This is a genomic window from Mesorhizobium sp. M0761, from assembly GCF_040320205.1.
Taxonomy (GTDB): domain Bacteria; phylum Pseudomonadota; class Alphaproteobacteria; order Rhizobiales; family Rhizobiaceae; genus Mesorhizobium.
This window is the reverse complement of sequence record NZ_JAMYPF010000008.1, coordinates 1-225,120: the sequence shown is the minus strand read 5'-3', so window position 1 is coordinate 225,120 and position 225,120 is coordinate 1. Positions and strand designations below refer to the sequence as shown.

Genomic DNA, 225,120 nt, shown 5'->3' with positions numbered 1-225,120 from the left:
GACATCCAGACGCAGAAGATGACGAGGGCGGGAACAACGAAAAACAGGACCGTGAACCTGCCAAACCGCCGACCGGCGCTGATGATCAGTCGCGACATTGGATGTTACAACGGGATGTTGTCGTGCTTCTTCCAAGGGTTCTGCATGTCCTTGTTGCGCAGCATGCGCAGTGCCCGGGCAATGCGGCGGCGGGTCGAATGCGGCATGATCACCTCGTCGACATAGCCGCGTTCGGCGGCGACGAAGGGCGACAGGAAGCGGTCTTCGTAAGCCTTTGTGTGGGCTGCGAGCTTTTCGGCGTGGCCGATATCCTTACGGTAGATGATCTCGACCGCGCCTCTCGCCCCCATCACCGCGATCTGCGCCGTCGGCCAGGCATAGTTCATATCGCCGCGCAGATGTTTTGAGGCCATCACGTCATAGGCGCCGCCATAGGCTTTGCGGGCGATGACGGTGATTTTCGGCACGGTCGCCTCGGCGTAGGCAAACAGGAGTTTCGCGCCATGCTTGATCAGGCCGCCATATTCCTGCGGGGGGCGGGGAAGCACCCCCGCCACGTCGACGAAGGTGACGATGGGAATGGAAAAACAGTCGCAGAAGCGCACGAAGCGCGCCGCCTTGCGGCTGGCGTCGGAATCGAGCACGCCGGCCAGCACCATCGGCTGGTTGGCGACGAAGCCGACGGTACGGCCCTCGACCCGGCCGAAGCCGGTGACGATGTTCTTGGCAAAGTTCTGCTGGATCTCGAAGAAATCGCCTTCATCGGCAACTTTGAGGATCAGCTCCTGGATGTCGTAAGGCTTGTTGGCGTTGTCCGGGATCAGCCGGTCGAGCGACAGATCATGGTCGGTGACCGACTGGTAGCACTCGATCTCAGGAAGCTCCGACGTATTTGACGCGGGCAAAAGGTCTACCAGCCGGCGCATCTGCAACAGCGCCTCGACGTCATTGTCGTAGGCGCCGTCGGCAATCGACGATTTGGTCGTGTGGACGGACGCGCCGCCAAGGCTCTCGGCCGTCACCGTCTCGTTGGTGACCGTTTTGACCACATCCGGCCCGGTGACGAACATGTAAGAGGTGTCGCGCACCATGAAGATGAAGTCGGTCATCGCAGGCGAATAGACGTCGCCGCCGGCGCACGGGCCCATGATCACGGAAATCTGAGGAATGACGCCGGATGCGAGCACGTTGCGCTGAAAAATCTCGGCGTAGCCACCTAGCGCCGCCACGCCTTCCTGGATGCGGGCGCCGCCGGCGTCGTAGAGGCCGATGATCGGCGCGCGATTACGCAGCGCCATCTCCTGCACCTTGATGACCTTTTCGGCATGCGCCTCCGACAGCGAGCCGCCGAAGACGGTAAAGTCCTTGGCGAAGAGATAGACCGGACGGCCATTGACGGTGCCCCAGCCGGTGACGACGCCATCGCCGGCGATCTTGGTCTTCTCCATGCCGAAATCGGTCGAGCGATGCTCGACATACATGTCGAACTCCTCGAACGAGCCTTCGTCGAGAAAGACCTCGATACGTTCGCGCGCCGTCAGCTTGCCCTTCTTGTGCTGGGCGTCGATGCGGGTCTGGCCGCCGCCCATGCGGGCGATCTCGCGGCGGCGCTCGAGTTCCTTCAGCACATCCTTCATCGCTCGGTCTCCAGAAATGGAAGCTGCCTTTGTGGTAATGATGGCTGCAGGCGTGCGCAAGCGCCGCTTTCGCAGTCGATTTTGCTGCGCTGCAACATGTGGCCCCTTGCATTCCGGAGCGAACTCAGCCATATGCAGCCCATAGGCGCTTGGGCCGGAGATTCCGGCCTTCTCGACAAATGAGACTGGTTGCGTCTGTTTTCCCTCTTTCCGGTATATCGGCCCCTCTTTCCGATACATCTCGAAGTGGCGAAAGAGCCCCGTGGCATGACGCCTGCGGGCACGACAGCGCAGCCGAGTGGACGTTTCCGTCCGCCCGCCTTGTCGTTTCATATCAAATTTTGACGGCAGGTTGCGCCCTGCCGCCATCGATGTTTGCGGCCAAGACCGCGTGAAAGAAGACTATTTTGACCAACGAAAACACCTCAGCCGGTAACGCGATCTCGACCGGCAACACTGCGGACCTCACCGGTTTCGCAGCTCTTGGGATCACGGGCGCGCTGCTCAAGGCGACGCATGGCGCCGGCTTCACCGAGCCGAAGCCGATCCAGACGCAGGCGATCCCGCCGCAGATGGAAGGCCGTGATATCTTCGGCATCGCCCAGACCGGCTCGGGCAAGACCGCTGCCTTCGCGCTGCCGATCCTGTCGAAGATCATCGCGCTCGGCACCAAGCGCCGGGCCAAGACCACTCGTGCGCTGATCCTGGCGCCGACGCGCGAACTCGCCGTCCAGATCGAGGACACCATCAAGATCCTCGCCAAGGGCGCGCATGTCTCGACCGCTCTCGTGCTGGGCGGCGTCTCGCGCTTCAGCCAGGTGAAGAAGGTTGCGCCCGGCGTCGACATCCTGATCGCCACGCCCGGCCGCCTGACCGACCTGGTGCGCGAGGGCGACTTGATTCTCTCCGACACCAAATGGCTGGTGCTCGACGAGGGTGACCGCATGCTCGACATGGGCTTCATCAACGACGTCAAGCGGATCGCCAAGGCGACCGCGCCCGACCGTCAGACGGTGCTGTTCTCGGCCACCATGCCCAACGAAATCGCCGAGCTGGCGAAGGGCCTGTTGAAGAACCCGATCCGCGTCGAAGTCGCGCCGCAGAGCACCGCGGCCGCCGAGATCGTGCAGGGCGTCGTCTTTGCCCGCACCAAGCAGAAGCGCCAGGTGCTGTCGACGATGCTCGCCGACGAGGCAATGAAGTCCGTCATCATCTTTTCGCGCACCAAACATGGCGCCGACCGGGTGACCAAGGACCTCGAACGCGACGGCTTCAAGGCCGCCGTCATCCACGGCAACAAGTCGCAGAACGCCCGCCAGAAGGCGCTCAACGATTTCCGCGAGGGCTCGGTGCGCATTCTCGTGGCGACCGACATCGCGGCGCGCGGCATCGACGTTCCCGGCATCAGCCATGTGGTGAATTTCGACCTGCCGGATGAGGCCGAAAGCTATGTCCACCGCATCGGCCGTACCGGCCGTAACGGCATGGACGGCATTGCCATCACGCTTTGCGATCCTTCCGAAAACAGCAAGCTGCGTCAGGTCGAGCGCATCATCCGCAGCAAGCTGCCGATCGTTGCCGACCATCTCGGCAGCCCCGATCCGGTGCGCAATCCGGCCGAAAAGAACGAGCGCTTCGAGCCCGCCAATGATCGCAACGACCGCAATGGCCGTCGCGACGGCAGGCGGCCCGGTGGCCAGAACAACGGCTTCGCCAAGAAGCGTTTTGGTGACAAGCCGGCTTTTGCGGGTGCAAGTGAGCGCAAGCCGGAAGGCGCCAAGGCCTTCAAGGGCAACAACAAGCGCCGCTTCGGCGGCAAGCGGCCTGCGGCGCGGGCTGCCTGATCAGACGAACCGGTCAGGCTCGTCGAGCCTGGCTTGATTGCTGACGATTGAATATGAGGACGGCCGGGGCAATGCTTCGGCCGTCCTTTTCGTTTAGGGCTGCCCGGTAATTGCCTTCACCCACACGACGATCCGCTGCGCCAGGAAAGCCGTGGTCGAGGGCGACAGCGCGTCGCCGGCAATGACGTGGTCGTCGGGATCGCCATTGTCGTCGACGGGCACCAGTTCATGCGGTGCGCCCCAGCGCCCGGCGATTTCGCGGGTGCGATCCTGGCGCACCACCTTGTCGGAATCCGAGAAGATGAACAGCGCCGGTATGGTTGCCTTCTCCACAGGCGCTGCGTAGGCAAGGTTGGTCAGCGCGGCCATCGGCAGCACGGCCGCCATTGGATAGGTGTGCGTCCAGAGTTTCTCGTGCAGCGCGTTGCGGGTCGGAAAGCTGCGCTCCTTGCCGCCGACGAACTCGGCGATCTGCCTGCCCCAGGGCATGGTCAGCAGCTCGGCGCCTGAAGCCCTGATGCCAAAATTCGGCGAGATGAATGCGATTGCAGCGACGCCGTCCGATGCGCCAGGCTCGGTCGCCGCCCATGCCGCCAGCGATCCACCGGTCGAGGTGCCGATGACGATCACCTTGTCGCCGATGGCCCGGCCGATGGCGAGCGCCTCCTCATAGTCGTTGATCCAGGCATTGACGCTGCCTTGCGCCATCGAGGCGCCGTCCTGCCCATGACCGGTGAGGCGGGTGTAGAAAAGGTTGGTGTCGAGTTGGTCGGCGACCTCGTCGGCCAGCGGGCGAACCTCGCCCTTCGATGCCGAAAAGCCATGGATATAGACGATCGCCAATGGCGTCCTGGCGTGAACCATCGGATCGGCCCAGATGATTTCTTTCTCGAGCCCGTCGCGGATATTGGGGACGGCAGCCTCTTCGCGCGCGACATACGCTTGCGGGTCGTCGCCGATCACTTTGTCATCGAAATGGATCGTGGTGTCGACGGGAACGCGCGGACCAAGCAGGAAGGCCAGGACAAGGATCATGACGACGCCCAGCACCGCAAGCACGATCCGCCGCCCCATCTCAGACTCCACGACAATTCTAAAGCTATGGCGGCCGGTGCAGTCAGGCAACAGCCGGGCTATGGACAGCTATTGGTTCGGCGGCTTGCGGTCGAAATTCAGGGGCCGCCCTGTCCAGCGGGTCGCCGTGCTGATGAACCACCGGCAGACTGGCCTTGGCAGCAGTGCCAGCAGCTTCAGCCCCCAGCTCAGCCGGTGAGGGAAGGTGACCTCGAAGCCGCCATGCTCGATGCCGCGCAGCATGCGGCGCGAGGCGCGGTTGACCGGCATCAGTCCCGGCATCGGCAGCATGTTCTTTTCGGTCAGCGGCGTGTCGATGAAGCCCGGATTCATCACCTGAATGCGTACATTCATCTTGTCGAAATCGTATTTCAGCGACTCGGCCAAGATGTTGATCGCCGCCTTCGAGCCGCCATAGGCCGCCGTGGTCGGCCAGCCGAAATAGGCGGTGACCGACCCGACAAGCACGATATGGCCGCGCGCACGGATGCGCATGCGCTCCATGAGCGGGACGAGGCCATTGATGATACCGAAATAGTTGACCTCGAAGGTCTGGCGAAAGTCGCGGACCCTGAGGTCTTCGCCGGGTGTGGCGATGTAGTTGCCGGCGTTGAAGACGGCGAGCACGATCGGGCCGAGCTCCTTTTCGATCGCCGCCACCGTGCTTGCCATGCGCGGCTCATCGGTGACGTCGCAAGGGTAGGCGACGACACGTCCCGGCATCTGCGCAGTCTCGACGATGAGCGCGTCGAGTGGGTCGCCGTCGAGTGCGGTGACCGCGACGACAAAGCCCTTTGCCGCGAGGTCCTTTGCCAGCGCACGGCCGATGCCGCTGCTGCCGCCGGTTATCCAGGCGACGCCGTGCTTCGGGTTGGCCCGGTAAAGTGTCATTCTGCGCCCTGCCGATCTGTCATTAGTGCTCTAGCGGTGAAAAAATCGAATGAAAAGAGCGCTTTTCCGTACTGGTTGAAATGATCGTCATCGCGCGTTGTCCGGCCGCGGGAGATTGCAGTGCCCGAAATGCGACTGGACCAGGCGAATTCTTGCCTTGAAACGCACGCTTCGGGTTTCTAGGGTCTCGCCGCAGCTACATAAGGAATCCCGGATGCCCCGTTCTGTGATCGAAGCGATCGGCAACACGCCCCTGATCCGCCTCAACAAGGCCTCGGAGCAGACCGGCTGCGAGATCCTGGGCAAGGCCGAGTTCATGAACCCCGGCCAGTCGGTCAAGGATCGCGCAGGCCTGTTCATCATCCGCGACGCCGAACAGCGCGGGCTGTTGAAGCCGGGCGGGGTCATCGTCGAAGGCACGGCAGGCAATACCGGCATTGGCCTGACGCTGGTTGCCAAGGCGCTGGGCTATCGCACAGTGATCGTCATTCCCGACACCCAGAGCCAGGAAAAGAAGGACACGATCAAGCTGCTTGGCGCCGAGCTGATCGAAGTGCCGGCGGTGCCTTACAAGAACCCCAACAACTACGTGAAACTGTCGGGGCGGCTAGCCGAGCAGATGGCGAGGTCGGAGCCGAACGGCGCGATCTGGGCCAACCAGTTCGACAACGTTGCCAATCGCGACGGCCATATCCGCACCACGGCGGAAGAAATCTGGACGCAGACCGGCGGCAAGGTCGACGGTTTCGTCTCGGCGGTGGGTTCGGGCGGAACGCTGGCCGGCGTCGCCTTCGGGCTGAAGGCCAGGAGCAGCAACGTTAAGATCGCGCTCGCCGATCCGCTGGGTGCGGCGCTCTATTCCTTCTACACCAGTGGCGAATTGAAGTCCGACGGCAGCTCGATCACCGAAGGGATAGGGCAGGGGCGCATCACGGCAAATCTCGATGGGTTCACGCCGGACTTCTCGTTCCAGGTGCCGGACGAGGAAGCGCTGCCGATCGTCTTCGAGCTGATCCAGGAAGAAGGCCTGTGCGTCGGCGGTTCGACCGGCATCAACATTGCCGGCGCGATACGGCTGGCGCGCGAGCTTGGCCCCGGCCACACCATCGTGACCATCCTTGCCGACTATGGCACGCGCTACCAGTCGAAGCTGTTCAACCCGGAATTCCTGCGCGAGAAGAACCTGCCGGTGCCGGGCTGGATGAATGAGCGCAGCACAATTTCGGTGCCGTATGAGAAGGTCGCCTGATGGCGCACAGAACAGAAGCGCTGTTTCGCGACGACGCCTATCTCAGAGCGGCTGACGCCACCGTTGTCACCATCAACGAGCGCGGCGGCATCATTCTCGACCGGACCATCTTCTATGCCACATCGGGCGGCCAGCCTGGCGATACCGGCACATTAGAGCGCGCCGACGGCACCCGCATCGCCTTTGCCGCCACCATCACCGGCGAGACCAAGGACGAGATCATCCATGTGCCGGCGCCGGAGCAGCCGGCACCCGAGGTCGGCGAGCAGGTGAAACTCGCCATCAACTGGGAGCGGCGGCATCTCCTGATGCGCATGCACGCAGCTTGCCATTTGCTCACCGTCGTCTGTCCGTTTCCGATTACCGGTGCTGCGGTTTCCGAAGATGACAGCCGCGTCGACTTCGACGCTCCCGATGCCGGCTTCACCAGGGAAGACGTCACCGCCGGGCTGATGGAGTTGGTGCGGGCCGATCATCCGATCTTCGTCAGGCTGATCACCGACGAGGAACTGGCAGCCAATCCTGGCCTGGTGAAATCCAAGAATGTCCGGCCGCCCGCCGGCACCGGCAAGATCCGCCTGGTCTGCATCGGCGACAACGCTTCGATCGACAGCCAGCCCTGCGGCGGCACCCATGTCAAAAGCACCGGCGAAGTCGGTGAAATCCATATCGGCAAGATCGAGAAGAAGGGCCGCGAAAACCGGCGTTTTCGCATTCGCTTCGGACCAATGCCGGCGAATTAGGGTCAAATAGCACGTGGCCTCTATATTGCTCAGCCGGTCTGAGACACCTTGGCTTAATCAAGGTGTCGGAAACTGGACGGTGATCGCTCAACCCATGCTTCGATCTGCTCGGTGACAAACTTGGCTGCTTGATGGTGGATGAAGTGGCCAGCCCCGGGCAAAGCAATCACGGCGGTAACGTTGTCGACTTCTCGGAAGGTCCCGTCAAAAGCGCTTGACGGCACAAAGGGATCGTCGGAGCCAAACAGCACAAGGGTCGGCGCCTTGACCAAAGGCAGCTGGCCCAGATCCGGCACCCTGCCAAGCGGTATGTTGGCCCTGTAGTAGCCCAGCATCGCTTCCGGATCGGATCGCCTGAGCGAATCTGTCAGGGCCTGCCTGTCCTGCGGATCGGCGACCCAGGTGGCGAGTTTGTCGATGTCCAGCATCTGGGTGGCGCCCGGGACTTGGAAGCCACGTACATATCCGATGATCTCGGCATTGGCCGGATCGGCGACCGCACGCAGATAGTTGCGGGGGTGCGGTGCCGACAGCAGGATGAGATGGCGCACGACCTGCGGCACGCGTATGGCCAGCCACCATGCGATGATGCCACCCCAGTCATGGCCGACAATAGCGGCCTGGGTCAGCTTTTCCGCTGCAAGAACAGCCAGCACGTCGTTGACCAGGTGGGTCAGCGCATAGTTGCCATGGCCTTGTGGTCCATCGCTTTGTCCGAAGCCCCTCAGGTCCGGCGCGATCACCCGATATCGGTCGCAGAGCGCTTGCATCTGCCGGCGCCAGCCCATTCCGTGATCCGGAATGCCATGCAGAAACACAATCGGCGGGCCTGAGCCCGCCGCTGTGTAGTGCAGTTTGACGTTGCCATTGACGGCAACCCTAGATTCAAACGCCACTTCCTGTTCCGTCAATTGCAATCCATTCGAAGCAGTAGTCCGAGCTGGGAGGCTCGAACCGCCGGCCTACATCTTGACTTCGAGGCGCAGGAACGGGCCGTTGAATGTCTGGGTGCTCTTGTCCGCCATCTCAAGCAGATTGTGCCACTGTTCGACCCGATAGCCTGCGGTGAACGTGGTATTTTCCCACGGTTTGAAAGTCACGCCACCGGAAAGGTCTATGCTGGTAACAACCTTGTTGGAATGCTGGCTTTCGCTGACGTTGATATCTGGATCAGGAGTAGGATCGCTTGGATCGCTCTCATGTTCGTGGAGGCTAAACTTGTCCGTCCGTCGGCCCCACATAGCCGAGCCCGAAACCGCACCGGTAAGACCCCACGTCTCACCCAGCGGATAGTAGACTTCGGCGCCGAGGCGCGGACCGATGCCGTAGAACTCGGATGAGCCAAGCTTGTCAGCGTTGCCGCCCTTGTCGGCCGGATCATTGGGAGTGGCGCTCACATTGAAATTCAGCTTCTCCTTGGAGTGCAGCAAGCGCAGACCGCCGAAGAACCGGATGTCGGCGCCCTGCGCCTCGACATGCTTGCCGATATCGAAGTCGAGCGTTTGGAAATTGTAGCTGTTGCCGAACGACAGGCCGATGACGCCGCCACTTTGCGGGACATTCAGACTAAAGTCGTTGTCCTGGCCGGCGTGAAAAGTACCAGCGAGCCTCCAGTCCACATCCGAAGAAATCGCTTTGGTGAGCGCCACTGATCCGTAGAGATCGCCGAAATCATTGCCACTGCCGAGCTTGTCGCTGGTATCGCCAAGCTTGTCGACGTTGGATTGATAGACCGCGCCTTCGAAGGCAATCTTGATGCGGGAATCGACCACTGCAGGATCGGTTACCTGTGCATCGGCGGCATGAGCCGCGACCACACCAACCGATGTCACCGAAGCGGCAGACGCTGCAACCGTAGCAAGAAGCTTACTTGAAACCTGATTTCGCATTTTTCCCCGCCTGGAATCGAACTGAATTGACATTAGCCCACTCGCACACTACCTCAGCGGCACCTTTCGTCATAGCTGCCATAATCATTTGATCGGGCAGTGTTACGCGTTTGCCACAGAACCCGTTTTATCTCTGCGAATCGAATATGATAGCGTAGGAGTTTCTGGTGGAGATGTCGGCGCTGGCCGCCTGGTGTCTACGGCTGCGCGGGGGGCATCGATGGACGACCGGATACAAATCGAAAGCGTTCTCAACAACCTCGTCTATGCGCTTTTTGCTCATGGCGGGCAGGCGGAAACGAGTGGTCGGCCCAGCGACTTCGGCAACATGGTTGTCTTTGACAATCCGGAAGCCGTCGACACAATCGTCAAGGCGCCGGAGCTCTTTCGGAAGAACTTCTCCCTGATCTCGGCGCTCGGTTTCAGCCGTTTCAACACGAACGATCAGGATTGGTCGGTCCGGCGTACCATCACCCAGGACGTCTATTTGGCGGCCGCCAAGCCGGCGCAGCAGCATCCCGTTGCGGAAATCTTCGCCACCTGTCTGTCCAGTAGCGACGCCACGCTACCAGCCATCCAGCAAGCGTTGTTCGCCGCGTCGATGACCATATTTTACCGGGCTTTCGGCCTTGTTCCCGATATGGCGGCGACGCTGTTGCTGCTCGACAGGGTCCGCGACGTTCTGAGGCGTCTCCAATATTATTCCTGGGTGACGCCGACGACCGCCGAACGTGGGAACGCTATCCAGGACGCTCGCGCGGTGGTCGCCGATTTCGCATCGCTGCTGATGGCGGATCCCCGCGCCGCTGCGGAGATGGACCGCTTTAGAAGCGAAGCCACAGATATCGAAGGCTTCTCGCCGGTGGAGGAGTTTGTCATGAACTTCTTCGCAGGCGTCGAGACATCGGTGACGACCGCACTTTGGGTGATCGATCGACTGGGGGCAAACCAGCAGGTGCAAGACCGTATCCATGCCGAGGTTCTCTCGGGCGATGCGCAGACGCCGTATACCGATTGCATGATCAACGAAACGATGCGCTTTTTCCCTCCGATTCCGTTCCTGACCCGGGAAGTCGGTGCCGATACGGTTCTCGAAGGTCGGCGTCTCTACGCCGGGCAATTGATCATGGTGTCGATCGTCGGCGTGCACCAGAACCCGGCTTTCTGGTCAAACCCGCGTGTCTTCGATGCCAGCCGGAAGGAGTTCCTCGACAACAGCTTTGATCGGAGGGCCTTCATTCCTTTCCTCACCGGACCGCGCATGTGCGGTGGCGCACGTCTCGGCCGGCTGGAAGTTCGGGAGGCAGTCCTTGCCATTGTGCGCCAGTTTGCTTTTAGCCGGGTCGACGATGTCATCCGGTTCGACTATGCGCTGGCACTGCGCCCGGCGCAGGGTGCCTCCGTCAGTGTTTCGCGTCGATGAAACGCAGGGTCAGGCATGGTCCTGCCAAAACCGAGCGACATAGTCCCCAAATTGCCTTTTGATCATGGCCTTGAGTTCGGCATCATGCGCATAGCGCGCACCCGTCGATACGGCTTTTGATTTCAACTCGAAACCTGGGAACCAGTTGCTCATCGTGGCGGAAACGTTTTTCTGCTGGTTGGCGATGAAGTCCTCGTAGCAGACCTCAGCCACTCTGCTCTGATCAAGGGTGTTCAGGTAATTTTTCCACCTGATTTCGCTGTCGAAAATATGTTGGGCGGTATCCCTGGCAACCCTCTCGGTCAAAATTGTCACCTTGGGGATTCCAGGCAGCGTCTCCCGACTGTCGAACGGCTGGCCAGTATGGAGCATCGAAAGCAGGCTTATGGTTTGATCCACCTTGTTTCTTCTCGAGAGGAAGACATAGAACGAGTTGCCGTCGTCGTTGCCGATTGAATTGCGTGCGAATGGCAGGTTTTCAAAAAAGATCTTGGCGGCGAACACACCGTTCTCAGTCCTTTTCGCCAGGAGCTGGCGACCATAGGCCATTGCCCGCTCGTTGAGTTTTTCAAGATCAATTGTGTTGTCGGCCGACCAGCGTATCATCAGCGGCAAGGCATACTGCCACTGAAAATACTCGGTTGGGATTCCCAAGCCGAACTGTTGCAAGGTTTGGCAATAGGAATGCCCGGCCGTTCGCGGAGTGGTGCAAATCAGGATCTTGGCGGGATTTTCGGTTGAGCTTTGGCGATCATAGGTCGCCGAGATGTATTCACTGTACAAATCGTCGAAATGCATATCCGGAACCAACCCACAATCACACGCCAGATTTAGGCCGCAGACAGGAACCCCAGGATGAGCAGAGCCTGGTCCAGCGTCATCAGCGATGGCGGATCGCCAGCATCGATGTTGTCGACAAGCCACAGATCAGGCCGTGCGAGCCGTGTGCGCTCGATGGCCTGCCGGTCGACGAATTGGCTGTCGCGGCCGTACATCAACAGAACGCGGGCGTCGATCTTGGCAGCGATTGGGAAAAGATCGTATTGGCGGCCGGTCAGTGCGCCAAAATTTCCCGTCGTTGCGGGGTCATAGGCGAGCCGGAAGCCCTCGGGACCGGCTGCGATCCGGTTCTCCACATAGCGATTGAACACTGCGTCCTCGACCGGCCCCATGAGGGATCTGGTGGTGGCCAGATAGTCCTTGGCAGCCGCACGGCTCTCAAATTTAAGCGCACTTTCCTTCATGACGGCGTCTCTCATAGCGTCGACCTTAGGCCCGCCGAGCATTGGAACGTCGTTGAGAACGATTTTCGTGGCCTTGGAGCGAGTCATGTGCAGAAACAACAGCAAGATCGTGCCGCCCCACGAAGTGCCGATGAAGTGGTTCTCCGTGCCGGCGAACTCGCCAAGCGCGCGCAGGCACTTGGAATAGACGTTGATGTCGTAGCCGGAGCCCAGATAGGCGCTACGCCCGCGCCCCAACAGGTCTGGGCAGACAACCAGGAAACCATTGCGGCACAAGAATGTGGCGAGGTAGTTAAAATCGGCACCATTGCCGGTGAAGCCGTGAAGGCAGAAAACTGTGGCGTGAGGCGTGCCGGCTGGCCGCCAGATGCGCACGAACATTGCGGCATACCGGTCATCCAGCCGGATAAGTATTTCTTGCGTCAGTGCCTCGGCAGGCTTGGCCGAACTCATCAGATGTCGCGCTTGCGGACGGCACGCTTGACCGAGCCGCGGTTGTCAATGAAGTCGCGTTTCCAGAACACCGACTTGTCAAGGTTTATGAGCTTGGCGTTCTTGATAAGTGGCAGGATATGGGACGAAGACCGCGTCGCCAGCACCGTGACGGCGGTAGCGTCGCCGCCGGGAAAAGGATTGAGCGGACCGCCATTCTTCGCCCATGCCTCCGCTATCTCGCGACTGGTCTGGATCCATCCAACGTAGGCCACGATAACGTCGTCGATCGAGCCGATCATATGTGTCTGCTGATCCATTTGATAGCGTAGCGTCTTCACCATCAAGCCGAACTCGTAACCATCGAAAGGCGGATAGTGTGCAAGAAAATTGCAAACAAGCCCGAGCGAAGCCGGATTGCTCGGAGTTCGGGAAAACAAGAGATTGCTCATGTCGAGATTTTATTGACCCCGCCCATCCCAGATCATAACCATCACTCCGTACTCGCCACGAAACACGAAAACAATCAGAATCAACACACTGCTGCGGCTGACTACGTCGTGCGCTCGCTGCGCATTCAGATTGTCGGGCCAAACAGGATCCGGAACCGAATGGCCGCCAAAATATAGTAGTCGGCCAACAAGGCAGGAGAACAACGATGGCCGATGACAGCCCTTTCACAGTCGATGCGGACTGGTTGCAGAGCCGTCTTGGCGAGCCCGGCCTGACGATCGTCGATGCGTCCTGGTACCTGCCGGCGCAGAAGCGCGATGCACGCGCCGAATATGAGGCAGCGCATATTCCGGGTGCGCGCTTCTTCGACCAGGATGCGGCCTCGGACCCAGATGCCAAGCTGCCGCACACGCTGCCTTCGCCGCAGCATTTCGCGCAATATGTCGGCGCCATGGGTATTTCGGCCGACGACACCATCGTCGTCTATGACGGTCCGGGCTTCTTCTCGGCGCCGCGCGCCTGGTGGATGTTCCGCGTCATGGGCGTGTTCCAGGTCTATGTGCTCGACGGCGGCTTCGACCGCTGGAAGGCGGCGGGCCGGCCGGTGACGGCGGAGCCGACCAAGATCGCGCCGAATGTGTTTCATGCCGATTTCGATGCCGCTCGCGTCGCCAGCCTTGCCGACATGCGCCGCATCGTCGAGACTGGCGAGAGCCAGATTGCGGACGCCCGAGGCGCGGGCCGCTTCACCGGCGCCGAGCCAGAGCCCCGCGCGGGTGTTCGCTCCGGCCACATGCCCGGCGCGCACAATTTGCCTTATTCGGCGCTGTCACAGGATGGCGCGCTGTTGTCGAAGGACCAGTTGCGCAAGGCCGTTGAGGATGCCGGTATCGATCTGTCGAAACCGGTCGTCACCTCTTGCGGTTCCGGCATCACGGCGGCTGTCGTCACTCTGGCGCTGGAGACGCTCGGCCACACCGACAACCGGCTCTACGACGGCTCATGGACGGAATGGGGCGGGCTGGCAGACACGCCCGTGGTGACGGGCAAGGAATGATGGCGATGGAAAATGGCGCGCTGGACGACATCGAGGTTACGGTCACGTTTCTGGAAATGCATGTGCCGCCGGCCTATTCGCCGCCGTTGCCCTACAACAGGCAGATCGCGCTGCTCAGGACCAAGGACATTCCGCTGCATTTCTACCGCTATCTGATGGATCGGGTCGGACGCAAATGGCACTGGGTCAATGTGCTGAGGCTGGACGATGACGAGCTTGCCGCCGGCATCCACCGCGAGGACCGCGACATCAGGGTGCTTTATCTCGACGGCGCGCCGGCCGGGTTCTTCGACCTCAAGCCGCATTTGCCAGAGGAAGTCGAACTCGCTTATTTCGGCATGATGGAACATGCGACCGGGCAAGGCATCGGCCGTTGGTTCCTCGGTGCGGCGATTGCCGCAGCATGGTCGTATGGGCCGAAACGGGTAACGGTGCAGACCTGCACGCTCGACCATCCGGCGGCCTTGCCGCTCTACCAGAAGCTCGGTTTTGCGCCGGTGGCGCAAAAGAAGGAGATCGTGCATCCGCTGTCGTTCTCCGAGCGCTCGGCCAGCGTCATGAGGCCATGACATCCTAATTAGCCGGCTTGTTTGCGAGACCGACCGCCATCGCAGATTCATCGAGATTTCGATAGCACCGGCTGATGATACCCAATTGACGCTTCGATACTTGGCAGGAATCGGGTGGGAAGCATCGGCTTGGATGCATAATTTCTGGTCAACGACACCGGAGATTTCTGCCATGACCATTCAGTTCAAAGCCCTGCCAACCCAGGAGGTCAGAGCCCTGCAGTTTGGAGGCCCGGATGCCTACGGCCACACGCCCGAGCGAAAGATTTCCGACGGCGACGGCATCCCTTGCCGGCACTGTCTCAAGAACATCGCCGCGGGCGACGTCTATCTCGTTCTGGCCTATCGCCCATTCCCGGATCTGCAGCCTTACGCTGAAACTGGTCCGATCTTCCTGCATGCGGAAGAATGCGAACGCGCCCCCGAGACCGAGCAGCTGCCAGAGGTGCTCGAAAGCCCCGACTACATCGTGCGTGGCTATGACGGGGATAATCGCATCGTCTACGGCAGTGGCGGCGTCATCCTGACCTCAGCAATCACGGCGCGGGCCGAAACCCTGCTCGAACGCGACGATATCGCCTACGTCCATGTCCGCTCGGCACGCAACAATTGCTATCAGTGCCGAATCGAACGTGCCTGACAAAAAAATGCCCGCCGTTGGTCTGGCGGGCAGTTGGGAACCGTGTGACGGCTCGATCCGTCAAGTTGGCACCCCTGTCTGCGCAGGTTTTTCGGATGGCTGATGTGAAACGCTTCACACAGCGCCCGCGACTATCGCCGGCACACGGTGGCGCGCCGACTGGCGGCGAACTGTCGTACTGCCGTCGCATTCATACGTTAAAAGGTGAATGTCGATGGATTGCCGACCGCGGATGAACCGGCGGGGATCTCGATATCGAGGAAGCGGGGCTTTGGCTCCGCTTTTTTGTTGCCGGCTTTTTGCCCGCAAGAAAAAACCCACCGGGATGAGCCGGCGGGCTGACGGGAGCAAGTCTTCCCAATTTAGGTGAGATCAGGATTTAGGTGGGGTTAGGCAGCCAGAACCACTTTCGGTTCGACCAGCTCATAGCCGAGTGCTTCGGCGACGGCGCGATTGGTGATCTTGCCCCTGTGGACATTGAGGCCGTTGCGCAAATGGTGGTCGTCGACCAGCGCCTTCAGGCCCTTGTCGGCCAGCTGCAGGCCATAATGCAGCGTCGCGTTGTTGAGCGCGTGCGCCGAGGTCACCGGCACGGCTCCCGGCATGTTGGCGACGCAGTAGTGGATCACGCCGTCGACCTCATAGGTCGGCTCGGCATGGGTAGTGGCGTGCGAGGTCTCGAAACAGCCGCCCTGGTCGATGGCGACGTCGACCAGCACCGAGCCCTTCTTCATGCCCGACAGCATTTCGCGAGTCACCAGCTTGGGTGCAGCAGCACCCGGGATGAGCACGGCGCCGACGACGATGTCGGCCGAGAAGCATTCTTCCTCAAGCGCCTCGACTGTGGAGTAGCGGGTGTGGACGCGGCCGGTAAAGAGGTCGTCCAGCTGGCGCAGGCGCGGGATCGAGCGGTCGATGATGGTGACGTCGGCGCCGAGGCCGACCGCCATGCGGGCGGCATGCAGGCCGACGACGCCGCCGCCGAGCACGGTGACCTTGCCGGGCAGTACGCCGGGCACGCCGCCGAGCAGCACGCCGCGGCCACCATTGGTCTTCTGCAGCGCGGTCGCGCCGGCCTGGATCGACAGGCGGCCGGCAACTTCCGACATCGGCGCCAAGAGCGGCAGGCCGCCGCGGTCGTCGGTTACGGTCTCATAGGCGATTGCGGTGACGCCGGACGCGAGCAGGCCCTTGGTCTGCTCCGGATCCGGGGCCAGGTGAAGATAGGTGTAGAGGATCTGGCCGTCGCGCAGCTGCGCCCATTCGTTGGGCTGCGGCTCCTTGACCTTGACGATCATGTCGGACTTGGCGAACACGTCGGCGGCGCTCTTGGCAATAGTGGCGCCGGCGGCGCGATACGCATTGTCATCGGCGCCGATACCGGCGCCGGCGCCGCTTTCGACCAGCACTTCATGGCCATGCGCGACATATTCGCGGACGGAGCCCGGCGTCAGGCCGACGCGGTATTCGTGGTTCTTGATTTCCTTGGGGCAGCCGACGCGCATAGTCTTCTCCTGATCCGGCCCTTCGGGCTCGTTCCCTGTATCAACCGAGTGAACCACGAATCGTTGCGCAGGTGTTTGCGAATGCGCTTGCGCGGGGTCACGCGTTTCGATAATCGTTGCGCGAAATCAAGGAAATTTCGCAGGAATCACGAGAAATGCCGCTCGACAGGATCGATATCGCCATTCTCGAGGCACTGCAGAAGGATGGCCGCATACCCAATGCGGCGCTCGCCGAAAGGGTCGGCCTGTCGCAGTCGGCCTGTTCGCGCCGGCTCGACAATCTGGAGAAATCCGGCACCATCCGCGGCTATCACGCCCGGCTTTCGAACGCAGCGCTCGGCCACCAGATGACGGCGATCGTGCACATATCGCTGTCGGGACAATTCGAAAAGACGCTGTCGGATTTCGAGGCGGCGATCAAGCGCTGCCCGAATGTGCTGTCCTGCCACCTGATGTCGGGCGAATATGACTATATCCTGCGCATCGCCGCCAAGGACCTGGTCGACTATGAGCGCATCCACAAGGAATGGCTGTCGGCGATGCCGCACGTGACCAAGATCAATTCGTCGTTTGCCCTGCGCGAGATCGTCGATCGCACGGCGATGGGCATGAAGCCGGAACTGGCCTAGCCCTGAGCAGTCTCGGTCACCAGCCTATCCATTGGGATGTCGTGCGGCTGCGGGTAGATGGTGGCTATGCGCTGCAGTTCGTAGCCGACGCCGATGACCAATGGCTTGAACGGCATGGCAGCCAGCGTGCGGTCGAAGAAGCCACCGCCATAGCCCAGGCGGTAGTTTCGCGGGTCGATGCCGACGATCGGCGAGATGACGATGTCGGGCAGCACCGGGTCGCCTTCGGCGGGGATAGGGATGTTCCAGACGCCTTTTTCCAGCCGGTCGCCAGGCACATAAGCGCGGAAGATCAGCGGCTGGCCCTTCTCGATGACGACTGGCAGTGCCGTGCGGCCGCCGCGCTGGTTGATCGACGCCATCCACGACCGCAGGTCCGGCTCGCCGCGAAACGGCCAGTACAGGCTGACCATGCGGCCGGCGATGTCGCCGATTGCCGCGTCGAGGCCTTCGGTGATAGCCCGCGACATCGCCACCCGCGCATCGGCCGAAACCGCCAACCGTGCCGCGATCAGACGCTCGCGCTCGGCCTTGCGCCAACGGCGCACATCGGTCCAGTCGGTCAATGGCGCGCGAAATTCCGGATCGAGTTCGTGCATGAAGCAAGGCGGCGAAGAATATTGCGCCCGCCCTTTGCGATCTTTGTCATCGTCGTTGGCCATGCTTCACTCCCGTGGTTCCAGCCCCTGCAAGGCTATACCCGTCCAGGCTTGCCGACATAGGCATTCGCGACATCCGGCGACGAGTCCTGGGCAGCCTTACGCGCGGCAGTCTAGCGCGCCGCGACATTGTTGCGGTGCACAAAAATCACTAGATAAAGGGAGACAAACAGGGGTGAATGCGATGAGTGAAACCAGCCATCATGTCGTTGTCGTCGGCGCAGGGTTCGGCGGTCTCGAACTCACCCGGGCGCTGGCTGGCGCACCCGTGCGCATCACCATGATCGACAAGCGCAACCATCACCTTTTCCAGCCGCTGCTCTACCAGGTGGCGACCACCTCGCTGGCGACCTCGGAAGTTGCCTGGCCGATCCGTCATCTGCTGCGCAAGCGCGAGGACGTGACGACCCTGCTCGGCAACGTCACCGGCGTCGACCGTCCAGGCAAACGCGTGCTGCTTGAGGACGGCAGTTCTGTTCCCTACGACACGCTGGTGCTCGCCACCGGCGCGCGTCATGCTTATTTCGGCCACGACGAATGGGAGCCTTTCGCGCCCGGGCTGAAGACGCTTGAAGACGCAACCACCATTCGGCGGCGCATCCTGCTCGCCTTCGAGCAGGCCGAGCGCGAGACCGATCCGGCCAAGCGCCAGGCACTGCTGACACTGGTCATCGTCGGCGGCGGCCCGACCGGCGTGGAGCTTGCCGGCACCATTGTCGAACTCGCGCATGAAACGCTGCGCGGCGAATTCCGCAACATCGACACGCGTGAGGCGCGTGTGGTGCTGGTCGAGGCCGGAGACAGGATCCTAGCCAATTTCGCGCCAAAGCTGTCCGACTATGCGCGCAAGGCGCTGGAGCGGCGGGGCGTCACGGTCGAGCTTGGCCGCGCCGTCACGCGCCTCGATGCCGAAGGCGTCGTCTTTGGCGATACGCATCTGCCGGCGCGAACCATCCTGTGGGCCGCCGGCGTGGCGGCTTCACCCGCGGGAGAGTGGCTGGGCGCGCCGGTGGACCGGGCGGGCAGGGTAATGGTCGAGCCCGATCTGACCGTGCCGAACAGTCCTGAAATCTTCGTCATCGGCGACACCGCGCATGTCTTGCGGCCGGACGGCAAACCGGTGCCCGGCGTGGCGCCCTCGGCCAAGCAGGAGGGCAAGCATGTCGCCGCGACGATCAGGGCGCGGCTGGCCGGCGATGGCGCGCCGCGGCCTTTCCGCTACAAACATGCCGGCGACCTGGCGACGATCGGCAAGTGGGCAGCCGCGATCGATTTCGGCTCGATCAAGCTCACGGGATGGCTTGCCTGGTGGCTGTGGGGCGTGGCGCATATCTACTTCCTGATCGGTTTCCGCAACCGGCTCTCGGTGTCGCTTAGCTGGCTATGGATCTATTTCACCGGCCAGCGCAGCGCGCGGCTGATCACCCAGGGCGACGATGACAAGGGCTGAGGTTCTCAACCGCGGCCAAGGATATTCATCCAGCCGTCACCTTTTGCTGATCGACTGACTTCCCGATGGACATGGCCGGTTTTCGGCGCGAAGCTTCCGCCCGGGGCTGGGATCTTGTCACGTCGCTGGGAAGGAAAACCAATGCCGCATCTCAATTACCCCGTCTCCCGCCGTAGTTTTCTTGCCGGTACGGCCGCCAGCGGGGCGCTGATCATGCTCCATCCGTTTTCCGCCCGCGCGCAGGCCAATCAGGCGCATCTGAGGATCATGGAGACCACCGACATCCATGTGAATGTGCTGCCTTACGACTACTACGCCGACAAAGCCAACGACACGATGGGCCTGTCACGGACGGCCTCACTGATCGCGGCGGTGCGCAAGGAAGCCACCAATGCGATGCTGATCGACAATGGCGATCTTTTGCAGGGCAATCCGATGGGCGATTACATCGCCTATGAGAAGGGCCTCAAGGAAGGCGATCTGCATCCGATCATGAAGGGCATGAACCTGCTGGGCTATGAATGCTCGACGCTCGGCAATCACGAGTTCAATTACGGCCTGTCGTTCCTCGACAAGGTGCTGGCCGGAGCCAATTTCCCCTTCGTCTGCGCCAATCTGATCCGCGGCACCGAGCTTGCCGCCAAACCGCGCGACGACAAGCTCTACCTCAAGCCCTATGTCATCCTCGACAAGAAGATCAAGGACGGGTCGGGCGCCGAGCAGCCGATCAAGATCGGCATCATCGGCTTTGTGCCGCCGCAGATCATGGTCTGGGACCTGAAGAACCTGGAAGACAATGTCAGGACGCGCGACATCGTCGAGGCGGCCAGGGCATGGGTGCCGCAGATCAAGGAGGAGGGCGCCGACATCGTCATCGCGCTCTCGCATTCCGGCATCGATATCAAGCAGGGCGACGGCATGGAGAACGCCTCCTTCTTCGTCGCCGGCGTCGAAGGCATCGATGCGGTGTTCACCGGCCATCAGCATCTCGTCTTCCCCGGCAAGAAGGATTTTCAGGCGCTCGAAGGCGTCGACACCGAGAAGGGCACGCTGCAGGGCAAGCCCGCCGTGATGGGCGGTTTCTGGGGCTCGCATATGGGACTGATCGATCTGCTTCTGGAACGGGACGGATCGAAATGGCGCGTAGCCTCGGCCACATCGGAGGCAAGGCCGATCTACCAGCGCGTCGACAAGGCAAACAAGCCGACGGTGGCGGACGACCAGCGCGTCGTCGATGCGCTGAAGGCGGACCATGAGGCGACACTTGCCTATGTCCGCCGACCGGTCGGCAAGACCTCGGCGCCGCTCTATTCCTATTTCGCGCTGGTCGCCGACGATCCGTCGGTGCAGATCGTCAACCAGGCGCAGAGCTGGTACCTCATGGACATATTGAAGAGCACGCAGTGGAAGGATGTGCCGCTGCTGTCGGCGGCAGCACCCTTCAAGGCCGGCGGGCGCAACGGCGCCGACTACTATACCGACGTGCTGGTGGGCGACATCGCCATCAAGAACGTCGCCGACCTCTATCTCTATCCGAACACGGTGCGCGCCGTCGAAATCACCGGCGCGCAAGTGAAGGAATGGCTGGAAATGTCGGCCGGCATTTTCAGGAAGATCGAGCCGGGCAAGGCCGACCAGGCGCTCATCGACACCGAATTCCCGTCCTACAATTTCGATGTGATCGATGGCGTCAGCTACGGAATAGACCTGTCGCAGCTGCCGAAATACGATGCCAAGGGTGGCGTCGCCAATGCCGGCTCGAACCGCATCGTCGGCCTCAGCTTCGACGGCAAGCCGATTGATCCGGCAGCGAAATTCGTCGTCGCCACCAACAATTACCGCGCCGGCGGTGGCGGCAATTTCCCCGACATCAATGCCTCGAAGATCATCTACGAGGCGCCGGACACCAACCGCGACGTGATCGTGCGCTACGTCGTCAGCGAAGGCACGATCAATCCCTCGGCCGACGACAATTGGTCGTTCACGCCGCTGCCCGGCACCAGCGTCGTGTTCGAGACCGGCCCCAAAGCGAAGGATTTCATATCGGGAGTGAAATCGCTCAAGATCGAGCCGGCCGGCGAGGGCGAATCCGGGTTTGCGAAGTATCGCATCCTGCTTTGAGGCAACGTGCAGCTAACAGGGAAAACGAGCGGGCATACGCCCGCTCAATCACGCTTCGGATCAGGCTTTGTAGACCACTTGGCGCACGTCGATGTAGCTGGCTCTAAAGCCGGCTTCGCAATAGTGGAGATAAAATTCCCAAAGCTTCTTGAAGCGGTCGTCGAAGCCGAGCGGGACGATCTTTTCCCACGACGCCCAGAAGCGGTTGCGCCATTCGGCAAGCGTGCGGGCATAGTCGTCCGGAAAGACGCGCTCGCGCAGATGGGCAAGGCCATGGTCGCTGCCCAGCGTCTTCAGGATCGACGGCGTCGGCAGCATGCCGCCTGGGAAGACATAGCGCTGGATGAAATCCGGCCTCGCCCGATAGGTGTCGTAGGCGGCCTCGTTGATGGTGATGATCTGCAGGCCGGCGGTGCCGCCGGGCCTCAAGCACGCCTTCATCTTGCCGAAAAATACCGGCCAATATTTTTCGCCGACCGCCTCGAACATCTCGATCGAGGCGATGCGGTCGTAAGTGCCCGTTTCGTCTCGGTAATCCTGCAGCTTGATGTCGACCTTGTCAGACAGTCCCGCCTTCTGGATGCGCGCCTTGGCGAAATCGTGCTGTTCGCGGCTGATGGTCAGGCCGGTGACGCGGCAGCCGATCTCGCGCGCGGCAAATTCGGCAAAACCGCCCCAGCCGCAGCCGATCTCGAGCACATGGTCCTTCTTGCCGATGCCGGTATCCTTGGCCAGCGCGCGGTATTTGGCGGCCTGAGCGCTTTCCAGGTCGTTGGCGCCGGTCGCATAGAGCGCCGACGAATAGGTCATGCTGGGATCGAGCCATTGCTTGTAGAAGGCGTTGCCGAGATCGTAATGCGCCGAGATGTTGCGCTTCGAGCCGGTGCGGGTGTTTTCGTTGAACCAGTGGCGGATGCGCTGGACCGTGTTGATGAGCCAGTTGGCGCCGCCGGCAATGCGTTCCCCAACGGCCGAGTTGACGACGAACAGTTCGAGGAAGCTGGTTACATCAGGGCTTTCCCAGTCGCCGTCCATGTAGGATTCGGCAACGCCGATGGTGCCGCCGGAAAAGGCACGGCCGGGCAGGCGCCAGTTCTTCAACACCAGCTCGGCATCCGGCCCGGGTCCGTTGCCGCCGACAAGCACCGCCCGGCCATCCGGCATCCTCACCTTCAGCGAACCGCGCGGCAATTTCATCGCCGCCGACAGCACCATGCGCGCCTTGGCCGGCAGGCCCTTGACGATCTCGGCGAAATTGAGTTCGTCCAGCCTGATGGCGTCGCCGATGCCTTTGTATTCCCTGACAGCCATCTCACACCCCCCTGGACTTCCGCGGGGGCGGCGCAAGATCTGCCGGCCTCCACATCCTCCACTTTCATTCGCCAGGCGCGAACGCCGTAGCCTGCTTAAATTTTCGCCACAATCTTCCACCGCATCGACCGGAACTTCAAGAGGCAAGCCGTGCCCGGCACTGGCCCAGGTGGCGTGCCTGGGGCCAGAATCGGTGAGGGCGAGCGACCGCCGGTGAAATCGCTATGGTTAGGAACAGCCACATACGTTAGTTTCAGCCATGCGTTACGTCATCGTCATCACCGCCATCGCCTTTTTCCTGATCTGGGATGGCCTCTATAATCAGGGCCGCTATCTCGACACGACGGTCAGGGAAATGTCGCGCGTCGTGCGCTACGTCACCGGCAAAGCCTAGCTTTTGCGCCTCTGCAAAGTCGCCTGCCGGCATTGCCGGGCGCGACATCGTGGCGGTTGACGCGACGGTCCCGCTCACACAAAACATGCCGCAAATCGAACGTGGAGGCAGGTGTGATCCGGCATATCGTTTTCTTCAGCGCGCGGCGCAAGGACGATGTCGAGGCCGTGCGCACGGGCTTGCTCGCGCTGGGCAAGATCCCGCATTCAAGCCTCTTCGAGGTGACGCTCAACACCAAGGTCGATCCGCTGTCGGATGCGATCGACGTGGTCGTCTATGCCGAGTTCGAGGATGATGCCGCGCTTGCCGCCTACAAGGCGCACCCGCTCTATGCCGAGACGACCAGTCGGGTCAAACCATTGCGCGAATTGCGCTATTCGGCCGATGTCGTGGCGATGGCCTGATCGGGCTGGCAAGAGGCCTTGAACCGATTTCCGGAATGATGCACACCGCGCCGGCATGACCAGCACGATCCATCCGCTTGACCATCTTGTGTTGCCGACGGCGAGCCTCGCCGTGGCGCGGGCGCGGCTGACATCGCTTGGCTTCATCGTCGCACCAACCGGCATCCACCCTTTCGGCACCGAAAATTGCTGCGTCTTCCTTGCCGACGGCACCTACCTCGAACCGCTGGCGGTCGGGAATGAACAGGCTGCAGACGAGGCATTTGCCGGTGGCAATGTCTTTGTCGCGCGCGACCGGCTCTATCGCGCCAGGCTGGGCGATGAGGGCTTTTCCGCCGTGGTGCTGGCCACCGACGATGCCGATGCGGACCATGCGCGCTTTATCAAAGCCGGCCTGTCGGCGGGAGACGTACTGAGCTTTTCCCGCGCCTTCACCGACACGGCCGGAAAGAGCGACATGGCCTCGTTCAAACTGGCTTTCGCCGCCGGCGCCGAGACGATGGACGCCTTTCTGTTCGCTTGCGAGCGGATCAACGCCCCTCAAATCGACCGTACGGCACTGCAGGCCCATGCCAACGGCGTGACCGGCATTGCCGAAATCGTCGCGGTCAGCGGCGTGCCATCCGAAAAGCGCCACCTGATCGAGACAGCGACGGGTTCGAGGCAGAGGAGCAGCACGGCGTTCGACCTGGCGAACGCGCGTTTGAGCGTTCTCAAGCCCGCGGCTTTCGCTGAGCGCTTCGGCATGTCGGCTGGCGCGCCGACGGACCTTCGCTTCGCCGCGATCGCCTTTTCGGCCCGCAGTGTCGGCGCTGTCGCGAGGCTGCTTGCAGACAACGCCGTCGGGCACGATATAGCGGGCAACGAAATCGTCGTGCAGCCGGCATCCGGACAGGGCGCGGCTTTCATCTTCCGGGAGACCCCATGAGCAAGCCGCAAGGGCCTAATTCGCTGGCGCCGAATTCGTCAGTAACCGTCGGCAACGTCGTCTTCGACAACAGCGGGCCCTTGGCGTTGATCGCCGGCCCGTGCCAGTTCGAATCGCGCCAGCACGCTTTCGAAATGGCCGGCGCGCTGAAGGAACTGACCGGCAAGCTCGGCATCGGCCTCGTCTACAAGACCAGCTACGACAAGGCCAACCGCACCTCGCTGTCGGCAACGCGCGGCGCCGGCATGGACGCGGCGCTTCCGGTGTTCGACGAGTTGCGCAAGGCGTTTTCGCTTCCCATTCTGACCGATGTCCACACCGAGGAGCAGTGCGCGATCGTCGCACACCATGTCGATGTGCTGCAGATTCCGGCCTTCCTGTCGCGCCAGACCGACATGCTGGTCGCCGCCGCCAAGACCGGCAAGGTGATCAACGTCAAGAAGGGGCAATTCCTGGCGCCTTGGGACATGAAGAACGTGGTGGCCAAGATCACCGGTTCGGGCAACCTCAATGTGCTGACCACCGAGCGCGGCGCGTCTTTCGGCTACAACACGCTGGTGTCGGACATGCGGGCTTTGCCTGTGATGGCCGAGATCGGCGCGCCGGTGATTTTCGACGCCACCCATTCGGTGCAGCAGCCGGGCGGGCAGGGCGGTTCCTCCGGTGGCGAGCGCCGCTTTGTCGAGACGCTGGCGCGGGCTGCCGTTGCCGTCGGCGTCGCCGGCGTGTTCATAGAGACCCACCAGGATCCCGACAATTCGACCTCCTCCGACGGGCCCAACATGCTGCCGCTGAAGGACATGCCGGCGCTGCTCGAAAGACTGATGGCATTCGACCGCATCGCCAAGAATGCTGCTGACCTGAACCGAGGCTGATGGTTTCGGCTATGGCGCGCGCGCTGCCCTGCTTGTGGAAGGCATAAGCCGGCTGGAGGCTCGCTCCTGCAAATGAGCGTCTTGGCAGGAGGAAGCCATGTCCGTCGCCCGCGTCACCGAAATCACGTCGTCGTCGAAAAAGAGCTTTCAGGACGCCATCGAGAAGGGGATTGAGCGCGCATCCAAAACCCTGAAGAACGTCGAAGGCGCTTGGATCCAGGACCAGAAGATCGTCGTCGAGGACGGCAGGATCGCGGCGTATCGCGTCAACATGAAGGTGACGTTCATCCTCGCGGAGTAACCGCCCGCTCGAAAAAACGGGAACTTTCGCCCGCGCACCTCATTGTCAAAGTATAGATCAACGACATGAGGAGCATCAGCCATGACCACCCAAACAGGCCACACCGAAGCAATCGCCGCTTCGCGCGTCATCGGCACGTCGGTCTACAACACCGAGGGCACGAGCATCGGCAGCATCGAGGACATCATGCTCGACAAGACGTCGAACGGCATCATGTTCGCGGTGATCGGGTTCGGTGGATTTCTCGGCATTGGCGAGAAGTATCACGCCATTCCGTGGGCGAGCCTCGACTATGACGAGGACAAGGGCGGCTATGTCGTGCCGTTCTCGAAGGAGCAGCTGAAGGCAGCACCCGCCTATTCGATCAATGAACTGGCCGGCGCCGATGGCGAGGCCGCACGTGATGCTTCCTATGATTACTACAAGGTCACGCCGTATTGGCATTGATCAGCTGCGCTGACGCCTGACGTGAAAAGGCCCCCGAATTCCGAAACGGGGGCCTTTTCAGTGTAACCCGACAGTTTCTATTCTGCTGCGTAAAGCGTGGACAGCTGCGTCGCCGCCTTTGGCGGCTGCTGCGTATCGCACGACGTCAGGAACGCCGCCGCGATCAGGAACAAACTCACGATACCGCTCAACTCGGACATGGCGAAACTCCTCCTGTTTCGCCCCGCGCATCACCATCCTAATCGACACATAGATTGTTATCTCTGAATTATGATGACGTGGTGTTGTCGAACGTGATCCGAGGCATGCTCAGCCGAGGAGTCCGGCATTCTTCACCGCCTTGAAAACCTTTTCATGCCAGGCGATCCGATCCGCTTCGCCATTGGCCGGCGTGGTGGAATTGGCGTTGCCGACGTTGATCGCGCGCGAGATCTTTTTAATCAGGCCGGCATCGGCAAAGGCATTGCAGCCTGACCCTTTCCATTCGGCGCAAGCTGCGAGCAGCGAAATCTGCGGATCCTCGATCAGTTCAGGATGATTGGCGAGGTCGACCTTGGCGAGCTTGCCCTTGGCCGTGTACGCGTCGCGCCCGGTGGTCTGGAACGTGCCGCCGCCGCGGAAATTGAAGCCGTCCAACGTTCCTTTCACATTGCCCATGCGGCCGCCATAGGCCCAGTCGCCCAGGGCTTGTGGCTTGCGCAGCAGGTTGTCCTCGATCCACTGATCGGTCTTGCCCGCGGCTCGCGACCTCCATGCGTTCCGGATTGCCGCCACGGTCGTGTAGGTCAGGGATTCGCGAACGAGGGTGAAGCCACCGGTTTCCATCGCCGCTTGAGCGAAGAAATGCATCAGCCGATCATAGTTGTTGCACACGCCATGATCGCCAATTGTCTTGAGGCCTTTGTCGGAGGTAAAGGCGCCGATGTAACCGTCATAGATTGTTCGCTTGGAACCGCTTGCCGGTCTCGGCGCGAATTTCTGGAAGACCGCTGCTGGCAAACCCTTGTTCGGATCGCCCGCAACGGCTTCGAGCACGCTCTCGACACTCTCGGTCGACAGCACCGGTTCGCCTTCGACGACCACCGAAGCATTGGGAATTCGCTTGCCGTTGCTTTTCGGGAAGCCACCGCCGGCAAAGGTTTTCAGATCGTCGATGAGGGCGATTACGCGTGTCCGGCTCTCCGTGAAATCCATGTCGGAAAGCGGACCGCTCACCTTCTTCGTCGGGTTGATGCATCCGACGCTGGACAGGAAATTGACGCCCGGATGGATCAGGATTTCGGTGCGCTTGTTGGTCTTCAGCAGTTCGAGTCCAGGTTTGGGTGGCGTCTTGGCGCCAGTGTAGCCGATCGTCACATATTTGCCTCCGGCCTGTGTCGCCAGCGGATAGGTGCCGGGCTCGATGCGCCTGCCATTGTCTTCTTTGGAATTGTCGCCTGGGCCGCGAGATTCACACACGAACCCCGATAGACCCGTTACTGCCGTGCCGTTGTGGAAGACTTTATAGGTACCAACCGTCCTGCGTCTGGTGCCCCTCATATGCTCGACTTTGCGGCTAATAAGAAGTTCCCAGCCAGTGCCTGAAATCGCTGCCATTGCCGCCTCCCCAAAGAGTTCAAGTGTGTTGATTTCACTGTGGTCGCCAAATAGTTCGCGTTGTAGATGTGACGCTAACATCTTCGAATTCTCTGCATTGTGAAGTTTGTCACGTTGGCGGTAGCCTCTTTTGAAGCATCTGCTGGAGTTTGCGTGCCGCCTGGTATTTTGTGATAAGGGATTGCCGCGATCAAAGGGGAGGGGCACCCGCCCCATGCGGCGCCAGACATATGACGTCAGGGCGGGCTGTTTGCGTTCAGATGGCGTCGCCCATGCCCCACGGCCTGAGCGCATGGGGCGATCGTCACTATTATTTCATGCCATTCCTGATTGCCTTTTGCGGCACTTTGGCTAAGAGGGGCGCGACGCTTTCAATCGATCAATCGGGGACATCGCAATGACCGCCATCATCGACATTGTCGGGCGTGAAATCCTGGACAGCCGTGGAAATCCGACCGTCGAGGTCGACGTCGTTCTCGAAGACGGCTCGATGGGCCGCGCCGCGGTGCCGTCCGGCGCGTCGACCGGCGCGCATGAGGCCGTCGAACTGCGCGACGGTGGCGCCCGCTATCTCGGCAAGGGCGTGCTCAAGGCGGTCGAGGCCGTCAATGGCGAGCTGTTCGAGGCGATCGGCGGCATGGAAGCCGAAAACCAGATCCACATCGACCAGACCATGATCGAGCTCGACGGCACGCCCAACAAGAGCCGGCTCGGCGCCAACGCCATTCTCGGCGTTTCGCTGGCGGTCGCCAAGGCAGCAGCGGAAGCCGCCGGCCTGCCACTCTACCGCTATGTCGGCGGCACCAAGGCGCATTTGCTGCCGGTGCCCATGATGAACATCATCAATGGCGGCGCGCATGCCGACAATCCGATCGATTTCCAGGAATTCATGATCCTGCCGGTCGGCGCGCCGACGCTGCGCGAAGGCGTGCGCTGGGGCTCGGAAATCTTCCACACGTTGCGCAAGAAGCTCAAGGATGCCGGCCACAACACCAATGTCGGCGACGAAGGCGGCTTCGCGCCCAATCTGAAGAGTGCGCCGGTGGCGCTCGATTTCATCATGGAATCGATCGAGAAGGCCGGCTTCAAGCCGGGCGAGGAGATCGCGCTTGGTCTCGACTGTGCGGCGACCGAATTCTTCAAGGACGGCAATTACGTCTATGAGGGCGAGAAGAGGACCCGCGATCCCAAGGCGCAGGCCAAGTACCTGGCCAAGCTCGCCGCCGACTATCCGATCATCTCGATCGAGGACGGCCTGGCCGAGGACGACTGGGAGGGTTGGAAGTACCTGACCGATTTGATCGGCAACAAGACGCAGCTGGTTGGCGACGACCTCTTCGTCACCAACACGGCGCGGCTGCGCGACGGCATCCGCATGGGTGTCGCCAATTCGATCCTGGTCAAGGTCAACCAGATCGGCTCGCTCACCGAAACGCTCGACGCTGTCGAGACCGCGCACAAGGCAGGCTACACAGCCGTCATGTCGCACCGTTCGGGCGAAACCGAGGATTCGACCATCGCCGACCTCGCCGTCGCCACCAATTGCGGGCAGATCAAGACCGGTTCGCTGTCGCGCTCGGATCGCATGGCCAAGTACAACCAGCTGATCCGCATCGAGGAAGAGCTCGGCAAGCAGGCGCGCTACGCCGGCAAGTCGGTAATCAAAGCTTAAATTCTGCCGAACTGGCGAAAACGACGAAGGGCGGGATTTTCCCGCCCTTTTTCGTTGCGGGCGCTGGCTAATGCACCTGTCCGTAACCGTCCATTAAGCACAATCGGGCGAGATAGACAGGTCAGAGGACTGCGACCATGTGGACACGCCAGCACAAGCAGAGAAACACCGGCCGGCTGATCATCCCGTCGCTTTGCGTGGCGTTCCTGGCCTATTTCGGCTTCCATGCCTATCATGGCGAGTTCGGCATCAATTCCAAATATCAGCTCGAAGCGCAGAGCATCGAATTGCAGGCCAAGTACGATGCCATCAAGGCGCGCCGGGTCGATCTGGAGCGGCGCGTCCAGCTGATGCATGAGGGCACGCTTGAAAAGGATATGCTCGACGAGCAGGCACGCCGGGCGCTCAATCTGTCCCAGCCCGATGAAATCACCATCATGCTGCCGGCCAATTCGAAATAACCTAATTTAGGTTAATCGCTTTTATTTCCAATGATTCTAGACATTTAGATGCATGCCAGCCATGCGTTTTTCTGCATGGCGAAACGCGGTCTCGCATGTTAGCTTCCTTCCAATCGGTGGGGAGGAGCTGATCCTCCCCGGAGCAGACATGGTCTGCTTTAGTGTCCGCAAAGAGACGCCAACAGGGAGTGATGCATGGCCACCGCCGCCAAAAAAGCGCCTGCCAAATCCGTTAAATCGACATCCGCCAAATCAACCGGGCTTTCCGCCCCCAAGCCGGCCGACTTCACCAAGGACGAGGAGCTTGCCGCCTACCGGCACATGCTGCTTATCCGCCGCTTCGAGGAAAAGGCCGGCCAGCTCTACGGCATGGGCTTCATCGGCGGCTTCTGCCATCTCTATATCGGGCAGGAAGCGGTCGTCACCGGCATGAAGATGTCGCTGATCAACGGCGACCAGATGATCACCGCCTATCGCGACCATGGCCACATGCTGGCGATGGAACTGTCACCGCGGGGCGTCATGGCAGAGCTGACCGGACGCCGTGGCGGCCTGTCGAGGGGCAAGGGCGGCTCCATGCACATGTTCTCCAAGGAGAAGCATTTTTACGGCGGCCACGGCATTGTCGGCGCGCAGGTCTCGCTCGGCACCGGTCTCGCCTTCGCCAACCGCTACCGCGACAACAACAATGTGTCGCTGACCTATTTCGGCGATGGCGCTGCCAATCAGGGTCAGGTCTATGAAAGCTTCAACATGGCCTCGCTGTGGAAGCTGCCGGTGATCTACATCATCGAGAACAACCGCTACGCCATGGGCACTTCGGTGTCGCGCTCGTCGGCCGAAACCAATTTTTCGCATCGCGGCGCCTCGTTCAAGATTCCCGGCATTCAGGTCGACGGCATGGATGTGCGTGCGGTCAAATCCGCCGGCGATCAGGCGACCGAATGGTGCCGTGCCGGCAACGGTCCGATCATCCTCGAGATGCAGACCTATCGCTATCGCGGTCACTCGATGTCGGATCCCGCGAAATACCGCTCCAAGGAAGAAGTGCAGAAGATGCGCTCGGATCATGATCCGATCGAGCAGGTCAAGGCGCGGCTGACGGCCAAGAAGTGGGCGACCGAGGACGAGCTCAAGAACATCGACAAGGAAGTCCGCGACATCGTCGCCGACGCCGCCGAATTTGCCCAGCACGACGCAGAGCCGGATCCGTCCGAGCTCTGGACCGACATCGTATTGTAACGGGAGGGCAAGGACATGCCGATCGAAATTCTCATGCCCGCTCTCTCGCCGACCATGGAAGAGGGCAATCTTTCCAAGTGGTTGAAGAACGAGGGCGACAAGGTCGTCGCCGGTGATGTCATCGCCGAGATCGAAACCGACAAGGCGACGATGGAAGTCGAGGCCGTCGATGAAGGCACGATCGGCAAGATCGTGGTTCCCGCCGGCACCGAAGGCGTCAAGGTCAATGCGGTGATCGCCGTGTTGCTGCAGGACGGCGAAAGTGCAGGCGATGTCGAAAAGAGCGGCCAGCCTGCCTCAACCCAGGATGCCGTTTCCGCTGGCGGTCAGCGGACCGATGCAGCCGAGGAAGGCTCAAAGGCGGCTCCCCAGGATGCCGGCGAGGCTCCGAAGGCAGTTCCCGCCGCTCCGGCAGCCAAACCTGCCGCCGATCCGGATATTCCCGCCGGCACCGAGATGATCTCGACCACGGTGCGCGAGGCCTTGCGCGATGCCATGGCCGAGGAAATGCGCCGCGACGGCGATGTCTTCGTCATGGGCGAGGAGGTCGCGGAATACCAGGGCGCCTACAAGATCACGCAAGGCCTGCTGCAGGAATTCGGGCCGCGCCGCGTGGTCGACACGCCGATCACCGAGCATGGCTTTGCCGGCGTCGGCGTCGGTGCGGCAATGGCCGGCCTGAAGCCGATCGTCGAATTCATGACCTTCAACTTCGCCATGCAGGCGATCGACCAGATCATCAACTCCGCGGCCAAGACGCTCTATATGTCGGGCGGCCAGATGGGCGCACCGATCGTGTTCCGCGGACCGAACGGTGCGGCCGCCCGCGTCGGCGCCCAGCATTCGCAGTGCTATGCCGCCTGGTACAGCCATATTCCCGGCCTGAAGGTCGTGATGCCGTACACGGCTGCCGACGCCAAGGGCCTGCTCAAGGCGGCGATCCGCGATCCGAACCCGGTCATCTTCCTTGAAAACGAAATCCTCTACGGCCAGTCCTTCGACGTGCCGAAGCTCGATGATTTCGTGCTGCCGATCGGCAAGGCGCGCATTCACAAGCAGGGCAAGGACGTCACCATCGTCTCGTTCGGCATCGGCATGACCTATGCCATCAAGGCGGAAGCCGAGCTGCGCGGCATGGGCATCGATGCCGAGATCATCGATCTCAGGACCATCCGTCCGCTCGACCTCGACACCGTCATTGCCTCGGTGAAGAAGACCAACCGCTTGATCGTGGTCGAAGAAGGTTTCCCGCAAAGTTCGGTCGGCGACCACATCGCCAACCAGGTTTCGCAGCGCGCCTTCGACTTCCTCGATGCGCCGGTCATCACCATCGCCGGCAAGGACGTGCCGATGCCCTATGCGGCGAACCTCGAAAAGCTGGCCTTGCCCAATGTCGGCGAGGTCATCGAGGCGGTCAAAGCCGTCACGTATCGCTGAGCCGGTCGGGAGGACATCATGCCAATCAACATCACCATGCCGGCGCTGTCGCCCACGATGGAAGAGGGCAATCTTTCCAAATGGCTGGTCAAGGAAGGCGACAAGGTTTCGCCGGGCGACGTGATCGCCGAGATCGAGACCGACAAGGCGACGATGGAAGTCGAGGCCGTCGATGAGGGCACGGTCGCCAAGCTGGTCGTTCCGGCCGGCACCGAAGGCGTGAAGGTCAATGCGCTGATCGCCATTCTCGCCGGCGAAGGCGAGGATGCAGGTGCAGCGGCAAAGGGCGGCGGCGATGCCGCGCCCGCGAAAGCCGATGCCAAACAGGATAAGGCGTCAAACTCCCCACCCGTGGGGGAGATGTCGACGAAGTCGACAGAGGGGGGCGCTGCCCCGCCGACCTCTCAGTCTGTCGCGCCCCCCTCTGGCCTGCCGGCCATCTCCCCCACAAGGGGGGAGATCAGCCAATCGTCAGGCGAGCGCACCTTCGCTTCGCCGCTGGCTCGTCGCATCGCCAAGGATGCAGGCGTCGATGTGTCCGCCGTAACCGGCACCGGCCCGCATGGCCGTGTCGTCAAGGCCGATGTCGAGGCGGCGATTGCCGGCGGTGGCGCCAAGGCTGCACCGGCCGCGAAGGCCGCACCTGCCGGCGCTCCGGCACCTGCGGCTCCGGCTGCGGCACCCAAGGCGATGTCGGACGAACAGGTGCTGAAGCTGTTTGCCGAAGGGTCCTATGAGCTCGTCCCGCACGACAATATGCGCAAGACCATTGCGCGCCGCCTGGTCGAGGCCAAGACAACCATCCCGCATTTCTACCTGACGCTCGACTGCGAGCTCGATGCGCTGCTGGCGCTGCGCACACAGATCAATGCGGCTGCTCCGACGAAGAAGACCGACAAGGGCGAGGCTCCCGTCTACAAACTCTCGGTCAACGACATGGTGATCAAGGCGATGGCGATGGCGCTGATGGCGGTGCCGGATGCCAATGCATCGTGGACCGAAAGCGCCATGGTCAAGCACAAGCACGCCGATGTCGGCGTTGCCGTGTCGATCCCCGGCGGCCTGATCACGCCGATCATCCGCCACGCCGACGAAAAGACGCTGTCCACTATCTCCAACGAGATGAAGGATCTGGCGAGCCGTGCCCGCAGCCGCAAGCTGAAGCCTGAGGAATATCAAGGCGGCACGACGGCTGTCTCCAATCTCGGCATGTTCGGCATCAAGGACTTTGCCGCCGTCATCAACCCGCCGCATGCGACGATCCTGGCGGTGGGTGCGGGCGAGCAGCGGCCGGTGGTCAAGAATGGCGAGATCAAAATCGCCAATATCATGTCGGTGACGCTGTCGACCGATCACCGCGCCGTCGACGGTGCGCTCGGCGCCGAACTTCTGGTCGCCTTCAAGCGCATGATCGAAAATCCGATGGGCATGCTGGTCTAGGAAGGAAAAAGGCTGTGCGGAAATTCGTCACCAGCCTTTTCGCCCTGATCCTTTCCGGCCTGGCCGGCGGGCTGGTGGCGCTGTGGCTGGCAATCGTCACCAATGCGAATTCCGAATACATCCTGGTCTTCATGGTTTCGGCGCTGGTCACCATCGTTGCGACGGTGGCGTTTTTCATCGCGCAGTTCGTGCCAAACCCGCAAAGGGCGATAAACCTGACGGGGCTTGTTGGGGTTTCGTTGTTCGTGCTGGCCGGAATCGGGCTGATTGCCTGGACCTTCTCGCAGCCGCCTGGCAAAGCCCAGTGGTCGGGCGATCTCCCCGTTGTCGCCGGTCTGTTTTTGCCAAGCATCGCCACGGTTATCGTGCAGTGGCTGTTCGTGGGATGGCGCGTGCGGCGCGGGCTTAGGGCGGAGGCGGGTGCGGGTGCATGAAGACGATCCTCTGCTACGGCGATTCCCTGACCTGGGGCTATGACGCGGCGAGCCTCGGGCGTCATGCGCTGGAAGATCGCTGGCCGAGCGTGCTCAAGGCGGCGTTGGGCGACGATGATATCGAAGTCATTGCCGAAGGTCTGAACGGCCGCACCACGGCTTTCGACGATCACCTGGCTGGTGCCGACCGCAATGGCGCCAAGGTGCTGCCGACGATCCTGACCAGCCATGCGCCGCTCGACCTGATCATCATCATGCTCGGCGCCAACGACATGAAGCCCTGGATCCACGGCAATCCGGTCGCGGCCAAGCAGGGGGTGCAGCGGCTGATCGACATCGTGCGCGGCCACGATTATCCGTTCGACTGGGCCGCGCCGCAAATCCTGATCGTCGCGCCACCAGCGGTCAGCCGCACCGACAATGCCGAATTCAAGGAAATGTTTGCCGGCGGCGACGAGGCCTCGAAGCGGCTGGCGCCGCAATATTCCGCGCTCGCCGACGAGGCCGGCTGCGGCTTTTTCGATGCCGGCACGGTGGCCGAGACCACACCGATCGACGGGGTCCATCTCGATGCCGAAAACACGCGCAATATAGGTGACGCATTGGCGCCATTGGTGCGTGTGATGCTGGAACTCTAGAGAAAATCAGGGAGAAACCCCGTGGCTGAATCCTACGACGTCATAATCATCGGCTCAGGCCCCGGCGGCTATGTCACGGCGGTGCGCTCCGCCCAGCTCGGCTTCAAGACGGCGATCGTCGAGCGCGAGCATCTCGGCGGCATCTGCCTCAACTGGGGCTGCATCCCGACCAAGGCGCTGCTGCGCTCGGCCGAGATCATGCACTATTCCGATCATCTGAAGGACTACGGCCTGAAGCTCGAAGGCGGCAAGGTCAGCGCCGACACGGCCGCTGTCGTCGACCGCTCGCGCAAAGTGTCGTTGAGGCTCAATGGCGGCGTCGCCTTCCTGATGAAGAAGAACAAGGTCGACGTTATCTGGGGCGAGGCCAAGCTCTCCAAGCCGGGTGAAATCGTCGTCTCCAAGACGGCCAAGAAACCGATGGAGCCGCAGCCGCCGGTGCCCAAGGGCGTCAAGGGCGAGGGCACCTATACCGCCAAGCACATTATTCTAGCCACCGGCGCCCGGCCGCGCGCGCTGCCCGGCATCGAGCCGGACGGCAAGCTGATCTGGACCTATTTCGAGGCGATGGTGCCGAAGGAGATGCCGAAGTCGCTGCTGGTCATGGGTTCGGGCGCCATCGGCATCGAGTTCGCCTCCTTCTACCGCACCATGGGCGCCGAGGTGACGGTGGTCGAGCTTTTGCCGGCGGTGATGCCGGTCGAGGATGCCGAGGTCTCGAAATTCGCGCAGAAGCAGTTCGAGAAGCAGGGCATGAAAATCATCCTCGAGGCCAAGGTGACCAAGGTCGAGAAGGGTGCCAACTCGATCACCGCCCATGTCGAGATGAAGGACGGCAAGGTCGAGAAGATCACCGCCGACCGCATGATCTCGGCCGTCGGCGTGCAGGGCAACATCGATAATCTCGGCCTCGAGACGCTCGGCGTGAAGACCGATCGCGGCTGCGTCGTCATTGACGGCTATGGCAAGACCAACGTTCCCGGCATCTACGCTATCGGCGATGTCGCCGGACCGCCGATGCTCGCCCACAAGGCCGAGCATGAAGGCGTGGTCTGCATCGAGAAGATCGCCAATTTCCCCGGCGTGCATGCGACAGACAAGCTGAAGATCCCGGGCTGCACCTATTGCAACCCGCAGGTCGCCTCGGTCGGGCTCACCGAAGCCAAGGCGAAGGCCGAAGGCAAGGACATCCGCGTCGGCCGTTTCCAGTTCGGCGCCAACGGCAAGGCGATCGCGCTTGGCGAGGACCAGGGCTTCATCAAGACCATCTTCGACAAGAAGACCGGCCAGCTGCTCGGCGCGCATATGGTTGGCGCCGAGGTGACGGAGCTGATCCAGGGCTTTGTCGTGGCGATGAACCTGGAGACCACCGAGGAAGAACTGATGCACACCATCTTCCCGCATCCGACGCTGTCGGAGATGATGAAGGAAAGCGTGCTTGATGCCTATGGCCGTGCGCTCAACGCGTGATAAATTGCTGCCGCGAGACTCAGACGCATGCGCCGGAGGAACCTTACGGCAAGACAGTTCGTTTCCGGATGCATTTTCACCTGACACTGGAGGAGTTGGCATATGGACGTGAATGGCGTGGGCTGGATTGCGGCCATCATCATCGGCGGTTTGGCAGGGTGGCTGGCCGAGATGGTCATGAAGAGCAATACCGGCGTCTTGATGAACATCATTATGGGCATTGTCGGCGCGGTGGTGCTGAACGCAATTCTCAGGGCGCTCAACATCGAACCCTTCGGAGTCGGCTGGCTCGCCTACCTGATCACAGGCTTCATCGGCGCCTGCCTGCTGATTTTTGCCGGGCGGCTCATTCGCCGATAAAACGGCTCGCCGTTTTATCTCGTTCTTCTGACGCAATTCCGGACGGAAAACCGTGTCACACTTTTCCTGGAATTGCTCTGGATCCCCGCTATGCGAAAAAGGCTGTGGCGGCATGCGCCGCCGCAGCCTTTTTCTTTGCACCGAAAAGCCCTAGATGACGCCAGAAGGGCGAATGCCGACGGGCAGACGCCAACAAGTCAGGTTTGAGATGGTCACTGTTCTCGACACGATCGCCAACGCGCCGCGCCTGCGGCACCCCGAGAAGGCACACAAGCCTGATCAGGACGTGCTGCGCAAACCCGACTGGATCCGCGTCAAGGCGCCGATGTCGAAGGGCTATGCCGAAACCCGCGAGATCGTGAAGTCGCACAAGCTGGTCACGGTGTGCGAAGAGGCCGGCTGCCCCAATATCGGCGAGTGCTGGGAAAAGAAGCACGCCACCTTCATGATCATGGGCGAGATCTGCACGCGCGCTTGCGCCTTCTGCAATGTCGCCACCGGCATTCCCACCGCGCTCGATGCCGATGAGCCGGCGCGTGTCGCGCATGCCGTCAAGCAGATGGGGCTGACCCATGTCGTCATCACCTCGGTCGACCGCGATGATCTTGCCGATGGCGGCGCGCAGCATTTCGCCGAGGTTATCCGGGCGATCCGAGCAGCGACGCCCTTGACCACGATCGAAATCCTGACGCCCGATTTCCTGCGCAAGGAGGGCGCGCTGGAGATCGTCGTGGCGGCCAAGCCCGATGTCTTCAACCACAATCTCGAAACCGTGCCGTCGAACTACCTGACGGTGCGGCCGGGTGCTCGCTATTTCCACTCGATCCGGCTGTTGCAGCGGGTCAAGGAGCTCGACCCGTCGATCTTCACGAAGTCCGGCATCATGGTCGGCCTCGGCGAAGAGCGGAACGAGATCCTGCAACTGATGGATGACCTGCGCTCGGCCAATGTCGACTTCATGACCATTGGCCAGTATCTGCAGCCGTCGAAGAAACACCACCCGGTGATCCGCTTCGTCACGCCGGAGGAGTTCAACTCCTTCGCGACGATCGGCAAGACCAAGGGTTTCCTGCTGGTGGCGTCGAGCCCGCTGACGCGCTCCTCGCATCATGCCGGTGACGATTTCGCCAGGCTGCGGGCGGCGCGTGAGGCGCAGCTCAAAAAAGCCAGTTAAAATCCTGATTCAATGCCGAAATTCGAAGCCACACGCCGCGTTGCCCACACGCCGGAGCAGATGTTTGCTCTGGTCGCCGATATCGAGACCTATCCGCAATTTCTGCCGCTTTGCGAGGCGCTGACGGTGCGCTCTCGCAAGGAGCGTGATGGCCGCACCATTCTCCTCGCCGATATGAGCATCGGCTACAAGGCGATCCGCGAGACCTTTACGACGCAGGTGCTGTTGAAGCCGGACGAGAACACAATCGACGTCAAATACATCGATGGGCCGTTCAAATATCTAAGCAATATCTGGCGCTTCGAGCCGGCCGACGGCGGCGGCTGCAACGTTCGCTTCTTCATCGACTACGAGTTCAAGAGCCGTATCCTCGGCGTGTTGATGGGCACCATGTTCGATCGCGCCTTCCGCATGTTTTCCGAAGCGTTCGAAAAACGTGCGGACGTCATCTACGGAACGACGCCCATCTCATGAGTGTCGCCCAGCGCGCGCAGGCCGATCTCCAGCGCATGCTTGACCGTCTCGCGGCGGATGAAGTCGCGGCCATTGTCGGCAAACATATTGAGCTCGGCAGCCACCGGCCCACCTCTTAGGGCAACTCCGAACCAGACGAGGCCGACCGGTTTTTCCGGCGAGCCGCCGCCTGGGCCGGCAATGCCGGTGACGGCAAGCGCAAGCCCGGCGCGCGAGCGGGCCAGAGCGCCCTCCGCCATCTCCAGAACCGTTTCGCGCGAGACGGCGCCATGCGCCTCGAGTGTGGCGGGCGAGACGCCGAGCATCTCCATCTTTGCTTCATCGGAATAGGTGATGAGGCCGCGATCGACGACAGCGGACGAGCCGGCAATGTCGGTCAGTGCCGAGATGATCATGCCGCCGGTGCAACTCTCGGCCGTCGCCAGCATGATGCCGCGTTGCTGGCAGACCTGGAGCAGGGCGTTGGCAAGATCGCTGTTGTTCATGCGGGAACCTCCCCGGGGAAGACGACACTGGCGGTGGCGATGGCGGCGATGCCTTCCTCGCGGCCGACAAAGCCGAGTTTCTCGTTCGTCGTCGCCTTGATCGAGATGCGATCGCTGGAAATGCCCAGCATCGCCGACAACGCGTTGGTCATGGCCTCGCGATGCGGGCCGACGCGCGGCGCCTCGCAGATCAGCGTGATGTCGGCATTGGCGATGCGGCCGCCGCGTTCGCGCACCAACCTGGCCGCATGCTCGACGAAGATCTTTGACGCCGCGCCCTTCCATTGCGGATCGGAAGGCGGGAAATGCGTGCCGATGTCGCCGGCGCCGCAAGTGGCGAGCAGCGCATCGGTCAGCGCGTGCAGGCCGACATCGGCATCCGAATGGCCGGAAAGCTTCTTGCCGTGCGGAATGGCGACGCCGCACAGGGTGACATGGTCGCCGGCCTCGAAAGCGTGCACGTCATAGCCATTGCCGGTGCGAATGTCTGGAAAACGCTCGCCAGTAAGCCGCTGATCCGCCATCGCAATATCCCTTGCCCAGGTCAGTTTGACGTTGTCCGGCGACCCCTGAACGATTTTCACCGGAATATGCGCCCATTCGGCGATCGCGGCATCGTCGGTAAAATCCGTCTTGCCGAGATGATGGGCCTTTTCGTGCGCGGCGAGCAACGGCCAGAACGGAAAGCCTTGCGGCGTCTGCGCGGCATGAAGGCCGGCCCTTGGCACCGTCTCCTCGATCATGCCGGTCGCCGACTCGCGCTTCAGCGTATCGGCGACGGGCAAAGCGGGCAGCGCGCCTTGGCGCTCGCCAATGGCGGCGATGGTACGGTCGATCAGGGCCGCGTCGACAAACGGCCGCACCGCGTCATGGATAAGGACACGGCCGGGCGCACGGTCCCTCAGCGCAAGCAGGCCGAGCCGGACCGATGCCTGGCGCGACTCGCCACCGACCGCGGCGGTAACCCGCTCGGCGAACAGGCCGGCTGCCTTGTCGAAAAGCGCGCGGTCATCGGCATGGATGGCGACGACGACGGGGCCAATTCCGGGATGCGCCAGGAAAGTCTCCAGCGTGCGCGCGATGACGGCACGGCCACCGATGCGCTGATATTGCTTCGGCCCGTCGGCCTTTCCGGCACGCGCGCCGCGACCGGCGGCAACGATGACCAAGCCGACCTTGTCGGTCGTCGCCTCGGCCGGTTTTTCGCTTGCGTCTGTCATGCCGAGAGGCTTAGTCGCGGCTTATGGCGAAGGCCAGCATTTTCCCAAATGCGCCGCAATGTGACGTCATTGCGCGTTGCACAATGCCTTTCTTATGGCTAGAGAATGTGCAGCAATCCGATATGCTTGGTTTTTGTGCATGCCTGAAGTGACAAAATTGGCTTCGCCGCTCGACGTTGGCGGCGTGACAATCCGCAACCGCGTCTTCCTCGCGCCCATGTCGGGAATAACGGACGAGCCGTTCCGGCAGCGCGCCTACGCGCATGGCGCGGGCCTGGTCGTGTCGGAAATGGTGGCGAGCGGCGAGCTTGCCAAGGGCAGGGTCGGATGCGACCTGCGCATCCGTCATTCCGGGCTGCCCGTCCATATGGTTCAGCTTGCCGGCCGCGAGGCCGAGCACATGGCCGAGGGCGCGCGCATCGCTGCCGGCGAGGGCGCCGACATCATCGACATCAATATGGGCTGCCCGGCCAAGAAGGTGACCGGCGGCTATGCCGGCTCGGCGCTGATGCGCGATCTCGACCTCGCGCTGTCGCTGATCGAAGCGGTGATCGGCGCGGTCCAGGTGCCGGTCACGGTCAAGATGCGGCTCGGCTGGGACGACAATGCGCTCAATGCACCCGTCTTGGCGCGCCGCGCCGAAGAGGCCGGTGTTAAAATGGTGACCGTGCATGGGCGCACGCGCTGCCAGTTTTATCAAGGCAAGGCCGATTGGGGCGCCATCGCCCGCATCAAGGACGTCGTCTCGATCCCGGTCGTCGCCAATGGCGATGTGGGCTCGCCCGCGGAGGCCGCCGAAATCCTTGGACAGTCGGGCGCCGACGCGGTGATGATCGGCCGCGCGCATTATGGCGCGCCATGGACGGCGGGCCACATCGCGGCAACGGCTGCGGGCGACGCGCCCTCCGGCGTGCCGGAAAGCCCGCAAGCCATGGCGGACTACATCGTTTCCCACTACGAAGACATGCTGACGCTTTACGGCGTCGAAAGTGGCTTGCGCCAGGCGCGCAAGCATCTCGGCTGGTATCTCGACCGCCACGCTGCTGGCGTTTCCGATGAGCGGCGGAAAGCCATCCTCACCTCTTTCGAACCCGCCCGCGTCATTGCCTTGCTGCATGAGGTGTTTTCCGGCGAAGCCACGCCCTTGCGGAGCGCCGCATGAACGCCACCGTCACACCGAGCTCCGACATGGCGGATGCCGCCAGTATCGTGCTGAACACCATCCGCCGTCCGGTCATCATGGTCGATCCGGACGGGTTCATCACCTACGCCAATGCCGATGCGGAAGACTTCTTCCGTTCAAGTGCCAACATGCTTGCCCGCAACACACTGTCCAAGCTGATCCCGTTCGGCAGCCCGTTGCTGCAGCTGGTCGATCAGGTGCGCGAGCGCCGTGCGCCGGTCAACGAATACCGTGTCGACGTGTCGTCGCCGCGTCTCGGCATCGAGAAGGTCGTCGATCTCTATGTCGCGCCGGTGCCGGAATTCCCAGGCTCGATCGTGGTGATGTTCCAGGAACGCTCGATGGCCGACAAGATCGACCGGCAGATGACACACAGGGGTGCCGCGCGTTCGGTCACCGGCCTTGCCGCCATGCTGGCACATGAGATCAAGAACCCGCTGTCCGGCATACGTGGCGCCGCACAGCTGCTCGAACTCTCGGCGTCCGACGAGGATCGCGCGCTGACCCGCCTCATCACCGACGAGACCGATCGTATCGTCTCCCTCGTCGACCGCATGGAAGTGTTTTCCGACGAGCGGCCGATTGACCGCTATCCTGTCAACATCCATGTCGTGCTGGACCATGTGAAGGCAATCGCGAAGAACGGTTTTGCCAAGAGAATCAGGATATTGGAGGACTATGATCCATCATTGCCTCCGGTTTTCGCCAACCGCGACCAACTGATCCAGGTGTTTCTCAACCTGGTCAAGAACGCTGCCGAGGCGATCGGCGGCGACCCGCAGGGCGAGATCGTGCTGTCGACCGCGTTCAGGCCGGGCATCCGCGTTTCCGTTCCCGGAACCCAGGACCGCGTGTCGCTACCGCTTGAATTCTGCGTGCGCGACAATGGGTCCGGCGTTTCGGAAGACATTCTGCCGATCCTGTTCGATCCGTTCATCACCACCAAGCCGAACGGGTCGGGGCTCGGCCTGGCGCTGGTGGCGAAAATCGTCGGCGAGCATGGCGGCATCATCGAATGCGATTCGACGCCGCGCGGCACCACCTTCCGAATCCTGATGCCGGCCTGGAAAGAAACACCCATCGACACTGCCGATGATGAAGGCGAAGGAGACCGCAAATGACGGTTCGCGGCAATATTCTCGTCGCCGACGACGATGCGGCCATCCGCACCGTGCTCAATCAGGCGCTGTCGCGCGTCGGCCATGAGGTGCGCGTGACCTCCAACGCCTCGACGCTGTGGCGCTGGGTGGCGGCGGGCGAGGGCGATCTGGTGATCACCGACGTTGTCATGCCGGACGAGAACGCCTTCGACATGCTGCCGCGCATCAAGAAGGCGCGCCCCGAGCTGCCGGTCATCGTGATGAGCGCGCAAAACACTTTCATGACGGCGATTCGTGCTTCCGAAACAGGTGCTTACGAGTATCTGCCGAAGCCGTTCGACCTGACCGAACTGCTCAACATCGTCAACCGGGCGCTGTCAGAGCCGCGCCGACCGAAGATCGATACGCGACCGGAAGAACAGCCTGACGCGATGCCGCTGGTCGGCCGGTCGGCCGCCATGCAGGACATCTACCGCATGCTGGCGCGCATGATGCAGACCGACCTGACGGTGATGATCTCGGGCGAGTCCGGCACCGGCAAGGAATTGGTGGCGCGCGCGTTGCACGAATATGGCCGTCGCCGCGGCGGTCCGTTCGTCGCCATCAACATGGCGGCGATCCCGCGCGATTTGATCGAATCGGAGCTGTTCGGCCACGAGAAGGGCGCCTTCACCGGCGCACAGAACCGCTCGACCGGCCGCTTCGAGCAGGCCGAGGGCGGCACGCTGTTCCTCGACGAGATCGGCGACATGCCGATGGAGGCGCAGACGCGGCTGCTGCGCGTGCTGCAGCAGGGCGAATACACCACGGTCGGCGGGCGCACCCCGATCAAGACCGATGTGCGCATCGTCGCCGCCACCAACAAGGATCTGCGCACGCTGATCAACCAGGGGCTTTTCCGCGAGGATCTGTTCTATCGCCTGAATGTCGTGCCGCTTCGGCTGCCGGGTTTGCGTGAGAGATCGGAAGACATTCCCGATCTGGTGCGGCATTTCTTCAAGATCGGCGCCAGCGAAGGCTTGCAGACCAAGCGCATTTCGACCGGCGGCATCGAATTGATGAAGCGCTATCCGTGGCCGGGAAACGTGCGCGAGCTGGAAAACCTGGTGCGCCGGCTTGCGGCGCTCTATTCGCAGGACGAAATATCAGCCGAAATCATCGAAGCCGAACTGAAGACAGGCGAAAGGCCGGTCGTTCCCGGCGGCGGCAATTTGATCCCGGACGATCTGTCCATCGGCCAGGCGGTGGAGCACTTCCTGCAGCGCTATTTCGCATCTTTCGCCGGTGATTTGCCTCCGGCAGGTCTCTATCAGCGCATCCTGTCCGAGGTCGAATATCCGCTGGTGCTCGCTTCCATGACGGCAACGCGCGGCAACCAGATCAAGGCGGCCGAATTGCTCGGCTTGAACCGCAACACGCTGCGCAAGAAGATTCGCGAGCTGGGCGTCAACGTCTACAAATCGTCGAGATCGTGAGCGCCTACCGCCCGATGTGACGTCAGGTCATCCCCTTTTCAGGGGATCGGTGGCCGAAAGATTTCCGTCACGGCCACACTTGTTGCATAATCGCCACAATGCGTTGCATACATCCGACGCAATCACTGGCTCTTAGACGGCGACATGGCTTCGCAAGCTCTGACATCAAACGAACCGCTTTTCAGCAGACCCGGCCAGAGGGATGGACGCCGGCTGCTTGCGTTGCCTGGCGTTGTGGCAATTGCCGGCGCGCTGGTTACGGCGGCAATCTCGTTTGCCATTCTTGTCGGCGCCACGCCGATCACGCCAGACGCAAACACAACGCTGACGCTGATTGCGGCCAATGCCTTATTTGTGCTGGCGCTGATCGCCCTGGTCGGCCGAGAGGTGCATCGCATCACCATGGCGCGCCGGCACGGCAAGGCGGCTTCGCGGCTGCATGTGCGCATCGTGACGATGTTTGCGCTGGTCGCGGCCATCCCCGCCATCATGGTGGCCATCATCGCCTCGATCACGCTCGATATCGGCCTCGACCGCTGGTTCGAAATCCGCACCAAGGCAATCGTCAACTCGTCGCTGTCGATCGCGGACGCCTATGTGCAGGAAAACGCTCGCAATCTTCAGGGCACGACGCTGTCGATGGCCTACGATCTCGATGCGTCGCGCACGCTTTACGGCCTCGATCGAACCGGCTTTCTCGACCTGATGAACAAGGAAGCCGTGGGCAGGAGCCTGGTGCATGCGGCGCTGGTCAGGGAAGACGGCTCCTTTGTCATGAGCGCGAAGACCGATGCGGATTTCTCTATGCCGCCACCGCCGGAGGGCGCGGTCAGCGCCGCGGCCGACGGCAAACCGGTGCTGATCGAGCCGAAGACGCGCAACATCATGGGCGCCATCATCAAGCTGCGGGAGATCGAAGGCCTCTACCTCTACACCAATCGCCTCGTCGACCCCGAAGTGATCAAGGCGAGGGCGATCGTCCAGTCCAACACCGCCGAATATCGCGGCCTGGAAGACAACAGGCGGACGTCGCAGGTGGCGTTCGCGCTGCCCTATCTGTCGCTGACGCTGATCATCATCCTGTCGGCCATCTGGACCGGCATAGCGGTGGCCGACCGTCTGGTGCGGCCCATCCGTCAACTCATCGGCGCGGCTGACGAGGTTGCGACCGGCAATCTCGATGTCGCCGTTCCGGTACGGCCTTCCGACGGCGATGTCGCCTCGCTTGGCGATACGTTCAACAAGATGCTGCTGGAGCTTAAATCGCAGCGCAACGAGATCCTGTCGGCCAAGGATTTGATCGACGAACGGCGTCGTTTCTCGGAAGCGGTGCTGGCCGGCGTCACCGCCGGCGTCATCGGCGTCGATCCCTACGGCATCGTCTCCATCGTCAACAAATCGGCCGAAACGATGCTGGCCATATCGGCCACGGCGGCGCTGGGGCAGAACCTGTCCGCCGTGCTACCGCATGTCGGCCGTGTCTTCGAGATCGGCCGCAAATCCGGCAAGCCGGTCTATCGCGAGCAGGTCACCTTCTATCGCACCGGCGCCGAGCGTACCTTCAACGTGCAGATCACCATCGAGGCCGGCGACGACGGCGAGGAGGAGAAATCCTACGTCGTGACGGTCGACGACATCACCGATCTGGTCCAGGCACAGCGCTCGTCGGCCTGGGCGGATGTGGCGCGGCGTATCGCGCATGAAATCAAGAACCCGCTGACGCCGATCCAGCTCTCGGCCGAGCGCATCAAGCGACGCTTCGGCAAGGTCATCACCGAGGACCGCGAGATTTTCGACCAGTGCACCGACACGATCATCCGGCAGGTCGAGGATATCGGCCGCATGGTCGACGAGTTCTCGGCTTTCGCCCGCATGCCCAAGCCCGAGATGAAAGCCATCGATCTGCGTGAATCGCTGCGCGAGGCGTCGTTCCTGGTCGAAGTCAGCCGCGCCGACATTGCTTTCGAACGCGTGTTCGGCAACGAACCGCTCAAGGGCACGTTCGATAGCCGATTGATGGCGCAGGCTTTCGGCAACGTCATCAAGAACGCGGCCGAGGCGATTGACGGGCTGGAACAACAGGACGGTTCGCACGGCATAATCCGGATTCAAGCTGCCCGGCAGAATGGCGCCATACGAATCGACGTCATCGACAATGGCAAAGGCTTGCCGCGCGAGAACCGCCAAAGGCTGCTCGAGCCCTACATGACGACGCGCGAGAAGGGCACCGGGCTCGGTCTCGCCATCGTCAAGAAGATCGTGGAGGACCATGGCGGGCGGCTCGAATTGCACGATGCGCCCGCGGATTTCCACGGTGGACGCGGCGCGATGATCTCGATCATCCTGCCGCCAGCTGCCGCAACCGCGCCGCCACGCGGTCAAGGCGAAACGGAACACGAACGAGAAACTGAAAAGGTCGGTAATGGCGTCTGATATTCTCATCGTCGATGACGAGGAAGACATCCGTGAACTCGTCGCGGGCATATTGAGCGACGAAGGGCATGAAACCCGCACGGCATTCGATGCCGACAGCGCGCTCGCGGCAATCGCCGACCGGGCGCCGCGGCTGATTTTCCTCGACATCTGGTTGCAGGGCTCGCGCCTCGACGGGCTGGCGCTGCTCGACGAGATCAAGACGATGCATCCGAGCCTGCCGGTGGTGATGATCTCCGGCCACGGCAATATCGAGACAGCGGTGTCGGCCATCCGCCGCGGCGCCTATGATTTCATCGAGAAGCCGTTCAAGGCCGACAGGCTGATCCTGATCGCCGAGCGGGCGCTCGAAACCTCGAAATTACGGCGCGAGGTGTCCGACCTCAAACAGCGCAGCGGCGAAACTTTCGACTTGATCGGCATGTCGTCGGCGATGAGCCAGCTGCGCCAGACCATCGAGCGCGTGGCGCCGACCAACAGCCGCGTCATGATCATCGGTCCGTCCGGTTCGGGCAAGGAGCTCGCCGCGCGCGCCATCCACACGCTGTCGACGCGCAAGGGCGCGCCGTTCGTGACGCTGAGCGCGGCCAACATCACGCCCGAGCGCATGGAGATCGAGCTGTTCGGCACCGAATCGAACGGCACCGAGCGCAAGGTCGGCGCGCTTGAAGAGGCGCACCGCGGCATTCTCTACATCGACGAAGTGGCCGACATGCCGCGCGAGACGCAGAACAAGATTTTGCGCGTGCTGGTCGAACAGCAGTTCGAGCGGGTCGGCGGCACCAAGCGGGTCAAGGTCGACGTCCGCATCATCTCCTCGACCTCGCAGAACCTGGAGGCGATGATCGCCGACGGCCGTTTTCGCGAAGACCTCTATCACCGCCTGGCGGTGGTTCCGGTCATGGTGCCGGGCCTGGCCGAGCGGCGAGAGGACATTCCCTATCTCGTCGACAATTTCATGAAGCAGATCGCTCGCCAGGCCGGCATCAAGCCGCGCCGCATCGGCGACGATGCGCTTGCCGTGCTGCAGGCGCACAACTGGCCGGGCAATGTCCGCCAACTGCGCAACAATGTCGAACGGCTGATGATCCTGGCGCGTGGCGACGATATCGATGCGCCGATCACCGCCGACCTGTTGCCGTCGGAGATCGGCGATGTCATGCCGCGCACGCCGAACCAGTCCGACCAGCACATCATGGCGCTGCCGCTGCGCGAGGCACGCGAACAGTTCGAGAAGGATTACCTGATCGCCCAGATCAATCGTTTCGGCGGCAACATCTCGAAGACGGCGGAATTCATCGGCATGGAGCGCTCGGCGCTGCACCGGAAACTAAAGTCGCTGGGGGTCTGATCCCCATTGTTGTTGGTCGAGCGGGCCGCGCCCGTGCAATTGCCGGTTACGGCAGCGGCGGAATCGCCTAGAAATAGCGGGACTGTTCTGAGGGATCACCCATGCCGCGCATTGCCTATGTGAACGGGCGCTATGTCGCCCATGCCGACGCTGCCGTGCATATCGAGGATCGCGGCTATCAGTTCGCCGACGGCGTCTACGAGGTCTGCGAGGTGGCGCAGGGCTTTATCGTCGACATGCCGCGCCATCTTGCCCGGCTGAGCCTCTCCCTTAGCGAATTGTCGATCGACTGGCCGGTCACCAAGGGTGTGCTGCCGCTTCTTCTGCGCGAAATCGTCCGGCGCAACCACGTCGTCAACGGCCTGGTCTATGTCCAGGTTACGCGCGGTGTTGCCAGCCGCGACTTCGTTTTCCCGGCCGATACACCGTCATCGCTGGTGATTACGGCCAGAAAGGCCGACCCGGTGGCGGCCGCCAAGCGAGCCGAGGCGGGCATCAAGGTCATCACCGTGCCGGAAAACCGTTGGGACCGGGTCGACATCAAGAGCACCGGCCTGCTGCCCAACGTGCTGGCCAAGCAGAAGGCCAAGGAGGCCGGCGCCCAGGAAGCCTGGTTCGTCGACACCGATGGCAACGTCAAGGAGGGCGGCTCGTCCAACGCCTGGATCGTTACAAGGGACGGCGTTCTGGTCACCCGGCCGGCGGAGCATGGCATCCTGCGCGGCATCACCCGCACGACCATGTTCGAAGTGGCGGCAAAGCTCGGGTTGACGATCGAGGAGCGCGGGTTTTCAGTCACTGAAGCCAAGGCGGCGCGAGAAGCTTTCATCAGTTCGGCAACGACAATCGCCATGCCGGTCGTGGCAATCGACGGTGCCGCGGTCGCCAGTGGGCACCCCGGTTCGATAACACTTTCATTGCGGCAAGCCTTTTTTGACGTTGCGGAAAAAAGTCCAGCCTGATAACCGCACAGACGGACTGCACATCAATATATCTCGTTCTGCTTGTCGTTACTGACGGCAAGGGGGTGTTTGCAAGCTTGACATGTGCCCGCTAATTTGGCGCATTAGCCTGCAAACCGAAGGGGATCGGCGAAAGACAAGAACAATGGCGGAACGATCGCAAAACCTTCAGGACCTGTTCCTGAATTCTGTTCGCAAGAGCAAAAATCCACTCACCATCTTTCTCATCAACGGCGTCAAGCTGACCGGCGTGGTCACTTCCTTCGACAATTTTTGTGTTCTGCTGCGCCGTGACGGCCACTCCCAGCTCGTCTACAAGCATGCCATTTCCACGATCATGCCGAGCCAGCCGGTTCAGATGTTCGATGGCGAGGAAAGCCAGGGCGCCTGATTGGCACGTGAAAAAGACGCGGACCGCGGCGTCCGCGGGAAACCAGCACATAATTCCGGGACGGAAGCCACAGGTCCGACCCGGGCGGTTGTCATCGTGCCGGTGCTTACCCGGCATCAGCGCAACGATGACGAAACGAACCGTCCACGGCTGACGCGTTCGGCGGATGCGCGCCACGACGAAGCGGTCGGCCTTGCCCGCGCCATCAACCTGGATCTGATCCACACGGCGGTGGTCACCGTCAACGATCCACGCCCGGCAACCTTGCTCGGCAGCGGCAAGGTCGCGGAATTCGCCGAGATCGTCAAAGAGGGTCACGCGGAGGTGGTCATCGTCGACCATCCGCTGACGCCGGTGCAGCAGCGCAATCTCGAAAAAGAAATGAATGCCAAGGTGCTCGACCGCACCGGATTGATCCTGGAGATTTTTGGCGAGCGCGCGCGGACCAAGGAGGGCACGCTGCAGGTCGAACTTGCCCATCTCAACTACCAGAAGGGCCGCCTGGTGCGGAGCTGGACCCACCTTGAACGCCAGCGCGGCGGAGCCGGCTTCCTCGGCGGCCCCGGCGAAACCCAGATCGAGTCGGACCGGCGGCAGCTGCAGGAAAAAATCATCAAGCTCAAGCATGAGCTGGAAACGGTGCGCCGCACCCGCGACCTGCACCGCGCCAAGCGCAAGAAGGTGCCGTTCCCGGTGGTGGCGATTGTCGGCTACACCAATGCCGGAAAGTCGACGCTGTTCAACCGGCTGACCGGGGCCGACGTGCTGGCCGAAGACATGCTGTTTGCAACGCTCGACCCGACGCTGCGCCGCGTGCGCCTGCCGCACGGCACGCCGGTCATCCTGTCGGACACAGTCGGCTTCATTTCGGACCTGCCGACGCATCTGGTCGCCGCCTTCCGCGCCACGCTGGAAGAGGTCGTCGAGGCCGATCTGGTCATCCACCTGCGCGATATTTCGGATCCGGATACCGCAGCGCAAGCCGAGGACGTCGAGCGCATTCTCGCCGATCTCGGCGTCGATGCCGGCGATGCCAAGCGCGTCGTCGAAGTGTGGAACAAGGTCGACCTTCTCGACGACGGCAACCGGGAGCGCCTGCTCGCCGACGGCACTGACGCCAACAAGGCGCCGCCGATCGCCATCTCGGCCGTCACCGGCGAAGGCATCGATGCGCTGAAGGCGCTGATCGAGACCAGGATGTCGGGCGAACTGGAGGAATTGACGGTGACGATCGAACCGGCGCAGTTCGGCCTTGTCGACTGGCTCTACCGCAATGGCGACGTCGTTTCGCGGGTAGACAATGAGGATGGCAGCGCGACCATCGCACTCAAGGCCACGCACAGCGCGCGGCATGAGATCGAAAGCCGATTGCACCGCAAAAACAGGCAGTAAGCCTGATTATTTCGCGCTCTTGGCCTGCTGCCAGAGCACTTCCATCTCGTCCAGCGTGGCTTTTTCGAGCGTGCTTCCCGATGCATCGATCGCGCGCTCGACATAGTGGAAGCGCGAGCGGAATTTTTCGTTGGTGCCGCTAAGCGCCGCTTCCGAATCGAGCTTGAGGTGACGCCCCAGATTGACGACGGCAAACAGCATGTCGCCGAATTCGTCCTTGATCTCAGCCGTTTCGCCCTTAGCCAGTGCCTCGCGCAGCTCGCCGATCTCTTCCTCGATCTTGTCGAGGATGGGTGCTGCCTCGCTCCAGTCGAAACCGACACGCGCTGCCTTTTCCTGCAGCTTCAGCGCACGAGTCAAAGCGGGCAGGGCGACGGGCACGCTGTCCAGGAAACCCTTGCCATGGTCTTCGGGGTCGAGGCCGCGGGCGAGGCGCGCACTTCGCTTTTCGGCTTTTTCCTCAGCCTTGATCTTTTCCCACATGCCCTTTGCCATGCCGGCGCTGCGCGCCTTCTCGTCGCCGAAGACATGCGGATGGCGCCGGATCATCTTGGTGGTGATGGCCTCGACCACATCACCGAAGGCAAAATCGCCGGCTTCCTCAGCCATCTGCGCGTGGTAGACGACCTGCAGCAGGAGATCGCCGAGTTCGTCGCGCAGATCGTCGAGATCGCCGCGCGCGATGGCGTCGGCCACCTCATAGGCTTCCTCGATCGTATAGGGCGCGATGGTCGAGAAATCCTGCTCGATGTCCCAGGGACAACCGGTCTTCGGCGCCCTGAGCGCCGCCATGATCTCGATCAGCCGGGAAATGTCGCGCGAAGGTTTCATGCGGCAAATGCTATCCCGCTGCCTGTCGTGCGGCCAACGGCGTCAGCCGGAGAGGGGAGATTGTCCACAGCGAGCTTCAGCCGAGTACCGACACAACCGCCTTGGCGAGGTCATCCATGCCGTCCTCGGGCAGGCCGGCGACGTTGATGCGGCTGTCGCCGACCATGTAGACGCCATACTCGGCACGCAGCCGCTCGACTTGCGCCTCGGTCAGGCCAAGCCTGGAAAACATGCCGCGATGGCTGGCGATGAAGTCGAAGCGGTCGGAGTTGGACTGCCGGCGCAGCGCGTCGGCGAACTGGACGCGCAGCCTCAGCATGCGCAGCCGCATCTCCTCCAGCTCCGCCTCCCAGTCGGCGCGAAGGCCATCATCTTCCAGCACCATGCGCACGGCGGCGGCGCCATGGTCCGGCGGCATCGAATACATGGCGCGCGCCGCCGCCAGCATCTGGCTCATCGCCACATCGGCTTGCGCACCATCCTTCGCCAGGATCATCGCCGCGCCGACGCGGTCGCGGTAGACGGCAAAGTTCTTCGAGCAGCTCGAGGCAACGACCATTTCAGGCACCTTGCCCGCGAGAAGGCGCAAGCCGGCCGCATCGGCGTCCAGGCCTTCGCCAAAGCCCTGATAGGCAATGTCGACAAAGGGCAACAGCCCGCGCTCGACGACAAGATCGGTGACGCTGGCCCATTGCGCGATATCGAGATTGGCGCCGGTCGGGTTATGGCAGCAGCCATGCAGCAGCACGATATCGCCGGGCTCGGCTGCGCCAAGCGTTGCCAGCATCTCGTCGAAGCGCACCGCGCCGGAAACGGCATCGAAATAGGGATAATCGCGCACCTTGAGGCCGGCCCCGCGCATCACCGGCGGGTGGTTCGGCCATGTCGGGTCCGACAGCCAGACGGTTGCGTCGGGGCGGGTCCGCTTCAACAGCTCCGCCACCAGCCGCAGCGCGCCGGAACCGCCAGGCGCTTGCGCGGCGCGGATGCGCGTCATGTCGGCAGCGGGGCCGAAGGCCAGCTTGACCATCGCCGTGTTGAAGCCGGTGTCGCCGGCAAGGCCGAGATAGGTCTTGGTGTCCTGGTCCTGCAGCAACCGCTTCTCGGCCTCGCGCAGGGCGCGCATGACCGGCGTCCTGCCGTCGCGGTCCTTGTAGACGCCGACGCCGAGATCGATCTTGCCGGGGCGCGGATCGGCGCGATAGAGGCCGATCAAGGCGATGATCTTGTCAGCCGGGGCAGGTTGCAGGGTCTCGAACATCAATACGGCTCCAATGGCGGCGGAGTAATACGCAAAGCGGCCGCGTTTCGCCAGTGCTTCCATCTGCGCCAGTCCGCTAGCGTACTGGACCGCTACGCCAAGCTTTGTCTGTACGGCAGGGGTCGGCGGCTATGGCGACGGGTTCATTCCAATCCGCCGGATAAGCACCCGTCCAATCACGGCGAGACCGGTGCCGGTCAGCAGGGAGAAACCGCCGAGCATGCCGGCCAGCCCGGCAAGGAACCAGCGTCCGGCGAAGCTGTCGACGGAGGCATTTTGCGGATTGGTTGGGTCGTAAGCGACAGGGACGCTGTCGCCATCACCCCAGAACGAGCTGTGGACGGCATTGTTGAAGCGGATAACGGTGCCGTCGGCGGTCGAGAACTCGATGCGGGGATTGTATTCGGCGGCGACAATCCTGCCTGTCGCCGAAGCGGTACGAGGGCCGTACATCTCGACGATGGCCAGCACGCCGGAAGCGATCAGTCCGACAATGCCAAAGATGATGAACACCCTGCCGACGATCGGCAACGCTGCAAAACCCGTTACACGACTACCATTGGCCATCTTTTGCTCCTGGGACAGACGGATAAGGCTAGACTTCATCCATAAAGCAAACATCTGCCGCACGGGAGATGGGTAAGTGCGCAGCGGACTTCTGATTGCATGATGCCTATTGTGGCGACGCAAAAAAGTTTTGGTGGCGATGGATTAAGATCCCCGCCTGTTTCGTAAACGGGGCATGAAACGGTCGATGCCACGCTTCGATATTGTCGGACAGCTGGGTTCGCTCAGGCGCTACGCACGCTCGCTGACGCGCGACGGCACTGACGCCGAGGATCTGGTGCACGATGCGCTGGTGCGCGCCTACGAGCGGCGCGACACATTCCGCTCGGGCGGCAATCTGCGGGCATGGTTGCTGTCGATCGTCCACAACGCTTTCATCGACAAGATGCGCTCGCGCCGGTCGGAAGCAGCGCGTGTCGAGCAGGCCGGCTATCTCACCGATGCCAGCACGCCGGCGCCTCAGGAACATTCCGTGCGCCTGGCGCAGGTGCGCGAGGCCTTTTTCAGTCTGCCGGAGGAGCAGCGTTCGGCGCTGCATCTGGTCGCCATCGAGGGCCTTTCCTACCAGCAGGCCGCCGACGCCAGCGGGGTGCCGCTGGGCACGCTGATGTCGCGCATCGGCAGGGCGCGCGCAGCACTGCGCGAGATGGAAAACGCTGCACCTTCGCCGGCCAAAAGCCATCTGAGGATCGTGGGAGACCCGTCATGACCGACCTGTTGCGGGACCCGGTGACCGATACCGATCTCGATTCTTATGTCGACGACCAGCTGGATGTCGCGCGCCGCATTGAGGTCGAGGCGTTCCTGTCGGCTCGTCCGGAGGCAGCGGCCCGGGTGATGTCCGATTTGAGGACGCGCGACGAGCTGCGTCTGGCGCTGGCCGCATCCACAGGAATGGCGCGGCCCGCGACGACTGAAGTCGCGCGCCGGCTGGGCAGGGGGCTGGCCAGTCGCCGCGTCTTCGCCGTGCTGCAGCGGGCGGCGGCGGTCGCCATCTTTGTCGCTGCCGGCTGGCTGGCGAACGGCCTCTTCGGGCCGCTGCTGGTGACCAAGGTTGTGGCTTCGCCGCCGCCGCCCGCCTATGTCGAAGAAGCGATCCGGGCGCACAAGACGACGCTCATGCGCGAGGCGATGCCCTCGCAGTTGGAGGCGCCCAACTACAATGGCGACGAAATCCGCGCCGCCACCGCAATCGTCATGCCATCGCTGCCCAAGGACTGGAAGGTTCGCGACGTGCAGATCTATCCGTCGCGCTTCGGGCCGAGCGTCGAAGTGGCGCTGGAGACGAAGGATATGGGGCTGGTCTCGCTGTTTGCGATCCGGCCTGGAACCTTCGACGTCGTCAAGCCTGCCATCGCGCCATCGGGCGACATCTCCTCTGCCTATTTCCAGATCGGCGAGGTCGCGTACGCGGTCGTCGCGCGCAGCGATGTCCACGACCTCGACCGCGCCGCCGAGACGCTTGCCAAGACACTTTACTGATCAAGACGCTTTACTGAGACCACATAAGGAGAACCCGCATGAATACCCCTGACCTCGGATACCGCATGGGCACTGGCGCGCGCGCCGGCGCCGTCTATGACGAGGGCCTGCGCAGCCACATGCTGCGCGTCTATAACTATATGGGCATTGGCCTCGTCGTCACCGGCATCGTCGCCATGGTGGTCGCTTCGACGCCGGCCCTCTACGTGCCGATCTTTTCCAGCCCGCTGAAATGGGTGGTGATGCTGGCGCCGCTCGCCTTCGTGTTGCTGTTCTCGTTCAAGATGCAGACGATGTCGGCGGCGAGCGCCCAGTTGATGTTCTGGGCCTTCTGCGCGGTGATGGGCCTGTCGCTGGCTTCGGTGTTCCTGGTCTTCACAGGCACCAGCATCGCGCGCACCTTCTTCATCACCGCTACCATGTTCGGCGCCACCAGCCTCTACGGCTACACGACCAAGCGCGACCTGACCCAGTTCTCGTCCTTCCTGATCATGGGCCTGATCGGTGTGGTGATCGCCAGCGTCGTCAACATCTTCCTTGGCTCGACCGCGCTGCAGTTCGCCATCTCGGTGATCGGCATTGCCGTCTTTGTCGGCCTGACCGCCTGGGACACGCAGACGATCAAGGAACAGTATGCGGAGAATTTCGACGCGGAATCGCAGCAGAAGCTTGCCGTTTTCGGCGCGCTGTCACTGTACCTGAACTTCGTCAACATCTTCCAGCTGTTGCTGAATTTCACCGGCGAGCGCGAATAGTCGAACCGTAGCAAGGCAACAATCTCGATCTCGCAGTGGCCGGAGGAGAATCTCCGGCCACTGTCGTTTTGGCGTGGAGACATCGCTCCTCTATCAGCGCGATGTCGCTGCGCCCTTGAGTCCATGCGGGCTTTTGCTAACCTGCCGCTCGCACGCAGCTTTCCGCGAGAACGCATGGAACAAGTGACGCTTCACGGCGACGGCATCTCGGCAACCATTGTCGGGCAGGGGGCCGAGCTCATCTCCTTGCGCAATGCCGAGGGTCTGGAGTTTTTGTGGCAGGCCGGGCCGGAATGGCGGCGGCATTCGCCGGTGCTGTTTCCGATCGTCGGCCGGCTGGCGGGCGACCAGCTCCGCCATCGGGGCCAGGTCTATGCCCTGACGCAGCACGGATTTGCCCGCGACAAGCCATTTGTGTGGGCTGACGCGAGCCCCCGATCCTGCACGCTGGTGTTGACCGACGATGCCGATACACGCACGCGCTATCCGTTCGCCTTTCGCCTTGCCATCACCTATACGCTCGAGCGTCGGGAACTTGGTGTGAGCTTCGAGATTGCCAACACCGGCGACGAGACGCTGCCAGCCTCCATCGGTGCACATCCGGCTTTCAATTGGCCATTGCAGCCGGGGCTCGCCAAGACCGGCTACCACCTGACCTTTGCCCAGGACGAGCCGGCGCCGATCCGCCGGCTGAAGGATGGCCTGGTGCTGGCTGCACCGCGGCCGACGCCCATCGAAGGCAAAACGCTGGCGCTTTCCGAACAGCTGTTCGAGGCAGACGCCGTGATCCTCGACCGGCCGGCCAGCACCAGCGTGCGCTATGCCGCCGCGAACGGTGCGGCGATCGAGATGTCGTGGCAGGGTTTTAAGGAATTGGGCATCTGGTCGAAGCCGGGCGGCGCTCCGTTCCTGTGCATTGAACCCTGGCACGGGCTTGCCAGCCCCGTGGATTTCGAAGGCGAGTTCGCGGACAAGCCGGGCGTGATGCTGATCGCGCCCGGTGAAAAGCGCGTGCTGAGCTATCAGGTACGGCTCGACCATGCGCCGCTGTGACCGATGAACCAGAGACAGGCGCGATGAAACTTGGCTTCATCGGCACGGGTGCCCTTACAGCGGCCATTGTCAGCGGGCTCAAATCCGTCGCGGATAACTCCGTCTCCGTGCTGCTGTCGCCGCGCAATGAAGAGATCGCCGCGGAGCTGGCAGCCCGTTATCCGGATGTGCGTATCGCTGATGACAATCAGGCGGTTCTCGATCAATGCGACCTAGTCATGCTGGCTGTCCGGCCGCAAATTGCGCATGACGTCCTGCCGGGTTTGCGGTTTCGGCGCGAGCATCACCTCATCAGCTTGATCGCCACGCTGCCGCGCGAGGAGATTGCCGGCTTGACCGCACCAGCGCACCAGGTGACGAAAGCGCTGCCCATGCCGATGATTGCCCACCGGCTGGGGGCAACGATCATCTGCCCGCCGGATGCCACTGTCGCTGCCTTGTTCGGCAATCTGGGGAAAGCGATCGAGGTCGAGAACTCAGCCGAATTCAACGCGTTGAGCGTGGCCACCGCAACCTATGCCAGCTACTTCAGATATCTCGATACGATCAACAGCTGGCTCAAGAGGAATGGCGTGGAGGAAGGGAAGGGGCGCGATTACATCGCCTCGCTTTTCAAAGCCTTGGGAAGCGCTCCTGATATGTCGCCGGATGCCGACTTCATGAATCTGGCGCAGGACTATGCGACGCGCGGCGGCATCAACGAACAGGTTCTTCGCGAACTGACGGCGCAAAACGTGTTCGAGGCGCTCACCGAGAGCCTGGACGGCGTACACCGGCGCATCGTCGGCGATACGCCTTGATGGGCGGTACCTTGAAATTCCCTGATGATCAGGAGTATGGCTCCAACGGATGTTCCGGACCGTTTCGGGAGGGTCGTCGGGTGCCTGGATGCTTGAAATTGGGCTTTGTGGCAGCGGCGCTGGCTGTGCTGATTGTCTTTCCGGTCGCTGCCGCCGACATCGACCGCGCCAGCCTCTACCGCGCGCAATCGGTGACCAGCGGCACTGGCGAGGAGAACCGGGCGTGGGGCCTGGCGCCGTGCCTTGAAGAGGTGCTGGTCAAGGTTTCCGGCGACCCGCGGCTGATCGGCGACCCGCGTGTTGCGGACATGAGCCGGCACGCGGCCGACTATGTCACTGGTGTCGGCTACCGCGACCTGCTCAACAACCGCCCGCCGCATGACGAGCAGGGCACCCACGACCGGCCGCATTACATCACCGCCGATTTCGACCCGGACAAGATCGATGCCTTGCTGGCGTCGCTCGGGCGCAAACCGTGGGCGGTGCCGCGGCCAAAAATCGTCGCACTGCTGGATGTAAGGCCGATGAAAGGCGACGGCTTCACGCTGGTGCGCGATGGCGGCGGCGAGCTTGCGGCGGATATGCGCGTTGCGCTGGCGGACGCGGCGCACCGGACCGGTTTGCCGCTGGAGTTGCCTCGGCCGTCCGACGTCGCGCTCGCCGACGTGGCCAACACGCTGGATGGGGACGCCCTGCTTGCCGGCACTTTGGTATGGCGCCAGGAAGCGCTGGGCTGGGTCGGCGACTGGCGGCTCAGCTTTAAGGATAAGGAGTATCGCTGGCAGGTACGTGGCGTCAGTTTCGACGATGCGTTCCGCAACGCCACGCGCGGAACGCTGCAGATCCTGTCGGGCAATGGAGAGCCGGAAGCCGTCACGCCCTGACTTCAAGGGAACCTTCTTGCCCGAGCGCCGTAAACAAAGTGGCGGGCAAGCTTTGAGCAAGGAGGTATAATTGCAACATCGCCGGATCGACATTGACGGAAACAGCATCTTCTATCGCGAAGACGGCCCGCCTGATGCTCCCGTCCTTCTCCTGCCGCACGGCTATCCGTGCTCGTCCTATCAATTCCGACGGTTGATGCCGGCACTTGCCGATCGCTGGCATACATTCGCGCCGGACTTTCCCGGCTTTGGCTACAGCGGCACGCCCGAAATGTCGGACTTTGGCTATGATTTCGATGCCTATGCCGGGTTTCTGACAGCTTTCGCCGATGCGCTCGGCACGTCGCGCTATGCGCTCTGGCTGCACGATTATGGCTCTCAGATCGGACTGCGCCACGCCATCGCACATCCCGAGCGCATCGCGGCACTCATCATCCAGAACGGCGATATATACCAGGATGTTCTCGGGCCGAAATACGCTGGGATAAAAGCCTATTGGAAGGAAAAGACGCCCGAAAAGCACCGGCCGTTGGAAGAGGCGGTAAGCGAGAAGGGCTTCCGGCACGAGTTTGTCGGAGAGGTGGATTACGCTGTAGCCGAGCGCGTGCCTCCCGATCTTTGGAAACTCCACTGGCCTTTGATGGACACGCCGATCCGCCGGCGGCTCGCGGTCGGCCTGATGGAGAAGCTGGAGGCGAACCTCGGCTGGTTCCCGCGCTATCAGAGCTATCTGCGCGAGCACCAACCGCAAACGCTCATCGTCTGGGGCCCCGAGGATGGTTACATGCCGGCACAATCGGCGCATGCCTACCAGCGCGATTTGCGGGAAGCGGAGCTTCATCTGATCGATGGCGCCGGCCACTGGTTGCTCGAAACGCATTTCGATGAGGCACTTCCGCTGGTGCGCGATTTCCTGGCGCGCGTCCACAGTCAGGAAGCGAAAGGGACGGGCAGGGCGGCCGGCCGGGCGTAGACCCCTCCGTTGCGGTCATCGGATCGATCTGCAACCATGGCGTCATGATAGAAAAGTCTGCCGCGCCCTGGCCTCTGCTGCAAATCGCGATCGAGCCGAAGTCGCGGGCGGATCAGGAGAAGCTAGCTACTGCCTTGTCGAAGCTGGCGGACGAGGATCCCTGGTTGCACGTCAAGCAGGATGCGGAATCGGGCCAGACGATCGTCGCCGGCAGGGACGAACTCCACCTCGACATAGTCATCGACCACCTGCGCCGCGAGTCTCGCATTGAGGTGAATGTCGGCGCGCCCAAGGTAGCGTATCGCGAGACGATCACCCGTAAGCACGAGCAGGACTACACGCACAATAAGCAGTCCGGTGGTACGGGTCAGTTCGCCCGCGTCAAGATTGCGTTCGAGCCGAATGGCGGTAGCTGGGACTTCGTCTTCGGGTCCAAGGTCGCCGACGGTGCGCTTCCGAACGAATATGTTGCGGGCGTCGAAAAGGGGCTGCGGAACATTCTGTCTTCAGGCCCGTTTGCTGGCTTCCCGATGCTTGGCGTGAAGGCAACGCTGATCGACGGCGCGTATCACGATACTGATTCCTCGCCCCTGACTTTCGAGATCGCCGGCCGAGCCTGCTTCCGTGAAGCCGCTCCCAAGCTGGGCGTGCAGCTCTTCGAGCCGATCATGCAAGTCGAGGTGAACACGTCGGCGGCCTATGTCGACAAAATCATCGCCGAACTGCACAGCCGCCGGGGCCTGATCCGGAGTCGGGAAATCAGCGGCGTGGTCGTCGTTGTCAAAGCGACAATGCCGCTCGCGAACATGTTCATGCTGGAGGATGCGCTCCGGTCCTGTTCGAACGGACTGGCACGCCTGCGCGCCGACTATTCCGGATACGCTCCCGTACCACTGCCACCCGGCGGCGACCCACCGGCCGCCATGGCCATGGCCAGATGACGTCGCCAAAATTCTCCTCGCGGGCAGGGTTCCTTGTCGGCCTCGGCGTCACGCCGGTCGCCTTTTTCCTGGCGCTCTATTCGGCCGGGGCCGGGCATGGCGACTATGTGCTGGCGCGACTTCTCTATCCGGTCCCCATGCTGGCAACGCTTTTGACCAACACAACGATCACCAGCCTTTCCATCGGATTGGCTGCGCTGCAGTTTCCTGCCTATGGGGCATTTGTTGCGGGCGCCGGCGGCTCCAGATGGCTGGCCCTTGGCGTCTTCCATCTTGTTGCAATCGCAGCAGCCTTCAGCGGCCTCCTGGAAAGCTTTTCGGGATGACGCTCCTGTTCGTTATCCCGGCGCGGGCCGGTCGAGCAGGAAGTCGAGGCCTTTGCGAAAGGCGCCATCCCTTGAGAAATGAAGACCACGCCAACTCATTTCGCCACTGCTTCGTCAACGTTCCTCCCGCCAAGCAATCAGAGCCGCCGGCCCGCATCTCAGTCAGCAGGGCGTATATTGGCACGTCCGTAATGGAAGCAGCAGCCACATATGAAAGTCGCATAAGATAGATTATGGAACTTATGCATCAGGCTGCAGCTGGGAAAGGACGCGGACTTTCATAGGCTTGGCATGATCGACGCGTGTTGCCTTGAGCCGATGGCCAACGCTACGCTGTGTTGATGACAACAGGAAAGCGTGACATCGAAGCGGCGATCGAAGTGTTCGTGCACGGCTTCAGCACCGACAAGAGCCGCACCTTTCCATACGAAGCCAGCCGCGTCGGACCCTTGTGGCTGATGCGCGATGCCGAGCGCAAGAATGCACGCGACTACCGTGGCGAAGAATGGATCGTCCATGACGTCGCCGCCGAGGAAGCCGATGCCATCGTGCGGCAGCATGCGCGGCCGGGCTTTGCCGTTTCGGTCGTGATCGCGAATGACGGCCCGGACGAACCGACGCGAACGGCCTACAAGGCGCTCGGCTACCGGCTGCTGCGGACGGAAGGCTTTCATCCAGTCGCTGCGCCAAATTCCAGACCCGCCAGCAATCGTCTCTATCGAACGCGTGAGGACGGCTGAACGCGCTGCACAACTGGGAAAGGTCATACGCAGGCGGCCACTTCCAGACGATCAACTCGGCGACGATGCGCCGTTTCGCCAGTATGTGGCGCTCGATGGCGACGCCATCGTCGGGCGTGTGCGCAGCATAGACGCCGTCGGCGCCACATGGTGCTCGGCAATGTTTGTCGAGCCTTCGCACCGGCGTCGAGGCATCGGCCAGGCGCTGATGGCCAAAATGCTGCATGACGACAAAGCGCATGGGTCGCGGTGCTCGATGCTGTTGGCGACGCGTGCCGGAGCGCTGCTTTATCCCCGCATGGGCTATGAGCGGATTGGAACGCTGCTGATCTTCGCGCCGAAGAACCGAACGTCCTTATAAAGATATGCTCGTATCATGCTGTCTCATAAAGGAATTTCGATCACCATGCCGTCATAGGCCGGAGTGACGTTGGCCGGCACCTCGGCCTTCACCGTGGCATAGTCGAGCGGCACATGCATATGCGTCAGCACGGCCTGTTTCGACGCCAGTTTTTCAATCCAGCCAAGCGCCTGACCGAGCGACAGATGACTGGGATGGGTATGGTACTGCAAGGCATCGATGACCAGCATTTCCAGGCCGCGCAGCCGCTCGGCGGTGGTATCCGGGAAGTCGCTTATATCGGGGCAGTAGGCCAGCCCGCCGATGCGGAAGCCGAGCGAAATGATGTCGCCATGGATCTGCGGCAGCGGCTCGAGGGTGAGGGCACCGCCCTCGCCTTCGATCGTCACCGCCCTTGCGTGATCGATGATGTGCGGCCTGACGATCGGCGGATAGGAACTGCCAAACGGCGTCTCGAAGCAATAGCCGAACGCTTCGCGCAGCCTGAGCATGGTCGGCTGGTCGGCATGGACATCGATCAAATGGCGCTGCTCCAGCACGTAGCCGCGCAGATCGTCGATGCCGTGGATGTGGTCGGCGTGCGGATGCGTATAGACGACGGCGTCGATGCGCCGGACGGCCGCCATCAGCATCTGCTCACGGAAATCAGGCCCGGTGTCGATGACGACCGTGGTTCTGGCGCCGTTGGCTGCTATCCGCTCGACGAGCGCGGCTGAGCGTGTACGCCGGTTTTTCGGATTGGCCGGGTCGCAATTGCCCCAGTCGCCGGTGATGCGCGGCGTGCCAGGTGACGAGCCGCAGCCGAGGATGGTGAGGCGCAGCCGGTCGCTCATGCGTCAGAGCCCGGCGGGCCGCGGCATCTTGCCGAACAGCCGGAAGAAGTTCGCCGTCGTCAGCGTCGCGATCTCGGCTTCGCCAACGCCGACCGTCTCCGCCAGCACCTTGGCTGTATGCGCGACATAGGCCGGCTCGTTGCGTTTGCCGCGGAACGGCACCGGCGCCAGATACGGTGCGTCGGTCTCGACCAGCAGCCGGTCATGCGGCACATCGGCTGCGATGGCGCGTAAATCGGCTGAGTTCTTGAAGGTCAGTATGCCCGAGAAGGACACATAGCCACCAAGCTTGACGCCCACGTCGGCCAGCCGTCGCCCCGACGAAAAACAATGCAGGATGAAGGGGAAGGCGCCCTTCCCTGTTTCGTCTTCGAGGATGGCAGCCATGTCGTCATCGGCATCGCGCGAATGGATCACCAGCGGCAAGCCGGTCTCGCGCGCGGCCGCTATGTGAGTACGAAAGCCCTGCGCCTGCGCATCGCGTGGCGCCTTGTCGTAAAAATAGTCGAGCCCGGCCTCGCCGATCGCCACCACCTTCGGGTGCGCGGACAGGCGCACAAGGTCCTCAGCCGTCACATCCAGCTCTTCGCCGGCATTGTGAGGATGAGTGCCGACCGAGCAATAGATTTCGTCGAAACTCTCGGCAATCTCAAGCACTTGCGCAAACCGCTTCACGCGTGTCGAGATGGTCACCATGTGACCTATACCGGCAGCCTTGGCGCGGGCGACGATGGCCGCCCGCTCCTCGGTGAAATCCGGAAACTCGAGATGGCAATGGCTGTCGACCAGCATCAGGCGCTCGCCTCAGGGTTTTCGACATAACGCGGAAACACGCCCTCCGGCGCGGGCAGCGCCGTGCCGGGCACCAGCGCATAGTCGGCATGGACATGCGCGAAGTCGCGCGTGTCCGCCGGCACCGCCAGCAGATCGAGCAGCTTGCCGGCCGACCCCGGAATGTAGGGCTGGCACAGCAATGCCACGCGCCGCACCAGTTCGGCGGTCGTCCACAGCACCGTTTCCATGCGCGCCGGATCGGTCTTCTTCAGCGCCCAGGGTGCCTGCGAGGCGAAGTAGCGATCCGCTTCCGCCACAACGCCGAAGATCGCCGCCAACGCGAGATGGATGCCCTGTTCCGCCATCGCCTGGCGCGCGGTACCCAGCGCTTCCACCGCCTGGTCGAGGATCGCGCTGTCGGCTTCGGTCAGCTCGCCGCGATGCGGCACCACGCCGCCGCAGTTCTTGGCGATCATCGACAGCGAGCGCTGCGCCAGATTGCCGAGACCGTTGGCGAGATCGGCATTGGTGCGGTTGACGATCGCGTCATGGCTGTAGCTGCCGTCCTGGCCGAATGGCACCTCACGCAAGAAGAAATAGCGCACCTGGTCGAGGCCGTAGTGCTCGACCATGGTGAAGGGGTCTACGACATTGCCGACCGACTTCGACATTTTCTCGCCGCGGTTGAACAGGAAGCCATGCGCGAAGACGCGCTTCGGCAGTTCGATGCCGGCCGACATCAGGAAAGCCGGCCAGTAGACGGCATGGAAGCGGACGATGTCCTTGCCGATAATGTGCGTGGCCGGCCAGTAGCGCCATTGCTCGGCCTTGGTGTCGGGATAGCCGGCAGCGGTGATGTAGTTGGTCAGGGCATCGACCCAGACATACATCACATGCTTGTCGTCGCCCGGCACCGGCACGCCCCAATTGAAGGTCGTGCGCGAGATCGAGATATCCTTGAGGCCGGACCTGACGAAGCTCATCACCTCGTTGCGACGCTCGGCCGGACCGACGAAATCGGGCTGGCTTTCGTACAGCGCAAGCAATTTGTCCTGATAGGCGGAAAGCCTGAAGAAGTAGCTTTCCTCCTCATTCCATTCGACCGGCGAGCCAAGTGGCTCGCGGCGCACGCCGTCGTCGCCGAGCGTGGTTTCGCTCTCTTCGAAATAGGCTTCCTGGCGGACCGAATACCAGCCGCTATAGCGGTCAAGATAGATGTCGCCATTGGCCGCCATAGCCTTCCAGATCGCCTGGCACGACTCGTAGTGGCGTGGTTCCGTCGTGCGGATGTAGTCATCATTCGAGCCGCCCAGGACCTCTGTCATCGAACGGAAGATCGCCGAGTTGCGGTCGGCAAGCGCGAGTGGCGTTATGCCTTCCTTCTCGGCCGTCTGCTGCATCTTGAGGCCATGTTCGTCGGTGCCGGTGAGGAAGAGCACGTCCTTGCCGTCCAGGCGCTGGAAGCGGGCCAGCGCGTCGGTTGCAATGACTGTATAGGCGTGGCCGATATGCGGCTTGCCGTTCGGATAGAAAATCGGTGTTGTGATGTAGAATGTGTCGCGTGACATGAATTAACCGTCATGAATGGCCGAATGAATGTGAGCGGTGGATATCGCATCGAGACGGCGATTGCCATCCCGCCCCAATGCCGAAACCGGTCACATTCGCATTGCGGAATTCAGGCGGTCGATCATGGTCAAGGCGTGCTGCTTCTTGTCAAGATTGTAGGTATCGGTCTCAGATATGGCGTTCAGCGCCTCGTGCCAAGTGTCGGACAGCGTTTTCGCCCGCGCGAGATCCCCAGCCAGCGCGGCTTCACTGGCGCCGGTGGAGAGCAGATCGAGCGCGCGGCGGTTGAAGATGTCGAACTGGATCGCCTGGTCGCGGCCGGCGACGGCCTCGGCAAGGCGATAGGCGCCGGCGATGTCGCTCTTGCCCGACGTGACCAGGGCGTCGAGGGTGCCGGCAATCTCCAGCCCGCCATATTGGGTCAGAAGGATCGCATTGCGGGCGCTGCCCCCTGCCCGTTCCGCTAGTGCCGCGCGCGCAGCAGGATCGGAAGGTGGCGGCGGCTCGACGGTCTCCAGAACACTCATGAGGCTGCCGGCATCGAGCGGCGTCAGCCGCACCATCTGGCAGCGCGAACGGATGGTCGGCAAAAGGCTGCCCGGCGCATGCACGATGAGGATGAACAGCGTGCGGCTCGGCGGCTCCTCGAGGTTCTTCAGCAAGGCATTGGCGGCGTTGGTGTTCATGTCGTCGGCCGGATCGACGATCACCACCCGGTAGCTGCCGTCATGCGAGGTCAGCGACAGGAAGCGGTTGACCTTGCGGATCTCGTCGACGGTGACGACGGTCTTGAAACTCTTGGTCTTGTCGTTCAGCGGCCGGGTCAGGTGCAGCACGCCGGGATGCGCCCCGGTGGCGATCTGGCGAAACAGCGGTGAGGCCGGATCGGGAACGGCAAACGTGTCCGGCGCCTGGTCGAAGGCCGGATGCTTCAACAGATGGTGCGCCAGGTGAAAGGCAAGCGTCGCCTTGCCGATGCCGACCGGCCCGGCAAAGATCAACGCATGCGGCAGTTTTCCCGAGCGATAGGCGGCAGCGAGCATCGCGGCCGCCTGCTCATGGCCGACCAGGCGCAGCGTCTCGGACGGCTCCGGTACACCGTCCAGCGTGTCGTGCTGCTCGGGAGCGATGCGTTCGAAGATCATGCGGGCGCCGCCTGTCGGTTGCGCGCGGGCGCCCTCGCCTCAAGTGCGGCGAACACCACCGCGGTGATGACATCCTCCACCGCAGCGGGAGGCGCCGACGCGTCGATCACGATGCAGCGGTCCGGCTCGGCCGCTGCGATCGCCAGGAAGGCGTCACGGCGGCGCTGGTGGATGTCCAGCGTCTCCTTTTCGAAGCGGTCCGGACCGTCCTCGGCGCCACGCCGCGCGGCGGCGCGCCGCAAGCCCTCGGCGGGGTCAATGTCAAGGATCAGCGTCATGTCCGGCATCATGCCGTTGATGGCGACCTCCTCCAGAGCTTCCATGAAAGCCGGATCGAGGCCGCCGGTGACGCCCTGATAGACGCGCGACGAATCCAGGAAACGGTCGCAAAGCACGATGGAGCCGCGCTCCACCGCCGGCCGGATGACCTGCTCGACATGGTCGGAGCGTGCGGCGGCAAACAGCAGCGCCTCCATCTTCGGCCCGAAAGGCTCGGCGGCGCCGGACAGGAGCACGTGCCTGACCGCCTCGGCGCCGGGTGACCCCCCGGGTTCGCGGGTGAGGAGGACATCGTATTTCTTGGCGCGCATCTTCTGGGCCAGCCGCTCGATCTGCGTCGACTTGCCGGCGCCCTCGCCGCCTTCGAAGGTGATGAAAAATCCGCTTGCCAATCGAAAGGCCTTTGTCCTGCTTTGCGCTGGTGTCTTAGTCCGCGCCCGAGAAAAGGTCCACGCCGCAGGAACTCAACGCAGCCAGCCTACGGCCAGTTCCCTGGCGGCATCAAACGCTCGTTGCGGCAGTGTGCCGACGCCAACCGATTCGGCGGCGAAAAGCGGGGTTTCCTGGCTCAGCGTGTCGCCGATCCAGACGCGCAGCGCGCCGACGGGCTGTCCCTCCTCCACCGGCGCCGATACCGGCCCCTGATAGACGATCCTGGCGGTCAGCTTGTCGCGGTTGGCGATCGGCAGCAGGACGTCGATGGGCGCCTTTGCCTTCAGCGCTACGCTGGATTTGGCGCCGCCGAACACCTGGGCCTCGCCGACCACTTCGTTGCTGGCGAAAATCTCGGTCTTCTCGAAGGAGCGGACGCCCCATTCAAGCAGCTTGCGCGCTTCCTCGGCGCGCTCGCGGTCGTTGGCCAATCCGCTCATCGCCGCGATCACCCGCGTCCCGTCATGGCTGACCGAGCCGACGATGCCGAAACCGCCCGCCTCACTCGACCCGACCGCCAGCCCATCGGCACCGATGCCCATGGCCAGCAATGGGTTGCGGTTCTTTTGCGAGATCTTGTTCCAGGTGAAATCGGCCCGGCCGTAATAGAGATAGAGATCCGGATATTCGCGCCATATATGCAGGCCAAGCTGCGCCAGTTCGCGCACCGTCGTCTGCTGGCCGTCGGCCGGCAGGCCGGTCGAATTGACGAATGTCGATTTCGCGAGCCCGATCTGGCGGGCGCGATCGTTCATCTGCGCCGCGAAATTCTCTTCCGAACCGGCCATGCCTTCGGCCAGCACCATGCAGCCGTCATTGGCGGCCTGTATGGTGACCCCCTGGATCAGATCCTCGACCCGGATCGCCGATTTGAGCTTGGCAAACATGGTCGACGTTCCCGAAGGCGCACCGCCCTTGCGCCAGGCATTTTCCGAAACCACGAAGGTGTCGTCGAGGCTCATGCGCTTCGACTTGATGGCGTTGAAGACCATCTCCATCGTCATCAGCTTGGCCATCGAGGCCGGCGGGATCGGTTGGTCGGCATCCTTGGAAAACAGCACCGTGCCGGTTTCGGCATCGATCATGAAAGCCTGCGTCGCCTTGGTCTCGAAAAGCTGCGCGTTGGCCGGAACCAGCGCGGCAAGCAAGAAGCCAAGGCCAAAAAGCCCGGCAAAAGGGTGGAAAAGGCGAAATCGCATGAAGAGGCTCGACTGTTAGCCGGCAGAAACTTGCCGCAACGCTATCAGGCTTCTTCCCGGCGGATCAACCGCGCAATGACAAAACCGGCGTGCCTTTGTTGGTCAGTTGCGCACAGCCAGCGCGTCCGGCGCGCCATGCGACCATGCCGCGCGCAAGAGGTCGTCGACATTGCCATGGCCATCCGGATAGAGATTGACCGCGTACCAGTCATTGCCGTCGAGTTCGGTGCTCTGGATTTCGGTCCTGCCGAACGGTTCGAGAGCCGCAGCCACCCGCTTTGCCTCGGCAGCATCGTCGAAGGATCCGGCGGCGACATAGTCGGAAACGGCAGGCGATGCCTGCGGGTTGGATTTCTTCCACGATTGCAGGATGTCGGCTGGCGACATGCCCTGGTCGTCAAGCGCTGCAAAGACGTCGGCGCGCTGTACGCGCTCATCCGCATAGGAGAGCGAAGCCACGGCAAAGGGCGATTCCGGGCGCTGAGGCACGATCGGCCCGAATTCAGGCAGCGTCACATCGCTTGAGGCCGGTGCCTGCATCGACATCACTGGCTGTGTGTCGGAATTCGTCAACTGACCAGGAAACGGCACTACGGCAGGGGGTGCGCCAACAGATAGGCTCGGCGAAGGTCCGTTCATCGCAACCATGACGCCGGTCGGCAAGCCATCGGACGGGTCCGGGCGGTTGCCCGGGCGGTAGGAGGCGACCAGATATTGGTCGTCGTCGCCGTCGAGCGGTGCGCGGCCAATATATTCCACCTTGACCCTGGCCGTGCCGACCTTGGCATAGTCGAGCATTTGCGCGGCGCGTTCCGAGACATCGATGATGCGTCCCTCGTGATAGGGGCCGCGGTCGTTGACGCGCACGATGACCGAGCTTCCGGTCTCGGTGTTGGTGACACGGGCGTAGCTTGGCAGCGGCATGGTCGGATGCGCCGCCGTCAGATGGGTCATGTCGTAGACTTCGCCATTGGCTGTGAGACGACCGTGGAAGGCATCGCCATACCAGGAGGCGAGACCGACCTTGGCGTAGCGCTTGTCTTCCTTGGGGTAATACCACTTGCCGCGCACCTGATAGGGCTTGCCCAACTGGTCGCGGCCGCCGCCGCGCCGCATGTACTGAACGCGCGGGCTGGCCTTCACGCCGTATTCGGTCTCGGCAAAATATTCCTTCGAGCGAGGCTTCTTGTAGACCATGGCTTTCGGCTCGGACTGCGGCGACGCGCACGCGGCCAGCAACGCAGCCGAAAGAGCGCACAACACCAAAGCAGGAGCGCGACGAAGACGCCGATGCGTCGTGGTCTGCATGTTTTCCGATGTCCCCTACCGTCTCGACACAGGCGCCGCTTCTAGAATTTCGGCGGAGCCAGATGAGCAATGCCTGCGACGCGCCAATCCCCATCCCTTGTGCGCAGGAATTGTTTATCAGCGTATTAATCGATTGTGTCCGGAACCGGGCAGGAATGTGGCGGCCAGGTCCCGGGCTGGCCGGGCGCCTGTGAGGAGGCATCCGAGACCTCTGTCCTTTGGAGTCTGGAAGTGAACCTGTGGCATGAAGCGCGGCTGCCTGGAACCGACCGACCCGAGATACGTTCTGCGCCTCATGGATGAATTCATTGAACGTTTCGGGCAACAGACGTGGCTGCCCTTTTCCGTAATTTCAGCCAGGCTTTTGCTCGCGGCCGTCCTTGGCTCCATCGTTGGGATCGAACGCGAATGGCGTAACCGACCGGCCGGATTGAGGACACACATCCTGGTCTGTGTTGCGACGGCTCTAATTGCTATCCTCACGATCGAGATTACTCATTTTCACGTCTTCGATGGTCAGGAAATCGCCATTGATCCTATCCGCTTGATCGAAGCCACGACTGCCGGCGTGGCATTTCTGGCCGCGGGCTTGATCTTCTTCTCCAAGGGCGAGGTTCAAGGGCTTACCACTGGGGCGGGCATGTGGCTGGCAGGCGCCATAGGCCTGGCGGTTGGGCTCGGGTTCTGGCAGATCGCGGCTTTGGCTACCTTGCTCGCACTTGTCGTGCTGGGTCTTCTGCAACTTGTGCAGGTCGGCAGCAAGGATCGCAATTAGATCCCGGCTCCTTCGAAAACGGGTTCGCAGCTCCGTTCGGGTAACGAACGCCACCCCCTATTATCCATGGCAGCGCCGATGGTTGACTTGGCGATGGGCAACGCTCTAGAGAAATGAACCGCAAGCTGGTCCGGAAGGATAGGTATCATTCGATACCAACTGTCGTTCACTGGGTCGGTTGATGTTCCTAGATGATTGAAAAGTCACGTTGGAGGGATGGCCGAGCGGTTTAAGGCACCGGTCTTGAAAACCGGCGTGGGTGCAAGCCCACCGTGGGTTCGAATCCCACTCCCTCCGCCAGATATTTGGCTACCTGCTGAATTGCCTCTGTATTTTCAAAGAGGGCCAAATCTTTCCTAAGTTATTCCTAACTTCCTAAAACGAAGAAGCCTGCCACCGCGAGGCAGCGGGCCAGCGTGAGCCCAAACGTTGCGCCAGCCTCAGAATCAACGTTCGTCCTGGCGATAGAGCCGTTTGGTCGCGCGGTCGCTTTCCATGCGTTCTGCAGGACCACGGTGGCGTCGGGTCATAAGAACGTATGCCATCAATAGGGCCAGCAACAGTGGCCCACCAGCAACGACGATCAACCACATCACACTTTCAAACATGAGGCATCTCCTTCACGTCACAACCGTCAAGGAGAAGAACCGTTCCGTTCAAAGTTACAGCAACACCAGCACCTCCTGCGACTGAGGGCCGTTTTCCCATGTGACCGTTTCGGAAATCCGGGCTCCGCTGCAACAAAAGGCTGCGGCTGCACGTTGCGGTTGATCATTCAACCAGGAGCAAAGCAAATGGCCGACGACAAAACGAAGACGGACTTCCGCGATCGGGACCGCGTCTCTGCCGATGAGGATTATGAAGTCGAGTATTTCGCTACCAAGGCCGGCATCACCCCGCAGCAGGTCAAGGAATTGATCGCGAAGCACGGCAACCGACGCGAGACGCTGGAGCGGGAAGCGAAGGCTCTGGGGAGCGGTAGGTAGGCCGGCGTGCCAGAGTACCAGGTGGAAGAGTGGCATGGAGAGGAGTGTGTCTCAACTCAGGCCACGAGCGCCGATGATCCGTTATCTGCGGTAGAGAAGGTCACGGGCCAAAGGGTGTCGCCTAGAGCGCTTCAGGAGCATTGGTTTCGTGTGGTCGATGAAGATGCGCGAAGCACGCATGAATTCAGCCTTGAGGACGGCGGCCCGGCTGGAGATTTCGCAAAATAGCCATGACCAGAATCTCGGACCTGCATTGGGACCAACGCTGCAGATAGGCGAGAAAGGTGCAGCCGCCGGGCGGACCCGACGGCTTATCGTCGATTGGATCGCTGCCGCCGCATGGGGCTGCCTTAAGGCGCGGCCGGCGCCAACTTGGCGGCTACTTGGTCGATCTTGTCGGCAAGTACGCTATTGGCCCAATCTGTGACCTCAGGGTCAACGGGCTTGTTGGCCATTTGGGCAAGAGCTGCATCGAGCGATGGGACGTTGGCAGCGGCGTCAGCGGCGGCGGCCTTAGCATCGGCGGCGGCCTGGGTGGCGTCATCGAATGCTGTCTGTGCTGCATCGAGGTCGGCCTGCGTCGGGACATCTTCGGGCAGGGTATTCGGGTCAGCCGCTTTCGCATTCAGCGCGTCGAGCGCCGCTTTGGCGTCGGTAACCGCCTGATTAGCGGCATCGAGCGCCGATTGAGCGTTCTTGGCTATTGCCGACTGTGTCACAAAAGCCTGCACGCCAGCGAAGTTCTTGCTCTTGGAGTGCATAAAGGCGTTGGCGTTGCGCTGCAGCGAGTTCAACCGGCCGAGCTTGGCATGGATATTCTTTTCCTTGGACACAGAAGGGGTAGCGGCCTTGGCGACCTGGCCCTTAGGGGCCTGGCCCTTGGCGGATGCCGACTTGCCGAGCGAACCGCCGCCTCCGCCATTGCCGCCAGCATTACCGTTTCCTCCGCTATTGCCATTGCCATTGCCATTGCCGTTACCATTGCCATGGCCGTTACCATGGCCGTTGCCACCAGCAGCAGCCAGGGCCGGCGACACCAGAAGCGAGAACACCGCAAATGCAGCAAAAAGGGTCTTTCGGGATGTCATAACTACCTCCGAGATTGCCACCGCCACTAACCGCTATAGCGGGCAACATGAGGAATCGCTAACACAAAGGGTAAACTTGGATATAGCTGTGCTTTCATTGCGAGAACGAAGCGGCCGGCCGGCGAAACGCCAACCAGCATAACTCTTTGAAATTGCTGAAGTAGATCACCCTCGTTGGAACCGGCCGGCCTTCCGAACTCAAAGGTCCTAGACCGCTCAGACCAAGGTCTTAAGCCGTGGTTTCGGCCGCGACTCAGAGTCGTGACGGCGCGGCGACCTTCGGTAGTCGGCACCGTATCGGCCTGAGGCCGAGCTCGACATCGATCCGCTGCTGTGTCCCAAAACACCGCCTAAGTGGTTGTATTCTCTGTCTTTTGATATAAGCGCTAGTCTGAGGTAAATTTCGACCGGCATCTGGCGGGCTTACGTTATGCAGCATCGAACGTTCTTTGGCGGCAAGGTCACCGAGATCCCCACTTCGTTACATTGCGATCCCAGGGGAATGCTGACCGCTATCGAGTTCAGCGGTTACAATTTCCAAGCCGTGCGGGCGTTCGTCGTCACCGCGCCGCGCGGCACGTCGCGGGGCGGACATGCACACGGCTCGGGCCGGCAATTGATGATGCAGCTGTCGGGCCAGATCGGCATCGAATTTCGCTATCAGGAACAGATCGAACGGCTGACGCTCACCGCATCGAACCGCGCGGTGCTGGTCGATGCCCCGGTGTGGGCGCTGCAGACCTATGAAGGCGAGAACCCGTCTTTGCTGGTTTTCTGCGATACCGAATACGACCCTGAAAACTACGTATCGAACCCCTGATGACACTCATCGGGAAAGGAGAGGCCGCGATGCGCGCCAGGACATGACAGCGCCTCGCGGCAGAATGGCTATTCTCGGCGCCGGCATCATGGGCGCCAGCCTCGCTCTCATGATGGCCCGCAGAGGCTACGCGGTGTCCCTCTTCGACAAGGAGAGCGAGCCGATGGCCTGCGCCAGCCGTTGGAACGAGGGCAAGATTCATCTCGGCTATCTCTACGGGAACGATCCCTCGCTGCTGACCGCCCGGCATCTGCTTTCGGGAGGACTGTGTTTCGGCAGGCTTGTTTCCGAGCTGATCGGAAGCAATCTGGAAGCGCACACGACCCTTTCGGAAGACCTTTATCTGATCCATCGCAACTCGATCGTCGCTGCCGAGGCGCTGGGGGCGATCTTTGAACGTGTGGATGTATTGGTGCGCAGCCACGCTGACGCCACGAGCTACCTTGCCGACGTATCGGCGGCGCGGTCGAAACGGCTTTCCAGAACTGAATTGGCCGATGTCACCAACTCGGACCAGATCGTCGGCGGCTTCCAGGTGCCGGAGCGATCCGTCAACACGCGATGGGTTGCCGACCGGCTTTGCGCGGCGCTTCGGGGTGAACCCAATATCAGCTTGCGGATGGCGTCCAAAGTCCTGTCGGCACAGCCGGTGGACGGAATTGACGGGAAATGGCGCGTGGCGGTCGCAGGCAAGAAAAGTGAGGCGTTCGACATCGTCGTCAATTGCCTTTGGGAGGGGCGGCTGGCTGTCGACCGCACGGCCGGCATCGAGCCGGTTCCCGGATGGTCGCACCGCTACAGGCTTTGCCTGTTCGGCCGCACCAGGCAGCCTGTCAATGTGCCATGCGCGGTCGTCGCCCTTGGCCCGTTCGGCGACATAAAAAACTATGACGGGCGCAACTTCTATCTCTCCTGGTACCCGAGCGGGTTGCTTGCGGAGAGTGGCGAATTGTCGATCGAAACGCCGCAAGCGCTCGATGCCGACGCACGACAGCGGTTCATCGGCGACGTTCGCGCCACGCTCGCCCGGTTGGTGCCCAGTGTTTCCAGCATGTTCGACGATGCCGAGGAGCTTGAGGTACGCGGCGGCTTCGTGTTTGCGCAAGGGCGTGGTTCGCTCAGCGACCCGAAAGCCACAATCCATCGCCGCGACCAATTCGGGGTCAACCGCCTGGGCAACTACATCTCGGTCGACACAGGTAAATATTCGACGGCGCCGTGGCTTGCCGACAGGCTGGCGCGGCAAATCTGCGGGATCGAGTGAATGGGTGAGACAGAACAGGGCGGCGCGAAGCAGGTAGCGCAGAAACAAGTCCAGCTTCGATCCGGCTGGCGGCCGAAGGTCACGGCGCTGGTGCCATGCTACAATTCGGCGGCATTCATTTCGCGTACGCTGGACAGCCTCGCCGGGCAGACCTGGGACAATATCGAGATCCTGGTCGGGGAGGACAATTCGACCGACGCGACATTCGAGATCGTTTCAGCCTTCGCCGGCGGCCGCGACGATGTCCGTATCCTCCGCCGGGACAAAAACCTGGGATGGCTGAAGAACTCCAACGATCTGATGGCCAATGCCAGCGGCGAATTGATGTTCTTTGCCTTCCATGACGACGTCATCGATCCAACCTATATCGAGGCGCTGGTGCGGGCGCTCGATGCCAATCCCGCGGCCGTACTGTCGTTCAGCGACGTCGAAGTGATCGAAGTCAGCGGCGAAAGTGCCACGTGGAAGTTCGACCTGCTGGAGGGCTTGCAGGACGGTTTTGCGCGTGGCCGGGCGATGGCGCGCCAGCCGCATGGATGGTGGGTTCCCAATCGTGGGATATTCAGGGCCTGGGCGTTCCACCGTAGCGGCGGGATCAAGCCCAACAGCCAAGGCGAATTCAGCGCCGACTGGACCTGGCTTCTGCATCTGTCGCTGCTCGGCGGCTTTGTCCGCGTGCCGCAAGTGCTCTGCCACAAATACTACCGGGCGGGCAGCATCAGCCGGCGCTGGGACCGCAACAGCACCCAACGAAGGGCCTTGCGGGCGGCGGGGATAAGGGAGGTCTGGCACAGCGAGGCCGGCCTTGCACAAAGAGCCTTCCTCGCTGTCTATATCGCCTTGCGGCCGTGGCGGTGGGTGCCGCGATCGCGAGAAGCGCAAAGACGGCGAAACAGGCAATCGGTGCATGGCAGCCCGGACAAATAAGAATGGCGCCGGCGACGTATCAAAGCGGCTGCGTCAAAACACCCTGCCCGGCCAACGGCGATTTCCGCGCATATCCGGCTGCCCCAAAATGGCACTCCGGTTGATTTTTCACGCGAGTTATGGTCGTTCTCCCGCCCATGAAAAAACTATTCCTTGCGGCGCTGGCCTCGGTGACGCTGGCCTGGCCCGCCCACGCGATGGACGCCGCCCTGCGCGCCGGCCTGCTGAAACTCGACCCGGAGACCCGGCTGGAGCAGAGATGCGACGCCGAAGTGCTCGACCGCATCAGCCATGACGACCACAAGTACAAGGCAGACCGCGTCGTCGCCTACGCCTTCGCGACGCCGGAAATGAAGGCCGATGCCATCCGCAGCCCGGGCGCTGCCTTCCGCAGCAAGGGGCAGTGGTACCGGCTGAAGTTCAAATGCGAGACGGCGCCTGACCATATGGAGGTCCTGCAGTTCCGTTACCGCATCGGCGACGAGATTCCGGAAGCCGACTGGGCGAAGTACAATCTCTACGACTGAATTCGCTGCGACCAGAATTCTCTCTGGCAGAACGACCTTCCCTATTCCCGTGGCTTTCAGCGTCGGCCGTTAGAGCGGTTCAGCTTTTTACAGAGCAGCTGACCCACTCTAACTCTTTGTTTTTGCATGATTCCGGACGGAAAACCGCTACGCACTTTTCCTGGAATTGCGCCGGCAGTCTCTTGACGCGCGGGAACCATACACGTTAGGGCGTCGGCATATCCGACGACGAACACGCCGATACAGCAAGGGGCTCCGGTCGATGGACATTTTCAGCGCTGCAAGCATGACGGCCCTCCTCCAGGTCATCGCCATCGATCTGGTGCTTGCCGGCGACAATGCCATCGTCATCGGCCTTGCCGCCGCCGGCCTGCCGGTCGAGCAGCGCAAGAAAGCCATCCTGATCGGCGTGTTGGCGGCGACTGTGCTGCGCATCCTGTTTGCCGCCGTCACCGTCAAGCTTCTTGCCATTGTCGGCCTGCTGCTGGCCGGCGGCATCCTTTTGTTGTGGGTGTGCTGGAAGATGTGGCGCGAGCTGCGGACGTCGCATGCCGACGAGTTCGAGGCGACCGAGGCGCTCTCCGATTCCGACCTCAACAGCGACAGAACGGTAGGTGGCAAGGCGCCGCGCAAGACGCTCGGCCAGGCGGCCCTGCAGATCGTCGTCGCCGATGTTTCGATGTCGCTGGACAATGTGCTGGCGGTCGCCGGTGCGGCGCGCGATCATTTTCCGGTGCTTGTCATAGGCCTGGTGCTGTCGATCGCCTTGATGGGCTTGGCCGCGAGCTTCATTGCCAAGCTGCTGCACCGCCACCGCTGGATCGCTTATGTCGGCCTGCTGATCATTCTCTACGTCGCGATCGATATGGTCTATCGCGGCGTTGTCGAGGTCTGGCCGCATGTCAGTCCTGTGGTGAGCTGACTCTGCCGGTCCTACAGCTTCTGTATATTACGGGTATCTGCCGGAGGCAGTGGTCGCGTTCGCCGCAGCCGCTGCCCATACCAATGCCGCAATAAGTGTGGTACTGGCCGCCGATCCCGAAAAACCCGGAATGTTTCTCATGTCTGCGCCTCGCGTCAGTTTCGTCAGCCTTGGATGCCCGAAGGCGCTTGTGGATTCCGAGCGCATCATCACGCGCCTGCGCGCCGAAGGCTATGAGATCGCGCGCAAGCATGACGGCGCGGACCTTGTCGTCGTCAACACCTGCGGCTTTCTCGATTCGGCCCGCGACGAATCGCTCAACGCCATTGGTTCGGCGCTTTCGGAAAACGGCCGGGTGATCGTCACCGGCTGCCTCGGCGCCGAGCCGGACGTCATACGAGAGAAGCACCCCAACGTCCTCGCCATCACCGGCCCGCAGGCCTATGAGAGCGTGATGGCCGCGGTGCATGAGGCGGCGCCGCCCAGCCACGATCCCTATATCGACCTTCTGCCGCCGCAAGGCGTCAAGCTGACGCCGCGCCACTACGCCTATCTCAAGATTTCCGAAGGCTGCAACAACCGCTGCACCTTCTGCATCATTCCGGCACTGCGCGGCGACCTCGTCTCGCGCCCGGCGGCCGATGTGCTGCGCGAGGCCGAGAAGCTGGCCAAGGCCGGCGTCAAGGAACTGCTGGTCATCTCGCAGGACACCAGCGCCTACGGCATCGACATCAAGTACCAGACGTCGATGTTCGGCGACCGCGAAGTGCGGGCGAAATTCCTCGACCTTTCGGAGGAGCTGGGCAAGCTCGGCATCTGGGTACGCATGCACTATGTCTACCCCTACCCGCATGTCGCCGATGTCATCCCGCTAATGGCGGATGGAAAAATCCTTCCCTATCTGGACATCCCCTTCCAGCACGCCTCGCCGCAGGTGCTGAAGAACATGCGCCGTCCAGCCCATGGCGAAAAGACGCTGGAGCGCATTCGCGGCTGGCGCGAGGTGTGCCCGGATCTGGCGATACGCTCGACCTTCATCGTCGGTTTCCCCGGCGAGACCGACGAGGATTTCGAGATGCTGCTCGACTGGCTGGACGAGGCCAGGATCGATCGCGCCGGCTGCTTTAAATACGAGCCGGTCCGCGGCGCCCGCTCCAACGATCTCGGCCTCGAACAGGTGCCGCAGGAGATCAAGGAAGCGCGCTGGCATCGCTTCATGCAGCGCCAGCAGAAGATCTCGGCGACGCAGCTGGCCAAGAAGGTCGGCAAGCGCCTGCCGGTGCTGATCGACGAGGCGCATGGCACGTCTGCCAAGGGCCGGACAAAATACGACGCGCCCGAGATCGACGGTTCGGTGCATATCCAGTCGCGCCGCCCGCTGCGCCAAGGCGACATCGTCACGGTCAAGATCGACCGCGCCGACGCCTACGACCTTTACGGCTCGGCGGTTTAGAAAATTACCAAAAAGGGCGCCTCCCGGCGCCCTCGGATTTTTGGCACAGCCCTCGGCGCGGTTTCGCAGTCGAAGCGTGCAGCCCGCGAAATGAAAAAGGGCGCCGCGCGGCGCCCCTTCTCCTTTGCGTTTCCGATATTTACTGCGGCAACTTGTCGTCGACGCCCTTCACATAGAAGTTCATGCCGAGCAGCGTGCCGTCGTCGGCGACTTCGCCGTCCTTGAGCCACGGCGTGCCGTCCTGCTTGGCGACCGGTCCGGTGAAGGGGTTCCAGCCATCTGCGATTTTCTTGGCGGTTGCCTCGGCCATCGCCTTCACATCGTCCGGCATGTTGGTGAAGGGCGCCAGCTTGACGGCGCCGTCCTTGATGCCGAGCCAGACATTGTCCGGCTTCCAGGTGCCGTCGAGCGCTGCCTGAACGCGGCTGATGTAGTACGGCCCCCATTCGTCCGTCAGCGAGGTCAGCTGCGCGTTCGGCGCGAACTTGATCATGTCGGAGGACTGGCCGAAGCCGTGCAGCTTGCGCTCTTCCGCCACCTGCAAGGCAGCGGTGGAATCGGTGTGCTGAACGATGATGTCGGCGCCCTGATCGAACAGTGCCTTGGCCGCGTCAGCTTCCTTGCCCGGATCGAACCAGGAGTTCACCCAGACGATCTTGGCCTTGAAGTTCGGGTTGACCGACTGCGCGCCGAGCATGAAGGAGTTGATACCCATCACCACTTCGGGGATCGGGAAGGAAACGATATAGCCGGCGACCCCTGCCTTCGATTCCTTGGCGGCGATCTGGCCGAGCACATAGCGGCCTTCATAGAAGCGCGCATTGTAGATGCCGAGATTGTCAGCGGTCTTGTAGCCGGTGGCGTGCTCGAACATCACTTTGGGGAACTTCTTGGCGACCTTCACTTCCGGGTCCATGAAGCCGAAAGAGGTGCCGAAGATGATCTTGCAGCCTTCGCGCGCCAGACGCTCGAAAGCGCGGTCGGCATCGGGACCTTCCGAGACGTTCTCGAGATAGGCGGTTTCGACCTTGTCGCCGAGCGCCTTTTCCACCTCGAGGCGGCCCTGGTCGTGCTGGTAGGAATAGCCGAAGTCGCCGATCGGGCCGGTGTAGACCCAGCATGCCTTCAACTTGTCGGCGGCCTGCGCGGACGCCGCCAGTGACATGGCGGCGGTCGTGGTCATCAACGCAATAAGCAGTTTTTTCATTGTGTTACCTCTCTGAGTTTAGCCTTGGAGCTTCCCGTTTGTTTTTGTTGTCAACGATCCGGAACGAATGGCTGCCCCAAGGAAGCCGGCGTGTTCATCATCGTCAGACGCTTGTTGCGCGAGATTAGAACGAGAACCACGACGGTTGCCAGATAGGGCAGAGAAGAAAGCAGCTGCGAAGGCACCGGAATGCCAAATGCCTGTGCATGAAGCTGGCCGATCCACACCGCGCCGAAGATGTAGGCGCCGGCGAGCACGCGCCACGGCCGCCAGGAGGCGAAGACGACCAGCGCCAGCGCGATCCAGCCGCGGCCCGCGCTCATGTTCTCCACCCATTGCGGCGTGTAGACCAGCGACAGATGGCCGCCGGCAAGGCCGGCGCAGGCGCCGCCGAAGATGACCGCGAGATAGCGGTAGCGGATGACCTTGATGCCGAGCGCATGCGCCGATGTGTGGCTGTCGCCGATCGAGCGCAGAGTGAGGCCGGTGCGGGTCTTGAACAGGAACCACATGACGGCCGCCGTCAGCGCGATCGAGATGTAGAAGATCGGGTCCTGGCCGAACAACAGCCTGCCGACCACGGGAATGTCGGTGAGCACCGGAACGTAGAGGTTTGGCAGCCGCTCGCCGGGCTGGCCGACGAAGCTGGTCCCCATCATGCCGGAAAGGCCGAGGCCGAGCAGCGTCAACGACAGGCCGGTCGCCACCTGATTGGTGGCGAGCGACAGCGTCATCACCGCAAACAGCAGCGAGAACACCGCGCCCATGGCAATTGCCGCCAACAGGCCCATCCAGGGCGATCCCGTGAGATAGCCGGCTCCGAAGCCGCCGACGGCGCCCATGATCATCATGCCTTCGACGCCGAGGTTGAGCACGCCGGAGCGCTCGACCACCAGTTCGCCGATGGCCGCTATTAAAAGCGGCGTCGCCGCCGTGGCGATGGTCAAAAGGATGTTGACGGCGATGTCCATCAGCGGGCTTCCTTCAACTTCGGCGCGGCTTCAAGCTTCGCCGCGCTTTTCGTCAGCGCCATGCCGACCAGACGGATGCGATAGTGGATGAGCGTGTCGCAGCCGAGCACGAAGAACAAAAGCATGCCCTGGAACACGCGTGCCACTTTGTCGGAAATGCCGAGCGCGCTCTGCACCGCCTCGCCGCCGAGATAGGTCAACGCCAGCACCAGGCCGGCGGCGACAATGCCGAGCGGATTGAGCCGGCCGAGGAACGCGACAATAATGGCGGTGAAGCCGTAGCCGGGCGAGATCACCGGCTGGAGCTGGCCGATGGCGCCGGAGACTTCCGAAATGCCGGCAAGCCCAGCCAGCGCGCCTGACAGCAGGAAGGCGAAGAACACCATGCGGTTGAGGCCGAAACCGGCGAAGCGCCCTGCCCTCGGGCTGGAGCCGAGCACGCGGACCTCAAAACCCTTGAGCAGGCGGCTCATCAGCACCCAGATCAGCACGGCTGCAACAAGCGCGAAGACAAAACCCCAATTGGCGCGGCCGGCATCCGGCATCAGTTCCGGCAGGACCGCCGAGTCATTGAACTGGATCGTCTGCGGGAAACCGTGGCCCTGTGGATCGCGCCAGGGGCCGCGCACCAGCCAGTCGAGGAAAAGCTGGGCGACATAGACCAGCATCAGGCTGGTCAGGATTTCGTTGGTGCCGAAGCGCGTCTTCAAGAGAGCCGGGATTGCTGCATAGGCGGCACCGCCGACCATGCCGAACAACAGCATCAGCGGCAGCACCAGCGGGCCTTCGAACCCGGGAAACAGCACCGGAATGGCCGAGCCGAAAATGCCGCCGAGGATGAACTGTCCCTCAGCGCCGATGTTCCAGATGTTGGCCTTGTAACAGACCGACAGGCCGACCGCGATCAGGATCAACGGCGCGGCCTTGATCGCCAGCTCATGCAGCTGCCAGACCTGGCTGATCGGCTCGATGAAATAGATCTCAAATGCGCTCAGCGGGTTGACGCCGAGCAGCGCGAACAGAACCGCGCCGGCGATGATCGTTAGGGCGAAGGCGATGAAGGGCGACAGCGCCGAAAAGAGCATAGAGCGCTGCGGGCGTTTGACGAGTTCGAGGCGCATCATGCCGTCTCCAGACCATGTTCGGCGTGGCCAGGCTCGGCGCCGCCCATCAACAGACCGACCTTTTCGAAAGTTGCCTCGGCGATCGGCAGCGGTTTGGACAATTCGCCATTGTGCATGACCGCGATCGCGTCCGAAATCTCGAACAGCTCATCGAGGTCCTGGCTGATGACCAGAACTGCCGAGCCGCTGCGCGCCAGTTCGATCAGCGCCTGGCGGATGTGGGCGGCGGCACCGGCGTCGACGCCCCAGGTCGGCTGGTTGACGACCATGACGGCAGGGCTGCGGTCGAGTTCGCGACCGACGATGAATTTCTGCAAATTGCCGCCCGAAAGGGCCGCAGCTTCCGGATCGGGCGCGCTCTTGCGCACATCCATCGCCACGATGATGCGCTGGGCGGCGGCATAGACCGCACCGCTTTTGACGGCGCCGCCGGCGCCGACAAAAACCTTGCCGTCGGTGGCGTGCCGCGACAGAAGCAGGTTTTCCGAAAGCTTCATGCGTGGCGCCGCGCCATGGCCGAGGCGTTCTTCCGGCACGAAGGCAGCGCCCATCAGCCGCCGGCCTGTGATCGAGAGCGAGCCGGCATCCTTGCCGCGGATGCGCACGGATGCGGCGTCCTGCTGCAGCACCTCGCCGGAGACGGATTCGAAGAACTCGCCCTGGCCGTTGCCGGCGACACCGGCAATGCCGATCACCTCGCCGGCGCGCACAGTGAGGTTGATATTCTTCAGCGGAATCGAAAACGGCGTTGCCGGCTTGCGGCTGAGGGCGCGGATTTCGAGCAGCGGCTGCGCGGTCTCGATGCCTTCGGCCGGCGCACGCACCACGGCCTTCACCTCGTTGCCGACCATCATGCGGGCCAGCGACGAAGCCGTTTCCTCGCGCGGATTGCAATGGCCGACGACCTTGCCGTGACGCAGCACGGTCGCGCGGTCGCAAATGCGTTTGACCTCTTCCAGCCGGTGCGAAATGTAGAGGATGGATTTGCCCTCGGAGCGCAGGCGCTCCAGCGTCTCGAACAGCTTGTCGGCTTCCTGCGGCGTCAGCACCGAGGTCGGCTCGTCGAGGATGATGAGCTGCGGCGTCTGCAACAGGCAGCGGATGATCTCGATGCGCTGGCGTTCGCCGACCGAGAGATCGCCGACCAGCGAGTCCGGATCGAGCGGCAGGCCATAGCTGAAGGAAAGCGCCCTCGCCTTGGCCGCGATCGAGCTGATCGGTGAGCCGTCATCCAGAGACAGAGCGATATTCTCGGCCGCGGTCAGCGCCTCGAACAGCGAAAAGTGCTGAAACACCATGCCGATGCCGAGCTTCTTCGCCATGCCCGGACTGGTGATCCGCACCGCTTCCCCGTTCCAGAATATCTCGCCGGAATTGGGCTCCAGCGAGCCGAACAGCATCTTGACCAGCGTCGACTTGCCGGCGCCGTTTTCGCCAAGCAGCGCGTGGATCTCGCCCTTGGCGATGTTGAGGTCGATATGATCGCACGCCGTCAGGGTGCCGAATATCTTGGTCAGGCCACGAACCTCAAGCAGGTTCGCTCCATCATGATCTGCACTCACAGTGCCTCCCATCCGGTTCCCGGACATGTTCTGTGTTCCCGCCAACATCGTATGCGCTGGCCGCTCTCGTGCGAAAGCAGCACCCACCTTGAAAGAGCTTCAAGAATTTCAGCGGAAACTCAAGGGGTAAAGATAGACCCGTTTCGCACAACAAACCGACCGACCGGTTTTTCGTGCAAACAGTGCCTGGGCGCCGCGGCAAAGCACTGAAAGGAAGGCAAACCTCCGTCAGGGGATCAGTATTGTCGTACCCGTGGTCTTGCGCCCTTCGAGATCGGCTTGCGCCTTGCCGGCGTCCTTCAGCGCATAGCGCTGGTTGATCTTGATCTCGACCGCGCCGCTCAACACCACATCGAACAATGCCGCGGCGGAGATTTCGAGGTCTTCACGCTTGGCGTTGTAGACGAACAGCGTCGGCCTGGTAGCGAACAGCGAGCCCTTCTGCGCCAGCACCGACATCGAAAATGGCGGGATCGGTCCAGAGGACTGACCGAAAGAGACGAACATGCCGAGCGGCTTCAGACAGTCGAGCGAGGCCGGGAATGTGTCGTTGCCGACCGAATCGTAGACGACGTCACATTTCTTGCCGCCGGTGATGGCGGCGACGCCGGCGACGAAATCCTGCTCCTTGTAGTTGATGACATGGTCGAAGCCATGCGCCTTGGCGAGCTCGATCTTGTCGGTTGAGCTTGCCGTGCCGATCACGGTGGCGCCGAGATGTTTTGCCCATTGTCCCAGGATCAGCCCGACGCCGCCGGCGGCGGCATGAAACAGGATGGTGTCGCCTGCCTTCACCTTGAAGGTCCGGCGCAACAGATACTCCGCCGTCATGCCTTTAAGCATCATGCCGGCGGCCTGTTCGTCGCTGATGCGGTCCGGTACCTTGACCACGCGGTCGGCGGCGACAATGCGCTGTTCGGCATAGGCACCGACATTGACGGCATAGGCGATGCGGTCGCCCGGCTTCAGCCAGTCGATGCCTGCGCCGACCTCGAGAACCACACCTGCCGCCTCGCCGCCCGGGATCAGCGGGAAGCCGCCGGGCGGCGGATAGAGGCCGATGCGGTGATAGACATCGATGAAATTGAGGCCGATCGCGGTGTGCCTGACCAGGATCTGCCCGGCGCCGGGTTGCCCCGGATCGGCGTCTTCATAGGTCAGGACTTCCGGACCGCCATGGGCGTGGATACGGATTGCTTTGGACATTTGTGGGCTTTCCTGCGGTCAGGCTTTCTTAGTGTCCGGCTTGGCGCCGAGTTTGGGGAAGAACTGCATGATACCGCCGATGCAGGCGAGGTAAAGTCCGGTGATGGTGATGCCGACCTTGGTAAAGACGCCGACCTGTTCGCCCAAAACGCCGATCTGGTCGTAGAAGGCGGCAAGGGCCGCCTGCGCCAGCGCCAGCGCACCGAAAGCGCACCAGAGCAGCGTCATGCCAAGATTGATTGGCCGCAGCCGCACCACCCGCACGGGATGGATGAAGTTGATCGGCACGAAGGTCAGGATGCCGGCCGCCACGACGACGCCGAAGGACACCCACTGTCCGGGCTCGATGACGAACAGCGTGAACACGACCATGTTCCAGACCACCGGAAAGCCTTTGAAGAAGTTCTCCTTCGTCTTCATTCCGGTGTCGGCATAATAGATGGCGCTGGACACCACGATGATGGCCGCCGACAGGAACGACAGCCCTTCGCCCATGAAGCCGCGCTGGTAGAGTGCGAAGGCCGGGATCAGCACGTAAGTGACATAGTCGATGATGTTGTCGAGGAGCTCGCCCGACCAGGTCGGCAAAATCTCCTTGACCTCGAGCTTGCGCGCGATCGGCCCGTCTATGCCGTCGACGAACAGCGCCAACCCCAGCCACCAGAACATCGCCGTCCAGCGTTGCTCGCTTGCCGCCACCAGCGACAGGAAAGCCAGGAACGAGCCAGACGCGGTCAACAGATGCACCGAGAATGCCCGCGCCTGCGGCCAGGTGACCTTTTTCTTCGGCCTGGGTATCCGGTCGGTGATCTTTTTGGCGGCGTTTCTGGCCGTTGTGTTCTTGCTCACGGGCCCCGCCAATCCAGTTTGCAGATTTCGGCCGAGCGGCCGGCAAAGTTCCAGTTGCGGCCGAAAGCCCGCATCTTGCTCTTATCGGACCTGGCCACGATGATCTCCGGCGCGATCCAGTATTCCGAGTTGCCGATCACGGTATCCTTCTCGCGATCCTTGCCGGGAATCGGTGTGACCGCCCCGTCGATGATCTTCGGTATCTGGAAAATACGGGTCTTGTCACGCGTCTCGTAGGTGATCGGCACCTGCTCGACGCCGAGGAACTTGCCGACAAGGATCGACAACAGCGCGGTGGTTCCGCCGGCCTTCCCGGTGAAGATCCTGGTCAGCGCTTTCACCGCATAGACGGAGGCTTGCTTGTCGATGAACAGGCCTGCGGTCCAGTTGCCGCGGCTCATATAGCCTGGGATTTCCATGACCAGACCGAGATTGAGGCCGGACAGGTCGACCTCGCCGAAATGGCCTGCGTCGATGCGGAAGCCCGCCCAGGTCTGGCAATAACCCTCCGTCGGCGGATGGCTGCCAAGCGACAGTACGCAAGGACAAAAAACCGTGCAATTGCAGGAGAGTACGAGCTCTCCTTTCATTGCCCAGCCTTGCTCTGCCATGGAATTATCCCCCGTCATGCCGAGACTACTAGCAGGGCGACTGCCCAGACAAGCAGTATCGCACCGGCCACTCGGGTTGGAAGGCTGCCGGTGGTCTGTTTTTCGATCAAGGTGAACAGGCCGATCAGCGCCATCCAGAACACGTTCATCGCGCCGACGGCAAACATCACCAGCATCAGCGCCCAGCAGCAGCCGAGGCACCACAGGCCCTGCTTCAGCCCTAGCCGGAAGATGCCACCCGGCTCCGCGCTCCAGTTGGAAAACAGTGTCGAGAACGGGTTCCGGCATTTTGTCAGGCAGGCCTGCTTGAGGCTGCTGAACTGGTAGAGGCCGGCAACCAGCAGCGCGGCCGCCGCGGCAAGGCCGCTCACCGGATCGAGCAATCGAGCGGAGGACGCAAATGCGTGGACGAGCAACGTCAGCACCGCGAAGCCGATAGAGGCGACAAGCCATGTCGAGAGGTAGCCGGCAACCAGGACCAGCGGGTGGGCCACCGGCTCGCCCTTGATGCGGGCGGTGTCGGCGATTTCACAATAGGTACGGATCATCGGCGCCGCCGACGGCAGCATCGTCGCCACGGCCATCAAAAACCACATCACGATCAGCGCCAGAACCGGTGCGCCGCCAGCATCAAGTGGTGCGGGCGTCAGGCACATGCCGAAGAAGCGGTCGAGGACATCCGGCAGCGGCAGTTGCGGCAGATATCGCAGGACCACATCGCCTGGTACGCCGGGGAGCCGGCCTTCGGCGCCGCGGATCGCCATGGCGCCGAGAATGAGCCAGGCGAGCAGAATGCCGCCGGCGATGGCGATGTTGACCGTCAGGCGGGGGCTGCGGGCCAGGCTTGCCGTGGCGCGGCCGGCGCGGTCGAGATGGCTGAAATCGTCCTGCTGGCCGGTCATGACAACCGAATGAGCCTAATCGCCGCGTTGATCAAGCCGCATGGTCTGACCTATATCCATGGGTAGACACCTGCATCGCAAACTGGAAGTCCAATTTGGATCATCGCGAGACAGCACGGATACTGGTAGCCGGCAGCGGCCCTGCCGGACTGATCGCGGCGCTCGGTTTCGCCGAGGCGGGCTTTCCGGTTACCCTGGTCGGACCCGAAGCAGGCGGGCCCGATGGCCGGACCACGGCGCTGATGAACCCTGCTCTCAAGGTTCTCGATCGGCTGGGCGTGCTGGCCGAACTTGCGCCGAAGGCCGCGCCCCTGAAGGTCATGCGCATCGTTGATGCGACCAGCCGGCTGATCCGCAGCCCGGTGGTGACTTTTCGCGCCATAGAGATCGGCGAGGAGCAGTTCGGGCTCAACCTGCCCAACAGTGCGCTGAACCCGACGCTGGCCAAGTCCGTCGCGGCGCATTCCGGCATCGAATGGCTGACGTCGATGGTCGAGAGTTGGCGTCTGGACGCCGATCAGGCGCATGCCGTCTTGACTGATGGTCGCGAAGTCTCGGCCGCGCTTGCGGTCGCTGCCGATGGGCGCCTGTCGCCGGCGCGCGAGGCGGCAGGCATAGTGGCCTCGGTGCGATCCTACCGCCAAGCGGCGCTGGTGCTGAATTTTGGCCATCGCAGCGAACACGGCTTCACCTCGACCGAGTTCCACACAGAGACCGGGCCGTTCACCCAGGTGCCGCTGCCCGGCAACCGCTCCAGCCTCGTCTGGGTGGTGAAACCGGAGACGGCCAAGGACCTCGCCGCACTCGATGACGCGACGCTTTCCGAGCGTGTCGAGCAGCAGATGCAGTCGATGCTGGGCCGGGTGTCGGTCGAGCCCGGCCGACAAATTTACCCGCTTTCAGCGGCATCACCGGGGCGCTTCGCGCAAAACCGGGTGGCGCTGGTCGGCGAGGCTGCACATGTGTTCCCGCCGATCGGAGCCCAAGGTCTCAACCTCGGCATCAGGGACATCGAGGATCTGATTGGAATCGCTGGTGAAAATCGCGGCGACCCCGGCGCCGCGAAGGCCCTGGCCGCCTATGATTCCAGGCGCCGTCCCGACATTCTGGCGCGTTCCGGCGCGGTCAATCTGCTCAACATGTCGCTGCTTTCGGACATGCTGCCGGCGCAGATGGCACGCAGCGCCGGCCTCAATGTGCTCGGCAGTTTCGCGCCGCTGCGCGCCTTTTTCATGCGCGAAGGCTTGAGGCCGGGCAGCGGCTTTGCGGCGCTTACCGGCGGTTCAGGGAAACAGGTCCGGCGGTAAGATGCCGTGGCGGATCATGTAGAGCAGCCCGGTCACCGTCAGCACCGAGAGGCAGGTGGTGATCAGCACGCTGGCCGAGGCGCGTTGCACCCAGACGCCATATTGCTGGGCGATGACGAAGACGTTGGTTGCGGTCGGTAATGCCGCCAAAAGCACGGCTGAAAAAACCCAGATTTCGGAAAAGTTCCCGATCCAGCTCAGCACGACGTAGCAGAGCGATGGATGCAGGATCAGCTTCAGCGCCGCGATCGACGCCAGCTCATGCGGCACGCGGTTGAGCGGCCGGAGCGCAAGCGTCACGCCCATGGCAAACAGGGCGCAAGGGGCGGCTGCCCGCGAAAGATATTCAAGCAGGCGATCGACCGGCTGCGGTGGGTGAAAGCCGAGATAGGCGGCGCCAACGCCAAGCGCGGTCGCGATGATGAACGGGTGCAGGACGATTTTCCTGACTACGCCGAGGATGAGCCGCCACGGCGATGTCTTGTCGTCGCCCGACAGCGCCATCATCATCGGCGCGATGGCGAAATGCATGATATTTTCGAAGCAGAAGATCAGCGCGACGGGAACCGCCGCTTGTTCGCCGAAGGCGAGCAGCGCCAGCCCCGGCCCCATATAGCCGATATTGCCGTAGGCCGCGGCCAGCGCCTTGATCGTCGACTGGGCGATCTCGCCGCGCGACGCCGTCACCGACCATACGAACATGATCGAGAAGATCGTGTAGGTGGAAAATACCGAGCCGAAGATGAAGCGCCATTCGGTCAACTGTTCGAACGGCGTGCGGGCCAGCAATTGGAAGAACAGGGCAGGAAGCGCGACATAGACGATGAAGGTGTTCATCCAGCCAAGCGCTTCCAGCGGCTGCCTGGTCATGCGCGCGACCAGAAAGCCGATGAAAATCAGCCCGAAGAACGGAAGAACAAGACCGACGACGTCAGACATTTTTGCCCTGGCCCGAAACCCCTGGACCGGGCTAGCCCGTAGCTTCATCGGGCGTCAAGCGCTACGGCATTGAACTGACACGCCATCTGCGCCAAATAAAGCCTGATCCCAGACCTAAGTCGGGCTCGATTTTTGGCCACGGTATGTGTAAATTCAAAGTCTTAGAGCGCTCTTCGCACATTCGAGGGGACGCCGGGCGCTCTAGAGGCTTAGTGGTGAGTATGATGAAAACGGCCAAATTTTCGATCGGACAGGTGGTTCGTCATCGGCTGTTTCCGTTCCGCGGCATCATTTTCGATGTCGATCCGCAATTTGCCAACACCGACGAATGGTACGAAGCGATCCCGGCGGACGTGCGGCCGCGCAAGGACCAGCCGTTCTATCACCTGCTCGCCGAGAATTCGGAAACCGAATACATCGCCTATGTCTCCGAGCAGAACCTGCTCGAGGATCAATCGGGCGAACCGGTCCGGCATCCGCAGATCGGCGAGATGTTCGACAAGCGGCCGGATGGACGCTACGAGCCGAAACGCCAGTCGAGACACTGACATCACCTTGCATCGACGTGACGACAACAAAAAAGCGGGGCATGACCCCGCTTTTTTGTCGCTCCGGTATCTGTCCCGGCGATTAGTTGGCGGCTTTGGCCTTGGCCTGCTCGTCCTTGAGCTTCTTGGCGAAGTCCTGGTTGTTCTTGACGACGAAATCCTGAAGTTTTTTCTGCCGATCCTCGATGTCCGACTGCTGCAGCGGCGCGCCGTCAAAGGCGCCGCTGAAGCCGGTCAAGGCAACCTTGATTGGATTTGGCTGGCTCTGGAAGTTGATCGAGGTCAGCGTGATCGCCTGTCCCTTCTTGAAGGACGCGACGAGCGCGTCGGTCAGCGGCACTTCGGCAACGCAACGGTCGGCGAAGCAAATGACATAATCCAGCTTCGTCGCCTTGCCGGCGTCTATCTGCAGGGCGATGCCGGGGGGCACCAGGCGACCTGGGGGAACCGTGACCTGGAAGACCTTGCGGTTTACCTTGCCCTTCAGCTCGATCAGGCTGACCCCGGTGACGAACTGGCCGTTGCCGGCAGTGATGATGTTCTGGACATTGCAGATGTCGACATCTTCCTGCTTGGTGCAGGCCTTGAACCAACCCTGCGGAATCTGTTGCTGTGCCGAAGCGGTGGGAAGTCCGGCGCCCAGAAAGCCGACCACGCCCGCGGCCAGGACCGAAAGGCGGTATGCGTTGCTGTTCAGGCTCGTCATGTCGTGCATTTCCTCTCAAATGATCCCGGGACCGGCTTCTTCGCGCCGTGTGGTCCTGCTACCTGTTGCCGAATTGAGGCAACAGAATGACTTCGGAGCGCGTGTTACACTGCATGAGCAGCCGAATCCAGCCCGCCGCCTGCAATTCTTGGCCTCGCAATTTGGGTCGTGCGATTTGGGTTGATGTATCTGGCCGGAGCGCCGCGGCGCCATGTTAGGGTGCACTCCGAATCATCAAGCCGCCCAGTAAGGAGACGGTCATGGGCCGCATTCTTGTTTGGCTGATCGCCGCAATCTCGTTCTTCGCCTTTGCACCCGGCGTGGCGATGTCGGAACCGAAACATGCCATCGCCATGCAGGGCGAGCCGGCGCTGCCAGCCGACTACCAGCATTTCGACTACGTCAATCCCGATGCGCCGAAGGGCGGCAACATCACTTACTGCGTCGTCGGCAGCTTCGACAATCTGAACCCGTTCATCCTGAAGAGCCTGCGCACCACGGCGCGCGGCATGCAGGACCTCATTTTCGGCAATCTCGTCTTCGAGCCGTTGATGATGCGCAACTACGACGAGGCCTTCAGCCTCTATGGCCTGCTCGCAGACACAGCCGATATGGATCCCGAGCGCAAGTGGATCGAGTTCCATCTCAACCCAAATGCAAAGTGGTCCGATGGCGACCCGGTGACGCCGGACGACGTGCTGTTCACCTACGATGTCTTCACCGACAAGGGCCGCCCGCCCTACAGGGATCGCATGAGCCTGATCGCCAAGCTCGAAAAGACCGGCGATCACAGCGTGCGCTTCACCTTCAACGACAAGGCCAATCGCGAGACCCCCTTGATCATCGCGCTGACGCCGATCATCCCAAAGCACGCCTTCAACAAGGATACCTTCGACAAGACGACGTTGAAGCCGGTGATCGGCAGCGGTCCCTACATCATCGACAAGGTGCAGCCGGGACAGCGCATCGTCTTCAAGCGCAACCCGAATTACTGGGGCAAGGACATCCCTTCCAAGCGCGGCTTCGACAATTACGACCAGATCACCATCGAGTACTTCCTCAACGCCAATGCCAAGACGGAAGCGTTCAAGAAAGGCATCTGCGCCATTTACGATGAGGGCGATCCGGTCAAGCGCGAGCGCGATATCGATTTTCCCGCCTTTCATCGCGGCGAGGTGATCGCCGAGACCTTCGACACCGGCATACCGCCCGTGGTGACCGGCTTCCTGTTCAACACGCGACTGGAGAAGTTTTCCAATCCGGAGGTGCGGCGCGCGCTCGGCATGCTCTACGACTTCGAATGGGCCAACAAGAACCTGTTCGGCGGTAAGTACACGCGCACGATGAGCTACTGGCAGAATTCCGAACTTTCCGCGCTCGGCCATCCCGCCAGCGACAGGGAAAAGGCGCTGCTGGCGCCCTACCCCGGCCGCGTGCCGGCCGATGTCATGGACGGCAGCTGGCGCCCGCCGGTGAATGACGGCACCGGCCAGGACCGCAAGGTGCTGAAGCTGGCGTTCGACCTGCTGAAGAGCCAGGGCTACGCCGTTAGGGATGGCGCCCTGCTGGATCCCAAGGGAAACCCGTTCGGTTTCGAGATCCTGACGGCGTCGCAGGACGAGGAACGCTTTGCCGCCATCTATCAGCGCTCGTTGGAAAAGATCGGCATCGCGGTGACCATCCGCAGCCTCGAGGCCGACCAGATCCAGTCGCGCAAGCAGCGTTTCGACTTTGAGGTTCTTGTCGGGTCGAGCGGGTTCAGCAACTCGCTGTCTCCCGGTATGGAGCAGAACCTTCGCTGGGGTTCTTCAGAGGCCAAAAGAGAAGGTTCATTCAATCTGGCCGGCGTCGCCGATCCGGCGGTCGACGCGGCGATCGACGCGATGCTGAGAGCACGGACCAAGGAAGACTATGTCGCCGCCGTGCGCGTGCTCGACCGATTGCTGATCTCCGGCAATTACATGGTGCCGATGCAGTACAACGCGCAGCAATGGCTCGCTTACTGGAATTACCTGGACCATCCCAAAAAGACGCCCATATTCGGTTATCAATGGCCGACCTGGTGGCGCAAGCCGAACTGAGCGTGGCCGAGATCGGTCTCGCTGAAACGTTCGGCTGCAGGAGATCAAGATGAGCGATGACAATTCCATTACCGTCGACGTGGTTTCCGACGTCGTCTGCCCCTGGTGCTTCGTCGGCCAGAGGCGGCTCGACAAGGCGATCGCCGCTGCTGGCGGCGTCCAGGTTCATGTGCGCTGGCGGCCGTTCCAGCTCGACCCGACCATCCCGCCCGAGGGCAAGGACCGGCGCGAATACATGCTGGCCAAATTCGGCAGCGACGAGCGCATCCGTCAGATGCATGCCCGCGTAGAGCCGCTCGGCGAAGCCGAAGGCATCAATTTCGCTTTCGACGCCATCAAGGTCGCCGCCAACACGCTGGACGCGCATCGTGTCATCCGCTGGGCCGGTGCCGCCGGTGAAGCCGTGCAGAACCGGCTCGTGCGCCGGCTGTTCCAACTGTATTTCGAGAAAGGCGGCAATATTGGCGACCACGCCGTGCTGATCGATGCCGCCCGCGAGGCCGGCATGGACGCTGCCGTGGTCGAAACGCTCCTGCCGACCGATGCCGACGTCGAGGAGGTGCGCACAGAAATCGCCACGGCATCGCGGATGGGGATCACCGGCGTGCCGTGCTTCCTGCTCGAAGGCAAATACGCCGTCATGGGCGCGCAGGACGCCGACACGCTGACTGATGCCATCCGCCAAGTCGCGGCCGCAAAGGCCAAGGGCGAACTTGAAAAGGCCGGCTAGAGCCTGTTCCATCCCGATGGAAATCGGGATGGGCTCTATCTCCTTGTTTGAGCATGATCTCTGGACAAAACGGTTTCCCGTTTGTCCGAGAAAACCGGCAACCACTTTTCGGGATCATGCTCGGGTTATTTCACCGTCACGTTGGCTTTGCTGAGGAAGAATCCGTGGCCGTTGCTGCCCGTGCAGGTCAGTCCCTTGGTTGACGACTGGCAGGTAAACGGCCCTTTGCTCCAACTGCTTCCGTAAGCCAGCTTCGCCACATCGCTGCAGCAGCCCTGCTCGCCCGGATTCTTGATCAATGTCGCCGGGCCGTTCGGCCCAAGGATCACGGTGACGTAGCTGGGCTCGACGCGCGAACAGCTCAGCTCCGGGCCGCCATCCTGTGGTTCGTAGGTGCTGGTGCCGCCCTTCGGCGTGTAGATGCAGCCGATGTTGCCGGACGGAGCATTGAACTCGATTTGCCCTTCGGCGCTTGCCGCAATGGTCTGGCTGCCGGCATGCGCCAGAGGCAGCCAGGCAAGGAACGACAGGATTGCGGGAGCGGCGGCGCGTACAAGCATTGGGGAGCTTCCTTGTTGGGGACCGGACATGCATTGGTGCCGACAGTGCCCGACAAGGTTCATTCCAGTGCGCTTGATTGTCAAACGGTGTTGAGCTGCAGCTAAAAAGCGCGTGCCCCCTCATGAACAGTCGCTTTACAGGAGCGACGATCTTGCGTGCCCAACCATGATGGCCGGTGATATGATTCGGGCGACCTGGGGCGATCACGGACGGCAATTTTTCGGGCGATCCGGTTAGCGCGCGGTGGGAAAACCGGCCAACGGGCAGGCCTTTTGGTCACAAAGCCGTGTATGAGCCTTCCCTCAGGGAATATTTTCGCACACCTGAGCGTTCTCGCAACACATTGAAACAAAGGACAAATTGGGCCCAAAGACGGCGGTCTCGCAGCACCAACTGTTGCCTGATCGCAACGGCGGGTGGGCTGCCTCACATTCGCCGGGATAAAATTCATAGAAAATGATCAATTGGTGTTACTATCCGTAACAAAACTAAAAAAGGTTTGGGCGGGATTGTGATTCGGGTCGACAGACCGCGACGTTCAATATCGGCACTTTGGAACCGCGACGCCCCCGCCGGGCCGTCGCCCCTGACGCCAGTATCGTCGATGCGGACCTTCTGGGGACTGATGCGGGCCTACTGGTTCTCGGACCGGTGGAGAGAGGCCTGGGCTCTCACCGTCGTCCTCGCACTCATCATAGCCCTGTCGAGCAAGGCCGACGTCTGGTTTACCGTGTTGGCGGGCGAACTGGCAGCCTCAATCGCTTTTTTTCACGACGCCGCGAATACCACGCCACTTGAATCGGTGCTTACCAATGCCGGCCTGCTTGTGCTGCTGGTCGTGTTCAAGGACATGGGAATCACAGGCGCCTGCAAATTTGTATCGGCGACATTGCATCGCAAATGGCGCGCCTGGTTGAACGCGCGTTTCAATGAGGCGCTGCTCGATACCAACCATACGCACTACCACGCCCAGAATGGCTCGCCAGATGCGCCAGCGCCCGACAACATTGATCAGCGCGTGCAGGAATCCATCAAAGACATGGCGGGCGGCGCCATCGGGCTTGCCCAAGGTGTGTTCGGCGTCTTCACCTCACTTTATTTTGTCGGCGGCGCTTTGCTGGCGAATTCCGTGGAGGTAAAAGGCCTGGATGCCCTCGGCAGCTATGGCAGCGCCGTCCTCGCTCTGCTGGCGGTTGCCATCTACGTGCCCGTCAATACCTGGATCGCGATCAAACTCGGCGGAATGCTGGAGTGGCTCAACGTCAGGATGCAGAAGGCCGAAGGCACCTATCGCAGCGAGCTGATCACTTTGTTGCGCCGCAGTTTCCATGTGTCGGCGTCGAAAGGCGAAGACGTGCAAAAGACGATACATGGACGGCTCTATCTCGATATCGATACCACCTGGTCGAAGCTCAACATCGTCAACACCCTCTATGCGGGATTCGAATCGGTCTATAATTTCGTCGGGGCCAAAGTTGTCGCCTACGGACCTGGTCTGGTGCCGTTCATCCACAACGGCGTCGACCTCAAGGGCTACATAACCGGTTCCGAGCAGGTCAACGCGCTGATCAGCAAATGTTCCTGGTTCATCCATGTCATGCCGAGTCTCGCCACCTTGCGGGCCAACAGCCAGCGCGTCATTGAATTGGCGCACGCCATTGAAAACGTCCAACAGCCGCAGGACTTCTACAGCCAGACCGGCCGTTCCGACTTCCACTATGCCAGCCAGAACCCGGTCTTCGGCCTGACCATCCAGAAGCTTGAACTGGCGCATCAGGGTGAAGACGCCACGCCGTTCCTGAGCGCAGCCAATCTGCGCTTTCGGCGCGGCGAGTGGGCATTCCTCAAGGGCGAATCCGGCTGCGGCAAGACTTCGCTGATCAAGGCGATCAACGGCTTGTGGCCTTATGGCCGCGGCACCATCGTCTTCCCTGACGGTGTGAGGAGCTTCTATGCCGCCCAGGAGGTCAAGCTGCAGCAGGTGTCGCTGAAGCAGCTGGTGTGCCTGCCCGGCTCCGAGGACGACTATGGCGATGCGCAGGTCGCGGCAGCCCTGCACAAGGCCGGCCTTGGCGATTTCATCGAACACATGGCCGATGAAAGCCGCGAGGGAAAGATCTGGGACCAGCTGCTGTCCGGCGGCCAGAAGCAGAAGCTGGTTGTGGCCCGCATCGTGCTGCAGCAACCGGGACTGTTGTTCCTCGACGAAGCGACCGGCGCGCTCGACCCCGAAGGCAAGATCGCCTTCCACCAGGCGATCAAGGACAATTGCCCCGATGTCACGGTGATCAGCATCATGCACGAGGCGGTGCCGCCACGTTCGGCCTCGGGCGAGGAATTCTATCACAGCGTGGTCGCGATCGCCGACGGCGTCGCCACCAAGAGGCCGCTTGTTCCGAACCTTCCGCGCGAGCTCACCACCATCCTTACGCAGCCGCGGCCGGTCGAGGACAAATGGATGCGTTTTTCACGCCGGCTGAAGCAGAAATAGCAGCCACGCCGAAGCGCGTTCCGCCACTGGCGGCGGGGCACTCGCTCCCTCCCCCTTCAATAATCATCACAGTCTCGCGATTGGGCCGGCTCCCGGCTGTTTTCCGCCACTCCCGCGATTGACTCGCCAAGATGCGCTCCTATGTTGCGCCCGCTCGCTGAATTCCAACTCGAACCCGCGAGCAGAAAGGTCACCGCGCCATGCCTGGCGACAGTAGTCGAACGCAACCGCCGTCCGCCTCGATGTGACCTCTAACGGCTCACGTCCCGCCGGACGGCAAGGAGTGAGCCATGAACGAATTTACCCCCGTCGTAGCAAGCGACGATGCCGTCGCTATCGCGCGTATCCTTGCCAATGATCACGTCGCCGATGTCGTCGAGGCCCTGAACCGGGAATCTCGCGATACCGCGATAGAACTGCTTTGCGAAATGCCGTTCGAGCGGCTGGTCGAGATCTTCGACCAGCCTGAACTCGACGGCGCCTCCGATCTGGCCGAGGCGCTGCCGCGCGCCAAAGCGTGCAAGCTCCTGACCGCCATGTCGGTCGACCGCGGCGCCGATATCCTGCGCGAACTGGACGAACCGGCGCGCTCCGAGCTGCTCGGCGGGTTGGTCCCGCCGCTGCGGGCAACGCTGCTTTCCATTCTCGGCTATCCCGAAGGCAGCGCCGCCTCGATCATGACGACCGAATTCGTCAGCGCGCCGTCGGACTGGACCGTCGGGCGCACGCTCGACTACATCCGCAAGGTGGAGCGGACGCGGGAGACCGTCTACGCCATCTACATCGTCGATCCAGACACGCATGTGCTGGTGCGCTCGACCGGCCTGCGCCGGCTGATCACCGGCGAGCCGGACGATCCGATCCTGTCGGTGGCGCCGGATCGCGCCCCGGTGACGGTGACGCCGCTGACCGATCGCGAAACTCTGGCGCAGACGATCTCCAAATATGACCTGCTCGCGGTTCCCGTCGTCGACCATGGCAAGATCCTCGGCATCGTCACCATCGACGACATCATCGACACCATGATCGAGGAGACGACCGAGGACGCGCATCGCTTCGGCGGCATGGAGGCGCTCGACGAGCCCTACATGAAGATGAGCTTTCTCGCCATGATCAAGAAGCGCGGCGGTTGGCTGTGCGCGCTGTTCATCTCGGAGATGCTGACCGCCAATGCCATGCAAAGCTATGAAGGCGAACTGGAAAAAGCGATCGTGCTCACTCTGTTCATCCCGCTGATCATGAGCTCGGGCGGCAATTCCGGTTCGCAGGCGACCTCGCTCGTCATTCGCGCGCTGGCGCTGCGCGAAATCGGCCTTCGCGACTGGTGGCGGGTGGCGTTGCGCGAATTGCCCACCGGCTTCGTGCTCGGCGCCATGCTTGGCGTGGTCGGCATCTGCCGCATCGCGCTCTGGCAATATATGGGCTTCTACGATTATGGGCCGCATTGGCCGCTGATCGCGGCGACCGTGGGGGCAGCACTCGTCGGCATCGTCACCTTCGGCTCGCTGTCGGGGTCGATGCTGCCGTTCGCGCTGAAACGGATCGGCTTCGATCCGGCGAGCGCCTCGGCGCCGTTCGTCGCCACGCTGGTCGATGTCACCGGCCTGGTGATCTATTTCTCGGTGGCGCTGGTCATCCTGCGCAGCACTTTGTTGTAATAAGCTTCAGGCCTCCCATCGCGGTGGCAACAGCGGCTGCCATGGGGGGTTCTTCAAGATCGAGCGCGCGGGCGTCAATCGACCCGCAGGCCGTTCTTCACGCGGTAGGTGGGCTTGTACATGGTGACCAGTTCCTCCGCTGCCGTCGGGTGGACGGCCATGGTGCGGTCGAAATCATCCTTGGTGACGCCGGCCTTCAGCGGAATGCCGAGCAACTGCGCCATCTCGCCGGCGTCCGGCCCGAGGATGTGCGCGCCGAGCACTTTTCGCGTGGCGCCATCGACCACCAGCTTCGTCAGCATCTTTTCGTCGCGACCCGACAGCGTGTGCCGCATCGGCCGGAATGTGGCGCGGTAGATTTCGATATCGGAGTAGCGCTTGACGGCATCGTCCTCGGACAGCCCGACGGTGCCGATCTCCGGCTGTGAGAAGACGGCGGTCGGAATGGTGTCGTGGTCGGGCGCGGTCGGATTGCCCTTGAATGCGGTCTCGATGAAGCACATGGCTTCGTGGATCGCCACAGGCGTCAACTGCACGCGGTTGGTGACGTCGCCGATCGCCCAGATGTTGTCGATGTTGGTGCGGGAATACTGGTCGACAACGATGGCGCCGGTTATGCCGAGCTCGATACCGACGCCTTCCAGGCCCATATTCTCGGTGTTTGGGAGGCGGCCGATGGCGAGCATGACCTGGTCGATCGTCAGCACCTTGCCGCCGGTGACCAACGCATCCAGCCTGCCGTCCGGCCGTTTGCGGACCCATTCCGACACGGCGTGGCAGAGGATCTTGATCCCCTTCTTTTCCATGGTTTCGTGCAGCATGTGCCGCAGGTCCATGTCGAAGCGCGACAGTATCTCCTTGCCGCGATAGACCAGCGTGGTGTCGACGCCCAAGCCATGGAAGATATTGGCGAATTCGACGGCGATGTAGCCTCCGCCCTCGATCATGATCGCCTTCGGCAGTTGCTTGAGGTCGAAAACCTCATTGGAAAAGATGCAATGCTCGTGACCGGGCAGCGCCGGGTGCGGCGCCGGCCGGCCGCCGGTGGCGATCAGGATCTGGTCGGCGGTGACGGTGCGGTCATCGCCCAGGAGATGCACGACATGCGGGTCGACCAGCATGGCGCGCGAGTGGAACGTCTCGCCGCCGGCGCCTTTCACGTTCTTTTCGTAGATCGCTTCCAGACGGGCAATCTCGCGGTCCTTGTTGGCGACCAGCGTCGGCCAGTCGAAGCTCGCCTCCGGCACCGTCCAGCCATAGCCGGCGGCGTCGGCAAAATGCTCGGGAAATTGCGAGGCATAGACATAGAGTTTTTTCGGCACGCAGCCACGGATGACGCAGGTGCCGCCATAGCGGTATTCCTCCGCGATGCCGACACGTTTGCCGAGCGCTGCCGCTACGCGCGCCGCCCGAACCCCGCCGGAGCCGCCGCCGATGACGAAGAGATCGTAGTCGTAGCCGGCCATGCTGCTGTTCCTTGCCCCAAGAAATGTTTGAGACAGGTAGGCTGCATCAAGCCAAAAGAAAAGCCCGGTTTCCACCGGGCTTTCTGGTCCAGCGGCAAGGATGCCGGTGGCGAAATCAGACGTCTTAGTTCTTCGGCGCTTCCGGCTGGTCACCGTCTGCGGGCGCATCGCCGTCGGCAGGTGCAGCGCCATCGGCGGGGGCAGTTGCGTTATCCGGCGCAGGCGCGGCCGGAGCAGCGGCCTTCGCGGCGGCTGCCAGCGTTTCGCCGACCTGCTGGGCGAGATCGCGCGCCAGGCCGTTCTGCCAGATGTCGGCGGCCTTGACCAGTTCGCGCGTCACGTTGGGGCCGTTGTCGAGCAGCTTCTTGCCGGCATCGGAATTGTAGAAGGCGGCGATGTCGGTGAGATCCTTCTCGGAGAACACCTTGGCATAGGCGAGCGCTGCTTCCTTCTCCAGATCGGCACGGCGCGAGGCCAGCGCCAGTGCCTTTTCGCTGACGGTCTTGCCGATCAGCTCCTGCATATCAGGGTTCTTCTGGATAAGCTGCTGCTCGAGCGAGGCCGCCGCTTGCGGCAGGATGTTGTCGAACGAGTCGGTCGCGTGGATTGCCGTGACCGCCGCCCGTGCCGCCTTCAGATGCGATTCCGTGATCTCCTGCGAGAACGCCGGGGAGGAGAAGGCGAAAACGGCCGAAGCCGCCAGAACGGCGCAAAGATTGCGAACCCGGTTATGCAACATCATGATCGGTAGAACTCCCTGGTTTTCGGGCGGCATGGACGGTTTGGATGCCGTCGCCGCCGGCGATGATGGCCGCTGACGCCAGCCCGATGAAAAGACCATGCTCGACCACACCAGGAATGGCATGGAGAGCATTAGAAAGCGCTCTTGTATCCGGAATGCGGCCAAAAGATGCATCGAGGATAAAATGGCCGCCGTCTGTAACAAAAGGCTGGCCCCCCGTCATCCTCAATGTAACCGGGCCGGAAAGGCCGAGACTTTTGGCCGCTGCCGCGACCGCGATTTCGGTCGCGCACAGGCCGAACCGGTTGACTTCGATCGGCAAGGGAAACCGGCCAAGGGTGTCGACCATCTTCGAGCGATCGGCAATGACGATCATGCGCTGAGATGCCGCCGCGACGATCTTCTCGCGCAGCAGCGCGCCGCCGCCACCCTTGATCAGCGTCAGCGCCGCGTCGATCTCGTCGGCGCCGTCGACGGTGAGGTCGAGCTCGGGCGTTTCCTCAAGCGTCGACAGCGGCACGCCGAGTTCGCGGCAAAGGGCTGCAGTGCGCTCCGACGTCGGCACGCCGATGACGGTCAAGCCCGCGGCGATCTTTTCGGCCAGCAGCCGCACGAATTCGTCGGCCGTCGTCCCGGTGCCGATGCCGATGCGCATGCCGTCGCTGACATGGGCAAGGGCAGCCCGCGCGGCCTCGACCTTCAACTGCCTCGCATCCATGCTCGCCCCGGGGATTTGGCTTGGTTCTGATTTTTCTGGATGCGCGCTCCTAGCACTTTTGCCCGCAGGGTCAAAGACTTTGGCTCGCACCGGCTTGCCTGAAAGAAGCGCAGCCGCTATCGCCTGCCTGCAATGCATCAGCCACAGGACAGGCCATGACCCAACCGATCATCGTGTTCGACCTCGACGGGACGCTGATCGACACGGCGCCGGACCTGCTCGACAGCCTCAACCACAGCCTTGCCGCCAGCGAGCTTGCCGCTGTCGACGAGGCCGGCTTCCGGCGTTTTGTCGGCCAGGGCGGACGGGTGATGATCGAGCGCGCGCATACCGCGCAGCAGAAGTCGCTGGCGGTGGAGGAGCACGACCGGCTGCTCAAGCTGTTCCTCGACCACTACACGCTCAACATCCCCGGCAAGTCGCGCCCCTACCCCGGCGTGGTCGAGGCGATCGCCCGTTTCGAGGCGGCCGGCTATCTACTTGCCATCTGCACCAACAAATACGAGGCGAATTCGAAAGCGCTGATCGAGGCGCTCGGCCTGACAAAGCATTTCGCCGCGATCGCCGGCCAGGACACGTTCGCCTTCCGCAAGCCCGACCCGCGCCATCTCACCGAAACCATCAGGCTCGCCGGCGGTGACCCGCACCATGCGCTGATGGTCGGCGATTCGCAGACCGACATCGACACGGCCAAGGCAGCCGGCATTCCCGTGGTTGCCGTCGATTTCGGCTACACCGACCGCCATGTCAGGGAATTCGAGCCGTCGGCGGTGATTTCGCATTTCGACGCGCTGACGCTCGACCTGGCGGAACGGCTGATTGCTGCGGCGACCGGCTGAACGAAACGGGCGATTGCGCGGCAGCGTCCGCCCTTGCCTATTTCAGGCGTAGAAGGCAGGCGCATCGCCTTGACTTCAACCGCATGCCTCTCTTATATCGCGGCTCGCTTGGCCTTCGGGCAACGAGCGGGCGATTAGCTCAGCGGGAGAGCACACCCTTCACACGGGTGGGGTCGCAGGTTCAATCCCTGCATCGCCCACCATTTTCTTTCCCGGAACAGCACACTCCAAGCCAGCACTCCTAGCAGCTGCAACTCGCCCCTTCCCCACCAAAATTCTTCTGCGCAAAGTTCAACGCGCTTGAGTAGCTCGTGTAGCTCTGGAACTGGCATACATCGGATCCGTTCCGCACCTTCATCTGCTCGAGATCCCAGAACGAAACCTCGATGTGATCGTTGGCGCAGTAGACCGTGTATTTTTCAGGCTCCAGCGCTCGTGCCTTCTGCGCCGGGATGGAGACGGCAGGAATGGAAAGCACGGAAAGTGCAAGCATGATGGCGTGACGTGTGCGCATGTAAAAACCCCGAATGAAAACCAGCCCGTATTATTGCCGCTATCTCGACGCGCTGCATCACGGCTTTTTGACGAACGACTTCTTTCCGGTGCCCGGCTCGCCGTCAGCTATGTGCTGATCCAGATCTCCGCTGTGTTGGCGCTAATTGGTACCGCTCGGGGGCGCGTGGCCGGCAGCAGGGAGGTCGGCTTGGATTGCGTCCATTCGGTCATGGTGTTCCCTGCAAGGCATCGCAGCGCCGCGCGAGCCTAAGCCTTCTTCTTTCGTCTCCGTGATCCCGCCCGCATTGCAATTTCGCCGCCACGAACCGTTTCGTACTGGTCGGCGTCGACAATCGATTTGTCGAAGGTGAGGCCGGTCATTTCGGAGATTTCGGTTAGCGGGTACATGGCGCCGATGAATTCGTCGGAGACGGCAAACTCCAGCTCCGTGTCCGACAGATCCTGTTCGAGGACGAAGCCATAGCTGGCGAGCCCGTCTGTGACGCGCGCCACGATCACCTTCCAGAAACGGCGCGGCACCGGCGCGCGAAGACTTGTTCCCTTGGGGCCTTTGCCGGCAAAGGTTCGGTCATCATCGGCGAGCACCGGGCCAGCGAAGACACACAGCCGTTCGCTCGCCGCCTCCGACAGGACGTGGTTCTCAAGATCGCCCCAGTTCTTCTCACCGCTGTCGGAGCGGTTGTAGCCCTCGACCTGGGGCGAGCAATTGGTGACATGGAAGGAGCAGACATTGCCCCTGAGCAGCAGCTCGAAGGTGCTGCCCCAGGCTACGTCATCGCGCCTGACGATATGACCCTTGTCGAAGGCGCCCTGATCCTGGGTGTAGAAGACGTCGGGGATCTGGTACTTGTCGTCGAGCCGCAGATCCGCGAACCAGCGCTCGCTGAACAGGCCGCCGCGCGAATAGTTGCGGCCCTTTTCCGGCTCGCGCAGATTGCTCTCCTCGGTGACGTTGGAGGCGGTGAACAGCGCCAGCCGCCGCTTGGCGTGCATCTTGAGCGAAAAATTCTGGTAGTCGAGTTGCGTGCCGCCGGCCTTGAGCGGCGCCAGCACTGAGAGGTCGGTGGCCTCAGGCATCGGCACAACGACCGGCGCGAGTTTAGTGCCGCCAGAGAGAAATTTCTCGTCGTAGCCCTTATAGCCGGCATAGTCCGCGACCGTTTTGGGAACGAATGCGCCGCCTGGAGGGGTCGGCTTGGCCGCTTCGAGCTCGACCGATTCCGTGACCGCTTCATGGGCAGGCGTTGCGCCGAGCGAGACGGTGATGCGCAACGGCACTTCGAAGGTGACGCTGCCGCCCGGCGAAACGACGACGCCTGCCGATGAAGGCGTCTGGGTGGCGACGCCCGGGATCTGCTTGACGCCGCCGACTTCAACCAGGTTTACGCCCTCGGCCGGCGATCCACTGTCCGCCTTGGTCCACCATGCGCCCCAACCGTTGGGGCCGCCGCTGGCGGCGCCGGCGAAATTGAGGCCGAGGTCGACGACACGCTGGTCCTTGGCGAGCGCGCCGGTGGGCACGGCGTAGTTGCGCTCGAGATAGCGGCCGGCGAAATGCAGCGCCACGACCTCGCCGGTGGCGAGGTTGATCATGGCGGTGCCGGAGTTGCCGCCAGTGGTCGAGCAATCATGTGTCGCCGCGCTGACGATCTTACCGAAACTCTCCGTATCGAAGCCGCCCTGCAGCATGCCCGGTTGCAGGCGCTTGACCTGGAAACGATTGCGCATGAGCTCGTTCTGGACATCGACCGCGTTGCGATTGTCGAACGCGGGATAGCCGATGGCGACGACTTCCTGGCGCAGCATATCGCGCGCGTCGGCGACCGCGAGCGACAGCGGCGTGATGTTGTCGGGCAGGCCTTCGACTTCGAGGATCGCCATGTCCCAATAGGGATGGATCATCCGGACATTGCGGATATTGAAGACGTTTCCTGCCGCCGAATCGCGCTTGAAGTCGATGCCGGCGGCGCGGCCGTTGATGAATTGCAGATTGCGGTCGCCAAGGCCGTCCGCAAATATCTGCGCCACATGACGGTTGGTCATCAGCAGGTTGCGGCCGACGACGAAGCCCGTGCCGCCGTAAGGGATATTGGTGTTCCACAACAGTTCGATACGCCCGATCGCCGGCAGGGCGGCTTCGATGCGCTGCTTCAATGCGGCCTCGCTGGTAAGCTTCGTCCACAGCGAATGGCCAGGTGTCGGAGCGCCGTCGAAAGTCAGCGTCGTAAAGGTGCCATCCTTGATGTCATAGACCGGCCGCAACTCCGGGATGATTATGGCTTCCAGATCGGAAAGCTGCTCGGGCGCGACTTCGGCGCCCCGCGCGAGGCTCTCCATGCCAGCGCGCGCCGATTCAAACGCCGCCTCCGTCTTGCCGGCTTCCGCAGGCGCAAGGGATTCCAGGCCGCCGCCTGCCATCGTCTCCATGTTGCCGAGGACCGATTCAGTCCCCTCGCCCCCGGTAACGAGATCGAGATATTGACGGATTCGCTGCTCTCTGCTGACCGGCATAGTCGCCCCCCAAAGGTTCTGTCGAAGTAAAGAAGTGTATTGCCCCATTTTAGACTGGTGCAATTCTGACTGGCAGGCGAGGAAACAAATCAACTCGCGTCGAAGATGACCGAAGCGCAACGTCGGCATGTCTCTTTGCCGCAGTCGCTCGCGCGGTGTATGACGCTCGCATTATTTCAGCGATGCCGTATGTGATCTCCGTCACAGACGCTCACGCTGTTTGCGCCCAGCTATCGCAACAGGCGGAAAGGCCATTGCGGCCGCTCGGTTTTACAGAAATTTTATCACCTAACCATTTTAATCAGTTGGCGCCTGCACGCGCGGCTCCTCCCGCCGCGCGTGCAGACGGCTTTCCGCCCGGCACGAGCCAGGCACTGGGCGCGACCACTGCGCCACGCCTTTAGAAGGCGTAATCGCAAGGGATGAACGCCGGCCTTTGACGCGGTGCACTCTTGCCTTAGACTTCGGCCCTTAAACTTCGCCGATTGCGGCAATTGGGAATTTGGAACATGGCTTTTGGCGGCCCCAACGACAGAAACGATCTGCCGCGCCTGGCACGCATCGATCCAAAGCTGTTCGATATCCTGTTCAGCGGCTGCAAGGTCGAGCGCTACGCCGCCGGCCAGCATCTGTTCGTTCAGGAAGATGCCGCCGACCGGATCTACGGGGTCATGAGCGGCACGGTGGAAATCTCGATCTATTCGCCCGGCGGGCAGAAGCTGGTGGCCAATATCGAGCTGTCGCGCAGCCTCGTCGGCGAGATCGGCGCGCTTGACGGGCGGCCACGCACCGCCACCGCCATCTGCCTGACCGCTTGCGAGCTGGTTTCGCTCAGCAGGACACAACTATTTGATCGCATTGAGAAAAATCCACCGCTGGCACGCGCGATGATCGAACTTCTGTGCGCCCGGCTGCGCTGGGTCAGCGGCGAACTCGGCGACCAGGCCTTCTTCGGCATCGAGGCGAGGCTCGCCAAACGCCTGGTCTTCCTGGCCAAGGTGATGGCCGACAGCGCCGGCTGGATTCCGATCTCGCAATCGGAACTCGGAGAGTTCCTCGGCGCCACGCGCGAGTCCGTCAACAAGACGCTCAACGACTGGCGCAACCGCTCGTTCATTGCCATCAAACGCGGCGGCCTGCGCATCACCGACACCGGGGCGCTGCGCCATATCGCCGAATCGCAGGACGACGACTGACGCCGATCCCGAATCAGCCCCGGCCAAGACTCAGAGCCGCGAAATCAGGTAGCGCAGCGCCGAGCGGCTGGGCATGAAGAAATATCCACCCCCCTTGGTGGTGACGAATTGCGGCATGTCACGGAGCGTCGTGACCTTTTCCCATGACGGAATGGTGAACCTGCCATCGCCGCCGCGCGAACCAATCGTCGGGTCCTTTTCAGCGACGAGGCCCTGGAACGTGGCCGACGAAACCCAGGTCTGCTGAATGAATTCGTACTGGCGCTCTATGTCGGCGTTGAGGCACATGAACAGCAGCCCCTTTTCGACCTTGCCATTCTTGCCGTCCTGCTTCTGATAGGTGCGGCCGACCCGCAGGATACGATGGCGCTTGCCGATATTGATCTGCGTATCGCGGTCCTCACCCAGCGAGTCGCGTGGGTTGGAACGGCGAATGTGGGCACCAAGCGGGCAGCGATGGCCTTGCGGATCCTCGGCGCCAGCGGCGAAGTTGTTGTCGATGACGCGTCCCGGATGATCGGGGTTGCGCACCAGCGAGCTACCGTTCTGCCAGCGGCCGAGCATCTTGGCGGCAATCCAGTCTTGCGTGATGGCTTGGTTGCCGAGTTGGCTCGCGACCAAGGCTGCAGCCTTTTTGCAGTAGTTGTTGAAGACGTCGACGTGCTGCTCGAACTGGCGAATAACCAGGAATGAACCGTTGCGCCCGAAATCGCGCGGCGGTGGCGGCAGGCCCGGAATCAGCCGGCTACGGCGCACCTGCGAAAGGATTCCAGTCCGATCGCGTGATGCGCTTACCGAGGGCGAGGCTGGATAGAACCCATGCTCATCACGATAGCCGAACAGGAACTCGCCGGGCGCGACCAGATGCATGGGCGCGGCGCCCCTGCTGGCGCGGGTCGTGCCCCGGACAATCGGCTGCGAAATCCCGTCCGCGAAACCGAAATGCTCGTAGGCTGGCCCACGTTCCGACCGATCGTCACGCTTTGCCCCGTCGGACGATTTCGTCTTCGTGTCGGTCGGACCCCGGTTTACGGCGAGCGGCAGTTCGGCAACGACCTTCATGCCTGCACCGGTCGTCTTTCGTCTCACGGTGGCAATCTCGGTCTTCAACCGTCCCGGGTCTTCAGCATAGCAGACGATGACCAGGTCCACAGGGTTCTCCAGCGACCCCCACTCCCATTCGTCCGGGCCGTCGCGGCCTCGGTCGTCCAGTATGCGCCCACGCTCGGGGTTGCCCATGCCATGGCGAAAGGCGATCGGAAATGTTTCCAGTGGATCGCCCTCCACACCCTCGTCGAGCCCAAACTGCCGCAGGCCACCGGGACCAAAGGCGACTATCATAGCGCGCCCGGCGGGCCTGCCTTCGCCGAAACTCGTCTGCTCGACAACGAAATCGAGCCAGGCTCTGCGCTTGGGCGCCGGCAACTTGTCCGGCACCCGGATCGCAAGCATATGCGAATAAGCGAGCGGGCCGAGCGGGCCGAAGAAGATGGACTGGATCTCGCCGGTTTCCAGCTGCTGTTCGAGAGGCGCCGGAAAGGCAGAGCTGATATTGGCCAGCAGCGAAGTGGTCTTTTGAACGGTGGTTGTTTCGCTCGCCGGGCGCCGTAGCGAACCGAACAAGCTCAGCCAGTCGCGCGCCTCGTTGCCGACGGCGGAAGCAATGCCGCGCCTGACCCGGGAATTGATCCGGATGCGCTCTGTGTTGATTTGCGGATAGGCGGAGTACCAGAACAGGGTCGGCACCTGCTGGCGCCGCGCCCAGCGCTTGAAACGATCGCCGTCGCGCGCGCCGTCCAGGAACAGCCATCGTGTGCGTGGATAGCCCACGGTGTTGCTCCACACGCCGGTCAGGCCAGCGGACGCCTTGGCGATGAAGTCCTCAAGATAGCTTTCCCAGCTGCCGCCGTAGTTGGAGAAGAACATCAATCGGTTGGAGCCGGGCAGCAGTATCCAGCGGGCGAAATGGATGGTGTTGATGGTGTTGAGGAAGCCTGGCTTGAATACCTTCTGGGCAGCTATCGAGATCAGGTAGAAAGAAAACCTGAGCGCCAGCCGCCGCAGAATGCCGGCCTTCATCGTCGAAATCGCAGTCAGATGGTTTTGTGCCGCGTGGCCCTCCTTGACGAGTATCGCGTTCAATTCAGATATGCCGATCGATGTGCTTTCCGGCCGATCCCTGTCCTCGCGGCGTCGCAGCGCCAGCAAGCACGAAAACGCCAGCAGCGCCGCTGCCACCAACACTCCAAGTCCCGACAACAGAAGTGAGGTGATTGCTACCGCTATGGCGGTGAAGGAGATTTCCTGGGAACTGATGTCGATAGATCTGCCGAACACCACACTGTAGGTCATGTACCAGCAAGCAGCCCAGATGATCGCCACCGTGACGAAGACCGGTGGTACCAGCAACGTCGTCATCAGGGCACGGCCCCAATGACCCGGCGGCTTTTCGAGCAGGCTTTCGGCCGGCTCGAACGCCCAGGCAAACGTCCCTAATGACTGGACACGCTGGCGAACTTCAGCGAGCACGGCAGGAGCGTTGCCGGCCCCTTTGCGTGGCCGCTCGACGATGTCGCGCACGGCTTCGAAAAGCTGCTGCTCGGCCTTGATACGCTGGACCGAGTGCCCCGGCGTGCCCGAAAACACCAGTCCGGCATTGCTGCCGAAGGACGGCGATATGTCGACATTGTGCTTGCGCAGGAAATCGTTCAATGCGCCGCCATCGCGCAGATCGCAGACATCCTTGAAGATCGGCCGCAGCCGGTGCCCGATGGCGTGCGTGACCGCATCGATGACATCGTCGATGCTGCCGTCACCGGAAATCTCGAGAACCAGAGCTCCTTTTTCCTGACCGGAATCAGCGCCGATCTCGCCGGTGCCGACCACGGTCAGGCTGGTGAAGTGGACGGTGCCGGCAATGTCGAGCGCGGTGCGGATCTCTTCGACGGCCGGGTTGCCGAGGCTGGCAACCTTGTCGCGGACAGCATCCAGCGACGCGGACCGGGTGACCGGGCAGACCACCGTCACCATAGACTGCGTTACGGTGCGGCAGAGTTCTGCCCGTTCGAAATCGACCTTGAGGGTTTCGGGATAGGCGCCGATGCGGGTCATGCGCCCGGCCTTGCCGGGCATGCGGCGCACGCCCTGCTTCTGGAACAGGGCGCGCAGGCTTTCGCCGATCTGGATCCTGGCGATCTCGGCGCCGATGCACTGATGAATGCCGTGGCCGAACACCATGTAGTCGCGATGCGGGCGCGATGTGTCGAACTGGTCCGGGTTCTGCACGGCGTCGGCATCGAACATCGCCGACAGCGTCGCCGGCATCACCACCGTGCCGGCCTTCACCAGGCGCTCGCGGCGCGTACCCTTGCCGATGATCGCGTCGCGGGCCGTGTAGCGCCAGGGGCCGACCCAGATCGGCTTGAAGCGCATGGCTTCAAGGACGGCCCTGTCGAGCTTGGCGGTATCGTTTTCGGCCAATGCGGCATCGATAGCCTGCCGTGCGTCGGGCCGCGACAGGATCACGTCGAGGCAATTGCCGGCGGCCAACACATTGGTCGGGACGAAGCCGGCGATCATGCCCAGCATGATCGAATTGAGGTCGTCCCGCGACAGGCGGCCCTGATCCATCTGGACAACCAGCCTCGCCAGCGGTTGCTCGGCCTTCAAGCCCCGGTCCCTGGCCGACTGGATGGAGCGATCGATGACTTTGAGAAGACGGTCGCCCGCCACCACTGCGAGTTCGCGCATGACGGGGCTCGCCGTCGGGTCCGAAAAGAACAGCGCACTCAGCGCGATCGCCCAGTCGGCGAATTCGGATTCATCGTCGATCTCGACGCCGAAATAATCTCGACAGATGTGCACCGGGACGATCTTCATCAACCTGGAGATCGCATCGAAGCCGGGGCTAGCGCGCATCATGATCTCTTGCGAATGACGCGCCGCGATCGGCCTGACGGCGGCTTCGACCTCGGCCGGCGGGAATGCACTCAGCACCGACGATTTCATGCGCCGGTAGTCGGCGCCGTCCTGCATGCCGAGGATGAAGTTGGATCCCCGGGCAAGCTCGGTCATTTCCGGGCCGTATGGGGTCTGGAATTCGTCGCCGCGCTCCAATATGTCGCGGACATCGGCGTTCTTGGTGACCACGAGAACACCGAAGAGCTTGCCGGTCGGCCGGAAACGCCGCAACAAGGAAAGCGCCCAGCGGGGGTCTTCGGCCAGAGACCCGACGATGCGCGCAATCAGCCCTGTCTTCCGGATCCGGCCGAGATCGAAGGGCGGCATTTCCGACAGCGGGCGCTGGTTTTTCTGGGCCGCGCGAATAGCGTCGAAATACTTCAGTTCGGTCATGCGCGTTCAAGCCCCCCGGCTATCCACGTTATTGCGATGCCGGCCGTTCAACGCCTAGGTTTGCATCGGTTGCACGTATGTGAATCTTTTCACAGTTGGTCCATGTTCCAGCCAGCATTGACGCCATGTTCATTTGGCCAGTCGGAAATTGGCGACGAGGATCTCGTTCGCGGCCTTGTCGGTGAACGGTATCCAGCGCACACGCTGTTCTGAAAAATCGGGATGCCGGGTGGTGAAAATGGTCATCTCGCGCCGCGCCTGTTCCGGCCGGCCGCTTCGCATCAGCGCGCCGATCTTCAGGAACCTGGAATAGAAATAGCCGGGAGACAGGTTGAGCGAGCGGTCAGCGGCAGCGATCGCCGCCGGCCAGTTCTCGACCAAACAATAGGCCGCCGTCAGTTCCCCCAGATTGTGGAAGCGGTAGAGGTCGAACGGGCTCAATCGCTCGGTATCGAGAAAGAACGGTATCGCGGTCGCGGCATTGCCGAGCAGCAGCTGGGCGCTGCCCATGGCCGAGCGCGCGAAGGCAAAGCTCGGATTGATGTGGATCGCTTCCTCGAGATGGTCGACGGCCGACCGCGGTTCGCCGCGCATGATGTCGACGGCGCCGAGATGGGCGTGCGGGCGCGCATCCAGGCTGTCCACCAGCAACGCCTTGCGGGCAAACTGCTCGACCTTGTTCAAATCGTCGCTGTCGCCGAAACGCAGCCATGCCCGCCAGAAATACCACCACGCCAGTTCGTTGAGCACGGCGCTCGAGTTGGCGTCCTCGCGGTAGGCCTTCTGGAAGAACTCGAGTGCGGTTTCGGTGTCGCCGCGGGTGCGCCGGTTCATGTGCCAGCGGCCCCGTCGCACCAGTTGCCAGGTCTCCAGGCTTTCCCAGGGAACCTGGAAGGTGCGTGCCTGTTCCGCCCGGTCGACCTCCTTGTCGAGGATCGAAACGATCTCAGCGCCGATCTGGTCGCGCAGGTTGAAGATGTCGACCAGATCGCGATCGAAGCGCTGCGACCACACCAGCCGCCCGTTGGACGCGTCGGCCAGCGAGGTGTTGAGGCGGATCTGGCCACCATTGCGCATCAGCGTGCCGCTGACGATGTAGCGCGCGCCGAGCGCGTTGCCGATCACCCGAGTGCCCAGCGTGTCGTCGCGGAACTGGAAGCTGGAGCCCTTGGCGATGACCGAGAGCCATCTGGTGTTGGAAAGACCATAGATGATGTCCTCGGCGATGCCGTCGGCCATGTAGCCGATGTCATGCTCGCCGCCATCGGCGTGGAAGGGCAGGACGGCGATCGCCGGCGGCCCCTTGGACGACAGCTTCTGCTGCGCATTGGCCTGGGGAATGGCGGCGAAAGACGCCGCCGGCGAGGATCCGTTGCCACTGCGGCCGGCGATCAGAACGCGCACCGGCAAGGCGATGTTCTTCAGCATGAATTCGCCGAGATCGGTGAATTCGGCCGCCGTCTTGTCCTTCACATGGTGCCAGGTCGTCTCCGAAACGGCGAGACCGTCGCCCGGCGCGAATTCCTGGATTCTCGCGGCGATGTTGACGTCGTCGCCGTAGAGGCGTCCACCACGCACGATGACGTCGCCGGTGTTGATGCCGGCCCGAAACGGCATGCGCATGTCGTCGGCAAGCTCGGCGTTGAGGGCGACGATGCGGCCCTGGAAATCAAAGGCCGCGCGCAACGCCTCGATCGGATTGCCGAACTCGGCCATGATGCTGTCGCCGGCGTCGCCGAACGTGCGGCCGCCAAATGTGCCACAGCTGTCGGCGATGATGTCGCGCCGTTCCTCGAATGCCGCGACAGCAGACTCGTCGTCGATGCCCATCAGCCGGGAGAACCCGACGGCATCGATAGAAATGATTGTCGCCAGCTGACGGGTGTAGTTCCGTACAGCCATGTTCGAGCCCCCGCTCCCTTTCTGGTTCTGGTCCAGCACAGGCGACGACCCGTTCCTGAAACACTTCGCCGCGCGCTGAGAGATGAAGATTCCGGCGGGGTTGGCGCGCCATGCCACCCCGCCAGGACCAGAAGTCTAGCAGGGTCTTGGGCAAAGCTCTACCACCATCGGGTTGTCCAGCGCGGGCCGTGGCAGCACTCATGGTTGGCCGGCGGTTGGCGCAAATATTGGCGTGCCGTAGCTCTGAGCGCGGCGATCCAGGGCTTCACGGAACCTGCGCGACGTCAGCACTCGGAACAAACTGTGCTGCCTGCGAGTTTCCGGTGCGGTTCATACCAACGTGAAATGAGGGTAATCATGCGAAATCTTGTTCTGGCGACCGGCGTCGTCGTTCTTCTGGCCGGCTCGACGGCCTTTGCCGCGGATGACAGCCCACTGCCGCCGACGAATGCCCAGAAACTGTCGGCAATCATCGCCAAGGTCGAGCAGCGCGACGGCTTTCGCTATGTGAAGGAGGTCGACTGGGACAAGGACGGGTACACCGTCACCTATTACACCGCCGACAAGGCGAAAGTCGAAATCACCTTCGATCCCGTAACAGCCGAACCGAAATAGCGCTGATACCGCACCGCTTCGGCAATTCCGTCCGCCGCGTTTTTTGCCTACGATGGTGGCAGTTGTCGGACAACGGGGCGACCATGCTTTCTTCCAATCGAATTGCCAACTCGCTTGCGCTTGTCGTTGCACTGGCTGGCGCGGCGGTCTGCCTTGGTCCAGCGCGTGCCGACGGGCCATCCTTCGACTGCCGCAAAGCCAGCCTGCCGGTGGAAAAGGCGATCTGTGCCGACCCGCAACTGTCGGCAATTGATGCCTTGGTCGCCAAGGCCTTTACGGGTTTCGAGCCAGCCTTTGGCCGCGACAAGCGCAAGATCGCCCGTGCGCTCATCACTGACAGGAACGCCTGCGGGCAGGATGCCGCCTGCATCGTCAGCGCCCAGAACAATGCGCTGCAGACCTACGGCAATGCGCCGTCCTGGGTGCAGGATTACAACATCGCCCTGATCGGCAAGAAGGCGCTCGACACCGCAGCCCGCCATCCAGGCAGCCCCGACCAGCCCCTGCCCTCGTCGATCGGGCAATGCGCCTTCACCCACATCACGGCGCTGACTACGCGGCTTGGCGACGACCCGCTGGAAACGGCCAGTCCTGAAGCCGGCAGTGTGACGCGGTTCAGCAATGGCGGCGCCGGGGTTTCCTACGAGCGGGAGCCTGGCCTTGCCAGTTCGAAAGCCGGCGATCCTGTCGTCATGTGCCTGATATCGATCCCGAGGGATTGTCCGCAGGGCGACGAGCGCGGGCGGGTCTATTACGGCGTCGACCTCACGATAAAAGGCACATGGGTTTTGCCGGATTCGCAACATCTATGCGGCGGCGCCTGAAGATTTGCCGCAAAGCACTGCTGGATGCACTCTTGCGCCGATCCGCCTTTGATGGCTGAGTGCGCGTAACAGTTGCAGGGCACGGGGGTGGATGGCCATGGTTAAGCATGTTTTGAAGCGCATCCTGATGATGCTTGCCGGCTATTTCGTTTCGGTGCTGATCGGATTGTTCGCGGTCGTGGCGATATATTGCGCACTCGCCGTATTGCCCAACGCGCCGGACTATTTCGGCGCCATGCAATTTTCGCCCATTGTCGTGCTGCTGTGGCCGCCGCTCGGCATGGTCGTCTATTTCTTGACGATCGTGCTGACCGGCCTGCAGACGCTGATCTTCGCGCTGCTCGCCGAATTCTTTGCCCTGCGCAATTTCCTGGTGCACATGCTGTTTGGCGCCGCTGCCGCTGCAGCCGGCTTTTTCCTGGTCTGGCCGGCCGCGGAAGAGGATGCCGGACGCTGGGCCGATATCGGCATCATCGCCGCCGCCGGCCTCGTAGCCGGTCTGGTCTATTGGCTGATCGCGGGCCGCGACGCCGGCTTCCGGCGTCCGCTCATCCAGCGCTGATCGCAGGAAACGGGCGACCGTCCATCGGCCAAAAATCTAATAAAACCAGAGAGACAAAGTGAGTTCCTCGTTCGTTGAACGAGGAACTCCGCTGGTTTCAGCTCGTCGGCGAGCGCACCGCTTCAGTCGCTTCCAGCGCCTGCATCAGCCGCGTGTCGCGGTCGTAGACATCGTTGAAATATTCGACTTTGCCGGACAGGTCCGGCCAGGCAGTGAAGTAGGAGACATAGACGGGAATCGTGCGTGTCACGTCTTCGCTGGCATGGCCGTGCTTGAGCTTTTCGGCGATGTCGTCGACCGAGACGCCGAGCACCGCCGCCGCCATCCCACGTGGATCCTGAAGGCGAATACAGCCATGGCTGAGCGCCCGCATATCGCGCTGGAAGAAGGATTTTTGCGGCGTGTCGTGCATGTAGATGGCGTGCTTGTTGGGGAACAGGATCTTCAGTTCGCCCAGCGCATTGGCTTCGCTCGGCTGCTGGCGCACGCTGTAGGGAATGTTGGCGCCGTAGGCGCCCCAATTGACCGAGGAAGAGGGAACCCGCCTGCCGCGCGAGTCGGTCACCTCGTAGCCGGCACGGTCGAGATAGCCCGGATCGCCACGCAGCCTTGGCAGCATCTCGTTGACGATGATCGACTGCGGCACGCCCCAATAGGGATGGAAATCGACCTGCTTGATCTCCTTGAAGAAGAAGGCGGTCTGGTTGGTGGTCCGGCCGATGACGACGCGGGTCTTCAGCTTCTCCTCGCCATTGTCGATATAGCTGGCGGTGAAGGCGGGCTGGTTGATGAAGACCCGCGGGCTGCCGAGATCGGACGGCATCCAGCGCAATTCTTCCAGCGCGACCTGCACCTTCTGCAGCCTGTCTGCCTTGGATGCGCCGGCGAGCGAGGCGACGGTGCGCGGGCCGATGACCCCATCGCCCTTCATGCCGGCCTTCACCTGCACGGCCTTGATGATCGGAACCAGTTCGGGAACATAGACATCGCTGGTGCCGAGACGAGACAGGATCTCGCCATAGGCGCCGCCCATCTCGTCGTCGAGATTGCGCGCGATCAGCGTCAGCAGCTTCGGCAGTTCGGCGCTGGTCTCGCCGGGCTTCAGCAACAGCTTGGGATCGACGACGATTTCGTTTTCGGCGCTCGCCTGCAGCGATTCAAGTTCGACGCGCAGCGCCTGATATTCCGCGTTCTGCGGGTGCCGCGATTCGAGGTAGGTGCGCACTTCCTGGGTGTGAGCCAGCGTCTTGAGCGCGCCTTCCATGTCGACCGGCTTCGGCGGAAATTCATAGTAGCCGGTGATGCGATTGGGATCGACGCGCCCGCTCTGGGCGTCACGGGCATAGCGCAGCACGCGCGCCGACAGCGCCATCTCGAAGCGGACGAGTTCCTTCAGATGGACGTTGGCATCGACTGCCGATGCGTTGGCTGCCGGCACTTCGACCGTGTAGTCGGCCGACGTGAGACCATAGCTTGCGGCTTCGCCAAGCACCCGCACCGCATCCTGGGCGCGGGCATTGGGATTGCCCTCGTTCACCCAGATGAAATCAGGATTGGCAGAGTAATAGGCAATCAATGCCTTGGCGATATCGGGCTCGGCATAGAGTTCATAGTCACTAAGGCCTGCAGCGGCTTCGCGGAAGGCAGTGCTGGTCGCCGACGGCACAAAGGCGGCGTCTTCAGCTGTTGCCACCTGGGGAGGTGCTGCCACCAATGCGGCAAAGTCGACGCGCACCAGCCGGTCGGCCTTGTAGGTGTAGTAGGACGGGCTGCTGATCCTGGTGCCGCCGCCGCCCGATACGGCGGGCTTCGGCTTGCGCTTTGGCGGCGGCGGGAATTCGCCTTGCGGCCTGTGCTTGACGCCACCGCCGAACAGCATGTCGAACAGGCCTTGCGCGCTTGCCTGCGGCACACCGAAGGCCAGTGCTGCCGCCACTGCAAGCGGCATCACGGTGGCTTTATTTCCGAGGAATTTCATTAATCACCCGCTCCGGCTGCAAGCCGGCTCCCGTTCCGCGCCGCTAGACGATCTTGCCAACCGCATGGCGGATGTAAGGCGCTACTATACCGATTCATACCGATTTCGTTAAGCTTCCATAAATTTCCGCGGGCCTGTTGCAGAACGGTTTCACAACATCGTGACGTCTGGAGCGGCGTTGCCGCTCCAGACCGTCAAAGCGGCTGCTGCTTCAGGCGTTGGCGCCACCGTCGATGGTGAGCGCGGCGCCGGTGACGAAGCGCCCTTCCGGACCGGCGAGCCAGGCAACCATGCCGGCGATCTCGTCAGCCTTGCCGAAGCGGGGCGTCGCCATCTTCCGCCGCTGGTGTTCGGCATGCGGGCCTTCGGCCGGGTTCATGTCGGTGTCGGTCGAACCGGGATGAACGACGTTGGCGGTGATGCCGCGCGGACCGAGGTCTCGCGCCAGCGCCTTGGTCAGGCCGACCAGCGCAGCCTTGCTGGTCGAATAGGCGCTGAGGCTGGTGTCGGTGACGCGCTCGGCCAGATTGCTGCCGATCGAAATGATGCGGCCGCCCTCGCCCATGTGAGCCGCTGCCGCCTTCGAGGCCACGAACGGCGCTCTCAGATTGACCTCAATGGTCTCGTCAAAGTCGGCCAGCGACATCTGTTCGATGGGCGCCGCGCGCCAGATGCCGGCGCTGTTGACCAGGATGTCGAGCCGGCCGAAGGCATTCACCGCCTCGGTGACCGAGCCTTCGATGGCGGCGGCGTCGCGATTGTCGGCTTGGATGGCGATCGCGCGACCACCTGCCGCTATAATCTCGGCGACGACAGCTTGGGCCGGCGCCGAGCTGTTGACGTAGGTGATGGCAACGTCGGCGCCATCGGCCGCAAGCCGTTTTGCTATCGCAGCACCTATGCCGCGGCTGCCGCCGGTGACCAGTGCTGCCTTGCCGTTCAATCCGTTCGCTGACATGTCATTTCTCCGTTATGTAACGATCGATACATAAATATCTGGCAACCTTGCCTGGCGACGTCAAGTGAATTATGTATCGATCAACACAGAAAAGATCGTCATGCCGGAAAGAGGCCGTCCCCGCACCTTCGATCGAACCGCCGCCTTGCGGCAGGCGATGGAGCTGTTCTGGGCCAAAGGCTATGAGGGCACCTCGATCGCCGACCTGACCGCGGCGATGGGGATCAGCTCGCCCAGCCTCTATGCCGCCTTCGGCAGCAAGGAGGCGCTGTTTCTGGAAGCGACCGAGTATTACACCCGCAACGAAGGCACCGAGATCTGGAGCGCGCTGGACGAAGCGCCGACGGCATGCCAGGCGATCGAGAATTTCCTGCGCCAGACGGCAAAAGCGTACTCTCAGGACGACCGCCCGCAGGGCTGTCTCATCGCGCTGGGCGCACTGCACCAGGATTCAAGCAGCGGCGCGATCTGCGATGATTTGCGCCGCCGCCGCGCCGAAAACCACACCCTCTTGCTGAGGCGGCTGGAACGCGGTGTGGCGGAAGGCGAATTGCCGGCGGGCTTCGACAGCAACGCGGCGGCGACCTTCTATGCGACGGTCCAGCACGGCATGTCGATCCAGGCCCGCGACGGCGCCTCGTGCGAAGCGCTGATGGCCACAGTGGCCGGAGCGATGGCGGCGTGGCAGGGGCTGGTCGGAACAGCGTGACAAAGCGCGGAGCTTGTGCTGGAAATCCAGTCGGCGGCGAAATGCGCCGGGAGGGATCATCCGTGAAAAAAGGGTATCGCGAGTTGCTCGACGAGGCCAATGCCGAGATCGAGGTGGTCTCGCCCGAGGAAGCGGCCGGGCTGCTCGACGACGAGGACACCATCTTCGTCGACCTGCGCGATCCACGCGAGATCGAGCGGGACGGCCAGATCCCCGGCGCCAAACATGTCACTCGCGGCATGCTGGAATTCTGGATCGATCCCGAAAGCCCTTACCACAAGCCGTTCTTTGCCTCGGGCAAAAGCTTCGTCTTCTTTTGCGCCGGCGGCTGGCGCTCGGCGCTGGCCACCAAGACGGCGCAGGATATGGGGCTGTCGCCGGTCAAGCACATCCTTGGCGGCTATACCGCCTGGAAGGCGGCCGGATTGCCCGTCGAGCCGGGCGGCAAGAAGAACGGTTAGCTCACCGCTCCGGCGTTGTCGGAGCCGACAATACACCCATTGGAATCAATGCAGTATCGGCTCGCGCTCGTTTTTGACAAAAGTCACAGCGCGTTCGACAACACCTTTGTCGGCGAGAATGCGACGGTGGCCGAGCCCATCGGCCCAGTGCAGCCGCACATGGCTGCCGGCGCCGGCATAACGTGTGGCATGATCGGCGGGGACTTCGCGGTCGTCCGGCGCGTGGATGACCAGCGTCGGCACCGGCGCCTCAGCCAACTGGCGGTCGCCGGTGAATTCATGCAGCGGCCGGCCCGACAGCCTATTCACCTGATCGGCCATGGAAACCTGCGAACGCGGACCGACATTGAGCATGCGGCTGAAGTCGGCGAAGATCGCCGGCAGGGAACTTGGCGCGGCGACCAGCACCAGCCGCTCGGCCGCGACGGGCTGGATACCCTTGATCGAACCGGCAATGGCATTGGCGGCGACGGCGCCACCGAAGGAATGGCCGACGATCGCCTTGAACGGACCGAACCATTCGCCGGCGACCCTGACCGCCTCGACCGCATTGACCATATTGAGATGACGGCCCAGCGACTGGCCATGGCCCGGCAGGTCGAGCGAGGCGACCCGGTAGCCCGCATCGCGAAAGCCTTCGATTAGCGCCCGCATATATTCCGTGCGCGAACGCCAGCCATGGACCACCAGCACCGTGCCGGCGGACGCCCTGCCCGGCTCGGGCCGGAATTCGTGCACCATGACGCAGCCGGCCTTGGTCGTCAGCCGATGATGGCGCGCCTCGGCCATGAAGCCGGCGGCGCGGTCGACCGCACGCCGCTCGCCGTCGCTGAGCGCCTTCACGCTCGGCGTGCGGCAGAACAGTTCGAAGGCCGCGCGCCCGCTCAGACGCGGCGCCACAAGCTCGGCCGCGCCGAACACGCCCCGGATGACCTTCAGTCCAAATGATGCCATAGTGGCGATCCATCCATTCCGTTCAAGCATGAACATAATAGTTCAAACATGAACATTAAACAAGAGCTGCCCTGGGACAACCCGCGCTTTCGCAACTGGGTCGCGGTGGCGCGCGCCTGCCATGTGCTGGAGCGTGCGCTGGCGGTAAAGCTGGCGCCGCTGGACCTCAAGCCGGCGCAGCTCGACGTGCTGATGAACCTCTATCGCCATCCCGGCATGTCGCAGCACGATCTCGCCCGCAAACTGCTGGTCGGCCGCTCCAACATCACCATGCTGTTGCCGCAGCTCGAGGCGCGCGGCCTGCTGCGCCGCGAAGGCGACGAGAAGGACAAGCGCGTGCTGCGGCTGACGCTTACCGATGCCGGCACGGAGCTCCTGATGAAAGCGCTGAAGGTGCATATGGCGCTGATCGAAAAGGCGATGAGCCAGTCGACAGCGGAACAGTGCGATATGATCGGCGAACAGATGCGCAAGATCTATGACGTGCTGAAGGATACCTGAGCCGTTCGATCCACGCGCCTCCCACCTCACCACATCGTCTTCTTCGCCCGCTCCGGCCATTCCTTGTCGTAAGTACCGGCATCGATATTCTTGCGGCTGGTGACTTCCAGGATTGTTCCGGGTGTCGGCAGCGATTCCGGGTCGACGTGCTTTGCCGGGTTCCACAGCTCCGAGCGAACGATGGCGCGGGCACACTGGAAATAGACCGAATCGACATCGACCACGGTGACCGAGCGCGCCGGCTTGCCTTCGACGGCGAAGGAGGCGCAAAGCGCGGCGTCGGTGGTGATGCGGGCGCGGCCGTTGACGCGCAGCGTCGTGCCCGAACCCGGCACAAGAAACAGCAGCCCGACGCGAGGATCGCGGATGATGTTCTTAAGCGAATCGGCGCGGTTGTTGCCGCGCCTGTCCGGCATCATCAGCGTCTTCGGGTCATGCATGCGCACAAAGCCGGCGAGATCGCCGCGCGGCGAGCAGTCCAGCCCTTCCGGCCCGCTCGTCGCCAAAGCGACAAAAGGCGAGGCTTCGATGAAGGCGGCATATTCGGGAATGACGTGGTCGAGTTCCTTGACCGTCGACGCTTCGCCGGGCAGGCCGTAGAGGGCTTCGAGCTGTTCGACCGTGGTGATGTCAGACATTTTCCCGTCTCCGAACCGTTGCCAGCGTCACCCCCAGTCAATGACGTTTTGCCGACAGTGCCGAACTAGCGGTCGCGGCTCAGTCCCTTCTCCTGGAGCTCGGCGACATAGGCATTCCAGCGCGCGTCCTTTTCGTGGCCAAGCGTGTGCAGGTAATTCCAGGTGAAGATGCCGGTGTCGTGAAAATCGTCGAAGGTGATGCGCACGGCGTAGTTGCCGACCGGCTCGATCTTCAGGATAGCAACGTTACGCTTGCCGGGAACCGTCACCCGCTGGTCCGGCGAATGGCCCTGCACCTCGGCCGAGGGTGAAGCGACGCGCAGCAATTCGGCCGGCAGTTCGAACGGGCGATGATCGGGAAAGGTGACGGACAGCAGTTTTCTGTCCTTCGAGACCCTGAGTTCCTTCGGCGCCGTCATTGTTCTGCATCCCGCATCAATCCGCCCTTCCCTACGCTGCTTCGCGCGAGCGGAAAAGGCCATTTGGACCCGGCCGACATCGGATGTCGGCCAGGGAATGTCACCAAAGATCGAGAGCGGCTATCTTGAATGGCGGGTTGGATCGTATCACATAGCCGTATATAACGGCACCACTCGCAGCATTGGAAACGCTTGAACGCATGGACATGATCGATCCCTTCGGTCGCACGATCAGCTACTTGCGCGTGTCGGTCACCGACCGCTGCGATTTCCGCTGCACCTATTGCATGGCCGAGGACATGGCGTTCCTGCCCAAGAAGGACCTGCTGTCGCTCGAGGAACTCGACCGGCTCTGCACCGTCTTCATCGAAAAGGGCGTGCGCAAACTGCGCCTCACCGGCGGCGAGCCGCTGGTGCGCAAGAACATCATGCATCTGGTGCGCCAGCTGTCGCGGCACCTGAAGAGCGGCGCGCTGGAAGAGTTGACGCTGACCACCAATGGCTCGCAGCTGTCGCGCTTTGCCGCCGAGCTTGCCGATTGCGGTGTCGAGCGCATCAATGTCTCGCTGGATACGCTCGATGCCGACAAGTTCCATGCCATCACCCGCTGGGGCCATCTCGGCAAGGTCATGCAAGGCATCGATGCCGCGCAGGCGGCGGGGCTGAAGGTGAAGCTCAACGCCGTTGCGCTGAAGGACTTCAACGACGTCGAGCTGCCGGAGATGATGCGCTGGGCGCATGGCCGCGGCATGGACTTGACCGTCATCGAAACCATGCCGATGGGCGAGATCGACGCCGACCGGACCGACCAGTATCTGCCGCTATCGCTGCTGCGCGCTTCGCTCGAGCGCCAGTTCACGCTGAGCGACATCCCCTACAAGACCGGCGGTCCGGCCCGCTACGTCCATGTCGCAGAGACCGGCGGCAGGCTGGGCTTCATCACGCCGATGACGCATAATTTCTGCGAAAGCTGCAACCGCGTGCGGCTGACGTGCACCGGCACGCTCTATATGTGCCTGGGTCAGGAGGATGCCGCCGACCTGCGCGCGCCGTTGCGTGCCTCAGAAGGCAACGAGCTGGTCGCTGCTGCCATCGACGAAGCGATCGGCCGCAAGCCGAAAGGCCATGATTTCATCATCGACCGCCGCACCAGCCGCCCGTCGGTGTCGAGACATATGAGCGTCACCGGCGGCTGATTTTCTCCGCGATTGGTGCAGAATGCTTCCGTTGGAAGCGAGGGGGATTTCCATGCAGCGTGTTTGCCAAACCGGGCTGTCAGCGCTGGTCGTGGCCCTATCATTGGCGACCACAGTGGCGCTCGCAAAGCCGTTCACCTACATCAATGCGCGCTATGGCACGGTGTGCACGTTCCCGAGCCAGATTTTCAGCAAGCCGATGCCTGAGTCCCTCAATGGCGACGGTCGAAAATGGCTTAGCCCCGATGGTGCGAGCTTGTCCTGTTACGGCGGATACAAGCTGACGGAAGATACGCCCGACAGTCTGGTTGAAAAGGAAAAAGCCGACCCTGACTCTGGGGAAAAGGTCACTTACAGCAAAACCGGTAAGAACTGGGCAGTGGTCTCAAGCACCAAAGGCGACAAGATCTTCTATACCCGAATCGTCTTCGAAAAAGAGGATGCAATCCATACAGTCTGGATCGAATATCCCGCCTCGCTCAAGGCCAAGTACGACCCACTGGTCGGCGCTATCGGCGACAGCCTGCATGGGGGCTGAGCAACACTGGGAATAAATCGCTCTCGACGCTGCAAACCCGATTTACCGCCATCGCGTTCCGCCCTAAATTTCGGCCTATAGCGGCTCGTCGCTCGGTTTGGGGGAATACGACATGCGCACATTCTTACTTTCTCTTGCAATGCTTGGGTTTGCCGCCGCGCCGGCAGCAGCACAGTCCATCGGTGGCAGCTACACCGTTGCGGGCACCAATTTCGACGGCTCGAAATATGGCGGCGAAGCCACCATCACGCTGACCAGCGAGACCACCTGCACCATCCATTGGGAGACGGGCGGATCATCGTCGGACGGCATCTGCATGCGCAACGACGATGCCTTCTCCGCCGGCTATGTCATGGGCAAGGAAATCGGTCTCGTCGTCTACAAGGTAGAGGATGACGGCTCGCTGCACGGCCTGTGGACCATCGCCGGCAAGAACGGCAGCGGCACCGAGGTGCTGACCCCGAAATGAGCCTGCTGGTCATCCGGCCAGCCCTCTTAGCGATTTTGTGGGCCACGGGTGAAAATCCGTGGCCTATTTCTTTGACGTTGCTGTCTTGCCGCCGGCTGCTACAGGCTTGAGCGGTTCACCGTTTCGCCGAAACGTCGAACCGCTTTATTCTTTGTTTTCACGCAATTCCGGACGGAAAACCGTTTCACACTTTTCCTGGAATTGCTCTTGCAAAACCGGTAACGCCCTTGCCTCTTTCCCCAAACATTCGCGGCGCGCTGTGCATGATGGTGGCCATGATCGGCTTCACCCTCAACGACGCCATCACCAAGTTCTCGTCGGAATCGATGAACATGGCGCAGGTCATGCTGGTGCGCGGCGCCTTTGCGTCGCTGCTCGTCGGCCTGCTCGCCTGGCAGCAAGGCGCGCTCGCGCGACCGAGGTCGATGCTGCAGCCGCTGGTGGCGCTTCGCGTGGTCGCCGAGGCCGGCGCCACCGTCGCCTTCCTTGTGGCATTAGCGCATCTGCCGATCGCCAATGTCTCGGCGGTGCTGCAGGCGCTGCCGCTGGCGGTGACGATGGGGGCGGCACTCGTATTCAACGAAGCGGTCGGCTGGCGGCGCTGGCTGGCGATCGCGGTCGGCTTCGGCGGCGTTCTGATCATCGTGCGGCCAGGCTTCGAAGGCTTCAGCGTCTATTCGCTGTACGCACTCGTCAGCGTCGCCTGTTGCGCAGTACGTGACCTCGCCACCAAGCGCATCCCGAGGGCTATCCCGACCTTGCTGGTGTCGACGGCAACGGCAATCGCCATGACCATCGTTGGCGCCGTGCTGCTGTCGCCGATGGGCGGCTGGACGCCAATGTCCGGCAAAGGCACGGCACTTTTGGCATTGGCGGCGGTGCTGGTGCTGATCGGCTACCAGTTCATCATCATGGCAATGCGGTCTGGCGACATCTCCTTCATTGCGCCATTCCGCTACACCGCCCTCTTTTGGTCGATGCTGCTTGGCCTCATCATCTTCGGCGATGTCCCCGACCTGCCGATGATCTTCGGCTCCGCCATCATCATCGGCTCCGGCCTCTACGCGCTCTATCGCGAGCGGGTCGCCGGCCGGCAAAAACCCGCAGCCGAAAGCGCTGGACCCGACATGGCGCCGGACGGCATATAGCTTGGCCATGAGCCAAGACATTGCAGGAATTATCCTGGCCGGAGGCCTGTCACTGCGCATGGGCGGCGGCGACAAGACTTTACTGGCGCTTGGCGGGCGTCCGCTTCTCGACCATGTCGTTGCCCGCCTGTCGCCGCAGGTCGGATCGCTGGCGCTCAGCGCCAATGGTGACCCGGCGCGCTTCGAGGCGGCCGGTCTTCCGGTTCTCGCCGATGCGGTGGAAGGCTATGCCGGACCGCTTGCCGGAATCCTCACCGGCCTCGAATGGGCGGCAGCGAACACCGCTTGCACGGCATTGGCGACGGCCCCCGGCGACACGCCGTTTCTGCCGGTGGATCTGGTGGCAAAGCTGGCCGCTGCCGCGACCAGTCGGCCGGGCTCGATGGCGGTTGCCAGTTCCGGCGGCAGGCGGCATCCGACCTTCGCGCTGTGGCCGCTCGGGCTGCGTGAGGCCTTGCGGCATTTCCTGATCGACGAGGACAACAGGCGCGTCTCCGCCTTCATCGAGCGGCACGACTGTGTCGAAGTGGAATTTCCGTTGCTGACCCACGGCAGTGACGAGATCGACCCGTTCTTCAACATCAACACACCGCACGACCTTGCGGTGGCCGAGCGTCTGTTGCAGAGCATCGGCCCATGAACATCTTCGGCATCACCGGCTGGAAGAATTCCGGCAAGACCACACTGACCGAGAAGCTGGTCACAGAGCTCGTCCGGCGCGGCTGGACAGTGTCGACGGTCAAACACGCCCATCATGAGTTCGACATCGACAAGCCTGGCGCCGACAGCTTTCGTCACCGCCAGGCGGGCGCCACCGAAGTCGCGGTGGTGTCGGGCAAACGCTGGGCGCTGATGCATGAACTGCGCGGTGAGGACGAGCCGACGCTGGAGACGGTCCTGTCGCGGTTGGCCCCGTGCGACATCGTGCTGGTCGAAGGCTACAAGCGCGAGGCGCACAAAAAGATCGAGACCCGGCGGCGGGAGGCCAAGGACCGCTCGCCGCTGTCGGCGAACGACGGACATATCGTGGCGATTGCCGCCGACTTCGCGGTTACCGGCGAAAGCCTGCCTGTGTTCGATCTCGACGACACGGGAGGGATAGCCGACTTCATCGAGCGCATGACCGGCCTCAAACCTTGAGGCCCCTGCCCTCGCCCGGGTCAGCCGCCCTCTTCAGCCGTTGCATTGTCTAAGCGCGTCGCGCCTGAACGGCCTCATGCGACGCGCTTCAGGTTGTTTTATTTATGCATGTCGTCGTCCCAAAACCGCTGCGCACTTTTGGGCGACATGCATTAACCCGGCGTCGGCATTGGCTGGACCCGCAAATCCCGCAAGCAACGGTTTTACAGTTGCTTTTCTCCCGAAAACAGTGGGAGTATCGCGCCAGCGGGCGGTCAAAAGCACCGCCCCACAGAGCCGTTCCGGAACGACGGCCGGGAGCCATAAAGAGAGGACTATCATGCGTATTGCACTGCGTATCGCGCTCGCCGCATCGGCTGCGCTGCTGACGCTCGGCGTCGCCCAGGCTCAGGAAACGACCCTGAGAATCGGCACCGAAGGCGCGTACCCCCCATTCAACAACCTGACCTCCGACGGCCAGCTCGTGGGCTTCGACATCGACATCGCCAAGGCGCTCTGCGACGAGATGAAGGTCAAGTGCACATTCGTCGCCCAGGATTGGGACGGCATCATTCCGGCCCTGCAGGCCGGCAAGTTCGACGCCATCGTCGCCTCGATGTCGATCACACCGGAGCGCGCCGAGAAGGTCGACTTCACCCACAAATACTACAACACGCCGTCGGCGATCGCGGTACCCAAGGATTCGACCCTCAAGGGCGTGACCAAGGAAGACCTGGCCGGCAAGACCATCGGCGTCGCAACCACCACGACGCATTTCAATTATGCCTCGAAAACCTATACGGACAGCACGGTCAAGGGCTATCCGAGCAGCCCCGAAGAGCAGGCCGATCTCGCCAATGGCCGTCTCGACGCGATCGAGGACGATATCGTCGTGTTGCAACAGTTCCTGGATTCGCCTGATGGCGCCTGCTGCAAGATTCTCGGCCAGCCTTCGCCGCAGCCGGTCGATATCTTTGGACCGGGCGCCGGCATCGCCGTGCGCAAGGGCGAGACGGATCTGGTCAACAAGTTGAACAGCGCCATCGACGCAATCCGCGCCAACGGAAAGTACAAGGAAATCAACGACAAGTACTTCAAGTTCGACGTCTTCGGCGCCGAGTCCTGATCGTCTGAAACAAGGCGGCAGGGGAAGTTTCCTGCTGCCGCCTTGGCCTGACAGAAGTGGAGACAAGACCCGTCAATGCCAAGCCAGAACATATGGATACTTCTCACTTGGGGACCCGATGGCTGGATTGACGATATTGCCTATGGCGCACTGGTCACCATTGCGCTCGCGCTGGCGACACTGCCGATCGGCCTGACGATCGGCTTTTTCGTCGCCTGGGCAAAACAATCCGAAGAGCCGTCGCTTCGCGTGGCTGCCAACATCTACACCACGGTGTTTCGCGGACTGCCGGAACTAGTGACGCTTTTCCTGTTCTTCTTCGGCATGCCGATCCTCTTGCAGTATGTCATCCGTCTGTTCAGGCCGGAAGCGACGGTCGATGTCGACAGCTTCCTCGCCGGCATGATCGTGCTGTCGCTGATCTTTTCGTCGTATTCCAGCGAAGTCTTCCTGTCGGCCTTTCGCGCCATTCCGAAGGGCCAGTATGAGGGCGGCTATGCGATCGGGCTGTCGAAATGGCAGACGATGCGCAAGGTGATCCTGCCGCAGCTGCTGCGCATCGCCTTCCCCGGCCTTGAGAATTGCTGGCTGAGCCTGCTCAAGGACACGGCCCTGGTGTCGGTCGTCAACCTGGCTGAAACCTTGCGCAACGCCGGCGTGGCGGCCCGTGTCACCAAACATTCCTTCCTGTTCTACAGCGTCGCGGCGATGGTGTTCCTTATCCTTGCCATCCTGTCGTCGATCGCCACCGGCTTCATCCTGCGTTCGCTCGGGAGGAGGGAGGCACGATGAGCGTCGTGACGCGCGCCGCCGTCGACATCGAGAAGCCACCACCACGGGCGCGAGGCTGGCCGCGGGCCCGTATCGTCGGCTACGCGCTGGTCGGCTTCTGGATCCTGTTCGGCATCGGCATCGCCGTCTATCTGGTTTACGCCTGGAATGGCGAATTCTTCGCCAGATACGCGCCTGCCTATCTGCAGGGCTTGGGAACCACGCTTGCGCTGGTGGCCATCTCGATGGTGCTCGGTGCGCTCTTTTCGCTGCCTGTCACCTATGCCCGCATGTCGAAGAACCGCTATTTGTCCGTCCTGGCTTATTGCTATGTCTATTTCTTCCGCGGCACGCCGCTGCTGGTCCAGGTCTATCTCGTCTATTACGGCCTGGGCTCATTCCGGGTGCAACTCGAATCCGTCGGACTGTGGTGGTTCTTCCGCGACGCCTTCAATTGCGGTGTGTTCGCCTTCGCGCTCAACACCGCCGCCTACCAGGCCGAAATCCTGCGCGGCGCCATAGAAAGTGTTCCGAGGGGCCAATGGGAGGGCGCTGCTTCGCTCGGCCTGCACAAATTGCAGACGCTGCGCAAGGTCATCCTGCCGCAGGCGTTTATCGTCGCGCTCCGGCCCTATGGCAACGAACTCGTCCTGATGATCAAGGCCTCCGCCATCGTTGCCATCATCACCGTCTATGATTTGATGGGCAACGCGAAGCTGGCCTACGCCAAGTCCTTCGACTTCCAGGCCTATGTCTGGGTCGCCATCGTCTATCTGGTGATGGTCGAGATCCTGCGCCACGGCGTCGAATGGATCGAGCGGCGGATCACCATTCATCTGATCCGCTGAGCGTTCGGCTGTACCAGTCGATCGGCTCATGCGCGTCTTGACGAATGGCGCGTAGAGCCTAGAGCTGTCCAAGACAATTCCGTTCCGTCTGAAGGGCAAACCCATGGCATCTGTGGCATTTCTCGGTCTTGGCGTGATGGGCTATCCCATGGCCGGGCACCTCAGGAACAAAGGCGGCCACGACGTCACCGTCTACAACCGCACCGCGGCGAAGGCGGAACAATGGGTGGCCCAGCATGGCGGCAAGCTTGCTTTGACGCCGGCGGACGCCGCAGAGGGCCAGGATTTCGTCTTCTCCTGCGTCGGCAATGACGACGATCTGCGCTCGGTGACGACCGGGGCCCATGGCGCCTTCGCCGCGATGAAAAAAGGCTCCGTCTTCATCGACAACACCACCGCTTCGGCCGAAGTCGCGCGCGAACTGGCCGACGCCGCTGAAAAGGCTGGCTTTTCCTTCCTCGACGCGCCGGTTTCCGGCGGCCAGGCGGGCGCCGAGAACGGCGTGCTGACGGTGATGGTCGGCGGCGAGCAGGCTGCCTTCGACAAAGCCAGGCCGGTCATCGACGCCTTTGCCCGCATGGTCGGGCTGATGGGTCCGTCGGGCGCCGGCCAGCTCACGAAGATGATCAATCAGATCACCATTGCCGGGCTGGTTCAGGGACTGGCCGAAGGCATCCACTTCGGCAAGAAGGCCGGGCTCGACATCGAGAAGGTCATCGAGGTGATTTCCAAGGGCGCTGCCGGGTCCTGGCAGATGGAGAACCGACACAAGACGATGAATGCCGGCAAATACGATTTCGGCTTTGCCGTCGACTGGATGCGCAAGGATCTCGGCATCTGCCTCGATGAAGCCGACCGCAATGGCGCGCGACTGCCGGTGACCGCCCTTGTCGACCAGTTCTACAAGGATGTGCAAGCGATGGGCGGCAAGCGCTGGGATACGTCGTCCCTGCTTGCGCGACTGGAGAAGTAGGCGTTCGCAATGGCCGAGCTTTCGCCCCAATCGAGCGCCGATGAGATCGTCGCCCATTTGCGCTCGATCGGCTTGGAGGACAATCGCCGCGGTATGCTGCGCTACGGCATCAAGATCGAGCGCGCGCTCGGCATCTCGCATGGCATGCAGCGGCAGATCGCCAAAAAGATCAAGCGCAACCACGAGCGTGCTTTCGAGCTTTGGCAGACCGGCATCATGGAGGCGCAGTTCATCGCTTCCGTCACGGCCGACCCGAAGCGCTTCTCAGCCGCGGATGCACGACAATGGGCCGCGTCCTTCGATTCCTGGGACATCGTCGACGGCGTCTCCGATCTCTTCGTCGACACGGACGCCTGGAAGGAGCTGATTGAAGAGTTCGCGGCGGACGAGCGCGAGTTCGTTCGACGCACGGCCTTCGCCATGATGGCGTGGTCCGTCGTGCACCGGAAGCAGGAGCCGGTGGCGACTTTCCTCGGCTTCCTGCCGATCATCGAAGCGCATGCCGCCGACAGCCGCAATTTCGTGAAGAAGGCGGCAAACTGGGCGCTTCGTTCGATCGGCAAGCGATCGTTGGAGATGCACGGCGCTGCCCTTGCCGTGGCCGAACGACTGGCCCAGTCGGCCGACAAGACGGCGCGCTGGATTGGCAAGGACGCCGTACGGGAACTCACCAATGCCAAGATCGTCGAGCGGATCGCCGCCAGAAAAGGCTGACCTAGCCAACGTCCGGTTCACCGAGGTGACGCGGCAGACGCGCGCCGATTTCGAAGGCCTCTTCGAAGCGCAAGGCGGTTCGAAGTATTGCTGGTGCATGGCCTGGCGGCCCCTGCCCGGCCGCCGCGAGCATGTCCAGCACGCCGAGTTGAAACGGGCCATGATGGCGCTTGTCGAGGCCGGTACGCCGGTGGGAATCTTGGCCCAGATTGACGGCAAGACCGTCGGCTGGTGCTCGGTCGCGCCGCGCCAGACCTGTCGGAAGCTGACGTCGCAACAGGACGATGACGAGACCGGCATCTGGTCGATCGTCTGCTTCTATGTGCCAAGGGCGCTGCGCGGCGGCGGGCTGGTGGCAGCGCTGCTTGACGCTGCCATAGATCACGCCTTTGCCAAGGGCGCCGGCGTGATCGAGGCCTACCCGGTCGACGAGGCATCGCCGAGCTACCGTTTCATGGGGTTTCGCGGCGTGTTCATCGCTCGCGGGTTCCATGAGGTCGGCCTGGCCGGCTCTCGCAGACATGTGATGCGGCTCGAGCGTTGACGCGATCGGCCGCGGCGTCTTTACTCCTGCACAAAGGAAGCGGCCGATGAGCAGTCCTCTCAAATCGACCTTGGCGCTTGCAGCCGCGTTGTTGGTGTTCACCGCTACCAACGCCTCAGGCCAAACCGCGCACATCTTCTGGAAAGATCTGCGTCCTGCGACGCAGGCGGTGGCCGAAGATGCCGGCCTGCCGATGATTGCGGCAAAACTGCCCGATCGTGGCGAGACATTGTCGCTCAACCTGCAGGACAAGACGGTACAATTAGCCGGCTATGCATTGCCGGTCGACCGTGATGGCGATCTCGTCTACCAGTTCCTGCTGGTGCCGTGGACAGGCGCTTGCAGCCACATGCCGACGCCGCCGCCCAACCAGATCGTGCTGGTGACGCCGGCCCGTCCCTACAAGATGTCGCAGGCCTATGAGTCGGTTGCCGTAACCGGCGCCTTGCGGCCCGGCTTGGAGAAGAGCCAGTTGTTCATTCTCGACGGCGTCAGCATCATCCAGTCCGGCTACACCGTACGCAAAGCCGATGTGGTGGCAGTCGACACGGTGCCGGACACGATCACGCTGCCGGTCAACTCGCCCTGGAGTTTCCTCAACAAAAAGAAAAACTAAGCGCCGCCTGCTTGTGCAGCGTCACCGCCCAGTCACGGACAACCGCGCTCAGGCCGCGTTGGCGCCGGATTCCTTGTCCAGCAGCATGTAGTCGAGCGGCATTTCGGTCGTGTACTTGATCTGCTCCATGGCGAAGGACGACGACACGTCGCGGATCTCGATCTTGGCGATCAGCCGCTTGTAGAAGGCGTCATATGCGGCGATATCGGGCACCACGACGCGCAGGAGATAGTCGACGTCGCCGCTCATGCGGTAGAATTCGACAACTTCGGGAAATTCCTGGATGACTTCCGAGAAACGCCGCAGCCATTCATGGCTGTGCGAATTGGTGCGGATCGACACGAAGACGGTGACGCGCACATTGACCTTTTCGTGGTCGAGGATGGCGACCCGCCGCTTGATGACTCCCTCTTCCTCCAGCTTCTGGATGCGGCGCCAGCACGGCGTCGTCGACAGGCCGACTTTCTTGGCGACATCGGCAACCGCGAGCGTCGCGTCCTCCTGCAGGAGGCGGAGAATTTTTCTGTCGAGGCGATCCATTAAGGTGCTCCTGGTGCAGGCCGCGTTCCCTCGGGCGCGACGCGCTTTGGGAATAGATTGGCTATACTCCCTCTTATTTCGACCTTTCACAAGAAAGAAATTCTGCCGGATGGCACAAAAGCGAGTGATATCTTGCTTAAAGTCTAATCTATGCGATAGCGGATTTCCGATCTCAGAAACGGCAGCAAATCCATTTCAAACCATGGATTCTGCTTCAGCCATCCTGAGTTGCGCCACGACGGGTGTGGCAGCGGCAGCACTTTCAGGCTGGCCGGCGCATCCCAGATGGTGCGCCAGTCCTTCACGGTTTCGGTCAGCGACGGCCGGCGCGTGGCGCCCATATGCCAGGATTGCGCGTAGGAGCCGATTGTCAAAACGAGGTCGATCTGCGGCATCAGCGCCATCAGCGGCGCGCGCCAGGCCAGCGCGCATTCTCGGCGCGGCGGCAGGTCGCCGCCCTTTGCGTCCTGGCCGGGGAAGCAGAACCCCATCGGCACGATGGCGAATTTATCCGTGTCGTAGAATTCCTCGCTGGTTACGCCCAGCCAGCTTCGCAGCCGGTCGCCGGACGGGTCGGTGAACGGCATGCCGGACGAATGCACCTTTGTGCCTGGCGCCTGGCCGGCGAGCAGGATGCGGGCGCTGGATGATGGCAGCAGCACCGGGCGCGGCTCGTGCGGCAGTGGCCTGCCGACCGGAGTGTCGACGCAGATGCGGCAGGCGCGGACCTTTGCCGTCAGGCGTTCGAGTTCCGCCTCCATCAGGCGGAAGCGCTCGGGCGACTGGAGACGGCACTGTACCAGCGCAGCACGTTCGTGCACTCGTCCGGCACTTTGATGCGCGCCGGTTTCATGAAATCCATGGCGATCATGCCGGTGATATCGGCGATCGAATAGGCGTCACCGGCGGCGAATTCGCGGTTTGCCAGTTCGGGCTCGAGCAGGTTCAGGAATTCAACCGCTTTCGCCTTGTTGGCCTCGCCCCATTCGGGGATCTGCGGAATTTCCCATTCCTTCATCGCCGGATGGATGTGGCGAAAAGCCTGGGCGACGCAGCTGAGCAGATTGAACTCCATGCGCCTTTGCCACATCTCGACCTTGGCCTTGCCGAGCGCGCCTTGCCCGAACAGCGCCGGTTCGGGATGCAGTTCCTCGAAATAGCGGCAGATGGCGACGGATTCGGTGAGGATGATGCCGTCGTCGAGCTCCAGCACCGGCAGCCGCTGCAGCGGGTTGCGCGACCTGACCGGCTCCTGTTTGTGCCCCATCGCACTCATATCGACCGGCACCAGCGGCACTGCGATGCCCTTTTCGGCGAGGAAAACCCGTACTCGCCGCGGGTTGGGGGCGCGGCCGCCGTCGAACAGTTTCATGCTTATCCTCCCGATCTGGTCCTTCAACTATAGTGCTCGTCACCAGAAGCGAAACATCTCTCCCAAGGCGTCACCGACCGAAGCCAGGGTGCCGTGCTTTCTTTCGAGCGGGCCGCCGTGGTGGCTTTCGCGCCAGTCTTGCGGCTCATCGAACGTGCCGGCCCAGATGCCAACCTTGCCGGCGCGGGCAATGGCCTGCTCGGTGTCGAAATCGCCATAGGCAATGGCCCAGCCGGCCTCAACCTGGGCCCGGTTGAGATCCTTGCCGCCGGCCTTGCAATCGCCGAGCAGGCGGCCGTAGCGGTCGCGCTGCCAGCCGCTGCAGGTCACCGGATTTCCTGATATCAGCCGCACCAGCGCCTGGCGCGCCAGCCTGCCGCAGGCGTAGTCTGCGCCATCCCTACGGCAGATCTGCTGGTATTCCGGAGCGTCGATGCCGCGCATGCGGATACGTTCGGTGCCAAGAGTGAGTGAATCGCCATCGTTGACGATCGCCACCCCTTCCGCCTTGCGCGTCTCGAAACGGTCGAGGCGTGCGGCGAGCAGGATCAGCAGGCCGAGCAGAATGACCGTCAGCGCGTAATCCAGCAGCTTGCGCCACAGGCTTCGCGGCGGCGGCGGATAGTATCGCCGGCGCGGCCTTGGCGACCACGAACGGCTCATATGGCAAACAGTCTCTTAATCATTCGAACGTAGCTTAACGAATTGAGATCGCTGCGCGCATAAATCGAAGTTTCCATGCCTCTGCTACGCTCGAACACAGCGGATAAATTCATTGTGGACCGCCGGAAACCGCACCGCAACAGCGATGTGGCGCGCGCGGTGCGCAAGACGCGCGACCGTCTTTCGCAGCAGGTTGGCAATCTCGACTTCGACCGTGAACTGCTGAAGCTGCATGCCGGGACCATGGTGCGCGGCGCAGCCGTCATCCCACTGCTGGTGTTGGCGGTCGCGGCGGCCGGGCTGCTGGCCGGTGTGGACAAACAGATCAGCGTCTGGGCGCTGTTCACCCTGATCTGCTATTCGATCGTCGCCTTCATGGCGCGCCGCGTCGAGCGCACCGAAGCCGCCGAGCTCAATCCTGTTCACACCCGCAGGGATTTTCTGATCGGACATTCGCTGTGCGGCCTCGGCTGGGCGTGGTTCGCATGGCTCGGCTGCGCCACCTGCCAGATCGACCAGTTCCAGGCCGCCAAGGCGGTGGTGCTGCTGCTGGCCATGGCGGCGACCGCTATCATGGCGTCGTCCTTGCGCGGCTCTCTGCTTGCCACCTTCGTCGTTCCGGTGGCGGTCTATGCCTATGCTGAAACGAAATTTTGGGTGCCGGTCGGGACGATCATGGTCGCCCTGCTGGTCGCGGCATTGCCGTTCTTTGCCTATATCGCGCGCCATCTCAACCGCTCGTCGCTGATACTTCTGTCCTTCCGCTCCGAAAAGGACGCGCTGCTCGCCGAGGTGGAGACAGCGAAATCAATGTCGGACGAAGCTCGTCGGCGGGCCGAAGACGCCAATCTGGCGAAGTCGCGCTTCCTTGCTTCTATGAGCCATGAGCTGAGGACACCCCTCAACGCCATTCTCGGGTTTTCCGAGGTGATGGCCAATGAGGTGCTCGGGCCGATGAGCAACCCCACCTATCGCGACTACGCCCGCGACGTGCACGATTCCGGCCAGCATCTGCTCGACCTGATCAATGAAATCCTTGATCTGTCGCGCATCGAGGCCGGCCGCTATCAGCTCAACGAAGAGCCGGTGATGCTGCTCAACATCGCCGAAGATTGCTGCCACATGATGGAATTGAAGGCGCGCAACAAGGACATCCGCATTGTCCAGGATTTCGAAAGTGCCCTGCCGCGGCTGTTCGCCGACGAGCGCGCGGTGCGGCAGATAACGCTCAACCTCCTGTCCAACGCCATCAAATTCACCGCCACCGGCGGCGAAGTTCGCGTGCGCGTCGGCTGGACGGCGGGCGGCGGCCAGTACATTTCGGTCAAGGATAACGGGCCGGGCATACCGGAAGACGAAATCCCGATCGTGCTGTCCGCCTTCGGCCAGGGCTCGATCGCCATCAAGAGCGCCGAACAGGGCACCGGGCTCGGACTGCCGATCGTGCAGGGCCTGCTCGCCATGCATGGCGGCGAATTCGAACTTCAGTCGAAATTGCGCGAAGGCACCGAGGCAATCGCCATTTTCCCGCTCGCCCGAGTGATGGAGGAACTGCCGGCGCTGCCAACCAAGACCGTGGCGGCGGCCCGCCGACGTTGACAGCTTGTTCTAGGCTTTGACCGCCGCCGCCATGCCCGAACTGGTAAGCGCCGCCGCCTTGACCAGACCGGCGGCAAGGGCGGCCCCTACCCCTTCGCCGTGGCTGATGCCGAGATCGAACAGCGGCCTGAGGCCGAGCCGCTCGGCGGCAAGCCTTTGGCCGGGTTCGGGCGACTGGCTGGCCAGCAGGCAATGGTCGAGCGCACCCGGGTTGGCGGCATGCAGCACGGCAGCGGCAGCGGTCGCGGCGAAGCCGTCGAGCAGCACCGGGATTTTTTGCATCCGGGCGGCGAGGATGGCGCCGGCAATGGCCGCAAATTCGCGGCCACCGACCCGGCGCAGTGCTTCCAACGGGTCCTTCAGAGCCGCACCATGGAAGGCGACGGCTTTATCGACTACATCAGCCTTGCGCGCCTGCATGGCCGCGTCCGCGCCCGAGGCGGGGCCGACCCAGTCGGCGCCGCTGCCACCGAACAGGACGGCGCACAAGGCCGCCGCAACGGTGGAGTTGCCGACGCCGAGATCGCCAAGGCAAATCAGATCGGCGCCACCGGCGATGGCTTCCATGCCGAAGGCCATGGTGGCGGCGCAGCCGCGTTCGTCGAGGGCGGCGTCCTCGGTGATGTCGGCGGTCGCAATGTGCAGCGCCAGATCGAACACCTTGAGGCCAAGATTGTTGGCGACGCAAATCTGGTTGATTGCCGCACCGCCGGCGGCGCACAGCTCAACGGCGTTTGCGGTCGCAGCGACAGGGCGCGGCGAGATGCCGTGGCGGGTCACGCCATGGTTGCCGGCGAAGATCGCCACCAGGGGCCGGTTCACCGCCGGCGGGGCGCGCCCGCTCCAGGCAGCAAGCCAGGCGGCGATGTCCTCGATGCGGCCAAGCGAGGCTTTCGGCTTGTCGGCCTTGGAAAATAGGGTGCGCACCCTGTTTTCCGCGACTGTATCGGCAGGCGGCAGGCTCGCCAGCAGATTGCGAAAGTCGTCGAAGGGCAGCGCGCTGGTCATGTCGGTCCTGATCATCCCTTGTGGTTGATCAGCGGCATAACCGCCTTGCCCGGCTGGCACAACCTCCCCTCGACATTGGCGCGAAAGCGGTTGCCCGCGCCGCATTCCGAAGGGCTTGCATTGGCTTTGCCGTTGCACCATGTGGGGATGGAACGAGGGATTCCGGACGGAACCTTCAAGAGAAAGTCATGACGGCCATCGAATCCCCGTGCATCCTGGTCTGTTCGATCGACATGAAAACCGGCTTCTGCTTCGGCTGTGGCCGCACGCGCGATGAAATCGGCGCCTGGATGGGGATGACGCCGGAGGTACGCCGCAGCGTCATGGCCGAGTTGCCGGCCCGATTGGAAACGGTCGAGCGCCGGCCGCGCCGGGAAACACGCCGCAGCCGCATGGCGCGCGAGCGCGACGTCCTCTCTTGAGGCGGCAGGTCCAATGAACCGACTGTTCTGGATCGTGATGGCGGCAATCGGCCTCGGGCTGGTGCTGCTGATGATCAACAACGACGCCGGCAGCACGTTCGGCATCGAGAATTACGATTTCAGCCGTCTGGTCTGGCTGGGGGCGATCGGCTTGCTCGTCAGCGCCGGCCTTGTCCGGTCCGGCAGGCCGCTCGGCGTCATGGCCCGCAATCTCGGCACGTGGGCCCTGATCGTGCTGGCGCTCGTCGCCGGCTACCAGTACCGCTACGAGTTGCAGGATTTCGCCAGCCGGGTGACGGCGGGCCTCGTTCCCGGCAGCCCGCTGGCGCTCGGCGTCGAGGACGGCCATGCCACCGTGACCCTGGACAAGGCCGGCAGCGGCCATTTCGAGGCCCGCATCACGATCAACGGCGCGCCGATCCGCACCGTCGTCGATACCGGCGCGACCAGTACAGTGCTCACCGCCGAAGACGCGCAGGCGGCCGGCTTCAATCCGGCAGCGCTGAGCTTCACCGTCCCGGTCTCGACCGCCAATGGCATGGCACGCGCCGCTTCGGTGCGCACCGACGAACTGGCGATCGGCGGCATCGTGCGCAAGAACATGCAGGTGATGGTCGCCGCGCCCGGCGCGCTCAGCCAGAGCCTGCTCGGCATGAACTTCATCGGTTCCCTGTCGGGTTTCGACGTGCGCGGCGACCGGATGATTCTGCGCGACTGAACTGCTTAAGCGGCCTTTTCAACACGGTCGAAATCGACGGCAGCGAACGCAGCCTTCAGCACATCCGGTCCGGCGCCGGGTTTCGTCGCGTCGGTAGATAGTATCTGCCGGAAGCGGCGCGCGCCGGGCAGGCCGTGGAACAGCCCGACCATGTGGCGAGTGACGTGGCCGAGCCGCCCGCCCTGCTCGATATGCTGCGCCGCATAGTCGGCCATCGCGTCGATCAGCGCGGCAAAATCGTAGGCCCCGGCCTTGCCGCCGTAGAATGCCGCGTCGACGCCGGCCAGGATGCCTGGCGTGTGATAGGCGGCGCGGCCAAGCATGGCGCCATCGACATGATCGAGGTGGCGAGCCGCCTCTTCGAGCGATTGAACGCCGCCATTGATGCCGATGAATTTGTTTGATTTTCCCGCCTTGAGGCGATAGACCCTGTCATAGTCGAGCGGCGGGATGTCGCGATTTTCCTTCGGGCTCAGACCCTCCAGCCAGGCCTTGCGCGCATGCACCCACAGCGCGTCGGCGCCGGCCGCGAAAACGCCGTCGGCCAGCGCGTCGAGCGCGGGCTCCGGATCCTGCTCGTCGACGCCGATGCGGCATTTGACCGTCACCGGGATTGTCACCGCCGCCTTCATCGCCTCCACACAATCGGCGACCAGGTCAGGCACTTTCATCAGGCAGGCGCCGAACGTGCCGGACTGGACGCGGTCGGACGGACAGCCGACATTGAGATTGATTTCGTCGTAACCGAAGCCCTCGCCGATGCGCACCGCCTCGGCCAGCTTTTGCGGATCGGAGCCACCGAGTTGCAGCGCCACCGGATGTTCGATCTCGTCAAAACCAAGCAGCCGCTCGCGCGCGCCATGGATCACGGCGTCCGCCACCACCATTTCGGTGTAGAGCAGCGCACGCCGCGTCAACTGGCGGTGGAAGAACCGGCAATGCCGGTCGGTCCAGTCCATCATGGGTGCCACGGCAACTCTATGATCTTGATTTTTCAGCATTTTTTCTTTAACATCAAATCATTAGAACCTGTCGAGTGCACACGAATTTACGCCAGAATACGACCCTTTTCGCCACATTTCGATCTCTCAGTGCACACGGAGCGCACACGAAAAAATGGCCACCTACACAAAGCTCTCGTCCGGTTCCTGGCGCGTCCAAGTCCGTCGCAAAGGTCGCTACGTCAGCGAGACCTTCCTGCGCCGAGACGACGCACGGCGCTGGGCGACCGAAACCGAGCGCCAAGTCGATCGCGGTGAGACGCCGACCAAGTCCCGTATAGCGCGCCTGAAAACCTTCGGCGAACTCATCGAGCTTCATATCGACGACATGTGCGATGTAGGCAAGTCCCCTCGCCGCTCCAAGGCCGCAGCCCTCGATATGCTCCAAAGACATCTGGGGAAGTGCAACATCGCGGCTCTCGATCGCGAACGGCTCATTCGATTTGGTCGTGATAGAGCCGCCCAAGGTGCCGGACCGATGACACTTGGTATCGACATCGGCTTTGTAAAACTCATTCTGGCTCATGCCGCTGCAGTTCACGGCCTGCCTGTCAGCGTCGAACCGGTTGATCTCGCGCGTATCGCCCTAAAGAGGCTTGGCCTCGTTGGGAAAGGCCACCAGCGCGACAGGCGGCCGACGCAGGATGAACTCGACAGGCTCATCGCTCACTTCGATGCAAACCCTCGTCTAATTGCACCGGTTAGCCAGATCATACGCTTCGCCGTCGCAACCGCGATGCGCCAGGAGGAAATCTGTAAGGTGCGTTGGTCCGACTTGGAATCTCGCACGCGGATGCTTCTCATCCGTGACCGGAAAGACCCTCGGAACAAGAACGGCAACGATCAGCGCATACCCCTATTCGCTGCAACCGGATACGATGCGTGGGCCATTGTTGAGGAGCAGCGGGCAAAGCGCAGCAATGACGATGATCGAATTTTCCCATTCAATCATAGGTCAGTCGGCACCGCCTTCCGTCGGGGATGCACTGACCTGAGCATCCACGACCTTCACTTTCACGACTTGCGGCATGAAGCAACAAGTCGCCTCTTCGAAGCTGGATTCACGATCGAACAGGTAGCTCTGGTCACGGGTCACAAGGATTGGAAGATGTTGCGGCGGTACACGCATCTCAAGCCGGAAATGCTTCACACTATCCGAGCAGCGAGGGCAGCGTAGTTGGCACAAGTGAGGTTGGTTGATCAGCAAAGACCGCAATCTCGAGCGGGTAAGAAAGTGCATTCCCATGATGTCGCAGTTTGAGACGTGGTCCATCTGCCTACTATCGCAAACGTTGACGGCAGAACGACAGGACGCGCAGCTTGCGGCCCTATTAGTCGGTGCCGTGATAAAGATCGTTCGAGATCGTCTTCTGCGAGACACCGAGGCGCTCTGCTATTACCCTCTGTCTCATTCCCTCCTTCCTCAACCTCTTTGCCTCGATCCTGCGGTCTTTCACCGAAAGCACGTCACAGAAAGAGACCGTCTGCTCTTGAAAGCCAGAGCCTCCGTCGCGAAGGATAACATTTATAGCCTTGCCGTTTTTGGTGCGGCCCTTGAAATGCTTCTTGCCCTTCTGAATTGAGATAGTGCACTCTTCCAAACCTATGTTGCCTAGGACGTCGTCCAGATCAACAAGGAATTGCCTTGCTCGGATATGCTTGGGCGGTTTTATAATGAGTTTCTTCTTGGGTCCGACAATTTCAATCTGAGAGGTTTTTGCGTTAGCCATCGAGGTCAATCCGTTCTGCGGTTGGAAATTATACCATTCTAGAATGTTCTGAAAGTGAACGCAAGGTGGGCGAACCGCCAATCGGCCCTACAACGATTGTTGCATCGCTCAATCCCGCCTGTCAGACGGGCATTCTGTCCGCAGAGATGCTAAAATGCTCAGAAGAAACCGCCGTCTGGAGGCCCAGCATGTCAATGATTTTCCACGACCCGGAGACGCGGGGCTTAATTAGGCAGGGGCTCAAGGATATTAGAGACGTCGGCAACGGCAAGCCTATCGAACAAACCAGCCTCCCGCCCGGTACCTACGTCGAAAACGGAACAGTGCACTTGCCGCCGACTGGCTTGGGGGCCGCTGCGGCGCTGGCGGTTGCAGGCGTAAGCTCGGTCGGCGGTCTAATACTGGCTGGGCTCGCGGGATCCATGTTGTTTGCAGCCTTGCGAACTGTGATGAATTACAACATGCGTGGCGTAGCAATCTATTTCTGGATTGGCGTTGCAATCGCAATCTTGGCATTAGGCGCGTTCATATATTGGATACGTGACGTTCGCCGACTCTTCATTGCAGGGCTTTTGGAGATCGCAGCAGGCACTATTGGGGGTGTGACAACGTACGTTAACACCCCAGATCTAGTCGGTAGGTGGCTTGTGATTATAGCGGCAGCGTTTGCCATAGCCGATGGGATCGACAAAACCGTGCAGGGCAGGGTTGGAAAACGACTTGCTAGGTAAGACGCCTGCGCATTGCCGACCCGATTTTGAGATGGCCTCATCTATGTGGCCGGATCCCTCGGTGGTTTACGTTTGGGAGAAAAATCTTGTCGGCGTGAGCCGTCATGCTCGGCCCAAATTCGAAGGCCGGCTCGCTTACGCGTGCCGAGATCAGTTCTGACACAGTGATTGGAAATTCTGCCAACCCTGGACATTGCTTCGAACCATATCGCAGCTTGGCGAATGGTGGCCCGCCTGTTTTCCTCTTGATCAACACACGGCTCGATCAGATCCACACGAACTGCGCTGCCGGTCGTCGCGGCTGCCAGGTGTAGGCTTGAGGTAGCGGGTGTTGATGTTGCCGGCTTCCTGACGCAAAACCTAGGGAATGACAGTCCGAAAAAAGGCACCCCGTCTTCAACTGCCGTCTTCTCGGACAAAAAGACGCCTATGAAGCACTGCTGACGGCGACGCGACTGCCGGATAAGCGCGGGACGCCGAGAACGCGCGTCACACGCCTGGCTCCTCATCGATGACGTCCTCGGCGACCTCTGCCATCAGCTGGCGAGACAACCAAGGCAGCGCGTCCTCGATTCGCATGCTCCCCGCCCTGTGCGGCGACGGGCCTTTGCCGTCCGGCCCGACCTTCGGATTGTCAAGGCGCTGGCCTGCGGCGTTGATCCCCAATCAAGTACCGGATAAGGACCCAATTTCGCCGTCACCGGCAAGCAAGAAGGGCGTCTGCTGATCCGAGTTCAGTTTACAAAAAAACCCAACCCGCATCCGTTCGTACGCGGAGGGACCGAACACGATGTCAATCGTCTAACCGCCACACATCACTTGCTGACCGCTTGGTGCGCGCAATTTGCGATTCGACGATGAGCACGCCCAAGGCCATCCGAAGCTCCGGTTCCTGAGAACCAGATCGTGCCCGCCTCAATTCACCAAGAAGGGCCTCAAACTGAGATCGCGGTCGGATCGCGAGATCCGCGACAAGGATCGCTTGCTCTACCTCGCGCGCCGGCGCGTCGGTCGGCAATGCGGCCAACCGTTCCAACCACGACCCGACGGCGCCGTCAGCCGCGACCTGCTGCTCCTGGTAAAGCAGCGCCGGCACGATGGCTACACGCAGGTAGGGGTTCGCATAATGTGCGCGAAGCAGCGCAACATCTTCATCTGGAAGTTTGCGGGTCCGGCCGTACTCCGCAAGCGCGATAAGCCAGGGACCTGCGCCGACCACAATCGTAACTCCCGGTGTAGGACCCTCCAAAACGCTGGAATCATCGGGCGTGTAGGCGGCTGCCGCATAGGCCTGCGCCCTCACCCTGGCAAGCATATCGCCGGTGTCGAGCTGTTGGCGTCCAAGCGCCGCATACATCTCCGCGGTCATGCTCGACTTTGGCGTAACCGAATTCGCGGCGCGCTCGATGAGCCCATACGCAACCGCCCGTTCGGCCTCCGGTATCTGGGTCATCGCATGAGCCAATACTCTCGCCAACTCGCTGTCCTCGAAGTCAAGTTCTCCTTTTTTAAGAGCAGCTTGCGCCTGATCTTTTAACTCGTCGAGCAGGCTCGGCGGCAGCGCGCGGGCATCGGCAGCGACAATCAGAAAGCGCGTATAGTAGCTGTTGGGGATCGTCGCCGATCGCACGAAAGCAGCCGCCACGTCAGCCACAAGCTTCTTGGCCGCTTCGCTAGCATCAAGGCTCGCCAAAATGGTCCGAAACGCCACGCCCTGATCAGGCTCATCCGCGTCTCCATGGAAGCGTCCGAGGGCGTCAGTCGCGACCTTCAAGCGCTCCTCGCTGTCCATAGGCAAGCGACTGAGTGCGAGGCCGATGACTTCGGAATAGCCGAGATCAGCCAGAGCGAGCAGATGAGTTCGATCCACCCCATCGAGCTCGGCCAAACCGCGATCGATACGCGCAATGGAAATGACGCCGAGCACCTCGGCAACGGAGTTGACAACGCCGTCACGGGCGCCACGCCCCCGCTGCGCATCGGTATTGTGGATCAACCACTCCTGTGCAGCCTTCGCGAAACCAAGGAAGGCCGGAAACGCTTCAATGGGATCCAGCGTCGCCGAATAGGACAATGCCGCAGCATAGCTTTCCATGTTGGCCATGCTGAGATCCAGGACTTCAAAGTCCATGCGATTAACATCGAGTTGAACCAGCTCACGCCCGCGCCTGTCGCCACCCGGAACGAGAGCCAGTATCGCATCGAGACTCGCCGGCTCGCCCGCACTGAGCGCCATCCAGGCAGCCCGCTCAACATCCAATGGAGATGGCGATGGGCCTAAAGCCGGAGGCAAGTCGCCAGCGAGGGTCGCATAGTGGGCGGCCGCTCCAGCATCCAAGCCGGCAAGGACGGCCGTGAACCAGGTCCGGTAGTCCGTCACATGGGTCCAGACACCACTCGTATATCCCGCCTGGAGCGGCGCCGCGGCCGCCGCATTGTTAGACAGATTGCCGACAGCGATGCCTGTATCGACCCTGTCCGACGGAAGAAAGCGCAGCAAAGGCTCGAGAGAGCGGACACCGTGCCGGACCAACAGTGTGCCCGTCGCACCGGGCTCGACATAGTACAGCAGCGTATATGCGAGAAGCAGCAGCGCCACGCCCATTGCGGCAATGCCGATCGCGGCTTGTCGCAGCCTGCGGACGACGGTGCCGAGAATGGTGCGACCCTGCACTCGCTGCGCGGTATTGGCGACGGGTAGCGTCACCGGCGCCCTCGCAATGCCGCCCTTTACCGGCTCCTGGTGTGCGCCGCTCTTATGCTCATACACATAGAGCGGAACCTGCTCGCAAAGTGCGGGAAACAACTCGGCATCGACATCCAGGTGGTCTTTTCGTCCGCCAAAGCTCGCCGCGTCCCCGGTATTGAGGAGATCAATGAGGTGAGCGGTGAACACGCCGCGTTCGACCCCATCATCTTCCCAGGTCCGCTGCTGTTCGCGCGATGAAGCGACATAGAGGCGCGCGACGCTCTCCCCAAGGGCGCCAAAGAACGTCATGCGACGCACCAGCCCTTCGGCGAAGCAGCAGTCCAGAACGAGTATCGTTCGATCGGCGACGATTGAGCCCAGCAAGCTGTCCAATCTTGCGACATCGAACAGCGGTAGCCCTGCCCCGCCGCCGTTCGGCTGGACGATCAGCCCGGCCGACGAATTGTCCACCCATCCGTGGCCGGACATGAAGATCCAGCAGAGTTCGTATGGGCCCTGCTTGGCCAGCGATGTCAGGCCCGCTTCAAGTGCAGCAGCGGTTGCCTCCTCCTCCTTGATCCTGACGAGGTTAAGCTCTGCCGGCTTCCAGCAGGTCCGAAGGTATTGCTCAACGTCATTTGCATCATTGACCGCGTACCGCAGTTGGCCAAGGCGCCCCACGACATCTTGGGAATACGCCCCAATGCCAACGATGAACGCCCCTACGGCGGCCATCTTACCAGGTGAAGAAGTTGCGGATGCTTGGCGCGGGCTTCGCGATCACGTTCTTGGACCCCGGCGGCTGCGGCACGCTCGTAACGAGCTTCTGCAAGATCAGCGGGGTTGAAATCCCGACGTGCAGCGCCACGATTCCTTCCGCTCTCCCTCCGAAATAGAGCCACGTAATGAACCCGCCGGCGACAACCATGGCCAGCGTGATGCCCCAGTACAATAGGCTTTTTCGATAGGCTGGGAGCTGTTCCGCTGCTCTGAGATTCCACCAGTGAAGCACTTCAGCCAGCACGCCGCCGGCACATCCGATGCCAAATACCGCCCAAACGCCGTCAACGACCATGTTCCAACCCCTTCTCCTGCACCCTGCCGTGCAAACTTCCGTTCAATGCCGGTTGCCAGGTCCTAGAGTTCGTCCGGCAACTCAAAGCGCATGCTAATCCGCTCCCGTCGCGAGCCGACGCCCGGTCCCGTATCCAACGACAATGGCGTGGTCGGTATGGCGTCACTTTGGATGGCTGCCATCACCTCGAGCATAGTCTCGATCTCGGCGGCTTGAGGATCGGGGCCTCCGTGATGGTGACCGCCATGGCCATGCCCGCCCCCGTGTCCATCAAGCGAAACGCCGACAAAGGGCTCGCCGACCGTCACCCAGGGCGCGTTGACTTCGAACCATTCCACGCCATGGAGGTCGCGACGTTTGATTACTCCCGGACGCGACGCCTCTTGCGCCCTGAACCAGTCCTCTATCCGGTCGTCGACCCAGCCATGAAGGCGCCAGAACACCGGGTTGAGATGCGAGGAATAGAACTCGCCGAGAAAGTCGTATTTCGGCGAGTCCCATTTGTCCGAGAAGTCGAACGTCGGCCGCGAATCCGGATCGCCCGTCTCCGGATCGATGATCAATTCCCCCGTTTCCGGATCCCGCGCCGGCGTCATCCAGCGATTGTGCATTGCATTGTGAATGGTGAACTCCAGCAGATTGCCCAGTGCTCCGAGGCTCAGGCTGGCGAGCACGGATGGGCTGGTATAGTTCGCCTCCCACTGGCGCATCACGGTTGAAAAATAGTCCGGTGTCTTCACCCATTCGCCAGTCGAGGGTACCATATTGCCCGATGCAACGGCATCGCGCTTGAAGACAAGCTGCCCGCCGGCGCCGCTACTCGGCGAATAGACGAGTTGACCGACGTCTGCCGCAGGAATGCGCTTCCAGGAGGCCGGTGGCGGAAGACCGTGCCCCTCATAGTCGCTGTGCACCATCTTGATCATCCAGCGATGCATGAAGAGGAAGTCCTCGCCCGCACCATTGTCCAGGATCAGATTGTTTCCCTCGGTCCGCTTCTTGCGTGGCGGGCGGGCGACGCCCCAGCCGAGATCGCCGATCGCTGCTCGCGTCGCTTCCTTCTGGAAGTTCGGCCATTGACCGCGGACCGTGTGCCAGGCGGCGTGCCAGAGACGATGCCATTTGCTCGACAGCATGGCGACCGTCGACGGCGCCAGCGCGACCCCCGGAATATCGCGTGGTTCGAGAAAATCGCGTTGCACGGCAATGACACTGGCCGTGGCGCCGGCCTTGGCATTGCCATGATCCTTCGCGCGCATGACGGACCCGACTAGGCACTTGCGGGGCCCTGTCGTCTCAGGCCAGTACTTCGCGAGCATCAACTCGTAGACATATTCGAACGCCGCGATGGCGGATCCCTCGGCGCCAACGCCGCGAAGACGGATCAGAGCTGGCTCCCGCGCTACCAATTCTCCCGCCAGCGTCATCGCGGCCCGCTCGGAATCGTCCTCGTTCGTCGGCCAGGACACGATGCCAGCGATCGCCCCATTGAGCGTCGCCACGAGCGTGAGTTCTGCCTCCGCAAACCGGAGCTTGCCGAAGTCATCGACGATGCCGGGTTCATTGAGGAAGCTGCGATAGGTGTATGTTCCGGTGACCTCTGTCGGTTCCACGTGCTTCCCCTGCCTCTTGCGCCCGCCCAACGAAGGCAAGCTCGGCTACGGCCAACTAGACTTCGAGCTCGATACGCGCGTCCTTGTTGAATGCCAGGGACAGCAGGCCCCCGGATTGACCCTGCAGCGAGGTGACCAAATCCTCGACGGCTGTGAATGTTTCGTACTCGTCACTGCCCTCAATGAGAGTGTCCGACGTGGTGCTGAACCAGAACGTGAAGGGTTTGTCTTCCGCCTCCGGGGCCAAGGCCCGTTTGTTCAAGGGACCGAGGCGTGAGTCATAAATCTGCTGGATAACCGACCGCTCTGGATTTCCGCTCGAACCGTTCCCGCAGAAAACATAGTGGTCGGCAGACACCTTCCTGCAAAACGCTTCGTCGACGTTGTGTTCCGAGCCGTGGTGCTGGACCTTCAAGACGTTGACATGGCAGTAGCCCTGATCGAGGAAACCTGCGAGTTCGAGCCCCTTCAGGATGATGTCCTGCTGAGAATCGCCGGTGAGCAGAAGACGTTTGCCGCCCTCTTCGACCATGAACATCAGCGATGCGATATTCGGTGTCGTAACGCCCTTGAAATCCTCAACCCCGTTCCAGTCTCTCAGGTTGAATGCGTCCTGGCCGAACGCGTCTACCTTGCGCTTGATCTCGGCCCGCAGATCGCTCAGCCGCTTGCGGTTGTCTACGTCGCGCAGGAAGTTGTTCCATCCGGTCCTCAACGCCTCCAGCTCGGCCTCCGTCGGACCGACAATGGTGAAACGCAGCGATCCGACCTTGAAGGATTTCTGCCCCTCCCGATACATGAGGAGTTTGGGCTTCTCCCGCGATCGCGGGAGCTTGTTGACGGGAATATTGAGCAACTCTGCCGACGCATAGCGCGAGACCTTTATGGCTTCGGGGATCGATACGGCGATTTGCTGCATCGCCTCGCCAAGATCGACGAGTTGAGGGACTGATGTAGCCAGCAACGCCGGGGCCGCGGCGGCAAGCAAATTCTCGATGTCGCCGGAATTGTCCCCGACCTGGTCCCGGAAAGCGTTGTGCCAGATGCCGCCTATCTCTGGCGGGCGGGGCACCTTCGGCTCACGGATCGGCGTGCCGTTCGCCGTGTGATAATCGAAAAGACGCCACTCGAGTTCATCCTCCAGAAGCTGAAGCACGCCTGAGATGTGGTCCTGATCGATGTGGGACACATAGACGTAGTCGAGTTTGGCACCTTGCTTGCGCAGCTTGGAAAGCTCCTCGCGAACGCTGTTCTTCATGCTGGACGACATGCCCCCGTCGCAAAGCACCCGACCATCCTCGGCGCCTTCGAGCAGCAGGCAATCGCCCTTGTCGGATTGGAAGATATGGAGCTTCATCGGGTACCCTTCACTTCGGTACGCTCGTTGAACGTTTGGGCTTCATCGATCGCAGCAGCGGGATCCAGCACTCCGAATCCGGCGTCGTTGCGCCAGTCATAGGAACTGCCTGGAAGGGGGCGAGCAGTACGCTGCAGGATGCCAGAACACTGTGCCGACGTCAGATCACTGTTGACCGCCAGCATCAAACCGACGACGCCAGCAACATATGGACTGGCCATGCTCGTGCCGGTCATGCCGATCCACTGCTTGTCGTCTTCACTGAACCCTTTGGCGGCAACAATGTCCGTTCCGGGCGCAGCAATGTCGGGCTTTGCGCGATCATCGCGTGTCGGCCCCTGGCTGCTTGAGATGTTCATGCGCTGCCGCGCTTCGTCCAGGTTCGCAACCGCGATGACACGGTGCGCGCAGGCGAGCGAACTGATCGAATGCGAGTCCACATTCGATCCCTCGGAAAAGAACGAGGGAAACCGGTAAAGCCGCAGGCTGCCATGCACGCCAATATCGATCGGATCGTCGCGTTCAATCCAGCAATTGAAGCGTCCGCTTCTGATCTCGTCACCGACTAGCCTCACCTTCCAAACGCCCGCCTCGACCCCTCGCAGGCTATCAGCCTGAAGATTGGGCGTCAGATAGATGGCTGCGTAGTTGCTACCGTTTGTCGGGTGGTAGAGCTCGTTATAGATCGAGACGGTCGTTCCGCTGGCCATGCGCCGGTTCTGGACAAACTCTTGAGGACGAACCGTGATCCAGTCGGCGTTGGCGCTAGGCGGTTTGACCATGACCGTGATGCGATCCTGGGCGCCGTACCAGATTTCCAGCTCGTTTTCGGACATGTCCTCGATGCCGTTGCCGATGACTGTCCATTCGAGATCGACAGCCAGACCACGTGAGGCGATATGGCCGCTCGAATGAATGCGGCCCATGATGAACCCCATATCTTCGGCGGTCTCGCCCTTCTCCTGGCCGGCGTTACCCGCAGCCACGGAAATGGCTCGTCCCGGCGTCGAAAGCAGCGCGTCAATCCAACGGCAGACGCCATTTGATCCATCGTGGCCAGCGCCGTTCGTGCCGAGGCTGATATTGATTGAGATTGGTTTGCCTTCACGCTCAGCAATCTCAAGCAGATACTCAACTGCATGAACGATCCGCGTCGAGTCGCTGAAGGTTGCGCGCCGCTCCTTGGTTCGATCTTCAAGCATTGGGACCGAAATCAAGACGGCCGCGATCGCCGCCTTGGGGCACAGGCCGCTATTGCCGGCCGCGATGCTGGTAACATGGGTGGCATGCGACCCTTCCGATCGCTGCGATTGCCGCTCTGTGAACGTGGCCGGAAAACCGCCCTTCTTCTTGGCTGCGGCTATCGCCCTATCCATCAAGTCCTTGGTCAGTTCGCTGCCATACTCGAACTGGCTCTTGCCGTTTTTAGATGGGGGCTCGCGGAAATCTCCGCCTTGGTCCCAGATCGAGAGAAACCGGGTATTGCCCGCATCATCGAGAAAGTCAGGATGCGCGAAATCGAAGCCGCCCACATCAATTATGCCGATCATCACCCCTTCGCCGTCACGGTGAGCTTTGCGCAGGGACGCATCAAATTGCACCCGACTTGAAGGGGGCGAAGCCAATTGCGGCGTGACGACTGGTCGGTCGAAACTTATCGGCTCGGATGGATGCACAAAGGCAACGTTCGGATCAGCCTCAAGCTCCGCCAGCGCCGTAATGGGTATAGTCGCGGACACAAGATTTCGTCGCACCAAAACCTGCCCGCCCAAGGACGCCTTATCCGACGTCGTCGCACTCGCCGCCCCGGCTGTCGCGATACGCTTGACGCGGTCGGCTGCCATGCGCTCGGGCCTTCCCCCGTCGTCAACGCCGCCGTCCCGGTAAAGTTCGACAAACACATTAACGTAGGACTGATCCGCTTGCTCGGTTGCCGCTAGCTTGGGCCGTTTAGGCAGTTTCGCGCGCGCAGGGACCTTTGCCGGGCTCATTGGGATGCTCTCGCGAAACAGCGAAAGATCGAAGCTTGCGGGGATGCCCAGCGATTCCGTTGACAGGCTCGGAACCGTTGCCACCGTCGAACTGATGTCAGATCTGAGGAGATTGACCGTCGCGGCCCCGTTTTTCAGGCAACGCAGTCGCGGGTGAAGTCTGCGAGAAATCTGATCACTCACCGCCACTGCCTGCCTCCCTCAAGACCAGCCAAGTAACGAAATCCACGTCAATTACACAATGCTGCGTAACAAACGTGCTTTTTTCAAGCTGCATCTTCAGTGACATAGATGCGGACCCAAAGCAACACGTGAGCAACGACTTTGATGTCTTATGTTCGACTTCAGTCCTTCTCAGGGTTTTGTTGCACTGCTCCTAACCGACCGCATCGTCGGTGACAGGCTCGTCAATGAGGTTCTCGGCACGTTCCGACAACCAGACCGATGCGTCCTCGATGGCTACCGCGTCGCCATGATCGGCAAAGTACCTACCCACGGTGCGATACCGCGCTCCAAATCGATCTGCAAAGATTGACCGCATCGTCTCGCTTCGGCTCAGCACGCTGTTGAGCGCCGGGCCCGCCCCCCACACGATCCACGTTGCAAGGGCAGCCTAGCGGCAAGTGCGATCTGTTGTGAGCTACCAATAAAATCTTCAATCTTTGGCGCTTCCTGAATACTCATCAACCTCTCGCAGGCGGGACCATTGAAAACGCGGCGGTGATCGCCTCGAGCGTCACATCCAGTGCGTTCGAAAAGGTCCTGCCCTTCTGCCAAATCGCAACGTAGTGATAGAGCGCGGACGGTTCTACTGGCCTTACTCCCAGCTGAAACGCCACGTACTCACGCGCGATGATCTCGTTTGTAATCGAAATGCCCAGGCCAGCCGAGACGTATCCGGCTTCGTGACCGTTGCAATCGAATTCCACCAGTATGTCCGGCTCAACGCCGGCGAAGCGCAAGGCATTGAAGTTCATCTGGTGAGCGGCGAACTGGGGATCGATATCGACGATCGTTTCGCCTGCCAGGTCTTGCGCCTCGACACAGGTCTGTTTTGAAAAGCGGTGGTCGGGATGGAAGATGCATACGTTGCGAGCTGACCCAAGCGGCGCCCATTCAAACAGACTTGCGTCCAGCGGCAGTCTCGAGATTCCGAGATCTGCGCGCCCGGCCAGGATGTGCTCCCCGATCTGGTCGTAGCTACCCGAGATCGACCGCACATTCGAAGCGGTCTGTGAGCGAATAATCGCCACGACCTTGGGCAAGGTCACGAAACCGAAAACAGATGGCGCGGCAATCGCAATCCGCTGCTTTTCCTCGTTCTTCATAGCGAAGATCGACGCCTCCAGGCGATCCAGCGACGTCAGGGCAAGTTCTACGTTCCGCAGGAGTTCCCAGGCTTCCTGCAAGGGAACGATGCGGTTGGCTGACCTCTTGAACAATGTGATGCCGAGCGTGGTCTCGAGCAGCTTCACATGTTGACTGACGGCGGGCTGGCTTATCCCGAGCGCTGCCGCCGCCCGCCTTGTCGATCCGGCCCGCAACACTTCCCGGAAGACCTTCAACTGACTCAGCATGCGCCGGATCTGATGCGGCTCCTTCGACCAGGAGTTTTCGAGCGCCTCCCAGACCTCCTCCTGACGGGCGTGATCGTCGGTCACGGTAAAGGCCATGAGCTGTTCGAGCTGCATGCCCTCCTGCTCGTAGACCTCGTGCAGCTTGCGCGAAACTTTTGCGAGCCGCAGGCGCTGCTGGACAAAGGTAGCGGACACGAAGAAGCGTGCCGCAATCTCCTCGTGGCTGGCGCCTTGGTCGTGCAGGGTTTGGAAGGCCCGGAACATATCCAGGGGATGTAAATCTTCGCGCTGAAAATTCTCGGCCAGCGAATCCTCCTCGATCGGGACCGCGCTGTGGGCGTCGCTGACGACGCAGGGAACTGGCTCGGTCTTGATCATGCGCTTCTGCTTGACCAGCAGTTCCAGCGCGCGATAGCGGCGCCCGCCAGCCGGCACCTCAAACATGCCGGTCTCATTGCCCTCGCCATCCAGCACTGGCCGGACGTTGAGACTCTGCAAGAGGCCGCGTCGTGCGATCGAGGCGGCGAGGTCCTCTATCGTTTCCCCGCGCTTGATGCGCCGGACATTGGACTGGCTCAGCACCAGCTTGTTGAAGGGGATGTCACGTGAAGCGTTGAGGGTGATCTTCTGCTTGGGCGTAGCCATGTGGACTGTCTCCGCGACGGGCGGCCGAGACTCTCTCGACCTCCAAACCCGTCAAAAGAAACGGGCGCAGCCCTCTCACTTTGAGGACTGCGCCGCACACCGAAAATCCGGAGGGCGACAGGGCCGCAGACACGACTTTGCGCATCTGCGGCATTGGGGATTTCAAGCTGAGATCTCACGCGCCGTCTCGGCCAGACTGGGCGGCGTGGTAGAGGATGCGTTCCGCGTCGCGAAGGCTTCCGGCCCGGCGGGCGGCCTCTGCCCAGACCGAAATCGGTAGGTCGGTGGTAAAGAGGATGTCGCGCTCGATGCCCATGCCGATAGGCAGCCGGACCGACGTCATCTCGAAGAGCGAGAAACTGCCCTGCTCGGGATATCCGAGACCGGCGAGACCGAACATGGTGTCACCATCGGCACTCAGCTCGGTTGCGAGCCAGGTTCCTTCGTCGAGCGGATTGAAGAGCTTCACGACCGGTACGTGATCGGCGTTGCGGCCATTGGCCAGCAGGCGTTTGCGCAGTTCGTCGGTGAGGAGGATCATGCCGCCCTCCTCTCGATCTCGGCCTCATCGACGTCGGCCGGGCCTGCCCTGGCTGCACCGTCAGGTTGCGGCAGGAAGGCGAGCAGCCAGTCGGCCGCCTTGCTGGCCTGGGAGGCGGCACGAACGATGGCGCGGTTGTCTTCGCGCAGGACCTCGAGCCAGGAGGCCAGGTAGTCGGCGTGGCGCACGGTTGGCACGATGCCAAGCGAGGCGCAGCAGAAGGCTGCGTTCATCTCTGCGACCAGTTCCTCGAAAGCATATCTCTTGGTGCCGAAAGCGCCGCCGAGGTCACGGCCGACGCGGGAGGGATGGCCGGTCGCATGGCCAAGCTCGTGCAGGGCGGTGCGGTGCCAGTCGATGGTCTCGAAATAGGCCTGCGGGGGCGGCACCCGCACGTAGTCCTGCGCGCCGGCACATAATAGGCACTGCTGCCACCGATGCGGAAATCGATACCTGTCGCCTTGATCAGCGCCTCGACTGTAGGCTCGATCAGTCCGGGTTCCGGTGCAGGCGGAGCCGCGGCCAGATCATCTGGCAGATTTTCGCATTGCGCGACGTTGAACACGGTGAAGCGCTTAAGGAACGGTATGGCCTGTGCTGCCTCGCCGGTTTCCCGCGCGCGATGCTTCTCGTCGTCAGGAATGAAGCGGTCAGCGTAGACGACGGTGGTCCCGTGTTCGCCCTTGCGGACATGGCCGCCCAGCGATAGCGCCTGGCGGAAAGTCAGCCAGCTTTGGACGGGAAAGCCATGCTCTACGACCGCACCCCACAGGATCAGCACGTTGATCCCGGAATAGGCGCGGCCAGTCGTGGCATTGGCCGGCATGGCGAGGGGCGCTTGCCCCGCCGTCGTTCCCCAGGGCTGCACCCAGGGGAAGCGGCCGGCTTCCAGCTCCGCGATGATCTTGTTGGTGATATCGTCATAGAGGCTTGTCCGGTCGGCGCCGGCGCGAGCGTAATGTCTGGACATCGCGGTTCTCCGCGACGGGCGCCGGAGGCCTCTCCTCCAGCCCTCAACCCGTCACGGCAAACCGGTCCGTACTCTCACTCTAGACGGCGTTGCGGGGACCTCCCGTAGAAGGGGGACGCTCTCGAATTTGGGCAAAGGCGGTCCGCGCCAAATCAAATGTCGCTAACCATCTAGTTTGGTTATTGCTACCGGACTGCGTGGCGGATGCGATCGGTAAGCGTTTGTTCGACGTCGAAATAGCCCTCCCAGGCTTCGGGCAACTGAGCCCGCGCGGCGGCGGCGAAAACATCGAAACCGTTGGCGCTTTCGCAGGAGGGCAACTCCTTCCAACTGACGGGCACCGCGCACGCCGCCCCCGCGCGTGCCCGAGTGGACCAGGGACAGATTGCAGTGGAGCCCTGGCCGTTGCGCAGGTAATCGAGAAATATTCGGCCCTTGCGCTTCGCCTTGCTCATGTTGGCGACGAAGCGCGACGGATCTGTACGGGCCAGTAGTTCGGCGAAGTCTTGGCAGAAGCTCTTGACCTCGTCCCAGTCTGCCTCGGGGACGAGCGGCACGACCACATGAACGCCCTTGCCGCCGGACAGCAACGGCCACGACTGCAGTCCAAGCGCTTCCAGAATGCCTCGAATGTCGAGGGCTGCCTGCTTGACGGCAGTGAAGCCCAAGCCTTCGTCGGGGTCGATGTCGAAGATCATGCGATGCGGCAGATCCGGCTGCTGGCGCAGGCTTCCCCAGATGTGGAATTCGAGCACGTTCATCTGGACGCCTGCGATCAGCCCAGCCAGGTCATCGACCCACAAGATGCGGCTTTCCTTCCCGGACATCTTCTCCAACTGGCCGTCATGGATGGCCTTGGGCATGCCGGGCAGTCTGTGCTTCTGAAAGAAGGTCTGCTGCAGGTCGCCATCGGTATCGCGCACCAGCGACAGCGGTCGATCCTGGATGTGCGGCAGCATCTTCTCGGCGACCACGGCGTAGTAGGCTGCGAGCGTGGCCTTGGTCACCTTGGTCCCGGGATACATGACCTTGTCTGGATGCGTCAGCTTGACGCCGACAGCAGCGGCGATCTCCTTGCCGATTCCCGGATCGAGATTGGCGGAGCCAGGAGTTGCCGGCGTCTTCGGCATTTCCATTACCACTTGGTCGGCTCGCTTATCTTCGCGCATGCCCTCAAAGCTTGGATGTCGCAAGCTGCCGTCCGGTGTCACTTCGGCATAGGTGACTTCGGCAACTAGCTCGGGCTTCACCCACCGGGCACGGCGGGCAATGTCTCTCGGAACGGAAACGAAAGCCGGTTTCTCAACACGGCGTTTCTCGAGCTTCGCGAGGATGTCCTTGCGCATCGCCGCGGTGAACCCCGTGCCGACGCGGCCGCGATAGATGAGCTTGCCATTCTCGTAAGTGCCGAGGATCAACGATGCCATGCCACGTCCTGTGTCACTTGGGCGGTAGCCGCCGACGACGAATTCCTGTCGCTTCGTGCACTTGATCTTGAGCCAACTCCCGGTGCGGTCGCCGACGTAGGAGCTGTCGGCGCGCTTGGCGATGACGCCTTCGTGGCCGCCCTCGCACATGGCGTCGAACACCCTTCTGCCCTGGTCGACGATGTGGCTGGAGAATTGCAGGCTGTCGTCAGGGCGGCGCGCGCCCAGCAGGGACTCAAGTCGCGCCTTGCGCTCAAGGAGCGGCAGGGTCGACAGATCTTCGCCATCGAATTCAAGCAGATCGAAGGCGTAGAACTTGAGGGGCATACCCGCGGCGATGCCGGTTTTCAGCATGGAGAAGTTCGTGCGGCCATGACTGTCGATGGCGACGATCTCACCATCGATCAGCACCGCGCCTTTGGTCAGTCTCTGAAGCGGCGGTAGGATGACCTTGAACTGTCGGGTCCAGTCGTGGCCATTGCGGGTATAGACAACGACGTTCGAGCCGGAGATGGCGACTTGGGCACGATAGCCGTCGAACTTCATCTCGAAAAGCCAATCCCCGCCGACCGGTATGTGGTCTGTCAGCGTGCATAGCTGGAAGGGACGAAACCGCGGGAGCCGATTTGTAGGGACAGATTCTGAGTCTCTGGGCCGTGTGCGCCTTTTACTGAGGGTACCGTCTACAGCCGACATGCGGAACTCGGATACATAGTCCGATTCAATACCCTGCCTCGGATTCGGTTCCATGCCCACCCGTCCCCACGCCGGCGACCGTCGGCGCCCAAAGGAAGGACGGCGTATAAAACGCAGTCCTGCGCGCGTCCGCAACAGCGGACAATTGCCGCGCGTAGGACGGAGGAAATTCGCCCCCGCCGCGGGCGGTGAACAGGACAGCCGTAGGAGCGTCAGCATAGCGCCGGCCGCAGGACGGGACGCGGGACCGACTGTCCCCGTTCGCGGTGGTCCGCGTATTTTGCGCCGAAGCCACCGGCGGAGGTCGCGCGGAGGTCCGGCTCTCGACAGCTGACCGAGATCGGATGTCCAAACCCGAGCCGAGATGGCCTAGACGAAATCGATGAGGTCTTGCATCTTCACCCCTCAATTGCGTGGCAGCTTGTGAATTTCCAACCTGACAGGCCCTCCCCTGTCACAACTTGTGCAGAATAGCGCTCGCTCTACTGAACTGAACAGAGCGCCTTTGCCATAGCGTTTGATGAGGCCGGCAGGCTTTACCGTTGCATGGTGCGAACAGGATCTGCACCAGGCCCGCAACACATGCCACTCGCGAAGATCTCCAAGAGCAACATCGAGGCCGGCGTGAACGCTGCCGTCGATAATCGTCTGTGGCGGGATTGTCACCTCGCCGGGTGTCAGGATTTTCTCCATCACATGCCGACTGTTGTAGTGGATCAGCAACATCCCCGGGCGGCGCCGGATGGCGGCTTGCCAGGCTGCCTGACTCACCGTTGAATCGGGAGAACGCGAAATGGTTTCTGACAAACCCTGCTCCTCGCGATCCCAGACCTCGATCCGAAAATTGTCTTCCGCTGTTTTTGCCATAGCTTCGCCGGCCAGCGCGATTGACGCCGAGCCCATGGTCCTTTGCTGTTCCAGATCACGCTGAAATAAGGAATATATTCCTCACTCGTCAAGGTCGCGCTTGATTTTTTGTTCTCTTTTTGTTCACTATCGGCAGCAGTAGGCTAAAGGAGGCGAACCATGGAACTTCGCTTGAACATCGAGGACGCAACACCCCAAGAGCTCGCACGTGGTATCGCGGCAGCCGAAGCAGTGTTTGCACGCGCCAGCATTACGGCTTTGCAAGGCGCGGAAGGACTGTTTGCGTTGGAAGGATGGGATATCAAAGGCTTTCCCGAAGACGACAAACCTACGGAGGACGAGGACCGGGCTGCCACAGTTTGGTTGGAAGCCGACGAGGCTGCTGCGGCGGCGTGTTGTGCGGGCTGGCCGGAGGAAAAAGTTCCGCACCATCAGGTCATGGAACTGATCAACGCTCCCCGCACGAAGCTGCAAGCCGAAGCCATTCCTGACATCTGGCCGGAGCGGAAGCAACTCTATCCTGACGTCGTCAAGCGGCTGGAGATCACGGCCGGCCCAGACCGTCAGATCGATTTCGATATTGCCTTCGTTCTCGGTTGGGTACCCGAGCGGCCGACGCTGGACCGGGTCGAGCCGCTTTCGGAAGATGGAGACCGTATCCCCTTCTTCACCAGCGACCTTGCCCAGGTCGAAGAGATGGCTCGCAAGGCGCTCAAGGACTGGACAATCGAGATTGACCGAGATCCCTGTGATGCCCACGTTTTCGACCCGGCGGCCAGCGATGACGATGATGAATTGCGCATGGCGGCATGGCGTGATTTCGACGGCTCCTTGCATATGGAGAAGCCACCGGCAAATCCTGCAATCGCGCTGACGCTGGCAATGATGCGCGGCCAGTCCATGCATTTCGAATAGGCGGTCAAACGCAGTCGGGGCTCACCGACGCCATCGGTGATCGATCGCGACTGGCCACAGGACTCATAGCAGCCCGAATGCCATTGCGGTGAGGAAGGCCACCACTAGCACCACAAGGACCCCAATAATCAGCCAGACGGCGCTCTTGGCGTCCATTTAAACCCTCAACTGTCGGTTCCATTGATCATATAGTGCGACGCGAAGACGCTCATCAGCCACTGTGGCTCCAGCGGAGACTCCTCCGGGGCGAACCGACGGGTGGTGGAAATATTCGCGCGCAAAAGGCCGGCCGGCTTACCGGCCTCTCGCGCGTTCGGTCTCAAATGGCTGCAGATTTGGATGTAGGCCGCTCGCGGCGCGCGAGCAGCTTGTCGATCCGCCTCCCGTCCATATCGAGGATCTCGAAGCGCCAGCCCTCATAGTCAAAGTGCTCACCAGCTTCAGGAAGATGCCCAAGCCGGGACAAGGCGAACCCGGCGATCGTATGAAAATCACCCTCTGCCGCCCCTGATCGAAAGCCCAGGCGAGCGAAGGCATCGTGCGCCAGCATCATCCCGTCGATCTGCAGGGAACCGTCATCACGCTCGACGACGTCGGGGTCTTCACCATCCAGGTCCGGAAGGTCGCCTGCGATGGCTTCGAGCAGATCGGTCTGGGTGACGATCCCCTCCAGAGCACCATATTCGTCGATGACGATCGCCAGGCGCACCGGCGCCCGCTTGAACTGATCGAGCACGCGGAAGATTTGCGTTCCTTCGTGGACGATCACGGGTTCGCGGATAACCGCCATCGGATCGAGCGTTTTTCCATCGAGCACCTGGTCAAGGAGATCCTTCTTCAGGATCATGCCGAGCGGTTCGTCAATCCCGCCCCGGCCGACCAGAAGCTGCTCATGACGACATTCGCGGATGGTGCGCAGAATCTCGTCTGCGCTGTCGTCAGCGTCGATCCAGTCGATATCGCGTCGCGGTGTCATGATATCCGCGATGCGCCGATCTCCGATGTTGAAGACACGCTCGACAAGTTCCTGCTGAGTTTGGTGAAGCAATCCTGCCTCCTGGCTTGCCGCCACGAGCAGCTTCAGCTCTTCAGGCGAATGCAACGACTCCTCCCCTGTGCCTGGGCGCAAACCGCAGAGACGCAGCACCAGATTGCCGAGACCGTTCAGAGCGAGGATCGCTGGTCTCAGCAGAAAAAGGAACAAGCCGAGCGGGCGTACGACCCAGAGGGCCGTGCCTTCACTGCGTTGAAGCGCCAGGCTTTTCGGCGCCAATTCGCCCAGGACGATGTGAAGAGCGGTGATGATGATGAAGGCGATTGCGACGGCAATCGTGTGCGAAGCTGCCGTGGCCAGGGACCCCATCGCTCCTAAGAGGAGTGGCTCGATCAGATGGGCAAGTGCGGGTTCGCCAACCCAGCCGAGCGCCAGCGATGAAATGGTGATGCCGAGTTGGGTCGCGGCAAGATTGGCATCGAGATTGACCAAGGCTTTTTGAAGCCGCCCGGCGTTCAAGCGCCCGGCGGTTGCAAGCTCGTCGACGCGGCTGCGTCTAACCGCTACCAGGGCAAACTCGGCGGCGACAAAGAAGCCGTTTGCGCCTACGAGTACGAGAACCAACAAAATTCCAAGAATGTCGCGTAGACTACCATCGTCCGCCGGCATGATATCCTCTGTATGAAAAAGCTACGGTCGTCTCTGAAGCGTATTTGCCGCTATCGCGCAACCGCCGTTCGGCCTTGAACATCATTGCGGAGCTATCACGGTAGCGTCGCTGACTGCCGGTCAATGAGTGGCAGAATGACCAAATCCTCTCTGCAGACGGCCGAGCTCAAACTGGCTTCTCGGTGATCAAGGTCAATGGCAGCGCTGCGGACAGATCGCCTTTGATCCAGTGATTTAGTAAAATCACCGCGATCCCGGCGAGGATCGCCAGCACTATCATCCAAATGATCTTCTGAAGATCGGTCATCTCATCATCTCCCGAGGCGCACCGTAGGGCCCGGTGCGAGCCAGCATCCGGTCTCGTCGCGGTTGAACTCAGTATGAATAGCCACCCCGGACATCGCGGCTCACCATCCTGAAGGTCGCGCTGGCGCGCTAGCGGACTCTTATCCACGTTTATCGCCGTTCGTCCGAATTACTTCTCGCGGCCGGTAACCGGACGTTCTCCCGTCGCAGAAGCCGTTGAACAATTGAGCCCTTCGAGTACCTTTTCCGACTGCTTGACCTTCACGATTCGATCTTACGCCTATGGACCGAGCGTTTTGAGGCGGCGCACATCATCGGCGGTCTCAGCCAACAGCCAGTCACGGAATGTCGCAATTTTAGGGAGCATCGACGTCGCCTTGGGGCAGACGATCCAGTAGGTCTTGGACAATCGCAGAGCCGTGGCGAATGGTCTTACGAGGCGCCCGTTGATGAGGTCCCAAGCCGCAAGCGTGGTGCGGGCGAGTGCAACACCTTGGCCGTCGACAGCGGCGTCTATGACCATGCTGGCGCGGTTCAAGACCGGTCCGTGGGAGAGATCGGTATCGACCACGCCGGCGGCCTCGAGCCATTCCGACCAATCCTTTCGGTCATCAAGATGCAGCAAAGGAAATTTCAGCACATCGGACGGCTCGCGCATCCGCTGGTGAAGCTTGGGACTGCAAACCGCGAACAGTTGCTCGGAGCACAGGCGGACAACATCATGCCCCGCCCAGTTGCCATCGCCATGCCGCACGGCAAGATCGACGTCCTCTCTGGCGAAGTCGACGTGATGCATGGTTGCGGAAATCCTGAGATCGATGTCCGGATGCGTCTCGGCAAACCTGCCAAGGCGGTTTACCAACCACTTGGCGGCGAAGTCGGGAGACGTGCTGACCGTCAGCGCTCCGGCCCGAGATAGATGCTGGATGCGTTGCGTGCCGAGAGCAATACGGTCGAAGGCATCGCGCACCACCTCCAGATAGGAGAGGCCGGCCCGCGTGATGCTCAGCTTTTGACGTTCGCGATCGAACAGCCTGATGCCCAATTCGAGCTCGAGCGCCTTCACCTGATGGCTCACCGCACCCTGCGTCACGGAAAGTTCGTCCGCCGCCCTGGTGAAGCTCTCGTGGCGCGCCGCCGCCTCGAAGGCTTTGAGGGCGTTGAGTGATGGCAGTCGGCGGGCCAATTTCGCACCACATCATGAGAAAAATTGGGCCACGCACGAGAAACCATGCTTTGCACCCGCAGGCAGATTGGAGCATTTCCGCACCACACGTCAACCAGCGCACTGCGGAAGGATGAGAAATGTTGAACCCCCTGCTGATTGAGACGCCGAGGCGTTCATCGCCCGAGGGAAATGCCCATCGCGTCATGGAAAATTTGGTGCGCTCGATCGCGTCGGTGGCGTGCTGGATCGAAATCCATCGCCAACGGGAACAGCTGGCCGAACTCGAAGACCATCAGCTGGCAGACTTGGGTCTGAGCCCTGCGCAGGTTCGGAAGGAATGTGCAAAGTGGCCGTGGCAGGCCTAATTCTCGGCTGAGGACGACATCCTCACGGGCCGCGCGCGATCAGCTGTGTCTTCGTCAATCAGCGAAGCAAGATTTCGTGGATCGCGAGGGCGATCAGGGCAGCGCCAGCCAAGCTCTCGATGGACCCGGGGGATCGCTTCGAACAGGCACGACCTACCTTCGACAAACTACACCAGGCGTTCACGCAGTAGGATCGACAGACGTGAGGACGATGGCTCGAGACTTGCGCAATGGCTCCGCCGGTACCGTCTCACGGATAGGGCGTGAGGAAGCTCTTTGGCAACGGCTGGTGCTGATCGTTGACGATCTCCACAGGGCGCGACTCGAAAACCACTTCACCAGTCTTGTATGAGAACGCACCGTCCTTTGCGATCAGAAAGCCGAGGGCGAATTTGCGGGATTTGTTCCAATCGCCTTTTGCTGCGACGAAGTCACTCAGCAACACGATGTCCTCGTCGTTGGACCGCATGTAGTCGAGCAGCGCGGTAGACTCCCCGAGTGCTTCCTTGCGCCCGACCCAGTCGATACATCGCCGAAACAACTTCGGATCGAAACATTTTGAGCGGAAGGAGTCAGCGCCGTTGTCGTCGCGATCGGTGTCGCGCATCGACTTTGTCGTCCACAGCTCGGACTCGAAATCCCGAAGCTGGCCCGAGACATTGCTTCTCAGCTGCGACTTTTGAGCTCCGCCTTCCCCGTGCGTGGCAAAGAGGTCGGAGAGTCTCTTCATCTCGTCGATGGCCATGCTGCCGTAGAATGAGCAGAAGGCGAAACCCTGCGTCAGAGCATGGTCGTTCAAGACGATTTCCAGGCCGTTGCCGATCAGCGTGACATATCCGAGCACTCTGCCGAAGACATCAACCGCGCCATCGATCCCATCCGCCAGGATTCTGACCTTCGCGTCGACCAGAACTTCCGGAGTGGCCGAATTGAACGAGCCGATGCCGAGCTGCGTCCTTAGGCCGTTGGCGAAAAGATCGGTGCAGAGTTTGCCATAGGGCTGGCGATAGGACTTCTGCCGGGCAATGTGCTTGGCGATCCATTTGGCATAGTCGCCGTCGAACATGCCTTCGCGATAGTTGGGCGAATAGTGCGTTTCCGGCGCATCAATGCCCTGCAGCCGGACGGAAAGCGACACTCCTCCGGCTTTGCGGAGGATTGACTTGAATTTCTCCTCTCCTGGATTGTTGTCGTCGGGTTGAAACGTGCCACCTCTTTCAAAAAACGCTCCAACATTCGTCGAGGCCCCGTCCCCGACATACTGCGCTGACGCAAGGTCGGGAATGAATTTCAAGGTGTCGACGTCTGACGAACCGTGAGGCCAATATTGAAAGACGTCGACTTTGCCTTGGATATCAACGATGCCCATTTCATGCCCTCTCGTTTAGTTTAAAACAGGATGAATTCGGCCTTGAAAATATTGCAAGAACATCACGAGCGCTGAGTACGCCGTGAACCGCCTGGAAGACGATTGACCAGATCTGGACCAGGCAAGTAAGTGGATGGAATCGCCGTCAGGTGACTCGACATCGCTAGCTAGTCTGACTGTGCATCTGCCGCTCGATCGCCGCCGCGGTACGAAGGCTCAGCGCGGCGAGCGTCAAGGTTGGGTTCGCTGTGGCACTACTCGAGAAAACGCTCGAACCGACGATCCAAAGGTTTGGAACGTCATGCGACCGGCCCCAACGATCGACGACGGAATTTGTCGGCTCGTCGCCCATGATGCACGTTCCCATTATGTGCGCAGCGGTGTTCCATTTTCCCGGGGGCATTTCCTGTTCGTTCTCGATCGTTGCGCCCATTATACCAAACAGATCCTTCGCTGTGTCGAAGCCTTCATTCAAAGCTGATCGCACATAGTCACCAACATCGAAGGTAAATCGAGGTCTCGGAATCCCCAATGCATCAATCTTTGATGAAAGATCAATCTGATTTTTACTTTCTGGAAGCATCTCAGTGGAAAAGCTTAACCGTAACATCTTCGGTATCTGGCTTGCAATCTCACTCGGCAAAGCAGAACCGAACTTTCCGCCACTTAGAAGTTTGTCGATCACGGTGGCAGGAGAGCCGGCGCGTCCCCAGCCGTCGTTGCCGATCGTCATGCGGAAGGCACTGCGATTGCTGCGGAAGGCGCCGTCCCGAAATGCTTCAATACTGGAGATCGTTTGGGGCCCTCGAAACGGATAGAGCGGCTCGGGAAACAGGGCGGTTACCTCAAATTGGATGTGATCCATGAGATTTCGCCCCACCTGATCGCTTCGATTAGCGAGATTGCCAGACATCAGCAGGATCTTCGGAGTCTCGATCGCGTGAGCCGCGAGCACCACGACTTCCGCACTGACGGACCGTTCCTTCTGTGGATCGTCAGACCGCCAGTCCTTGTAAAAGACTTGGCGCACTCGCCCATCTTCCTCCTTACCAAGGCGAGTCACCACGGCGGCTTTTTTCAGTTCGACCCGACTACCCGGATCCTGAAGCACCCGCCGCAAATGAACCGTTGCATCATACTTGGCTTGGATTGGACACAGCGGAATACAATTTGAATGGCCCTCGCAGGCCGGTCGTTCATCATATTCGACGGTGTTTCGAGCTTGCGGCGTGGTAACGACTTGCACCGTCTTTCCTCGCACCGTTCTTCCCTCGATGCGATTCTTGACTAGGTGATCACTGTATCCAAATGGGATGCCGCGCATGGGAAACGGTTGACTGCGGTATCCACCGTGGAGCCCGTCCCACTCTTCGTGATTCCCAGAAACGCCGAGTTCCGCCTCAGCTTGGCAATACCAAGGCTCCAGTTCGTGGTAGTCGAGCGGCCAATCGCAGCCTACGCCAAAATTAGTCTTAAGTTTGAAATCGCTGGGGATGAACCGAGGGCAATTCCCGCGCCATGACCATGTGCTTCCGCCAACCATACGGTTGTAACCGGCTTTGAACGGATCCTTGGTAGCTAGCGTATAGTCGTAGTACTTCTCCTTCCCTTGGTCCCTCTGCTCTGCGAGACTGAGCTGGGACTTTTCTGGTGCTGGCGCAAAAATTCGGCTTTCGAGGTCCATGTATGGCGCATACATGTCACCGCGGCTGCCCTGAGAATCCATAGTGTGGTGGAATTGGATCCGTTGGCCGGCTGTGATGCCATTATCCCCAGCCTCGATGATCAAAATCTTATAGCGACGAGAACGGCTGAGTTTCCAAGCACAAAGGGCACCGGCGACACCAGATCCTATGATGACAATGTCGTAGTCGCTTGCCATGATCATCTCCGGCCGCGGGCAGGCGGCACCCGATCCATACTCAAGGCTGCTTGGTCCAATACCCGTGCGGCTGGTTTGAAAAACCGATAGGGTGCGCCCTGATGAGAGGCCAAACAAGACCTTCCTCATAGTAACCGCCGTCGAGGAGTTCCCCCATCGCCTCAGCCTTGAACTGCGAGAAGTACCAGATGTTCACGATCTGCTTGGCGACGAACTCGTTATTTTTGTAACCTTGCGTCGCCTTCAACGCTGATAGTAACAGGTCGTCTATCTTGGGTTTTGGTTCGATCGATGTAATAGACTTATAAGCGTCGATCAGGATTCTTAGTCCATCGGGAAGCACTGACAAAAGGCGTCGACGATATTCCGCAGCGATTGGGCGAGCCAATGTTGCATCCTCCGGATCAATTACAATATTGTATTGACCAGTAAGCAACGCTGATAATTCTAAGAATTCGTCGATTTCGTCCCGCATTGCATTCACCCCATGCATTATGGCGCACCAGCGAATATTCATTGAGAACCTTGCATACTGCGGGATACATGTCCATCACCATTTGTACCTGGGCCGAGGGACCGCCGACGATCAGTTTCCCGGACCAGTCAGAAATGCCACCAACCTGACGGTGTTGGGATGGCGCTTGTCTAACCTTGCTGTTCTTTAGGTCAAACAGCCTCAGGCCGATTAAATCTACCACACCGCCACGCCGACAAGCACAATGCCGGCAACGCCCTGGGTGATCGCTTCGAACAGGCGCGACCTGCCTTCGACAAACCACACCAGGCGTTGACGCAGTAGGATCGACAGAATTGCGACGGCCGAAAGCGTGATCGCCACGCCAATCATCATCGGGCCGGCGAACAAGATGCCGGCCGCCGGCACGCCGCGCGCGATCGCAAACGTCATGACGAACAGCGAGCGGACAAGGAATCAGTCCAGCCATGACTGCGACGGCTTCGCCTTCGTGCTTGTGATGATGCCCATGGCTGAGTGCCCCCCACAGCATCCATAGGCCGATCAACCCAAGCAGTCCGCGGCTGATGTCTTCCGGCAGAGTGCGCGGCCAACGCTCCCCAGGGCGATTGAGACAGAATCGCTGTTGTCACATGGGTGATCGATAGGGTTGTCGATACGAGGAGGCCGTGAGAAACCTTTGCGTCCGAACCCGCCAGATACGTGGTCTGCTCGGCCAGAGCCAAATGGATTGTGCGTTGAAACTCTATAAGCGTTTGGAGCACGGTCATCATTTCGCTTGTCGTTGCCAAGTCAGGAACGCATTTGCGGCGGCTACTAACCATCCCGACGTTCCTCGGGTGGACGGACCTTGCGGAACATGGCGAGCAGAAGGATGTCGTAGACAATCTTCAAGGCGCCGGCGATGAGCAGTGGCCAACCGAAACCTGAAACAGCGAGCAGGGAGCCGGCAAGAACCGGACTGGCGGCTGCCGCGAGGCTGCGCGGAACCGCGGTGACACTCGCTGCTGCTGCTCGCTCAGCCGGCGTCACCACCGCCATGACGTAGGAGGTGCGGGTTGGCACATCCATCTGCGACAACGCGCTCCTGATAAGCAGAAGTACGATGACCGGACCGAGGCTCGGCATGAAGGGAATGAGCAAAAGGCAAAGACTGGACGGCAAATGCGTGAACACCATCGTATTTACAAGCCCGATCCGTTTGGCGATTTGAACTGCCACCAGGTAGGACGCTGCCGAGAGGATCCCCGTGAAGAAGAAGATCGCGCCCGTCGCTGCGAGCGACAGGCCGAACTGTTGGAAAAGCCACAGAGCCAGCAGTGACTGAACCACCAGGCCGCCTGCAAAGGCGTCGAGACTGAAAAGCGCAGCCAGCGTCAGGACGATGGCTCGCGACTTGCGCAATGGCTCGGCCGGTGTCGCCCCCGGATCAAGCGGTTCATTCGGCAACCGTCGATATAGAAGCAACGATCCCACCCCCAAGGCCGCATAGAGGAGGAAAGCGATCTGAAGCGCCTGCCTGAGTTCCAGTCCGACAAGCTGTCGAAGCATGTCAGGTGCGCCGGCCGCCAGAGCGCCGACAGCGCCAACAAGTGACCCCACCACACTATAGCGTGCAAAGAGCGCGGTGCGGTCGCGATCCGTCACGCTATGAGCGAGTTGCGCATGCTCCAGCGGCAGAAACACGCTGACGTCGCCCGAGGATGGGTTCAGCGTCCCGAGGAAGGCAATCACGAGAAGCGGCCAGAAATCCCTGACCAGGGCGAAGCTGATCCCGGTGGCGATCATCAATACGGCCGCTGCGATCAGGAGCGATCGGCGCGCGAAATGATGTGCCACAAACCCAACGGACAAGGTAAGCGCCGCCGAACCCGCCAGTGTGGCCGAAGCGAGGAGCCCGATCTGGAAGGCATCAAAGCCCAACACGGCCAGATAGGCAGGGAGGAGGAGACTGACCAGTCCATCGCCGAACGCCCGCAATCCCCTCGAAGCCAGTAGATAGGTGGCTGACGGCCCGGCACCGGAAGGAAGGAGCGCAAACCTCTGCTTCGCCACCGGAGTGCCCAATGCATTTGCCGACTGAGCCGTCAAAGATGCCTCCTGCCCGGAGAATGGGGCCAGCCCGCACGGCTCAGATCGATCCGCTGACCACGCCGTAGAGCAGGCCAAGGCTAGAACATGCCGCCAGCACCGGGATCATCCCGATCTTGAAACGAAACACAGCCAGCAGCGCGCCGAGTGTCAGGATCAGCGAGGGGATGTTTATGGAGTTGATCACCGGCACGTCCAACGTCATCCCCAGCCAGCCGACCTCATGCAGTTCGCGGAACAATACATGAAGCGCGAACCACACAGCCAGGTTCAGAATCACACCGACCACGGCTGCCGTGATGGCAGACAATGCTGCTGACAAGGCCTTGTTGCTGCGCATCGTTTCCATGAACGGCGCGCCGAGGAAGATCCACAGGAAACAGGGGACGAAGGTCACCCACGTCGTGAGAAGACCGCCGAGCGTTCCGGCGACAAGGGAGTTGAGTACGCCCGGCGCCCGGTAGGCTCCCATGAAGCCGACGAACTGGGTGACCATGATCAACGGGCCAGGCGTGGTCTCGGCCATGCCGAGGCCGTCCAGCATCTCTCCTGGCTTGAGCCAGTGATAGTGATCCACACCCTGTTGCGCGACATAGGCGAGCACCGCATAGGCACCACCGAAGGTAACCATCGCCATCTTGGAGAAGAAGATCGCAATGTCGGTGAAGACATTGCCTTGCCCAAGAAACACCAGAAGTGCCAGGACCGGCACGAACCACAGCGCAAGAAAAACTGCCGCGATCTTCAGCGACCAACTGACGGACGGCCGGGCGTGCGCCGGCACCTCTTCGCCGAGGGCTGTATCGGCATCGGCGACCTGCTTGCCGCCGACCTTGCCATGTCCATTGCCCGACTGGAATGCAGCCCACCCAGCTCTTCCTCCGACGTAACCGATCACACCCGCGATCAAGATGACCAGTGGGAACGGCGCATCGAAGAAAAAGAGAGCGATGAAGGCTGCCGCCGCGAGCCCGACCATTGCGTTGTTCTTGAGCGCCCGCCTGCCGATCCGCAAGACCGCCTCAAGCACGATCGCGAGGACCGCCGCCTTCAAACCGAAGAAGAGAGCCTGAACGGCGCCGACGTTGCCGAAGATGGCGTAAATCCAGCTGAGCGCCATGATGGCAATCGCGCCTGGCAACACGAACAGAATCCCGGCGACAAGGCCGCCTCTGGTCTTGTGCATGAGCCAGCCGATGTAGATGGCCAGCTGCTGCGCCTCCGGTCCGGGCAGCAGCGTGCAATAGTTCAGCGCATGCAGGAACCTGGTCTCGCCGATCCAGCGCTTTTCCTCGACTATGATGCGGTGCATCATGGCGATCTGGCCCGCCGGCCCGCCGAAGCTGAGCGCGGCCACTCGGGCCCACACCCGCGTGGCCTCAGCGAACGAAACGCCATGACCCGGCGTGTCGTTTGGTCGGTTTGGCGCTGTCACGATACTCTCCGCATTGGCCATGGCTGGGATCACCCACGTTTCGAACGGAAATATCGATAGAGATTGTCGAACACCGAAGCGCCCTCGGCGATCCGTTGCTCGTCTCCCGCGTTCGCCATGGCGATACCAGCGATCAGGCTGGCGATGCCGGTGGTTTCCTCGCGGCCGAACTTGCCGTCCTTGAGATCGATATCGTGGACGACCTCCGCGATGGCCTGCAAAGCCGTATCGGTGATGCCGGCGCGGGCCAGCAGCACCTCGAAGCTGCAGCGGTCTCCCTCATGGGTGATTTCGCCCTCGAACATGTCGAAGCGCAATTCCCCCTCTTTCGGCACATATCCCTTGCCCGCCACGAAGCGAATGACCGCATCGGCATCGATGAAGCGACGGATCAGCCAACTGCAGGCGATGCGGTCGACATGCACATCCCGGCGTGTGACCCAGATCCGGCCCTTGAGTTCGCTCGGCTCGGCCGCCTTCTTCGGTTCCTTGGTCATGGCCTTGTCCTCTATAAGCTGTGTCTCGAGCTCGGCGATCAGTCCTTCGACGGCGAGGCGACCGCTCGCGCCGAAGAAGTCAATTGTCACGACTTCGGCGAGCCGCTTGCGCAAGTGGCCGAGTTGCGAACGCGCCTCCGCATGTCTTTCCGACATCGCTTCCGCTCTGATCCCCGCGGCAAGATCGCGTGCGTCGTTGGCGATCTCGGCGTAATCGGCGTCACGCGCCGCGTCGAACAGCGCCCTCACCTGCGCGTCCGACAGACCGTCAACCAGGCGTGCCTCGCACAACATAGCTTCGCCGCCGCCAGCGACGATCTCCTTGAGAAGCCATTCGAAATCCTCCTGCATCTCGGCATTGGCCGGCAGGGCGTAGACGGTGCTTTTGACCGCGACCGCGCCGATGCCTTGCAACCGTCGCCAGATCTTCACCCGAAAATAGGCGGGCTTGCTTGGCAGCTGATGGATCAGGAGCAGCCAGCGCTGTTCTTCCGATTGCCCCTCACTCATAGGTGAACCGTATCACGAATAAATATCAATGCAACACTTGTATCATTTTCCATTCAAGCATAGCGTTCGCGTCCTCACGGATGGGCCGTGCCGCAGAGTGGGGAACCCGATGCCACACCAGATCAAGCCGCTGCCGTTCAAGCCGCCCCGCCTCGTCGGCCTGTCCGAGCGGCTGTTGGCAAGCCACTATGAAAACAATTACGGCGGTGCCGTTCGCCGCCTCAACGCCATCGAACAACGGCTCGACGGGCTCGACTGGGGCGCGGCACCCGTCTTCGACATCAACGGGCTGAAGCGCGAAGAGCTGGTCGCGGCCAACTCGGCGATCCTGCACGAAATCTATTTCGATGGGCTCGGTGGCTCCGGCGATGCCGGAGGCGATCTCGCGGCTGCCCTGGAGCGCGATTTCGGCAGCGTGGCGGCCTGGCGCGCCAAGTTCATGGCCTGTGCGAAGGCTCAAGCCGGCGGCTCGGGATGGACCCTGCTGACCTGGTCGGAGCGCCGCGATCGGCTGACGATCCAATGGGCAGCGGACCATACCAACTGTCTCGCCGGCGGCGTCCCGATCCTCGCGCTCGACATGTACGAACATGCCTACCACCTCGATTTCGGCGCCAAGGCCGGCGCCTATGTCGACGCCTTCATGAAGAACATCCATTGGGAGCGGGTTGCTACTCGCCACCAGCGAGCAGTCGCTCTACGGGACCGTTGGGCGCCCCCAGTTTCTGATGACGGCATTCAAACGGTCGCGCCAGAGGAGTTGCGGGCGCGTCTCGATCACGGAGACGATCTCGTCGTGCTCGACGTCTGCCTCGCTGAGGATCTGGCAAAACGCAGCGATATGCTGCCGGGGGCCAAGGTCCGCGCGCCCGAGAAGATCGCCGATTGGGCGGATGAACTGCCGAGGGACAGACCGGTCATCGTTTATTGCGTCTACGGCTTCCAGGTCAGCGGTGACGCCGTCGCCGAACTGCGTCGCCGCGGCATCGATGCAAGTGCGCTTTCCGGCGGCATCGCCGCCTGGCATGCGATCGGCGCGCCAACCGTCCCGCTGGTGATGAGCGAAGAAAGGATTGCGTCATGAAATGGGTTACCCGTGAACGTCCGGTCATCGACCGCATTGCCTGCCCCTGGCTGATTGCGCGCTTCATCGACAAGGAACCGGAGTTTCTGTTCGTGGCGCCTGATCAGGTTATCCGTGTTGCCCAGGAAACGGGTGCGACGCCTTACGACGTACCGGGTGTCGAATTCACGCATGTTGGCGACGGCTGCAGTTTCGACACCTTCGTCTCGAAATACGGCTTTGAGCGCGATCCGGCCATCGTGACCATCGCCGCGATCGTGCGCGGCGCCGACACGGATCGGCACGATCTCACGCCGCAGTCGGCAGGGCTGCTGGCGATCTCCATGGGACTGCGGGACGTGACGCCCGACGACCACGAGGTGCTCAAGCACGGCTTCGTCATTTACGACGCGCTCTACGCCTGGGCTTCGGGCCGCAAAGCAGAGACGCACAGCTGGCCTCCCGCGACGAAGCCGGCGGCCGCCTGAGCGGAGCATGCGAAATGGTAGACCAATCGAATGAGGGCGTCACAGGACGTCAGCCAAGCAGCCGCGTGGTTCAGTGGATTGACCACCGACTGCCGGTTTTCACCTTCGTCAATCATGAATTGAACGACTATCCGACGCCAAGAAATCTGAACTATTTGTGGAATTTCGGCTCGTTGGCCGGGTTCATGCTGGTCGTCATGATCTTCACCGGCATCGTGCTCGCAATGCACTACACAGCGGATTCGACCCTCGCTTTCGGCTCCGTCGAGCACATCATGCGCGATGTGAATTACGGGTGGATGATCCGCTACATCCACCTCAACGGCGCATCGTTCTTCTTCATCGCGACCTACATCCATATCTTTCGCGGCCTTTACTACGGCTCATACAAGGCGCCGCGCGAACTGTTGTGGATGCTGGGGGTCGTCATCCTGCTGCTGATGATGGCAACCGCCTTCTTCGGCTATGTCCTACCATGGAGCCAGATGGGGTTTTGGGGCGCTACGGTGATCACCAACCTGTTCTCCGCAATTCCGGTAGTTGGAGAGAGCATCGTCACGTGGCTTTGGGGCGGGTTCTCCGTCGATAATCCGACGCTGCAGCGCTTCTATGCCCTGCACTACCTCCTGCCGTTTGTCATCGTCGCCGTCGTAATGCTGCATCTCGTCGCGTTGCATCGGCACGGTTCAAACAATCCGCTTGGCATCGACCGCACCGGGCCGGGAGACAGCATCCCCTTCCACCCCTACTACACGGTCAAAGACCTGCTCGGCTTGGCGGCTTTCCTGCTGGTATTCGCCTTCTTCGTCTTCTACCTGCCGAATTATCTGAATTCCACCGACGCCTTCATCCCGGCCAATCCACTGCGAACGCCCGCCGAGGTCGTGCCGCAATGGTATTTCCTGCCGTTCTACGCAATCTTGCGCTCGATCCCGAACAAGCTTGCCGGCGTCATCGCCATGTTCTCGGCCGTGGCTGTCCTCTTCATTCTACCCTGGTTGGATACATCGAAGGTCCGCAGTGCCCGCTTCCGGCCAATCTACAAGTGGGTCTTCTGGCTCCTGGTCATCGACGTCATCGTTTTGGGCTGGGTCGGCGCCAACAAGCCGGAGGGACTTTTCGTTCTCATCGGCCGCGTCGCCACATTCTATTACTTCTTCCATTTCCTGGTCGTGATGCCGCTCCTTGGCATTTTCGAGCGGCCGCTGCCGCTCCCGACCAGTATCGTCTCGGCAGTCCTGCCGAAGGGCGGCGCGCATCCTGCCGCAGCGCAGGTGCTGGCAGATACGCCGTAACCAATCCAGCCATCGAGTACCGCACCTGTCCCTAGTGGCACGGCGACGGCGAAACCAACCCAAATGCCGAGGATCACGGCCGACTGATCGATTCACAGTGAAGAAAGAGGAATACCGCTATGACACTACTTACCCGCCTGGCAGTTCTCATTGCCGCCGCAACTCTCGTCACCCCCTCGTTCGCCGCCAATCCCGATTGGAGTCAAGTCGGAAAGGCGCTGGGAAAAGGAGGAACCACGCAGGCCGACGGCGTCTATAGAGTTGGCTTGCCACGAACCGACCTGAAAGTATCGCTCGATGGGGTGGCGCTGAAGCCAGGATTTGCCCTCGGAGGCTGGATAGCGTTCGAACCAATGGGGAGCCAGACAATGGTCATGGGTGACATCGTTCTGACGCAGGACGAGGTGAACCCGGTCATGAAGAAGCTTCAAGAAGGTGGGATCGAGATCACTGCGTTGCACAACCATTTGCTGCGCGCGGAGCCAATGACCCTCTACATGCATGTCTTCGGCCAGGGCGACCCGGCCATGCTCGCCACAGCGCTTCATGCCGGGTTGGCGCTGAGCAAGACACCGATGGAGACTGCCGCGTCCGGTACCGCACAGCCGCAAACCGCCATCCAGCAGATCGAGTTCGACACGGCGGCCGTCGACAAGGCTATTGGTCATAAAGGCAAGGCCAATGGCGGCGTTTATCAGTTCACCATCCCACGAGCCGAAACGATCACGGACGGCGGCATGACGGTCCCAGTGTCGATGGGTACCGCCATTGCCATCAACTTCCAGCCGACCGGAGGAGGCAAGGCGGCGATCACGGGCGATTTTGTACTGATCGGATCGGAGGTCAATCCAGTCGTCAAAGCCCTGCAAGGCAGCGGCATAGAGATCACGGCACTGCATAGCCACATGATCGATGAGCAGCCGCGGCTCTTCTTCATGCATTTCTGGGCAAATGACGACGCCGCCAAGCTTGCGCGCGGCCTCAAGGCGGCTCTCGACAAGATGAACCTCGCGAACAGCTAGGGTCGGATCCCGTGCGCGCCGCCAGCGTGGCCTTTGGGCTCATCGCCACGATACCCCTGATCGTATGCTCCGTCGGCCCGGCTTTGGCGCAGCCGCCTCTGATCCTCGAGCGAACAATCCCGCTCGAAAACGTCTCGGGCCGCATCGATCACATGGCGATCGATCGCGTTGGGGGGCGACTGTTCGTCGCCGAGCTCGGTAACGACAGCGTCGATGTTGTCGACCTTCAGACCGGTAAGATCCTCCATAGGATCACCGGCCTGAAGGAGCCGCAGGGCGTCGCGTATCTTGCCGATCAGGACGTGATCGTCGTGGCCAGTGGCGGCGACGGGTCCGTTCGGTTCTTTCATGCAGGAGATTTGTCCTCACTGGGAACCACTGCTCTGGGCAACGATGCCGATAATGTCCGCATCGATCCGTCTTCCGGCGATGTTTTTGTTGGATATGGTGATGGCGGATTGGCCATCCTCGATCCGGCGACCCAGTCAAAGCTCGACGACATAAGACTAGCCGGCCATCCCGAAAGCTTCCAACTCGACTCGAAAACGGGCCAAGTGTTCGCCAACGTGCCGGACGCCGGGCAGATCGCCGTCATCGACCTCAAATCGCGCAAGCAGGTGGCCGCCTGGAAAACACTGGGCTTGGCGGCGAATTTTCCGATGGCGCTCGACAGCGCGGGGGGCCGGCTTGCAGTTGTGTTCCGCAGTCCGGCAAAGCTTGCCTTGCTGGATGCGGCAACTGGTGCGGTGACAGCGAGCGTCGATACCTGCGGCGATGCTGACGATGTTTTCTTCGACGGCAAGCGCGATCGAATCTATGTGAGCTGCGGAGACGGCGTGATCGACGTTGTGGACCGCAGCCCAAAAGGGCTCGGGCCGGTCGAACGTGTGGCGACTTTCAGCGGAGCCCGGACCTCGCTCTTCGCACCGGAACTCGATCGCCTCTTTGTTGCCGCGCGTGCCGGATGGCTTGGATCCGGGGCCGCTATTCTCGAATTCCGCCCTTCGCCATGATGTCGATCAAGGCATCGGTCGCCCAAGTCAAAAACCTCTTAGTTCGACGAGATCTGCCACACGGCTACGCCAGCTAGAATGAGGCCGGCGATGCCTTCGATGGCCCTGGATATGATATCAAACAGGCGTGGCCGGCTGTCGAAGAAATGCACCAGGCGCTCCCGAAACAAGATCGACAACACCGCTACGCAGGACAGGGTCAGCGCCACGCCAACCATCATGGTAATTGCAAACAGGATGCCGGCGAGCGGAACACCTCTGGATATTGCGAAGGTCATCACAAAAAGTGTCAGCGGGCATGGGATCAAGCCGGCCATCACACCCACAGCCTCGCCTTCATGCTTGTGGTGATGACCATGGCTCAGAGCGCGCCAGAGCATCCAGATACCAATCAGGCCAAGCAAGCCGCGGCTGACGTCTTCCAGTAGAGGCGCACGGCCAACACTTCCCAAGGCAATCGATACCAACGGCAACGAGAGCGCCGCGATCAGCACCGCGATCGTCACATGTGTAAAGGAAAGCGTCAGCGACACCAGAAGACCGCGCGAAACCTTTGCATCCGAACCGGCCAAATACGTGGCCAGGACGGCTTTGCTGTGACCCGGCGTCAGGGCATGCGCCGCACCGAACAATACGCCCATCGGCAGAAAGGCCATGAAGGCGAACCAGCCGCCGCCGGCCGAAAGCAGTTTGATCTGCTCGGCCAGCGCCAGATAAATCGTGCGCTGGAATTCGACAAGCGTCTGGAACATGGCCATCGAAACGGTTCCGCTTCAGCCGCACGTCAATTCAAGGCGCGTCGCGAAAATCTTGCCGAGATCGGTCCCTGTCGGGTCACTGAAGAACGCGTCTGTCAGGCTCTTCTGGTTCTGCGCGATGGCCGTGTCCGGATCTGGACGCACGACCGCGCGCGAGCAGCCTTGAGGCAGGCCAGCCACCGCAATCTTGTCGTCGTCGGTAAAATCGATCGCTGTGTAGAAGGTCGGGTCGTAGACGCCGATGCTGACTTTTCCAGCAAGAGCCAACGGGTCCTTCGGCTGCGTTTCGAACTGGACGACGAGTTGATCGTTTTCATAGCTGACGCTAAATTTCGGCGGTGGCGCCATAGCCACGTCCTTGCCATTCAAGGTCACCATCTGAAAGTAGTTGTACTCGGCCAGCGACGCATGGACGGTGAGAGCGACTTCATCGAGTTCCTTGGCATCAAGGACAAGGTCGGAATTCTTGTCGAATTCCATCAGCACAGTGCTGGAAAAGAGGTCGTCGAAACGCCAGGAGTGCCGAAGCGACTTGACCGTCCTGTCTGGACCGACGGTCAGGTCCAGCTTCGCCTCGGCAAACACATGCGGATGGGCGTTCGCCACCGCCGCGGAAGCGAGCAACAGCGCCGCGCCTGATATCATGCCAGTCAGTCGCATTTTTCGCTCACATCTTGCTCGTCGATTCCGCATCAGGCAGGACACCTGCCATTGCAAGCAGGCCGAAATGGGACATGCCCGAACAGGTCGCCATGCAACTAGCGTCTGAGCATGATCACGGCGACGCTCGTTCCGGTTGGTCCTTGTTCGTCGTCGCGCGAATATAGTTCAGGTTCTTGGTACCGACGGCGCCGATATCGCTGACCTGGAATCCGCTCTCGGTCAACAGCGAGGCGACCGAATGCATTTCCACATGACCATGTTTGTGGAGCCCGGGCAATCTGGACTTGCGCACCGGCCTGCCGAAATCGATGAGCAACAGCCGGCCTGCTGGCTTCAAGACGCGTGCCGCCTCGCGGATGAAGGCCGATCGAACGGGCTTCGACAGATGATGCAGCATAAGCGTGCCGACGACGATGTCGAATTGCGCGTCCTTGAAGGGAAGCTCCTGCGCCGTCCCGTTGACGAAAGTCAGATCGAGACCGGACCGCTCGGCCTTGGCGCGCGCCCTCTCGATCATTTCGGCCGACGCATCGACGCCGGTGACGCTTCCGTCCGAACCAACCAGCCGCTTCGCGGCAATGGCAAGGGTTCCCGTTCCACAGGCGACATCGAGCATCGCTTCGCCGGGCTGGAGCTTTGCCGGGCGAAGCATGAACTCGCGAAACCGGCCCTCGCGGCCAAAGGTCAGAACACGCGCAAGCAAATCATAGGCCGCCGCCCGGCGCAGGACGATGCCGATGCCCCTGTCGCTCGCGCTTTGCGCGCCGTTGCCGACGAGCCCTCTGTGACGCAGGCTGCCCCACAGCGCCAATCCCGCGATCGCCGCAAGGACGAGTCCGTGGAAAGCCGTCGTCCAGGCGCCGGCCTGAACATAGCCCATGCCCAATTTGGCCAGGACGAGGAAGCCGGCGACCAGCGACAGCTTCGCAAGCAGGGCCAGTGCTATCACCCTCTTGCGCGAATGCGATCCGTTACCGGCGTGATGATCAGATGAGTGCATGTCTGGCGACCTTCTGCTTCATTGCGGCGTGCCCAAACCCGATTTGAGCTCCTGGACTTGGCGTATCATAATGGACACAATGTCTGGAAATGCTGTTGTCAGACACCGGAGCTCCGAATGTCCGAAACCGGGCAGTGTAGAGGGCCATGGCCATGAAAATCGAACGGGCGGGCGAGCGGAACACGATCGATCGACGCGTCGCGCGGACGCGCGGCCTGCTGCAGGACGCACTCATAGCCTTGATCCCGGAGCAGGGATATGTGGCCATCACGGTCGAGGACATTTGCCAGAGGGCAAATATTGGCAGGTCGACCTTCTATACCCACTATGCCGACAAGGATGCTCTGCGCAGCGCGACCATCGAGACGCATCTGCGGTCGATAGGCCGCAGGCGCGAGGCGGCAAGTCAAGAAACAGGTAGCCGCCTGTTCGAGTTCAGCTTGCCCATGTTCGAGCACGCCGATGCATTCCGACGGCTTCACCACGCATTGCTTGCAAGCACCGGCGATACGATCCACGACGAATTGCGCGAGCGTATCCGGCGAGCCGTCCGGGAAGAACTCGTCGAGAAACGGATCGGCGATCGCGGCATGCCTGCCGAATTCGCCATTCAGTTCATCGCCGGAGCATTTCTCGCGGTCCTCGCCTGGTGGGTCGCCACCGACATGAACCTTTCACCGACACAGGCAGATGATCTGTTTCAGAGGATGGCGGGAAAAGGCATCGGCGTGTGACTAGTCGTCGGCTATCGAGCTTGCAATAATCGAATCCGATCGCCCCATGTCGACCGGCGATGTCAAATGGACAAGCTGTTTTCGATTGCCCGCAATCAATATGTAGAGTTTGGAGACCTGATCTCCATTCCGGTTCTCGCCGATTTTTTCGGCGTCCGTCCGGGCGAAGAAACGCTCTTCGAATGCCGTGCGGTCGACACCGAACAGCCTTATGGAGCAGGTCTGCACGGCCTTGCCTTCCAAGGTGGCTTTGGTCACCGCGATCATGGTTCCGGCTGGTAGATCGCCGCCCGTCACGGCCCAGCCTTGGAAGGCATCGACGTCATCAACCGGCGCAAGCCCAGCTTCACCGGACAACGGTGTCCAGCCGCGTTTTCTGGCGGTGGCGGCGGTTCGTTCGAAGTCGGCTCCATGCGCAAGACAGGTCTCGTGAAAAGCTTCGAGCGCCAGATCGACATTGTCGGCATACACCAGGGGTGATGCCAAGCACCCGCTCGCAAGCATCAGGAAAAAATAAGCTTTCAGCATTGAACCGCACCTCGGGGCTGGAAAACGAGGTAATCCAATCATCAAGCAGGAAATGGTGCCTTCGCGACCGCAGTCAAGAAGCCCAGTCCTTCCGCGGCATCGAACGGTCGAAGACCGCCTCGGCAGTTGAACGCCTGTTTTTCAGATGACCGGCCGGCGGCCGCTATCGGCCAGGTGACAAGCGGCAACGCCGCCATGCGGCACGGATCGCAACAACGGTTCCTCGACCCGGCAGACATCGATCGCCACCGGACAGCGCGTGTTGAACCGGCACCCCGGAGGTGGCGCGCTCGGACTTGGCGGATCGCCGGCTAGAATGATCCGGCGGCGCCCGGCTTCGATGCGAGGATCGGGAGAAGGAACAGCCGACAGCAGCGCCTGACTGTAAGGATGGGCCGGCTGACGAAACAGCGGCCGGGTCGCGCCAGCTTCCGAAATGCGGCCGAGATACATCACCGTCACGTTCGAGCAGACTTCGCGCACGATCGCCAGGTCATGCGCCACAATGACGATGGTCAGACCAAGCTGCTTTTGCAACGACGTAAACAGGTTGACGATCTGCGCCCTGATCGAAACATCGAGCGCGCTCAGCGGTTCGTCGCAGACCAATATGGATGGTTTGAGGGCGAGTGCGCGCGCAATCGAAACACGCTGGCGCTGGCCGCCTGACAGCGAGCGTGGGAGACGGTCGAGCACGGTCTCAGGCAGCGCCACCAGGTCCAGAAGCTCGGCGATGCGGCGGCGGCGCTCGACTGATGAGCCGAAGCGATGGATCTGCAGCGGCTCCTCGAGCGTCTGATAGACGCTCTGGCGGCGGCTCATCGACCCCAACGGATCTTGGAAGACGAACTGGACTTCGCGGCTGAACGACTTTCTGTCCGATTTCAGCCATTCGGCGCGATCTCTGCCCCCAATCAGGACAGTGCCCTCGCTCTCCTTCTGCAGGCCGACGATGGTGCGCGCCAGCGTGGTTTTGCCACAACCGGACTCGCCGACAATGCCGTGGAACGCTCCGCGCGCGACGGTCAGGTCTATGCCGTCGACCGCCCTCACCGCGCCGGTGCCCGAGCGGTTGGCGAAATGCACCTTCAATCCCCTGACTTCGATCGCCGCGACATCAGACATGAACGGCAATCCCTTCCTGCCGAAGCACGACCGGGCAGGCCACGCGATGCGGATTTGCCGAGATCGATATCGTCTGAAGCGGAGGTCGGTGTTTTCGGCAACCGGCTTCGACCAATTCGCAGCGGTCGGCGAAACGGCAACCCGGCTCCAGCCTGATCTGGCTTGGCGGCAGGCCCGGTATCTCGCGCGTAGCCACATTGTCGTCAGCACGAAAATCCGGCACCGATGCGAGCAGCCCACGCGTATAGGGATGGACCGGCTGGGTCAGCACATCCATCGCCGTCCCCTCCTCCGCTACCTGTCCGGCGTAAAGCACGATGACGCGGTCGGCGACGGAAGCAACCACGCCGATGTCGTGCGTGATCAGCACGACCGCGATGCCGTCCTCGCGCTGGATCTGGCGAATGAGCTCCAGAATTTGCGCCTGGACGGTGGCGTCCAGCGCCGTAGTCGGCTCGTCGGCAATCAGCACGCGCGGCCGGGCCGCAAGCGCCAGCGCGATCATCGCGCGTTGCAGCATGCCGCCCGACATTTCGTGCGGATAGCGGTTGTAGCGATCCTCAGGGTCCGGAATGCCAGAGCGTGCCAGAAGCGAAACCGCTTGCCTGCGCGCAGCCTCACGCGACAGGCCGGCGAAGCGGCGCGCCTGGCGCGCCAGTTGCGGGCCGATTTTCAGCATCGGATTGAGCGCGCTCATCGGATCCTGGAAAATCACGCCGAAATAACGCCCGCGAAGATCCGATAATTGTCTGGAATCCATGGCGAGCAGCTCGCTTCCGTCGGCTTGCGCCGACCCCTTCATATTTACCGTCACGCCCTCGGGCAGCAGACCGAGCGGCCCGAGCGTCATGACGGTTTTTCCCGAACCGCTTTCGCCGACGACCGCGACCGTTTCTCCAGGACGGACGTTGAACGACACCCCATCCACAGCCCGCACCGAGACGGTCGTGGCGTAGAGATCGATGACCAAATTTTCGATCGCATAGAGCGGCTGATTGTCACTCATGCTGAAGTCGTCCCGGTTTCGACGGCGTTGCGTTCCGTCTCTTCACGGGCGCGCGCCAGTTTTCTTTTACGCAGCGTTCTGCCGCGAACTGGCCGTGGCACCTTTTGCAGCGCGAAGGCTTCGCCAAGCAGATTGAAGCTGACGACGACAAGTGTCAGTGCGAGCCCTGGCAGCACGACAAGGCGTGGAACCTCCTCGATGTAGCTCATGCCGTCGACGAGCATCTGGCCCCACTCCGGCGTTGGCGGCGCGACGCCAAGTCCAAGAAAGCTGAGCGTAGCGATGGCCAGGACAAGAGCGCCGGCGTCGGCGCTTGCATAGACGACGACCAGGGCAAGTACATGCGGCAGGATATGGCGGACAAATATCCACAGATGGCCAGCGCCCATGACCTTGGCCGCCTCGATATAAGGCTGCTGCAACTCGGCCGTGACGACTGCGCGGCTCATGCGGGCATAGTTCGCCCACCACGCCAAGGTGAGCGCCGTGATCATCGACCAGTAGCCGGTGCCCAGAATGCCGATCAGCGCCAGCGCGATCACCAGGCTCGGAAGCGCCAGCGCAATATCGATGATGCTGATCAGGACGAGTTCGACACGGCCGCCGACATAGCCAGCGAAGGAGCCGGTCGTCACGCCGATCGCCAGTGCGGCGACGAGCACGATCACCATCGCCACCAGGGAAATGCGGGCGCCGCCAATGATGCGGCTGAGGACATCACGGCCGAGATAGTCGGTGCCGAGCCAGTGGCTCCAGCTCAGCCCCTCCAATGTCGCCGAATAGTCCTGCGCGCTTGGATCGTAAGGCATGATCACCGGAGCGAAGATGCCGACCAGCACAAAGCCGATGACGGGGAGCAACACCAGCCACGGCCAGTCCTTGATATCCCTGATTGCGGAAATGTTCATCGCCTCATGCTCCCCGCGCCCGGCGCATTCGCGGATCCACAACGATGCAAATCATGTCGACGATGAAATTGACCATGACGAAGAAGACGACAAACAGCAGCAGCACCGACTGCATGCCGATGAAGTCGCGGAAGCGTATCGCCTCGATGAAGAAGGCACCGACGCCACGCAATGCAAATACCGTCTCGACGACGATCGAACCGATGATCATCAGCGTAAACTGCGCTCCGAACGTCGTCAGGAACGGAATGGCGATATTGGGGAGCGCCTCGCGCAGCAGCACCTGGGTTCTCGTGTAGCCCTTGGCGAAGCCCGTCGTCGCAAACGGCCGCGACATCGCTTCCTGGAGGTTGACCCGAACGACGCGGCTGAGAACGGAGGCCGGGAACAGCGCGATCGTCACCCATGGCAGAAGCCATGAGGTCAAGCCGCTGGTGCCGAAGGTGGGCACCCAGCCAAGCATCACCGAAAACACGATGACCAGCAGCGCCGCCACGAAGAAGTTCGGGGTCGATGCGCCGATCAGGGAAAATGCGTGCAGAAACCTGTCCATGAAGCCGCCATTGCTGACGGCCCCGGCAATGCCAAGCGTGATCGACAGGACGAAGGCGAGAACACCGCCGCCGGCAAGCAGCGCCGCCGTCATCGGAATGCGGGCGGCAAACTCCTGAGAAATCGGCTTTCCCGTTCGCAACGAAATGCCGAAATCGCCGGCCAGTGCGCTGGCCAGCCAGCGTCCATAGCGGATCGGCAGCGGGTCATGAAGGCCAAGCTCGTTGCCGATCCTGGTGATCATTTCGGCGTCCGCGCCGGGGCCCGCCGCACGCTCGGCAATCAGCGCCGCAACATTGCCCGGCGCCGCCGCAACCAGGGCGAATGTCAGCGCGGATGCCGCCAGGATCAAAAGGCAGGCAAGCAGCATCCGTCGCAGGATCGTGCGTTTCATCGTCAGGCCTCGCTTGGGCTCGAAGTCTTCAGGCCTTCAGCGTGATCGCCTTGAACGGCAGATCATAGTCGGTCGCCGGGAGCGAGAAATTCTCCGCGCGCGGATTGTGGGCCCACAGTCTCTGGCTGACGACGAGAGGACAGATGGCGGTGTTGTCGTGGAGCCAGTCGTAGAGGGCCTGCATCTTCAGGTCGCGTTCGGCGCCGCTCGCCTCGAGCGCAGCCTTGACGACGCCGTCGAGCGCGTCGGAGACGTAGATCTTGCCGTCAGGGCCGCTGTCGGCGGTCGAGACGAAGGCGTTGCCCAGCGTGCCGTGCGGATCGTAGGGCGCTCCGTAGGTGGTGAAGAAAGCCAGGTCATAGTTGAAGGCCGGACGCCGTTCATGCATGGTGGCATTGTCCACCGAGGACACCTGGACCTGGAAACCGACCTCGGACAACTGACCCTGGATCATTTCGGCGATGCGCCGCGATCCCGGCAGGGACTCTTCGGAAACGAGAAAATCGATGGTCAGTGGAGAGCCGGCCTTGGTCCAGGCACCACCGCTGTCGACCCAGCCGCCATCGGCAAGGATCTTCTTGGCCGCCGCTACGTCGCGCACCGGCACGTCATGCCGCTTGCCCGAGGAAGGCACGTTCGCCGGGAACAGATCGGCGGCCGGGTCGGCAAAGCCCTCGAACAGCACCTTGGCGATCGCCGCCCGGTCGACCGATGCATAGACGGCGTCACGGACGGCCTTGTCGGCGATGATCTTCGACTTCGGCGAATAGCCGAGCAGCATCGTCGCCGTGCCCGGTTCGGCCACGACCTTCATGCCGTCGCTTTCCAGTGCGCGAGCGCGGCGCGGCGACAGCGTCGCCACCCAGTCGCCACCGATGACATCGAGGTCGCCTGAGCGCAGACCATTGGCGCGAGCGAGTTCGTCCGGAACCACCTTCAATTCCATGCGGCTGAAGAGCGGCTTCTCGCCCCAGTATTTGTCGTTGCGAATGAGGGTGGTGCCGCTCGAATCGTATTTTTCGACGATCCACGGTCCGGTGCCGATCGGCGCCGTCTGCTTGCCATCCTTGTCGACCGCCTTGGGCGACAGGAAACGGACGGGCCGCACGATGGTGAGTTCAAGCAGTGCCGCCGGCACTGGCCGCTTCAGCTTGACCGTCAACTTGTTCGGTCCATCGGTGACGATGCTATCGAAAGCGTCGGAGATGCCGATCCATGAAAAGTCGCTCACCCCTAACCAGCGCTTGAGGTTCCATTCGGCCGCAGCCGAGTCAAACGGTGTGCCGTCGCTGAAAGTCACGCCTTCACGCAGATCGAAAGCGATTGACAATTGATCGTCCGCGACAGTCCATTTGGTGGCAAGTCCCGGCTCAAGCGCGCCGTTCTGGCCGTAGTGGATCAGCGCATCGAAGACGATGGTGTAGGTGCTCAGCGTCGACACGTTCTGCAGCAAATCGAGATCGCCGGTCTCCGCGGCGATGGCAATCTTCAGCGTGTCGTTGGTTTCGGAGAAGGCGCTGCGTGGCAGCGCGGCGGCGAAGGCAAGTCCGGCAGTGGAAACAAGGAAATTGCGGCGGTCGAGAGTGATCATGTCAGTTCCCCATTTTTTGATTGATTTTGAATCATGCTAACTCGGATATGCGATATGTCTATACTTATTCGGTCTGCGTCGGCTCAAGAGAAAGGTCGGAAGCGATGGTCGCGAATGTGTTGCCATGAGCCGCTACATCCAGCTCAGTGTCACCGCCGCGAGCGCTAGGTAGCGGCCAACCTTCGCGATCGTGACGATCACGAGGAAGCTCCAGAACGGCTCCCGCAGGACGCCCGCCACGATCGTCAGCGGATCGCCGACGAGGGGCAGCCAGCTCAACAGCAGCGACCATCGTCCATAGCGCTGGTACCATCGCGTCGCGCGCGTCAGTGCGGAGGGCTTCACCGGGAACCATTTGCGGTCGCGAAAGTGATCGACGCCCCGGCCAAGCCACCAATTGACGATCGAGCCGAGCACATTGCCTGCGCTTGCGGAGACGATGAGCAGAGCCGGAGCATAGCTTTCCGTCAGAAGCAGTCCCGCAAGGGCTGCTTCTGATTGCATCGGCAGGATTGTAGCCGCCACGAACGCGGTCAGAAAAAGACCGCCATAGACGGCGAGATCGCCAGGCATGCCGGGCGCTCAACTTGCTTTTGGCCATTGCGGGTGCCGATCATCGACAACGTAACCATGCGAATGCTCATAGCCTGCTTCCGACCATACCGCGTCGCCGATGTGCCGGTCGTCTTTGGGCAGATCGACATGCGTGTGCACAAGCACGTCCGGATCGTGTTTCGGCCACAGCCAGATCGCGGCAATCAGGGCGGCGGCGCCCATGACGCCAAGCAGAATGAATGTGAAGGGCAATCCCATTGCCGCCCCGACGCGGCCGGCAATCGGATAGGTGATCAGCCAGCAGGCATGAGACAGTGCGAATTGAGCGGCAAACAGAGCGGGCCGATCGACGGCATCGGCGGAACGCCTGATCAATCTGCCCGTTGGCGTCTGCGCCAGTGAATAGCCGAGCCCGAGCACGAACCAGAGCGGCAGCAGCAGATAGTAGCTGCTGGCGAGAGGCCCTATCAGCACCCCGGCGACCAGTATCGCGGCGCCCGAGAGCATCGCAACCCGGTCCGGTACGTTCTCAAGCAACCGCGGCAGGGCAAGAGCTGCAATCATCGATCCACCGCCAAAGGCTGCGAGCGCCAGCGCCGTGTCGGTTTGGGAGAGGCCAAATTGCGCCTGCACCAGGACCACCGTGTTGACGATCACCATGGCGCTGGCCGCCGCGACGGCAAGATTAAGGGCCAGCAGGCCGCGCAAACGCGGCGTCGCCAAATAGATGCGGATCCCGCGCGTCGTGCGTTCATAGATGCCGCGCGGCTCCGAGGGCTGCGGGCTGGGCAGAACCACAGAGACGACCAGAGCCGCTGACGCCAGGAACCCGACAACCGTGCCGGCGAACAGGCTATGGAAGCTTATGACTGAAAGCAGCGCCGCCGCGAGGATGGGGCTGACGACGCTTTCCAGGTCGTAGGCCAGTCGCGAGAGCGACAAGGCCAGTGTGTAGTCCTTCTCTTTGGGCAGCACGTCAGGGATCGAAGCCTGGAACGTCGGGGTGAAGCCTGCTGACGCCGACTGCAGGATGAAGATGAGAAGATATATCTGCCAGACTTCGGTGACGAAGGGCAGGAACACGGCGACCCCTGCCCTGATGAGGTCGAGCGAAACCAGCATGGTACGGCGTGGCAGGCGCTCGGCGAACGCGGCAGCAACGGGTGCCACGCCGACATAGGCGATCATCTTGATGGCGAGCGCCGTGCCGAGCACCGCGCCGGCATCGGCGCCGGCAAGGTCATAGGCCAGCAGCCCGAGCGCCACGGTGGCAAGGCCAGTGCCAATCAGGGCGATGACCTGGGCCAGGAAGAGATGACGGTAGGTGCGATTGGCCAAGACCTGAAGCATATTTTTGTCTTCTTGCAGTTCGAGACGGCTCGTCGAGCCAGAGACGGAGTACGAGCCGGCACACGGATCTCAGTGATGGTGGCCTTCGGGTTCGACCATCTTGAACGGCAGCACCTGTTCGCGATCCTTGGCCTTCAGGACCAGTCTTGCCTCGAATTCATGCGGCTCGGCAGGGGCCAACGTGCTCTCAAGGCGATGATGATTGTCGGCGACAGGATCGAGGTGCAACGTCTCCGGCCCCTCTGGCCGGTCGATGATCACCGTCGCCGTCAAATCGTCGGCGTGCCGGTCGATCGTCAGACGCATCCGCTCGCCGGCAGGCGTGTCGACGATCTCCAGTGTCCCCGCAGCCAGATCGCAGTCGACCTTGAACGGCTCCGGCGCATGATGACCATGAGCGTGAGAGGGTTCCGTGCCCTTTTCGGCAGATCCGGCCGGGCTTTCCAGACGCACATTCGCTTCCGCCAACGCCGGCAAGTGGGCGAACAGTTCCTCCTTGAGGGCTTCGGTGACGCCCAGCACATCCTTGGCCGTCGCCGCGTCGGCGACACTGATGGCGACGTCGGCATGCAGGCGGTGGCCGATCCAGCGCGCCTGCACGCTTTGGACACGTTCGATACCGGGCACGTGCTCGGCGGCATGATGGATTTCATCGACGATGCCGGGCTCGACACCGTCGAGCATGCGCGTGAGGACTGCCTTCGAAGACTGCCAGACGATCGCGAAGATGGCCACCGTGATCAAGAGCCCGATGATCGGATCGGCCAGCGGAAACCCCAGCCATACGCCGATAGCACCCAGCACAACCGCCAGACTGGTAAAGCCGTCGGTGCGCGCATGGTAGCCATCCGCGATCAGCGCCGCGCTGTTGATCTCGCGGCCGACCCGGATACGGAACACTGCAACGGCTTCGTTGCCTAAGAAACCGATGATGCCGGCTATGGCGACCCAGCCGAGAAATGCGATCGGCTGCGGATTGATCAACCGGTCGATCGCCTCGTAGCCGGCAACGATGGCGCTGAACAGGATGATGAGGACAATCAGAATTCCGGCCAGATCCTCGACGCGGCCCAGCCCGTAGGTGAACGTCTTGCTCGGTTGGCGACGGGCCAGCATGAAGGCGACCCACAATGGGATGGCGGTGACCGCGTCGCCGACATTGTGGATCGTGTCGGCCAGCAGTGCCACGCTGCCGGAGAGGAACACGACCACGAGCTGAAGCGCCGCCGTGATGGCCAGAACGACGAATGACCATTTGATCGCCCAGATGCCGCGCGTAGTCGTAGCGATCGTCGGGTCGATGACGCCATGGGTGTGACCATGGCCGCCCTCGCCGTGATCATGTCCGTGGCCGCCCATGCCATGCGTCATCGGGCCGAATCCGAACCAATCGCGAACTTTGTCCATTGTGGCGCTTCTCACAGGTACTTGGTGATATCTTTGAACTCGTCGATCGAGCGGCGCTGCTCGAGCGCCAGCGGTCCGACGACGTCCTCAAGGCAGTGGTTGAGGTGGTCTTGGATCAGCGTCTTCTTCGCCTGGGCGATGGCCTTCTCCACGGCATGAAGTTGCTGGGCGATGTCGAGGCACGGTCGGCCGGCCTCGATCATCTCGACGATCCCGCGCAGATGGCCGTCGGCGCGCTTCAGCCGCTTGATGATGGCAGGATGGGTTTCGTGGACGTGGGGACGCTCATTCATGCCTTGATGCTATCCCCCCAGAGAGGATATTCCAAGCCTCAAAGTGGCCTCGATTCTGGTGCACGCAACCATTCGTTAGGATTTTAGAGAATAATCGTTAAGCATGCCGAATTGGATCCATAGCGCAGCCTTTCGCCTCGTCATCGCTTTCGCGATGGCGCTCGGCATGCTGCTGTCGCCTATGGGCGGTTCGGTCTCGCACGATCCCATCGCGCTCGCTGCCGCCGAGGCCGACCGTCACGCCGAACTGGCGGGACAGATCGAAGCCCACGGGCACGTCCACGATGACGGTGCAACCGAGGAGCAGGGATCCGGCCATTCTCACGGCCACAATCCCGCCGACCACTCGCACGAGACGGCGAGCACGCTTCCGGACTTTTCGCCGACCGTCCCTGCGGCCGGGCGGACCTGGGTGATTTATCCGCCGTCCTTGTCCGATCCGGAAGCAAGTTCCCGGCTCGATCGCCCTCCGAGACCGATCCTCACCGCATGATCGCGGCCGCATGCGCGGCCACCCTCAACGACGAAGATTGGAATTCTCATGCAAGGATCCTGCTATCAGGGCCTGCCATGCTCGCCTTGCGCGCGCTGGCGACCCGCCCTACCTGTGTTGCTCGCTCTCCTGACCCTCCCATTGTTTGGGGGAGCTGCCCTCGCCCATGCCGTTGCCGAAGGCGACAAGGGCTATATCCAGGAGATCACGGGCATCAATCTGCTGCCCTTCATCTATCTCGGCGCCAAGCACATGGTGACGGGATACGACCACATCCTGTTTCTGTTCGGCGTGATCTTCTTTCTCTACCGGATGAAGCACATTGGCATCTATGTGAGCCTGTTCGCGCTCGGCCATTCCACGACCATGCTGCTTGGCGTCTATTTCAACGTTGGCATCAACAGCTACATCATCGACGCGATCATCGGCCTGTCGGTCGTCTACAAGGCGCTCGACAATATGGGCGGTTTCCAGAGGTGGCTCGGTTTCCAGCCGAACACCAAGATCGCGACCCTGATCTTCGGCTTTTTCCACGGCTTTGGCCTGTCGACGAAGATCATCGAATACAACATCTCGCCCGATGGGCTAGTGCCCAATCTTCTTGCCTTCAACGTCGGCGTTGAGATTGGCCAGCTTCTGGCGCTCGCTGCCATCCTTATTGTCATGGGCTACTGGCGCCGGACCGATAGTTTCTGGCGCCACGCATACACCGCCAACACCATCATGATGACCGCCGGGTTTGTGCTGATCGGCTATCAGCTCACCGGCTGGGTCGTCTCCTGAACCTCCAAGTAAAGATCCACAAAAAAGGAATTCTCCTATGTATAATACCGACATCCCGACCCGCGCCGAGCTGCCGACATCCATGCAGCTCCTTCGGTCTACCGTCATCGCAATTCTCGCGGCAGCTGCCATCCTTGTGACCATCGTGCTGCCGGCCGAATACGCCATCGATCCCACCGGCGTTGGGCGAGCGCTCGAGCTCACCGAGATGGGCGAGATCAAGACACAACTCGCCGAAGAGGCCGAGCAGGACCGCCTTCGCGAACTGCAGAACGGCACTCCGACCGCAGTGCCAGCCCGAGATCAGCAGTCGAGTCTTCTGGAGCGCGTCTTCGCTGAACTGGTGATTGGTTCCGCCTCTGCCCAGGAACTCCGGACGGACGAAATGTCGGTCACCCTGAAGCCCGGCGAAGGAGCTGAGATCAAGCTCGTCATGGCCAAGGGCGCACAGGCAAAATACTCTTGGACGGCCAATGGCGCGGCGGTGAACTTCGACACCCATGGTGACGGCGGCGGCGAAAACATTTCATACGAGAAGGGACGCGGGGCTGCAGAGGACGAGGGCGTACTTGAGGCAGCGTTTGACGGCAATCACGGTTGGTTCTGGCGTAACCGCACTGATGCCGACGTCACCGTGACGCTGAAGACGAACGGTGCCTACACCGACATCAAACGGATGATGTGAACGATACGTCAATCTTATCCGGCGCCGTTTGGCGCCGGAGTGGCGCGCTGTTCATTGCCACGACCTCACTGTTTGGCGCACCACCGTCCCGTGAGCATTCGTGTCGGGTGGGCGGCGGCGTGGTGAATTGGTGCGCCGCTAGGCTGTCTCAACGTGATCATGCCGCATTGGCTGTTGGCGAAATCAGCGCCGAACGTTTGCCGCGATGGAGATCCTTGGCAAACACGCAAGCCGAACTGTGCCCAGGAGATAGCTTCAAGGCCGGTGGCATCTGTTTTTTGCATTCTTCGACCACCAAGGGGCAGCGAGTCCGGAACCTGCAGCCGGATGGTGGATTCGTAGGGCTCGGCACCTCCCCGATCATGACCGGAACCCTGCGCTGCTTTTCAGCGATCGGATCCACCTCCGGTGTCGAGGCCAGCAACATCTGCGAATAGGGATGGCCAGGGTGATCGTAGAGTTCCTGCGATGGCCCGTGCTCCACGATCTTGCCGAGGTACATCACGTAGACGCGCGATGCAGCCTGCCTGACCAACGCAAGGTCGTGGGCAATGAACAGGCACGCCACCCCCAAATCTTTCTGCAGGTGCAGGAAAAGGTTCATCACCTGGGCTCGGATGGACAGATCCAGTGCGCTAACTGGTTCATCGCAGATCAGCACTCTTGGATTCACGGCAAGGGAGCGGGCAATCGCAACGCGCTGGCGCTGCCCTCCGGACAGTTCCCGCGTGTGCCGATCCTTCAAAGCGTCCGCCAGTCCGACCTGATCCAGGAGCGCCTTGGTACGATGGTTGCGGTCGGATTGTGATTTCAACCCGCAGATCAGCAACGCTTCATCGATCGTCTCACCGACCGTCTGTCTGTCGTTCAGGGACGAATATGGATCCTGAAACACGTATTGAAGCGCCCTGCGGCTTTCGCGCAGTGCTGCACCGGAGAGTGTGGTGAGGTCCACTCCATCAAGCAGGACTCGTCCCGCACTTGCCTTTTCGAGACCCACAATGGTGCGGCCGAGCGTCGACTTTCCGCAACCGGACTCGCCTACCAGACCGACGATCTCGCCCGGATAGAGCTCGATCGAGACGTCGTCGACGGCATGGATGAACTTGCCTCGCTGAACGCTTTTGAAGCGCGTCTGCAGATTTTCGACTTTCAGAACAGGACCGTGCGTCATGCTGCTGCCTTCCTTTGGTTGACAACCGCGCAGGCCACGACAACAGCGCTGTCGGCCGACCGCGCAAGTGGCGGGCGGCTTGCGGTGCATGCGGGAATTGCGAGCTCGCAGCGCGGGGCAAAGGCACAGCCTTTGAATGGCGCGCCCAGCGTTGGCGGTATCCCGGGAAGACCGCGAAACTCCGAACCGATCGGGTCTTCCCGCCGCGGGATCGCGTTGATCAGCCCTCTCGTGTACGGATGGCGTGGGGTCACGAGGACCTTGTCCACGGGACCTCGTTCGGCGGCCCGAGCCGCATACATGACAACGATGTTGTCGGCCGCTCCGGCGACTACCCCCATATCGTGAGTAATCAGCACCATGGCCATGTTGAGCCGCCGCTGCAGGTCCTTGAGCAGGCGCAGGATTTGAGCCTGGACCGTCACATCGAGAGCGGTCGTAGGCTCGTCCGCGATCAGAAGTTTCGGCTCGCCGGCCAGCGCAATGGCAATTACGATGCGTTGCCTGAGACCACCCGACAGTTCGTGGGGGAATTGACGAAGTCGCGCTGCTGGATCCGAGATGCCGACCAGCTTGATGAGTTCCAACGCCCGCTCCTCCGCGGCGCGCGGGGTCATCTTGAGATGGAGTTCCGCCATCTCGGCGATCTGCCTTCCAACACGGCGGACGGGGTTCAGCGCGCTCATCGGATCCTGGAAAATGAATCCGATCGACTTGCCTCGTATCTTACGGATCTCGGATTCCGGCAAGCCGATCAATTCGCGCCCGTCGAAGCGCACCGATCCCGACAAGTTCGTCGTCACGCCGGTCGGCATTAGCCCGAGCGGCGCGAAGTTCATTACAGTCTTGCCGCTACCGCTTTCGCCGACGATGGCAAGGCATTCTCCCTGCCGGACGGTGTAGCTGACGCCATCGACGGGACGTACCGCGGCCTTGGCGGTGAGGAGATCGACCGTCAGATTGCTGACTTTCAAAAGGAGTTCGTCATGCATCGGAATTCTCCTTGGCCCAGCCGGCGATCTCAATTCTGCGCAAGGCGAGCGTCCGCCTCGAAAGCGGCTTGGGAATGCGATTAAGTGCTATGGATTCGCCGAGGATGTTGAAACCGATCACCGCAGCAGTCAGGGCTAGGCCGGGCAGGATAACCTGGCGCGGATCGGACTCGAGATACGGTAAAGCATCAACAAGCATCTGTCCCCATTCTGGCGTGGGCGGCTGAATGCCCAGACCAAGGAAGCTGAGCGTTGCGACAGCCAAAGCGGCTGTCCCGGCATCCGCCGTCGCATAGACCATCACCGCGCCGATGGTGCCGGGCAGCAAATGGCCGAAGTAAATGCGACATGGGCTGGCGCCCAGTACACGCAGGGCCTCGATATGCGGCTTGCTCATGATGCTGACGGCCACGGCCCGGCTGATACGACCGCTCATCGGCCACCATGCCAGTGACAGAGCCAGTACCATGGTCCAGTAGCCCGGCCCGACGATCCCGATTACGGCAAGGGCAGTGATCAGGCTTGGGATGGACAGGCCGACATCGACGATGCGCATCAGCAGGTCGTCTACCCAACCGCGGTGATAGCCCGCGATGGTCCCCATGGCGACACCGATCGTCATTGCAATGATGAGGACCGAGCCAACGCTGACCAATGACGTATTCGCAGCGATGATCAGGCGGCTGAGCGTGTCGCGCCCAAGATGGTCGGTGCCGAGCCAGTGTGTCGCAGTTGATCCCTGGCCGGTCTCCAGCAAGTTCTGTGCGCTGGGATCTTGTGGGGCGAGCCATGGCGCGAAGCTGCCCAGGGCGACGAAAAGGCCGATCACGATCAAGGCCACGCGGGGCATCTTGTTCAACCGGGCAAGTGCAGGCTTGAATCTATTCATGGTCAGCTCCATTGGCGCCGGATACGGGGATCGGTCATCAGAACTGCGAGATCTACGATCAGATTCACCACGATGAAGAAGGCGAGGAAGATCAACAGGCAGGCCTGCACGACCATGAAGTCCCGGAACTTCACGCCTTGGAGAAAGTAGTCGCCCACGCCCTGCCAGGCGAACAGCGGTTCAACGATGATAGCCGTTGCGGTCATCAGGCCGACCTGGGTTCCCAGTGCATTGATGAACACAGGTATGATGTTTGGCAGCGCGTCCCGGAACAGGATGGCGGTCCGTCCCAGACCTTTGCTTTTGGCCGTCAACACGAAGGGGCTGGCCATAGCCTCTTCCAGTCCCACACGAACGACACGGCTGAGCACGGCGGCGGGCAGCACCGCGACAGTGACCCATGGCAGCACCCAACTTTCCGGACCGCCGAAGCCGAAGGATGGAAAGAGCTGAAAGGTGACGGAGAATCCATAGATCATCAGCGCACCGACGAAGAATGTCGGTGTCGATGCGCCGAGAAGAGCCAAACCGCGCGAAACGCGGTCCGGCAGTCTGTAGGGCCAGAAGGCACCCAGGAATCCGAGAGCCAGGCCGAGCAGGGTCGCAACCACGCCGCTGCCACCGATAAGGGTACCGGTGACCAACATGCGCTTTGGCAAGTCCGCACTGACTTCCTGGCCCGTTCTGTAGGAGATGCCAAAATCTCCTCGGACTGCATCGCCAAGCCAACCCGCGTAGCGCATCAGCAGCGGCTTATGCAGTCCGATCTCTTCGGCAACCTTTTCGACGTACCCCGGTGTTGCCACTGCTCCTCTGAGTTCAGCGATGAGAACAGCGACATTTCCCGGAGCCGAAACAACCAGGGTAAAGCAAACCAGAGACGCCATGAACAGCAGTACGAGGGAGTGCCTCAGCCTCTTGCTGATGAAGTGGATCAACGCGCCCTCCCTCTACTCGGCCAGCACGATATTTTCGTATGGCATGTCGTATTCGGTGACCGGGCTGGTGAAGCCCTGGACCCGCTTGGAGTGCGCCCAGATGCTGGGAACGTAAACCAACGGCGCTATCGCGTCGTTGTCACGCAGCCAGTCGTAAACCTTTTGGATCGATGGCGCGATCTGATCCCCGGTTGCCGCTGTCGCCGCGTTGATCAGCGGGTCCAGGTTGGCCGGATCGGTGAACAGCTTGCCTTCGACATCGTTGTTGAAGGTCGAGAGGCACAAGGCCACCACCGTGCCGAACGGATCGTAAGGAGCCCCGTAGGTCAGGAAGAAGCCGAGATCGTACTTCCGTTCGAGCATGTCGGTGTGCTTGGAAGCGTGGTCGACAGAGCGGACGATCAAATCGATGCCGATTTCCTTCATCTCGGATTGTATGACTTCGGCCACGACGCGAGAGCCGGGAACGGCGTCGGGACTGACGACAATCTCAAGCGTCAGTGGCGTGCCGTCCTTGGAACGCACGGGACCACCCGTCCAACCCGCCTTCTCCAGGAGCGCTGATGCGGCCGCAACGTCGCGAACTGGGGCATCATGCTGGGTGCCAGCAAATGGCAATGCATCGGAGAACAGGTTGCCCGCCGGTCGGGCAAAGCCTTGGTAGAGCGCCTGGGAAATCGCCGCGCGATCGATCCCTATGCTGATGGCCTTGCGCACTTGCGGATCCTTAAGCGCTTCGGTGCGATCGGGGTTGAAAGCCATCACCAGTGTGACGTTGCCGGGATCGATGACCACGTTGAGCCCTGCGGCCTCGAGTTGCTTTGCCTCAACGGGGGTCAGCGGCGCGATCCAAAACCCGCCGACGAGATCGATCTCGCCAGCGCGCAGGGCTGCAACCCGCGCGCGCGGATTAGGGATGACCTTGGCTTCGAGACGTTGATAAGTCGGCTTGTCGCCCCAGTAGCCGTCGTAGCGCTCGAAAACACTTTGTGTATCGTCAGCGCTAATTTGACGCCAAGGCCCGGTGCCGACGGGTTCGACAAATTTGCCATTCGCATCGACCGATTTGGGGCTAAGGAACCTCGGCGGCCGCGTGTATGAAAGCTCCTGCATGAGCGCCAGCGGCGGCTCCTTGAAATGAAGGGCCACTTGGTGGTCATCGACCACCTCCAGTGTTTGAAAATACTTGGAGCAGTTCATCCAGCTGAACTGATCGAGTCCCAGCCAGCGCTCAAGATTCCACTTGCAGCTGGCTGCATCGAACGCTGTGCCGTCCTGGAAAGTGACCCCCTTGCGCAATGTAAGGTGCAGTGTCTTGCCGCCGTCTTCGATCTTCCAGTCGGTCGCAAGGCAAGGCTCGATCTGGCCGCCCTTGCCGTACCGCACCAGCGGATCGAACATCAGGTCCTGAATGGCCCAGATCGCGTAGTGGCTCTGCGGATCGAGATTGCCCGCAGGCTTGGCGATAGCCACTCGCAATGTGCCCGCCGCCCCTTCGGCAAAGGCAAACTTGGTGAAGGTAGCATCGGTTATGGCGAGTCCTAACGCCCCTGATCCGATCTGCAGAAATGTACGCCTGTTGAATGACATGATTGCTCCTCTCCTTGCTTATTGTTCCCTGGGGCCCAGGTTGCCTCGAAAGGCACTGGGGCCTTTTTTGTATAGACATAGTACATCATCGTATACAATCTAATTAAGACATCGTATCCCTTTGATATAAGACTTTGTGCTCATTTGCGCAGGTTAGGTCTGCACCGCAACCCCGGCTCGCGCGACGACCTTGCCGCGCTTGACGACCAACGCGCGCGGCCGGTGGGACACGACGGCATCGGCGAGTGTCTCGCCTTCCACCAAAACCATGTCCCCCCAGCAGCCAGGCATGAGTCCGTACCTTTCCAGCGCAAGAACTCCGGCACCGCCGCGCGTGCAGACGTCGAGGGCCCATTCGAGTTCATCGTCGCGGCGAAAATTGTTGCGCAAGCCGACAAACATCGCGCGTTCCAGCATGTCACCACTGCCGTAAGGTCCCCAGATGTCACGGATGCCGTCATTTCCGGCGCCGACGACCACTCCAGCAGAGCGCAATTTGGCGACCGGAGGCGACGGCTGCGATGCCGGCCCGGTGGTAAGAATATGGATCGAAAGCTCCGCCAACTCGTCGATTAGTCGGCCGACATAGTCGGCATCGTGCATGCCGAGACAGAAGGCATGGCTGACTGCCACCCTTCCCTGCATGCCGAGTGCACGGGTGCGTTCGATGATGAGCTCGAGCGAAAAGGCGCCAAGCTCTCCCGCTTCGTGCAAATGGATATCTATGGGCCGGCCAAAGCGTTGAGCGAGGTCGAAAATTGCATCGAGGTGCCCTTTGGGATCGCGATCAACCCCAGCAGGGTCCAGCCCGCCGACCACCTCGGCGCCCATTTCCAACGCCCGTCGCATAAGTTCGACAGTGCCAGGCCGGATCATCATACCGCTTTGAGGAAAGGCGACGATCTCAATATCGACGAGGTCTCGTAGCTCGTCACGAGTGCGCATGACGCCCTCTACACCGGCAAGGCCGTGCACGGTGTCGATATCGACGTGGCTACGAATATGGGTGGTGCCTTGCGCCACTGAGGCAAGCGCCTGTCGACGCGACTGGCGGACCGGATCGATACCCAAGCGGATCTTGGCTTCACGCTCGGTGTCGATCTTGTCTATCAAGCGAGGGCCGACTTCATTTCGATACCACGCCATTCCGATCATCGATTTATCGAGGTGGGTGTGCGCTTCGACCAAGCCCGGAACGACGATGCGACCTCCGCCGTCCTCCACCAGCCCTCCCAAAGGTGAAAGCTCCGGCTCGACGCGGGTAATGCGGCCATTTTCAATAAGAATATCGACATTGGCGCCAGCCATCGGGCGCACATTTCTAATCAACAAATTGGTTGTCATGCGGGGCGCTCCTCCCAGAGGCAGCCTATCGTCTGCGGCACGGCGACGACCGCCCGCAGTTCCGTGTACGCAACTACCGCATAATTGTATACCCATTTCAAGACAAATCGTATCCCATATTGACAAAAATATGTCTTGATCGATAAGTTGCGGGAGCTTAGGGGGAATGCGATGACCAAATCGAGTCGAGCCGAAAACGTCTACTTGTCGCTGCGTCGCGCCATCATTGAGCAGGCGCTTCGCCCCGGTATGAAATTGCCCGAAGACGCGATCGGCGAGCAGTTCGGCGTTAGCCGGACCAGCGTACGAAACGCGCTTGTCCGACTGAGTGCCGAAGGCCTGGTGGAGGTCAGGAATAATCGCGGAGCCTGCGTCGCCGAACCGACGCTCGAGGAAGCGTTAGATATATTTTCCCTACGACGCTGCCTGGAGCGCGAGGTAGTGGACCGGCTTTCGCGAAAGATCACACCCGCTCAATTTGCGGCACTTGAGGCCCACGTCAAACTTGAAGGGGACGCAGTAAACACGAGCGGACCATTATCGATACGGCTGGCGGGCGAATTCCACATTCTGCTGGCCGAACTCACGGGATCGAAGCCGCTGACCCGTTATGTCAGCGAGATTGTATCGCGCTGTTCGCTGATCCTAGCCTTGTACAGCCGTCCGCACTCCGATCAGTGCGGCGTCGACGAACACGTCGAAATCATTCAGGCGCTGCGCCAACACAATCCCGAGCGCGCCATGCATGCGATGGAACACCATCTCGAGGCACTCGAGGCTCGGGCGCAAATCAGCGATCAAACTGAGCCCGACGTTCGCTCCATCCTGAGCACATACGCTCAGGCAGGGTAACCAACTCTCAAGCAGCTTGGCAAAATTCAGGAGGATATAATGCTCAACCCCCAGCCCGAGCCGGTGGGGCAGCGGAGCCACGTGAGCATCGACTTCGCCCGCATCTCGGCACGCGAACGCTACAAGCTGCTGATCGGGGCAGTGGTGCCTCGGCCAATCGCTCTGGTGACCACACGACACCCCGACGGGACTGTCAATGCTGCGCCCTACAGCTTCTTCAATTGCCTCTCGGCCGATCCTCCAATCCTAGCCCTGGGTGTGGAGAACCATAATGACATGTCCTTCAAGGATACGACGCTCAACATCCGACTGACTGAGGAATTCACAGTCAACATCGTGGACCATGCGCTGGTTGACGCCATGAACGTCTGTGCCGTCCCATTTCCTTCCCACATTGACGAACTGGCCGAGGCCGGGCTGACGCCTGCGCCCGGTGAGACGGTCCAATGCCCCTACATTTTCGAAGCGCCTATAGCCTTCGAATGCCGCCGACATTTGACGCTTGGCCTGGGTAAGTCGCGCGAGATTGTCCTTGGTCAAGTTATGCGGATGCACATTCGTGAGGATCTTGTTGACCAAGAGCGTTTCTATATCGATCAACTCGCGCTAGACGCCGTCGGCAGAATGGGTGGACACGGTTATTCGACCACCCGCCACCAGTTTGACCTGCCAACCATGTCGCATGAGCAATGGTTGGCAATGAGGCCTATGCCACCCAACACCGATGGATAGGGCTCTGATCGCGCAAAGCGCTCGTCGCTTCAATCATCCTTCCTGATCGGGCAGAGACGCTGCTTGCGGCCAAGGACTCTGCCGATGCCGGGCTGGGAGAATATTCACTGCAGCTGGGCTACAGCGCACTGGAAGCTGTTAAAACCCCTTGCGGCAAAGGGTTTCAAGATCCGCCTTTGTCATTTCCTCGATGCTGAGCGCAGGAAGAATATCATTATCTCCCTTGAGATCCCGGCCATAAGCCGCCGACAAGATGGAAATTCCGGATTCATGGAGTATGGCCGGATTTCCGCTGATTTTCCCAAGGACTGCCGTCGGCAACAAGCCGAACGGAACGTCCTCAAGAATATAGCGACTTTCGATAGTGGTCGGGCCAAACCCGCCCCGACCTTGACGATCCATCTCCTGGTTCATGTCCGAAACAGTGCTCATGGGCACATGAAACGACAATGAAAAATGTTCCTGGACGGTACGAACCGCGATACCGAAATGGGCAGCTATGGCCAACCGTTCGGCATCCAGAGCCTCGATAAAGCGGCCAACGGCAGGAGTGACATTTCCCCCCTGGCTCCACTGCTCGGCCTTCTCCATGCGTGTGAGATTGAGAAGGGCAATTCCCAGATGGTTCTGCGGATTGAGGTTGCTGAGCGCAATCGCCAGCAGACCATCCCGCTTGACGAAACGATCGCCGAACAAGGCCGTGCAAAGCTCGTACCCTTGGTCGAGCGCATCGAAAGGCAGCGTCGCAACATCAAGCTTCTGGCGAATGGAAGTGACATTGACTTCGGTTGATCCGAGCTGGCGACCAGTCAGTAGTGTTGTGCCCCAAACGACGATCGGCAACCTGACCTTGCGCTCCGTCAACCGCTTCCAGAGATACAGAGCCCCGAACGAACTATGCGAACTGATGATGACCGGAATTCCATCTGCCAGATGAGGGACGGCGGCGTCCATCACCATCTTGTGGCCGTAAGCCGGAAGCGCGATCACCACCACGTCCGCGTGGTCGATAGCATCTCTACAATCCTTGGCAATGCGCACCGGCACCGTCGCCTCGATATCCCCCGTCGCCTTCAATAATTCGCCAGTAGCCAACGTTCTGGTGCGGTGTCCCGACGGTGACCAAAGCGTTGGCGAGTGTCCCGATTGTGCCAAATAGGCCGCAAGGCCATAGGCAATTGCTCCGGCGCCCAGAATACTCACGCGCATAACATTCCTCCTGTTGGGGGCTTTATGGTTCGAGAATCCTTGCCGTCCCCGCCTACAAGTTTTTTCATCACGAGGTTTCGAATTGGAGTCACGTCGGTTGCCCCCAGCTGTTTCGATCAAGGGCTCCGGCTCTGAGCCGGCAAGCGCCGCTGTGAACATTAGTTTCCGCTTGACATATATCAAAAATGAATGAGACGATGTCAATCATACGGATTTCACATGTAGGGAGAATATGGAAACTCGGGACCTTCAGACCTTCCTTGCGGTTGCTGCCAGCGGCAGCATTACCAAGGCGGCTGACATGCTCGGGCGTTCCCAACCTGCGGTGACACGCACCATTCAGGATCTTGAGGCCGAACTTGGCTTCGAACTGCTGCACCGGGTCGGTCGACGGGTGCAGCTATCTGAAGAGGGTGTCGCATTTGAAGAAGAAGCGCGGCGACTGCTGATGTCCTTCACCGAACTCGCGGCGCGGGCCAAGATGATCGCCGCCGGCCGGGGTCGGATCCTGCAGATTGTCACAACCTCTGCGATCGGCACTGGCCTAATCCCGACGGCCATGGCCGAGCTCAAGGGTGTCGAGCTTCCGCACGAGACACATCTCGGACAGTTTCTTCCCTCAATCGTCGCCCAGGAAGTGCGCAGCGGTCGTGCCGAGATCGGCTTTTCAAGCTTGCCGCTCGATACGCCCGGTCTGGATGTCCTGCGGCTCTATTCGGCGCCCGATGTTGCCGCCGTGCGGGAGGACGATCCGCTGGCAGAACTTGATGTCATACCGCTTTCGGCCTTTGCCGGCCGTCGCGTCGCTACGTTGCTCAACCCGCTGCGTTTCCAACTGCACGTCTCCAAGGCATTGGCCGCCAGGGGCATCGACACCGGGCCAGTCATCCGGACGAATACTGCCTATGGCGCGTTGCAGCTTGTGCGCCGGACCGGCGTTGCCGCTGTCATTGATCCCCTCACCGCCTATGGCGTGGCCTTGCCTGGGGTCGCCATCCGCCCGATTGACGCGACCGTTCTCTTTTATTGGGGGGTTGTGGCTGCCGCAAAACGTCCCCTTCGCCCAGTCGCGCAGGCGCTGATGGATGCGGTCGAAGCGGTGGCTGAACGATCGATCGTCGGCTTCAAGAAACTCGATCCGGCCTTGGCTGGCCAATTGGTGACCGATCCTGCATCCGGCACAAATCACGGAACGGGAATATGAAGCATACCCCCACCGCGCCAATTTTGACAGGTCTTGCCGCGCTCGAAGCACAGCTGGCGCAGGATCTCGACTTCCTCGAACTGCCTGCCAAGCCATGGGTCCCCGCGCGTTCGCACGATGGTGTTCCTGTCCGTGACGTCGTGGTGATCGGCGCCGGCATGTGTGGACTTGCTGCCACGGCAAAGCTGGTGCTGACGGGGATAACCAATGTCGTCGCCTATGACGCGGCCCCGGCAGGGCTCGAAGGGCCATGGGTGACGTTTGCCCGCATGCAAACGCTCCGGTCGCCGAAGACGCTCAACGGCCCGTCGCTCGGCCTGCCGCAATTGACGTTCCGCGCCTGGTTCACGGCGCAATGGGGCGTTGAGGCCTGGCGGTCGCTGGACAAAATCCCCAAGGGCCAGTGGATGGATTATCTGGTCTGGTACCGCAAGGTTCTTGCTCTGCCAGTGCGCAACAGCGTGCGCATGACCGCCGTCGCACCGGTTGGTGATCTGATTGCGATCGATATCGACGGCGCGGAATCCGGCCGGGTTCTCACCCGTCGTCTCGTTCTGGCCACCGGTCGCTCCGGTCTGGGCGGTTTTGCCGTACCCGATTTCCTCAACGGCATCGATCGCGCTTATTGGGCCCATTCTGCGGACGAGATCGATTTCAACGCGCTGCAAGGTAAGCGTGTGGCGGTCATCGGCGCCGGTGCCTCGTCCATGGACAATGCCGCAACCGCACTCGAGGCGGGCGCCGGATCTGTGGACATGTTGATCCGGCGCAAGGAAATGCCGCGCATCAACAAGCTGACCGGAATCGGCAGTCCGGGTGTTGTACTCGGCATGCATCAATTGCCCGATGCCTGGAAGTGGAAGTTCTTCGACTACACCGCCTCAACCCAGACGCCGCCGCCGCGTTCATCGACGCTTCGCGTTTCTCGCCACCCCAATGCCCGGTTCTTTCTCGACTGCGGCATCGTCGCGGTCACGGAAGATGCGGGAGGCCTGCTTATCGAAACCACCCAGGGGCTGATGCGCTACGACTTCCTGATCGCGGCAACCGGCTTTTCAAACGACTTCAACGGCCGCCCGGAATTTGCAGCCATCGCGCCACATATCCGCACCTGGTCGGATGGCCGATATACACCGGACATGGGGCCGGCGCGTGCAGGCATGTCCGACGCACCGGACCTAGGTCCCGCCTTCGAGTTTCGTGAGCGCGTCCCCGGCTCCTGTTCGATGCTGTCGCATATCCACTGCTTCAACGACGCCGCCATGCTGACGCACGGCAAGGTCTCCGGTGATATCCCAGCCGTCAGCGCGGGTGCCGACCGTTTGGTCCGCGGCATTGCCGCATCGCTGTTTGCCCAAGATGTCGAAACCCACTTCGCCAACCTGATCGCTTACGACACGCCCGAACTTCTGGGCGACGAATGGGTCGATTCAACACCCTTGTTGGAGAAGGAGGCCGCGCTGTGATCGACGCAATGGACAAGGCCGCCGGTCTATCACCGGACGATGCGCTTTTCAGCGCGCGTCGGTTTCGGCCTGAATTCGTGCTGGGGGCCGAGGAATGTCGCCTCTCCGTCCTGCAGCCAGCAAACGACCAAGGGCTTGCGCCTAATTTGCGGGTTGCTCTGGCCCGTCGCATGGCCGCTCTGAATGCCGATCCGGTCCTGATGGCCGAATATGATGTGCAGCTGGCTCAGCTCGATCCGACTGAGCAGCTTCTGGCCTTAGCCCAGGGGGAAACGGATTTGGAAGAGCCATTGGCGACCATCGCACGTCATGTGGACCTGATTACGCTGACACCGAAAAAGGCGGAAGCGGGCCACATCGCCCTGCTCGCCCAAGCTGGATTGAACAATCCTCAGATCGTCGCCCTTTCCGAGCTCATCGCCTTCGTCAATTTCCAGACGCGGGTGGCAACCGGCCTGCGATTGTTGAGGACGGCATGATTTCCGCGGTGCGCCTGAAGCCATTGAATTGGCATCCGTACATAGCGCCGGTCGAGCTATCCGAGGCCACGCCGGAACAGCTTGAAGCGATGAAGGTCACGCCATCAGCCAAGAAAGTTTCGGAATATGTGCGCACCCTTGCGCATGACCCTGAGAGCTACCTTGCCCGCACCATCTTGTTCAACGCAATCATGTATGTCGAAGGCGGGCTTGCCCGCCCTGACCGCGAGCTTGGTGCATTAGGTGCGTCCATCGTCAATGGCTGCAAATTCTGCGCCGTTGTTCACGCCCGCAGGCATGCAGAGCTGACCAAGAACGACGAAGTGGTCTCCGCGCTCTATCTCGATAAACCTGAAGCGCTCGGCCCACGCGATGCGGCAATCTACAGTTTTGCCCGCCGCCTGTCGGCGGCCCCGTCGGAAGCGACGGCAGACGATATCGCCGCGCTTCGATCAGTCGGCATGGACGACCGCGAGATTATCGACCTGATCCACGCCATATCGATCTTCGGCTGGGCAAACCGGCTGATGCACGTTCTCGGCCATGCGGAGAGCGGGTGATGATGTCGCATGCGGTCGAAGCAGTCCGTCTCACACTTTCCGAAGGCCAACCAGCAATGCTTGAACTCAAAGATGTAAAGCTGTCTTACGGAAGCACGCAGGTTCTGAACGGCGTCAATCTCTCGGTAAAGCGGGGTGACGTGGTTTCGATCATCGGCCCCAGCGGCACCGGCAAGACCACGTTGCTGAAATGCATCAACTACCTGGCCAAGCCGTCGTCAGGAACCATCGCGTTCGATCAGATCCGGATGGATTACCAGCGTGCCGACAAGGTCGCTGTCCAGGCGATCCGGTTGCGAACGGCGATGGTCTTTCAACAATTCAACGTCTTCAAGAACATGACGGTCCTGCAGAACGTGATGGATCCACTGGTCGTCGTGCAGCGCAAGTCCGCGGACGAGGCGCGGGAGATCGCCTTGCGGGAGCTCGAGCGGGTCGGCCTCACCCCGAAGCGAGACAGCTATCCCTCCCAACTGTCGGGCGGCCAGCTCCAGCGCACCGGCATTGCGCGCGCCCTGGCGGTTCGTCCCGACGTGATACTCTTCGACGAGCCTACGTCATCGCTGGATCCAGAACTCGTCGGTGAAGTCCTGAAGGTGATCAAGGACGTCACCTCGTCAGGGATCACTTCGCTGCTTGTGACCCACGAGATGCAATTTGCAAGGAACATCTCCAACCGGATCGTCTTCATGGACCGTGGCGTGGTCGCCGCCGATGGCAGCCCGGCTGATATCTTCGACGCACCGTCCAGCCCACGACTTGCTCAATTTCTGCAGTCAGAACTCGCTTTTCAATAATCCAACAAGAAGGGAACCAAGACATGTCTGCAATCACATCCAATTTCTCTCGCCGCGCTGCCTTGGCTATTGCCGGCGGCATCGCGATTGCCCTTGCAACGGCGGGGGTCAGCTATGGCCAGACCGTTCGCACGATCAAGATCGCTACGTCTGCCGAATCCAAGCCGCTGGCATGGGGCGCGATCGGCGTCGAGCCGCAAGGCTATGAGCCCGACCTTCTGAAGGCGATCAACGCAAAGCTGCCGCAATACAAGTTCGAAATGGAAGGCGTCTCCGACATTGCCCAGGAAACCGGTCTCGCTACGGGCAAGTACGACATCGCGGTGGGTGGCTACTACAAGTCGCCCGAGCGCTCCAAGCAGTTCTTCATTCCGGAAAATCCTATGGGCGCCAGCCTGATGAAGATCTACAGCAAGAAAGACAGCGGCATCAAGGAAATGAAAGACCTGGTCGGCAAGAGGATCGTTCCGACCACGGCCGGCGGTGGAACCTACAAGTTCATCATGAACTGGCAGAAAGAAAACCCGCAATACAAGCTAGATGTCACGGCATCGAGTGCAGGCATTCCCTACCCGAACCGGCTGGACGAAGTTCAGAACGGCAAGTTCGACGCTCTCGTCTTGCCGTCCAATCTCGGTGAGCAGACCGTCATCGAGCAAAAGAAACTCGATATCGTGGCGTCCGAACCAGTGTTCAGCAACAACACCTACATGCTTATCCACAGATCAGACGAGAACAAGGTTCTGGCTGACGATGTGAACAAGGTTCTCAAGGAATTGAAAGACGACGGCACGATCGAGAAGCTCTCGCAGAAGTGGTTCGGCGAGGGCATCGTCCAGTACATGAAATAGCACGGCCGTCGAGGGCCATATTCGCTAGTCAGCGGCAAGGCTGAATTGCAAGAAGGAGCGTTTCAAAGTGGATGTATCTGCTATGATTCCCGAGTTGCTCTCGGCACTGCCGCTGACGCTCGCCATCACGTTTACGGCCCTCGTTTCCGGGTTCTGTCTGGCTCTCATCGCGACAACACTCCGGGTTCGCAGGGTGCCACTGATCAGTCACCTGGTGGACCTCTACGTGTCCTATGCCCGGAGCGTTCCTGTCGTCCTGCAGCTGTTCGTCGCGTTTTATGGGCTTCCGCTGTTGGTGATCCTGTTCGGCGCCAAAGATTTTATTTCGCCGACGATGGCTGCCATGGTGGGGTTGAGCCTCTACCATGGAGGATATCTGTCGGAAGTCATGCGGCCTGCATATCTTGCCGTCGATCGCGGCCAGCACGATGCGGCCGATAGCCTTGGATATACGTTCCGGCAGAAAATTACTCGCGTCGTCGGCCCGCAAGCGGTGCACTTCGCACTACCGGGCTACGGGAACTCCGTCATCTATCTGATCCATAACGTTGCGCTGGTCATGTACATCGGCGCCGCCGACGTCATGGCGACTGCGCATTTGATCATGGAGCGCGACTACAACCAGTTCCAGTTCGAAACCTACCTCGTCCTGGCGGTCATCTATTCGCTGATGTGCCTGGTCGCATGGCTCATCGTGCGCTTCTTCGAGCTTCGATCACCGATGCAAGCGCCTGAGGCGACGACAACAACTCCGATCAAGAACGAGCTCCTCGCGAGCGTCTGACGTAAGGGTATTCAACCATGTTTGATACCGATATTTTGCTCCAGGACACGCAGGAAATTCTGAGTGCCGTACCCGTGACGATTGGAATGGCGCTCATGATTTTCGTCCTGTCGACGATAGTCGGCAGCATATTCGCGCTTATCGAATACAGACGGGTGCCGGTGCTGCGAGAGCTCATCATGACTTACAAGATCGTCTTCAAGGGCGTTCCCATGGTCATCGTGATCTTCCTCGCCTATTTCGGTTTGCCGCCCGCATTTCAGTTCCTGTTCTCATTGCTCGGGATCAACTTCAACGCCCACGAAACTCCAAATTGGGTCATCCTTGTAGTTGCGATTACCGGCTGTGTCGCCGCGTTCCAATCGGAGATTATCAAAGGAGCCCTGAATGCATTCGACACCGGTCAGTCGGACGCAGCCCATTCGCTGGGCTATACGAGCGGCCAACTGTTCCGACGTATCCTATTTCCCCAGGTGGCCCTCACGGCAATTCCTGACCTGACAACTTCCATGATGGTCATCATGAAGGCCCTTTCTCTCGGATTCGCCATAGAGGTTGTCGATATCTTCGCCCAGTCCCAGTTGACCGCGGCTCTGAACTACTACTACCTTGAAGCCTTCGTGATTGCCGTCGTGATCTATATGGTGATTGCCTATATTGTCACACAGATTGCCGACAGGCTGGAGCAGGCGCTGAGGGTGCGGACGTGAGGCGGATCTGGGATAGGATCGTCAAGCTTCGGATATCGAGCCGCAGCTTGGAGGCAATTCTTTCGGGGATGAAAAGCTTGAGGAGAAACCCAAGTAGCCGGTGTATGTACCGGTGAGTTTCATGCGTTTGGTTGATAGCATCGTTTGTCGCTGCTGACCGGCATCATGCCGAGTATGCACCAATTGCGCGGACGCAACGTTGCGCTTGTGCCGACCAGGGCAGGAAGCCCCGTCTCCAGCAAGTGGCATGGAGATCTCGAAAGCGTACTCGGTGCGGCGAGCCACGAATCAATATTGAAGAACCTGGGACTATCGGTCCCCGCGCCGGTTATGCTAAGTCGTTCCACGTCTTATTATAGCAGGATACCCGCTTTGACCCGACCCGCGAAGTGACAACGCGCGAGATTCGGTTCCGATAAGCTGTCCACCGGAGGCGATGTCTCCCGGGGGAGACGCGACTATCTGGGCCCAAGCTCGACGATCCGAACTTCAACGCCCATCTACGCCAACCTCTGCGACGGCGAGGAAGGTGACACCTTCTCCCTGATCTGGTCCCGCCCCAACGGGCGGCGCGGCGACTAAGGCCCGCGTAAAGCCCAACCGGAAGGCCAGGGCCAAGGCGAGGTTGTCCAGCGGCGACTCGGTGGCTTGGCCTTTGGTCTTTACGCCGCCTCAGCCTATCTCAGCCGGCATCGCGAGCCAGACTTCGGGGCAGGCTTTGCAGGTCATGCCATCATTGCAACGAGTGGCGAGCTGGATGCGATAGCCCATCTCGCCTGGCTCGAAGAGATCGCTTACGCAGTTAGCACCGTGCTAGACGGATAGTCGCGAAGCACACGCACATGCGGCGGTAGCCGGCGCCGGCCTAGCCTGCCTGCCGCGCTACATCGGAGACAACACGACTGTCCTCGTTTGGGTGAACACTCCCCTGCCCGTCCCGGCGCGCGAGATCTGGATGGGCATTCACGCCGAGGTTCGCAACACGCCGCGCGTGCAGGCGGCAGCGCGACTCCTCGCCGCTGGCATCGCAAGAAATCCTGCGCTCTCGAGCCCGACGGTCCACCCCAGACGAAAATGCATAGGGCCTAAACGCGGATCGGCAATTTCCTTTGCGTGGCAACTTCGCTTTTGTGGATCATCGCTTCCACCAACGAAGGAGCTCGGTCGTGATGATCGATCGGAATGGCCATCACAAACAGCTGCTTGGCCGCATCCGCGAATTGGGGCAGACGCACGCCGGATACGCTCAAAGGCTACAAGATTCTCAGCACTGCCGGTGAGATAACGCAGAAGCTTTCGGTCAAGACGCGGGAGCTGATTGCGCTCGCCGTAGCAGTCACTGCTCGATGCGACGGCTGCATCGTCGTCCATGCTGACGGCTCATCAAGCTTGGCTACGTGATGCGCTTCGTCTCACGCTCGGTCATGACCGGCTTCGTCAACGCACTGGCGATCCTCATATTTTTGGCCGAGCTGCATGGCGCAGCTCAGCGTGCCGACCACATCGCCGTCTTGCATTGCGACGAGGTGAATGGCGTCTACGTCGTAGCGGTCCCGTTCCAGTGCCTCCGGCACGTTCCCTCCACCATGAACACCTTGCGCCTGACTTCGAGAGCGAGAGCGCCGAGGTCAGAGGAAATGGAGACGGGGAGGATCGTGAGGTCCGACATGGCAACAAATTATTCCTGCATCTCTCCCCTGCGCAACCCAACTTCGTTTGAACCGAATTGCGGCCCGCTGCCGCCGACTTGACCGCCCGTGCCGTTGCGAAGCAGCCCGCGCGCGGTCCTCAGGTCAACTTGGCGGCGATTGCGGCGTAGATCAATCGAGCTCTCACCCGAGCGCCGACAATTCATGGTGACGATAGCGGTCGAACAGCGGCCCGAGAAGGGTCATCTCACCGTAATCCCATTCGCATCCTTCATGACCACGACCTTCAGAAGCGCCTCCAAAAGCGCGGCCGGATCAGCGCCCAGCATGTGAACCATGTAGCGCGGCTGAAAGAAGAGGATCTGCCTCGTGCGCGCGATGATATAGCCGCCAGGTTTAAGCAGCATCTGAGGATCGACTTCATGAATGATCCAGATATCCGCCTCGCGTAGCACGGCGCGAATGGCCTCGAGACGGTCTCAAATGACGAGCTCGCAGTGATCACGTGCTGGAACTCATGTCCGTCTAGCGGCTCAGCGTAGTCGACTTTTGCCAAACCTGACGGCGCGTTGCGCATCGAACCGGCTCCGCGGTGCGGGATATGTGTTAAGTGCGTCATCTCGATTGGACCCGGTGAAACTCCGGGTGGCTCTTCCGGCCGCCAATCCGCCGGACAACTCAACCGCATGACGCTTTTTGCAGGACAGGCCCCGTTTGGTCCGTGCGGTTAGTAATTTGACCGGAATCCAATGTTTTCTTTGCATGGCTATCGCGACCAGTGGTTCGGCAACATCCGAGGTGACCTGCTCGCAGGCCTCGTTGTCGCGCCGGCGCTTATCCCCGAGGCGATCGCGTTCTCGATCATTGCCGGCGTTGACCAAAAATCGGGCTCTATGCTTCGTTTTCGATTGCGTGATTTCCGTAATAACCGGCGGCCGGCCGGGCATGATTTCAGCGGCCACGGCGGCCACAGCGGTGGTCCTGTGTCACGGTGGTCCGCGACCACGTCCTGCAGTATCTGCTGGCTGCAACCGTGCTGGCCGGCGTCATCCAGATTGGCGCAGGACTCATTAACTCAGCATGGCGCTTGCGCAATAACTAATTTAGTGAAATCTTAAATGCTTCTGGGAGTAGACGAGAGACCGGTCGGTCCAATTATGGGGCGGCATTGAACATAAATGTTTTTTCCGCGATTCCTGGTCGGGATGTTTGCCACGTCGACCGTGGTGGCGTTATGGATTTACCTAGCAACGGGTTCGTTCTGGAAGTCGCTTGCATGGACCTTGCTGATTTTGATCATATTCCAGGTTGGATATTTCCTGTTTTCATTCGCGCTTTTCCACACGCTTTGGACGAAGAGAACCGAAGAAAAACCGAACACCGCCGAGCCTACCCGTCGAGACGGCGGTGTCTCATCTAAAGGCGGCCGATGATGCCCGACAAGCCGGCCACGCAGCATCGACAAATCGCCGGGGATCGTCTTAAACCGCGCCACCCTTGGGCGGCAAGCGCCTCCCTGAAATCTTGCAGAGGAATGACGCAAGCCTTCCTCGCGGCGCAGGTGCCTCACACGCCCGATGATGCTGTCTTTGCAAGCAACGATCTCCCCACTGTTATTGGGTAGCCGGGCCGAGGCTTGCGTTTGCACATGATCGGCGATGCTGCCCTGGGGATCGCGGCGACTGGCCGAATAGGACGAGAAATGACGCAGGAACTTGGACGCTACAGATGCTGTGGCACCAGCGGACTGGAATACCGTGGTTGAATACCAGAATATGGTCGGCTTCGACGCCATGAGTGGCCGACAGATAGGCCGAGAACGAAAGAGCATCGCTTAGTCAATGGCGGCGCTGTCAACTCACCGACGTACAACACCATTCAGACACTCAGCACCCACGAGTTCATCCAACAGGTGGATTAGGCCAGCGTCGATGTTAGTCCAGGGGCTCCGAACTCAGCGTGTAGTCGGTGTTCTCGAATTCACTCGGAGGGTTCTGCGGGCGCGCGTTCCCGCTGACCACTCTCCACCCCAAGATGTCAAGCGATCCCGGCAGCAGCCAGCTTGCGCGCGGGGCCTCCTAGGTGATGACGCCATAACGCCGATCGACCGAATAGGTCATGACTTCAACTGCGGCGGACCAGGCGCCGGCCATCTTCTCAAGTGTTCGCTGCGGGCCATCGTCCAAAAGGCTGTGTTCCAACAACTCTAACGAGAGAGATACACTCCTGCTACTCGGCGCCGCTTCCCTCAAAGCGCTGTCTGGTAAAAAGGCTCGGCGCCCTTCTGGTTTGTTCAGGTTCAAAAGGAGGGCGCCGGCCCCAAACTTTTCCGCCCAGAATGGCGATTAGCGCTTCGGGGTGATCTCGTCGACCCTCACCTGTCGCCGATCTTTTTCGCCCAGGCCAGCGCCTTGGTCTTGGCTTTTGTGGTGAAACACCGTTGAGCAGTGAGGCGCTTCAAACACGCTCACAACAGGTCGCCACCGACTCGTCGAGCATGCTCCACCTTCGCTTAGTCCATAAAGGTGTGGTGCGTTCATATTAGCATCAGCATATATAACTTGGCAGCCGGCCATGTCCCCAGTCCCCAGCCGGTTAGGCCCGGCTGCTCTCTACCCCCAAAGAAAGCCGGGCCGTCCCCGCGGCCAGAGCGTTCCGTGCTTGGTAGACAGCTCGCCGGGCGATACCCGGACCACCTCGAGCCCGGCGAGCCTGACCTGGATCAATGATCGGATCAGAGAGCGGTGTCACTTTGTTAGCGCTGAAATGGATCAGTTTTCACAGCACCACCAACCCAGCGCAGCGAAACCAACTGCTGGGACAAGCATGCATGCACCGAATCGCGAACGGCGATTCAATTAGCACGCACTTAATTACCTCATACCATTTTAGCGAAACGTTGACCGCGCTGTCCCAGAATAGGACGGCGCGGTCGGACCCCAACCGGACTGCGCAGGCGGCTTCGGCACTCAGCGCCCGTTCACATCGAATACGGTTCGATCAGGATCGGACCATGCCTGCGCCAGCACGGCACGCACGGTCGCGGCCTCCACCGGCTTCATCGCCGTGAGATCGCGCCCTTGACGGCCACTGTCCCCGCAAACGCCAGATCGCCCGACAACGCCTTCAAAAAGGTCGTCTTACCCGAGCCGTTCGGTCCGACGATGGCGGCAATTTGGCCCGGCCTCGCGACGAAATCGACATTGGTAACAATGCGCTTGCCGCCGATCGCTACCGAGACATCGCGTGCTTCGATCATGCCGGCCTCATAGGTTTCAAATCTCACAAGTCGACTACGCCGCGCTTGCGCAGCAGAATCCAGAGGAAGAACGGCGCGCCGGCGATCGCGGTGACGATGCCGATCGGCAGTTCGGCCTGCGCCACGACCAATCGGGCAACGGCATCGGCGATCAGCAGCATGCAGGCGCCAAGCAGCCCCGATGCCGGCAAGAGATAGCGAATGTCCGGGCCGATCAGCCGCCGCAGCAGATGCGGCACGAGGATGCCGACAAAACCGATGCCTCCGCTGACTGCGACAGAGGCGCCGACCGCTGCGAGACGCTAACGATCGCGGTGTATTTCAGCCGTGGTACCTGGATACCAAGATGGCCGGCCGTCGCCTCGCCGAGCGCCAGCGCGTTGAGGCCTTTGGCCAGGAACGGCATCGCCGCCACCGCCAAAACGATGATCAGTCCGACGGAAGCGATCTTCGGCCAGGTCGCGCCGCCGAGCGAGCCCAGTTGCCAGAAGGTCAGGTCGCGCAACTGCCGGAAAACAATCTTTGACGATCTCTCCCCCAACCGCTCGCAGCGAGCCGCAATACGCGCGGCGCCCTGTCCGCGCCTTCGCCCTCGATATGGTCGCCAAGATTGTCGTGGGCCTTGCCGTAGGTCTGGGCGTCGCCATCGGGATAACGGTCCGCGACCACGCCAGGCACACGCGCGCGCCCCGGCCATCCACGAAACTTGATAGGCGAAGCCGACTGTAAGGCGACCAAAACGGACACGCTGCAGTCCGCACCTGATTGCGGGGGCCCGTGTCAGAAATGGAGTTCTCCTCTAGTTGTCAATGGCGGCAGCCAGGACGTCGTCCTGGCTGATTGAACCGGGGTTTTCGAAAGTTCAGGCAGCGCGTCCGCGACAGGTGACAACACGGCGATCGCTGACTCATAGACCTCCGTCAGGTAGGACGAGATCAAAGGATCGCTGCGCCACTCAACGGCTCGGCAAAAAAGGCCGTAGACCTCACGTTTGGTTCCGACGTCCACGCCGGCCGGGGTTTCGTCAAAGATGAAACATCGGCAAGAATGTCCCATTGAGCAGGACCTCGACGTCCTTCTCGACCATGCCCAGGCGCGGGCTTACGATCTTACACTCAAAGTTGCGACCTGACGAAGTCGAAGCGTTGAATGGGTGATGCGCCCGTCGGGCGTTCATGGTTGTAGTAGCACCGCAGCACGATCACACCGGATCAATTGTCAACCCATCAGCCCTGCGCTCGAAGGGCCTCCTCTATGACCTTCGTGATCTCTGCTGGTGGTGAAGCAGATGTGTCGCTGCCAAACTCTCGAAGGCAAGATCGACTTCAACTACCCGCGCTTGCTGCGCTGCGGAACTGTGATGCGGCGGCGGTTGCGTCGCTGCTTCCTTGAGGTTGGAAAAACGAGCGGGCCAGACAAAGTTCGCACGCCTGCTTTGCTGTCTTCGGTTCTACTAGAGCCAAGTGTGAACGGAACGCCGGGCGCTGGATTGTGCGCCCAAAAGGATCACTTTGTGACCACCAGCATCAATACCGCCGTCGCTCCCTACGACGCTGCACGCAAGCTCGGGCGGGAACGTCGTCTGGTTGTGGAGCGGGTTGGTTCCACTGCCATGCTGCCAACACCAACAACGCCCTCACGCTCCCTTGCACTCGTTACTTTGTGCAAACGCTCATAGGGCAGCAACTCCTTGACCCGCGTACCAAGCGCAACAATTTCTGCCCGCAAATCTTCGCATTCCTGCCTCTGGACTTCGTGCTGCATCTGCTCGGAGGCGTATTGCGCCGAGATGTGCGAGAGGTCCGCAGTCAGCTTCGAAAGGTTCGTCATGTGGGCTTCGCTCTCTTTCAAGAGATCAGAATACCTTTCATCCGCAACCTGCTTTTCGGCCATGGTATCGCTCCATTGAGCCGTCAGCCTGGCGATTTCACTGGATGCTACGCTTGCCTCGTTCGTTGCCGCATCCAGTCGCGATTGAAGACTTTGAATTTCAGATCGCAAACCTCGCATCTCTGCGAGACTGCGTGCACGTTCGGCTCCCGTGTCATCTTCCATGATGCGTGCGGCCTCTGCCATTTCCGACAGTTTCGCCTGCGCGATCTCAAGCGACTTCTGCAACCGCGTTTCGTCCTTCTCGCTCTTGCCGAGCGCAGCCAGCAGTTCGGAATGCCGCACCGCATCGTTGGCGTGAATCGTCGACAGCTCATCAAGCCTCCGCCTCGCCTCAGCTTCCCGCTTTTGCGCCTTGTCGAGGTCGATCGAGAGTCTGACATGCTTTTCTCGCAAGGTATCGTTTTCGCGCGCCCGTCTATCGGCCTCGGCTGTTCTGGCCGAAAGAGCTTTGGCCGCCTCGCCGAAGTCCGCCTCCCTTATTGCGATGGTAGTGGCCGCTTCTACAAGTTCCAGCCTTACGGCGGCGAGCGCACTACGAAGAGCGTCCCTGTCCTGGACCAAGCTTACTTCGCGCTGCTGTATGGCTCCGAACGCGCTGTCGTGCTCACGTTGCTTCCTCATCGCATCGTGCAGTTGTTCGGACAGGACCATGTGTTCTCTCGTCAGGTTGGCATTTGCCACTTCCAGTTCGTTGGCACGATAGAAGTCCGCTTGAAGGATCTGAAAAAAATCGCGTGTGTAGTGGTGCGAAGTTGCAACCTCCATTAGCTTGGCTTTGACATCCTCCAAATGGCCTTCCGCATCCTGAATGAGCATTGCAAATGAGCTCAAAGCAGCCAGCCGGCTCTGCGTATGCGAAGTTAGCTGGCGAGGGGTTTCATTGGGAGTGCCCTCGGGTTGCAGGGCATCGGTCCCTTTTGCGAGGCTGTCTTTCGAGGCACTGCCGTCGTCTGATGGTGACACCTCGTCAAGGCTCAGGGAGATGTTCAAAGCCTCGACTAGCTCTGTCTCGAGTTCCTCGGCGGCTCTTTCCACATTGTCGTAACGTTTGATCAGGTTCGATAGTTTCATGACAAGCTCTCCCGGCGCACCACTTTGAATCAATGGTTTGGCAACCAACGATTACACACCATATACCGCTCCGGGAACGACGACTGCCATGCAATCGACTATATTAGATCATTCTAAAGCAGTACGCTCGCAAAGGGGGGAGTGCCTGCTTCGGATCAATCCGGTGATCATGCCGCTAAGTCGAACGTCTTCTTTCGGGAGACGACCAAGGAAGCCTCAACGGCCGACATTGGCGCGAAGGCGCCGATCATAAGGCGCATACCAGACATTCCGCAGCTGATCGTCCACGTTCCCGGTCGTATCATCCCCTTCCACATGGTCGATCGGAGAACAGCCTGCATATACTCTGCGAGGTCGAGTTCGCCGTGCGCCCGATCTATAATAGAGATCGGACCTGGCCGGGCGATCCCTTTGCCCAACCGCAGCATACTACAGGCGGCGAGCGGCGCCCTCTCCTCCTCCCCCGCTGGCTCTAGCGGAGTGGATTCAGCCGCGGCCCGTGCAAGGCTTCGCAGAAGGATGCTGTCTCGTGCGCGTCAACGCTTCGCAATTGCCTCCTTCGGTGCAGTTCCGAAGATCAGAGTTGGTTTGTTCCTCACCCCATACCGATCAAGCGATGTGCAGGAGTTCGCGCAGCCGGACCGGCAGTCGGGGCGAGGCTTGCAGTTCGGCGCAACTCGCCTCCCATCGATTCAGATACTCGGCGATCGGTACACCTGTGCGGCCGGGCCATCGGTTCAGTGCGCCCAGCGCCTCGACACAGTCGGGCGCCGCCTCGTACTCAGTGAGGATGGTCTGGGAGATTGCTTGGGCAAACGGATTGAGACCGGGTATTTCGATTTCGCTGCGATGATCGGCGAACCAGGCGGCCGGGTCGCGGCTCAGCCCCTGGCTGTCGGCGAGCGCGGCGTAGCCGCGGACGATGTTGTCGCGATACGCCGCTATGGCATCGCCGAACGCGTTGTCGCCGGCAAATGGCGGACTCTCTGTCCAGTCCTTCGCCAAGCGACCAAGACCGCGCAGCGAGAAGGCCTCGACCAACGCTTCCTCCAGCCACTGGCAGGGCGGCGCCGGCTTGGCGTCCGCCTGCCAGCTGTTGGCCATGACGTGGCCGAGCTCATGGCCGAATTGGTAGGCGAGCTTTGACCAATCCCATTCGCCAATGTCGACAATGATCCACGCCATGCTGCTACCGTCGGGGTGCAGCCAGATCGCCGGCTGCCCCGAAGTGTGCTCGTCGACACGAAGTCGCGTAGGCTGGCCATCGGAGAGCAGGCGGACGCCATCCAGGCAGGCGTGCCGCGTGCGCTCGACGACCTGATCTGCGGAGCGCGGAAGCATGTGACCCCAGTCGCCGGCGAGTTCGATCGGGGCGGTTAGTAGGGTGGAGGGAACGGCAAGGGGCGGCACGGACACCGCGTAGCTTGTGCCTGCTCTTCCCGGCTGCGTCAATGCCGCTGGGATCAAGTTGCGGATCGCTGCGCCCGCAAACAGTGTAACGAAATCTCGTCGCCGCAATTGGGTTCCTGATGTCCGACCGCTCGAACTTAGAATACCTGATCCGTAAGGCAAAGGGTCTGGACGCATGGGTGCGTTTCAAACAAGCTTTTGACCGCGGTTTGCGAACGCCTTTGCTGGCTGCGCGCTCAATCATCCTTTCCTGACCTTTGCCACGCCGCAAGGTAATCACTTTGGTAAACTTTCTGCTCGCCGTCAGAAATCTCGAATGTCTTCCTGGCTGCCATGAGGACGTATGTTCTAGCAGTGCTCATTATCATGTTTGAGCGCTGTCCGAGAACAGCCGGGTCGGGAACGTCTCGTGGACTGGGCTTCCCCACGTCGTCGACCAATTGCATCAGCTCTATCTCGAATCCGTTTTCGCGAGAAAATGTTCGCCATAACAAGTCAGGACTAAACTGGTAAAGGCCATGTCCAAGAAAGTTATTTGCGCCGTCCACCATCAAGAATATGCCGCCGACTCTTAGCATCCTCTTTACGTTCGAAAATGCCATTCGCGTATCAAACACATGCTCAATCGTCCCGCCGTCGAAAATACAATCGAATTGATTTGCAAGTTCATCAGGAATCGGATCGTTCAAGTCGTGAGTGATCTCGGCTCCTTCGAAATCAGAATAATCGAGTGACCTTATCGCCTTGCTTCCCAGATACTTGAATAATTCCTCGCAATACCCCGTTTCTCCCTTGATATTTTCGATCGATACTCGTCTGTCATATGAACGAAGGACGGAATTTCCCAAGGTGCTGTCGTGAATGTGGTAACCTTGACGTCCTAACCACAAGGTTTCGCCAAGAGACCGCCCGCGGAATTTCAGGAGAAAATCCATAACGTATATATCGACACCCATCGAACTTGCCCCCGCCACGGCCTTTGTATTTGGTCACTTATCGATGTGTGCGTAGAATCAACTGCCGATGCCGGAGGACGACTTGACATCCTGTGCGACCGATCGGCGCGCAGCCCGTACATTAGCACGACTGTGTCCAATTTTGAGCAAAGAAGAACCAGATCTCTACGATTCGATAACCCCAAGGTCTCGGTACCCAGTTGTTATCCACTTTTGATTGACCCTATCGACTTTCGTGTTTCGGCCTCAAAGCCGCATGACGATGTCGATTGTGCCATCAACATGGCGTGCGCTCCGTTGAAATGGCATCCGATATGAGGGCAACAAGTTAAGGGGGAGTTCTAGACCGGGTCGCCGACCGAGCCCTTTCTTGTCTATGTTGGCAAAATTCGCTTTCGAGGATCAGCAAGGTGCGGCTGATAGTCGATTGGAGCGCAAAGCAACTTCGGGGGTACACTGGTCGGCTGCGTCATGGCGGCATAGTTATTGCTGGCGGGTCCGATCCGGTCAGCGCAGCGGAAATCAAGCTGTCGCCCCCAAACAGTGTAACGATATCCCGCCGCCGCGCTTCGATTCCCAATATCCGACCGCCACGTTTTAAAATACCATGTCAGTCCACAAAGGCGAAGGCTCGGGAAATGGGGGATGAGGAGTGGGCGAGGCCATTTTTTCGCGAACATACACAGGGGATGCTTTTTCAAGTTGGCAGGTGGCGAATGAAATATCAGTTCGCCTTGAAGACGGATCCCTTGTCGTCTCGGATACGGAGCGGCACAACTGGCACCTGTTGCGCCTCCATAATTCAGCTTTTCTATTTAGAACTATCAGACTGAAATGTTTGCTGAAATTTCGCCCTGACGCTACCGCCAATTTCTACATCCATCACTATGGCTCTATCGATGTAGCGGAAATTTCTGCGGACGGGTCCATAGTCAATGATGGCATTTGCAGGAGCATAGCGGTTGAAAAGAGTTCCGAGGGGCTACTTGAGGTAGAGGCGACATTCCTGAGCTGCCACTCAACCCTGTCCATCGGCTGCTCCAAAAACCGCCACCCCTTCTATGCTGGCACTGGACGCGAACAGTTCGTCCTCGTCAGCGTTCTGGTTGAGACGTTTGACGCGTATCCTGAATTGTCCCGTACGCCAGCAGAGGAGCGCATTACGCTTGTCGATGTCGGTGGCCAAGGGGGCCTGCAACTCAAGTGGATGCTGAGAGCAGATCAGATTACGCCGGTGGTTTTCGAACCCATACCGTCGGAGGCTGCAGTGCTAAGGCAAACCCTTGGCCGAATCCCCGGCGCTCAGGTAATAGAAAAGGCGCTGGCCCACACCACAGGCGTTCAGAAGCTCCACATTACAGCGGATACAAGCTGCTCCTCCTTGAGGGAGCCAAACTTCGACGTGCTGCAGCAGTATTCGGTAGCGCCAATTTTTGTCGTGGTCGGCACGCAAGACGTCGAATGCGTTCGATATGACGATTTGTTCCGAAGGCACGCCGCTCCGTCACCGGACGTGATGAAGATAGATGTTCAAGGTCTTGAATACGAAGTTCTGCTGGGCTTTGGGCACCTTTTGGAAAATTGCCTGGCCATCGAACTGGAGACGCACGTAATCCCTATATACAAAGGTCAGAAACTACTCGGTGATATCATCGATATGCTTGGATTTTTCGGATTTTCCCTACGGCACATCAAGCAAATTCCGCATTTCGACGGCGACGCCGTTGAGTTTGACGCTCTTTTTACGAAACGGCGCGACAGGGCTATCGCTTTTTCCGAGTCGGCAACGCGAAAGTTTGCCACAATTACCGAGGTCTTGGAGATTGATCCATACTTTTGACGGAGATGCCTGCGTCGTCCAGTCAACGATTTTTGAATTGGTCGCGCTCAGTCCGTTACATGTGAAAACGAAAATCACTGCTTGGCGAGGATACGGTGAGACGAATGATAGATCACGTTCACGTAATCAACCTTGATCGCAGCGTTGATCGTCTCGAGAGATTTCGTAAGACGAACGATCATCTTAGAAGTATTCGGAGATTTCCTGGAACTGATGGTCGACTTGTGGACCGAGATCGGCTTGTACAGGACAAAATCATCTCGCCGGATCTAGATTACGCGGCTGGAAGTTTGGGCTGCGCCGTTTCTCACGTCGCGCTCTGGAAAGAAGCTGTTCGACGGAGTGAGGCAATAACCGTGGCCGAAGACGATGCCATCTTTTCTCGTCATTTCGAACCGCACATGCATTCACTGTTGGCTAACATTCGTGACTGGGACTTCATCCTTTGGAGCGCAAGCCTGCGGTGTTACGCTTGGCTGGATGCCCTCCCAGGCGGAACTGGCGCGAGGCTTGAGTTCTTTTCTGGAGAGGTGATGACACATGTCCAGGATTTTCAAGAGGCCGAAACGGAACCCGTTCTTCTGCGAGCACACCATCTTTTGGGTCTTGTATGTTATTCAGTTTCTCCAAACGGGGCACGCGCGCTGCTCGACTGGTGCCTTCCAATACGGCCGATGATCATCGATTTCGCGGGATTCGGCCTGAGGCTGAACAATGCTGGAATTGACTGCATCATGAATGGGGTAATGCCGTCGCTGAAAGCGTATGTGTGCCTTCCACCTCTGGCGATCAGCGATGAACGACCCGAAGAATCGGTTCGGATCAACACATGAAGTGACATCCTGCGAAGCAGGCGCCCACGCAGAGTCGCATGAACCAGATTAGCCCTTCGCAGTAGATCTGCATTTGCGGCTCAGCCGCGTTGTGTGGCTGCGGCATCTGTGGGTGCTCGTGTCTCGATATCTCCGGTCCGCTCCTCCTCCCGCAGCCGAACGAAAAACTCTAGATTGTTCTTGAGTCTCTGGTTAACTGAGTCGAGTTCAAGTGCCCTTTGCCCCCATTCTACCGCACGGTCCATCGCATTGAGATGCCATGACGCGATGGCGCCGAGGTCAAACAGCCGAAATCCCCAGCAGTTCTGATCGTCCAGATAGCTTCCGGTGCGGTGCGTCCTCTCGATACCGTTGGTGCAAGCCCAAAACAGATTCAACCAGTCCGCTTTGCCGTGGAGCTCTTCGGCCAGGTCGGCCCAGATCTCGCGGCGGTGCGGCGCTTCCATCCGCGCCTTGTCCAGCCAGGACAAGCTCTGTTCTGGGCGCATACGCGCGATATAACGCATGGCCTCGGCTCGTTCTTCGCCCCACGTGCTTGTCGGCAAGGCAAGATAGCGCTCAAGCAACTCGACAGCCCGATCCTTCTGGTTGGCCCACATCAGGTCTCGCCCGAGCCAGAAGCAGATTTGTGCGTCGGCGGGGTCTTCCTTGTGCGCCACTTCCATCAGCGGCAGGTAACTGCTCCTTGTTGGCTTGGTAAGGTCCTGCACCTCGAACATGACAATGTCGCTGCTGCTGGCCGTGACCTCCCTCTCTCCCGTGAAAACCAGGGCTTCGTGAACAGGCCTTTTGAAACGATATCCCCAGCGATGATGAAAGTTTTTCGCTGGCCAGTTGCGAAGTGGGGTCGGGTCGTCGACGCTCGCTCTGTACACTGTCTGACAATAAAGGGCTGTCGTCTCGCGAGTCCAGACAGCCTCGAGCTTTGCCCGCCAGCCAGGTTCAAGGAACCGGTCCATGTCCATTGTGCAGCACACATCGACGTCGTGCGGGATCAGTGCCATGGCGGCGTTGCGGGCATCGTCGAAACGCCATGGGCGGACCGCTATCCTGTGCACGGTAACGCCGGCAGCGGTCAGCCGTTCCACCGTATCGTCGGTGCTGCCCGTGTCGGCGACAATGCGATAGTCGGCGTCGACGGCCGAATTGGCCCAGCGCTCCGCGTTTGCGGCTTCGTTCAAGGCGATGGTATAGACAGCGACTTTCACGGCGCTCTGCTCACTCACGCGCTGGTGCAAGATTTCGCCTGGCGGACATGCCCGACGCGCCCTTGCGGATAGCCACCAGGCCTCCCAGCAGTTTCGCCCGATTCAACTCGTAGTGGCTGTCGAAGAACAGGATCTCGGCGAACTGACCGGCAAGCGCGCTCACATCCAGCGGATCGACCGACCGCGCGCTGCCGTACTGCTGGATTTCCCGCAGCAAGTTCTTCGTCAGCGTGATCTTGCCAAGATCCTCGCCCGGCGGCTGCCAGTCGAGGTCTTCGATGAAATACCAGCCGCCCTCCGCGAGCAGCGGGAAGAACTCGCGCAGGGTGAGCTGCTCGTCGAACGAGGCGTGGCTGCCGTCGTCGATGATCGCGTCGAACGAGCGCGGCTCGAGTCTCGCCGCGACTCCGCGCAGATCATCCAGCTTGGATTGGTCGCCGACGAACGACTTGAAACGTTCATTGTTCAGGCGGGAAAAGTCCGTCAGGTCGACGCCGACCACCTGGCAAAACGGAAAGTAGCTCTGCCATAGCGCGACCGAAGGTGTCTCGCTCTGGTTGTCCGCCAGCCTGCGGCAAAGCCCGATTTCCATGAGCCGCCGCATGGCCAGCCTTCTGCCCGACAGCAGGCGATCGTAGACCCTGGCATAGGCATGACGGTTGCCCGTATGCCGGTTCTTGTCGGTATTGAAGCGGTCGGCGAGACTTGTGAATGCCGGGAAAGTATCGAGTGGGTTGATCAGCTGCGAGATCAACGGGGCCCCCTCGCCGCCCGGCCGGGCGTCGTTGCGGGCCGTCCACAGGTGGATACCGAACACGCGGGCATCGTTCAGATAGTCGGTCAATTCCGAAATCGGCCTATCGAACCTGTCGATCTCGGTCCAATCGATCGCGTTGAAGAACATCGGGCTGAATACCCGGTCGCGCAGCTCGGCGCCGGCTACGGTCGCGATGTAGTCGGAGAGCAGCTTCGGGCCGATGTCACCGAACTCCTTGCCGCGCGCTTCTTGGAAACGCTCGAGCGACAATTCGTATAGCGCCCTGAGGTGGCGGCTGTAGGGCTTGGCGTATATGACGTTGCCGCAGATGAAGTGGCCCTTGTGTGCTCCCCGCCATTGCAGATTGAAAAAGTGATCGCCGCGAAAGGGGAACGGCCGCAGCAGGATCACGTCGGAATCCATCCACAGGCCGCCATGTTCGTAGAGCAGGGCGTAGCGGAAAATATCGCTGAAATATCTGATCTCGGAGCCGGCGACGATGCGCTCGAACAGGGCCCGCGGCATGACGTCGTCGGCATTGCGGACCTCGATCCCGTGCGGGACGAGGAATTCGAGCTTCTCTGGCGCATAGCTCCACACCCGCACCGGATGGCCAGCCGCTCGCATCGACGTTGTGGCGCCAATCAAGGTACGATGCTCAGCTTTGTCGGACATCACTTCATAGAAGCAGTTGATCTGCGGAAGTGCGGTGTCGTCGCTGCCAAGGAAGGGATAAATCCGCGCGTCGAACTGGCGCGATCGTTGCCGTCGTTCCAGCGGAGAATCGGCGTCGCGCAGAAACGGCGCGAGCTCATGAAAGATCTCTTCTGTCGATTTCATGCTGCCGGTGCCGAAGTCCTTACCTTCCAACGCCGCCCGGTTTGCATCACCCATGGCCCCACCGTCGGCGCGGCCAGGCTTGATCGCGGCTTTCGTTGGAGGGGCGCGCAAGGCCGGCGTCGACAGTGTCTGCTTCGTCCCTGGATCAGCCACCGATGACAGGCGATCCACATCCTCTAGCATCCCTCCCACATCCGCATCATCGACGGTCGCGATCCAGCACTCGCTGTCGGCAACGTTGTAGGAAATCAACAAGCGCTTCTCATCGGGATGCCAAGCCAAGCCGGCAGCGAACTCGGCGCCCTTCTCGTTGAAGTAAAAGGGACGGCTCACCTTTTGCAGCAGGTTCATTGCGTCGAACCAAACAAACCGATGCAGGCAGTATCGCCTGTTCTCGGAGGGTCTCCATTGCACCTCGTGAATCAACATTAGCCAACCGCCGGCGAAAGCGACCTGTTGGCTTACGCCGCCGAATCGTTGGGCCGCAATTCCAGGAGAGGTCTCGCTGATCGTTTCAGCTCGCTCATCCGCCACCTGAATTGGATCGCCGAAACAGACCAACTGCAGCCGCTCCTCGCCGGCTTCGCCTGATGTGACCTGCGTCATCCATTTCCTGTCGTGCGCACTCGGCCCCGTCGCGGGCAGCACGCGCAGGTCGGTCATCCGGTGGTGGCCGGTTTCGCTGTCGTCGACGCGCATGATGACCTGCTTGCCCTCGCTGTCCGCCAGATCGCGGACGGAGGCCGAGCCCCACAGCTTACCTTTCCAGGCGAACAGACGCAGGTCCTCGACGCCGGCCTCGCGCATGTTTGTCGGCGGCAGCATCTCGGTTGTCGATCGGACGGCGAGCCCATTGGTCAACCGCAGAAGGAAATTCCGAGCGAGGATCGCCTCGCCGCCTTTCGTCCGGAGATGGACGCCGTCTTCGCTTGTGGTGTAGTTCACCGCTGCCTGAGCAAGCACAATCTCCTTGCCCAGGCGCGCCACCGAGGGGCTTGACGGCCTGTAGCCCTCGGGCGCAGCGAAAACGATCGGATGAGCGCTGAACGACGGCATCGTTGTCTTGGCTGGCTGCACATAGAAGAACAGGTTGGACCACGCGAGATCCCTGGGTCCATCGCCGATACGACGGTCCAGCGCTAACCAGTTGCACGTCGCGAAACCGCGATCCTTGCGCACCGGGTCGCGCGCATAATTCGCCGCGATCGCATACTCTTCGCGCAGGCCTGTCGTGTAGACGAAATCCTCGAGGAACAGGATGTCCTGCTCCGGCCGCTTGATCGCCAGCCCTGCTTCGGAGAACAACACGCTGGCGTCGTTCATCCCCTTCTCGCGGTAAAACCGTGCCAGGTCATAAAGTGGCTCGGCGCGTTGCGGCCGTTGATTGAAGGCGGCAAGCGCCTGTTGAACAAAGCCAGCCTCGTCGCCGAGTTTGCGCAGGCAGCGCGCCTCCTGCAGGCGGGCATTCCACGCCTCCTCGTCCCAGCCGCCCATCGCGGCACGCTTAGCGTAGGCCACCGCCGCCTCCGCCGTCCGCCCAGCGTCGCGGTAGGACTGCGCCAGGTAGAACCAGTAGCGCTGATTTTCCGGATCGTTCTCAAGGGCGTCCAGCAAAAGCCTGGCATCACGCTCGAACTTGTCCACCCGGTTCGAGCCGCTGGCGTGGTCCTTGTACCAGGCACCCCTCAGTTCCTGCACGCCACCGGGCACGTCGAGATATTCGTGGGTCACGCCATGGTAGCGGGCACCGGCGTCGCGTTTGACAAGGCGCGTGTTCCAATAGGCCAGGCCGGAATCCGACCGCTGCAACAGCCGGTAGCCCGGGCCGTCGAGCCCCTCGCGGAACCCCGTATACTCAACCATCAGCTCCATGTCGGCATCGTCGAACAGCAGATAGTCATAGGCGAGCGGCGAGGCATAGGCGTGATCGAGCGCGGCGTTGCGGGCCTGCTCGAAATTGTGGAACGGGAACTCATGCAGCTCGCCAGGCAGGTTGTGGACGGCAAAGAACGCCTTGATGAAATCCTGGGTTCCGTCGTTCGAGCCGGTGTCGCCGATGACCCAGCAGTCGATGTGGTCGACAACCGCCCCGAGACAGCGTTGAAGGTTCGCCATCTCGTTCTTGACGATCATGTTAAGGCAGAGGCGCTTACCGCTTGTCATATGCTGACTTTCGGCCCCCATGACTGCGGGCTGAAGCGGTTACATTTGTGCCATGGTGCCATCGTGGACAGGGATCCGTTCCAGTGCGGACTTATCCGGCCTTCATGTCCCATGCACATTTTCCCCTGCCTCGGCCATCTGGATGCTACCTCAGCGTGATCCATTGTTAGCCAGCACCTTCCGCGGCGGCAAGGGTCTCGCGGTCACCTTGGCCGAGGCTTTGCGAATTGCCCTGTAGGCTCGATCGCTACGTACCCCCCGCGCCGCGATATCAAGGGTTCGTCGATAACGAAGGTGGTGTGTCTTAAGGCCCGGATTTTTCGATGCATTTGGCCGTATGCGCGCCATCTCGATGTTTCCCAAGGTAGTAAATCGTGGTTGGGCAATTAACAATTTGTAAACAGGTTATTTACAAGTTGCTAATTTTATAATTTACTAATGTCTTATGTATGGGAGGGTTTCCGTGGACCGGGCAGTAGGCCTGTCGGTTCGCGTTGTCTGCGAAGCCAGGAGAGTATCTGGAGCAAGTGCCACTTCGTGCGTGAGGGCGCAGAAAGTGTTTGGCGCAAGGAAGACGTCATCTAACGTTTTCCCAACCTGATGTTCCCTCGCAAGTAGTCGATTTCCCTCGCAAGTTGACACGCGTGTTGGGAGTTGGCTGTGGTCGGTGTGATACCAAGTGCGAAACGAACGCAGGTTTCTGCTTCGATCAATCCCCCAATTATCTGCACCTGGCCGCCAGCAAAGATTGCATGGCGCTTGATGAGTATTGCTCGTCGCCCTGCACGGCGCCCGTTGGTGTGCGGAGCTGCTGGCTGCTCAATGCACGCGGCTCGGGCGCCCGTAGAAGCTGCGACAGGCCCCAGCTGGCGCGGGCGCTCGGCAGCGATAGAAACCTAGGCACGAAACAAGACAAACGGCGGCGCAGCCGCTGCCGACCGAGGAGGAAATCATGAGCTATATAACGGGGTTTGCGGTCATGGAAGTTGCCGTGAGAGGCGTCTTGCCCATCGGCGACACGACCGAAAATGTGCCATATTTTATCCTGGACACGGCCAAGAGCGCCGTCGTCGGTCAAGTCATTCTTCCCAAGGCCGTCAAGCGAAGCCTCGCCGTCGCTGTCACCGTCAAGGTTCCGGCCGCAGCCGGTTCATTGGCGATTGGCACGTTTGACGATGGCGGGAATTTCCAGGCCTGCAGCTTCCTCCGCGTAGAGAGCCCCGCTGTCGAACATCCCGACGGCGCCGTCGGACCGTCCGGAAGATGAGGCCTCTCAAGCCGCTGATCCCGAGCGCTCGCCAGCCAGGCCGGTGGGCGGTTTCCGCTTGAACTGAGTTCGAAGCCAACAGGAGCCAGTCATGGCCCGTGCCTCTGAAATTCTTTTTGTCGATCCTTCAGTCTCCGACCTGCAGACGGTTCTCGGCAACGTGCGCCCCGAGGTTCAAGCGATTGTGCTCGACGGCCGCTGGCCGGCGGCGCGGCAGATCGCTGCGGCGCTCGCAGGGCATGAAGGGCTCGACGCGATCCATATTATGGCGCATGGCGCGCCTGGCCGGGTTAGCTTCACAGCCGGAGAGTGGTCGGCCGCCACACTGAAGGAAGATGCTGAGGATCTTGCCGCAATCGGCAGGGCGCTTGCCGCGGACGGTGAACTGCGGCTGTGGAGCTGCGAGACGGCATCGGGGGTTGCGGGCGAGACCTTCGTAACGGCGCTGCAAGAAGCCATCGGCGCGGACGTTTGCGCATCCAGGTCGCTGGTTGGCGCAGCCAAGCTGGGCGGCTCATGGGAGATGCCCGAAAACTCGGCCGGCTCGCGCTTGCCGCCGATGACATCGGTTGGCGTGGCGGCCTACACTGGGGTCCTGGCAGGGGGCAATTTGACGCTCACTGGTACTGTCTCATCCGGAAGCAGTAAAAGCATCAATACATTTTACATTATCGATACAACAACCAACACCGTTGTCGGCAGCTTCGTTCTTCCATCCTCCGCTAATACTGTTGCCCCAAATTTTGCTATAACGATTTCGATCCCAGATACTTTGCATGACTATGCAATATATGACAGCGGCTTTAACATATATGGCACGCTTATACACAGCGCTGGCGGAACTGCGTTCGCGTTCAGCCCCGATTCTACCAACAACGGCAAAAACGGTGATACATTTGTTGGCGGCAACCTGGCTGTTACGAGCCAAGGCGCGACAGGCCCGGCAGGCCCCACCGGTCCGACCGGAGCCACAGGCGCGACCGGCGCGGGTGCAACGGGTGCGACCGGCGCGACGGGCGCCACAGGCGCGGGTGCGACTGGCGCGACAGGTGCCACGGGTGCTTCAGGCGGGACCGGTGCAACGGGCGCCACTGGCGCCACGGGTGCTTCAGGTGTGACCGGTGCGACGGGCGCGACAGGTGCTTCGGGTGGGACCGGTGCAACTGGCGCGACCGGCGCCACGGGCGCTTCTGGTGGGACTGGCGCGACGGGTGCTTCTGGTTCGACCGGTGCAACGGGCGCCACAGGTTCGACCGGCGATACCGGAGCGACTGGCTCTACTGGTTCAACCGGAGCCACAGGTGCGACCGGCGATACGGGAGCGACAGGCTCAACCGGAGCAACCGGTGATACCGGAGCTACAGGTGCAACTGGCGATACGGGAGCGACCGGCGCCACCGGCTCGACCGGAGCAACAGGTGATACCGGGGCGACCGGAGCAACGGGCGCTACTGGCGCGACTGGTGCAACCGGAGCCACAGGTGCGACCGGCGATACGGGAGCGACAGGTTCGACCGGCGCCACCGGCTCTACTGGTGCGACAGGCTCGACCGGAGCAACCGGTGATACCGGCGCGAC

General features: G+C 61.3%; 215 protein-coding genes, 2 tRNA genes, 8 pseudogenes and 1 other annotated feature. Of the genes and pseudogenes, 117 read left to right on the top strand and 108 right to left on the bottom strand.

Translation table 11 applies throughout. The annotated features are described in order from the left end of the window. Nucleotides 1-104: 104 nt before the first annotated feature. Nucleotides 105-1,637, bottom strand: a complete 1,533-nt coding sequence (locus NKI32_RS16120) for an acyl-CoA carboxylase subunit beta (RefSeq protein ID WP_353002989.1) — start codon at nt 1,635-1,637, stop codon at nt 105-107. A 407-nt stretch (nt 1,638-2,044) separates the two neighbouring features. Between NKI32_RS16120 and NKI32_RS16115 the strand changes: the two genes are divergently transcribed. Then, nucleotides 2,045-3,481 carry a DEAD/DEAH box helicase gene (locus NKI32_RS16115; RefSeq protein ID WP_031193338.1) on the top strand — a complete coding sequence of 479 codons (1,437 nt, stop codon included), beginning with the start codon at nt 2,045-2,047 and terminating at the stop codon, nt 3,479-3,481. A gap of 93 nt (nt 3,482-3,574) precedes the next feature. Here the strand turns inward: NKI32_RS16115 and NKI32_RS16110 are convergent, their stop codons facing one another. Both NKI32_RS16110 and NKI32_RS16105 read right to left on the bottom strand, forming a co-directional pair. After that, the gene (locus tag NKI32_RS16110; RefSeq protein WP_353002988.1) at nt 3,575-4,555 is read right to left on the bottom strand and encodes an alpha/beta hydrolase; all 981 of its coding nucleotides are present in this window, start codon (nt 4,553-4,555) and stop codon (nt 3,575-3,577) included. 69 nt (nt 4,556-4,624) lie between these two features. Continuing rightward, a complete protein-coding gene (locus NKI32_RS16105) occupies nt 4,625-5,446 on the bottom strand; it encodes an SDR family oxidoreductase (protein WP_023726794.1) in 822 nt (273 codons plus the stop codon). 214 nt (nt 5,447-5,660) lie between these two features. On the opposite strand from NKI32_RS16105, the gene NKI32_RS16100 reads away from it, so the two are divergent. Both NKI32_RS16100 and NKI32_RS16095 read left to right on the top strand, forming a co-directional pair. Then, a complete protein-coding gene (locus NKI32_RS16100; protein ID WP_353002987.1) occupies nt 5,661-6,695 on the top strand; it encodes a cysteine synthase A in 1,035 nt (344 codons plus the stop codon). Then, nucleotides 6,695-7,438: an alanyl-tRNA editing protein gene (locus NKI32_RS16095; protein WP_353002986.1), complete on the top strand. Its 744-nt coding sequence runs from the start codon at nt 6,695-6,697 to the stop codon at nt 7,436-7,438. The genes NKI32_RS16100 and NKI32_RS16095 overlap by 1 nt, the downstream gene beginning before the upstream one ends. Nucleotides 7,439-7,491: 53 nt before the next feature. Here NKI32_RS16095 and NKI32_RS16090 read toward each other — a convergent pair whose 3' ends face one another. Beyond that, the gene (locus NKI32_RS16090) at nt 7,492-8,349 is read right to left on the bottom strand and encodes an alpha/beta fold hydrolase (RefSeq protein ID WP_353002985.1); all 858 of its coding nucleotides are present in this window, start codon (nt 8,347-8,349) and stop codon (nt 7,492-7,494) included. A gap of 51 nt (nt 8,350-8,400) precedes the next feature. Further along, the gene (locus NKI32_RS16085; protein WP_156931562.1) at nt 8,401-9,327 is read right to left on the bottom strand and encodes an Lpg1974 family pore-forming outer membrane protein; all 927 of its coding nucleotides are present in this window, start codon (nt 9,325-9,327) and stop codon (nt 8,401-8,403) included. A 220-nt stretch (nt 9,328-9,547) separates the two neighbouring features. Here NKI32_RS16085 and NKI32_RS16080 point away from each other — a divergent pair, with 220 nt between their 5' ends. Next, a complete protein-coding gene (locus NKI32_RS16080; protein WP_353002984.1) occupies nt 9,548-10,750 on the top strand; it encodes a cytochrome P450 in 1,203 nt (400 codons plus the stop codon). A 9-nt stretch (nt 10,751-10,759) separates the two neighbouring features. On the opposite strand, the gene NKI32_RS16075 is transcribed toward NKI32_RS16080, so the two are convergent. Genes NKI32_RS16075 through NKI32_RS16065 form a run of 3 tightly spaced genes read right to left on the bottom strand, consistent with a single transcriptional unit; the run spans nt 10,760 to nt 12,878 of the window. Further along, nucleotides 10,760-11,548, bottom strand: a complete 789-nt coding sequence (locus NKI32_RS16075; protein WP_352659083.1) for a Stf0 family sulfotransferase — start codon at nt 11,546-11,548, stop codon at nt 10,760-10,762. A gap of 32 nt (nt 11,549-11,580) precedes the next feature. After that, complete coding sequence (locus NKI32_RS16070) at nt 11,581-12,447, bottom strand: alpha/beta hydrolase (protein WP_023706530.1); 867 nt, start codon at nt 12,445-12,447, stop codon at nt 11,581-11,583. Then, the gene (locus NKI32_RS16065) at nt 12,447-12,878 is read right to left on the bottom strand and encodes a hypothetical protein (protein WP_023672793.1); all 432 of its coding nucleotides are present in this window, start codon (nt 12,876-12,878) and stop codon (nt 12,447-12,449) included. Before NKI32_RS16065 ends, NKI32_RS16070 begins: the two co-directional genes overlap by 1 nt. Before the next feature lie 206 nt (nt 12,879-13,084). Between NKI32_RS16065 and sseA the strand changes: the two genes are divergently transcribed. The 3 genes from sseA to NKI32_RS16050 all read left to right on the top strand — a co-directional run bounded on the left by sseA (nt 13,085) and on the right by NKI32_RS16050 (nt 15,145). Then, nucleotides 13,085-13,936 carry a 3-mercaptopyruvate sulfurtransferase gene (gene sseA, locus NKI32_RS16060; protein WP_352853822.1) on the top strand — a complete coding sequence of 284 codons (852 nt, stop codon included), beginning with the start codon at nt 13,085-13,087 and terminating at the stop codon, nt 13,934-13,936. 5 nt (nt 13,937-13,941) lie between these two features. Next, nucleotides 13,942-14,505: a GNAT family N-acetyltransferase gene (locus NKI32_RS16055; RefSeq protein WP_353002983.1), complete on the top strand. Its 564-nt coding sequence runs from the start codon at nt 13,942-13,944 to the stop codon at nt 14,503-14,505. Nucleotides 14,506-14,677: 172 nt separating this feature from the next. Further along, nucleotides 14,678-15,145 (top strand): DUF1203 domain-containing protein, encoded by a 468-nt coding sequence (locus NKI32_RS16050; RefSeq protein WP_023706533.1) that lies wholly within the window; start codon nt 14,678-14,680, stop codon nt 15,143-15,145. A 389-nt stretch (nt 15,146-15,534) separates the two neighbouring features. Here NKI32_RS16050 and ald read toward each other — a convergent pair whose 3' ends face one another. After that, complete coding sequence (ald, locus tag NKI32_RS16045) at nt 15,535-16,650, bottom strand: alanine dehydrogenase (RefSeq protein ID WP_353002982.1); 1,116 nt, start codon at nt 16,648-16,650, stop codon at nt 15,535-15,537. A 155-nt stretch (nt 16,651-16,805) separates the two neighbouring features. On the opposite strand from ald, the gene NKI32_RS16040 reads away from it, so the two are divergent. After that, complete coding sequence (locus NKI32_RS16040; RefSeq protein ID WP_023668897.1) at nt 16,806-17,279, top strand: Lrp/AsnC family transcriptional regulator; 474 nt, start codon at nt 16,806-16,808, stop codon at nt 17,277-17,279. On the opposite strand, the gene NKI32_RS16035 is transcribed toward NKI32_RS16040, so the two are convergent. After that, nucleotides 17,276-17,941, bottom strand: a complete 666-nt coding sequence (locus tag NKI32_RS16035) for a 5-formyltetrahydrofolate cyclo-ligase (protein WP_353002981.1) — start codon at nt 17,939-17,941, stop codon at nt 17,276-17,278. The genes NKI32_RS16040 and NKI32_RS16035 overlap by 4 nt on opposite strands. Before the next feature lie 181 nt (nt 17,942-18,122). Here NKI32_RS16035 and NKI32_RS16030 point away from each other — a divergent pair, with 181 nt between their 5' ends. Together NKI32_RS16030 and NKI32_RS16025 are read left to right on the top strand one after the other, a co-directional pair. Next, on the top strand, nt 18,123-19,388 hold the full coding sequence (locus tag NKI32_RS16030) for an NAD(P)/FAD-dependent oxidoreductase (protein ID WP_023668902.1): 1,266 nt from the start codon (nt 18,123-18,125) through the stop codon (nt 19,386-19,388). A gap of 141 nt (nt 19,389-19,529) precedes the next feature. Next, the gene (locus tag NKI32_RS16025; protein ID WP_353002980.1) at nt 19,530-21,509 is read left to right on the top strand and encodes a bifunctional 2',3'-cyclic-nucleotide 2'-phosphodiesterase/3'-nucleotidase; all 1,980 of its coding nucleotides are present in this window, start codon (nt 19,530-19,532) and stop codon (nt 21,507-21,509) included. Between the two features lie 60 nt (nt 21,510-21,569). On the opposite strand, the gene NKI32_RS16020 is transcribed toward NKI32_RS16025, so the two are convergent. Continuing rightward, on the bottom strand, nt 21,570-22,820 hold the full coding sequence (locus NKI32_RS16020; protein WP_023668904.1) for an SAM-dependent methyltransferase: 1,251 nt from the start codon (nt 22,818-22,820) through the stop codon (nt 21,570-21,572). A gap of 259 nt (nt 22,821-23,079) precedes the next feature. On the opposite strand from NKI32_RS16020, the gene NKI32_RS16015 reads away from it, so the two are divergent. From NKI32_RS16015 to NKI32_RS15990, 6 genes are all read left to right on the top strand, one after another. Beyond that, on the top strand, nt 23,080-23,214 hold the full coding sequence (locus tag NKI32_RS16015; protein WP_023668905.1) for a hypothetical protein: 135 nt from the start codon (nt 23,080-23,082) through the stop codon (nt 23,212-23,214). A 113-nt stretch (nt 23,215-23,327) separates the two neighbouring features. Further along, the gene (locus NKI32_RS16010) at nt 23,328-23,618 is read left to right on the top strand and encodes a Dabb family protein (protein WP_023682566.1); all 291 of its coding nucleotides are present in this window, start codon (nt 23,328-23,330) and stop codon (nt 23,616-23,618) included. A 55-nt stretch (nt 23,619-23,673) separates the two neighbouring features. Continuing rightward, nucleotides 23,674-24,546, top strand: coding sequence for a VOC family protein (locus NKI32_RS16005; RefSeq protein ID WP_353002979.1), 873 nt, complete (start codon nt 23,674-23,676; stop codon nt 24,544-24,546). Beyond that, a complete protein-coding gene (gene kdsA / locus NKI32_RS16000) occupies nt 24,543-25,421 on the top strand; it encodes a 3-deoxy-8-phosphooctulonate synthase (protein ID WP_353002978.1) in 879 nt (292 codons plus the stop codon). The genes NKI32_RS16005 and kdsA overlap by 4 nt, the downstream gene beginning before the upstream one ends. A 97-nt stretch (nt 25,422-25,518) precedes the next feature. Continuing rightward, nucleotides 25,519-25,722: a dodecin family protein gene (locus NKI32_RS15995; protein WP_023668908.1), complete on the top strand. Its 204-nt coding sequence runs from the start codon at nt 25,519-25,521 to the stop codon at nt 25,720-25,722. A gap of 81 nt (nt 25,723-25,803) precedes the next feature. After that, a complete protein-coding gene (locus NKI32_RS15990) occupies nt 25,804-26,169 on the top strand; it encodes a PRC-barrel domain-containing protein (protein WP_023668909.1) in 366 nt (121 codons plus the stop codon). Between the two features lie 77 nt (nt 26,170-26,246). Here the strand turns inward: NKI32_RS15990 and NKI32_RS15985 are convergent, their stop codons facing one another. Together NKI32_RS15985 and NKI32_RS15980 are read right to left on the bottom strand one after the other, a co-directional pair. Beyond that, nucleotides 26,247-26,369, bottom strand: coding sequence for a hypothetical protein (locus NKI32_RS15985; RefSeq protein ID WP_023688444.1), 123 nt, complete (start codon nt 26,367-26,369; stop codon nt 26,247-26,249). 109 nt (nt 26,370-26,478) lie between these two features. After that, nucleotides 26,479-28,059: a glycoside hydrolase family 19 protein gene (locus NKI32_RS15980; protein ID WP_352497449.1), complete on the bottom strand. Its 1,581-nt coding sequence runs from the start codon at nt 28,057-28,059 to the stop codon at nt 26,479-26,481. A gap of 103 nt (nt 28,060-28,162) precedes the next feature. Here NKI32_RS15980 and eno point away from each other — a divergent pair, with 103 nt between their 5' ends. The 11 genes from eno to NKI32_RS15925 all read left to right on the top strand — a co-directional run bounded on the left by eno (nt 28,163) and on the right by NKI32_RS15925 (nt 38,567). Then, nucleotides 28,163-29,437: a phosphopyruvate hydratase gene (eno, locus tag NKI32_RS15975; RefSeq protein WP_353002977.1), complete on the top strand. Its 1,275-nt coding sequence runs from the start codon at nt 28,163-28,165 to the stop codon at nt 29,435-29,437. Nucleotides 29,438-29,574: 137 nt separating this feature from the next. Next, entirely contained in the window at nt 29,575-29,898 is a 324-nt protein-coding gene (locus NKI32_RS15970; RefSeq protein ID WP_023748672.1) for an FtsB family cell division protein, read from the top strand. Between the two features lie 195 nt (nt 29,899-30,093). Next, nucleotides 30,094-31,140, top strand: coding sequence for a pyruvate dehydrogenase (acetyl-transferring) E1 component subunit alpha (gene pdhA, locus NKI32_RS15965; RefSeq protein ID WP_023682559.1), 1,047 nt, complete (start codon nt 30,094-30,096; stop codon nt 31,138-31,140). A gap of 15 nt (nt 31,141-31,155) precedes the next feature. Continuing rightward, nucleotides 31,156-32,577, top strand: coding sequence for a pyruvate dehydrogenase complex E1 component subunit beta (locus NKI32_RS15960; protein WP_023691277.1), 1,422 nt, complete (start codon nt 31,156-31,158; stop codon nt 32,575-32,577). 18 nt (nt 32,578-32,595) lie between these two features. Further along, nucleotides 32,596-34,017 carry a pyruvate dehydrogenase complex dihydrolipoamide acetyltransferase gene (locus tag NKI32_RS15955; RefSeq protein WP_353002976.1) on the top strand — a complete coding sequence of 474 codons (1,422 nt, stop codon included), beginning with the start codon at nt 32,596-32,598 and terminating at the stop codon, nt 34,015-34,017. 14 nt (nt 34,018-34,031) lie between these two features. Beyond that, nucleotides 34,032-34,451, top strand: coding sequence for a hypothetical protein (locus NKI32_RS15950; protein WP_023668917.1), 420 nt, complete (start codon nt 34,032-34,034; stop codon nt 34,449-34,451). Beyond that, a complete protein-coding gene (locus NKI32_RS15945) occupies nt 34,448-35,089 on the top strand; it encodes an SGNH/GDSL hydrolase family protein (protein ID WP_023682555.1) in 642 nt (213 codons plus the stop codon). The genes NKI32_RS15950 and NKI32_RS15945 overlap by 4 nt, the downstream gene beginning before the upstream one ends. 21 nt (nt 35,090-35,110) lie before the next feature. Further along, complete coding sequence (gene lpdA / locus NKI32_RS15940; RefSeq protein ID WP_023668919.1) at nt 35,111-36,559, top strand: dihydrolipoyl dehydrogenase; 1,449 nt, start codon at nt 35,111-35,113, stop codon at nt 36,557-36,559. 102 nt (nt 36,560-36,661) lie between these two features. Continuing rightward, complete coding sequence (locus NKI32_RS15935; protein WP_023668920.1) at nt 36,662-36,919, top strand: GlsB/YeaQ/YmgE family stress response membrane protein; 258 nt, start codon at nt 36,662-36,664, stop codon at nt 36,917-36,919. 208 nt (nt 36,920-37,127) lie between these two features. Continuing rightward, nucleotides 37,128-38,093, top strand: coding sequence for a lipoyl synthase (gene lipA, locus NKI32_RS15930; protein ID WP_023688453.1), 966 nt, complete (start codon nt 37,128-37,130; stop codon nt 38,091-38,093). Nucleotides 38,094-38,105: 12 nt separating this feature from the next. Continuing rightward, the gene (locus NKI32_RS15925; RefSeq protein ID WP_023710532.1) at nt 38,106-38,567 is read left to right on the top strand and encodes a type II toxin-antitoxin system RatA family toxin; all 462 of its coding nucleotides are present in this window, start codon (nt 38,106-38,108) and stop codon (nt 38,565-38,567) included. Here the strand turns inward: NKI32_RS15925 and NKI32_RS15920 are convergent. Then, the gene (locus NKI32_RS15920; protein ID WP_023696095.1) at nt 38,543-39,052 is read right to left on the bottom strand and encodes a CinA family protein; all 510 of its coding nucleotides are present in this window, start codon (nt 39,050-39,052) and stop codon (nt 38,543-38,545) included. The two genes, NKI32_RS15925 and NKI32_RS15920, sit on opposite strands and share 25 nt — an antisense overlap. After that, nucleotides 39,049-40,272: a bifunctional 2-C-methyl-D-erythritol 4-phosphate cytidylyltransferase/2-C-methyl-D-erythritol 2,4-cyclodiphosphate synthase gene (locus NKI32_RS15915; RefSeq protein WP_353002975.1), complete on the bottom strand. Its 1,224-nt coding sequence runs from the start codon at nt 40,270-40,272 to the stop codon at nt 39,049-39,051. The genes NKI32_RS15920 and NKI32_RS15915 overlap by 4 nt, the downstream gene beginning before the upstream one ends. A 139-nt stretch (nt 40,273-40,411) precedes the next feature. Between NKI32_RS15915 and dusB the strand changes: the two genes are divergently transcribed. The 8 genes from dusB (at nt 40,412) to hflX (ending at nt 50,559) form a co-directional block, all read left to right on the top strand. After that, complete coding sequence (gene dusB, locus NKI32_RS15910) at nt 40,412-41,434, top strand: tRNA dihydrouridine synthase DusB (RefSeq protein WP_353002974.1); 1,023 nt, start codon at nt 40,412-40,414, stop codon at nt 41,432-41,434. After that, nucleotides 41,431-42,576, top strand: coding sequence for a two-component system sensor histidine kinase NtrB (locus NKI32_RS15905; RefSeq protein WP_023706549.1), 1,146 nt, complete (start codon nt 41,431-41,433; stop codon nt 42,574-42,576). Before dusB ends, NKI32_RS15905 begins: the two co-directional genes overlap by 4 nt. Beyond that, nucleotides 42,573-44,030 (top strand): nitrogen regulation protein NR(I), encoded by a 1,458-nt coding sequence (gene ntrC, locus NKI32_RS15900; protein WP_023691281.1) that lies wholly within the window; start codon nt 42,573-42,575, stop codon nt 44,028-44,030. The genes NKI32_RS15905 and ntrC overlap by 4 nt, the downstream gene beginning before the upstream one ends. Nucleotides 44,031-44,174: 144 nt before the next feature. Further along, a complete protein-coding gene (locus tag NKI32_RS15895) occupies nt 44,175-46,463 on the top strand; it encodes a sensor histidine kinase NtrY-like (RefSeq protein ID WP_353002973.1) in 2,289 nt (762 codons plus the stop codon). Then, a complete protein-coding gene (ntrX, locus tag NKI32_RS15890) occupies nt 46,453-47,814 on the top strand; it encodes a nitrogen assimilation response regulator NtrX (RefSeq protein ID WP_023668929.1) in 1,362 nt (453 codons plus the stop codon). Before NKI32_RS15895 ends, ntrX begins: the two co-directional genes overlap by 11 nt. A gap of 101 nt (nt 47,815-47,915) precedes the next feature. Then, a complete protein-coding gene (locus tag NKI32_RS15885) occupies nt 47,916-48,776 on the top strand; it encodes a D-amino-acid transaminase (protein WP_353002972.1) in 861 nt (286 codons plus the stop codon). Nucleotides 48,777-48,921: 145 nt separating this feature from the next. After that, a complete protein-coding gene (hfq, locus tag NKI32_RS15880) occupies nt 48,922-49,167 on the top strand; it encodes an RNA chaperone Hfq (RefSeq protein ID WP_006202172.1) in 246 nt (81 codons plus the stop codon). Then, nucleotides 49,168-50,559 carry a GTPase HflX gene (gene hflX / locus NKI32_RS15875; protein ID WP_352511975.1) on the top strand — a complete coding sequence of 464 codons (1,392 nt, stop codon included), beginning with the start codon at nt 49,168-49,170 and terminating at the stop codon, nt 50,557-50,559. It begins immediately after the preceding gene. A gap of 6 nt (nt 50,560-50,565) precedes the next feature. On the opposite strand, the gene mazG is transcribed toward hflX, so the two are convergent. The 3 genes from mazG to NKI32_RS15860 all read right to left on the bottom strand — a co-directional run bounded on the left by mazG (nt 50,566) and on the right by NKI32_RS15860 (nt 53,218). Then, nucleotides 50,566-51,390: a nucleoside triphosphate pyrophosphohydrolase gene (gene mazG, locus NKI32_RS15870; protein WP_023730633.1), complete on the bottom strand. Its 825-nt coding sequence runs from the start codon at nt 51,388-51,390 to the stop codon at nt 50,566-50,568. A 76-nt stretch (nt 51,391-51,466) separates the two neighbouring features. Next, nucleotides 51,467-52,651 (bottom strand): amino acid aminotransferase, encoded by a 1,185-nt coding sequence (locus NKI32_RS15865; RefSeq protein WP_023691284.1) that lies wholly within the window; start codon nt 52,649-52,651, stop codon nt 51,467-51,469. 129 nt (nt 52,652-52,780) lie between these two features. Then, nucleotides 52,781-53,218: a DUF3592 domain-containing protein gene (locus tag NKI32_RS15860; RefSeq protein WP_352538970.1), complete on the bottom strand. Its 438-nt coding sequence runs from the start codon at nt 53,216-53,218 to the stop codon at nt 52,781-52,783. 175 nt (nt 53,219-53,393) lie between these two features. On the opposite strand from NKI32_RS15860, the gene NKI32_RS15855 reads away from it, so the two are divergent. From NKI32_RS15855 to NKI32_RS15805, 11 genes and pseudogenes are all read left to right on the top strand, one after another. Next, the gene (locus tag NKI32_RS15855; protein ID WP_023688465.1) at nt 53,394-53,927 is read left to right on the top strand and encodes a sigma-70 family RNA polymerase sigma factor; all 534 of its coding nucleotides are present in this window, start codon (nt 53,394-53,396) and stop codon (nt 53,925-53,927) included. Next, nucleotides 53,924-54,700, top strand: a complete 777-nt coding sequence (locus NKI32_RS15850) for an anti-sigma factor family protein (protein WP_023805228.1) — start codon at nt 53,924-53,926, stop codon at nt 54,698-54,700. Before NKI32_RS15855 ends, NKI32_RS15850 begins: the two co-directional genes overlap by 4 nt. A gap of 38 nt (nt 54,701-54,738) precedes the next feature. Beyond that, nucleotides 54,739-55,455, top strand: coding sequence for a Bax inhibitor-1/YccA family protein (locus NKI32_RS15845; RefSeq protein ID WP_023710521.1), 717 nt, complete (start codon nt 54,739-54,741; stop codon nt 55,453-55,455). Between the two features lie 174 nt (nt 55,456-55,629). Further along, entirely contained in the window at nt 55,630-56,508 is an 879-nt protein-coding gene (locus NKI32_RS15840; protein ID WP_353002971.1) for an aldose 1-epimerase family protein, read from the top strand. A gap of 23 nt (nt 56,509-56,531) precedes the next feature. Beyond that, nucleotides 56,532-57,308 carry a pyrroline-5-carboxylate reductase gene (locus NKI32_RS15835; protein ID WP_023730628.1) on the top strand — a complete coding sequence of 259 codons (777 nt, stop codon included), beginning with the start codon at nt 56,532-56,534 and terminating at the stop codon, nt 57,306-57,308. A gap of 107 nt (nt 57,309-57,415) precedes the next feature. Further along, a complete protein-coding gene (locus tag NKI32_RS15830) occupies nt 57,416-58,192 on the top strand; it encodes a DUF8605 domain-containing protein (RefSeq protein ID WP_352512113.1) in 777 nt (258 codons plus the stop codon). A 70-nt stretch (nt 58,193-58,262) separates the two neighbouring features. Next, nucleotides 58,263-59,165 carry an alpha/beta fold hydrolase gene (locus NKI32_RS15825; protein ID WP_023682543.1) on the top strand — a complete coding sequence of 301 codons (903 nt, stop codon included), beginning with the start codon at nt 58,263-58,265 and terminating at the stop codon, nt 59,163-59,165. A 41-nt stretch (nt 59,166-59,206) separates the two neighbouring features. Continuing rightward, nucleotides 59,207-60,106: pseudogene (locus NKI32_RS15820) on the top strand (translation factor GTPase family protein); the annotation flags it as partial. Next, nucleotides 60,103-60,432 (top strand): hypothetical protein, encoded by a 330-nt coding sequence (locus tag NKI32_RS15815; protein WP_023668943.1) that lies wholly within the window; start codon nt 60,103-60,105, stop codon nt 60,430-60,432. The pseudogene NKI32_RS15820 and the gene NKI32_RS15815, both read left to right, overlap by 4 nt. A gap of 341 nt (nt 60,433-60,773) precedes the next feature. Beyond that, nucleotides 60,774-61,172, top strand: a complete 399-nt coding sequence (locus NKI32_RS15810) for a hypothetical protein (RefSeq protein ID WP_353002970.1) — start codon at nt 60,774-60,776, stop codon at nt 61,170-61,172. Continuing rightward, on the top strand, nt 61,159-61,533 hold the full coding sequence (locus NKI32_RS15805) for a GNAT family N-acetyltransferase (RefSeq protein ID WP_353002969.1): 375 nt from the start codon (nt 61,159-61,161) through the stop codon (nt 61,531-61,533). Before NKI32_RS15810 ends, NKI32_RS15805 begins: the two co-directional genes overlap by 14 nt. Nucleotides 61,534-61,556: 23 nt before the next feature. Here the strand turns inward: NKI32_RS15805 and NKI32_RS15800 are convergent, their stop codons facing one another. The 7 genes from NKI32_RS15800 to NKI32_RS15770 all read right to left on the bottom strand — a co-directional run bounded on the left by NKI32_RS15800 (nt 61,557) and on the right by NKI32_RS15770 (nt 69,072). Beyond that, on the bottom strand, nt 61,557-62,366 hold the full coding sequence (locus NKI32_RS15800) for an MBL fold metallo-hydrolase (protein WP_023755224.1): 810 nt from the start codon (nt 62,364-62,366) through the stop codon (nt 61,557-61,559). Between the two features lie 3 nt (nt 62,367-62,369). Next, entirely contained in the window at nt 62,370-63,158 is a 789-nt protein-coding gene (locus NKI32_RS15795) for a TatD family hydrolase (RefSeq protein WP_023805223.1), read from the bottom strand. Continuing rightward, nucleotides 63,158-64,708 carry a methionine--tRNA ligase gene (gene metG, locus NKI32_RS15790; RefSeq protein WP_023824940.1) on the bottom strand — a complete coding sequence of 517 codons (1,551 nt, stop codon included), beginning with the start codon at nt 64,706-64,708 and terminating at the stop codon, nt 63,158-63,160. The genes NKI32_RS15795 and metG overlap by 1 nt, the downstream gene beginning before the upstream one ends. Nucleotides 64,709-64,798: 90 nt before the next feature. Beyond that, nucleotides 64,799-65,854 carry a DNA polymerase III subunit delta' gene (locus NKI32_RS15785; protein WP_023668948.1) on the bottom strand — a complete coding sequence of 352 codons (1,056 nt, stop codon included), beginning with the start codon at nt 65,852-65,854 and terminating at the stop codon, nt 64,799-64,801. After that, the gene (tmk, locus tag NKI32_RS15780) at nt 65,851-66,525 is read right to left on the bottom strand and encodes a dTMP kinase (RefSeq protein WP_023668949.1); all 675 of its coding nucleotides are present in this window, start codon (nt 66,523-66,525) and stop codon (nt 65,851-65,853) included. Before tmk ends, NKI32_RS15785 begins: the two co-directional genes overlap by 4 nt. A 72-nt stretch (nt 66,526-66,597) precedes the next feature. Further along, nucleotides 66,598-67,764, bottom strand: coding sequence for a D-alanyl-D-alanine carboxypeptidase family protein (locus tag NKI32_RS15775; protein ID WP_023668950.1), 1,167 nt, complete (start codon nt 67,762-67,764; stop codon nt 66,598-66,600). Between the two features lie 102 nt (nt 67,765-67,866). Further along, nucleotides 67,867-69,072: a septal ring lytic transglycosylase RlpA family protein gene (locus tag NKI32_RS15770; RefSeq protein ID WP_023701721.1), complete on the bottom strand. Its 1,206-nt coding sequence runs from the start codon at nt 69,070-69,072 to the stop codon at nt 67,867-67,869. 295 nt (nt 69,073-69,367) lie between these two features. Between NKI32_RS15770 and NKI32_RS15765 the strand changes: the two genes are divergently transcribed. Next, nucleotides 69,368-69,847 (top strand): MgtC/SapB family protein, encoded by a 480-nt coding sequence (locus tag NKI32_RS15765; protein WP_031199830.1) that lies wholly within the window; start codon nt 69,368-69,370, stop codon nt 69,845-69,847. 210 nt (nt 69,848-70,057) lie between these two features. Next, nucleotides 70,058-70,147, top strand: a tRNA-Ser gene (locus NKI32_RS15760). 146 nt (nt 70,148-70,293) lie between these two features. On the opposite strand, the gene NKI32_RS15755 is transcribed toward NKI32_RS15760, so the two are convergent. Continuing rightward, on the bottom strand, nt 70,294-70,455 hold the full coding sequence (locus NKI32_RS15755; RefSeq protein WP_023691300.1) for a hypothetical protein: 162 nt from the start codon (nt 70,453-70,455) through the stop codon (nt 70,294-70,296). A 186-nt stretch (nt 70,456-70,641) separates the two neighbouring features. Between NKI32_RS15755 and NKI32_RS15750 the strand changes: the two genes are divergently transcribed. Beyond that, nucleotides 70,642-70,833: a DUF3606 domain-containing protein gene (locus NKI32_RS15750; protein ID WP_023668952.1), complete on the top strand. Its 192-nt coding sequence runs from the start codon at nt 70,642-70,644 to the stop codon at nt 70,831-70,833. 350 nt (nt 70,834-71,183) lie between these two features. Here NKI32_RS15750 and NKI32_RS15745 read toward each other — a convergent pair whose 3' ends face one another. Continuing rightward, nucleotides 71,184-71,921 (bottom strand): hypothetical protein, encoded by a 738-nt coding sequence (locus NKI32_RS15745; protein WP_353002968.1) that lies wholly within the window; start codon nt 71,919-71,921, stop codon nt 71,184-71,186. Between the two features lie 430 nt (nt 71,922-72,351). Between NKI32_RS15745 and NKI32_RS15740 the strand changes: the two genes are divergently transcribed. From NKI32_RS15740 to rimO, 6 genes are all read left to right on the top strand, one after another. Continuing rightward, entirely contained in the window at nt 72,352-72,741 is a 390-nt protein-coding gene (locus NKI32_RS15740; protein ID WP_023832183.1) for a sugar 3,4-ketoisomerase, read from the top strand. A gap of 43 nt (nt 72,742-72,784) precedes the next feature. Beyond that, nucleotides 72,785-74,005 carry an FAD-dependent oxidoreductase gene (locus NKI32_RS15735; protein ID WP_198024616.1) on the top strand — a complete coding sequence of 407 codons (1,221 nt, stop codon included), beginning with the start codon at nt 72,785-72,787 and terminating at the stop codon, nt 74,003-74,005. Continuing rightward, on the top strand, nt 74,006-74,932 hold the full coding sequence (locus NKI32_RS15730; RefSeq protein ID WP_353002967.1) for a glycosyltransferase family 2 protein: 927 nt from the start codon (nt 74,006-74,008) through the stop codon (nt 74,930-74,932). A gap of 119 nt (nt 74,933-75,051) precedes the next feature. After that, nucleotides 75,052-75,459, top strand: coding sequence for a DUF930 domain-containing protein (locus NKI32_RS15725; protein ID WP_032889884.1), 408 nt, complete (start codon nt 75,052-75,054; stop codon nt 75,457-75,459). Nucleotides 75,460-75,721: 262 nt separating this feature from the next. Beyond that, nucleotides 75,722-76,381, top strand: coding sequence for a TerC family protein (locus NKI32_RS15720; protein WP_023668959.1), 660 nt, complete (start codon nt 75,722-75,724; stop codon nt 76,379-76,381). Nucleotides 76,382-76,520: 139 nt separating this feature from the next. Beyond that, entirely contained in the window at nt 76,521-77,834 is a 1,314-nt protein-coding gene (rimO, locus tag NKI32_RS15715) for a 30S ribosomal protein S12 methylthiotransferase RimO (RefSeq protein ID WP_023691314.1), read from the top strand. A gap of 139 nt (nt 77,835-77,973) precedes the next feature. On the opposite strand, the gene NKI32_RS15710 is transcribed toward rimO, so the two are convergent. The 8 genes from NKI32_RS15710 to NKI32_RS15675 all read right to left on the bottom strand — a co-directional run bounded on the left by NKI32_RS15710 (nt 77,974) and on the right by NKI32_RS15675 (nt 86,266). Then, nucleotides 77,974-79,041 carry a BMP family ABC transporter substrate-binding protein gene (locus tag NKI32_RS15710; protein ID WP_023682527.1) on the bottom strand — a complete coding sequence of 356 codons (1,068 nt, stop codon included), beginning with the start codon at nt 79,039-79,041 and terminating at the stop codon, nt 77,974-77,976. Nucleotides 79,042-79,091: 50 nt separating this feature from the next. Next, complete coding sequence (locus NKI32_RS15705; protein WP_023682526.1) at nt 79,092-80,012, bottom strand: ABC transporter permease; 921 nt, start codon at nt 80,010-80,012, stop codon at nt 79,092-79,094. Beyond that, nucleotides 80,012-81,136 carry an ABC transporter permease gene (locus tag NKI32_RS15700; RefSeq protein WP_031193354.1) on the bottom strand — a complete coding sequence of 375 codons (1,125 nt, stop codon included), beginning with the start codon at nt 81,134-81,136 and terminating at the stop codon, nt 80,012-80,014. Before NKI32_RS15700 ends, NKI32_RS15705 begins: the two co-directional genes overlap by 1 nt. After that, on the bottom strand, nt 81,133-82,710 hold the full coding sequence (locus tag NKI32_RS15695) for an ABC transporter ATP-binding protein (RefSeq protein ID WP_023682524.1): 1,578 nt from the start codon (nt 82,708-82,710) through the stop codon (nt 81,133-81,135). The genes NKI32_RS15700 and NKI32_RS15695 overlap by 4 nt, the downstream gene beginning before the upstream one ends. A gap of 216 nt (nt 82,711-82,926) precedes the next feature. After that, nucleotides 82,927-83,904, bottom strand: a complete 978-nt coding sequence (locus NKI32_RS15690) for a quinone oxidoreductase family protein (protein ID WP_023682523.1) — start codon at nt 83,902-83,904, stop codon at nt 82,927-82,929. An 18-nt stretch (nt 83,905-83,922) separates the two neighbouring features. Next, nucleotides 83,923-84,753, bottom strand: a complete 831-nt coding sequence (gene pcsA, locus NKI32_RS15685; protein WP_023682522.1) for a phosphatidylcholine synthase — start codon at nt 84,751-84,753, stop codon at nt 83,923-83,925. Next, nucleotides 84,750-85,364, bottom strand: a complete 615-nt coding sequence (locus tag NKI32_RS15680; RefSeq protein WP_023706821.1) for a DUF1326 domain-containing protein — start codon at nt 85,362-85,364, stop codon at nt 84,750-84,752. The genes pcsA and NKI32_RS15680 overlap by 4 nt, the downstream gene beginning before the upstream one ends. A 14-nt stretch (nt 85,365-85,378) precedes the next feature. Beyond that, nucleotides 85,379-86,266, bottom strand: a complete 888-nt coding sequence (locus NKI32_RS15675) for a DUF2182 domain-containing protein (protein ID WP_353002966.1) — start codon at nt 86,264-86,266, stop codon at nt 85,379-85,381. A gap of 95 nt (nt 86,267-86,361) precedes the next feature. Here NKI32_RS15675 and NKI32_RS15670 point away from each other — a divergent pair, with 95 nt between their 5' ends. Then, entirely contained in the window at nt 86,362-87,573 is a 1,212-nt protein-coding gene (locus NKI32_RS15670) for a UbiH/UbiF family hydroxylase (protein ID WP_353002965.1), read from the top strand. Here the strand turns inward: NKI32_RS15670 and NKI32_RS15665 are convergent. Continuing rightward, nucleotides 87,550-88,512 carry an AEC family transporter gene (locus NKI32_RS15665; RefSeq protein WP_023668970.1) on the bottom strand — a complete coding sequence of 321 codons (963 nt, stop codon included), beginning with the start codon at nt 88,510-88,512 and terminating at the stop codon, nt 87,550-87,552. The two genes, NKI32_RS15670 and NKI32_RS15665, sit on opposite strands and share 24 nt — an antisense overlap. A 224-nt stretch (nt 88,513-88,736) precedes the next feature. Here NKI32_RS15665 and hspQ point away from each other — a divergent pair, with 224 nt between their 5' ends. Beyond that, complete coding sequence (gene hspQ / locus NKI32_RS15660; RefSeq protein WP_023668971.1) at nt 88,737-89,060, top strand: heat shock protein HspQ; 324 nt, start codon at nt 88,737-88,739, stop codon at nt 89,058-89,060. Nucleotides 89,061-89,142: 82 nt separating this feature from the next. On the opposite strand, the gene NKI32_RS15655 is transcribed toward hspQ, so the two are convergent. Next, nucleotides 89,143-89,766, bottom strand: a complete 624-nt coding sequence (locus tag NKI32_RS15655) for an invasion associated locus B family protein (protein WP_023668972.1) — start codon at nt 89,764-89,766, stop codon at nt 89,143-89,145. A gap of 260 nt (nt 89,767-90,026) precedes the next feature. Between NKI32_RS15655 and NKI32_RS15650 the strand changes: the two genes are divergently transcribed. Both NKI32_RS15650 and NKI32_RS15645 read left to right on the top strand, forming a co-directional pair. Then, complete coding sequence (locus tag NKI32_RS15650) at nt 90,027-91,847, top strand: extracellular solute-binding protein (protein ID WP_353002964.1); 1,821 nt, start codon at nt 90,027-90,029, stop codon at nt 91,845-91,847. Between the two features lie 49 nt (nt 91,848-91,896). After that, the gene (locus NKI32_RS15645; protein ID WP_353002963.1) at nt 91,897-92,577 is read left to right on the top strand and encodes a DsbA family oxidoreductase; all 681 of its coding nucleotides are present in this window, start codon (nt 91,897-91,899) and stop codon (nt 92,575-92,577) included. A gap of 125 nt (nt 92,578-92,702) precedes the next feature. Here the strand turns inward: NKI32_RS15645 and NKI32_RS15640 are convergent, their stop codons facing one another. Then, nucleotides 92,703-93,137 carry a hypothetical protein gene (locus NKI32_RS15640; RefSeq protein ID WP_353002962.1) on the bottom strand — a complete coding sequence of 145 codons (435 nt, stop codon included), beginning with the start codon at nt 93,135-93,137 and terminating at the stop codon, nt 92,703-92,705. A 605-nt stretch (nt 93,138-93,742) separates the two neighbouring features. Here NKI32_RS15640 and NKI32_RS15635 point away from each other — a divergent pair. Together NKI32_RS15635 and mgtE are read left to right on the top strand one after the other, a co-directional pair. Beyond that, nucleotides 93,743-95,629, top strand: coding sequence for an ABC transporter ATP-binding protein/permease (locus NKI32_RS15635; protein WP_353002961.1), 1,887 nt, complete (start codon nt 93,743-93,745; stop codon nt 95,627-95,629). Nucleotides 95,630-95,919: 290 nt separating this feature from the next. Continuing rightward, nucleotides 95,920-97,287 (top strand): magnesium transporter, encoded by a 1,368-nt coding sequence (gene mgtE, locus NKI32_RS15630; RefSeq protein WP_353002960.1) that lies wholly within the window; start codon nt 95,920-95,922, stop codon nt 97,285-97,287. Between the two features lie 74 nt (nt 97,288-97,361). Here mgtE and gor read toward each other — a convergent pair whose 3' ends face one another. From gor to rpiA, 3 genes are all read right to left on the bottom strand, one after another. After that, complete coding sequence (gene gor / locus NKI32_RS15625; RefSeq protein ID WP_353002959.1) at nt 97,362-98,753, bottom strand: glutathione-disulfide reductase; 1,392 nt, start codon at nt 98,751-98,753, stop codon at nt 97,362-97,364. Nucleotides 98,754-98,877: 124 nt separating this feature from the next. Next, on the bottom strand, nt 98,878-99,495 hold the full coding sequence (locus NKI32_RS15620) for a DUF2059 domain-containing protein (protein ID WP_023668979.1): 618 nt from the start codon (nt 99,493-99,495) through the stop codon (nt 98,878-98,880). Continuing rightward, complete coding sequence (gene rpiA / locus NKI32_RS15615; RefSeq protein WP_023741217.1) at nt 99,482-100,213, bottom strand: ribose-5-phosphate isomerase RpiA; 732 nt, start codon at nt 100,211-100,213, stop codon at nt 99,482-99,484. Before rpiA ends, NKI32_RS15620 begins: the two co-directional genes overlap by 14 nt. Before the next feature lie 155 nt (nt 100,214-100,368). Here rpiA and NKI32_RS15610 point away from each other — a divergent pair, with 155 nt between their 5' ends. Both NKI32_RS15610 and NKI32_RS15605 read left to right on the top strand, forming a co-directional pair. Further along, entirely contained in the window at nt 100,369-101,052 is a 684-nt protein-coding gene (locus NKI32_RS15610) for a phosphoglycolate phosphatase (RefSeq protein ID WP_353002958.1), read from the top strand. Between the two features lie 128 nt (nt 101,053-101,180). Further along, nucleotides 101,181-101,255: transfer RNA gene (locus tag NKI32_RS15605), tRNA-Val, on the top strand. A gap of 38 nt (nt 101,256-101,293) precedes the next feature. On the opposite strand, the gene NKI32_RS15600 is transcribed toward NKI32_RS15605, so the two are convergent. Continuing rightward, the gene (locus tag NKI32_RS15600) at nt 101,294-101,566 is read right to left on the bottom strand and encodes a hypothetical protein (protein WP_023706833.1); all 273 of its coding nucleotides are present in this window, start codon (nt 101,564-101,566) and stop codon (nt 101,294-101,296) included. A 248-nt stretch (nt 101,567-101,814) separates the two neighbouring features. After that, complete coding sequence (locus NKI32_RS15595; RefSeq protein ID WP_352512074.1) at nt 101,815-104,079, bottom strand: DNA/RNA non-specific endonuclease; 2,265 nt, start codon at nt 104,077-104,079, stop codon at nt 101,815-101,817. A gap of 509 nt (nt 104,080-104,588) precedes the next feature. On the opposite strand from NKI32_RS15595, the gene NKI32_RS15590 reads away from it, so the two are divergent. Beyond that, the gene (locus NKI32_RS15590) at nt 104,589-105,275 is read left to right on the top strand and encodes a Crp/Fnr family transcriptional regulator (RefSeq protein WP_023682508.1); all 687 of its coding nucleotides are present in this window, start codon (nt 104,589-104,591) and stop codon (nt 105,273-105,275) included. Nucleotides 105,276-105,305: 30 nt separating this feature from the next. On the opposite strand, the gene NKI32_RS15585 is transcribed toward NKI32_RS15590, so the two are convergent. Further along, nucleotides 105,306-109,628, bottom strand: a complete 4,323-nt coding sequence (locus NKI32_RS15585) for a cytochrome P450 (RefSeq protein WP_023748793.1) — start codon at nt 109,626-109,628, stop codon at nt 105,306-105,308. A 129-nt stretch (nt 109,629-109,757) separates the two neighbouring features. Next, nucleotides 109,758-111,530, bottom strand: a complete 1,773-nt coding sequence (locus tag NKI32_RS15580) for an adenylate/guanylate cyclase domain-containing protein (RefSeq protein WP_353002957.1) — start codon at nt 111,528-111,530, stop codon at nt 109,758-109,760. Nucleotides 111,531-111,887: 357 nt separating this feature from the next. Here NKI32_RS15580 and NKI32_RS15575 point away from each other — a divergent pair, with 357 nt between their 5' ends. The 3 genes from NKI32_RS15575 (at nt 111,888) to NKI32_RS15565 (ending at nt 113,531) form a co-directional block, all read left to right on the top strand. Continuing rightward, entirely contained in the window at nt 111,888-112,145 is a 258-nt protein-coding gene (locus tag NKI32_RS15575; RefSeq protein ID WP_023668990.1) for a PepSY domain-containing protein, read from the top strand. Nucleotides 112,146-112,228: 83 nt separating this feature from the next. After that, nucleotides 112,229-112,969 (top strand): lysozyme inhibitor LprI family protein, encoded by a 741-nt coding sequence (locus NKI32_RS15570; RefSeq protein ID WP_352444286.1) that lies wholly within the window; start codon nt 112,229-112,231, stop codon nt 112,967-112,969. Between the two features lie 91 nt (nt 112,970-113,060). After that, nucleotides 113,061-113,531, top strand: a complete 471-nt coding sequence (locus NKI32_RS15565; protein WP_023668992.1) for a hypothetical protein — start codon at nt 113,061-113,063, stop codon at nt 113,529-113,531. A 97-nt stretch (nt 113,532-113,628) separates the two neighbouring features. On the opposite strand, the gene NKI32_RS15560 is transcribed toward NKI32_RS15565, so the two are convergent. Next, nucleotides 113,629-115,509 carry a L,D-transpeptidase family protein gene (locus NKI32_RS15560; RefSeq protein WP_353002956.1) on the bottom strand — a complete coding sequence of 627 codons (1,881 nt, stop codon included), beginning with the start codon at nt 115,507-115,509 and terminating at the stop codon, nt 113,629-113,631. Nucleotides 115,510-115,720: 211 nt separating this feature from the next. Next, on the bottom strand, nt 115,721-116,467 hold the full coding sequence (locus tag NKI32_RS15555) for a 3-oxoacyl-ACP reductase family protein (RefSeq protein WP_023688499.1): 747 nt from the start codon (nt 116,465-116,467) through the stop codon (nt 115,721-115,723). Nucleotides 116,468-116,567: 100 nt separating this feature from the next. On the opposite strand from NKI32_RS15555, the gene NKI32_RS15550 reads away from it, so the two are divergent. Further along, nucleotides 116,568-117,176 (top strand): TetR/AcrR family transcriptional regulator, encoded by a 609-nt coding sequence (locus NKI32_RS15550; protein WP_023710494.1) that lies wholly within the window; start codon nt 116,568-116,570, stop codon nt 117,174-117,176. A gap of 62 nt (nt 117,177-117,238) precedes the next feature. After that, a complete protein-coding gene (locus NKI32_RS15545; RefSeq protein WP_023688500.1) occupies nt 117,239-117,637 on the top strand; it encodes a rhodanese-like domain-containing protein in 399 nt (132 codons plus the stop codon). A 45-nt stretch (nt 117,638-117,682) separates the two neighbouring features. On the opposite strand, the gene NKI32_RS15540 is transcribed toward NKI32_RS15545, so the two are convergent. Next, nucleotides 117,683-118,591, bottom strand: coding sequence for an alpha/beta hydrolase (locus NKI32_RS15540; protein WP_353002955.1), 909 nt, complete (start codon nt 118,589-118,591; stop codon nt 117,683-117,685). A gap of 48 nt (nt 118,592-118,639) precedes the next feature. Here NKI32_RS15540 and NKI32_RS15535 point away from each other — a divergent pair, with 48 nt between their 5' ends. Continuing rightward, nucleotides 118,640-119,092: a MarR family winged helix-turn-helix transcriptional regulator gene (locus tag NKI32_RS15535; RefSeq protein WP_353002954.1), complete on the top strand. Its 453-nt coding sequence runs from the start codon at nt 118,640-118,642 to the stop codon at nt 119,090-119,092. 26 nt (nt 119,093-119,118) lie between these two features. On the opposite strand, the gene NKI32_RS15530 is transcribed toward NKI32_RS15535, so the two are convergent. Together NKI32_RS15530 and NKI32_RS15525 are read right to left on the bottom strand one after the other, a co-directional pair. After that, the gene (locus tag NKI32_RS15530; RefSeq protein WP_352654796.1) at nt 119,119-119,730 is read right to left on the bottom strand and encodes a pyridoxamine 5'-phosphate oxidase family protein; all 612 of its coding nucleotides are present in this window, start codon (nt 119,728-119,730) and stop codon (nt 119,119-119,121) included. Between the two features lie 65 nt (nt 119,731-119,795). Continuing rightward, nucleotides 119,796-120,149 carry a gamma-butyrobetaine hydroxylase family protein gene (locus tag NKI32_RS15525; protein WP_353002953.1) on the bottom strand — a complete coding sequence of 118 codons (354 nt, stop codon included), beginning with the start codon at nt 120,147-120,149 and terminating at the stop codon, nt 119,796-119,798. 200 nt (nt 120,150-120,349) lie between these two features. On the opposite strand from NKI32_RS15525, the gene moaA reads away from it, so the two are divergent. The 13 genes from moaA (at nt 120,350) to NKI32_RS15460 (ending at nt 130,211) form a co-directional block, all read left to right on the top strand. After that, nucleotides 120,350-121,345: a GTP 3',8-cyclase MoaA gene (moaA, locus tag NKI32_RS15520; protein ID WP_031193366.1), complete on the top strand. Its 996-nt coding sequence runs from the start codon at nt 120,350-120,352 to the stop codon at nt 121,343-121,345. A 52-nt stretch (nt 121,346-121,397) separates the two neighbouring features. Next, the gene (locus NKI32_RS15515) at nt 121,398-121,883 is read left to right on the top strand and encodes a hypothetical protein (protein WP_353002952.1); all 486 of its coding nucleotides are present in this window, start codon (nt 121,398-121,400) and stop codon (nt 121,881-121,883) included. 112 nt (nt 121,884-121,995) lie between these two features. Then, complete coding sequence (locus NKI32_RS15510) at nt 121,996-122,352, top strand: hypothetical protein (RefSeq protein WP_023669002.1); 357 nt, start codon at nt 121,996-121,998, stop codon at nt 122,350-122,352. A 227-nt stretch (nt 122,353-122,579) separates the two neighbouring features. After that, nucleotides 122,580-123,500, top strand: coding sequence for a DMT family transporter (locus NKI32_RS15505; protein WP_352916683.1), 921 nt, complete (start codon nt 122,580-122,582; stop codon nt 123,498-123,500). A 7-nt stretch (nt 123,501-123,507) separates the two neighbouring features. Beyond that, nucleotides 123,508-124,140 carry a molybdenum cofactor guanylyltransferase MobA gene (gene mobA, locus NKI32_RS15500; protein WP_353002951.1) on the top strand — a complete coding sequence of 211 codons (633 nt, stop codon included), beginning with the start codon at nt 123,508-123,510 and terminating at the stop codon, nt 124,138-124,140. Further along, the gene (gene mobB / locus NKI32_RS15495; protein WP_023690740.1) at nt 124,137-124,640 is read left to right on the top strand and encodes a molybdopterin-guanine dinucleotide biosynthesis protein B; all 504 of its coding nucleotides are present in this window, start codon (nt 124,137-124,139) and stop codon (nt 124,638-124,640) included. The genes mobA and mobB overlap by 4 nt, the downstream gene beginning before the upstream one ends. Nucleotides 124,641-124,959: 319 nt before the next feature. Next, on the top strand, nt 124,960-125,745 hold the full coding sequence (locus NKI32_RS15490; protein ID WP_023688509.1) for an ABC transporter substrate-binding protein: 786 nt from the start codon (nt 124,960-124,962) through the stop codon (nt 125,743-125,745). A 75-nt stretch (nt 125,746-125,820) separates the two neighbouring features. Further along, nucleotides 125,821-126,537 (top strand): ABC transporter permease, encoded by a 717-nt coding sequence (locus NKI32_RS15485; protein ID WP_023669007.1) that lies wholly within the window; start codon nt 125,821-125,823, stop codon nt 126,535-126,537. Next, entirely contained in the window at nt 126,534-127,364 is an 831-nt protein-coding gene (locus NKI32_RS15480; RefSeq protein WP_023688511.1) for an ABC transporter permease, read from the top strand. Before NKI32_RS15485 ends, NKI32_RS15480 begins: the two co-directional genes overlap by 4 nt. Before the next feature lie 103 nt (nt 127,365-127,467). Beyond that, nucleotides 127,468-128,337, top strand: coding sequence for an NAD(P)-dependent oxidoreductase (locus NKI32_RS15475; protein WP_023706848.1), 870 nt, complete (start codon nt 127,468-127,470; stop codon nt 128,335-128,337). A 9-nt stretch (nt 128,338-128,346) separates the two neighbouring features. Beyond that, on the top strand, nt 128,347-129,051 hold the full coding sequence (locus NKI32_RS15470; RefSeq protein WP_023825551.1) for a DNA alkylation repair protein: 705 nt from the start codon (nt 128,347-128,349) through the stop codon (nt 129,049-129,051). Next, complete coding sequence (locus NKI32_RS15465) at nt 129,011-129,595, top strand: GNAT family N-acetyltransferase (protein ID WP_353002950.1); 585 nt, start codon at nt 129,011-129,013, stop codon at nt 129,593-129,595. Before NKI32_RS15470 ends, NKI32_RS15465 begins: the two co-directional genes overlap by 41 nt. A gap of 46 nt (nt 129,596-129,641) precedes the next feature. Next, nucleotides 129,642-130,211 carry a DUF3299 domain-containing protein gene (locus NKI32_RS15460; protein WP_023690736.1) on the top strand — a complete coding sequence of 190 codons (570 nt, stop codon included), beginning with the start codon at nt 129,642-129,644 and terminating at the stop codon, nt 130,209-130,211. A 48-nt stretch (nt 130,212-130,259) separates the two neighbouring features. Here the strand turns inward: NKI32_RS15460 and NKI32_RS15455 are convergent, their stop codons facing one another. The 4 genes from NKI32_RS15455 to NKI32_RS15440 all read right to left on the bottom strand — a co-directional run bounded on the left by NKI32_RS15455 (nt 130,260) and on the right by NKI32_RS15440 (nt 132,786). Beyond that, nucleotides 130,260-130,751 carry an Lrp/AsnC family transcriptional regulator gene (locus NKI32_RS15455; RefSeq protein ID WP_023669013.1) on the bottom strand — a complete coding sequence of 164 codons (492 nt, stop codon included), beginning with the start codon at nt 130,749-130,751 and terminating at the stop codon, nt 130,260-130,262. A gap of 143 nt (nt 130,752-130,894) precedes the next feature. Next, complete coding sequence (locus NKI32_RS15450) at nt 130,895-131,512, bottom strand: uracil-DNA glycosylase family protein (RefSeq protein ID WP_023688514.1); 618 nt, start codon at nt 131,510-131,512, stop codon at nt 130,895-130,897. Next, nucleotides 131,512-132,123 (bottom strand): glutathione S-transferase, encoded by a 612-nt coding sequence (locus tag NKI32_RS15445; protein ID WP_353002949.1) that lies wholly within the window; start codon nt 132,121-132,123, stop codon nt 131,512-131,514. Before NKI32_RS15445 ends, NKI32_RS15450 begins: the two co-directional genes overlap by 1 nt. A gap of 39 nt (nt 132,124-132,162) precedes the next feature. After that, on the bottom strand, nt 132,163-132,786 hold the full coding sequence (locus NKI32_RS15440; protein ID WP_353002948.1) for a thermonuclease family protein: 624 nt from the start codon (nt 132,784-132,786) through the stop codon (nt 132,163-132,165). A 75-nt stretch (nt 132,787-132,861) separates the two neighbouring features. On the opposite strand from NKI32_RS15440, the gene NKI32_RS15435 reads away from it, so the two are divergent. After that, on the top strand, nt 132,862-134,385 hold the full coding sequence (locus tag NKI32_RS15435) for a sensor histidine kinase (RefSeq protein WP_023741201.1): 1,524 nt from the start codon (nt 132,862-132,864) through the stop codon (nt 134,383-134,385). Nucleotides 134,386-134,394: 9 nt separating this feature from the next. On the opposite strand, the gene NKI32_RS15430 is transcribed toward NKI32_RS15435, so the two are convergent. Beyond that, the gene (locus NKI32_RS15430; protein ID WP_023710483.1) at nt 134,395-135,393 is read right to left on the bottom strand and encodes a nicotinate-nucleotide--dimethylbenzimidazole phosphoribosyltransferase; all 999 of its coding nucleotides are present in this window, start codon (nt 135,391-135,393) and stop codon (nt 134,395-134,397) included. Between the two features lie 188 nt (nt 135,394-135,581). Between NKI32_RS15430 and NKI32_RS15425 the strand changes: the two genes are divergently transcribed. Next, on the top strand, nt 135,582-135,815 hold the full coding sequence (locus NKI32_RS15425) for a DUF1289 domain-containing protein (protein ID WP_023824914.1): 234 nt from the start codon (nt 135,582-135,584) through the stop codon (nt 135,813-135,815). A gap of 13 nt (nt 135,816-135,828) precedes the next feature. Then, nucleotides 135,829-136,533, top strand: a complete 705-nt coding sequence (locus tag NKI32_RS15420; RefSeq protein WP_023752257.1) for a TIGR02281 family clan AA aspartic protease — start codon at nt 135,829-135,831, stop codon at nt 136,531-136,533. 5 nt (nt 136,534-136,538) lie between these two features. Here NKI32_RS15420 and dusA read toward each other — a convergent pair whose 3' ends face one another. Then, nucleotides 136,539-137,534 carry a tRNA dihydrouridine(20/20a) synthase DusA gene (gene dusA, locus NKI32_RS15415; protein ID WP_352626177.1) on the bottom strand — a complete coding sequence of 332 codons (996 nt, stop codon included), beginning with the start codon at nt 137,532-137,534 and terminating at the stop codon, nt 136,539-136,541. Between the two features lie 115 nt (nt 137,535-137,649). On the opposite strand from dusA, the gene NKI32_RS15410 reads away from it, so the two are divergent. After that, nucleotides 137,650-138,711 (top strand): site-specific integrase, encoded by a 1,062-nt coding sequence (locus tag NKI32_RS15410; RefSeq protein ID WP_353002947.1) that lies wholly within the window; start codon nt 137,650-137,652, stop codon nt 138,709-138,711. Between the two features lie 154 nt (nt 138,712-138,865). On the opposite strand, the gene NKI32_RS15405 is transcribed toward NKI32_RS15410, so the two are convergent. Continuing rightward, a complete protein-coding gene (locus tag NKI32_RS15405; protein WP_023723967.1) occupies nt 138,866-139,264 on the bottom strand; it encodes a helix-turn-helix domain-containing protein in 399 nt (132 codons plus the stop codon). A 188-nt stretch (nt 139,265-139,452) separates the two neighbouring features. Here NKI32_RS15405 and NKI32_RS15400 point away from each other — a divergent pair, with 188 nt between their 5' ends. After that, on the top strand, nt 139,453-139,995 hold the full coding sequence (locus NKI32_RS15400; protein ID WP_156940392.1) for a hypothetical protein: 543 nt from the start codon (nt 139,453-139,455) through the stop codon (nt 139,993-139,995). A 793-nt stretch (nt 139,996-140,788) separates the two neighbouring features. Here NKI32_RS15400 and NKI32_RS15395 read toward each other — a convergent pair. From NKI32_RS15395 to NKI32_RS15345, 11 genes and pseudogenes are all read right to left on the bottom strand, one after another. Continuing rightward, on the bottom strand, nt 140,789-143,419 hold the full coding sequence (locus tag NKI32_RS15395) for a caspase family protein (RefSeq protein WP_353002946.1): 2,631 nt from the start codon (nt 143,417-143,419) through the stop codon (nt 140,789-140,791). A gap of 1 nt (nt 143,420) precedes the next feature. Then, on the bottom strand, nt 143,421-143,759 hold the full coding sequence (locus NKI32_RS15390; protein ID WP_023723963.1) for a hypothetical protein: 339 nt from the start codon (nt 143,757-143,759) through the stop codon (nt 143,421-143,423). A 62-nt stretch (nt 143,760-143,821) separates the two neighbouring features. Then, a complete protein-coding gene (locus NKI32_RS15385; RefSeq protein ID WP_353002945.1) occupies nt 143,822-145,372 on the bottom strand; it encodes a hypothetical protein in 1,551 nt (516 codons plus the stop codon). Nucleotides 145,373-145,427: 55 nt separating this feature from the next. Beyond that, nucleotides 145,428-146,729, bottom strand: coding sequence for an MBL fold metallo-hydrolase (locus tag NKI32_RS15380; protein WP_353002944.1), 1,302 nt, complete (start codon nt 146,727-146,729; stop codon nt 145,428-145,430). Continuing rightward, the gene (locus tag NKI32_RS15375; RefSeq protein ID WP_353002943.1) at nt 146,726-148,909 is read right to left on the bottom strand and encodes a S8 family serine peptidase; all 2,184 of its coding nucleotides are present in this window, start codon (nt 148,907-148,909) and stop codon (nt 146,726-146,728) included. Before NKI32_RS15375 ends, NKI32_RS15380 begins: the two co-directional genes overlap by 4 nt. A gap of 494 nt (nt 148,910-149,403) precedes the next feature. After that, nucleotides 149,404-150,030: pseudogene (locus tag NKI32_RS15370) on the bottom strand (LysR family transcriptional regulator substrate-binding protein); the annotation flags it as partial. Nucleotides 150,031-150,141: 111 nt separating this feature from the next. After that, nucleotides 150,142-150,942, bottom strand: a pseudogene (locus tag NKI32_RS15365) (ParB/RepB/Spo0J family partition protein); the annotation flags it as partial. A 175-nt stretch (nt 150,943-151,117) separates the two neighbouring features. Further along, nucleotides 151,118-151,483 (bottom strand): DUF2958 domain-containing protein, encoded by a 366-nt coding sequence (locus NKI32_RS15360; protein WP_353002942.1) that lies wholly within the window; start codon nt 151,481-151,483, stop codon nt 151,118-151,120. Next, nucleotides 151,480-152,453 (bottom strand): annotated as a pseudogene (locus tag NKI32_RS15355) (ArdC family protein). The gene NKI32_RS15360 and the pseudogene NKI32_RS15355 overlap by 4 nt, the downstream one beginning before the upstream one ends. 185 nt (nt 152,454-152,638) lie before the next feature. Then, on the bottom strand, nt 152,639-154,576 hold the full coding sequence (gene ligD / locus NKI32_RS15350) for a DNA ligase D (RefSeq protein ID WP_353002995.1): 1,938 nt from the start codon (nt 154,574-154,576) through the stop codon (nt 152,639-152,641). 405 nt (nt 154,577-154,981) lie between these two features. Next, complete coding sequence (locus NKI32_RS15345) at nt 154,982-155,479, bottom strand: hypothetical protein (RefSeq protein WP_352538289.1); 498 nt, start codon at nt 155,477-155,479, stop codon at nt 154,982-154,984. Between the two features lie 123 nt (nt 155,480-155,602). Here NKI32_RS15345 and NKI32_RS15340 point away from each other — a divergent pair, with 123 nt between their 5' ends. Then, the gene (locus NKI32_RS15340; RefSeq protein WP_353002941.1) at nt 155,603-156,358 is read left to right on the top strand and encodes a hypothetical protein; all 756 of its coding nucleotides are present in this window, start codon (nt 155,603-155,605) and stop codon (nt 156,356-156,358) included. A 319-nt stretch (nt 156,359-156,677) separates the two neighbouring features. On the opposite strand, the gene NKI32_RS15335 is transcribed toward NKI32_RS15340, so the two are convergent. From NKI32_RS15335 to NKI32_RS15325, 3 genes are all read right to left on the bottom strand, one after another. Continuing rightward, complete coding sequence (locus NKI32_RS15335; protein ID WP_353002940.1) at nt 156,678-158,021, bottom strand: hemolysin family protein; 1,344 nt, start codon at nt 158,019-158,021, stop codon at nt 156,678-156,680. Nucleotides 158,022-158,187: 166 nt separating this feature from the next. Continuing rightward, a complete protein-coding gene (locus tag NKI32_RS15330) occupies nt 158,188-158,328 on the bottom strand; it encodes a hypothetical protein (protein ID WP_023708325.1) in 141 nt (46 codons plus the stop codon). A gap of 279 nt (nt 158,329-158,607) precedes the next feature. Then, on the bottom strand, nt 158,608-159,513 hold the full coding sequence (locus tag NKI32_RS15325) for a transcriptional regulator GcvA (RefSeq protein WP_352895640.1): 906 nt from the start codon (nt 159,511-159,513) through the stop codon (nt 158,608-158,610). A 119-nt stretch (nt 159,514-159,632) separates the two neighbouring features. Between NKI32_RS15325 and NKI32_RS15320 the strand changes: the two genes are divergently transcribed. After that, nucleotides 159,633-159,860 (top strand): DUF1127 domain-containing protein, encoded by a 228-nt coding sequence (locus NKI32_RS15320; RefSeq protein ID WP_352538284.1) that lies wholly within the window; start codon nt 159,633-159,635, stop codon nt 159,858-159,860. Nucleotides 159,861-160,110: 250 nt separating this feature from the next. On the opposite strand, the gene NKI32_RS15315 is transcribed toward NKI32_RS15320, so the two are convergent. The 7 genes from NKI32_RS15315 to NKI32_RS15285 all read right to left on the bottom strand — a co-directional run bounded on the left by NKI32_RS15315 (nt 160,111) and on the right by NKI32_RS15285 (nt 168,119). Continuing rightward, complete coding sequence (locus NKI32_RS15315; RefSeq protein WP_352538283.1) at nt 160,111-161,229, bottom strand: hypothetical protein; 1,119 nt, start codon at nt 161,227-161,229, stop codon at nt 160,111-160,113. 163 nt (nt 161,230-161,392) lie between these two features. Further along, nucleotides 161,393-163,111 carry a GMC family oxidoreductase gene (locus tag NKI32_RS15310; RefSeq protein WP_353002939.1) on the bottom strand — a complete coding sequence of 573 codons (1,719 nt, stop codon included), beginning with the start codon at nt 163,109-163,111 and terminating at the stop codon, nt 161,393-161,395. Nucleotides 163,112-163,151: 40 nt separating this feature from the next. Continuing rightward, nucleotides 163,152-163,586 carry a hypothetical protein gene (locus NKI32_RS15305; protein ID WP_352538281.1) on the bottom strand — a complete coding sequence of 145 codons (435 nt, stop codon included), beginning with the start codon at nt 163,584-163,586 and terminating at the stop codon, nt 163,152-163,154. A 216-nt stretch (nt 163,587-163,802) separates the two neighbouring features. Next, complete coding sequence (locus tag NKI32_RS15300; protein ID WP_352538280.1) at nt 163,803-164,018, bottom strand: hypothetical protein; 216 nt, start codon at nt 164,016-164,018, stop codon at nt 163,803-163,805. A gap of 384 nt (nt 164,019-164,402) precedes the next feature. After that, complete coding sequence (locus NKI32_RS15295; RefSeq protein ID WP_352596412.1) at nt 164,403-165,641, bottom strand: MFS transporter; 1,239 nt, start codon at nt 165,639-165,641, stop codon at nt 164,403-164,405. Nucleotides 165,642-165,717: 76 nt separating this feature from the next. Then, nucleotides 165,718-167,133: a chromate efflux transporter gene (gene chrA / locus NKI32_RS15290; RefSeq protein WP_353002938.1), complete on the bottom strand. Its 1,416-nt coding sequence runs from the start codon at nt 167,131-167,133 to the stop codon at nt 165,718-165,720. 8 nt (nt 167,134-167,141) lie between these two features. Continuing rightward, nucleotides 167,142-168,119 carry a chromate resistance protein ChrB domain-containing protein gene (locus tag NKI32_RS15285; protein ID WP_353002937.1) on the bottom strand — a complete coding sequence of 326 codons (978 nt, stop codon included), beginning with the start codon at nt 168,117-168,119 and terminating at the stop codon, nt 167,142-167,144. 109 nt (nt 168,120-168,228) lie between these two features. On the opposite strand from NKI32_RS15285, the gene NKI32_RS15280 reads away from it, so the two are divergent. The 5 genes from NKI32_RS15280 to NKI32_RS15260 all read left to right on the top strand — a co-directional run bounded on the left by NKI32_RS15280 (nt 168,229) and on the right by NKI32_RS15260 (nt 173,000). Beyond that, nucleotides 168,229-169,203 carry a Fe-Mn family superoxide dismutase gene (locus NKI32_RS15280; RefSeq protein WP_353002936.1) on the top strand — a complete coding sequence of 325 codons (975 nt, stop codon included), beginning with the start codon at nt 168,229-168,231 and terminating at the stop codon, nt 169,201-169,203. Further along, complete coding sequence (locus NKI32_RS15275; protein WP_352538276.1) at nt 169,200-169,670, top strand: chromate resistance protein ChrB domain-containing protein; 471 nt, start codon at nt 169,200-169,202, stop codon at nt 169,668-169,670. Before NKI32_RS15280 ends, NKI32_RS15275 begins: the two co-directional genes overlap by 4 nt. Nucleotides 169,671-169,684: 14 nt before the next feature. Further along, nucleotides 169,685-170,965: a cytochrome b gene (locus NKI32_RS15270; protein WP_352538275.1), complete on the top strand. Its 1,281-nt coding sequence runs from the start codon at nt 169,685-169,687 to the stop codon at nt 170,963-170,965. Nucleotides 170,966-171,084: 119 nt separating this feature from the next. Then, on the top strand, nt 171,085-171,987 hold the full coding sequence (locus tag NKI32_RS15265; RefSeq protein ID WP_353002935.1) for a DUF1259 domain-containing protein: 903 nt from the start codon (nt 171,085-171,087) through the stop codon (nt 171,985-171,987). 11 nt (nt 171,988-171,998) lie between these two features. Continuing rightward, nucleotides 171,999-173,000, top strand: a complete 1,002-nt coding sequence (locus NKI32_RS15260) for a YncE family protein (protein WP_353002934.1) — start codon at nt 171,999-172,001, stop codon at nt 172,998-173,000. Between the two features lie 38 nt (nt 173,001-173,038). Here the strand turns inward: NKI32_RS15260 and NKI32_RS15255 are convergent, their stop codons facing one another. The 3 genes from NKI32_RS15255 to NKI32_RS15245 all read right to left on the bottom strand — a co-directional run bounded on the left by NKI32_RS15255 (nt 173,039) and on the right by NKI32_RS15245 (nt 175,421). Beyond that, a complete protein-coding gene (locus NKI32_RS15255; protein WP_023708315.1) occupies nt 173,039-173,752 on the bottom strand; it encodes a HoxN/HupN/NixA family nickel/cobalt transporter in 714 nt (237 codons plus the stop codon). A gap of 21 nt (nt 173,753-173,773) precedes the next feature. Further along, nucleotides 173,774-174,403, bottom strand: a complete 630-nt coding sequence (locus NKI32_RS15250; RefSeq protein WP_352538333.1) for a DUF1007 family protein — start codon at nt 174,401-174,403, stop codon at nt 173,774-173,776. Between the two features lie 130 nt (nt 174,404-174,533). Continuing rightward, entirely contained in the window at nt 174,534-175,421 is an 888-nt protein-coding gene (locus NKI32_RS15245; protein WP_353002933.1) for a class I SAM-dependent methyltransferase, read from the bottom strand. A 146-nt stretch (nt 175,422-175,567) separates the two neighbouring features. Between NKI32_RS15245 and NKI32_RS15240 the strand changes: the two genes are divergently transcribed. Further along, nucleotides 175,568-176,155, top strand: a complete 588-nt coding sequence (locus tag NKI32_RS15240) for a TetR/AcrR family transcriptional regulator (protein ID WP_353002932.1) — start codon at nt 175,568-175,570, stop codon at nt 176,153-176,155. Here the strand turns inward: NKI32_RS15240 and NKI32_RS15235 are convergent, their stop codons facing one another. The 10 genes from NKI32_RS15235 to NKI32_RS15190 all read right to left on the bottom strand — a co-directional run bounded on the left by NKI32_RS15235 (nt 176,156) and on the right by NKI32_RS15190 (nt 185,864). Beyond that, the gene (locus NKI32_RS15235) at nt 176,156-176,683 is read right to left on the bottom strand and encodes a hypothetical protein (protein WP_352538269.1); all 528 of its coding nucleotides are present in this window, start codon (nt 176,681-176,683) and stop codon (nt 176,156-176,158) included. A 141-nt stretch (nt 176,684-176,824) separates the two neighbouring features. Then, nucleotides 176,825-177,808 carry an oligopeptide/dipeptide ABC transporter ATP-binding protein gene (locus NKI32_RS15230; RefSeq protein WP_023708310.1) on the bottom strand — a complete coding sequence of 328 codons (984 nt, stop codon included), beginning with the start codon at nt 177,806-177,808 and terminating at the stop codon, nt 176,825-176,827. After that, on the bottom strand, nt 177,801-178,814 hold the full coding sequence (locus NKI32_RS15225) for an ABC transporter ATP-binding protein (RefSeq protein ID WP_353002931.1): 1,014 nt from the start codon (nt 178,812-178,814) through the stop codon (nt 177,801-177,803). The genes NKI32_RS15230 and NKI32_RS15225 overlap by 8 nt, the downstream gene beginning before the upstream one ends. Next, nucleotides 178,811-179,722 carry an ABC transporter permease gene (locus tag NKI32_RS15220; protein WP_353002930.1) on the bottom strand — a complete coding sequence of 304 codons (912 nt, stop codon included), beginning with the start codon at nt 179,720-179,722 and terminating at the stop codon, nt 178,811-178,813. Before NKI32_RS15220 ends, NKI32_RS15225 begins: the two co-directional genes overlap by 4 nt. Before the next feature lie 4 nt (nt 179,723-179,726). Continuing rightward, nucleotides 179,727-180,668, bottom strand: coding sequence for an ABC transporter permease (locus NKI32_RS15215; RefSeq protein WP_352538266.1), 942 nt, complete (start codon nt 180,666-180,668; stop codon nt 179,727-179,729). 28 nt (nt 180,669-180,696) lie between these two features. Then, entirely contained in the window at nt 180,697-182,259 is a 1,563-nt protein-coding gene (locus NKI32_RS15210) for an ABC transporter substrate-binding protein (RefSeq protein ID WP_352538265.1), read from the bottom strand. A gap of 132 nt (nt 182,260-182,391) precedes the next feature. Beyond that, nucleotides 182,392-182,832: a YqaA family protein gene (locus NKI32_RS15205; protein ID WP_023722123.1), complete on the bottom strand. Its 441-nt coding sequence runs from the start codon at nt 182,830-182,832 to the stop codon at nt 182,392-182,394. Between the two features lie 9 nt (nt 182,833-182,841). After that, complete coding sequence (locus NKI32_RS15200) at nt 182,842-184,164, bottom strand: MFS transporter (RefSeq protein ID WP_353002929.1); 1,323 nt, start codon at nt 184,162-184,164, stop codon at nt 182,842-182,844. A gap of 69 nt (nt 184,165-184,233) precedes the next feature. Then, nucleotides 184,234-185,571: a cation diffusion facilitator family transporter gene (locus NKI32_RS15195; protein WP_023708304.1), complete on the bottom strand. Its 1,338-nt coding sequence runs from the start codon at nt 185,569-185,571 to the stop codon at nt 184,234-184,236. An 11-nt stretch (nt 185,572-185,582) separates the two neighbouring features. Next, on the bottom strand, nt 185,583-185,864 hold the full coding sequence (locus NKI32_RS15190) for a metal-sensing transcriptional repressor (protein WP_023669876.1): 282 nt from the start codon (nt 185,862-185,864) through the stop codon (nt 185,583-185,585). Between the two features lie 103 nt (nt 185,865-185,967). Between NKI32_RS15190 and NKI32_RS15185 the strand changes: the two genes are divergently transcribed. From NKI32_RS15185 to NKI32_RS15175, 3 genes are read left to right on the top strand one after another with little or no spacing between them, the layout of a single operon-like run. Further along, entirely contained in the window at nt 185,968-186,357 is a 390-nt protein-coding gene (locus NKI32_RS15185) for a hypothetical protein (RefSeq protein ID WP_050590885.1), read from the top strand. Nucleotides 186,358-186,405: 48 nt separating this feature from the next. Continuing rightward, entirely contained in the window at nt 186,406-187,140 is a 735-nt protein-coding gene (locus NKI32_RS15180) for a HupE/UreJ family protein (RefSeq protein ID WP_023708302.1), read from the top strand. A 37-nt stretch (nt 187,141-187,177) separates the two neighbouring features. After that, nucleotides 187,178-187,825 (top strand): hypothetical protein, encoded by a 648-nt coding sequence (locus tag NKI32_RS15175; RefSeq protein ID WP_023708301.1) that lies wholly within the window; start codon nt 187,178-187,180, stop codon nt 187,823-187,825. Nucleotides 187,826-187,982: 157 nt separating this feature from the next. Here the strand turns inward: NKI32_RS15175 and NKI32_RS15170 are convergent, their stop codons facing one another. The 6 genes from NKI32_RS15170 to NKI32_RS15145 form a co-directional block, all read right to left on the bottom strand. Next, nucleotides 187,983-188,999 carry an ABC transporter ATP-binding protein gene (locus tag NKI32_RS15170; RefSeq protein ID WP_353002928.1) on the bottom strand — a complete coding sequence of 339 codons (1,017 nt, stop codon included), beginning with the start codon at nt 188,997-188,999 and terminating at the stop codon, nt 187,983-187,985. Continuing rightward, nucleotides 188,996-189,991 (bottom strand): ABC transporter ATP-binding protein, encoded by a 996-nt coding sequence (locus NKI32_RS15165; RefSeq protein ID WP_352445366.1) that lies wholly within the window; start codon nt 189,989-189,991, stop codon nt 188,996-188,998. The genes NKI32_RS15170 and NKI32_RS15165 overlap by 4 nt, the downstream gene beginning before the upstream one ends. Beyond that, nucleotides 189,984-190,892, bottom strand: a complete 909-nt coding sequence (locus NKI32_RS15160; protein ID WP_353002927.1) for an ABC transporter permease — start codon at nt 190,890-190,892, stop codon at nt 189,984-189,986. The genes NKI32_RS15165 and NKI32_RS15160 overlap by 8 nt, the downstream gene beginning before the upstream one ends. Beyond that, the gene (locus NKI32_RS15155) at nt 190,883-191,818 is read right to left on the bottom strand and encodes an ABC transporter permease (protein WP_353002926.1); all 936 of its coding nucleotides are present in this window, start codon (nt 191,816-191,818) and stop codon (nt 190,883-190,885) included. Before NKI32_RS15155 ends, NKI32_RS15160 begins: the two co-directional genes overlap by 10 nt. A 12-nt stretch (nt 191,819-191,830) precedes the next feature. Next, nucleotides 191,831-193,408, bottom strand: a complete 1,578-nt coding sequence (locus tag NKI32_RS15150; protein ID WP_353002925.1) for a nickel ABC transporter substrate-binding protein — start codon at nt 193,406-193,408, stop codon at nt 191,831-191,833. 153 nt (nt 193,409-193,561) lie between these two features. Continuing rightward, on the bottom strand, nt 193,562-194,752 hold the full coding sequence (locus tag NKI32_RS15145) for an amidohydrolase family protein (protein ID WP_352999869.1): 1,191 nt from the start codon (nt 194,750-194,752) through the stop codon (nt 193,562-193,564). A 171-nt stretch (nt 194,753-194,923) separates the two neighbouring features. On the opposite strand from NKI32_RS15145, the gene NKI32_RS15140 reads away from it, so the two are divergent. Beyond that, nucleotides 194,924-195,604 carry a GntR family transcriptional regulator gene (locus tag NKI32_RS15140; RefSeq protein WP_023708295.1) on the top strand — a complete coding sequence of 227 codons (681 nt, stop codon included), beginning with the start codon at nt 194,924-194,926 and terminating at the stop codon, nt 195,602-195,604. Nucleotides 195,605-195,643: 39 nt separating this feature from the next. Next, nucleotides 195,644-196,336, top strand: a complete 693-nt coding sequence (locus tag NKI32_RS15135) for a flavin reductase family protein (RefSeq protein WP_023708294.1) — start codon at nt 195,644-195,646, stop codon at nt 196,334-196,336. Between the two features lie 138 nt (nt 196,337-196,474). On the opposite strand, the gene NKI32_RS15130 is transcribed toward NKI32_RS15135, so the two are convergent. Beyond that, nucleotides 196,475-197,545 (bottom strand): NAD/NADP octopine/nopaline dehydrogenase family protein, encoded by a 1,071-nt coding sequence (locus tag NKI32_RS15130; RefSeq protein ID WP_353002924.1) that lies wholly within the window; start codon nt 197,543-197,545, stop codon nt 196,475-196,477. 232 nt (nt 197,546-197,777) lie between these two features. On the opposite strand from NKI32_RS15130, the gene NKI32_RS15125 reads away from it, so the two are divergent. The 9 genes and pseudogenes from NKI32_RS15125 to NKI32_RS15085 form a co-directional block, all read left to right on the top strand. Next, a complete protein-coding gene (locus NKI32_RS15125) occupies nt 197,778-198,749 on the top strand; it encodes a LysR family transcriptional regulator (protein WP_353002923.1) in 972 nt (323 codons plus the stop codon). Beyond that, entirely contained in the window at nt 198,746-200,215 is a 1,470-nt protein-coding gene (locus NKI32_RS15120; protein ID WP_353002922.1) for an NAD(P)-binding domain-containing protein, read from the top strand. Before NKI32_RS15125 ends, NKI32_RS15120 begins: the two co-directional genes overlap by 4 nt. Continuing rightward, on the top strand, nt 200,212-200,694 hold the full coding sequence (locus NKI32_RS15115) for a CMD domain-containing protein (protein WP_353002921.1): 483 nt from the start codon (nt 200,212-200,214) through the stop codon (nt 200,692-200,694). The genes NKI32_RS15120 and NKI32_RS15115 overlap by 4 nt, the downstream gene beginning before the upstream one ends. Beyond that, on the top strand, nt 200,691-201,254 hold the full coding sequence (locus tag NKI32_RS15110) for a peroxidase-related enzyme (RefSeq protein WP_353002920.1): 564 nt from the start codon (nt 200,691-200,693) through the stop codon (nt 201,252-201,254). Before NKI32_RS15115 ends, NKI32_RS15110 begins: the two co-directional genes overlap by 4 nt. A 56-nt stretch (nt 201,255-201,310) precedes the next feature. Further along, nucleotides 201,311-202,051 (top strand): amino acid ABC transporter ATP-binding protein, encoded by a 741-nt coding sequence (locus NKI32_RS15105; protein WP_023669868.1) that lies wholly within the window; start codon nt 201,311-201,313, stop codon nt 202,049-202,051. A gap of 23 nt (nt 202,052-202,074) precedes the next feature. After that, nucleotides 202,075-202,902, top strand: a complete 828-nt coding sequence (locus NKI32_RS15100) for a transporter substrate-binding domain-containing protein (protein WP_353002919.1) — start codon at nt 202,075-202,077, stop codon at nt 202,900-202,902. Between the two features lie 67 nt (nt 202,903-202,969). Beyond that, nucleotides 202,970-203,686, top strand: a complete 717-nt coding sequence (locus NKI32_RS15095; RefSeq protein WP_353002918.1) for an amino acid ABC transporter permease — start codon at nt 202,970-202,972, stop codon at nt 203,684-203,686. A 17-nt stretch (nt 203,687-203,703) separates the two neighbouring features. Then, nucleotides 203,704-204,396, top strand: coding sequence for an amino acid ABC transporter permease (locus NKI32_RS15090; protein WP_352445343.1), 693 nt, complete (start codon nt 203,704-203,706; stop codon nt 204,394-204,396). A 453-nt stretch (nt 204,397-204,849) separates the two neighbouring features. Continuing rightward, nucleotides 204,850-204,978, top strand: a pseudogene (locus tag NKI32_RS15085) (DUF736 family protein); the annotation flags it as partial. 503 nt (nt 204,979-205,481) lie between these two features. Here NKI32_RS15085 and NKI32_RS15080 read toward each other — a convergent pair. Next, the gene (locus tag NKI32_RS15080; RefSeq protein WP_353002996.1) at nt 205,482-205,646 is read right to left on the bottom strand and encodes a hypothetical protein; all 165 of its coding nucleotides are present in this window, start codon (nt 205,644-205,646) and stop codon (nt 205,482-205,484) included. On the opposite strand from NKI32_RS15080, the gene NKI32_RS15075 reads away from it, so the two are divergent. Beyond that, nucleotides 205,579-205,797 carry a carboxymuconolactone decarboxylase family protein gene (locus tag NKI32_RS15075; RefSeq protein ID WP_352764097.1) on the top strand — a complete coding sequence of 73 codons (219 nt, stop codon included), beginning with the start codon at nt 205,579-205,581 and terminating at the stop codon, nt 205,795-205,797. The genes NKI32_RS15080 and NKI32_RS15075 overlap by 68 nt on opposite strands. An 11-nt stretch (nt 205,798-205,808) precedes the next feature. On the opposite strand, the gene NKI32_RS15070 is transcribed toward NKI32_RS15075, so the two are convergent. Then, on the bottom strand, nt 205,809-205,970 hold the full coding sequence (locus NKI32_RS15070; RefSeq protein WP_353002917.1) for a GNAT family N-acetyltransferase: 162 nt from the start codon (nt 205,968-205,970) through the stop codon (nt 205,809-205,811). A 317-nt stretch (nt 205,971-206,287) separates the two neighbouring features. After that, nucleotides 206,288-206,509: a DUF302 domain-containing protein gene (locus tag NKI32_RS15065; RefSeq protein ID WP_502896648.1), complete on the bottom strand. Its 222-nt coding sequence runs from the start codon at nt 206,507-206,509 to the stop codon at nt 206,288-206,290. Between the two features lie 159 nt (nt 206,510-206,668). Next, nucleotides 206,669-206,724, top strand: a sequence feature (sul1 is cis-regulatory element that is thought to sense ions involved in sulfur or methionine metabolism; They are found in Alphaproteobacteria). A 70-nt stretch (nt 206,725-206,794) separates the two neighbouring features. Here NKI32_RS15065 and NKI32_RS15060 point away from each other — a divergent pair. After that, nucleotides 206,795-207,117, top strand: a pseudogene (locus NKI32_RS15060) (SulP family inorganic anion transporter); the annotation flags it as partial. A gap of 106 nt (nt 207,118-207,223) precedes the next feature. Then, entirely contained in the window at nt 207,224-207,478 is a 255-nt protein-coding gene (locus NKI32_RS31565; protein ID WP_023699083.1) for an exopolysaccharide production repressor protein, read from the top strand. A 1,581-nt stretch (nt 207,479-209,059) separates the two neighbouring features. Here NKI32_RS31565 and NKI32_RS15050 read toward each other — a convergent pair. From NKI32_RS15050 to NKI32_RS15030, 5 genes and pseudogenes are all read right to left on the bottom strand, one after another. Continuing rightward, nucleotides 209,060-209,304, bottom strand: a pseudogene (locus NKI32_RS15050) (ATP-binding cassette domain-containing protein); the annotation flags it as partial. Nucleotides 209,305-209,327: 23 nt separating this feature from the next. Then, nucleotides 209,328-209,815 (bottom strand): annotated as a pseudogene (locus tag NKI32_RS15045) (FecCD family ABC transporter permease); the annotation flags it as partial. Between the two features lie 1,034 nt (nt 209,816-210,849). After that, on the bottom strand, nt 210,850-212,268 hold the full coding sequence (locus NKI32_RS15040; protein WP_353002915.1) for a coiled-coil domain-containing protein: 1,419 nt from the start codon (nt 212,266-212,268) through the stop codon (nt 210,850-210,852). Between the two features lie 609 nt (nt 212,269-212,877). Then, on the bottom strand, nt 212,878-213,786 hold the full coding sequence (locus NKI32_RS15035) for a hypothetical protein (protein ID WP_353002914.1): 909 nt from the start codon (nt 213,784-213,786) through the stop codon (nt 212,878-212,880). A 128-nt stretch (nt 213,787-213,914) separates the two neighbouring features. Further along, nucleotides 213,915-214,634: a methyltransferase domain-containing protein gene (locus NKI32_RS15030; protein ID WP_353002913.1), complete on the bottom strand. Its 720-nt coding sequence runs from the start codon at nt 214,632-214,634 to the stop codon at nt 213,915-213,917. A 652-nt stretch (nt 214,635-215,286) separates the two neighbouring features. Between NKI32_RS15030 and NKI32_RS15025 the strand changes: the two genes are divergently transcribed. Together NKI32_RS15025 and NKI32_RS15020 are read left to right on the top strand one after the other, a co-directional pair. Next, nucleotides 215,287-216,474, top strand: a complete 1,188-nt coding sequence (locus NKI32_RS15025) for an FkbM family methyltransferase (protein WP_353002912.1) — start codon at nt 215,287-215,289, stop codon at nt 216,472-216,474. A 104-nt stretch (nt 216,475-216,578) separates the two neighbouring features. Beyond that, on the top strand, nt 216,579-217,307 hold the full coding sequence (locus NKI32_RS15020; protein WP_081726976.1) for a glycosyltransferase family 25 protein: 729 nt from the start codon (nt 216,579-216,581) through the stop codon (nt 217,305-217,307). Nucleotides 217,308-217,387: 80 nt separating this feature from the next. Here NKI32_RS15020 and NKI32_RS15015 read toward each other — a convergent pair whose 3' ends face one another. Then, nucleotides 217,388-218,515: a tetratricopeptide repeat-containing glycosyltransferase gene (locus tag NKI32_RS15015; protein ID WP_023730056.1), complete on the bottom strand. Its 1,128-nt coding sequence runs from the start codon at nt 218,513-218,515 to the stop codon at nt 217,388-217,390. A 10-nt stretch (nt 218,516-218,525) separates the two neighbouring features. Continuing rightward, on the bottom strand, nt 218,526-222,245 hold the full coding sequence (locus tag NKI32_RS15010; protein ID WP_353002911.1) for a glycosyltransferase: 3,720 nt from the start codon (nt 222,243-222,245) through the stop codon (nt 218,526-218,528). A 982-nt stretch (nt 222,246-223,227) separates the two neighbouring features. On the opposite strand from NKI32_RS15010, the gene NKI32_RS15005 reads away from it, so the two are divergent. After that, entirely contained in the window at nt 223,228-223,542 is a 315-nt protein-coding gene (locus tag NKI32_RS15005) for a hypothetical protein (RefSeq protein WP_155923361.1), read from the top strand. 91 nt (nt 223,543-223,633) lie between these two features. Next, on the top strand, nt 223,634-225,120 hold a 1,487-nt coding region (locus NKI32_RS15000), incomplete at its 3' end, for a DUF4347 domain-containing protein (protein ID WP_353002910.1).

What these genes read in the sequence shown, in the direction of transcription:
- NKI32_RS15335 (WP_353002940.1), bottom strand. Translation starts at nt 158,021, where the DNA reads ATGCCGGCGGACGATGGTAGTCTACGCGACATTCTTGGAATTTTGTTG.
- NKI32_RS16100 (WP_353002987.1), top strand. Translation starts at nt 5,661, where the DNA reads ATGCCCCGTTCTGTGATCGAAGCGATCGGCAACACGCCCCTGATCCGC.
- NKI32_RS15755 (WP_023691300.1), bottom strand. Translation starts at nt 70,455, where the DNA reads ATGTTTGAAAGTGTGATGTGGTTGATCGTCGTTGCTGGTGGGCCACTG.
- NKI32_RS31565 (WP_023699083.1), top strand. Translation starts at nt 207,224, where the DNA reads ATGTTTTTTCCGCGATTCCTGGTCGGGATGTTTGCCACGTCGACCGTG.
- NKI32_RS15485 (WP_023669007.1), top strand. Translation starts at nt 125,821, where the DNA reads ATGCCAAGCCAGAACATATGGATACTTCTCACTTGGGGACCCGATGGC.
- NKI32_RS16065 (WP_023672793.1), bottom strand. Translation starts at nt 12,878, where the DNA reads ATGAGCAATCTCTTGTTTTCCCGAACTCCGAGCAATCCGGCTTCGCTC.
- NKI32_RS15455 (WP_023669013.1), bottom strand. Translation starts at nt 130,751, where the DNA reads ATGGATCGCCTCGACAGAAAAATTCTCCGCCTCCTGCAGGAGGACGCG.
- mobA (WP_353002951.1), top strand. Translation starts at nt 123,508, where the DNA reads ATGAGCCAAGACATTGCAGGAATTATCCTGGCCGGAGGCCTGTCACTG.
- NKI32_RS15560 (WP_353002956.1), bottom strand. Translation starts at nt 115,509, where the DNA reads ATGAAATTCCTCGGAAATAAAGCCACCGTGATGCCGCTTGCAGTGGCG.
- NKI32_RS15725 (WP_032889884.1), top strand. Translation starts at nt 75,052, where the DNA reads ATGGTCGTTCTCCCGCCCATGAAAAAACTATTCCTTGCGGCGCTGGCC.
- pdhA (WP_023682559.1), top strand. Translation starts at nt 30,094, where the DNA reads ATGGCCACCGCCGCCAAAAAAGCGCCTGCCAAATCCGTTAAATCGACA.
- NKI32_RS15815 (WP_023668943.1), top strand. Translation starts at nt 60,103, where the DNA reads ATGACGTCGCCAAAATTCTCCTCGCGGGCAGGGTTCCTTGTCGGCCTC.
- NKI32_RS15345 (WP_352538289.1), bottom strand. Translation starts at nt 155,479, where the DNA reads ATGGGCTCGGCGTCAATCGCGCTGGCCGGCGAAGCTATGGCAAAAACA.
- NKI32_RS15915 (WP_353002975.1), bottom strand. Translation starts at nt 40,272, where the DNA reads ATGACAGACGCAAGCGAAAAACCGGCCGAGGCGACGACCGACAAGGTC.
- NKI32_RS15640 (WP_353002962.1), bottom strand. Translation starts at nt 93,137, where the DNA reads ATGCTTGTACGCGCCGCCGCTCCCGCAATCCTGTCGTTCCTTGCCTGG.
- NKI32_RS15380 (WP_353002944.1), bottom strand. Translation starts at nt 146,729, where the DNA reads ATGAAGCTCCATATCTTCCAATCCGACAAGGGCGATTGCCTGCTGCTC.
- NKI32_RS16035 (WP_353002981.1), bottom strand. Translation starts at nt 17,941, where the DNA reads ATGGCCAACGACGATGACAAAGATCGCAAAGGGCGGGCGCAATATTCT.
- NKI32_RS15995 (WP_023668908.1), top strand. Translation starts at nt 25,519, where the DNA reads ATGTCCGTCGCCCGCGTCACCGAAATCACGTCGTCGTCGAAAAAGAGC.
- metG (WP_023824940.1), bottom strand. Translation starts at nt 64,708, where the DNA reads ATGTCACGCGACACATTCTACATCACAACACCGATTTTCTATCCGAAC.
- NKI32_RS15865 (WP_023691284.1), bottom strand. Translation starts at nt 52,651, where the DNA reads ATGTTCGAGACCCTGCAACCTGCCCCGGCTGACAAGATCATCGCCTTG.
- NKI32_RS15990 (WP_023668909.1), top strand. Translation starts at nt 25,804, where the DNA reads ATGACCACCCAAACAGGCCACACCGAAGCAATCGCCGCTTCGCGCGTC.
- NKI32_RS16095 (WP_353002986.1), top strand. Translation starts at nt 6,695, where the DNA reads ATGGCGCACAGAACAGAAGCGCTGTTTCGCGACGACGCCTATCTCAGA.
- NKI32_RS15175 (WP_023708301.1), top strand. Translation starts at nt 187,178, where the DNA reads ATGTATAATACCGACATCCCGACCCGCGCCGAGCTGCCGACATCCATG.
- ntrX (WP_023668929.1), top strand. Translation starts at nt 46,453, where the DNA reads ATGGCGTCTGATATTCTCATCGTCGATGACGAGGAAGACATCCGTGAA.
- gor (WP_353002959.1), bottom strand. Translation starts at nt 98,753, where the DNA reads ATGGCCGGCTACGACTACGATCTCTTCGTCATCGGCGGCGGCTCCGGC.
- NKI32_RS15005 (WP_155923361.1), top strand. Translation starts at nt 223,228, where the DNA reads ATGAGCTATATAACGGGGTTTGCGGTCATGGAAGTTGCCGTGAGAGGC.
- NKI32_RS15245 (WP_353002933.1), bottom strand. Translation starts at nt 175,421, where the DNA reads ATGCACTCATCTGATCATCACGCCGGTAACGGATCGCATTCGCGCAAG.
- NKI32_RS15635 (WP_353002961.1), top strand. Translation starts at nt 93,743, where the DNA reads ATGCGGACCTTCTGGGGACTGATGCGGGCCTACTGGTTCTCGGACCGG.
- NKI32_RS16075 (WP_352659083.1), bottom strand. Translation starts at nt 11,548, where the DNA reads ATGCATTTCGACGATTTGTACAGTGAATACATCTCGGCGACCTATGAT.
- NKI32_RS15550 (WP_023710494.1), top strand. Translation starts at nt 116,568, where the DNA reads ATGCCGGAAAGAGGCCGTCCCCGCACCTTCGATCGAACCGCCGCCTTG.
- NKI32_RS15750 (WP_023668952.1), top strand. Translation starts at nt 70,642, where the DNA reads ATGGCCGACGACAAAACGAAGACGGACTTCCGCGATCGGGACCGCGTC.
- NKI32_RS15525 (WP_353002953.1), bottom strand. Translation starts at nt 120,149, where the DNA reads ATGACGGCGCCGAAGGAACTCAGGGTCTCGAAGGACAGAAAACTGCTG.
- NKI32_RS15945 (WP_023682555.1), top strand. Translation starts at nt 34,448, where the DNA reads ATGAAGACGATCCTCTGCTACGGCGATTCCCTGACCTGGGGCTATGAC.
- dusB (WP_353002974.1), top strand. Translation starts at nt 40,412, where the DNA reads ATGCCTGAAGTGACAAAATTGGCTTCGCCGCTCGACGTTGGCGGCGTG.
- NKI32_RS15285 (WP_353002937.1), bottom strand. Translation starts at nt 168,119, where the DNA reads ATGAGTGAGGGGCAATCGGAAGAACAGCGCTGGCTGCTCCTGATCCAT.
- NKI32_RS15250 (WP_352538333.1), bottom strand. Translation starts at nt 174,403, where the DNA reads ATGATATCAGGCGCGGCGCTGTTGCTCGCTTCCGCGGCGGTGGCGAAC.
- NKI32_RS16110 (WP_353002988.1), bottom strand. Translation starts at nt 4,555, where the DNA reads ATGGGGCGGCGGATCGTGCTTGCGGTGCTGGGCGTCGTCATGATCCTT.
- chrA (WP_353002938.1), bottom strand. Translation starts at nt 167,133, where the DNA reads ATGGCCAATGCGGAGAGTATCGTGACAGCGCCAAACCGACCAAACGAC.
- NKI32_RS15215 (WP_352538266.1), bottom strand. Translation starts at nt 180,668, where the DNA reads ATGAAACGCACGATCCTGCGACGGATGCTGCTTGCCTGCCTTTTGATC.
- NKI32_RS15680 (WP_023706821.1), bottom strand. Translation starts at nt 85,364, where the DNA reads ATGGCAGAGCAAGGCTGGGCAATGAAAGGAGAGCTCGTACTCTCCTGC.
- NKI32_RS15265 (WP_353002935.1), top strand. Translation starts at nt 171,085, where the DNA reads ATGACACTACTTACCCGCCTGGCAGTTCTCATTGCCGCCGCAACTCTC.
- NKI32_RS16070 (WP_023706530.1), bottom strand. Translation starts at nt 12,447, where the DNA reads ATGAGTTCGGCCAAGCCTGCCGAGGCACTGACGCAAGAAATACTTATC.
- NKI32_RS16030 (WP_023668902.1), top strand. Translation starts at nt 18,123, where the DNA reads ATGAGTGAAACCAGCCATCATGTCGTTGTCGTCGGCGCAGGGTTCGGC.
- NKI32_RS15925 (WP_023710532.1), top strand. Translation starts at nt 38,106, where the DNA reads ATGCCGAAATTCGAAGCCACACGCCGCGTTGCCCACACGCCGGAGCAG.
- NKI32_RS15130 (WP_353002924.1), bottom strand. Translation starts at nt 197,545, where the DNA reads ATGCGCGTGAGTATTCTGGGCGCCGGAGCAATTGCCTATGGCCTTGCG.
- NKI32_RS15735 (WP_198024616.1), top strand. Translation starts at nt 72,785, where the DNA reads ATGACAGCGCCTCGCGGCAGAATGGCTATTCTCGGCGCCGGCATCATG.
- NKI32_RS15695 (WP_023682524.1), bottom strand. Translation starts at nt 82,710, where the DNA reads ATGGGAGGCACTGTGAGTGCAGATCATGATGGAGCGAACCTGCTTGAG.
- NKI32_RS15310 (WP_353002939.1), bottom strand. Translation starts at nt 163,111, where the DNA reads ATGGCAAGCGACTACGACATTGTCATCATAGGATCTGGTGTCGCCGGT.
- NKI32_RS15570 (WP_352444286.1), top strand. Translation starts at nt 112,229, where the DNA reads ATGCTTTCTTCCAATCGAATTGCCAACTCGCTTGCGCTTGTCGTTGCA.
- NKI32_RS15125 (WP_353002923.1), top strand. Translation starts at nt 197,778, where the DNA reads ATGGAAACTCGGGACCTTCAGACCTTCCTTGCGGTTGCTGCCAGCGGC.
- NKI32_RS15795 (WP_023805223.1), bottom strand. Translation starts at nt 63,158, where the DNA reads ATGCTGGTCGACAGCCATTGCCATCTCGAGTTTCCGGATTTCACCGAG.
- NKI32_RS15850 (WP_023805228.1), top strand. Translation starts at nt 53,924, where the DNA reads ATGACCGACCTGTTGCGGGACCCGGTGACCGATACCGATCTCGATTCT.
- NKI32_RS15450 (WP_023688514.1), bottom strand. Translation starts at nt 131,512, where the DNA reads ATGGAGGCGGAACTCGAACGCCTGACGGCAAAGGTCCGCGCCTGCCGC.
- NKI32_RS15855 (WP_023688465.1), top strand. Translation starts at nt 53,394, where the DNA reads ATGAAACGGTCGATGCCACGCTTCGATATTGTCGGACAGCTGGGTTCG.
- NKI32_RS15140 (WP_023708295.1), top strand. Translation starts at nt 194,924, where the DNA reads ATGACCAAATCGAGTCGAGCCGAAAACGTCTACTTGTCGCTGCGTCGC.
- NKI32_RS15420 (WP_023752257.1), top strand. Translation starts at nt 135,829, where the DNA reads ATGAACCGACTGTTCTGGATCGTGATGGCGGCAATCGGCCTCGGGCTG.
- NKI32_RS15430 (WP_023710483.1), bottom strand. Translation starts at nt 135,393, where the DNA reads ATGACCAGCGCGCTGCCCTTCGACGACTTTCGCAATCTGCTGGCGAGC.
- NKI32_RS15765 (WP_031199830.1), top strand. Translation starts at nt 69,368, where the DNA reads ATGGATGAATTCATTGAACGTTTCGGGCAACAGACGTGGCTGCCCTTT.
- NKI32_RS15340 (WP_353002941.1), top strand. Translation starts at nt 155,603, where the DNA reads ATGGAACTTCGCTTGAACATCGAGGACGCAACACCCCAAGAGCTCGCA.
- NKI32_RS15090 (WP_352445343.1), top strand. Translation starts at nt 203,704, where the DNA reads ATGTTTGATACCGATATTTTGCTCCAGGACACGCAGGAAATTCTGAGT.
- NKI32_RS15150 (WP_353002925.1), bottom strand. Translation starts at nt 193,408, where the DNA reads ATGTCATTCAACAGGCGTACATTTCTGCAGATCGGATCAGGGGCGTTA.
- ligD (WP_353002995.1), bottom strand. Translation starts at nt 154,576, where the DNA reads ATGTCGGCTGTAGACGGTACCCTCAGTAAAAGGCGCACACGGCCCAGA.
- NKI32_RS15835 (WP_023730628.1), top strand. Translation starts at nt 56,532, where the DNA reads ATGAAACTTGGCTTCATCGGCACGGGTGCCCTTACAGCGGCCATTGTC.
- NKI32_RS15705 (WP_023682526.1), bottom strand. Translation starts at nt 80,012, where the DNA reads ATGGACATCGCCGTCAACATCCTTTTGACCATCGCCACGGCGGCGACG.
- NKI32_RS15985 (WP_023688444.1), bottom strand. Translation starts at nt 26,369, where the DNA reads ATGTCCGAGTTGAGCGGTATCGTGAGTTTGTTCCTGATCGCGGCGGCG.
- NKI32_RS15465 (WP_353002950.1), top strand. Translation starts at nt 129,011, where the DNA reads ATGCCAAGATCGTCGAGCGGATCGCCGCCAGAAAAGGCTGACCTAGCC.
- NKI32_RS15510 (WP_023669002.1), top strand. Translation starts at nt 121,996, where the DNA reads ATGCGCACATTCTTACTTTCTCTTGCAATGCTTGGGTTTGCCGCCGCG.
- NKI32_RS15800 (WP_023755224.1), bottom strand. Translation starts at nt 62,366, where the DNA reads ATGAGCGACCGGCTGCGCCTCACCATCCTCGGCTGCGGCTCGTCACCT.
- NKI32_RS15280 (WP_353002936.1), top strand. Translation starts at nt 168,229, where the DNA reads ATGCCACACCAGATCAAGCCGCTGCCGTTCAAGCCGCCCCGCCTCGTC.
- NKI32_RS15955 (WP_353002976.1), top strand. Translation starts at nt 32,596, where the DNA reads ATGCCAATCAACATCACCATGCCGGCGCTGTCGCCCACGATGGAAGAG.
- NKI32_RS15400 (WP_156940392.1), top strand. Translation starts at nt 139,453, where the DNA reads ATGTCAATGATTTTCCACGACCCGGAGACGCGGGGCTTAATTAGGCAG.
- NKI32_RS15775 (WP_023668950.1), bottom strand. Translation starts at nt 67,764, where the DNA reads ATGCGATTTCGCCTTTTCCACCCTTTTGCCGGGCTTTTTGGCCTTGGC.
- moaA (WP_031193366.1), top strand. Translation starts at nt 120,350, where the DNA reads ATGGACATGATCGATCCCTTCGGTCGCACGATCAGCTACTTGCGCGTG.
- NKI32_RS15555 (WP_023688499.1), bottom strand. Translation starts at nt 116,467, where the DNA reads ATGTCAGCGAACGGATTGAACGGCAAGGCAGCACTGGTCACCGGCGGC.
- NKI32_RS15220 (WP_353002930.1), bottom strand. Translation starts at nt 179,722, where the DNA reads ATGAACATTTCCGCAATCAGGGATATCAAGGACTGGCCGTGGCTGGTG.
- NKI32_RS15785 (WP_023668948.1), bottom strand. Translation starts at nt 65,854, where the DNA reads ATGATCTTCGAACGCATCGCTCCCGAGCAGCACGACACGCTGGACGGT.
- NKI32_RS15590 (WP_023682508.1), top strand. Translation starts at nt 104,589, where the DNA reads ATGGCTTTTGGCGGCCCCAACGACAGAAACGATCTGCCGCGCCTGGCA.
- NKI32_RS16120 (WP_353002989.1), bottom strand. Translation starts at nt 1,637, where the DNA reads ATGAAGGATGTGCTGAAGGAACTCGAGCGCCGCCGCGAGATCGCCCGC.
- NKI32_RS15360 (WP_353002942.1), bottom strand. Translation starts at nt 151,483, where the DNA reads ATGATCCTCCTCACCGACGAACTGCGCAAACGCCTGCTGGCCAATGGC.
- NKI32_RS15470 (WP_023825551.1), top strand. Translation starts at nt 128,347, where the DNA reads ATGGCCGAGCTTTCGCCCCAATCGAGCGCCGATGAGATCGTCGCCCAT.
- NKI32_RS15195 (WP_023708304.1), bottom strand. Translation starts at nt 185,571, where the DNA reads ATGGACAAAGTTCGCGATTGGTTCGGATTCGGCCCGATGACGCATGGC.
- NKI32_RS15100 (WP_353002919.1), top strand. Translation starts at nt 202,075, where the DNA reads ATGTCTGCAATCACATCCAATTTCTCTCGCCGCGCTGCCTTGGCTATT.
- NKI32_RS15740 (WP_023832183.1), top strand. Translation starts at nt 72,352, where the DNA reads ATGCAGCATCGAACGTTCTTTGGCGGCAAGGTCACCGAGATCCCCACT.
- NKI32_RS15075 (WP_352764097.1), top strand. Translation starts at nt 205,579, where the DNA reads ATGGCCATCACAAACAGCTGCTTGGCCGCATCCGCGAATTGGGGCAGA.
- NKI32_RS15730 (WP_353002967.1), top strand. Translation starts at nt 74,006, where the DNA reads ATGGGTGAGACAGAACAGGGCGGCGCGAAGCAGGTAGCGCAGAAACAA.
- NKI32_RS15205 (WP_023722123.1), bottom strand. Translation starts at nt 182,832, where the DNA reads ATGCCTGGCGATCTCGCCGTCTATGGCGGTCTTTTTCTGACCGCGTTC.
- ntrC (WP_023691281.1), top strand. Translation starts at nt 42,573, where the DNA reads ATGACGGTTCGCGGCAATATTCTCGTCGCCGACGACGATGCGGCCATC.
- NKI32_RS15460 (WP_023690736.1), top strand. Translation starts at nt 129,642, where the DNA reads ATGAGCAGTCCTCTCAAATCGACCTTGGCGCTTGCAGCCGCGTTGTTG.
- NKI32_RS15565 (WP_023668992.1), top strand. Translation starts at nt 113,061, where the DNA reads ATGGCCATGGTTAAGCATGTTTTGAAGCGCATCCTGATGATGCTTGCC.
- NKI32_RS15180 (WP_023708302.1), top strand. Translation starts at nt 186,406, where the DNA reads ATGCAAGGATCCTGCTATCAGGGCCTGCCATGCTCGCCTTGCGCGCGC.
- NKI32_RS15390 (WP_023723963.1), bottom strand. Translation starts at nt 143,759, where the DNA reads ATGGTCGTTGACGGCGTTTGGGCGGTATTTGGCATCGGATGTGCCGGC.
- NKI32_RS15010 (WP_353002911.1), bottom strand. Translation starts at nt 222,245, where the DNA reads ATGATCGTCAAGAACGAGATGGCGAACCTTCAACGCTGTCTCGGGGCG.
- NKI32_RS16005 (WP_353002979.1), top strand. Translation starts at nt 23,674, where the DNA reads ATGACCAGCACGATCCATCCGCTTGACCATCTTGTGTTGCCGACGGCG.
- NKI32_RS15675 (WP_353002966.1), bottom strand. Translation starts at nt 86,266, where the DNA reads ATGACCGGCCAGCAGGACGATTTCAGCCATCTCGACCGCGCCGGCCGC.
- NKI32_RS15860 (WP_352538970.1), bottom strand. Translation starts at nt 53,218, where the DNA reads ATGGCCAATGGTAGTCGTGTAACGGGTTTTGCAGCGTTGCCGATCGTC.
- NKI32_RS15580 (WP_353002957.1), bottom strand. Translation starts at nt 111,530, where the DNA reads ATGGCTGTACGGAACTACACCCGTCAGCTGGCGACAATCATTTCTATC.
- mgtE (WP_353002960.1), top strand. Translation starts at nt 95,920, where the DNA reads ATGAACGAATTTACCCCCGTCGTAGCAAGCGACGATGCCGTCGCTATC.
- NKI32_RS15145 (WP_352999869.1), bottom strand. Translation starts at nt 194,752, where the DNA reads ATGACAACCAATTTGTTGATTAGAAATGTGCGCCCGATGGCTGGCGCC.
- NKI32_RS15655 (WP_023668972.1), bottom strand. Translation starts at nt 89,766, where the DNA reads ATGACGAGCCTGAACAGCAACGCATACCGCCTTTCGGTCCTGGCCGCG.
- NKI32_RS15210 (WP_352538265.1), bottom strand. Translation starts at nt 182,259, where the DNA reads ATGATCACTCTCGACCGCCGCAATTTCCTTGTTTCCACTGCCGGACTT.
- NKI32_RS15515 (WP_353002952.1), top strand. Translation starts at nt 121,398, where the DNA reads ATGCAGCGTGTTTGCCAAACCGGGCTGTCAGCGCTGGTCGTGGCCCTA.
- NKI32_RS15255 (WP_023708315.1), bottom strand. Translation starts at nt 173,752, where the DNA reads ATGTTCCAGACGCTTGTCGAATTCCAGCGCACGATTTATCTGGCGCTG.
- NKI32_RS15110 (WP_353002920.1), top strand. Translation starts at nt 200,691, where the DNA reads ATGATTTCCGCGGTGCGCCTGAAGCCATTGAATTGGCATCCGTACATA.
- NKI32_RS15020 (WP_081726976.1), top strand. Translation starts at nt 216,579, where the DNA reads ATGATAGATCACGTTCACGTAATCAACCTTGATCGCAGCGTTGATCGT.
- NKI32_RS15240 (WP_353002932.1), top strand. Translation starts at nt 175,568, where the DNA reads ATGGCCATGAAAATCGAACGGGCGGGCGAGCGGAACACGATCGATCGA.
- NKI32_RS15135 (WP_023708294.1), top strand. Translation starts at nt 195,644, where the DNA reads ATGCTCAACCCCCAGCCCGAGCCGGTGGGGCAGCGGAGCCACGTGAGC.
- hfq (WP_006202172.1), top strand. Translation starts at nt 48,922, where the DNA reads ATGGCGGAACGATCGCAAAACCTTCAGGACCTGTTCCTGAATTCTGTT.
- NKI32_RS15920 (WP_023696095.1), bottom strand. Translation starts at nt 39,052, where the DNA reads ATGAACAACAGCGATCTTGCCAACGCCCTGCTCCAGGTCTGCCAGCAA.
- sseA (WP_352853822.1), top strand. Translation starts at nt 13,085, where the DNA reads ATGGCCGATGACAGCCCTTTCACAGTCGATGCGGACTGGTTGCAGAGC.
- NKI32_RS15620 (WP_023668979.1), bottom strand. Translation starts at nt 99,495, where the DNA reads ATGATGTTGCATAACCGGGTTCGCAATCTTTGCGCCGTTCTGGCGGCT.
- NKI32_RS15595 (WP_352512074.1), bottom strand. Translation starts at nt 104,079, where the DNA reads ATGCCGGTCAGCAGAGAGCAGCGAATCCGTCAATATCTCGATCTCGTT.
- NKI32_RS15235 (WP_352538269.1), bottom strand. Translation starts at nt 176,683, where the DNA reads ATGCTGAAAGCTTATTTTTTCCTGATGCTTGCGAGCGGGTGCTTGGCA.
- NKI32_RS16055 (WP_353002983.1), top strand. Translation starts at nt 13,942, where the DNA reads ATGGAAAATGGCGCGCTGGACGACATCGAGGTTACGGTCACGTTTCTG.
- mazG (WP_023730633.1), bottom strand. Translation starts at nt 51,390, where the DNA reads ATGAAACCTTCGCGCGACATTTCCCGGCTGATCGAGATCATGGCGGCG.
- NKI32_RS15405 (WP_023723967.1), bottom strand. Translation starts at nt 139,264, where the DNA reads ATGGCTAACGCAAAAACCTCTCAGATTGAAATTGTCGGACCCAAGAAG.
- NKI32_RS15230 (WP_023708310.1), bottom strand. Translation starts at nt 177,808, where the DNA reads ATGTCTGATGTCGCGGCGATCGAAGTCAGGGGATTGAAGGTGCATTTC.
- NKI32_RS15745 (WP_353002968.1), bottom strand. Translation starts at nt 71,921, where the DNA reads ATGACATCCCGAAAGACCCTTTTTGCTGCATTTGCGGTGTTCTCGCTT.
- NKI32_RS15410 (WP_353002947.1), top strand. Translation starts at nt 137,650, where the DNA reads ATGGCCACCTACACAAAGCTCTCGTCCGGTTCCTGGCGCGTCCAAGTC.
- NKI32_RS15185 (WP_050590885.1), top strand. Translation starts at nt 185,968, where the DNA reads ATGCCGAATTGGATCCATAGCGCAGCCTTTCGCCTCGTCATCGCTTTC.
- dusA (WP_352626177.1), bottom strand. Translation starts at nt 137,534, where the DNA reads ATGCTGAAAAATCAAGATCATAGAGTTGCCGTGGCACCCATGATGGAC.
- NKI32_RS16050 (WP_023706533.1), top strand. Translation starts at nt 14,678, where the DNA reads ATGACCATTCAGTTCAAAGCCCTGCCAACCCAGGAGGTCAGAGCCCTG.
- NKI32_RS15300 (WP_352538280.1), bottom strand. Translation starts at nt 164,018, where the DNA reads ATGACGTTTGCGATCGCGCGCGGCGTGCCGGCGGCCGGCATCTTGTTC.
- NKI32_RS15700 (WP_031193354.1), bottom strand. Translation starts at nt 81,136, where the DNA reads ATGATGCGCCTCGAACTCGTCAAACGCCCGCAGCGCTCTATGCTCTTT.
- NKI32_RS15535 (WP_353002954.1), top strand. Translation starts at nt 118,640, where the DNA reads ATGAACATTAAACAAGAGCTGCCCTGGGACAACCCGCGCTTTCGCAAC.
- NKI32_RS16020 (WP_023668904.1), bottom strand. Translation starts at nt 22,820, where the DNA reads ATGGCTGTCAGGGAATACAAAGGCATCGGCGACGCCATCAGGCTGGAC.
- NKI32_RS16080 (WP_353002984.1), top strand. Translation starts at nt 9,548, where the DNA reads ATGGACGACCGGATACAAATCGAAAGCGTTCTCAACAACCTCGTCTAT.
- NKI32_RS15810 (WP_353002970.1), top strand. Translation starts at nt 60,774, where the DNA reads ATGACAACAGGAAAGCGTGACATCGAAGCGGCGATCGAAGTGTTCGTG.
- NKI32_RS15600 (WP_023706833.1), bottom strand. Translation starts at nt 101,566, where the DNA reads ATGCGCACACGTCACGCCATCATGCTTGCACTTTCCGTGCTTTCCATT.
- NKI32_RS15440 (WP_353002948.1), bottom strand. Translation starts at nt 132,786, where the DNA reads ATGAGCCGTTCGTGGTCGCCAAGGCCGCGCCGGCGATACTATCCGCCG.
- NKI32_RS15190 (WP_023669876.1), bottom strand. Translation starts at nt 185,864, where the DNA reads ATGAATGAGCGTCCCCACGTCCACGAAACCCATCCTGCCATCATCAAG.
- kdsA (WP_353002978.1), top strand. Translation starts at nt 24,543, where the DNA reads ATGAGCAAGCCGCAAGGGCCTAATTCGCTGGCGCCGAATTCGTCAGTA.
- NKI32_RS16085 (WP_156931562.1), bottom strand. Translation starts at nt 9,327, where the DNA reads ATGCGAAATCAGGTTTCAAGTAAGCTTCTTGCTACGGTTGCAGCGTCT.
- NKI32_RS15610 (WP_353002958.1), top strand. Translation starts at nt 100,369, where the DNA reads ATGACCCAACCGATCATCGTGTTCGACCTCGACGGGACGCTGATCGAC.
- mobB (WP_023690740.1), top strand. Translation starts at nt 124,137, where the DNA reads ATGAACATCTTCGGCATCACCGGCTGGAAGAATTCCGGCAAGACCACA.
- NKI32_RS15040 (WP_353002915.1), bottom strand. Translation starts at nt 212,268, where the DNA reads ATGAAACTATCGAACCTGATCAAACGTTACGACAATGTGGAAAGAGCC.
- ald (WP_353002982.1), bottom strand. Translation starts at nt 16,650, where the DNA reads ATGCGCGTCGGCTGCCCCAAGGAAATCAAGAACCACGAATACCGCGTC.
- NKI32_RS15575 (WP_023668990.1), top strand. Translation starts at nt 111,888, where the DNA reads ATGCGAAATCTTGTTCTGGCGACCGGCGTCGTCGTTCTTCTGGCCGGC.
- NKI32_RS16025 (WP_353002980.1), top strand. Translation starts at nt 19,530, where the DNA reads ATGCCGCATCTCAATTACCCCGTCTCCCGCCGTAGTTTTCTTGCCGGT.
- NKI32_RS15895 (WP_353002973.1), top strand. Translation starts at nt 44,175, where the DNA reads ATGGCTTCGCAAGCTCTGACATCAAACGAACCGCTTTTCAGCAGACCC.
- NKI32_RS15330 (WP_023708325.1), bottom strand. Translation starts at nt 158,328, where the DNA reads ATGACCGATCTTCAGAAGATCATTTGGATGATAGTGCTGGCGATCCTC.
- NKI32_RS15395 (WP_353002946.1), bottom strand. Translation starts at nt 143,419, where the DNA reads ATGGCCGCCGTAGGGGCGTTCATCGTTGGCATTGGGGCGTATTCCCAA.
- NKI32_RS15645 (WP_353002963.1), top strand. Translation starts at nt 91,897, where the DNA reads ATGAGCGATGACAATTCCATTACCGTCGACGTGGTTTCCGACGTCGTC.
- NKI32_RS15170 (WP_353002928.1), bottom strand. Translation starts at nt 188,999, where the DNA reads ATGACGCACGGTCCTGTTCTGAAAGTCGAAAATCTGCAGACGCGCTTC.
- NKI32_RS15475 (WP_023706848.1), top strand. Translation starts at nt 127,468, where the DNA reads ATGGCATCTGTGGCATTTCTCGGTCTTGGCGTGATGGGCTATCCCATG.
- rimO (WP_023691314.1), top strand. Translation starts at nt 76,521, where the DNA reads ATGTCTGCGCCTCGCGTCAGTTTCGTCAGCCTTGGATGCCCGAAGGCG.
- NKI32_RS16040 (WP_023668897.1), top strand. Translation starts at nt 16,806, where the DNA reads ATGCCGCTCGACAGGATCGATATCGCCATTCTCGAGGCACTGCAGAAG.
- NKI32_RS15200 (WP_353002929.1), bottom strand. Translation starts at nt 184,164, where the DNA reads ATGCTTCAGGTCTTGGCCAATCGCACCTACCGTCATCTCTTCCTGGCC.
- NKI32_RS15935 (WP_023668920.1), top strand. Translation starts at nt 36,662, where the DNA reads ATGGACGTGAATGGCGTGGGCTGGATTGCGGCCATCATCATCGGCGGT.
- NKI32_RS15585 (WP_023748793.1), bottom strand. Translation starts at nt 109,628, where the DNA reads ATGACCGAACTGAAGTATTTCGACGCTATTCGCGCGGCCCAGAAAAAC.
- NKI32_RS15160 (WP_353002927.1), bottom strand. Translation starts at nt 190,892, where the DNA reads ATGGAGCTGACCATGAATAGATTCAAGCCTGCACTTGCCCGGTTGAAC.
- NKI32_RS15320 (WP_352538284.1), top strand. Translation starts at nt 159,633, where the DNA reads ATGTTGAACCCCCTGCTGATTGAGACGCCGAGGCGTTCATCGCCCGAG.
- NKI32_RS15690 (WP_023682523.1), bottom strand. Translation starts at nt 83,904, where the DNA reads ATGTCCAAAGCAATCCGTATCCACGCCCATGGCGGTCCGGAAGTCCTG.
- NKI32_RS15275 (WP_352538276.1), top strand. Translation starts at nt 169,200, where the DNA reads ATGAAATGGGTTACCCGTGAACGTCCGGTCATCGACCGCATTGCCTGC.
- NKI32_RS15165 (WP_352445366.1), bottom strand. Translation starts at nt 189,991, where the DNA reads ATGCATGACGAACTCCTTTTGAAAGTCAGCAATCTGACGGTCGATCTC.
- NKI32_RS15435 (WP_023741201.1), top strand. Translation starts at nt 132,862, where the DNA reads ATGCCTCTGCTACGCTCGAACACAGCGGATAAATTCATTGTGGACCGC.
- NKI32_RS15905 (WP_023706549.1), top strand. Translation starts at nt 41,431, where the DNA reads ATGAACGCCACCGTCACACCGAGCTCCGACATGGCGGATGCCGCCAGT.
- NKI32_RS15490 (WP_023688509.1), top strand. Translation starts at nt 124,960, where the DNA reads ATGCGTATTGCACTGCGTATCGCGCTCGCCGCATCGGCTGCGCTGCTG.
- NKI32_RS15270 (WP_352538275.1), top strand. Translation starts at nt 169,685, where the DNA reads ATGGTAGACCAATCGAATGAGGGCGTCACAGGACGTCAGCCAAGCAGC.
- NKI32_RS15980 (WP_352497449.1), bottom strand. Translation starts at nt 28,059, where the DNA reads ATGCGCTCAGGCCGTGGGGCATGGGCGACGCCATCTGAACGCAAACAG.
- NKI32_RS15120 (WP_353002922.1), top strand. Translation starts at nt 198,746, where the DNA reads ATGAAGCATACCCCCACCGCGCCAATTTTGACAGGTCTTGCCGCGCTC.
- NKI32_RS15105 (WP_023669868.1), top strand. Translation starts at nt 201,311, where the DNA reads ATGCTTGAACTCAAAGATGTAAAGCTGTCTTACGGAAGCACGCAGGTT.
- NKI32_RS16105 (WP_023726794.1), bottom strand. Translation starts at nt 5,446, where the DNA reads ATGACACTTTACCGGGCCAACCCGAAGCACGGCGTCGCCTGGATAACC.
- NKI32_RS15840 (WP_353002971.1), top strand. Translation starts at nt 55,630, where the DNA reads ATGGAACAAGTGACGCTTCACGGCGACGGCATCTCGGCAACCATTGTC.
- NKI32_RS15710 (WP_023682527.1), bottom strand. Translation starts at nt 79,041, where the DNA reads ATGAAAAAACTGCTTATTGCGTTGATGACCACGACCGCCGCCATGTCA.
- NKI32_RS15770 (WP_023701721.1), bottom strand. Translation starts at nt 69,072, where the DNA reads ATGCAGACCACGACGCATCGGCGTCTTCGTCGCGCTCCTGCTTTGGTG.
- NKI32_RS15480 (WP_023688511.1), top strand. Translation starts at nt 126,534, where the DNA reads ATGAGCGTCGTGACGCGCGCCGCCGTCGACATCGAGAAGCCACCACCA.
- NKI32_RS15030 (WP_353002913.1), bottom strand. Translation starts at nt 214,634, where the DNA reads ATGGGTGTCGATATATACGTTATGGATTTTCTCCTGAAATTCCGCGGG.
- NKI32_RS15720 (WP_023668959.1), top strand. Translation starts at nt 75,722, where the DNA reads ATGGACATTTTCAGCGCTGCAAGCATGACGGCCCTCCTCCAGGTCATC.
- NKI32_RS15970 (WP_023748672.1), top strand. Translation starts at nt 29,575, where the DNA reads ATGTGGACACGCCAGCACAAGCAGAGAAACACCGGCCGGCTGATCATC.
- NKI32_RS15885 (WP_353002972.1), top strand. Translation starts at nt 47,916, where the DNA reads ATGCCGCGCATTGCCTATGTGAACGGGCGCTATGTCGCCCATGCCGAC.
- NKI32_RS15665 (WP_023668970.1), bottom strand. Translation starts at nt 88,512, where the DNA reads ATGTCTGACGTCGTCGGTCTTGTTCTTCCGTTCTTCGGGCTGATTTTC.
- NKI32_RS15225 (WP_353002931.1), bottom strand. Translation starts at nt 178,814, where the DNA reads ATGAGTGACAATCAGCCGCTCTATGCGATCGAAAATTTGGTCATCGAT.
- NKI32_RS15305 (WP_352538281.1), bottom strand. Translation starts at nt 163,586, where the DNA reads ATGCGGGACGAAATCGACGAATTCTTAGAATTATCAGCGTTGCTTACT.
- NKI32_RS15315 (WP_352538283.1), bottom strand. Translation starts at nt 161,229, where the DNA reads ATGGGCATCGTTGATATCCAAGGCAAAGTCGACGTCTTTCAATATTGG.
- eno (WP_353002977.1), top strand. Translation starts at nt 28,163, where the DNA reads ATGACCGCCATCATCGACATTGTCGGGCGTGAAATCCTGGACAGCCGT.
- NKI32_RS15960 (WP_023691277.1), top strand. Translation starts at nt 31,156, where the DNA reads ATGCCGATCGAAATTCTCATGCCCGCTCTCTCGCCGACCATGGAAGAG.
- hspQ (WP_023668971.1), top strand. Translation starts at nt 88,737, where the DNA reads ATGAAAACGGCCAAATTTTCGATCGGACAGGTGGTTCGTCATCGGCTG.
- NKI32_RS15530 (WP_352654796.1), bottom strand. Translation starts at nt 119,730, where the DNA reads ATGTCTGACATCACCACGGTCGAACAGCTCGAAGCCCTCTACGGCCTG.
- rpiA (WP_023741217.1), bottom strand. Translation starts at nt 100,213, where the DNA reads ATGGATGCGAGGCAGTTGAAGGTCGAGGCCGCGCGGGCTGCCCTTGCC.
- NKI32_RS15650 (WP_353002964.1), top strand. Translation starts at nt 90,027, where the DNA reads ATGGGCCGCATTCTTGTTTGGCTGATCGCCGCAATCTCGTTCTTCGCC.
- NKI32_RS15445 (WP_353002949.1), bottom strand. Translation starts at nt 132,123, where the DNA reads ATGAAACTGTTCGACGGCGGCCGCGCCCCCAACCCGCGGCGAGTACGG.
- NKI32_RS16015 (WP_023668905.1), top strand. Translation starts at nt 23,080, where the DNA reads ATGCGTTACGTCATCGTCATCACCGCCATCGCCTTTTTCCTGATCTGG.
- NKI32_RS15845 (WP_023710521.1), top strand. Translation starts at nt 54,739, where the DNA reads ATGAATACCCCTGACCTCGGATACCGCATGGGCACTGGCGCGCGCGCC.
- NKI32_RS15425 (WP_023824914.1), top strand. Translation starts at nt 135,582, where the DNA reads ATGACGGCCATCGAATCCCCGTGCATCCTGGTCTGTTCGATCGACATG.
- NKI32_RS15540 (WP_353002955.1), bottom strand. Translation starts at nt 118,591, where the DNA reads ATGGCATCATTTGGACTGAAGGTCATCCGGGGCGTGTTCGGCGCGGCC.
- lipA (WP_023688453.1), top strand. Translation starts at nt 37,128, where the DNA reads ATGGTCACTGTTCTCGACACGATCGCCAACGCGCCGCGCCTGCGGCAC.